Genomic DNA, 230686 nt, shown 5'->3' with positions numbered 1-230686 from the left:
GCATTGACCAACTGGGGGATTAAATCAATGCGTCAAATAGTATTGGATACCGAAACCACCGGTCTGGATCCCAAATCTGGGCACCGGATTATCGAGATTGGCTGTGTCGAACTGATCAACCGAAAACTTACCGGTCGACACTATCACCAGTACATCAATCCCGAGCGGGAAGTGGATGATGGTGCTATCGAGGTTCACGGTATCACCAATGAGTTTCTGGTGGACAAACCGGTATTCTCCCAGATTGTCGATGAATTTATGGCCTTCTGTGATGGTGCAGAGCTCGTCATTCACAATGCACCGTTCGATGTGGGTTTTATCAATGCTGAGTTGCGGCGCCTCGGCAGTTCCCGCTGGCAAAACGTTTCGGCCCACTGCAGTGTGCTAGATACGCTGGCTCTTGCGCGGGAAAGGCATCCGGGTCAGAAAAATAACCTGGATGCGTTGTGCAAGCGCTATTTTGTCGATAATTCCCAGCGGGATCTGCACGGGGCCTTGCTCGATGCGGAAATTTTGGCCGATGTCTATTTGATGATGACTGGCGGCCAGACCGATCTTGCCCTGGCCGGTGCAGACAAAAGCTCGGAGCGAAAAGAGGACAAAGCCGAACAACAAAGTGAAGCTGGAGCGATTCGCCGTTTGAGCGCAGATAGGGCGGCTTTAGCTGTGCTGCGGGCGACGGAGGAAGAGCAGGAGGGGCATCAGCAGATGCTGGCTTTGCTGGAAAAATCCGCTGGCAAGCACTTCTGGTAAGCAGCTGCAGCGTATAGATAAATAAAGGGGCCAAGTGGCCCCTTTATTTTTGTTTGTGTTGAGAGCGATCTGGCCTCAGATAACAAAGACTACGCAGAGCAGGGCGACCACTGTCAGTACAATGGTGTAGGGCAGGGCCATAACAACCATGCGCCCGTATGACAGTCGGATGAGTGGTGCCAGTGCGGACGTCAGCAGGAAGAGAAAGGCCGCTTGGCCATTTGGGGTCGCGACACTTGGCAGGTTGGTGCCAGTGTTGATGGCGATGGCCAGTTTGTCGAAGTGTTCGCGGGTAATGTCACCCGCAGTCAGGGCTGTTTTGACTTCATTGATATAGACGGTTGCGACGAACACATTGTCACTGATCATGGACAGGATGCCGTTAGCGAGAAACAGCATGCCGGGCTGCCGTTCGGGTTCCAGGCTAAGTACAAAATGGGTGACTGGCTCAAACAGGTGCTGTTCGTGGATGACGGCAACGATGGCGAAAAATACGACCAATAGGGCAGTGAATGGCAGGGCCTCTTCAAAAGCGTGGCCAATCCGGGCTTCCTGGATTACACCATTAAATGAAGTTAACAGTACGATCACTACAAGACCGATGATCCCTACTTCTGCCACGTGGAAGGCGAGAGATAGCACCAGAATTACCGCAACAATGCCCTGTACCCAGAGTTCGACAGTATCACGCTGTGTGCGTTTTCGCTCTTGCTCGGTGGCAAAGTTGCTCAGTACTTCCCGCACGGTATCCGGCAGCTTGGCGCCGTATCCGAATATACGTGTTTTCTCCAGTAGTATGCAGGTAAGCAGTCCGGCAGCAAACGCGGGCATGGTGACCGGGGCCATATTTATGAAAAACTGCGCAAAGTGCCAACCGGCTTTTTCTGCGATCAACAGGTTTTGGGGTTCTCCAACCAGGGTGCAGACCCCCCCCAGTGCGGTACCTACAGCGCCGTGCATGATAAGGCTGCGCAGGAAGGCGCGGAACTGGTCGAGGTCCGAGCGATGGTATTCCACTACGTCTTCGTCATGGGAGTGGTCGTGGTCGTGGTGGGTTTGCCGGTTCGATGCCACTTTGTGGTAAACCGCGTAAAAACCGACCGCCACACTGATCAGTACGGCGGTAACCGTCAGTGCGTCTAGAAATGCCGAGAGTATTGCTGACACACCGCAGAACAGTAGTGAAAGCGCAGTTTTAGAGCGTACGTTAATCAGCAATTTCGTGAATACATGCAGCAGCAGGCTTTTCATGAAGTAAATGCCGGCGACCATAAACATCAGTAGCAGGATCACCTGGATGTTGTCGGTAACTTCATGAAAGACAGAATCTGGGTCGGTCATTCCCAATAGCACTGCCTCGATCGCCAGTAGACCGCCAGGTTGTAGCGGGTAGCACTTTAGGGCCATGGCGAGGGTGAAAATGAATTCACCAATCAAGACCCAGCCGGTAATGAATGGCGTTGTTGTATAGAGCAGTATCGGGTTGATGATCAGGAACAAGGCGATAGTGAGCTTGTACCAGTCCGGGGCTTCACCGAGGAAGTTCTCGGTAAAGGCGCGGCCGAAGCCGCCGCTCATTACTGGCACAGTATCATTGAAGGCATTCATCGTTAGTTACTTCCTTGGTTCTCTGTGAGCCCCATCCCGATACCGCTGGGAGGTCGACAGGGAAACCTACCGAGTTCCGGCTGAAAATTCAATTGGATTTACCAATTGGCCTGCGGCTGCCCCAATTTTGTCGATTGCTCGCTAGAAATTGTTTGCAGAAAGGTGGATTCTTGGGCGGTTTGGTATAAATTGCCCGATTGAAGGGGGGGACCTGAGTGGAATGGCCTGATCTGCTCGGTACTAGAATAAAGACAATTGCAGTGGTGTAGGCAATGAGCGAATTGCGCGAGATTAACCTGACTTCGATCAGCCTGGTAAAAGATGAGCTGGTAGCCAGTGTCGAGGGTGCTGCCGGGTACCTTGACCAGTTCGCAGCGGATCATGGCAACAAGTCAGCGTTGGAACATTGTATCCAGGGGTTGCGGCAAGCCACCGGCGTGTTGCAGATGATCCAGCTGGGGGCGGCAGAGCTTCTCGCACAGGAAATGCTTACTGCCCTGGCAGACTTGCTCCAGGATCGCCAGCATCCGCCTGAAGAATTACTTGAGGGAATGGGAACAGCATTTTACGTGCTCACCCGTTATCTTGATTTTGTCCAGAACAGGGGGGTACCGCGTCCCGAACTTCTGGTGCCCTATATCAATAATCTGCGTTTGACGCGGGCTCAGGCTCCTGTGCCCGAAAGTCACTTTCTGCGCTGCAGGCTGGATGCAAACTTTCCCGGAGCTATCTCCTCGGCGGTCATGTCGGAAGATCTCCAGTCTTTTGTGCGTCGCTTCCGTCATATGTATCAGGTGGGGTTACTGGCACTGCTCAAGGGCAAACCCCGTAAGCCGGCCTACACCATGATGGCCAGAGCGCTGCAGCGAATTGCCAGCGTCAGCGCTGGCCGCCCGAACGGTAAGCTGTGGTCGGTTGCCGGCACGGCAATTAACGCCATGGCAAGTAGCGAATTACTGATAACCCGTCAGCGAGTCATGGTGTTCAGTTTACTTGATCGGCGCTTGCGTAATATCTGTCGCGAAGGTGATGCGGCTCTCGACCAGCCGGCGCCACCTGTGCTGATCAAGGAATGCCTGTACTGGCTGGCTCTTACCGCCCCCACTGGTTACGGTGCAAAATTGCTACAGGCCTTCAGTGTGCGCTCTCTCGGATATCGCGAACCGGAGCTGGAGCGCGACAGGGCGAGTCTCGGCGGGCCGGGCGCAACTGCTATTGCGGCGGTCGCGAACGCGCTGGATGAGGAGTTGTCCGGTGTGCGCAGAATGCTGGACGATACGGAAGTGATCGGCGTTACTGGCCTCGATGAAGAGGGCGGATTGGTTGAGACTTTGCGGCGTATCGCGAATACGTTAATCCTGCTGAATTTCCGCCGTATCGGCGAAAACCTCGCGGGCTCGCTGACAGCCTATCAAAGTTGCGCTCTCTCCGGTGGTCGGGCCGCAGACAATGCACTGCAACAGCTCACCAACCAGATTCTCACGGTGGACAGTACCATTCGCGCCTTGCGCCAGAGTTCTTCTATCGAACTTGATGAGACGGGGCAGGCTGATATTGCTCTTGAACGCAGCCAGCTTGCAGAGGCCGAGCTGGCGGTACTGAAAGAGGCGGAGGCGGGACTTGCGCTGATTAAACGCGCCCTGGGATCTTATGCCGAGTCTGGTTTTGACCACGGCCATATCCGCAATGTTTCCACCACGCTTAACAGTGTACGGGGTGGTCTGGTAGTGCTCAGCCTGGGTCGCGCAGCGGCAGTGGTAGAGCGCCTGGTAGATTTTGTAGATGCGGTGATCGACCAGAAATCGGTCGCCCCCGCCACGGAGCAGTCCCTGGAAATATTTGCCGATGCAATCATCAGCCTGGAGTACTATCTGGGTGAAGTTAAATTGCACCGCAAGGCTGATATGCAGTCCCTGGATCTTGCTGTAGAGAGTCTGGAGGCCCTCGGATACCCGGTAGAAGTTGCCTGACGCCTCTTGATGGTGCAGTCTGGGTATTGAAATCGGGTGAGCTGTTTACCTCCTATGACACAACAATTTCGTCCGGCGGGTCGCCTTTGGCCGCTGCCGGCATTCAAGTGGCACATCGTGGTTTCCCGGGGCGAGGTGCTCTGCGCCCCGGGAGGGCCTCTTCACCGGGAATTGCCCGAAGGCCTCACTTTGCAGGGGCGGGGGGATTTTCGCAGTCACTACCTGGGTGATTGGCAGGGCGAGCCTTGCGGCGTACATCATTTGTCCGATCCCATCGGTATCCCTGGCTGTGAATGGCGCGGCTTGCGCCGACTGCTTGGTGCAGTGGAAGAGTCCCTGTTTTTTACACTGGGCAGGGCTACCCAGGTTGCGGACTGGGATCTCGATCACCAGTATTGCGGTCGCTGCGGGCTGCAGACTGAATATCACCCTCAAGATCGTGCACGTGTGTGTACGCATTGCTCATTCGCGGTGTACCCGCGTATTTCTCCCTGTGTCATTATGCTGATTACTCGCGGCGATGAGTGCCTGTTGGCACGCCACAATCGTCATAAGCAAGCGCTGCATACCGCGTTGGCGGGCTTCATCGAACCTGGTGAGAATGCCGAGCAGGCATTGGTGAGAGAGGTGTTTGAAGAGGTTGGACTGGAGGTTGGACAGGTACGCTATCTGGGGAGTCAGTCCTGGCCTTTTCCCGGTCAATTGATGATCGGATTTTTTGCCGAGGCGGTGGGGGGCGCTCTGGCCCTGGATCGGGAAGAAATTCTGGATGCCCACTGGTTTCACCGCTCGGCAGTGCCGGAAACCATCCCGCCGCGGGAAACGCTGTCTGGTCAGCTGATCAGAACATTTGTTGCCGGGAAGTGATAGTTGATAAACCGCACTGCTAATGACAACAACAGAGGCTAAGTGAAATGTATATTGCGATTACATTTTTGATTGCATTTATTGCCCTGCTATTGGTGTTCTGGGGGGGCAAGGTGCTATTGAATGGAAAATGGCTGCTGGGTTTTATTCGCGGAACCATAGGTCTGTTGCTACTTGGTGGTGCTCTGCTGATCGTGCTGATTGCCCTGGATGTATACAGCTATCGCAATCTTGCCAAAGAGCACAGCGTGGGTACCGTGTCGTTTGAAAGACTGGATGATCAGCATTTTATGGTGAAATTTGCTGATGAGGATGGCGTGTCCCAGGAGTTTGAGCTGCATGGGGATCAGTGGCAATTGGATGCGCGCATGCTCAAATGGAAAGGGCCATTGGCTCGCTGGGGTGTAGAGCCGGCCTATCGGCTGGATCGCCTGAGTGGTCGTTACCTGACCCTCCAGGATGAACGCAGTAAAGAGCGCTCGGTGCACGCGCTGTCCGAGAGCGAAAATGGTGTTGATGTATGGAGTTTCCTGCGCAGCATGGATAATCGGGTAGCTGTGGTCGATGCAGTTTATGGCAGTGCGACTTTCCTGCCGATGCAGGATGGCGCTGTATATGAGGTGCGAATCAGTCATACGGGTTTGCTGGCCCGTCCGCTGAATCAGCAAGCACAGTCTGCTCTCAATGAGTGGCAATAAGTTAAATCGGAATTGGGGGGTTGAGTGGAATTTCTCAGTGAATACGGTCTGTTTCTGGCCAAGGTTGTCACTATCGTTGTGGCGCTGCTGGTGGTTGTCGGCGTTATCGTTGCCAATCGCGTGCATCATAAAGATCGCCAGCCTGGACACATTGCCATCACCCGCCTGAATGACCGCTATGAAGATTTCAAGGAGACGCTGCTTGAAGCGGTGATGGACAGTGCGGATTATGCGGAGCGCAGAAAACAGCAGGAGAAGGATAAAAAGGCTGAGGCCAAAGCCCTCGCCAAAAAGCGCAAAGCAGAACAAAAAGCAGCACACAAGGCGCGTAAGGCTGAAGAAAAAACCAGCGTAGAAATCGATGCGCATGAAGTCAAAGTGCCAGAGCAGGCTGAGGCCGATGCTGAGGTTGGCGCTGAGACTACCGCGACTGCGGAGCATGCGTCGCCGCAAGTTGCTGATCTCGGCCCACGCAAGCGTCTGTTCGTGCTGCACTTTGACGGTGATATCAAGGCATCTGCGCTCTCTAACCTGCGCGAGGAAATTACTGCGATATTGCAGGTTGCGGATAAGAACGATGAGGTTGTGGTCTGCCTGGAGAGCCCCGGGGGAATGGTGGCCAATTACGGTCTCGCCGCCAGCCAGCTTGCGCGGGTGCGCAGTTCAGGGGTCAAATTGACGATCGTGGTGGACAAGGTTGCCGCGAGTGGCGGCTATATGATGGCCTGTGTTGCAGATCGGATTCTGGCTGCGCCATTTGCGATGTTGGGTTCTATCGGCGTTGTTGCGCAGCTGCCCAACTTCCATCGTCTGTTACAGCGCAACGATGTGGATTTTGAGCTGTTTACTGCTGGGGAATACAAACGCACTGTCACCATGTTTGGGGAAAACACACCGGAAGGTAAAGAAAAATTCCAGAGTGACCTGGAAGAAATACACACCCTGTTCCAGCACTTTGTGTCCGAATATCGACCGCAACTGGATATTGGTAAAGTTGCTACTGGCGAAGTCTGGTTTGGTCAGCGGGCGCTGGACCTGGCACTGGTGGACGAACTGAAGACATCTGACGAATACCTGACAGCCCGCGCCGAAAATGCGGATCTTTACCAGGTGGAGTACAAGGAACGTCAGAATATTGCCAAGAAAATCGGTTTTGCGACGCAATCCGGTATCGAAAGTGTCCTGACGCGTCTGTTTTCCCGTTTGACCGCCTGGCGTCACCAGGCCCAGTAACGACTGTATTTGACTGATTTGACTACCATGTTCAATTTACGTGGCGAACAGGGAAGAGCTGATGTCTGAGCAAACATTTCGCGCGATGCTGGTTGAAGAGGTTGCGGCGGGTAAATATGACCAGACGATTGTCGCCAGAACTACTGCGGACCTTCCCGCCAATCCAGTACAGGTTGTGGTTTCCCATTCGTCACTGAATTATAAGGACGCGCTGTCGGCCTTTGGCAACCGTGCGGTTACTCGTGAATACCCACATACACCCGGTATCGACGCAGCCGGCAGCGTGATCCATGACAATAGTGGTACCTTCCGGCCCGGTGACAAGGTGCTGGTGACTGGCTATGACTTCGGTATGAATACTGCGGGGGGGCTCGCGGAGCGCATCGCAGTGCCGGCGGAATGGGTAACGCCATTGCCTGCAGGCCTGACACTGAGGGAATCCATGATTCTCGGAACTGCCGGCCTGACTGCAGGTTTATGTGTGGAAAAACTGTTGGAGGCCGGCGCCACACCGGAGGATGGTGAAGTGCTGGTGACGGGTGCCACCGGCGGCGTCGGTTCGATCACGGTGGCGCTGTTGGCCAAGCTCGGTTTTCGGGTCGCTGCGGTGACCGGTAAATTGGAATCCGCAGATTTCCTGACCGCTCTCGGTGCCTGGAAAGTACTCGATCGGGAAACCCTGGCGCCATTCGCCAGCAAAGCCATCGCTAAGCCACTGTGGGCCTGGGCGGTGGATACTGTGGGCGGCGAAACCCTGTTCAATGTCATCAAATGCCTAAAGTACGGGGGCGGTGTGGCTGCCTGTGGTATGGCTTCCGGCGCCCAGTTTCAGGCCAACGTGTTCCCTTTCATCCTCCGGGGTATCAGCCTGCTCGGTGTCGACAGTGTGGAATTGCCCCTCGCGAAGAAAGCCGAGGTGTGGGAAAAGTTGGCCGGGGATTGGTATATCGGTGAACAGTTGCAGAGGATTGCCGAAGATATTTCCCTGGAGCAGGCGCCGGAGTTTCTCGCTCGGTTGCATCGGGGGCACGGTATTGGACGCTATGTCGTCGACATGAACAGATAGTGTGTCGTCGGTCAAAAATGTGTGTTGGCGCATATATTTGCGGTGGTGACCTCATTTCCGGGGCGGCTCCGCTGCTATGCTGAAGAGTCAAAATAACAATTGAACAGGGAGTTCCAGGCCCCACAAGGGCGAACGCTGAAACCCTGTTCCTGAAACGGTTGATCTGGTAGCAAACATTGTCGGTAGATACTCCCCTCAATACTCAGACCCACGATGCCGGTGCCCTGGTGCTGTCGGGCGGTGGTGCTCGCGCTGCCTATCAGGTGGGAGTCTTGAAGGCACTGGCTGAGCTCACTCCCGAGAGTGAGTCTTACCCCTTTAAGATCATCTGTGGCACTTCCGCTGGGGCGGTCAATGCACTGTTGCTGGCAAGTTACCCGGGCACGTTCAAAGAGGCGGTGGCGCGACTGTGTGATCTCTGGATGGGGCTCACCGTTGACCGTATCTATCGCAGTAACTGGAGCAGCTTGCTGGGGAATTTGCTGACAATTACCGGTTCTCTGTTCAATCAGGGAATTGCCCGTCGACGGCCTCTGGCCCTGCTGGATAATCGACCGCTGCGGGCTTTGGTCGATGAAGTGATTCCCTTCGGCAATATTCAGAAGAATATCGACGAGGGACGCCTGCGGGCGGTCAGCGTCAATGCCATGTCTTACAACGAAGGGGAGTCTGTCAGCTTTTTTCAGGGCAGTGAAGATTTGCAGGAGTGGCGGCGTTTTCGTCGTTGTGGTGAGCGTACGCAGCTCACCATTGAGCACCTGATGGCTTCCACTGCGATTCCCACCCTGTTTCCGACGGTGAAAATCGGCGACGAGTATTTCGGCGATGGCGCGGTGCGACAGCTGGCGCCTATCAGCCCGGCACTGCATCTGGGGGCGAGTCGGGTGTTTGTGGTGGGTGTCTCCGACAACCGCTCACCGGTGCACTGGGGCAAGCGGCGCAAGATAGCGAAGCACTCGCCGTCGCTGGCACAGATTGGCGGCCAGCTGTTCAATGCGGCATTTATCGACAGCCTGGAGGGGGATCTGGAACACCTGGATCGGGTCAACCTGCTATTGGATTCCGTGGAGGAAAAGGCCCTCCCGGAGCTGGCGCCATTGCGCGCGGTGGAATCTGCAGTGATTGAGCCAAGCCAGAGTCTTGATCGGCTTGCCGGGCGCAAGGTGCGCTATCTGCCGCCGGCTTTGCGTTGGTTATTTCGCTCTACCGGTGCGACCACGTCCGGTGGGGGAGCCTCCGCCGCCAGTTACCTGTTATTTGAAAAACCCTACCTGGGCGAGCTGGTGGATCTCGGCTATCAGGATGCGATGTGGGAGCAGGACAAATTGCGGGAATTCCTGCGCCCGCGTACCCAGCTGGTTCCCACTGAGCACAAGAGTCTTTTTGGTATTCGGGTAAAACCCGCAACGGAAACAAGTCATGGCAACCCTCCTTCCTGAACTCCGACGTTCCTACTCTGCGATTTCGCGCGGCGGGATTGCGCTTTGCGTGATACTTCTGGCCGCCTGTGCGGGGCAGGGCGGATCTGACTCCGGCGTGCCTTTGCGCCAACAGAATAAAAGCGAGTATCGGCAGCTGTTGGATGAGGCACTTCAGCTCAGCTTTACACTGGACTTTGATCGGCTGCGCAAAGCGTATGTGCGGTCGCCCGAATACAATCCCTATGGTGGTGTAAAGCTGGAAGGACTGTCGGAAGCCTACAGCTCGGTAGAAAATGCAGATTTTGACGGTTGCCTGCGCAATCTCGACAAGGTGCTGGCTTACAACTATATGAGTCTGGAAGCCCACATGATCGGCGTGGTTTGTAGCGGTCAGGCGGGTGACTTCGAGCGTGAGGATCAGCACCGCTACATGGTGGAAGGCTTGATGACATCGATTGAAAACAGTGGCGACGGGAAAACCCAGGCGAGCGCATTTCAGACCATCAGCACATCGGAGCTACGTGGGTTCGTTCGCCTGAAAGGTTTACAGGTGCTGGATCAGTCGATCGTGTACGACAAACAGGGTATTTACGACAAAATGCAGGTGCGCGATCCGGAGTCCGGCCAGGAATATCCGCTCTTTTTCAATGTGAGCGAGCAGTTTGCACGGAGTTCTGACGGGGAGTGACATTTCCTCCTGCCGGGCGCGCCCCGGTTACATCAGGAATTGTGCAAGCTTGTCCCAGTCGAAGCGGCGGGTTTTACGGTCGCTGAACAGAATCTCTACCCGGGAATCTTCCCACTTGATTACCCGGCCGTACCCGAGTTTCTGGTGGCGAACACTTTCGCCGGTCTGTGGCTTTCGCTGTGTCGCTCGCGGTGCGTTGATATCCGGGTTGTAGTCACAGGCCTCGAGATAACGTAAAGCCAGCCGGGTTACCGGAACCTGAGTGGTTATGTTTTCGGGCCGTTCTCCCAGGGCCTCGCCCAGCAGATTGCTGAGGGGCAGATGCATTTCATCGATAAACAGCGAGGGTTTCTGCTCTGGTTCCGCAGCGGAGGCATTCGGATTACCTGTTTTGTCCGCGGCTACGGGTGGTGTTAGCAGGAATAGCTGTTTTTTTGCACGGGTCATGGCCACATACATTAGCCGTCTTTCGCTTTCGGTAGAGGCGGGTGTAGAGAAATCCCGCTGTGGCTGGTACGGCATATTGTGTACCGTGAGGGATGGGACGACCACCTGATCCCACTCCAGGCCCTTGGCCTGGTGCATGGTGGTAATCTGGATGGCATCCACCTCACTCTCTTCTTGTTCCTGATCCTGGCTCAAGTGCTGTTGCTGCAGTTGTTGGAGGTGCTCCAGAGCCTCTCTGGGGGCAAGGCGTAACTGATCGAGGTACTGGCAAAAAGCCAGGATGGTCTGTTGTCGTTCCTCTGCCTGCTGGCGGTTGAATGCGTCTTCCGCGATACCGCTCAGGTAATCCAGATCTCCCAGTTGTCTTCGCACTAGCTCGCCGCCGTGGCCGCGCCAGGCTTCTATCTGCTGCAGCAGCTCAGCGCGCTGCCGCAAACGCTTGCACTGGGGTTGGCTCAGGGATTCCGGGATCTGTTTTAACAGCTCTTTACCCCAGCCGCGATCAAACGAGCTCAGGCGCTCACACAGGGGTTCGAGTGCTGCGCGGGGGATGCGGATGTGCGGTGCGGTGAGCCATTCGTAAAGGCCTTGGCTGCGGCGTTTCGCAGACAGTTCCGAGAAGCGACCGGCTGCGATATTCAGGCTCCAGAACAGCGGCCGCAGTTCCCGCCGCGACAATACCGTATTGCGGCTGCCGGAGCGGTAGGGAATGTTGTTGGCCAGCAGTGCCAGTTCCAGCGGTGCGGCCAGCGACCAAAGCCGTACCAGAATCGCGATTTCCTTGAGTGGTTGACCGTTTTGTTGGCAGCGGCGCACATGCTCCACCAGCCATTTACCCTCGTTGCCAGTGTTGACCTTCTTGATATCGGTGGTCGCTTTCGGATTACCGGATATACAAAAGATATCTGCCCGTTCACGGTTGTTTTGGATAAAGTGGTTGGCAGCCAGAGACAGGCTGTGTCCGTAACGAAAAGTACGGCTCAATTGATAGATATGAGAAGGCGGGAAGTCGCCGTCGAACAGTCGCAGCAGGAATTCCGGGCGTGAGCCGCGCCACTCGTAAATGGTCTGGTCGGGATCGCCGATGGCGATAACGTTGCCGGACTTGCCGTAGATAATCCGCAGCAGAAAATGCTGGATTTCGTTAATGTCCTGATATTCATCGACAAGAATGTCAGTGTAAAAGCTGCCGTAGGCCTCGGCGATATCCGGCCGTAGACTGAACAGAATTGCCGGGTCGTAAATCAGGTCCGCATAGGTGACAGCATTCTGCTCCCTCCGCCAGTCCTCGAAATGACGGAAGACCTTGAGAAAATACAGATGTTCATCGCCGAGATTGAGCTGCTGGAACGCACTCAAATCTCCGGTGAGTATGGTTTTTGTGTAGTCGATAAAAAATTCCGCGGCCTCAGTTTCCGATTGCTTGCGCGCACGGATATCTTCCAGCTCTGAGGGTGGTGCGCAGGCTTCGATGGCCTTCCATATTTGCAGTTGCACTACCGATTGTGGCAGCGGGGTAAGGTTGGCTCGCGCCAGATGACCACGGGTGATTAACTGCTGGTAGAGTCGGTAGCCGAGGCTGTGGAAGGTATTTACGGCGGGGATCCGATCACCGCACAGGGACTTCAGGCGCGCGGTGAAATCTTCTCTGGCGCTGCGGTTATACATCAGTACCAGTACGCGTTGCGGATTCGTACCGGTGTTGAGACGGTTTTTGATGTAGTGCAGCAGTGCGGTGGTTTTACCGGATCCGGCAACGGCAATGATTTTTGCGTGGCCCCCTGGATGATTGGCGATGGCCTGCTGCTCTTCCGTGAGATGTGTTGCCTGTTCTGACATGAAGCCCCTGTACCGCCGGATCAAATACTGGATATATTGCCAGTGTTGTTCTGTCAGGTACAGGGTTGCGGCGAGTAAATGTCACAGACTGGGAGAAGCGTCGCCTTGTCGGTCTTCCCCGGTATCCTGTTCTTGCAGCTCCTTCTGTTCTTTCTGTAATGCCAATTCCGCGATATAGGAAGAAAGAAAGATTCTGCCTGAGAGTCGTTCCAGCAGTTTCGAGCGACTGAGGCGGTCCAGTACCGGTCCCTTGACTTCCGCCAAGTGCATGCGGATATCGCGTCGTTGCAGGTCTTTATTGATTTGGTGCAGCCGCTCCAGCGCAGTGCCGTCAATACGGCTGACGGACGAAAGGATGATAACCAGCTCGCGGGTCTCCGGATGGCGCTTGAGCTCCAGCAGCAGCCGGTCTTCAACCGCACTGATGTTGCTGAAAAACAGGCTTTCGTCGATACGCAGGAACAGCAGGTTTTTGTGGGTTTTCACATCGTGCCGCACCACATTGCGAAAGTGTTCGGTGCCTGGTACCCGTCCGACTACAGCAATATGTGGACGGCTGCTGCGCCAGATAAGGGTGGCGAATGACAGCCCGATACCCAGCGCAATGCCGACTTCTACACCAAACAGCAAGACCCCCAGAAATGTAAACAGCATGGCGATGCCATCGGTACGGTCATAGCGCCAGTTTTGAATAAAGCCTTTGAAATCGATGAGTCCCGCCGCGGCGACGATGATGATTGCCGCCAGTACCGTCAACGGCAGCTCACCGAAGAATGCGGTCAAATACAGCAGTACGGGCACCATCAACAAGGCTGATAGAACCCCTGCCAGTGGCGATTTTGCGCCGGAGTCCGCATTTACCGCAGAGCGGGAAAAACTGCCGGCGACGGGCAGCCCACCGGAAAGCGCACTGGTAATGTTTGCTGCGCCCAGCCCCAGCAGTTCGCCATCGGCGTTGACCCGTTCACTGCGCTGCGTAGCCAGCGCCTGGGCTATGGACAGGCTTTCAACAAAACCCATCAGTGCAATCATCAATGCCGGCAACAACAGCTGGTAAACCAGATTCCAGTCGAGGTTCGGCAAGGTGATCCGCGGCAGTCCCCGGGGTATCTCACCAATGATGGCCAGTTTGTCGTCGAACTTCAGCCAGTGGACCATGGCGATGGCAAGGAGTACCAATAGCATCGGCATCAGTTTCGCCGCAAGTCGCGCGAATTGTTTCGGTGTTCCTATCCTGAACAGGAGCATTGGCAGCCAGGTGCGGCTGAAAACCAGCAGGATAACGGTAACTACACCGAACAGCATGGTTGTCAGGTGTGCCTCAGGCAGGTGCTCGATCACATGGAACAGCTGGATGGATGCTGTCTCGCCATCCGCTTCGATACCCAGTAGGGCGGGGAGTTGGCCGACAATGATCAGGGCTCCGGCCCCGGCAATGAAGCCGCTGATCACCGGGTGACTCAGGAGGTTGGATAATACCCCCAGTTTGAGCAGGCCCATGGCGAACAAAAACAGGCCGCTTAACAGCGTAAGCATGATGGCTGCGGCAATATATTCCGCACTGCCTGTCGCCGCGAGGGGGGAGAGGGAGGAGGTCATCATCAGTGAGATGACCGCTACCGGGCCTAACGCCATGGCGCTGCTGCTGCCAAACGCCGCGTAGGCAATTAAAGGCAACAGGCTGGCGTAAAGGCCGATGTGGGGCGGCAACCCTGCCAGTAGTGCATAGGCGAGACCCTGGGGTACCAGCAACATACCGGATACCAGGGCGGCAGTAATGTCACCGGCTAGCCACTTGCGATGATAATTTCTTAGCCAGTTGGGAATAAGTTGTTTTGCCCGCATCGCCTGTGCCAGCTTAGATCCGTGACTGTAAAGGTCTCATCAGGATAGCTGCTGGCGCCGGGTCGGCGCCAGAGTGATTGCGGGTAAGGTCGTATGGAGTCGGTGCGGGCAGGTCAGGCCGCTTGTGCTTTGCGGCTCTCCAGCCAGTGGAACACCCACATGCCGGCGAACATCGCCAGCGTGAATATCAGGGCCCCGGTCTGCGCCGCACCGGTTGCCACAATAGCCGGCCCGGGGCAAAAGCCCGCCAGCCCCCAGCCAATGCCAAAGGCGAGACTGCCCAGTACCAGGCGACGGTCGACTTCCCGTTTGGCCGGCAGTTGAATGGCGTTGCCGAGTAGCGAAGCCTTGCGGCGTTTTGCCAGTGCAAATGCCGGCAGCCCGACCGCAATGGCACCGCCCATCACCAGGGCCAGGGAGGGGTCCCAGGCACCGAAGATATCCAGGAATCCCAGCACTTTTTCCGGATTGGCCATACCCGAGAGCAGCAGGCCAACACTGAATATTAATCCCCCGATAAAAGCAGACAGCGAATACTTGTTCATGGCATCAGGCTCCCAGTAGATGGCGGATAATGAAGACGGTGGCGAATCCGCCGCCCATAAAGGTGAGCGTCGCCGCGAGAGATCGGGGGGACAGACGTGACAGGCCACATACCCCGTGACCGCTGGTGCAGCCGGCAGCATAGCGGGTGCCTGTTCCTACCAGCAGGCCTGCAGCGATCAGCACTGGTGCACTGGCGTGGATTTCGATGGTTGGCAAGACGTGGAAAAGCCCCCAGAGAGTGGGGCCAACCAGCAAACCAATCACAAAAGCGAGTCGCCAACTGCGGTCGTCTCGAGGGCAATCAAGGAGGCCACCGAGTATGCCGGAGATGCCGGCGATACGTCCGTTCATCAGGATCAGCCAGGCGCTGGCGATACCGATCAGTAGCCCGCCGCCAAGGGCGGACAGGGGGGTAAAAGCGTTCCAGTCGATGGTCATGGGGGCAGCTTACTCCGCGCAATAAAGTTGATAGAGAGTTTGTAACAGACTTAAAACCTTTGGGTCAGCCACCCGATAGTAAACTCGCTTGCCTTCCTTGCGGGTTGCGACCAGCCCCTCGCGGCGCAGCACGCCCAGCTGTTGTGAAAGGCTTGGTTGGCGAATATCGAGACGCTCTTCCAGGTCGCTGACGCAGAGCTCCTCCTGGCTCAGTTGGCACAGCAATAAAAGACGATCCTGGTTCCCCAGGGAGCGCAGCATGGAGGAGGCTTCGCTGGCGGCAGCGTGCATCTTGTCCAGGCTGATGTCAGAAGTATCGGGCATGCGCGTATCCGTTGGTCAGATTGCTCTGTGTGAAAACATTATATTGAAATATATAATATGCACAAGTATATTGAATTCCGTTCTAGGTAGATCAATCAATTTACGGGAGGTGTTATGAGCCAGACCACTGGTATCCCCCAAGTGCAGGCATTTCTGGACGATGTGACAGAGACCTGGAGTTACGTGGTTTACGATCACGCCGGCGGTAGTGCCGCGGTTATTGATCCGGTACTGGACTTTGATCAGGCATCAGGTCGTACCGCGACGACTGGTGCGGAGAAAATAGTCGCCTTTGTGCGCGACCATGAACTTGCAGTCGAATGGGTATTGGAAACCCACGCCCATGCGGACCACCTGTCCGCGGCGCCGTTTATCCGTGACCAGCTCGGCGGCAAGATAGGTATCGGCAATCACATTGCCCAGGTGCAGGGTATCTTCCGTGACGTATTCAATCTCGAAAAGCAATTTCTGACCGATGGTTCCCAATTCGATCACCTGTTCAGGGATGGCGAAACCTTCACCATTGGCGCTTTGGTTGGGCAGGTCATCTATGTGCCGGGCCACACGCCCGCGGATATGGCCTGGTTGATCGGCGATGCCCTGTTTGTAGGCGATACCTTGTTTATGCCTGATGTTGGCAGTGCCCGTTGCGACTTTCCCGGCGGCGATGCCCGTGCTCTTTACCGCTCGGTGCAGAAATTGCTCGCGCTACCGGCGGAAACCCGCATGTTCATGTGCCATGACTATCCGCCAAACGGTAGCCGTCAGCACCAGTACCAGACCAGTGTGGGCGAGCAGAAACGTAGCAATATCCATCTGCATGAAGGGATCACTGAAGACGAGTTCGTGGACATGCGCAGCAAGCGGGACAGCACCCTGGATATGCCGCGCCTGATCATTCCCTCGATTCAGGTCAATATTCGCGCAGGCCAGATGCCGCCGGCGGAAGACAATGGCACTGTCTATCTGAAAGTGCCGATCAACAAACTCTAATTCAGGTCAGGCTGTCAGTCACAGCCTGCGAGAGAGGTATTTATGGAATCGAAATCCCTGGATCAACAAGTCAGTATTTCCGCGGAACCGGCATTGAGTGAAATGGCCGCTCTGTCGGAAGCTGGCGTTTCCATCGTAGTGTGCAACCGCCCTGAATATGAAGCGGAAGATTTACCGACCTTTGATCAGCTCGAACAGGCGGTTAATGACGCGGGAATGGAGTTTATCGCCATTCCGTTTTCCCGCGGGCAGATGCAGCCCGGGCACGTGGATGCTTTTGTCAAGGTGTTGCAAAGTGGTAAGCGCATCCACGCGTTTTGTCGTTCAGGTAACCGTTCCTGCAATCTGTGGGCGGCGGCGCATTGTAGCGTTGGCACAGACAAAGCTGCATTGAGGGCTGCGGCAGAGAGCGCCGGGTTTGATGTCAGCGGTGTGCTGGTGAGTTATTGAAAACGTGAGTATGAGCAGTAGTACCCGCACGAAGTTTACGCGAGCCCTGCCAATTATTGGCTGGTTAGGCACCTATACCGGTGCCGCTTTACAGCGCGACCTGGTTGCCGCTGCGGTGGTGACAGTAATGTTGATCCCGCAGTCCCTGGCCTATGCGCTGCTGGCAGGATTACCGGCGGAAGTGGGGTTGTACGCAAGCATCGTACCGCTCATTGCCTATGCGCTATTCGGTACCAGTCGCACGCTGTCCGTGGGGCCGGTGGCGGTGGCGTCTCTGATGAGTGCTGCCGCCCTTGGTCAGGTGGCGGTCCAGGGCAGCGCGGATTATCTGCTTGCGGCGGCCTTGCTGGCGCTGTTGTCCGGTGGGTTTCTATTGTTAATGGGACTGTTGCAGCTTGGTTTTTTCGCCAACTTTCTTTCTCACCCGGTCATTTCAGGATTTATCACTGCGTCGGGGATCCTGATTGCGTTTAGCCAATTGCGGCACCTTCTTGGCATTTCCGCTCACGGTGAATCTCTGCCCGAGCTCGTTCACTCCATGCTCAAAAGCCTGTCGCAGTGGAATTTCTATGCCCTGGTTATTGGCGTGACAGTGGTGCTGTTTCTGGTGTGGGCGCGATCCGGTGCGGTGCACCTGATACAGCGGCTTTCGTTGTCCCGTCAAACCGCCGCCCTCCTGGTTAAAGCGGCTCCGGTGGTGGGTGTTATTGCAACGGTGTTTCTCGCCGCGAGCCTGGATCTTGAAAGCAAGGGGGTACAGGTCGTTGGTGAAATTCCCAGTGGCTTGCCATCGCTCGGCCTGCCGCATTTTTCCTGGGCACTGGTCGAGCAACTGTTCTGGCCCGCAGTAATGATTTCTGTAATCGGTTACGTGGAATCGGTATCTGTGGGCAAGACCCTCGCCGCCAAACGTCGCCAGAAGATTGATATGAATCAGGAATTGATCGGTCTCGGCAGCGCCAACGTTGCCGCGGGCCTTTCCGGTGGGTTTCCGGTGACCGGCGGTTTTTCGCGCTCGGTCGTCAATTTTGATGCCGGTGCGGAGACCCAGTTGGCGAGTGTGTTCACAGCCATCGGTATTGCCCTCTCGGCTATGTTCCTCACGCCATTTCTCTATCATCTGCCGAAGGCAACGTTGGCGGCCACCATCATCGTGGCGGTGCTGAGTCTGGTGGATTTCTCGATTCTGAAAAAAACCTGGCGTTTTTCCCGCAGTGATTTCTTTGCGGTGCTGGTGACCATACTGGTAACACTGCTGTTCGGCGTGGAAGTGGGGGTTTCCTGCGGAGTGTTGGCCTCAGTGATATTGTTCCTTTTCCGCACGTCCAAACCACACATTGCGGAGGTGGGGCTGGTTGAAGGGACGGAGCATTTTCGCAATATCCAGCGGCACAAGGTACTCACCCTGCCGCAGATCATCAGTATTCGCGTGGACGAAAGCCTGATGTTCTCCAATGCCGCATTTCTGGAAGAGCGGATCTACAGTGATGTGGCAACTAATCCGCAGGTGCGTCACATCATCCTGATGTGCAGCGCGATCAATGAAATCGACTGGAGCGCGCTGGAGACCCTGGAGTCCATCAACGCCCAGTTGCGGGAGGCCGGGATCTGTCTGCACCTGTCCGAGGTAAAGGGGCCAGTTATGGATTCACTGGAGCGCTGCGGCTTTGTGCAGGAAATTTCCGGCCGGATCTTTTTCACTCAATACCAGGCATTTACCGAACTTCGAAACAATTATGCCGGGTGTGTCGAGGAAGCCTGACGACAGAAGACATCGGGTTACAGAAAAAGGTAGGGGAACAGCAAGCGTTTCTGTTCCTCTGTGAGCGCCTCGACCCGCAGAATGTTGTTGTGCGGAATGCTGTCGGGATCCGCGTAGTTTTCCAGCCCGCGCTCGAGGCTCTCTTCCCGTAACAGATGCAGGATGGGGTAGGGCGCGCGGTTGGTCAGGTTTTCAGCGTCGTCCGGTTCGGTGTTGGCAAACTGATAGTGGGGGTGGAAACTGGCAATCTGGTAGATGCCTTCGTAGCCCTCGCGTTTGAGCAGCAATTCGGCTTCCGTAAGGAAAAAATTGTAATCGTGAAAGTCCCGGAGATGGGTGGGTAAAATCAGCAGGCTGGTCTCAACTTCAGCAGCAGAAGTCCGATCCAGTAACTGAAACTCATCCAGTAATTCTTCACGCAGTACCTCGTCGCTGGTAGCCTCGCTCACCACAAAACGGATCTGCCGGGCGCGCAGGGGTTTGCGCGCAAACGGGCACAGGTTGAGGCCCACCACCACGTCCTGCAGCCATCGTTCTACCTGGGCAATGACCGGGTCACTATCTGTCATCGATTTACCACATCAGATCATCGGGAATTTCATAACCAGCGTAAGGATCGTCCTCGTCTACCACACTGGTGTTTTCCGGCGGAGGTACCACCATACTGGCATCCCGTTCGGCGATTTTCTCTGCTACTACGCGTGGCACCAGCTCGAAGTGCTCACCTTCTCCAACAATCTGAAGGCGCCCAGCAGTCAGGTGTTCCTGCACGGCGGCAGAGACGTAGAGCTTTTTGACTTTCTTCGCGAAGGTAAAATGGTAGGCGATTTCATCCTTGCCCGGGGCGCCTTTGGGCTGTTTATGGCGCTCGATCAGCTGTTTGATCTGCGCTGCGATCGCTTTCTGCCGGGCGGCGGCTTCGCGTTCTGCATTCAGTGCCTTGTCCCGGGCCACTTTTTCTGCCCGAGCCTGCTCGGCAGCCAGCCTTGAATCGTCTTTCTGCAGGTCGCCTGACTTCCTGGCCACTTTGTCCTGCTTGCGCTTTTCTTTGCCGATTTTCTTCGCCGTTTTCTTGTCAACCAGCCCGGCCTTGAGCAGTTGGTCTTGTAGTGAAGCCATACCTTCACACCTCATTCAAATAGGGGAATGGCGGAGATTTTAGCCGATTTCAGGGGGTGTGCGGGAGTCGGGTTGCAGTTGATCTGGAGCTTGCCGAAGGACGGCGGTGCAGGGGCGATCCAGACGAAACGGAGTAAGTGCGCGGCAGCGCCTGGGTGCGGCGATACCGAGTGCCGGTATCGCCGCTGGGGGAGGGCATCAGTCCTGCTTGAACACCAGTTTGACACTGACGGGCACCAGCGGGCTGATACTGTCGAGGCCGGCCACCTGACGAAGTTTCTCGATACCTTCCAGTAGCTTGAAGTCGCCAGCATTGACCACGATCGGCGCGGTGGTGGTTACCAGCAGGCCGCCATTTTCCAGACCGGTTACCTGTAGATCGGCTTTGTAGCTTTTCTGCGAGCCGTGGATCTCGAGGCTCAGGTCACTGGAAACCGGCATAGTTTTACCGGGCGCCAGGGACTTCAGCTTTGCGGTATCTACAGTGGCATTAATGGTCGCGCTGGCGAACTTTGCGGTATTGAACAGCATCTGCTGCATGCGCTCATTGCGAATCGGGATATTGGTTTCCACACTCGACAGCGCAATTTCCAGCAGTGCCTTGCCATCGTCCGAGATCTTGCCATTCAATTCCTTGAAGTGGTGGGTTTCCACGATGGAGGATTTCTTTACGGAAACAAACTGAACGCTGGAGTCGTCGCCATCGAGTTGCCAGCCTGCGAGCGCAGATAACGGCAGTACGAGCAGGGAAGCCAGCAGTAGGGATTTCAGAGATGTATTGACAATCATGGTGTGTTCTCCCGATTGATCCATTGGGAAGAAGTGTAGTGCGGTAACTCACGTCACTCCTATGTGAAGCTTTACCGGGGCATGACTGAATCAGACTGCCCGGTCCTGATATGCGAACACTATCAGCCGCTGATGCCGGTGGCCAGTCAATTAGCGTAATCGAAAAAAAGGCCGGTTTGAGCCGGCCTAAAAGGGTGGTCCCAGTGTGCGGTGGGCTTGGGGAGCCCGCCTGGGGAGCCGGATACCGCTGGGAGGCCAGTATCCGGTTAGGGTTTGATCGGTTCTGTTCGATTCGGGAATCAGCTGGCCATCGACAGTGCTTCATCCTCTTCCTGCGGGACAGAGGTCCGGATCAGGTGATCGAAGGCGCCGAGCGCCGCAGTAGCACCTGCGCCCATGGAAATCACGATCTGCTTGTAGGGTACTGTGGTCGCGTCGCCCGCAGCGAAGACACCGGGGATTGACGTCGCGCCGCGCGCATCAATCACAATTTCGCCCATACGGTTCATTTCCAGATCGCTGTCCTTCAGGAATTCAGTGTTAGGCACCAGACCGATTTGCACGAATACACCCGCAAGTTCGATGCTCTGGCTCTCGCCGCTTAGACGGTCGGTGTAGCGCAGGCCGTTCACCTTGCTGCCATCGCCGAGTACTTCGGTGGTTTGTGCATTGGTAATAATGTCCACGTTTGGCATGGAGCGCGCCTTGCGTACCAGGACTTCGTCGGCTCGCAGAGTGTCGGCAAATTCCAGAACAGTGACGTGCTTTACGATACCGGCGAGGTCAATTGCCGCTTCGATACCGGAGTTACCGCCACCAATCACGGCTACGTGCTTACCCTTGAAAAAGGGGCCATCACAGTGCGGGCAATAGGCCACGCCCTTGGTACGGTATTCGGCCTCACCGGGCACACCCAGTTCACGCCAGCGGGCGCCGGTGGCGAGTACCACGGATTTACTGGCGAGGGTGGCGCCACTCTGCAGCTGTAACTCGATCAGTTTGTTGCGCTTCAGCTCTGCAGCGCGCTGACCGGTAATGATGTCGACTCCGTATTCTTTTACATGTTGCTCAAGGCTCGCCGCCAGTTTCGGGCCTTCGGTATAGGGCACCGAGATGAAGTTTTCGATACCCACGGTATCCATTACCTGACCGCCGAAGCGCTCGGCGACGAGACCGGTACGGATGCCTTTGCGTGCAGCATAAATAGCCGCCGCGGCGCCAGCCGGGCCACCGCCGACCACGAGGACGTCGTAGGGCTCACGCTCGTTCAGCTCTTCCGCCTTGCGCGCCTCGGCACCAGTGTCGATTTTGGCCACGATTTCTTCCAGGCCCATACGGCCCTGGCCGAAATGCTCGCCGTTCAGGTAGACCGCCGGTACCGCCATGATCTGGCGCTCGTCGACCTCTTCCTGGAACAGGGCGCCGTCGATCATTTCGTGGGTGATATTCGGGTTCAGTTTCGCCATCAGGTTGAGGGCCTGAACTACGTCCGGGCAGTTCTGGCAGGACAGCGAGATATAGGTTTCAAAGTGGAATTCACCCTGGATGTTGCGGATCTGCTCTTGCAGTTCCGGGTCCGCTTTGGACGGGTGGCCGCCGGCTTGCAGCAGTGCGAGCACCAGAGAGGTGAATTCGTGTCCCATGGGAATGCCTGCGAAGCTGACACGCGGGATTTCTCCGGCGGGCGCAATAGCCATGCTCGGGGTGCGCTTGCGGCTTTCCTGCTTCAATTCGATCTTGCTGGAGAGGTCAGCGATTTCGCCGGCCAGGTTGTTCAGCTCAACAGCCTTGGGGCTGCTGTCGGCGGACACACGGATCTCGATCGGAGTGACGATATTCTGCAGATAGGTGTCCAGTTGTTTCTTTACGTTTGCGTCCAACATCGGTGTGTCCTGAAATTCTTTAGTGGTTTTTTCCAAGTTTGGTAGCGGCTCTGCCGACGGGAACACCCTTGCGAAACACGCCGTGCCGCCATCCCTGGGGGCTCTACACCGCCATCCATGGCGGTGAAGGTTTCGCAGAGGTGTGTCCGTCAGCAGCACCTTCCCGGCAAGTCCTGTACTTTGAATTTGCCGGGTATCTAGCGGGCTTTAGATTTTGCCTACGAGGTCGAGAGACGGAGCCAGAGTCGCTTCACCTTCTTTCCACTTGGCCGGGCAAACTTCACCCGGGTGCGCGGCAACGTACTGGGCAGCCTTGATCTTGCGCAGCAGGTCCTGGGCATCACGGCCAATGCCGCCAGCGTTGATCTCGACGATCTGGATCTTGCCTTCCGGGTCGATCACGAAGGTGCCGCGGTCAGCGATGCCTTCTTCCTCGATCATCACGCCGAAGTTGCGGGTGATGGTGCCGGTGGGGTCGCCGATCATCGGGAACTGGATCTTGCCGATGGTCTCGGAAGTGTCGTGCCACGCTTTGTGGGTGAAATGGGTATCGGTGGAGACGGAGTAGATTTCAACGCCCAGCTTCTGGAACTCGGCGTAGTTGTCCGCCAGGTCACCCAGCTCGGTGGGGCATACAAAAGTGAAGTCCGCCGGGTAGAAGAAGACCACAGACCACTTGCCTTTCAGGTCCGCGTCAGAAACGTCAAAGAAATCGCCAGACTGGTAAGCCTTGGCTTTGAACGGTTTGATTTCGCTGTTGATGTAGTTAGCCATGGTATTTCCTTATCTCCTGAGAGAAGTTTTGCCCCGTATGTTTCAGGGCGTGGGTTATCGGGTACGGGATAAATACTATTAGCTAACGGTATTTGATAAAAATTATTGATTTTTATGGTTTTGATTGTTTTACTTTATAAGTGGTTGATATTTGATAGTTTGTGCGCTGTTGGTTGGGCAGTTTGCGCCTTGCGACACTCTTACGACACTAAAGCAAGGCATTGACGATCAATCCGGGTACCAGACCGGTGATTACAGCGGCGACCAGTGCGAGCAGCCCGTCGTGGGCGACCAGCGCCAGGCCAAAGGCGGCCAGGGCTATACCGGCGATGCTTGCGGAGAAAGGGACAACTTCCATTAGTGGCAGAGCAAGGGCGATAACCGTGCAGACCACCGCAATAAGGTAAGTGCCACCGCGGTATACAAACATTGGCAAGCGCGGTCGTAACCAGTGGTCAATGACTTGGGCGGGGCGCTTTAGCCAGTGCAGTGCATGATAGAAATTGCTTTGCGAAATGGAGCGTCGCAGCAGCCAAGCCGGTAGCCACAGATGACCTCGCATTAAAAGCATCTGTATGGACACCAACAGCACCACAACCCCCATCAAGGTAGGCATGCCGGGAATACCGGACAGGGGGGAAAAAAGAATTAATCCGGCAACGAGTAGCAATGGGGCAAACGAGCGTTGCCCTGTTACTTCCAGTACCTGATCCAGGGTTATTCGTTCTCGGCCGATGGCGAGACGCTCCAATTGCCGGAGCAATTGCGACAGATTTTGTATTTCCTCTGGCATGGCTAGGGGGATTTTTACGGATTCACTTCAGCTTAAGCCGGATTTGCCGTTTTCTCCTCATCGCCATTCTTTTTGACATGCCGTTGGTAGCGGAGCAGCACGAACACGGTCAACGACGGCAGCATGGTCAACGTGACGATAGTGGCACCGATAATCCCCGCCATCACAATCACTCCTACTCCGCGGTACAGCTCGGTGCCCGCGCCGGGCAAAAACACCAGCGGTGCCAGACCGCAAATAGTGGTGATGGTGGAGATAGCGATGGGGCGAAGTCGGGAGTCGACGGCCTCCTGTACCGCTTCCACCGCGCGCATGCCTTCTTCCTTCAGGTTGGAAATTGCCCGGTGCACGATCAGGATCGGATTGTTTACCACCGTACCCATCAGAATCAGAAAGCCGAGCATGGAAATCATATCGAATGGCTGGTGGATGCCCTGGTAACCCATACTGCGCAAAATGGCGCCGACGAGATTGAGCAGCGCCAGACCGGCAATCCCACCCGCAATACCCAATGGAATGGTGGTCATGATCAGCAGTGGGTAACCCCAGTGTGCGAAGATGGCGACCATCAGTAGATAGATGATGGCAAGTGCCACCAGGTAATTGCTGCCGAGGGTCGCGCGGGTGGCATCCAGCTGGTCAGCAGCGCCAGAAATATTCATCGATACGCCGAGCGGGACTTCGCCCTTGTCACGCATGTGCTGAACCAATTGTGTGCGGACTTTTTCCACTCCGGTTTCCAGGGCCACCGAACGGGGCGGAATGATATTCAGAGTGACGGTGCGACGGCCGTCAATACGACGCACGGTGGCGGTATCGACGGTTTCCTTGATCTGCGCCAGCTGCGAGAGCGGTTGCACGGCGCCGCTTGGGGTGTAGATGAAAATCTTCTGCAGGGTCTCGATGGTGGCGTCCGGGCCCTGACGGTTATAGAGGTAGATATCGATTTTGTCATCGTCCAGGAAAAATTCATCGACGAAGGCACCATCTGTCAGCGCCGCGACTGCAAAGCCGATGTCTTCGGCACTCATTCCCACTTCTGCGGCGCGCTCCCATTTTGGTTTTACTTCCAGTAGCGGCTGTGCCAGCGAAAGGCTCGCGGGTTGGGTCTGGATATTTGGCTCGTCGAAGATTTCCTGGGCGCGTTTGTACGCGGTGCGGGCGACCTGATACAGATCGGCGAGATTCGACCCGGAAATGTCCAGGTTCACACTGCGGGTGCCGCCGTCGTTACTGCTGATAATGGAACCGCGGGTGGCAAAGGCGCGCATGCCCGGGTAGCTTTCGTACTTGCGCACGATGGCCGTCATCAGTTCGTCGATATGTCGCGGGTCTTTGGTTTCGGCAATGATGCGCAGGCTCTGGGGGGATACGTTGATGATAAAAAATTTCATCGCCGGTACCTCGGCGTCCCCCCTGTCGAATTCCTCGGGATCCAGTTCCAAAAATGGCAGAAAGTAATCTTGTAATTCCAGGCCAATCTCCCTCATGGTGGCGAGGTTGTAGCCGGGTGGCGCGTTCATGCTAGCGAAGGTTTTTGCCTCCTCGCCCTCCGGCAGATACTCTGCCGGCGGCGTCAGCAGCAGGGCGATGGCGAGGCTGGTGGCGACGGTGATGCCAATGCAGCAAATACGTCTTGTGTGAGAGGCCAACAGCCAGTGTATCCGGTCGATCACCGCGTGGCGCAGCTTGCTGTTTTCGATATTATCTGCGCTGGTGCCTTCAAATTTGAGGCGTGCGCTGGCGGTGGGGATAACAGTGATTGCCACCAGCATTGATACCAGAATGGACGCGGAAATGGCAATGGCGATGTCCGAATACAGTTGCCCGGCTTCCTCGGCAATAAATACCACGGGTAGAAACACCATCACTGTCGTGAGCGTTGAAGCCAGTACAGCAGGCCACACTTTTTTCACTCCGCTAATGGCGGCATCCAACCGGTTGAGGCCGCGGCGGCGTTCCAGCTCGATACTTTCCAGCACCACAATACTGTTGTCGAGTGTCATGCCGATGGCGAAGGCCACACCGGCGAGAGAAATGACATTGATGGTACGCCCGGCGAGCAGCAGGCCGATAAATGCGGCAATGGTACAGATAGGAATACCCACCACGCCCAGTGCCGTTGCCCGAAACGAGCGCAAGAACCAGTACATGATGCCGGTGGCGAGCAGTGCGCCCAGAGCGAGATTCTTCCACACGTTGAAAATGGACGCTTCCACGTAACCCACGTCGTCGGCGGTGAGCACCATCTTCAAACCTTGGGCTTCCAGCAGCTCCTGATTTATCCGTTCCACCTCCATTACCATCGACCGCTTGATGTCGATGACATTGGAGCCGCTTTCCCGGCGAATAGACAGGAAGATGACCGGTACTCCGTTCACGTAAGCACTACTGCGGAGCTTGAAGTGATCGAGTTTGATTTCGGCGACATCGCCGAGGCGTACGATACCGTCGCCATCCCGTCGCAAGATCAGTGCGCGCAGTTCTTCCAGGTTTTTGAATCGCCCCAATGTGCGCAGCAGATAGCGGCGTTTACCGCTCTCCACCTCGCCGCCGGAAATATCCCGGTTGCGCGCGCTGATGCTCGTACGCACTTCCGCAAGGGTGAGGCTGTGCTCTGCCAGAAGCTCTGGCTTGAGACGGATCTGGATCTGGCGCTCGGCACCGCCGCCCACGTCCACCTGCGCCACGCCTGGCACACCGGACATATGCGGGCGCACATGGTCTTCCACGTAATCCCGCAGCATATCCATGTCCAGCCCGCGGGGATTGCCGGGAAGGGGCGATACGCGATAGTACATGAAGGCGTTGGACGAAAATGAGGTGGCGTATACCCGTGGCTCATCCACATTCTCCGGATAGGAGGGCACCTGAGTGAGGGCATTATTGACGCGGATCTGGGTCTCGAGAATGTCTACGCCGAAAGGAAATTCCAGCTCGATTTCTGCGGAGCCGAGATCAGCGGTGGATTGAAGCTTCTGCAGGTACGGAATATTGCGCAGGTATTCCTCCTGCTCGATCAGGATTTCCTTTTCGATGTCCTGTGGTGTAGCGCCGGGCCAGCTGGTACGAATGGAAATAGTGCGCACCTCGAGATCGGGAATCATCTGCACCGGGATGCGGAAGGCTGCCACCAGACCGAGGATCGCGATAATTAATACCGTCACCGTAACGAGAATGCCGTTCTTGACGATCTTGTCGAACATTAGTCGCCTTCCGCATCGCCCAACGCCATTGTCGCCGGTTTTAAAATGACTTTTTGCCCCGGCTGCAGGCTCTCATTACCGCGCACCACCACACGTTGGCCGGCTTCCATTCCGGATTTGATTTCGATCATGCCATTGAAACTGATACCGGTGGTTACCTGCTGCTCACTAACTTCAGTGATCTTGTCCCATTCGCTGCCAGGTGCGGCGATCCACACGGTGATGCGTCCATCGGGATAGCGCAGCACCGCATCGCGAGGCACGGCGATGCCCTGTCTACCACTTGTCATTTGCAATACAGCGGAGGTGGACATACCGGTTATCAACTGGGGTGTACTCTTTTTCGGCACAGGTTCGGGCGCTTCAATAGTGGTGCGTAGAAGAAAGGTGCGACTGTCGCTGCGGCTGACCGGGATCTTGTGTTCCACCCGGGTATTGATGGAGTGCCCACTGTCGAGCGTGACCTGAATTCGAGTCCGGGGCTGGATACGGGGAAAATACTGCTGCGGTACTTGAAAGTCTGCCCGCAGTGAATCTGTATCGACCAGCTCGAACAGCGCAGTGCCGGGCTCGACCCATTCACCCACCTCCACCTCTCGCAGGCTGATGATACCGGCAAACGGGGCGGAAACCCGATGGCGGCGGAGCAAGGCTGTTAGACGCTCAGATTCTACTTCTACGGCTTGCAGCTGGGCACTGCGTTCGCGGACTTCAGAGCTGAGACTTTCCACCACCGTTTCTGCCACATGTTTGTCCGGTACCAGTCTCTGAAGTTCGTTCAGGCGTCTGCGACTTTCGTTCAGTGTCTCCCGCACTCGGATTACTTCTGCCAGCGCAGTGTCTCGGCTGATACTGCTGAGCTCGGGGTCGAGCTGTAACAACAGGTCTCCTTTTTGCACTCGATGGCCAATATCTACATGGATACTCTGTATCAGGCCTGCTACTTCTGCGGAAAGCATTGCCTGGCGCAGGGTATTGATGGTTCCGGTCACCGGTACCTCCTCAATTACAGGTTGCTTTCGTGCGACCACGGCCTCGACGACGATGGGCATCGTTGCCGTGGACTGATCGGCGGCATAAACCTCGGTCGTAACGACGCCGGCCAGCAGGACTGAAATGAGTAACTTGGGTGACCACATGACGGAAGATTGCAGAATGTATGTCGCAATTGTAGTAATCGAACTTCTGGCTGTGACGATCGCGGCAGGTGGCTGCGCAGGTGGAATCGAATAAGGAAAACAATCGGGTTTATTGGTTAGTTTTATCGATGGAATTGCGCAATTGCCGCTGGCTGTCGCCTTAGGGAATTTTTCCACATGTAACCCATCTGTTGGCGTGGAATGATTTCTGTTGCAATAACGAATGCCTGTTCAGTGCCTATATTCAGAACCAGCTATTACCAATTACTACCGAGCGGTTTTCTCGCAGGAGGCACGATAATGAGCAAAAAAGCGATACCACTATGCGCCGCCATCGCAATAACGGCGGCGGCCCTTTCCGCCAGTGTGTCAATCCAGGCACAGGATAAACCCATGGACGGGGCTCCCCAGCCTGGCGAACCCAAGTCGAATCAGTTCTGGTGGCCGGATCAACTGGACCTTTCACCCCTGAGGGACCACGCTAAATCCTCGAATCCAATGGGTGATGACTTCGATTACGCGAAAGCGTTTAACAGCCTCGATCTCAATGCGGTAAAAAAAGACATCGCGCAGGTACTGAAGACATCGCAGGATTGGTGGCCTGCGGATTATGGAAATTACGGTCCGCTGATGATTCGGATGGCGTGGCATGCCGCGGGTACATACCGGGTTGGTGATGGCCGCGGCGGTGCGGGTGGCGGCCAGCAGCGTTTTGATCCACTTAACAGCTGGCCGGATAACGTCAGCCTGGACAAGGCGCGTCGACTGCTGTGGCCTATCAAGCAGAAGTACGGCAAGGCGATCTCCTGGGCAGATCTGATGATACTTACCGGCAACGTGTCTCTGGAAACCATGGGCTTCAAGACCTTTGGCTTTGCGGGAGGCCGGCAAGATGACTGGGAGCCGGAACTGGTCTACTGGGGGCCGGAAACCCAGATGCTGGACTATGAAAAGCGCTTTAAGGGCAAAAATCTCGACCGCCAACTGGCCGCCACCGTAATGGGCCTGATCTATGTAAACCCGGAAGGACCCGGGCATAGTCTCGATCCCAAATTGGCAGCAGAAAAAATTCGCCTCTCGTTCGGTCGTATGGCCATGAACGACGAGGAGACCGTCGCGTTGATTGCCGGGGGACACGCGTTCGGTAAGACCCACGGCGCGGTTAAGGCGGACTGTGTCGGTAAAGAGCCGGCCGCCGCCCCGATCGAGCAGCAGGACTTCGGCTGGAAAAACAAATGTGGCAAGGGGAACGCTGAGGATACCTTCACCAGCGGTCTCGAAGGCGCCTGGACGATCACGCCGGCGCAGTGGAGCCACAACTTCCTGGACAATCTATACCGATTCGAGTGGACGAAAAGCAAGGGACCTGGCGGTGGCACCGTCTGGATACCCACAGACCCCAATGCCGCCAATATGGTACCGGATGCGCATCTCAAGGATAAACGGCATGCCCCGATCATGCTGACGACGGACTTGTCCTTAAAGGAAGACCCTGCCTACCGCAAGATTTCTGAGCGCTTCAAGGACAACCCGAAGGAACTGGAAGATGCCTTCGCAAGGGCCTGGTTCAAACTCACTCACCGGGATATGGGGCCCAAAGCTCGTTATCTGGGGCCGGAGATACCGAAAGAAGATCTGCTGTGGCAAGACCCTGTTCCGGCAGCCGATTACAAGATGGTGGATGAGCGTGACGTTTTAGCCCTGAAAGGCAAAATTCTCGCCTCCGGATTGACGGTTCCTGAGCTTGTGCGGACGGCCTGGGCTTCGGCCTCAACTTTCCGCGGTTCCGATATGCGCGGCGGTGCGAATGGCGCGCGCATTCGGCTGGAGCCACAGAAAGACTGGCCGGTAAATGACCCTCAGGAGCTGACAAAAGTGCTGGGTAAGCTGCAAGCCATTCAGCAGGACTTTAATAAGTCGCTTGGTGGCGGCAAGCAGGTCTCTCTCGCAGACACGATTGTTGTGGCAGGTAATGCGGCCATCGAGCAGGCGGCCAAGAAGGCCGGGAAAAACATCCATGTCCCATTCAAGCCGGGCCGCACAGACGCCACCGCGGAAATGACCGATGTAGAATCGTTTGGCTGGCTTGAGCCGAGAGCAGATGGCTTCCGCAATTACTACGGCAAGGACAACTCTGTCCCGCCGGCCAAAATGCTGGTGGATCGCGCTGATCTGTTGACGCTTACCGTGCCTGAAATGACGGTGCTTATCGGTGGGATGCGCGCACTGGGGGCGAACTCCGGGAATTCAAAGCACGGTGTGTTCACCGACAAGCCGGGAACCCTGACCAACGACTTTTTTGTCAATCTCCTGAGTATGGATAACGAGTGGGCGAAATCGTCTAAGGGCGAGGGCATTTATGAAGGGAAAGACCGAAAATCCGGCAAGGTCAAGTGGACTGCCACACCGGTAGACCTAATCTTTGGTTCCAATTCTGAATTGAGGGCTGTTGCTGAGTACTACGCGATGGACGATTCCGGACAGGCATTTGTCAATGATTTCGTGAATGCCTGGAATAAGGTGATGAACCTGGGGCGGGTTAACTGAACGGCACCACGCGGATTTTCACGTTGATAACGAAAACGGGCAGCCATCTGGCTGCCCGTTTTGTTTTAGGGGAACTTGAAATTTGGGGTGATCCAACGGAGAAATTTTGCGTAGTGTAGGAGAACTGTATTGCTAAAAAAGTGAAAGTCCCGATGAGTGTTGTGAAATGTGCCGTGGGTATTGTTGTTGCGCTGCTTTGCATCGCCCGCGTATCGGGCGCCGAACTGGAGGTACAACTGAAGAATTCTCCCTTGAGAGGGGTGCTGGTTTTTCAGGTTTACGATAATCCCGATGCGTTTGGTGATTTTCGCAGTCCAATGGTAGAGACCCGTTTGGCGGTAAGTTCGAATGGCGTATATCGGTTGGACCGCATTCCCGCCGGGGATATAGCACTGCTTGTCTACGTCGATGAAAACGAGAATCGCGCGCTCGATAGAACGTTTATCGGGATTCCAAAGGAGCCTATCGGTCTGTCGAACAACTATCGTCCCAAGGGGCCGCCGAGTTTCCAGCGGGCAAGTTTTGCAGTGTCAGAAGATGGCGTGCACCGTGTCGATATCGAGCTGTATGACGTGCTTGGCGAGTCCGGGCAGTGGGGCCTGGGGATCGGCGTTATCGGGCGCAGCAGTCCTTATGTGGGCTCCGACAGCAGTGTGGTGCAGGTGATTCCGGCAATTACCTACTTTGGCGAGCGCCTGCAGTGGGTCGGGCCGAGCCTGCGCTATGGACTACTGGGGAGTGATCGGTTTCGGCTCGCGGTCAATGCCAGTTATCGGGTGGGCGCCTATGAGGAAGTTGATAGCCCGATACTCATGGGCCTGGGAGACCGGGAGAATACCCTGATGGCGGGTGTTGGTCTGGTCTATGACGGCCCCAATCGTTTCGATGTGGATTTTCGCTATCAACACGACGTACTCGACCGAATCGGCGGGGGCGAGGCGCAGCTCAGCCTGTCCAAAGGATTTCAAACCGGCAATCTCAGCTGGGGACCATCAATTGGTGTGAACTGGCTGAGTAGGGGGCTGGCAAATTACGACTTCGGCGTTCCGGGCTGGGCGGCCACTGCGGTAAGGCCGGCCTACGATGTGGGTAGTACAGTGACCGTAGATGTTGGTATTGGGGGGATGTTCGAGATTACTGAGCACTGGCGCATGGTACTCAATGTGAGTGCGGAATATCTGGGCGATGAGATCAAGGCAAGTCCAATTGTCGACGATGGTTACGTATTCAAAAGCTTTGCTGCGTTGACGTATACCTTTTGAGCGGCTGTGCGCTCCTGAGCACGGGAATCCTTTGGCTTGAGAGCGCTCCCATGGAACCGGTTTACGGCGGTTCACGGGAGCGATTTTATCTACTGTGTGGATTTCCGGCTAATTTCTCCATTCAAATCCCCCATTCAAAACCTATGGTGAATCGATCGTTGCCGTCGAACTGGCCATACAGCCCCTCAGGTGTGCCATCAAATATTTCCCCGCCAATCCAGACTTCCAGATCACTTAGCCAGAGATAGCTGATCCTGGGGCGCCACAGTTGATCGTTGCGATTGAGGGAGTAGAGCCCTTGCAGGCTGAAGGTCCAGGTGGATTGGGCGTATTGACGCTCCAATAGAACGCTCAGCGTCTGTTCGCTGCGATCGCGGATCATTCCAGGGTGGTAGTCCGTCATCAAGCTCTGGAACCACTGCAGGCTGATCAGGGAATCGCTAAATCCCTGCCAGTCCAGACCGATGACGGAACTCAGTTCCGGACTCTCTTCAATTCCCTGATTGTCTTCCCCCGGGTTGTCATTGCGATAGGCCGCAATCTGGTAACTGTGATTGTACCAGCCGATTTCCGTACGCAATGTGAGGTTGCCGAAGGCGTTGCTGGCGGTTCCTCCAAGCAGGTGCGCGCGTTCGTACTGAGGAAAAATAGATAGTGTAGCGCCTGTTTCTGAGGTCGGTTGTGACAGAGAGTGATAGGGCACGTAAAAGTCACGGTAGTGGTAGAGATAATTCAGGGAAATGTCCCAGCCGCGCCAGAATTGCGTATAGCGCAAGCCTGCATCGCTGTCCTGTAGCCAATGCTCTGGTTTGTCGGCCGGGTAGCTGACGATAGTGCCTACGTGCTGTTGTACGCTGAGGGGGGAGGGGGTGCGGAGTGGGCTTGTAATTTGGTAGATCGTACCGGGTTCAGCGAGTTCGTGATAAGTGGTGTCCGGAATCCATAGAAATTGCAGGCTGGCGTTTTCGGTGATTTCCCGTTCCACGTTGATCATCCATAGAGAGATACGGGAATCGTCGAATTCGTCAAGGATGAATTCCCGGTAACTCTGTGGCGTCACTACGTCGAGAACCTTCAGCCCATCGGCCTGTCCCCAAACCACCTGCTGCTTGCCGAGTCGCCAGTACAAGCCAAACCACTCGGTATCAAGATACAGTTCCCGCAGTTCCAGTTGTCGATGCGCGGTCTTGGTGAGCGGTTTGCTTGCGGGGCTGAAGTTCGGACTTTCGGCATCCAGTGACAGATGATCTTCTGCATCCAACCGCAGGCGGCCGATGGCTGTGACAGCGGTATTGTCCAGGACTCCCCGGTTGAAACGGTGCTCCCACTCCAGTTGCAGCTGTCCTTCCAGCTTTTGGCTGTGTTGCTTATTACCCGCCCACTCCAGTTGCCATTGGCCGGACAGGTTTTCGAGCGCACCGGTTTCGGCGAGTATCGGCGAGCTCAGGATGAGCCCGCCTGCGAGGAGTGAAGAATGAAAGCACTGGTGCGGTTGTGGCGTACAGGGCATGGTCAGAATCCCCGCCCCAGACTCCGCTGACGGAACAGACTGTCGTCGACGGGAGTCAGGTAGTCTACATCGCTGAACACGAATTCACTTCGATGGCCGGTCTTGTGGTTGTCCATAATCATGGTATGACGGGTAAGGATGCCGTCGACGGGGCGAATGTCTTTTACTTGCAGGGATTTCAGCAGGTTGCCACGTATATCCCAGAATTGCGCTTTGACCACAATCCACCACTGGCTGTCTACCCAGAGCTCCGTGCGGCCGTAACCCAGTTCCTCGGCGATCGACTGGGTATGCGGTACGCCCTCCATATGGAAGAGATCGCGGTTGTTGGCGGTTTCCTTCCCTACGACCTTGTAGGCGAAATCTGCGGGTTCCATCCGCCCCTCCTTTTTTATGTCCTCATAGGTGAAGTCGGTACCGAGAAAGTGATCGCCACGGTCGGAGGCAGAAATCCTTCGCACTTTGCGCAGTGCCGGCAGGTACAGCCATTGGTCATCGTCGCGATTCTCTGCCTGGGGATAGTCATAGGTAAGAAACGCCGTGTCTTTGACGATGCTGGGGCTGGTGTAAAACAGCACCGAGCGCTTTTCCTTGTCATAGTACTTGCGGAAACCCCGTGTCTCTCGTACCCGTTGCTTTCCATTGCGATCGGTCAACGTCATGGTGAGGGTGCGGCTTACCTGCTCGCCGTCATCCCGACCGTTTACCTGATCCACGATCCATTGGGTATCTGGCCAGCTATTTTCCAAGGAGATTTCTGCAACGGCGTTCGGAGAGGCAATGGAGAGGCCGCCACTGAGTACCAGTGCGCCGAATAGCACGCTCAAAAGCCGGCCCATGTCTGCAGGGTTCGCTGTGGCCTTGGCACCATAACCAGAATGCTCGGCTATTGAGAGCGAGCCCAGGGCGAAGCGGGGTCTGAACAGTTTGATCATTGCCGGCAGCAACATGACACTGGCGATAAAACTGGTCGTCACCGCCAGCGCGACAATGGTGCCAAAGTTGTTGAGCGGCACTACTTTGCTGGACATGAGCACGCCAAAACCGCAGGCAATGGCGAGGAAATTGAACAGCAGTGCTCGACCCGTCGTCGGGAATATGGCCAGTAGCTCCCGATCCAATTCGTCTGCAGTTATTGTGTGCTGTGTAGTGGCCAGTATTTGCAGTCGACTCTTGATCCGGTCGAGGGTATGGATGGCGAAATCAACCCCCAGACCAATGGCGACGCTGGCAAACATGGATGTACCGATACCCAGTGAAATCCCGGTCATGGCCATGGTGGAGTAAATCAACAGGATGGAAGCGCATACCGGAAGCAGGGCGTAAACTCCGGCCAGCGCAGACCGGAACAGCAGGGCCGCGACCAACCATACCAGTACCAGAGCAATCAGCAGGCTGTAAAAGTGGGTATCGCCGATGCCGCGAATCCAGTGGTAATTTACCGTTACCCGCCCACTGAGTGTGGCACTAAGTCCCGGCTCGTTGAAGTTTTGCTCAATGAAGCGTTGCAAACTTTCAACCACAGGCCTTGTGTGGCGGTAGGCCGCACTATCAAGTAGAAGGCGAATATTGGCCTGCCGGTAATCGTAGTCCACTTCCTCCTCAAAATCCGTGGGATCGCTGGAGGCGGAGTACAGTAAAAAATACTGAGCGACCGCTTCACGGGTTTCAGGCAGCCGGTAAGCATCGCGCTGTCCATCTTGCAATACCCGGTTCATCTGTTTCAGGTAATCCACGATGGAGGTCGCGTTATTGACGTGTGGGAGGCTCAGCGCGTATGTCTGCAATGCCTGCATTTTCTGTAGAACTTCCGGTGCAAAAAGCCCCTCATTGCTATCGGTTTCGATCACAATGTCGAGGTTGTTGCTGCCATCGAAATACGTGTTGATCGCTCGATCCGCCTGATAAATGGGTTCGCTGTGGTGGAAGGTTTCGATACGATCTTCGTCGACCTTTAACTGGCTGGCGGCGATAAATCCTGTCAGTGCCATCGCAACTCCCGTGCCCAGGGTCAAGCCAGGGTGGCGGATACCCAGCCCGCCCAGCTTCTGCATCATTGAGGCAAAAAGCTCATTTCTCCGATGTCGGCTGTGAAGAAAACCTGCGCTCACTTTTGGCTGCAACCAGGTCAGTGCAGCAGGCAGGAATAACATGGAAAACAGCCACGCGATGGTTACGCCAAGCGCGGTGAATAGCCCCATATATTTGAATGGCGGCATATTGGAAGCGAAATACAGCCCGACAAAGCCAGCAATGGTGGTGAGGGTCGTCAGGGTTATCGGTCGCCACATATCCAACATAGTCTCAATGACCAGTTCGCTGCGTGCCGTTTCGGGTTTGTCGAGCTGTAACTCGTAATAGCGACTGAATATATGGATGGCGTCGGCTACGGAAATTCCAATCAATATCACCGGTAGCGCATTGGTGATGACATAGAAGGGGGTCTTGCTGACGGCCATAATGCTCAAGGTGGTGAGAACGGATGCGGCGATAATGACGTTTGCCAGTAACGCCGGTGCCAGCCGCCGGAAGGCGAGAGCGATGATAAGCGTGATGATAAGTCCGGCAATGGGATTGAGACGTCCGGCATCACTGTCGATGTAACTGCCGAGGAACCCCGCTACTGCTCCTTCTCCAGCAAGATGCAGGGTAACACCGTCCACGTGAGGGGCCTGCTCGATGAGTTTTTGCAGTCGGGTATAGGTGGCCTCCGCCTGATCCTCATCGAGCATTTCCGCAATAATCAGCGTGGCACGGCCATCCCGCGAGACGAGCTTGCCCTGATATAGGGGGAAATCCTCGATGGCCTGACGCAGGCGATCGCTTTGTTCCTTCGTTGTCGGTCGCGGGTCAAAGAAGGGGGTTACTTCCATACCGGAAGTACTGCCCTGAATATTGTTCTCGGTAGCGAGGCTCACAACACGGTCGGGGTCAATATTTTCCAGCTCCCGGCTTTTGTCCGAAAGCCACTCCACCAGTTCGAGGACTGGGGGTGCGTAAACGCCGTGATCCTGCTCGGTGATCACGGCGATGACATAAGGATCGGAAAGACCAAACTGCTGCTTCACCTTGTCTCGATAGATCAACGCGGGATTGCCGGGGTCCATAAATGCATCGCCGCGGGTGTCTTTGGTCAGTTGTGGCAGAGACGAGCAAAGGGCAATTAGCGCTACAAGGCTAATTAGCACCAGGGTTTTTGGGTAGCGGCGGACGAACCGGAAATAGGCGGTAACCGCACTGTTTGGATGCGTCATTTGACACTCCTTCCTTGAGTTTAGGTATGTATATACATGTATTTGTTCGTGTACGCCGTCAAACGGTGGCTGCAGATTGCATGAATGCCAGAACCTCTGTTTTCACTTCCTGCCACCAGGTTTGTTCACTAATGTGCTGGTACCAATCGTTTAGATCGGGATAGGGGGTCAGGTCTATTTCGGCGGTCTCGAAATGCATCATCGGAGCCGCTATACAGAGGTCTGCCAGCGTGTAATTGTCGCCGTCAATGCAGGGGGAAAGTTGAAGTTGCTGGTCCAGCACCGCGGCTAATGGAGCAAGTTTTTTGACTGCCTCTTCAGCTCTGTCCCGGTTTCCCGGGTTACCCCAGAAGGGGAGGTACACCTGGTAGAACACAATGGGGCCCGCAACGGCACTCCAGCGACTAGCCTCCCATTGGAGCCAGCGCAAGGTGCTGGCCTGCTGCCATGGGGTACCGGGCCACAGGCGAGAACCAAAGATGTTGGCCAGATACTGGGCGATGGCATTGGATTCCCAAAGTTTCTGCTCCCCATGCACTAATGCCGGGAGCAGCCCATTTGGATTTATCGCTAAGAAATCCGGTTGTCGCTGCGCCATCTGTTCCAGCGCTACGGTATTGATCTGGATTTGTGCAAGCTGTTCTGCGATTGCTGGGGACTCTTTCGCCATGTAGCGCATTACCAGCTGCAGCTTTATCGGATTGTGCACCATTGGGTGCGAAAATATCTGGATAGGAACTTGCGCTTCGCTACCAGATTGTGTCGATGGTAATTTACTTGTGGGTGGTGCACTTTTCATCATCTCTCCTTGATTCAAGCTGCTCTTCTGCAGATGCATATGCATGTTTTTCGGGGTGGTTGTGGAATTTTGACATTGCGTCACGGTTAAAAAGGGGTGGTTTTGTTCAGGTTGCCGAGTCCTTCAGATCAACCACGGCTTGTCCGACCGACAGTAATCTTTCTGTCAATTTTTCTCCAAGCAGCGCTTTCAAGTTGTCCTGGGTGCGCTGCCAGTCTTTTTCAGACTGCAGGAAGAGTCGTTTACCCTCTTTGCTCAGTCGCAGATATTTTTCCCGCCGATCCTGGCCCGGGTGCGCTTCCAGATACGCGTCTCTTAGCAGTGGTTTCAGGTTTCGCGATAGGGTGGTCTGATCCAGAACCAGCACTTCCTGCAGTTTGCGGTTAGTGGTTTCTCCCAAATAGTAAACAGCACGCAGAATCGCAAATTGGGTGATCTTGATGCCATTGGCGGCCATGTCCTGGTCGTAGATCTGGGTCAGGACCCGATTGGCTTTACGCAGGCTCAGGGCCAGGCATGGCTCTACGACAGGTTTGGTCACTGCATTCCCAAGCTTGCCGGTTGTCTCTGTTTGGATTGAATTGCTCATGCGGAGATTTTTAACATGTATATGCATGTAGTGGCAAGGGGGAATATCAGGGTATTCGGGAGGCGGTACTTCTGGTGCCAGCCATAGACAATTAGAACCGACAACTAGAACCCCAGGCGCACAAGTCATGGCCGGCTCAGGTGCGGTAGAAGCTCAGACGGCTCAGCTCCGAGCGAATAGCGCCGACCATCGCGTTCGTCAGCTGGCGATAGTCGGGGTAGGGTGTGATCAGCAGGCAGGTTTCCGGGTCAATCAGGACGGTGTCGCAATCAGCGAAAGGGCGTGCCCGGTGAACCAGGTGCTCGAATCGATGCAAATTGTCCTTGCCCCCAATCCAGTGCCATGAGGTTCCCCCAATGAGCTCTGGCGTGAAGCAGATGGCCGTCTCGGCAAATAGCGCTGTATCTCTGAAGTGGCGCCAGTCCGTTTCGACTGGGCTAGCGATCTTCGCCAGCAATGTGACGATTTTCCGCCAGTGATTGGAGTTTTGCTCAAGGAGAACCCCTGCGTCAGCGTCTTTCTGTAGCTGCGCATAAGCCTGGGGCTTGTGGGGCAGGTAGAGAACTAGTTTGGGGTTATCGCTACCAATCCTTTCCGAAGTATTGCGATTGCAAGGCATCGTTTCCCAGCCGGTTGTGTGTGCGTGGGAATTATGACATCTGCGTGCGCTGGGCTACATCAACGAGTAGTAATTATTGTTATTCAAAATGCGTTGTCATCTAAAGATGTCGGCAAGCTGATCGATGTGTTTCCCGTGATCACGAGGTGGGCAGAAAATCCGCAAAATTTCTCAGAGGAGTTGCCATGCTGGGCTAAAAAATACCGGGGAACACCGGTTTTTCAGTGATTTATTTGGGGGTGGAGATCTATTGGCCGTGCTCTTCAAGTCAAGTCTGCACATTTATTTTTAAATCATTAGAATGCCCGGCCTTTTGGCCATTCAGATAAATGTGGACTGGCAACTCACTTTTGATCTCTATGACGTTGACTGAGGTTCTATGATCGTATTTACCCTTACCAATGAAGTGACCGATGATGTTTGGGTGGGCACCGCCCGTGAAGGCGTATCGCCGGAAGCCCGCTTTAAACAGTTTCAGGACGCTCTGCCGCTGGGGATTGATCATCCATTTTATCGGGAGCTGAAGGTTTTCGGCCCGGATTGTTATTCTGTAAGCCTGTTTGCCGTAGCCGAGGATCGCCAGGAGCTACAGGAGCAGGTGGAGGAAGCGCTGGACACCTATAACGCGAAAAGTCTTGCGGGAATCACCACGGTGTTACCCGGTGCGACCAAAGCGTCTCTGAGCAAACCCAAGCCGAAGCCCCGTCCCGGCGTCGGCGCTGCGCCTGTTAGTGCTGTAACTGCAAGCCCCAAAGCCAAGCGTACGGTAAAGCCTGTCAAAGAAAAAATCGCGACCGGTCGGACCGGTAGCGCCGCGCGTGAACGTGCGATCAAAGCGGGTATCGAAGCCGAGAAGGCGGCAATGGCAGCAGCCAAGGCCAAAAGAGCCATAGATGAGGCGGATGAAATGAAGCGTATTCTGGCTTCACTTGACTCCCGCGGTTCAACGCTTTCACGACGCTGAAGCAATAGAGTTGGGATTCGTGTAGCGCGCTTAAGTTGCGATACACAAATTCAAACCACTTGAAATAAAAAAGCCCCGCTCTCACGAGCGGGGCTTTTTCTTTGGGCATTCAGTTGCTACTTAAACAGCAACATCCTGAATCTCGGTAGCGGCGATGCGCTTGCCTTCTTCGGCAGATTTCTGGAATTCCTCAATCTGGTCGAAGTTCAGGTAGCGGTAGATTTCCGCAGACATGGCGTCCAGATTCTTGGCGAATTCCTGGTATTCCGCGGGAGTCGGCAGTTTACCGAGGATCGCACCCACGGATGCCAGTTCCGCAGAGGTCAGGTACACGTTGGCACCGTCGCCCAGGCGGTTCGGGAAGTTACGGGTGGAGGTGGACAGTACGGTGCTGTTCGGGGCTACACGTGCCTGGTTACCCATGCACAGGGAGCATCCCGGCATCTCGGTGCGCGCACCGGCAGAGCCGTAGATGTTGTAGTAGCCTTCTTCCATCAACTGGTGCTCGTCCATCTTGGTGGGCGGAGAGATCCACATACGGGTGGAGATGCCACCTTTGTGCTGCTGCAGCAGTTTACCCGCGGCACGGAAGTGGCCGATGTTGGTCATGCAGGAGCCGATGAATACTTCGTCTACCTTGTCGCCAGCAACCGAGGACAGCAGGCGGGCGTCGTCCGGGTCGTTCGGTGCGCAAACGATCGGTTCTTGTACTTCCGCCAGGTCGATTTCGATCACTGCGGCGTACTCCGCATCGGCGTCGGCACTCATCAGTTCCGGGTTGGCCAGCCACTCTTCCATGGCGCGTGCACGACGCTCCAGGGTGCGCTTGGAGCCGTAACCTTCGGCGATCATCCAGCGCAGCAGGGTGATGTTGGAGCGCAGGTATTCGGCGATGGCTTCTTCCGGCAGTTTGATGGTACAGCCGGCAGCAGAACGCTCAGCAGAGGCGTCAGACAGTTCGAACGCCTGCTCTACGGTCAGGTGATCCAGGCCTTCGATCTCGAGGATGCGGCCGGAGAAGATGTTCTTCTTGCCTTTCTTCTCGACGGTCAGCAGACCCTGCTGGATGGCGTAGTAGGGGATTGCATGTACCAGGTCACGCAGGGTGATACCCGGCTGCAGTTCACCCTTGAAGCGCACCAGTACGGATTCCGGCATGTCCAGCGGCATAACGCCGGTGGCAGCGGCGAAGGCAACCAGGCCAGAACCGGCAGGGAAGGAGATGCCCATCGGGAAGCGGGTGTGGGAGTCACCACCGGTACCGACGGTGTCCGGCAGCAGCATGCGGTTCAGCCAGCTGTGGATGATGCCGTCACCTGGACGCAGGGAAACACCGCCGCGGTTCATGATGAAGTCGGGCAGGGTGTGCTGGGTGTCGATGTCCACCGGCTTCGGGTAGGCCGCGGTGTGACAGAAGGACTGCATGGTGAGATCCGCGGAGAAGCCCAGGCACGCCAGGTCTTTCAGTTCGTCACGGGTCATCGGGCCGGTGGTGTCCTGGGAGCCAACGGTGGTCATCTTGGGCTCGCAGTAGGTGCCCGGACGGATACCTTCAACGCCACAGGCCTTGCCAACCATTTTCTGGGCCAGGGTGTAGCCTTTACCGGTATCGACCGGTTGCTCCGGCTTGCGGAACAGGTCGGAAACTGGCAGGCCCAGGGATTCACGGGCCTTGGTGGTCAGACCGCGACCGATGATCAGGTTGATACGCCCACCGGCCTGAACTTCGTCCAGCAGTACGTCGGACTTCAGTTCGAACTCAGACAGGACTTTGCCGTCTTCAGCCAGGATTTTGCCTTCGTACGGGCGGATCTCGATCACGTCGCCCATGTTCAGTTCGTCAACCGGGGCTTCGAATACCAGTGCGCCGGCGTCTTCCATGGTGTTGTAGAAGATCGGGGCTACTTTACCGCCGATACAGATACCGCCGCCTTTCTTGTTTGGTACGCCCGGCAGGTCGTCGCCGAAGAACCACAGTACGGAGTTGGTGGCGGACTTACGGGAAGAGCCGGTGCCGACTACGTCACCCACGAAGGCAACCGGCACGCCTTTGGCCTGGATTTCTTCGATTTGCTGCATCGGACCGGTAACGCCGTGTTCTTCCGGGGTCAGGCCGTCGCGGGTCATTTTGTACATGGCGCGCGCGTGCAGAGGGATGTCCGGGCGGGACCAGGCGTCCGGAGCCGGGGACAGGTCGTCGGTGTTGGTTTCGCCGGTTACCTTGAATACGGCAACCTTGATGCTCTCGGCGACTTTGTTGCGTTTGGTGAACCACTCGCCGTCAGCCCAGGACTGGATAACGCCTTTGGCGACTTCGTTACCCGCTTTGGCTTTTTCTTCCACATCGTGGAAGGCGTCGAACATCAGCAGGGTGTCTTTCAGCTGCTCACCGGCCAGTTCGGCCAGGTCTTTGTCGTCCAGCAGTTCAACCAGGGTGGAAATGTTGTAGCCGCCGAGCATCATGCCCAGCAGTTTGGTGGCGTGTTTGCGGTCGATCAGCGGGGATTCTGCTTCGCCTTTCACGATGGCAGTGAGGAAGCCGGCTTTTACGTAAGCCGCTTCGTCTACACCCGGCGGTACGCGGTTAGTGATCAGGTCGAGCAGTTCTTGCTCTTCACCCGCAGGCGGGTTCTTCAGCAGTTCCACCAGGCCGGCAACTTGTTCGGCATTCAGGGGCTTGGGTGGGATACCTTGTTCGGCGCGCTCGGCGACGTGATTGCGATAGGCTTCAAGCACGGATAATTCCCTCTCTGTGTATGGGGTAAAACCAACAGCTTTTCAGGAGTCCGGAAGCGCATCTTCTTCTCGACCGGATCCCGGTTTACATCGGTGGCCGCTGGAGGCGGGTGGCGAATTCTACAATAAAAGGATTAACACTGTTAAGTTCGTTGAAAAATCAATAACTTACGCAAATTGTGGTCATTCACAAAACAAATAAAGGTCGCTGCTCGATACTTTTCTTGAGTGGGAATCAATTGCATCATTGCGGTGTGTCTCGACCTCCTGCCAGTCTGATGAATGGCGGGATTGTGTTGATCAAAAATGCTATTCTCTGCGCCTTGATTTCGCACAGAAATTTCACTGAGTTCCTGGTGTGTCCGAGTGCGGCGGTGGCCAAAAAGAGGGGGCCACCTGAATTTACGACAAGTCGGATAAGGTGTTACCGCTTCATGGCCATGTATAAAAAGGTGCGCACTCCCTGCATTGGCGTTTGCTCAACGGGAATTGGCGATAATGTCTGTCGGGGTTGCAAGCGCTTTGCTCACGAGGTCATCGACTGGAATGCATATTCTGAAGATCAGCGCCGGATTATAGCCGAGCGCCGTGAAGGTTATCTTGCAAATGCCGTGCGTAGTCAGCTGGAAATCGTCAATCGGAATTTACTACTATCACAATTACGTCACCAGCAAATCCGTTTTGACGAAGATCAGAACCCTTATTGTTGGGTATTCGAGCTGTTGAGGGCTGGCGCAAGTCAGATCGGTGACTTGGCCGACTATGGTCTGGTCATTACACCGGCTGCGAGAGGGGTGTCGCTGGTGGAGGTAAAACGTCGCATAGACGAGGACTTTTTCTCGCTATCGCTGGCCTATTACCAACGATTTGTGGCACCCGGGCTACAGATGAACTGATACCTTTCGTCGGCGGACTCGTTGGACGCACATGGACTCCTGGTTATTTGCCCGTGTGCAGGTGCACTCGTAACGAGGGCAGAAAGGGCTCTGCCGAGATTCTGAGGTCCCTGCGCTGGCGTCTGCGGCTCTCCGGTGGTTCGTGCTCGACCCGGGTAAATTCTGGTAGCCGGCCCGAGTCGCCGCCATGCACCAGGACAGGCATCGCCGAATAACCTACCTGGCGGTAGGTGTCTGTATTCTCCCCATGAAAAATTTCCGCTACCTGCAAGTTTGGTCGGCTCTGAACCTGAACCTGTCGCAGTAAATCGTGCTGATTCCGGTGAAGCCCTGCGAGTAGCTGTCGCTGGTACTGGATGCCGGTGTCCTCGCCCAATGGGTCCAGTTGTATCAATTTCTTTTCACACCATTCCACGGAAACCCGACGTATTGATTTACGCGCCTTGATCCAGCTGAGTGCCAGTGCGTCGGGTCTTTCCGGGCAGAGTAGTATCTGGCGGTAACACTGACGCAGATGTGCGCGGGGGTAACCCGCGTCCGCCAGGGCGTCGCGCAGCTGGGCGTCACGTTCCAGGGGGGGGCGGTCCTTCAGGCAGGATTTGAACTCTGCGGTCAGTTGCTGGAAGGCGGCCTTGGTCTGGTTCAGCTGTTGGGCGAGTTGAATGGTTGCGCCCCGCACAGCCAGCAGCCCTGGTATCTGTAGAGTCTGGCGAGCGTCTCCGAGCGCTGATCCCTCTCCGTAGTCCAGCAGGGCGAAGAGGCTGCCGGCGAGAAGGTAGGGGGTCTCGAAGGATTGATTAAGCAGCAACGCGGCTTCCCTGGCAAAGGCGGGCTGAAGCAGTTGGCTTTGCCACAGTCGGTTACTCTGATGCAGTGAATCCAGTGCCTGTCGAAGCTCCAGAGCCTGCTGGTGCATGGTCGTGAGAGTTGGCCGCAATTGACGCGCCAGTGCGGCTAAAGGCTTTTTTTCTGAGGACACTTGCGACTCTCCAGTCATGCTGGTTTAGCTGGTTTTCGGGACGCCTGAGGTTGGTGGGATTTCCCCGTCTGGCGCCGGAAGTTTTGTAAAAATTATCCACTTAATAAGCCGTTATCAAATGTGTTTTTAATGGTTGCCACAACCCGACTATGTGCTAGTTCTGCGCAATGGTTATCCAGTGACAGGGGGAAGGCGGTATACTGCGCCGCGTTCGGCCCCCAAGCTTGTACCCTCGCAGTATTCGGAAAACCTGTATTTTTACGTTTTCATTCAAATTCAATCAGAACGCACTTGATATCCATGTCCAACGAAGTACCTGATCTCTCTGCCATCCATGAATTCCTCCTTTGTCCTACGCCGGATGCGTGGGTTGACGCGGCGTTAGCGGAGCCCGAAATGATGTTGGTGGATCATGCCAACTGCGAGAAGAAGGCGGCCGGGACAGCGTTGAACCTGATGTTTCGCTACCTCGACAACTTCGACCTGCTGAACAAGATGTCGCGTCTCGCGCGGGAAGAGTTGCGGCATTTCGAGCAGGTGCTGGCGATTATGAAAAAGCGCGGCATCACCTACCCGCATGTCAGTGCATCCCGCTATGCGGCGGGGTTGCGCAGCGAGGTGAGGGCCGCCGAGCCCGGACGCCTGGTGGACACACTGATCTGTGGCGCCATTATCGAAGCGCGATCATGCGAACGGTTTGCCCGGATCGCGCCGCAGCTGGACGACGAGTTACAAAAGTTTTACCTGTCGCTTTTGAAGTCAGAAGCACGCCACTTTCGCGATTACCTCACTCTCGCGCAAAATGCCGCAGGTGAGGATATTACTTCCCGTGTGCAGGAGTTACTTGAAGTGGAGCGAGTGCTGGTGGAAAGTGGTGATGGTGAATTCCGCTTCCACAGCGGTGTACCCGGCCAGTTGTAACTTTCGGGTCACCAGTGGGATTGGCCGCGGTCGAGCTTCTCCAGCAGCTCGACGAACTCATGTAGATCGACCGCATTTCTATAATCCACAGTGTATTTGTTGTGGAAGAAAATAGTGAGCTCGACCTTGGGTGAGCGGATAAACACGGTGTAGCCGTCGAGATCGGTGCTGGCGAAGAGTCCCTGGAATTGCCATTCATCGCCATGTTTCTCGCCTTCGCGGGTAATTCTGTCAAAAACGCGGAGCGCCTGTTTTATATCAATTTTGTGTTGTTGTTCCATTTCGACTTACTCCGGTTTTATTTTCGGGTTATCCCTTATCCCTACGCGGTCACGGATTCGTCCCGCTCACTTTTCTACCGTAACCACATCACCCAGCCGATCAAAAACAATTTCCCGCAGGTGTCCGGCCAGTTCCCGGTAAAACCCGCGGGCAGGAGCGCTGGCCCGCCATACCAGTCCGTGTTGGCGGCGAATGGGTTTGGACTTGAGCTCACTAACGTGCAGTGCTTCCGGGTTGTGCATCTCTGAGTGTACGTACAATCCCGGTAGGAAAGCGACACCCAGTCCCATCACCACCATCTGGCGCAGGGTGTCGAGACTGGTGCCTTCATAGTCGCGCTGTAGGTGCGCACCCAGGCGTTCGCAGATTTCCTGGACCTGGTGGTGGAAGTGGTGCTGATCTTCCAGCGTCAACACCTTTTCTCCTCGCAGCTGCGACGGTGTTACTTGCGTTTTACCTGCGAGCCGATGATCCGCAGGTACCACGAATTTCAGGGGCTCGGTAAATAGTGGTTCTATCGCCAGGTCATCTCGGTTTACCGGTAGCGGAACAATGGCAATATCGTATGAGCCTTCTGAGAGTCCCTGTAGCAACAGGCGCGGAGGGGCTTCGCGGACGTAGAGCTTGAGATGGTGGTACCGGCTGTGCAGGGCCGGCAAGACATTCGGTAACAGATAGGGGCCGAGGGTTGGCGGGACACCCAGTTTGTAAGTGCTCTGATGTCCGTGGGCGAGCACGTTCGCGTGTGCAGTGAATTCCCGTAATCCAAGAATCAATCGGCGCGCTTGCTCCAGTAGTGCACGGCCTTCCGGAGTGAGCAGGGTGCCGGCGCGCGAGCGCTCAAACAGTGATAGCCCAAGGGTGTTTTCCAAGGCTCGAATTTGCGTGGTGAGTGCCGGTTGGCTTACACCCAATTCCTCGGCTGCACGTCGATAACTGGTTAGTGACGCTATGGTCACAAAGTATTCGAGTTGCTTGAAACTCGGGGTCTGCAGCGAATTTGGCACGGGCTATTCTCGGGTGGTTGATAAGTAAGTGTTATCAGCGATTGGTATTTTAACTTATAGAACTATCAAAAAATAATGGATTCCAACATGAATTCCATGTCATTCAAACGTAAGGAGTCTCCATGGAGCAGTTGATTAGCGGCGTTGCCAAGTTCCAGAAAGAAGTTTTCCCCACCAAAAAGGCCCGGTTCTCCGAGCTGGCAGAGGGACAGAGTCCGGAGGTTCTGTTTATCACCTGTGCGGATTCCCGTATTGATCCGAACCTGGTGACCCAGACCGAGCCTGGTGAGTTGTTCATCTGTCGCAACGCGGGCAACGTGGTCCCTCCACACAGCAGTCAGACCGGGGGCATGACGGCTTCGATTGAGTTCGCCGTGGCCGGTCTCGGGGTCTCCCACATTGTGGTTTGCGGTCACACCGATTGCGGTGCCATGAAGGGGGCTATTGAGCCGGAAAAGCTGGAGAGTCTGCCTCACGTGAAAGAGTGGTTGGGGCACTGTCGGTCGGCAACCGAGGTGGTGCGGGATCGCCACGGCGCACTGTGCAAAGACCATCTGGATGAGGTGACCTGTGAAAATGTGATCCAGCAGATGCAGCACTTGCGCACACATCCCTCTGTAGCCAGCGGTCTTGCCAATGGTCGTATCACCCTGCATGGCTGGGTGTACAACATCGGCAGTGGCGAGGTGCTGTGTTTCGACGAGCAAGCCCGGGAATTCAAGCCGATGGATGAGCGTTACCGAGCGATGTTTGGAGAGCTCGCCGATTCCATGGCCGACAAGGTGTGCGGCTAATTCGACAAATCATTCCAATTGCACGGAAGTGGGCGACGTAACAAGAGGTTCAGTGGTAATGAAGTTCGATCTAAGTAACCTGCGCGGTGACATCACCGGCGGTATCACGGCGGGTGTTGTGGCGCTGCCACTGGCACTGGCGCTGGGTGTGGCCTCGGGACTCGGACCGATGGCGGGAATGTACGGTGCCATTGCGGTGGGCTTTTTTGCAGCGCTGTTCGGTGGTACCGGACCGCAGATTTCCGGCCCTACGGGGCCGATGGTGGTTGTGCTGGCAGGATTGTTTGCCAGCCTGTCCGGTGACGCGGCGCTGATTTTTACTGCGGTAATGCTCGCGGGCCTGTTGCAAGTGGCTTTTGGCCTGCTTGGTATAGGGCACTATATCCGGTTGGTCCCGTACCCGGTTATTTCCGGTTTTATGACCGGTATCGGTGTGATCATTATCATTTTGCAGTTGAACCCGCTTCTAGGGCATGCGTCTCCTAGCGGTACGCTGGGCGCGCTTGGCAATGTGCCGGAGGCTCTGTCTGCCATCCACCCTGCGAACCTGATGCTGGGCATCGCGACGCTCGTACTGGTATATCTGTGGCCGGCAAAGTGGGGGCGCTATATGCCGAGCCCGCTGGCGGCGCTGATTATCGGTACGGTACTGGCTTACTTCGCTCTGGATGTGCCGATTCTCGGTGCTATTCCCACAGGATTGCCGGAACTGCAGATGCCGGTATTTGGTGGCGATCAGATGATGCTGGTGGTGGAGGCGGCGATTATCCTCGCGGTACTCGGCTCGCTGGACAGTCTGTTGACCTCGCTCGTGGCAGACAATATGACGCGAACCCGCCATCACAGCAACAAAGAGCTGATAGGGCAGGGGATCGGCAATACTGCGGCGGGGCTGATCGGCGGAATTGCCGGTGCCGGTGCCACTATGCGTACCGTGGTCAATATCCGCTCTGGTGGTCAGACCCGGATTTCCGGAATGGTGCACGCGCTGGTATTGCTGGCGGTGGCGTTGGGACTCGGTCCTTTGGCAGAGAATATCCCGCAGGCAGTACTGGCCGGTATCCTGGTCAAGGTCGGCCTCGATATCGTCGATTGGAAGTACCTGAAACGCGCGCACCAGGGGCCTCGCTGGGACCTGCTGTTGATGGTGTTGGTCCTGGGAATGACAGTTTTTGTCGACCTGATTACCGCAGTGGGTGTTGGTGTGGTACTGGCGGCGCTGGCATACGTGAAGCAGGTGGCCCGTCTGCAGATCGAGCAGCTGCGTAACCTGCGTGAGCAGCTTGACAGTGAAGAGGACAAGGCCATTCTCTTACGCAACCGCGATCGCATTGCACTGTTTGAATTCAGTGGTCCACTAAGTTTTGGCGCGGCGGCAGATCTTGGGCACCACGTGCGCGAGCGCGCTTCCCAGTCCAGTATCCTGATTCTCGATTTTTCCGCGGTACCCTTTCTGGATTTGTCCGCGGCGCTGGCGGTGGAGACTATCGCTGGAGATGCCAAAGACAGCGGTAAACAACTGTATCTGGCTGGCGCCAACGGAGAGGTGCGCAGGGTGCTTGAGGGATTGAACGGCAGGTTACCTGCCCAGGGATCCTTCAAAACGCGGAGTGAGGCTCTCGCGGCGGCGGAGGAAGCGTTGCAGCAGTGGGGCGTATCTCCGATCCAGGCGTTGCCCTCAGGCGTCGGCTAGTCGACAAGGAATGTGCCGCCGAGTGCTGTCGTCTCAGGCGGCACTTTGCGGTTGTTCCAGGGTGGTCACTACCGCGAAAGGACTCAGCTCTTCCAGAATTACTTCCAATTGCAGCAGTTGCCAGCAGGGCCTGGCTCCCGGTTGCGTGGACTCTCCCCGCAAGATTTTTTTCCCCATGGCCGCAGCCGGCGCTGCAGGTATCCAGGGGCCATCGCCGTTCAACCCGAGGATTTGCCAGCGCGCCCTGACGTTGGCGGCGTTATCTGTGGAGCCTGAAACTTCGATGGCCATGCCGCCGTGATGGCTGCCGCCGGGCCAGCGAGCGGCGAGCTGTTGTCCCATACGGGTGAGGCGGGGCAAGAGCGAATGAAATGCACCGGGCAATTTTATCCGTGCGAGTTTGGCGCATAGGGTCAGACCTACCTGCAGTGTGCGTGGTTGTAGCCCGGTACCAAACCGCACATTGCGTACACCGGCTATGTGGGCAGGGATTAGCTGCAGGTCCGGCACGTCAAAGTTGCACACCCAGCGTTTCCCCACTGGGTGTGCGATGTTGATGGCGCGAAAATCATCACCAGTGTACGTTGTTTCTCTGGTGCCATTGCGAGTGATCGAGAATTCCCTGCCCAGAGACTCGAATCCCGAGCGCACAGTCGCAAGGCCCCGGCTGATACGGTGTGCCGGCGCGATAGTGATGTCAATGTCGTCTACCTGGGAAAAGGGTCGGGTGAGGGTTCCGAGTGCAGCAGAGCTTAGTGCTGGCAGGCTGCTTGCGCCGCTGATCACCTGGATTCCCGCTTGTTCGGCGCTACTGTTCAGTGCGCTTATGCCACATACGAAATCTGTAGCATCGGCAATGTCGATATAGTTGATTCGGTTTTTTATACAGGCGGCAGCGATGTGGTATCCCTGGCCCTGAAATGGACCCGCGCAATGGATGAGGAGCTGCAGATTGAGGTCATGCAATTGTGCAGGCAAGTTGATCGAGGAGTGATCCAGCCGCAGTCCCTCAATGGGTGTATCGGGAAAACGGTGATGCAGCCGGTTGGCCAGGAGTTCAGCCTTGAAGCGGTCGCGACCGGCGATGATGATCTGGATTCCCGGCTCGCTGGCAAGCATTTCTGCAATACGGGCACCGAAGGTGCCGTAGCCGCCGAGTATCAGTACCCGTTTGTGCAGACTTCTGAGTGGTGACAACTGCTTGCTCCCGATCCTTGGCGCGACATTAATTGTGTCTAGTCTGCCGTGGGCCAGTGGATCAGTTCAAGTCCCTTGTTATCGGCGCGGATACACCAGCCCAGCTCTCCCCAGTCCCCAAGTACGATTCGCTCTGCCGGTTTATCGTCAAGCGTGAGTGAGTGGCGGGCGGGGCGGTGCGTGTGGCCGTGGATCATGGTTCGGGCGTTGTGTTCCCGCATCATCTGTACCACTTCCTCCGGTGTTACATCCATGATGTCTTCGGCTTTGCGGCTGTTCATGGATTTCGATACGGCACGGATCTGTGCGGCGATCTGGCGTCGCTCCGCCAGGGGTTTGGCGAGTAGGGCAAGTTGCCAGTGTGGATCGCGCGCCTGCTGGCGGAAAGCCATGTACTCTGTATCCAGGGTACACAGGCTGTCACCGTGGGTCAGGAGAACCCGTTCGCCGGCCAGCTCTACAACTGTGGGGTCGCTCAGTAACTCGGCACCGCAGCGGTGGGCAAATTCGTTTCCCATCAGGAAGTCCCGATTGCCGTGCATCAGGTAGAGGCGGCTGCCCAAATCACTGAAGGCTTTCAGTTGGCGTGCGACTTCTTGTGGAAGTGGGGCATCATCATCGTCACCGACCCATACTTCGAAAAAGTCGCCGAGTATGTACAGGGCGTCAGCCCCTGCGGCTGGGCCCTGCAGGAAGTTGAAGAAAGCCCGGGTAACGTCCGGGCGGCTTTCATCCAGGTGCAAATCGGAAATCAGATAGCTCGCCACTGGTGAGTCCGCCCTTCAGTCTGGAGATTACTTGTTCGTGTAGTCGTCAGAGACGGACACGCCGGTGATTTCGATCGTTTCGGTCGGTACGTCCTGGTGGAAGCCGTTGCTGCCGGTAGCGACTTCCTTGATTTTGTTGACGACGTCCATGCCTTCGACCACCTTGCCAAATACGCAGTAGCCCCAGCCTTGTGCGTCCTTGGAGCGGAAGTTCAGGAAGTCATTGTCGTTGACGTTGATGAAAAATTGCGCAGTGGCAGAGTGTGGGTCCATGGTGCGTGCCATGGCAAGAGTGCCGGCATTGTTCTTGAGGCCATTGTCGGCTTCGTTTTCCACTGCATCGCGGGTGGGCTTCTGGTCCATATTCGGGGTCATGCCACCGCCCTGGATCATGAAGTTGTTGATCACCCGGTGAAAGATGGTGCCAGTATAGAAATCATCGCGGCAGTACTGCAGGAAGTTGGCAGCAGTTTTAGGTGCCTTGTCGAAGTCCAGTTCAATGGCGATGTCGCCGTAAGTTGTGTGCAGAGTGATCATAAAATGTCCTGTCCGGGGTCGGTTTGGGGCGGCATGATACTCTGTTCACAGTCCGACGCAAGCCGCTGCCGGCTTGGAGCGAGGAGCTACTGAAAACCCATGCGGCGGCAGTCATCTGCGTTATAATCCACGGCTTGGTGTGAAATGCACACTGGTTCTAACTGCTGTATATAGAGAAAGCTATGACTTCCGAGAGCAAGCCCGCTCACTTCCTGCAGAATATCATTCGCTCAGACCTGTCCGAGGGGCGTGTCAGCCAGCTGACCACCCGTTTCCCTCCAGAGCCCAACGGCTACCTGCATATAGGACACGCCAAGTCCATCTGTCTGAATTTTGGTCTGGCAAAAGAGTTTGGTGGCCAGTGCAATCTGCGCTTTGACGACACTAACCCTGCCAAAGAAGAAGAAGAATACGTCGATGCAATTAAGCGCGATGTGGCTTGGTTGGGCTTCGAGTGGGCTGGCAATGCCAAATACACGTCGGATTACTTTGATCAGTTGCACCAGTGGGCAATTCATCTGATCAAGGAAGGTAAGGCCTACGTCTGCGACCTGTCCCCCGAAGAGGCTCGAGCCTATCGGGGCACCTTGAAAGAGCCTGGCAAGAACAGCCCGTATCGCGACCGTCCAGTGGAAGAGAACCTGGACCTGTTCGCGCGCATGACTGCCGGTGAGTTTAACGAGGGCAGCTGCAGCTTGCGGGCCAAAATTGATATGGCCGCGCCGAATATTAACCTGCGCGACCCTGTTATTTACCGCATTAAGAAAATGGCCCACCACCAGACCGGCGACAAGTGGTGCGTGTACCCGAGTTACGACTTTGCCCATGGCCAGTCCGACGCCATCGAAGGTATCAGTCATTCAATCTGCACGCTGGAGTTTGAAGACCACAAACCCCTGTACGACTGGTTTATCGAAAACCTGCCTGTCCCTGCTCGCCCGCGCCAGTACGAATTCGCGCGCCTGCATCTGAACTACACCGTCGTGTCCAAACGCAAGCTCAAGCTGCTGGTCGATGAGGGCTATGTGGATGGCTGGGACGATCCGCGTATGCCTACTATTTCCGGCCTGCGTCGTCGTGGTGTGACACCAGCGGCGATTCGCCAGTTCTGCGAAATGATCGGGGTAACTCGCGCAGATTCCACCGTCGATGTGGGTATGCTCGAGTATGCTATCCGCGATGACCTGGACAAGAACGCGCCCCGTGCCATGTGCGTGATGGAACCCCTCAAGGTAACCCTCACCAACTACCCAGAAGGTGAGCAGGAAATGCTCACTGCCCCGGGGCATCCGGTGCGCGATGATCTGCCGGCGCGGCAGCTGCCGTTTACCAAAACCGTATATATCGAGCAGGAAGACTTCCGCGAGGAAGCCAACAAAAAATACAAGCGCCTGGTGCTGGGTAAGAAAGTGCGACTGCGCAACGCCTATGTTATTCAGGCGGATGAAGTGGTTAAGAACGAAAAGGGTGAAATTGTCGAATTGCTGTGCTCCGTTGACCTGGACACGCTCGGAAAAGATCCGGCAGACGGCGTCAAACCCAAGGGGGTGATTCACTGGGTGTCTGCGGAAACCAATGTGGATTGTGAAGTGCGACTGTACGATCGTTTGTTCAACGACGAGTCGCCGGACGTGGGTGACAAGAACTTCCTGGAGTCCGTCAACCCCGACAACCTGCAAGTACTTACCGGCTGCAAAGCGGAAATTGGCCTCGCGGAAGCTGAGCCTGAGAAAGGATATCAGTTTGAGCGTAACGGCTACTTCTGCCGGGACAGCAAATACGGTTCCCCGGAAACGCCGGTGTTCAACCGCACCATCGGACTGCGGGATAGCTGGGCCAAGGAACAAAACCAGTAATTAGCGACAAGTCTACTGCAGGAGCCTGCAAGCAGGCTCTTACAAATTTGTTGCTTCGTAGGGTGGAGCTATGCAGCGTATCCACCAAATGCACCACTAGTTTAAATAGCGAAAAGAGATGCCTCTCAAGCTTCATAACACCCTTTCGGGTGAAAAAGAACTCTTCAAGCCCTTGCAGGAAAACCGCGTGCGCATGTACGTGTGCGGCCCCACAGTGTACAACCGGGTACACATCGGCAACGCGCGTCCGGCAGTGGTGTTCGACACCCTCTATCGGGTACTGAAATCTCTGTACGATGATGTGGTTTACGCGCGCAATATCACCGATATCGACGACAAGATCATGAAGGCGGCGCGTGCCAATGGTGAAGAAATCGGTGTGCTGAGCGCGCGCTTTGCCCAGGCATATGTTGAAGACATGCAAGCCCTGAATACCTTGCAGCCGGACGTCACGCCCTACGCCACTGAACACCTTCCAGAAATGATCGCCATGATCGAAGCGCTGGTCGACAGGGGACACGCCTACGCAGCGGAGGGCCATGTGCTGTTTGCGGTGGAGTCCATGAGTGACTACGGCAAACTGTCCAAGCGTTCTCTGGATGACATGCTCGCCGGTGCACGGGTGGAAGTCGCACCGTACAAAAAATACGCCGGAGATTTTGTGCTGTGGAAGCCTTCATCGGAAGATGAGCCTGGCTGGGACAGCCCCTGGGGCCGCGGTCGCCCGGGTTGGCATCTGGAGTGCTCCGCGATGATCAAAAAGCATCTCGGCGATACCATTGATATTCACGGCGGTGGCCGCGATCTCACGTTTCCGCACCATGAAAATGAGCGCGCCCAGAGTTGTTGCGCGAATGGTGTCGACTTCGTACGTTACTGGATGCACAACGGCTACGTGAACATTGATGGTGAGAAAATGTCCAAGTCCCTGGGCAATTTCCGCATGGTCAACGACCTGTTGCAGTTGTATCCCGGGGAAGTGTTGCGCTTTGCACTACTGTCCGCCCATTATCGCTCCGAACTGAATTTCAGCAGCGATCTGCTCGATCAGGCATGGCGCAGTCTCGATGGCCTCTACGGCGCGCTGCGGGATACTCAGGAAATTGAGGCAATTGATGTCGACCTCAAAGGCACGGCTTTTATGGCCGCGCTGTTCGATGATCTCAATTCACCCATCGCCATCAGTGAGCTACACCAGCTTGCCCGTGAGCTGAATAAAGCCTCGGATGCGGACAAGCCCGGGCTCAAGGGGCAGCTACTGGCAGCTGGTGAGATGCTGGGTGTTTTGCGGATGGACCCGGAAGCCTGGTTTAAGCAGTCCCGCGGTGGTGAAGAGATCAGCGAAGACGAAATTGAAACCCTGATCGCAGAGCGCCACCAAAGTAAAAAAGACAAGAACTTTGCCCGTGCCGATGAAATTCGCGATGAGCTCAAGGCCAAGGGTGTTGTACTGGAAGACAGCCGCGAAGGCACCAAGTGGCGCCGGGAAAATTAAACGGGTCTCCGTAGGTTGTGTGAAGCCTGACTACTGCACATAAGCATGGGGGAGTCTGCCTGCCAGCGAACCGCTAACAGCACCGATGCGGTACGTCCACAGCAGGCCCCTGTTATCGAACAGATAATTAGAATTGAGAAAAGACCATGAAAACCATTCTGACCATCCTTGCACTTTCTATCGCCGTACTTACCCTCACCGCTTGTGAACCCAAGCGTGGTTCCGATGCCTGGTGTAAAAAAATGGATGAAACCCCCAAAGGCGAGTGGACTTTCAGCGACGCCGGCGACTATACAAAGTACTGCGTACTAAACCAGAAGCCGGAAGATAAATAAGCCGGAAGCCTGCCTGTTGTTCTTTGCCGATTCCTACCAGCATTTTTTTCGCCCGCTCACGGGCAAATACCGTGAGCAGGTGGTCGAATGTCTGCGCCTGTTATATGAGCGCCTGTACACCGCCAAGGCCGATTACGGTGAGTCGCTGACCCGCGAACAGATTCTGGAAACTTTTGCCGAAGCGCTGACACGGGCCCCACAGCTCGACGGCGATGGCGGGGCAGAACCGGATGGGCGTTTTCGTAATCTGCGCGAGCAATCCGTGTGGGTGCTCAACAGCCTGGTTGAGTTCGGCTGGTTGGAAAAACTGGTGGACAGCGCCACGCTATCTGTTTCCTATCCGTTCAGCCGTCGCGGGCGCCTGTTCACACAGCCTTTGGTGGAGTTGAACAGTACCCGTGTACGCACCCGCCATCGCAACACCCGAAATACACTGAACGCTCTGGAAGCCTTTGCCAGTCGCGGTGAAGTCTATGACCTGATTGATGCATGGGAGTACTCCGAGCGTATCGTGGCAGACTTTACCGACATGATCGCCGAACTGGAGGAGCGCAAACGGGAGATGGTGCGGGAAGTGGAGGCACAGATTCTGGTGCAGCAGGCCACGGACGAATTTTTTTCGTTTATGGAAAGTCGTTTCCAGCCGGACATCGCCATTCGTCTCTCCGCCGACAGTGTCGAAAAACACAGGGATGCCATCGGCAAGGTCATCACCCAGATTCGCCGCAAGGACAATAACAAAAAAGCAGAGTGGGAGCGCCGTTTGCGTCAGCAACTGCCGGAGCTTCATGTAGATGGACAGTCTGTACTTTGGCTGATGCTGGACACGATTGAAGACCGGATGCGCCGCGCCTGTGAAGTAAAGCTGCCGGCCTTGCGCCAGGCCCTGCAGGGCTTCACCAAGCGAGCAGAGATTATCATCCGCCAGCTCAGTTATCTGCAAAGCAACACCGAAGGTGCTTTCACTGACCTGTGCCAGGCGTTGGGAACATCGCAGCAGCGGGATGCGATTCTGTCAGAACTGGGCGATCAACTGGCTTCATTTCAACTGCGTCTGTTCGATCCGAAGCAGACCCAGTTGTGGCAGCGCAGCCGCCGCCAGCCGGTAAATACCCGGGTGGAAGACGAAGCGCCAATCACCGACGACAATCAGCGCGACATATTGTTGCAGCAGCTGCTCGATCAGGCCTTCAATTTCAATAGTGGCGAGCTACGTAACTATCTGTCCCGAGCGCTCGGGGCCGGACAAAAGATCAACAGTCGCGATCTCCCCCTGAACAGCGCTTCAGATCTGTTGGCCATGAGCCATGCCCTCGAGGCCGCCGCCGTTGCCCAGGATGGTAGCGGACCATTGGTGCAGGTCGCCTTTACCGGTGAAAAAGCCAGTAATGACTATTTTGCCGAATTTGATGAATACACAATCGAGTTGAGAAGCCGTGATTGAACAGGCCCTGGAAGAAGCGCTGGCCCAGTGCCGGCTGACCCGAAGTGAATTTTCCGAGCTGCTGGTGCGACTCCTGGATTACGGGGTTATCTGCCGTGATGAGAGCAATATAGAAACGCTTTTGTACGATCGCTTTCAGCGCTGTGAATCTCTTATTCGTGAGTGGTTGGGCCCACTGGGTTTGCGTTTGCATCACGATAGTCGGTTTCAGTTTATCCGTGTATATCCACCTGGCTCGGAGGTTCCCGGCATGCCGGATCAGGAAGAGCCTCACCACGGAGGCTTCCGCGCGCGTCTTACACAGCAGGAAGTGGCGGCGATTCTGGTATTGCGAGTGGAGTATGACAAGTCCTTGCGGGAAGGCCAGGTAGATGATCAGGGTTGTGTGGCGCTCACACTGGAAGCGTTGGAACTCGGCCTGCGCAACCTGCTGAAAATGTCTCTGCCGGACAAGTTGGTGGAGCGTAAGCAGCTGTTGAAAAAACTGCGCCAGCTGCGTCTGATTCAGTTTTCTGGGGAAGACAGTGAAACGGTGGTGGATACTCTGTTGCGTGTGCGCCCGACTATCGCCCAGTTTGTGAGCGAGGCAGCGTTGGACCAGTTGCTGGAGAGCGGCACACCAAAAGAGGAACAACCCGCGCGTATTACACCGGCCAGTGAAGATCACAGCCTCTTCGCACAAGACTGAGACCAAAACGCTTGTTGCTGGAGCCCGAGGGCAAATATTCGAGCGAATAAGCGAATAGACAACCGTATCAATCCAATACCGAGCACACGAAACGCATGTTTCTGAAAAAACTCATCCTGATCAACTGGGGCAATATTCCTCAGCTGGAATACGACTTCGGTCCGATTAACCTGTTTTCCGGCGGTAATGGTTCGGGTAAGACGACCGCGGCGGACGCAATCCAGACCTTGATGACCGCGGCTCACGACACCCTGTTTACCTTCAATCCGGGCCAGGATGAAACAACCCAGCGTGGGCGTGGGGGCAAGCAGGTGCGGACCCTGGCGTCGTATGTGCTCGGTTGTGATGACGGAAGCTATGCGCGATTGCAGCCAACCGATTGCTATATCGCAGGCAATTTCTATCCTACCGATGGCGAAGACGGTGAACCCTTTACCGCGGTTATGGGAATCCGTGCGCATCTCGATACCAGCTCTAAACCGGCGCAGGCGCGGCAGGATAACCTTCGATTTTTTGTGATTTCCGGTGAGCAGCTGTCCATTAAGGATTTCATCAAAGAATACAAAGATGGCAAACATTTGCTGCCGCTGGACAAGTTCTACGGTGTAGCCAGCAAACAATTTGACAAGGTTGAGCAGTACGACAAAAAGAAAGCGTATCTGCGCCGTCTATATGGCGCTCTGCGTGGGCGCAAGGACGCTGTGTCGGACCGGGAAGCCACCCATGCGGCGCGAACCTTTGCCAATTTTATGGCCTACAAGCCGGTTAAAAGCATCAATGACTTTGTTGCCCAGGAAGTGCTCGAGAAGCGCGATCTCGGGGAGGCCATCCGCTCGGTTTCCGAGTTGATGAAAACCATCCACGGGATGGAGCAGGAGGCGCGGGAGATCGTTGATCGTGTGGGTGCATTGCAGCGCATTGGTGAGTCGGCGAATCTCTACCGGCAGCAGTGGCTGCAGTTGCGTGTTCAGGAGTACCTGCAGGCCAAGCATCAACAACTGCGTGTACAGAAAACCTATCTCGAGGGTAAAAATCGCCAGAAGGACACCCGCGCTGAACTGGAAAATACCGGGCAGGAGATACTTCAGTCCGAGAGTCGTACACGCTATTTGAGTGAGCAACTGGTCGCGGTACAGGCCCAGCGCCAGGGTATTGCCGCGTTACGCAGCAAAGACGAGCTGGATCAGAAGATTGCCGATGCCAATCGGGATCTATCGTCATTGGCAGGCCCACTGGCGGGGCAGCAACAATTGTTCGCCGCGAACCAGACCGCTGCGGCGGATCTGCTGTCGCTGCTCAGCAGTACATCGATTGCGCTGGAAATTCCGGGATTCGCGGATGCGGCGCTGGTCAAGGCGCTGAAGGCGGTGGGTCGCGGTGATGATCTGCCGCAGTTGCAGGGGCTACTGGGTAAAGACTGGGTGGATCTGTCCGCACAGGAATCACTGCGCGAACAAGTGGCTGCCGCCGAGAGCGCACAGAACCGACTGGTACAGCAGTTGGCAGAGACAGATACCGGCAAACTGGCGGTGAGAGATCAGGTCAATGAACTGGTTTCCCGTGGCGAGTTGAAAGTGCAGCAGTTACAAAAGCAGTTGCACACGCAGGAAACCAGGATTCAACACCTGCAATCGAATCGTGTGCGTTATCCGCAGTACGTTGACCAGGCCTTGGCCGCAATCCGCGAACTGTGTCCGCAGGCAGAACCCCAGGTCTTGTGTGATTTTGTAGAGGTGCTGGACGAGCGTTGGCAGATGGCAGTGGAGGGCTATCTGGGGGGCGCACGCTTCTCGATCATTGTTGAACCGGAGCACGAAGCGGAAGCCATCAGTATCGTGCGCAATATGCCGGGGCGTAGCAATCGTGCAAGAGTCATTCAGGGGGATAAGGCGCGGCTGGATGCTGAGCGAATCGATACACCTGAGAACTCTGTCATTGACCTGATGTCCTTCAGTCACAAGACCGCGGAGCATTATCTGCGGGCTTCCTACGGCTCGGTACTGCAGGTGCGGGACTCCCAGGAGCTGCGCGGTACCCGTCGTGGCCTGACCCCGGAGGGGCTGGCGAGCGGCAACTACAGTATGTGGCGATGCGATATCGATGACGGTGAGCTGGTATTCGGCCAGGGCGCGCGGGCGCGAGCGTTGGCCGCGCAACAGAAGGCGTTGGAGTTACTGCTGAAAGAGGCCTCGCAAGTTAATGATCAGCAGCAGCAGCTGCGTCAACTCGCCCAATCCGTTCGCCGCCTGGTATCGCTGAAACTGTTGGAGCCGGTGGATGCCGCGCTCAATGCGCAGCGTCAGTGGCGCAATGCCGAGCAGGCCCTGGCGAATCTCGATCTGGAGGACGGCATCGAGCTGGAGCAGCAGGCCAGGGAGCTTCACGACAAACTGGAAGGTGAGCGCCTGCAGGGTGCAAGTCTGCAAAAACTCGCGGGCAAGCTGGAGAGCAATCTCGACAATATCGGCAAGCAGCTACACGCGCTTTCGGCGCAACTGGATCAGCTGGACGATGTGCTTTCGGAGAACGAAGCCGCGGTGCAACGTATTGCGCAGATTGCGCCAGACTTTGATGCGGAAGGTGCGCTGCAAAAAGCGGATGACCAAGCGGCGCAGGCAGGCGACGGATTTGATTTTTCCCAGGATATTGTCGAGTGGCAGGGGCAGCTGCAGAAGCACAGCCATCATCTGTTGAAAGCGGTGATGGATTACAACAGCAATTGCAGTACTGGTGACACGCTGGTATTCGATCCGGATTTTTCCGGTACTCACGGGGAGGGGCAGTTCAAGCTGGTGTGCCAGCTGTCGGACCAGGTCTCTGCGCTGCGCAATCGCCTTAAAAACAATCTGCTGGTGGACCGCCATGAGCAGTTGCTCGGCTTGAAAAAGTCTTTTAATACGACTTTTGTTACCCACCTTTGTCACGCCATCTATCAGTCCATCAACGACGGCAAGCGCGTGCTGGATGATCTTAACCAGGAGCTGGAACACCACCGTTTTGGTGCGGATCGCGAGCGCTTCCGTTTTGATTACAGTTGGGTGCCGGAATTCAGGGAGTATTGGGGCTTCTTCAAGGCAGTCATCGAGTTGCCAAATTTGGGGGAAGAGCAGAGCCTGTTTGATGCGGATCTATCACCCAAACACGCCCAGGTCCGCGATAAACTGTTGGGCATGCTGTTGAGTGAAGATGAGCAATTGGCCCGGCGAGAGCTGGACCGGATCAGTGATTACCGCAATTACCGTAACTACGAAATCTATAAGGAGCCAGAGGGCAAAGAGCCCATCGCCCTCAGTCAGTACGGTACCGGTTCTGGCGGACAGCTGGAAACGCCGGCTTATATCATTCGCTCTGCGGCAGTGACTTCGGCCTTCCGCTTTAATGACGGCAACAGCCACCTGAAAATGGTGCTGGTGGATGAGGCCTTCTCGAAAATGGATGAATCCCGGTCTCGCGAGGTGATCCGCTACCTCACAGAGACACTCGGCTTGCAGCTGTTATTTATCATGCCCAGCAGCAAGTCGGGTCCCTTTATGGACCTGATCTCCAATCAGTTCGTATTCAGCAAATGCCCGAGCCCCAAGCCTGTGGGCGAGCTGAATACACGGGTGTACGTTGACCGTAAAGTGTGCAATCAGGAAAGAATTGCCAAACTCTGGGCTAACCACCGTCGCACCATTCGGCAACAGGCTAGCCTGGAGTTTCTTGATCTGGTGGAGGAAGTCGGGGCCTGAGAGGCTGTCAGAGCGCAAAATTGAAGTTGTCTGGTCACGTTTTGAACTTGCGTTTTTGGCGCCAGTTCGCGGAAGATATGCTAGGTTCCGGTAGTATTTCTGAAGTACCACTTTTTTTTTGCGGTTTTGCAGGGGAGGCTTGGATGCGTCAGTTTTCAATTTTGCTGGTTTTTTTAGTGGCCTTTGGCGGTGCGGCGGTGCTGTACGAAAAGGAAAGCCGTAAGGTAAAGGGCGTGTTGTCCCAGATTACCGACCTGCAGGCCAAGGTGGGTGATATGCAGGCTGAGATCAACCGCCTTAATGGCGAGCTGGAAGCGGTTAAACTGGCGGAGCGTCGCCGACCGAATCTGAATGCGATTGCCAGCCGTGTGCTCAAGAATGAGCCGGTCAAATCTGCGGAGTCCTCCAGTAAGGCAACACTGGGTAAACAGCCGGCCAATCTGATGACCAATGATGTGACCAGCACCGCGCCAGCCATTCGCGGTCGTGGTGAGTCGGAAGATGAGCGCGAGTGGTCACGGCCTACGGTGGATGCCGAAGTCTATGAGGCGCATTCGCAGAATGCAGCCGGACAGGAAGCGGCGGACCCCTACCAGTAATACTGGCCGATCTTCCGGTAGGCTACAATGGCCCGTCCGAATAACGAAGCCCGCTGATTCAGCGGGCTTTTGATTTTTGGTTTCTGGATTTACTCATGACAATCACTGCATTTTACGAATCGCTTTGCGCGCAACTATCGGGCTTGCTGACCAATGAGCGTGACTGGCTGGCAAATACCGCCAATGCCAGTGCACTCCTGTTTCTGGAGTTGCCGGATATCAATTGGGCCGGCTTCTATTTTCTCCACGGGGATGAGCTGCGCCTGGGGCCTTTCCAGGGCAAGCCGGCGTGTACCCGAATTCCGGTAGGTGCCGGTGTGTGTGGCACCGCAGTCAAGACTGGCCAGTCTCAACTGGTTGAAGATGTGCATCAGTTTCCGGGTCATATCGCTTGCGATGCGGTTTCGGCGTCTGAGGTAGTAGTGCCGCTATATCACGGGGGGAAATGCATTGGTGTGCTGGATATTGACAGCCCGTTGGTAGCGCGATTCACCGAGCAGGACCTGGTGGGTATCGAGGCTTTTGCAAAGACTCTACTTCAGCATTCCGAGCTGCCGACAGCGGATTGATTACCGGGAAGCTCAGGGATGGCACTGATCTGGCACAAGCAAGTCGGCACCAGTCGTTACGAAGTCCGGACACATGGGGCGAGCGTGCGGCTATACAGCAATGGGGTTTTTCATTCCCAGTGGAACCCCATTGACCCGTTGAAAGGTTCTCTGTGGGAACTGTTGCTGCTGCCGGCATTTTTTCTTCCTGCAGGTGAGGTGCAGCGAGTGCTGATACTGGGGGTAGGCGGCGGTGCGTTGATTCGTTTATTGCAGCGCTATATTGGCCCTGGACATATTACCGGTGTGGATATCGATCCCCATCATCTGACGGTTGCACGTCGATACTTTGGTGTTCGTGGAGTAAATTTGGTATGTGCGGATGCCCGAGAGTACATCGATAGGCTGAACGCGCAATCGGAATACGAGCCTTTCGACCTGGTCGTGGACGACCTGTTTGGCCATTGCGACGGCGTAGCAGAGCGCGGGGTGGAAGCTGAGCTGTCCTGGTGTGAAGGGTTGTTGGATTTACTTGCGCCCGGCGGGATAGTGGTGGGCAATTTTGGCAGTCGACAGGAGTTGCTCAGCAGCGGATGGCGGTCACCAGTGATGAGGGGCCGGCTTTCTGGGCGCTGGACTGCGGAGCTGGCGGCGTACGAAAACTGCATTGGCGTTTTTTCTCGAAAACCGCTCGCCAGATCGGTTCTGACCGATCAGGCACCTCACCTCATTAATCCCGCAAACCCGGCCCGCAGGCTCGATCCTCGTCTTCGTCCACTGCGCTGACGGTCAATTTCCCACCCCCGAGGCCCGTAGACCGAATCGCCAAATCTCGTTGGCGTGCCAATGATCCTTGAGCCTATACTGGATATTAGGCAGTTGTTTTCCCGGGATCATTTGATGCGGTACAAGACCTTGGAAGATGTGATTCAGGAGGGGAGGGAGTTTCACCTCAAATTGAGCCGGCAGTACGAAGAGTTCGAGTTGCTCTCAGCCAACTCTCGAGCCAGTCTGCTGCTGGATCAGCTTAAGCGTCGGGAAATCTCGATGATGCACACGCTCGAGAACTTTCGAGATGATATCAGTGATGGTGCGCTGCACACGTGGGTTCAATTCGCCCCAGAGGGGCGCGAGCCGGAACTGCTCCAGCGATTGCGCAATACGGATATCACCGATGTTGAGGCTATCGGCCAGGTGGCGATGGATATTGAAATGTATCTCGCTGACCAATACCGAGACTTATTGATGATCGCAGATACCCCCAGTGCGCAACACGCACTGGAGCGATTGCTCGAGCTGGAACAGCTGGAGGAGCATACCCTGTCGCTAAATTTGTTTAGCTTGCGAGACTATTGAGGGTCAAGGTGTTCACTCAGGCTGACGTTTACTGAAACCATGTCTGCTTTTGAATGGAAATTTTTCAGGCTTTTCGCAAACGGTAAACACAAAAGCCTTTTTCTTTGCCTAACAACTCTACACTCTTGAATAGGTTCTGGGCTTTCCTACCCAGGGGGATAAATTCGTTGACCACAAATAGAGCTGTGCTCTGTGGTCGAAGAATCCGTTCCGCTTGGGTCAAAAAACGATCGGTCAGGTCACCCTCCACTTGAAACCCTTGGTGAAATGGAGGGTTACAAATTACTAAATTGGCACTGTAGGGCGGGATTGCGGATCCGGCATCTGCGGGAATCACCTCACCCGAAACACCAAGTTCCAGAAAGTTTTTTTCACAGGCCGCGATGGCTGCAGCATTGTTATCAGTTGCGATAATGTTCAGCGATATCGTGTTGTTGATCGCGGCTGCGAGCTTGGCGCTGAGGTAGCCGTAACCACAGCCCAGATCCACGGCCTGGATATTGCCATTGGGGAGGTGGTTTTCGAAGTGGCTCGCCAATAGCGCGCTGCCAACATCGACTTTGTTCCAGCCAAACAGCCCCGGTTTTGAGTAGAGTCCGTCGAGCTCGTCCAGCTTACGTAGATGTGGGTAGTCGGCGTCGTCCAGCGGCGGACCGATATTCGCGCCTTGACTGAATAGGGTGCAGCTCTGGTATTCGCTACCGAGTTTCTGTAAGTGTTTGGGAGTGCCGAATCGCTGGGCGGCTTTTTGTGCGTAGGTTTTGATACCGCTGGTCTTGCTGCCCAAGAGCACCAGTTCACCACCTTCACACAAGTACTGTGGTGCATTGTTGATGACGTGGTGCACCGCTGCCTTTTCTTTGGATACAGGGTATACGATGCGGGAATATTTTGTGTCGATTCCGGCCAGATCAAAGTCACTGAAAACTGCACCAATGCCGCAGTTTCTCGCTAACTCGACAATGTCCCATCGATTGCTGAGCAGAGTGCCGGTGAAACCGAACCCCGGCACCAGCAGTGGCTTTGTGTTTTCATCCGCAATCAAAAGGGTGTTTTCGTCGCAATCGCGGAGTATCTGTGAAAGCAGTGCAGGCATTTCCCTAGGGTGACTCCGATCCAACACTGGCGATTTCTTCCGGGGTCAGCAGGCGATAGTCGCCTTGTTCAAGATCTTCCTCAAGGTGAATGCCCCCAATGCGCTCGCGGTTCAGTTCCAGTACGCGATTGTCCAGCGCCGCAAACATCCGCTTGACCTGGTGGTAGCGGCCCTCGCTGATGGTTACCCGAACTTCATTTCGAAAGAGGATTTCCAGCTGCGCGGGTTTGGTACGCTTCTTTTCGTTGTTGAGCCAGATGCCCTTGGCGAACTTTTCTATGGCGCTGTCGTCGATGGGTTCGGCGAGCAGGGCGTAATAGGTTTTGTCGCAGTGGTGGCGAGGGGAGGTTACGCGGTGTGACCACTGTCCGTCATCGGTGATCAGAACCAGCCCGGTGGTGTCAATATCCAGTCGCCCGGCGATATGCAGTTTCTGTTTGTTGGGTTCATCCAGAAGGTCGAGCACCGTGGGGTGCTCGCCATCTTTCGTCGCGCAGACGTAGCCGAGGGGTTTGTTCAGCATAAAGTAGCGCGGCCCAGCTTCGTTGAGTATCTCATCGTCGAGACACAACACGTCTGTTTCCAGGATCTTGCTCGACGGGTCGGTGACCGCGACACCGTTGACGGTGATGCGTTCCTGTTTGGCTGCGCGCTTTACTTCGGCCCGGGAAAGATCGGTGACCTGGCTTATAGCCTTGTCGAGCCGCAGCATTTTGGTTTTAGCCAATTTTTTTCTCGCCTGAGTCTACGGACTGGTAAATCAGGGTGTTGATGGTCATGGGACCGACGCCACCGGGCACTGGTGTGTAAGCGGCGGCGCGCTCAGTCAATGGTTCCAGCTCGATATCGCCCACGCCACCGGGGTGGTAACCGGCATCCACCACCACGGCGCCATCTTTGATCCAGTCCGCCTTGATAAATTCGGGACGGCCCACGGCACCCACCACGATATCCGCCTGACGAATATGGTCTGCCAGGTTTTTTGTACGAGAGTGGCAAATGGTCACTGTGGCGTTGGCATTCAGCAGCATGGCGGCCATAGGCTTGCCGAGAATGGGGCTGCGGCCTACGACTACGGCATGTTTTCCTTCGAGTTCGATGTTATAGGCCTCCAGCAAACGCATGATGCCTTTGGGCGTTGCGCAGCCGTAGGCTTCTTCCCCCATGGCCATACGGCCAAATCCGAGGCAGGTGACTCCGTCGACATCTTTTGTTAGGGCGATTGCGTCGAAGCACGCGCGCTCGTCAATCTGTTCCGGTACCGGGTGCTGCAGCAGGATACCGTGTACATTCGGATTCGCGTTCAACTCTTCGATTTTCGCCAGGAGTTGCTCTGTAGTGGTAGAGGAGGGGAGTTCCACCTGCAGGGAGTCCATACCGATACGACGACAGGCATTACCTTTCATCTTTACGTAGGTTGCAGAAGCCGGGTCGTCACCGACCAGAATAGTGGCGAGGATTGGCGTCTGTCCGCCGCTTTTTGCCTTCAGGTCTGCCACGCGGGCAGACAGTTCTTCTTCGGTTTTCTGAGCAAGGGCCTTGCCGTCCAGAACCAGTGCAGACATAGAATTTTCTCAACCTGAACAGGGAGCGCGCTTGTGCGAAAGACTGGCGCTCATGGGAGTTGGAGTTTGAAGCTTAATAAAGGGGCGGCATTTTCGCACAAGCTGCGAACATTTGCGCTATTCCGTCACCAGTATGGTTAAGAGGTAAACTACTCAAAAAAGAATTAAAAAAGAATGGCTTAGCAGCGTTGACACCCTTGGGGGGCGCAAGTAATATGCGCGCTCTCGAACGGGGGCTGACCCCGAAAGAGAAACGGGGCATAGCGCAGTCTGGTAGCGCGCCTGCTTTGGGAGCAGGATGTCGGGGGTTCGAATCCCTCTGCCCCGACCAGATTGCCGGGTTTTCTTGCGCCCGTAGCTCAGCTGGATAGAGCATCCGCCTTCTAAGCGGATGGTCGCAGGTTCGAGTCCTGCCGGGCGCGCCATACTTTAGTGGTGGCTGCGAGCTCGGCGGACTTGTTACAGTCCGCTGCCAGTCTCCAGTCGCAGGACTAATCCGGCCCATCAGCGAAGCTGATGGGTTTCAAAATCGTTGCCAAGCAGTCTTTGCCAGCAGCGGTTTTGACCCTCCCAAGCCTAGAGCCTGGTGAGGAATATTGGTGTCGCCACAAGGCATCAATTAAAACTTTATCAATGGTGGCCGTAGCTCAGTTGGTAGAGCACAGGATTGTGGCTCCTGAGGTCGCGGGTTCGATCCCCGTCGGCCACCCCATATAAAACCCTTGTAAATCAAGGTCTTAGAAACCCCGCCAAGTGCGGGGTTTTTTCGTTTCTAGTATTCTCAGATGCGACTATGCGGTCGGGGTAAATCTGGGCGATTTCGCCTCTCCGTCATCCGCCGGGTCTTGCAATTGGTGGGGTAGTTGATGCTCTGCCGGTGGTAAAAATAATCTTGTATCCTCAGCGTTAATTGGGAAAAGTGCCATGCAGTGATTCCCGTAGCTTTACATGGATCAACAAGGGGGCTAGATGGGTTCGCATGAATTTTCCAAAGTGATTTATAGTGCCTTGGCTGGTGTGAGCATTGCTTTTTTTCTCGCACTGTTGGGCTCCAGTGTGAACCTTTCTGGCGCGCCTTGGCTGCAAGTGGCTGCGTGTTGTTTTGCCTTCTCGGTACCAGCTTTCTCTTTTGCTGCAACGTACCACTCGATGGCAGAGTTGGGGCGGTTCAGTGCTCAGAAACTGGAAGATTTTAATCGCCGCACTATTGGAAAGGCGTTGACCATGTTGATGCTATTGGCATTAGCCGTGGGCATAGCGAGCCTGATTGCCCATTTTTCCTTGATAGCATTCTTTTTGGTTATCGTAAGTTTTTTGATTTTTGGCCCCGTCATAGGCTATTTGCTTAAACAGGGTGGAGGTGAAGCCGGCAGCGATACTGCTAAGTAGTGCCGACTCAAGTAGTGCCGAGTCGCTCTCGGTAATTTTAATACTGAAAAAAGCTCGACTTTGGCTGGCATCGAGCGGATGCGGGCCCGACTTGCTTGGTTGCTCAAGTGGCGCTTCTGTGGAAAGTCTGGTCGTTATTACGGCGCATGCAGCGCACTTTGTAGGTCGGTGTGGTCGACATCAGCAGGTGCTGTCGCGTGGGGAGCAGTGCCGGAGGCCGGTTTTGGTGGGGGGATGCCCGGTCTCTTTTAACCATTTTGATCGTTTTAACGCCAATATAGGACTTGCTGGTTCCAATTACCGGGCTTTATGCCGTTTTTTTGGGTCCTTGGTCTTAATGTTCTTTGCGCTGCCTTTACCTGCGGGGGTGCCATCTAGGATAATGTGCGCCAGTTCTAGTAAATTCGGCCCTGTTTGTCGGGGTCGATCCGTTATTTGTGTATTCTGGGGGACAAAGTGACAGAAGTCGTTGAACGTAAGGCTACCAATATCCACTGGCATGACGGCGACGTGACCCGTGGTGACCGTGCTGCAATGCTGGGTCATAAAGGGGTGACTCTGTGGTTTACCGGCCTGTCCGGTTCCGGCAAGAGCACCGTAGCAGTTGCGGTGGAAAAGGCCCTCGCTGCCCGCGGTGTCCTGAGCTACCGCCTGGATGGCGACAATATTCGTCACGGCATTAACTCCAACCTGGGTTTTTCGGCGGAAGATCGCCAGGAAAACATTCGTCGTGTGGGCGAGATTTCCCGCCTGTTTGCGGATACCGGGGTGGTGGTACTGAGCAGCTTTATCAGCCCCTATTTCGAAGATCGCGCCCTGGTGCGCAAGATGCACGAAGATAATGACCTTCTTTTCATGGAAGTGTTTATCGATTGCTCACTGGAGGCTGCGGAGTCTCGCGACCCTAAAGGCCTGTACAAGAAAGCCCGTGCCGGCGAAATCCGCGGCTTTACCGGTATCGATGATCCCTATGAAGCGCCGCTCCAGCCCGAACTGCACCTGCGCACCGACCAGATGACCCTGGAAGATGAAGTGGAGGCGGTGATCAAGTCTTTGCAGGAGCGCGGCATCATCATCTGATTCCCTTGTTGCAGCACGCTTTTCTTCGATTTTGTAAAGTTGTGCTGCAACCTCCTGTCTCCGGGGCGCATTGTTGTCGATATGCTCCGGAATTCCCTTCCTGATTCCTCCCGCTATTTCATTTGAGCGGTCCTGGCCCTCGCTGCCGTTTTGCGCAGAGATTCCTTCGAGTTTATTCACCTGCCAACTCCCCGACGCTTTTGCCGGCGCCACATATACTGATGCTGTGCCTGCCTGATCAAACCGGCACTGCACATGACAAAGGACGTTTTGGCGTACGGAGACATCTATGGCTTGGAGCGCAAAGAGCTTTTCTGCGCGGTATTTGACTCGCCGGTTAGTCGTCGGAGTGACAGTTTCATTTTTCGTGCTGCTAGCCTTGGGCCTCTGGTACGGGTACGAAAAGTTGCCACGTATTCCCGGTGTTCCTAAAGCCCCGGTTGTTGGCGTGCCTGAAGGTGCTCTGAGTCACGCACCCATGCCCGCGTACATGGGGGACCACCCTCGCAAAAGTGGTCGACCGGCAGAATATTTTCCTTTCCCTGTTGCGATTGGTGGCACCGGTCCTGTCGAGACACTTTTTTCCGGCCCATCTACGTACCCGTTTCTGTGTGGGGAAAATATGGTCACTGGCCTGCAGCCGTTAGTGGACAATCACAGCGGTGAAGGGGTGCCAGTATTTGCTGTGGGTGAAAATGGAAAACTAACTGACGACGTAGTCGGCTATAGCCGTGACTGTAGCCACAAAACGGCTGTTTCCTATTTTTACCGAAGTTCACGCGATGGCGCCTTCCATCCGCTGGAAGAGGCACAGAATGATATTGATAAGGTAACCGTCAACGGCAGTACAACGGATTTTATCGTGCGATTGGAAACCGGCACCATCAACCGTTTCTTTTACGCGATTGCCGCTTTGCGCGGAGAGGGGGAAAGCGCGGACAGCCCCAATACCAGCAATTGGAACAAGCGCTTGATTTATCAGTTTCGCGGTGGTGTCGGGGTGGGACGTCGTCAGGGGAACATTTCCCGTACTGCGATTGTAGATAGACGTGAGGATCAGCTGGCCCGCGGCTACGCTATCGTCTACTCCACAGCAAACCAGACCAGCAATCACTACAATATCTGGCTCGCGGAAGACACGGCCCGTCGCCTTAAAAAGCAGTTTGCGGCGCTGTATGACGAACCGCTTTATACGGTAGGTATTGGTGGCTCCGGTGGGGCCATTCAGCAGTACCTGCTGGCCCAGAATGCACCGGGAGTACTTGATGCGGCGGTCCCGCTCTACTCATATCCCGACATGGTCAGCCAGACTATTTATGTGTTTGATTGCGAACCGCTGGAATACTTCTTTGATGTGGTTGCAGCGGAAGACGCCCGTTGGCAGAAGATGAGCGAGCGGGAAACTGTGATCGGCCTCGCGAGTCGTGAAGAGTTTGATCATCGCTTCAAAATACTCGAAACCGCGGCATCTCTGTTCGATGGCCGTTATCGGGGAAGAGCGGAAGGTGCATCGGAGTGTGTTCAGGGGTGGCGAGGCTTGGTTCCTCTGGTGAATAACCCCAAGTTTGTGCATTTCAAAAAGAGTTATGCGGATTCCATTGCGGAGCGCACTCACTGGTCTCACTGGGAAGACCTGAGAGATTTTTACGGTGCGGGGCAAGACGGCTACGCCAATAGTGCCTGGGACAACCAGGGCGTGCAATACGGCTTGGAGGCTCTGAAGCAGGGGCAGATCAGTGTGGACGAGTTTTTGCGCCTGAACGCCACGATCGGTGGTTGGAAAGCGCCGGAGGATCAGGCTGGTGAACGGTTGTGGTTTATGAACGGCGACCTTTTTCCCGTGCAGCTCTCAGTGTGGAGTGAGCAAAACATGAATCTCGGGAGTCTAGATAATCCGGCACCGAGGAATGTGGCGAGTGTCGACGCTATCCAGGGTATCTACCGGTCTGGCCATGTGTTTCTTGGTGATGTGGAAATTCCAATTCTCGATGTACGTCATTACCTGGATGGTGAATTGGATATGCATCACAGCCTGGCCTCATTTGCCAGCAGAGAGCGAATTCGTCGCGCCCGGGGACACGCTGATAATCAGCTCATCTGGATGAGTCATAAAAATTACAATCCGGTAGATGAAGCGCTCGATATCCTTGATCACTGGATGCAAAAAATTATCGAGCATCCTGAGTTGGGGGTTGCTGGTAACAAGCCAGTAGAAGCAACCGATCGTTGTTTCGATAGCTCAGGCAACGTCATTGCGGCGGGTCCCGGTGTTTGGGATGGTGCATGGAACCACAAGCCTGACGGTGCCTGTATGCAAGAGTACCCGGTGCATAGTACCTCAAGGCAGATGGCCGGTGCTCCCATAACCGGTGATGTTTTCAAATGTGCTCTGCAGCCTGTGGAGCGCGCCGTTGCAAAAGGTAGTTACGGAAATAGCACAGCTGAAATCATTGCTCATATTGCAGATATGCACAGGATATTTCCGGACGGCGTTTGCAATTACAACGAGCCAGATGTCGGGCGTCCCAAAGACCGACTATTTCATGCTGGCGGGGACGTCATTATCGCCGGCCATTCGGTGAGCGCCGATTACCGGCAGTTGTCCGGACAGATTGCGGCGGAGACGGAGGTGCAGAAGGATGAGGTTGAGGCTACCCCGGTGTCTGTCCGTGAGCCGGAGGTGGAGGAAAAATGAGGGTTTTGCGCCCTTATTGGTCAAAGGGTCGTCAGCTCTGTAAGTAGCGGGAATGGCTCTGAAAATATTTTGAAATTTTTGGCGCGTTTTTAGTTGACACAAAAATATGGTCGGGTATGATGCGCCTCGCTCTCAGGGGATAACCCAGAGCGAAACAGGAAAGCTTCTGATAATGAAGTTACCTGATCGGGTGGTTAGCTCAGTTGGGAGAGCGACGGCCTTACAAGCCGTAGGTCACAGGTTCGACCCCTGTACCACCCACCATCTCTCCTACACATGTTGAGAGATGAGTCTACCGCGGACCGGTAGTTCAGTTGGTTAGAATGCCGGCCTGTCACGCCGGAGGTCGCGGGTTCGAGTCCCGTCCGGTCCGCCACATACGAAAAAGGCCCACACTTGCGTGTGGGCCTTTTTCGTATGTGTGGTCCTACCTTCCCACTTTGCCCAGTCCCATATTTATGTTTGCAAAATGTCCGATTGATAAATATATTTAGGTCATATGACCAGAAATTGCTTATCTTGGAGGCTGTATGGCACATCCTGCTCATTCCCAACAGATTGCAGAAGATCAGGTTCTTCTGGAGGCAACACTGAACACGGCCAATCACTTGGGTCTTAAAAAGCGAGAACTCAGCGAGATAATTCATCTGGATGACCGCACCCTACGGCGCAGAAGCGGCCTTGCACCAGAGAGTGCTGAAGGCCAGCTGGCGCTGTTGCTGGTACGGGCCTATCGCTCTGCCTTTGTGCTGATGGGCGGCGAAGAGGGGGCCAAAACCTGGTTCGCTACCGCCAACCGGGCTTTAAACGGGGTGCCAAAAGAGCTCGCCGGTCGCATTGATGGATTGGTACGAATCGTTACCTACCTCGATGCCATGAGGGGCAAGGTTTGATCGACCTTCGGGAGAAGATTCGTCACTCCGCCACACGGTTGATCGGTCGTCTCTACCGTATTATCGAATCTCAGGAAGAGGTCGCAACCAGAAGCCTGGTGGACAACCTGCACAAGCAGGAAATTCTTGAAAAACTGCTCGAGCAGAGCAAGCCCGCGAGATTGCCGGGAAGTGAACACCTGCACTATTTGCTGGCCACACCTTTTCGATACCCGCCTTTGCCTTGGGGCTCAAGGTTCGGTCGCTGCGCTGAGGCTGGTATTTTCTACGGAAGCAAGTCAATCGACACCGTGCTCGCGGAAGCAGCCTATTACCGGCTGCTGTTTCTAAATGATATGCAGCCGTCGCCAAACATCGCTGTTACCAGCTACCACCAGGTCTTCTCCGCAAAATATTGCGCGGATCCGGGAGTCCGGCTACAGGCTGAGCCCTGGCGGACTTTCTGGCCCCAGATTACCCACTTGCGGGATTACACTTTTTGTCAGGACCTGGGGAATCAACTTCGATCTTGCGGAATTCAAGGGATAGAGACTTTTTCAGCGCGCGCTTTGTGCGCGGGAGTTGGAGGTGAATCCAATAATAACGGTCTTGTGACAGAGAGGCAGCAAGGGGTCAATGTTGCTATTTTCGAGCCCGAAGCTTTGCTGAAACGTCCGCCGACGATAGAAGCGGAAGTCACTGCAGAGGCTACCCATTCCAGTGTGCACTTTTTGATCAAGTCTGGCAGCGGCCTTGAGAGCCGCCGGTTCTTCAGCGAGGACTTCCTCGATGCTGGCAGTCTGCCTCTTCCTGCTGGGTAGCAAAATGCAATTCCTTTCGAATCTGGATTTACGAAGCTTTAAAAGATCAATTGCAAAAGTTCCCTATCAGTGCGTTTCGTCAGACGTGTTTCCTGGCGTTGACCTCTGGGTAAGGCGGGACGACCTTCTGGACCCGCTTATCTCAGGAAATAAAGGTTACAAACTCATTTTCAATCTTCTTGAAGCACGCAGGCAGAATACGAAGACGCTCATTACCTGCGGTGGCGCCTGGTCCAATCATATCCACGCAACGGCAGCGGCCGGTCAGCGGTTTGGCTTCCGCACGGTGGGTATCATTCGGGGCGAGGCGGAAAGCTACCTGAGTGCCACACTGCAGGATGCCAGGCGAATGGGAATGCAACTGCACTTTGTTTCTAGAGCAGCTTACAGGGAAAGGCACAGGTCTGATTTTCCGCGGTTTGCCGGCCTTGATGTCACAAATAGTTGCTACATTCCCGAAGGTGGGGCCAACCTGGCGGGGGCGAGAGGTGTTGGCCTTCTCGGGGCAATGATTCAGCAGACTCAGCCCATCAAATTTGCAGAGTGTTGGGTTGCGTGTGGCACGGGGCTGACACTAGGGGCCCTGGGGGCGACTCTTGGCCAGACGTTAAAGGTTGTTGGTGTTTCAGTATTGAAGGACCGAGGTAGTGTCGAACGAAGTGCTAACTTCTGGCGTTCTGAGCTGGATGGAGGCGAATCCGGTATTGATGTGCGTACGGACTATCATTGTGGTGGCTATGCGCGTTACCCCGTATACCTTGACCAGTTTCGTCATTCATTCCAGTGCCAAACCGGTATCCCACTGGACCCGATATATACCGCGAAGCTGGCATACGCCCTGCAACAAAACGCAATTGAGGGGGGAGGCGCCTCCTGTCGTAGACGCAAAGTCTTGATGTTGCATACCGGTGGGCTGCAAGGGGTAAGGGGTGATCAATAAATGTTCGCTGGGCCTCCTGCACAAAAAATCGACGTAATAGGGCAGCTGCGGCATAATTACCTCCAATACAGGAAGTAGTATTACAAGCTAGAAGACCAATAGAGGGAGATGTTCAGTGCGTAAGGGAATCATTCTTGCCGGTGGGACTGGCAGTCGGCTATACCCCATCACGAAGGCGGTCAGTAAACAGCTGATCCCTATTTACGATAAGCCTATGATCTACTACCCGTTGACAACGCTGATGTTGGCGGGTATTCGGGATATTCTGATCATCTCGACCCCTCAGGACTTGCCGGCGTTCCAGAATCTTCTGGGGAGCGGTGAGGAGTGGGGAATTAACCTTTCCTATGAAATTCAGCCTTCCCCCGATGGTTTGGCCCAGGCGTTTATCATTGGCCAATCGTTTATCGGTAACGATGATTGCGCGTTGGTTCTTGGCGACAACATCTTCTATGCCCACGATTTTATGACGTTACTACGCAGGGCATCCGCCAGGGCGCAGGGCGCAACTGTGTTTGGTTACCACGTGAATGACCCGAAAGCCTATGGTGTCGTGGAGTTCGATGTGGATGGCAAGGCGTTGTCCATCGAAGAAAAGCCAGCGCAGCCCAAATCCAATTACGCGGTGACCGGATTGTACTTCTATGACAACCAGGTGCTCGATATTGCCAAATCTATCCTGCCGTCTACTCGTGGTGAGCTTGAAATTACAGATGTGAACCGGGCATATCTGGAAGCTGGAACTCTGACGGTAGAAGTTATGGGGCGAGGAGCCGCCTGGCTCGACACTGGAACCCACGATAACCTGCTGGCGGCCAATCATTTTGTGCAAACGATTGAGGCTCGCCAGGGGCTGAAAATCGCTTGCCCGGAGGAGGTTGCGTACCGTATGGGGTACATCTCTGCGGAGCAATTATTGGCGCTGGCGCAACCGTTGCTGAAAAGCGGCTACGGCCAATACCTGATACAGGTCGCTGAAGATAAGGTATTTTGATCGTGGAGATAGTAAATACCCATATTCCCGCAGTTAAAATTATTGAGCCCCGTGTCTTTGGTGACGAGCGGGGCTTTTTCATGGAAACCTATCGCGAGTCCTGGTTCCGTGAAAATGTCGCAGATGTTACTTTTGTTCAGGACAATCACTCCAAATCCGGCCGGGGAATATTGCGGGGATTGCATTACCAAACAGAACAAACCCAGGGCAAGCTTGTGCGCGTGGTGCATGGCGAAGTCTATGATGTTGCTGTCGATATCCGCGAGGACTCACCTACCTTTGGTGAGTGGGTTGGTGTATTTCTTTCAGCAGAAAACCAACGACAGCTCTGGGTTCCCGCAGGCTTTGCGCATGGCTTTTATGTAACCTCGGACTCAGCTGAGTTTGTCTATAAATGTACAGATTATTATCATCCGGAAAGTGAACGTAGTCTGCGCTGGGATGACCCTGAGGTGGGTATCGATTGGCCATTGTCTGATGGCGGGGAGCCACGTCTTTCCGAGAAAGACCGACATGGACAGGCATTGAATGATGCCGAGAGGTTGCCGTATGTCCGCTAGCCATCACCAAGCACTTGTTTTTGGCAAGAATGGACAGCTCGCTTGGGAGTTGTTGCGTACGGTGCCTGACGGGTGGGATGTTACGGCGCTCGGCAGCGCGGAAATTGACCTGCTTGATCCTGCCCAGATCGCGGATGCTTTTGGCAGTTTGGAACCAGATTTGGTGATTAACGCTGCGGCTTATACCGCCGTTGACAAAGCAGAAACGGAAAGTGAACGGGCGTTCGACCTGAACCAGTGCGTAGTCAAAAATATTGTCGAGCAGTTGCAACTTCGCCCCAATGTGGCTTTTATCCATGTGTCCACAGACTTCGTGTTCGATGGAAAAAAAGCACAACCTTATAAAATAGGAGATGCAACCGCCCCCCTCGGCATTTACGGCGCGAGCAAGCTCGCCGGTGAACGAGAAATTATCGAACGCAGTTTGCACAATAGCCTGATCCTCAGGACATCCTGGGTGTATTCCAGCCACGGGCAGAACTTTGTAAAAACCATGTTGCGGCTGATGTCAGACCCGAGTAGAGAAGAGTTATCTATCGTCTATGATCAGGTTGGCACGCCTACTTGGGGGTATGGCTTGGCGAAAGCAATCTGGCGTGCTGGTGAAATGCGTGTTGTGAATACTGATAATACTCGGACGGAAATCCACCATTGGACTGATGCCGGCGTTGCGTCGTGGTATGATTTTGCGGTGGCGATTCAAGAGCTTGCCATAGAGCGCGGGCTGCTAGACAGAAAAATAGCGATTCGTCCGATACCTCACACCGATTACCCAACACCTGCTACGCGTCCTGCATTTAGTGTTTTGGATAAATCCCATTTCGAGGCCTCGTTCCAGATATATACCAAACACTGGCGGGAGCAGTTGGCCAGCATGCTGGATGAGCTCAAATCCTAACCGCCGGATATTTGAAAGTTTATCACTGTATTATCCCGGAACGCATAAGTTCGAAAATAGTAAACAGGATTAGATATTAATGGACCAAGCAAAAGTCGCTTCCAGGTTATTGGTTACAGGTGGTGCAGGGTTTATAGGTGCTAATTTCGTCCATTATTGGCTAAAACAATATCCCAGCGATACCGTAGTGGTGCTGGACGCTCTGACCTATGCTGGCAACCGCGCGAATCTTGATCCGGTTATGGATTGTCCGAATTTTGAATTCGTTCACGGGAACATTTGCAATACTGAATTGGTTGAAGATCTTCTGGTCAAGCATGCGTTGAATACTATTGTTCACTTCGCCGCAGAGTCCCATGTCGATCGATCAATCTCTGGTCCCGATGCATTTATCGAGACCAATATTATCGGTACCCATAGTTTGCTGAAGGCAGCAAAAAAAATCTGGATCGACATTCCGAAAGCCGATGGCCTTGCCCCCGTTACGCACCGATTTCATCATGTAAGTACCGATGAGGTTTACGGGACTCTGGAGCCAAATGACCCTCCTTTCGCGGAAACTACGGCCTACGCACCGAACTCTCCCTATTCAGCGAGCAAGGCAGCATCGGATCATCTGGTCCGTGCCTACCACCACACTTATGGTCTGGAGGTAACTACCTCCAATTGCTCAAATAACTATGGTCCATACCATTTTCCTGAGAAATTGATTCCGCTCATTATCACAAATATTTTGCACGACAAGCCTCTACCTGTGTATGGAGATGGTAAGCAGGTAAGGGACTGGTTGTACGTTGAAGACCATGCTCGAGGTATTGAACTGGTGTTGAAAGATGGAAAGGTTGGTGAAAATTACAACATCGGTGGGCACAATGAATGGTACAACATAGATATCGTAAAGCTCGTTTGCGACTTGATGGGCAGGGCTTTTGCGAATAGTCCCGAATTGGCGAGTGCGTTTCCTGAAGCACACTCGGCAACTGAAGGCAGATGTCGCGAGCTAATACAATACGTTACCGATCGCCCTGGACACGACCGCCGCTACGCGATTGACGCCCGGAAAAGTAGAGCGGAGCTCGGTTACCAACCTCAGGAATCCTTTGAGAGCGGTATTGAGAAAACTGTCAATTGGTACCTTAGTAACCGCCAATGGTGGGTTGACCTGATTCCATCATAGTCAATCTCAGAAAGCCCGGTTGATGGGCATTAGCTGAATCAGCTCCAGATGAATTTGATAATTACATATGTCGCTGATTTTATTTTTATAGTTGGCTTGAAGTCGGATAAACAACTCTTTGGGGGCAGGCCCGGTACAAACCGGGTTACAAGGGCAAGGGCGTGCCCAGACCAGCACTCCAGATGGGGGATCAGTGTCGGAATTTCAGAACATAGGCCTTATTGGCCGCACCGAAAGTGAAAGTGCAGTAATTTCACTCAAACGCCTGATGGTTTTTCTCGAACGGGAAGGCTATACCGTCATTCTCGAGGAAAACAGTGCCAACGATCTGGCTGGTCACGGTGCCAGGGTTTGCTCCAAAGACAAGCTTGGCGAGTTGTGTGACCTGGTGATCGTCGTGGGTGGAGACGGTAGCTTATTGGCTGCTGCGCGCACCCTTGCAAAATTCAGCGTTCCACTTTTGGGGATCAACCGGGGTCGGTTAGGATTTCTCACTGATATCACACCGGATGAAATCGAGCAGAAAGTGGGCGACGTACTTGCGGGCAAATACATGGCAGAAAGCCGGTTTCTGCTTGATATGTCGGTAACGCGAGATGGCAAGCCTACCGGAAAAGGCTCCGCACTGAACGATGTGGTGATTCATCCGGGCGAATTTATTCGCATGATCGAATTTGACCTGTTTATCGACGGTCAGTTTGTATACACACTGCGCGCTGACGGTTTAATCATCTCTACACCTACCGGCTCGACGGCTTATGCCCTTTCGGGGGGCGGCCCAATAATGCACCCAAAACTGGACGCCATCGTAGTGGTACCCTTGAATCCGCATATTTTGAGTAGTCGCCCTATCGTGGTAGAGGGCAGTAGTGAGTTCAAGATCGTAATTGGGCGGCACAATGTGGCGAATCCACATGTTACCTGTGATGGGCATGACCAGCTGATTACCCAACCCGGCGACGTCGTACGAATACACAAGAAGCCCCACCGCCTGACTCTGATTCATCCTCTAGACCACAATTTCTACGAAACCTGTCGTTCCAAATTGGGATGGGCGGGCTAATCATCCCATTTTTACCTAACGCGTCAGCTGTCTTTTTTGTAGCTTGCTAATAATTAGTAGTTTGGTATTAAGCGACTAAACTAGCTTGATAGGAACCTGTGTTTACAAGCTAGAGCCGGTAATAAAATTGCGTACGGACGGACCTGTAACAGACGCATCCAAGGACATATCCAAGAAGGTCGCTATCCTGATGGCGACTTTTAATGGTGAGCTCTTTCTGGAAGAGCAGATCGCTTCGCTCGCCAGCCAAACCCTGCCAAATATTGATCTTTGGATATCCGACGATGGCTCACAGGATGGAACCCTGGGGATACTTGATCAAACTGCTGCGGAATGGAAAAAAGGTCAGGTTAAGGTTCTTGCGGGACCCAGATTAGGATTTTTAGAAAACTTTAGATCCCTGATTACTGATCCCAGGATACGCGCAGATTACTATGCGTTCTGCGACCAGGACGATGTCTGGGATGCAGATAAGCTTGCTGTTGCTACGGAGTGGCTGTCAACGCAACCAGTCGACTTACCGGCCTTGTACTGCTCTAGAACCAGGCTCATTTCACAAAATGGAGAACTTACCGGTTTCTCCACTCTCTTCGTTAAAGAACCCAGTTTCAAAAATGCCATAGTCCAGAGTATTGCTGGTGCCAATACCATGGTAATGAATCGCGCGGCGCGGGATATCGTCGCTAAGGCCTCGGCCCGAACTACATTTGTCAGTCATGATTGGTGGTGTTATCTCCTCATCACCGGGGTAGGTGGGAGCGTACGATATTCACCCGACGCCAAAATTGGATATCGGCAGCATTCGAACAATCTGGTCGGGGAAAATAGCTCTACACGTGCTCGTGTGAATCGATTGAGGCGATTAATTCAGGGGGGGTATCGTGAATGGAATCGACGGAACCTTGAAAGTCTTAACGAGTGTCTCGATTTGTTAACGAACGATGCAAAGCAAACTCTCGAATATGTCACAAACTGCAGAACGGCTAGCTTGTGGCGGCGGATGACCTCATTCGTTCGATCGGGTGTACACCGGCAGACATTGTTAGATCAGGCCGCACTACTGTTTGCATGTGTAATAAAAGAGCTATAAGTAATTTATCGTTCAATATTTGTAGTGAAAATCTTGACATTCACTAGAAAGAATTGGTGTGAACATTGGACAGACCGAAAGAAGTTAAACCGGGCGTGGGTCCATCTAGTACTGGCGATCGCTCCCACGAGCGCACTGCCATTATTGTATTGGGAATGCACCGTTCAGGAACAAGTGCGTGGACTCGATGCCTCAATTTAATTGGCGCTGATTTACCGCGCCACGTGTTTGGCGTCGCTTCTGGAAATGAGACAGGACATTGGGAAGCCGAAAAGCTTATCGAGTTTAATAATGAACTGCTTAAAGTATGTGGTAGTCGCTGGGATGACTGGCGCCCCATCAATTTTGATAGTTTACCGCGAGGGCAGCTGGATAGTTACAAGATTAAGCTAGAGAAAATTATACGTGAAGAATTTGGTTCATCTGATCTTATTCTAATTAAAGACCCAAGGATATGTCGCCTTGCGGATATATACATCGATGTATTGTCATCGATGGGAATTGAGCCGAGAATCGTAATTCCATACCGGGATCCTTTGGCGGTTGTTGAATCACTCAAAAAAAGAGATGGAATGACAGATCATTTTTCTGTGGCTCTTTGGTTGAGACATTTGCTTGATGCTGAACGATTCAGCGCCGGAAAGAAAAGGGTATTTGTGTCATATGATGAACTAATATCTGATACAGATTCTATTATTGATGACGTCCGTTACCATTTGGAACTTGAGGGGACAAATGTGGATCATATGACACGTTCGGAAATATCCAAATTTCTTTCCCCTTCACTTCGGCATCATATGGTCTCGATTGAAAAAATTGATGCGCTTCCAATATTGCTAAGTTGGGCAAAAGTTATCTATGTCCAATTGACCGAAACGAGATCTGGTGAAAGTCCAAAATTCAGGGTCACTTTAAAAAACATTCGTGCAGATTTTGATAAAGTCTGCGAGACGTTAGGGGATGTGTTCTTTTTTGAGCTTCAGGAGAGGGAGCGAAAATATAGTACACAAGTGCATGAGCAGGCGCGGACAGTTGATCGATATAAAGAAAACCTAGTTTCTTGTGAGTTAGACCTTAAAAAAATACAAGAACAAATATTTGAAAAAGAACGTGAATTAGCCACATGTAAAGAGCGAATAATACTCCTTTCCAAAGAAAATGAAAAATATGGGGCAGAGTTGGAGCAGGCCAGATCACGTACTCTTGCTAAGCTTGTATCGAGAATAAAACAGCACTTTATTAAAGTGGCTGGAAAATATCGATGGGTTAAGTGACATATGTGGCGTTGATTACATGGATGAATCAATTGAAAGGCTATGGAATGAGTGAAATAAATATACGTAATCCTGCATTAGTGTATATCCCAAAGGGCGTAAGCGTATCTGAATCCTCATCAGGGCTTCCAAAAACGGTCGTAATTTTTGGTGTTCCCAGAGGAGGAACTACAATGGTAGCCGGAGTGGTGCAACGGTTGGGCGTGGATCTTGGTGAAGACCTGCCTGTCAATTTAGAAGATCCCGCCTTCAATGGAAAAAGCATTGAAGAAATGTTGCAGTCAATTTTTACCAGGAATCGATGTAAAAAACTATGGGGATGGAAATTTCCTAGGGCCAGGTCTTACTTGGAAGATATTCAGGAATATTTAGTCCGTCCGCACTACATTATCGTTTGGAGAGATGTGCTGGCAAATGCGACGAGATTGATAGGGCGAGGCAGTTCGGTGATAGAGGCATTAAATCATGCCCACACTATTCAGCGGAAAAATATTGATGTTTTAGACAAGTTGAATGGGCCATGTCTACTTGTCTCATATGAGAAAGCCATATTAAATCCTGAAGCTCTAGCTAGACAAATTTCAAAATTTATTGACGTTAATGCCCGCCTTGATATTGATGAGTTACTGAGCTTTAGTCAGCCTGGAACATACAAGGCGGTTATTGCATGAAGGTGATTAATTAAGGGTTGGTTTAAATAGTTATACTGTAACCAATAGTATTATCTAGGTTTTATGATGAAGAATAATCGCATAGCAATTTTTCAATATGGACCACGCCACGAAGAAATTGTCCCCTCGATTGCTCATGCTGTAATATCTTTGGGGATGGAGTGTCATGTTTTCATAAATGACAAAATTCCCGTGTTAAGGGGTGATATTTTTTCATTTTTGTCGAATGTTGAAGGCGTATATATTCACTGGAAAGATCATAGCTCTAGACGAGGTTTGGCGGATTCTATCCGGTCCGTTAAGAGTATTGAACCTGAACATGTCATATTTAGCACATTACAAAATCATCAATCTTTAGATATCGCAGATGAGTTGGGGGTCGATTATAGCGGAGTAGTCCACAACCTGCAGTTTTTAGAGGCGGACGAAAATTTATTGAAAAGATTGAGGTTAGGCCCATCTCATATATTAACCCTGTCTGACTCTTTGCGTGTTCGCGCACATAAATATTTTTCTGAAGGTAGGGTTTTAACTTTATTTCCTCATGTGTTGACGGATGATATAAAAACTTTCAATTCTTTTGGGGGGGATTTTGTAAGGATTGCAATCTTAGGCTCGGTGAACTTCAGCAATAGAGATTACGCGTCTTTGTTAGAGGCGGCTATGGAATTTAAGAGTGAGCCTTTAAACTTTATTGTATGCGGTGGAGGGGGGGATCGAAATCAATTGATTTCTGATGTTAAGCGTTTGAAGTTATCCGACAAGTTTTCTTTTCTTCCATTGTTAAAATCTGGTTTTACCAGCTATGAAGACTATTTCTCGGCACTTTATTCCTGCCAATTAGTAATGCCACTAGCATTAAACAAATATATAAATAAAAAAATAACATCGTCAGTCCCGGCTGCAATTGCATTTTCCAAGCCAGTCATGTGTACCGATCTTTTTATGAGAACTTACGATTTACCCTGCGCCATTTCTGGAGAAAATGCATTTGAACAAATTAGGCAAGTTTTGAACATTGACGCCAAGTGGTATTTCGAAGCAAGATTGAAGATGCAGTCCATGCTTCTCGAAAGTTTGCGGGTTAATGTTTCTTCTGTTTCCTCGATTTTATAGTGGAAATATTTTAGCAATTCTCAACTTGAGTAATGTCGAAATTTCAGGAGATTCAATGGTGATCAGCGAAAAAAATTTTAGCTATTTGTCAGATTTTTTAAGTTATGGATTCGAAACTCTAGGAGAGTTTTCGTACGGCGAACGGTTTCAGGATATTTTTGCAGCAGTTATGGGATTAACCGTTGAATCCCCATACTTTGTTGATTTTGGAGCCATGCATCCGTACAACAGAAGTAATACCTTCTTATTAGAGAAGTTAGGTTGGCGGGGGGTTATAGCGGAGCCAAATCCAGCATTCAAAGAATTAATTTTTGACAATCGTTGCGCTCACTTTGAGCCCGTCGCTGTTTCTAATTTTAGGGGTTTCGCAACCCTTCAAGTTCCTGTTGGTAAAAGAGCTAGAGCTACCATTGGGAATGAAGAAATTGAGGGGCCAACGAGAAAACTCGAAGTTCCTGTTATTCCTCTTAATGACCTATTGGACAGAGCGGGGGCGGTATCTTCGATAACATTTTTTTCTATAGATACAGAAGGTAGCGAATGGGAAATACTTCGAAGCTTTCCTGATATCGTCAAGTCCTGTAAAAGTCTATGTGTTGAATGGGGGCATAGACGTAGTGAGATTCTGAAACTCTTGACGCAATGGGGTTTTGTTCGTGTGCTACCGGAGATTTCTGGTGTCGATGACTGGTATATTCATGAGAAGTTTGTAAGTGAAAATTTCTCTGGGATATATGATATGAGAATTCTTATCGATCAGACAAAATCTTTGCTATCAGAGGCAGAGTTGCCAGATCCTGGGTTTGATCGTTTAAGGAGAAAATCTATGATAGAAAAATTTTCGAAATTGGGTCTGGGGAGGTCCCAGCGATCAGAGAATTTGTATTCTGAACTTGATTAGATATAGATAAATACATTCATTCTGAAGTTCTCTATGTCCTAATTTTATTTTTTTATCTTGATTTTGTATTCGGTCAGTTTCTTATTTATTAGTGGCCCATTTGGCCTTATTGTTTGCGCAAGCTCCATCAGTTTGTAGGCCTTTTCTATATCTATGTATTGAACTTCCAGTGCAGTATCTCGAAATAAATCGGCATATTCCCCAAGTAATCCGAAATTTTGACCGGATAACACAGAAAATACGCTAACTAATGTTTTCAAATTGTCATCATTCAGCTGGTTATCTGTATGTTGATCCTGGATTTTTATTGGCCTGTGTTCAAAGCAGTTCCCTGAACGGCCGAAAAATTTCTCATTTAGGGCTTTGTTGGATTCAGAAAAAGAATCGTATATTTTTTCGTAATTTTCATTTGATATTTTCTCTCCTTTCCCTTTGCACTCTCTTGAAACTATGCCCATTAATTTTCTTCGAGTTGAATTAACTAATCCATTGTTATGGTACTTTGGGAAGGCGATATTGATGGCTCTTCCCAAGGACTGGCCAAAAGGTGTTATGGATTCGTTGAGATTTTTATTGATGACTAGATTGGCTCTCCTTTCGAAATCAATTTGATGAAAAAAATCGTCAACGATATTTTCATTGATTAGTGAGCTTCTATCAAAGATCCTGACAGAGAGGTTATCTAAGCCAAATGCATTGGACCAATTGGAAAGCATATTGTAGTAGTTGTAGTAGATGTTGGCTGGAGTGCAATCTTCAATTATTTCTTGAAGACTTTTAGTCTCGCCACACTTTATTGCGGTCGAAAATAGAGATTCACAAGTGGAAGATTGCTCTCTAAGGTAGCAAATAATTCTAATTTCTGAAAAATATTCGGAGAGTAAATTTCGTACTTTTTGTATTTCCTCTGCGGTATTGGTTCTGGAGTGGAAGTGTTCGCTTGAAATTATTACCGTACTAATATTTCTGGGAATTCTCTCTATCTCATGGTTTAATTTTTTTTTAAATCTAATTTTGAATTTTTCTTTGTCATTTATATTTAAGATTCCCTGATTTCTTAAGTAGTCATCATATTTGTCATCGTTTACGCAGTAGTAAGGAATTTTAATGTTATTTCGTGATCCTGCGCATTGCAGAAAGTGGAAACCATTATCTCGTAATAATTCTCTGTTTTCGAAAAGGGCTCCCTGGATCGTCGTTGTCGCTGTTTTTTCGGTGCCTATGTGTAAGAGTAATTTCATGGATGATGACTTACGCTGAACAGATTGCATGGGTAAAGAAATACTTTGATTTCGGTTTCAACTTTGGGATGATCGGGAGATTTAAAATTTCTTTGTGTTTCTCGAGTATTTTCATGTCGAAAATATAAATTTTGTCATTTTTAAAAGTGGTTAATCCATATAGGTTAACTGTTAATTAAAAAAGTAACTGGAAGGAACGTTTATATTAAGATTTTTTAGTTGGTCCAGCTCTGGATTAACAATATTTTTGAGTTTTGTTTTTAATTCTTCGGTTAATTGTATGTCAACTGAAGGGTTTGATTTTTTTTTGATATTTACATGCTTATAATCAAAGGGGGAAATTTCCAGAAATCCTTCAATATCTTTTACTGTTTTCTCGAAATTATTAATTAGGTCTTCGAAAGGGATTATTCTGAGTTGATCCTGGTCAAGATTTTTCTTTAAGTGTTTGATGATGTTTCCGTATTTTCCATGTGCGGCGATACTGCTTGTCTCTCTGAGTATCTTGTCAATTGTGTGTTCGCTAAGATTTTTCAGAGATTCATGATTTCCAGTTTGTATAAGATGAAATTTTATATGTGACCATAAACGCGAAACAGGCTCACGTAAAATATAGATAACTCGAATTTTCTTTACATTTTTTTTTATATCTCGCCATCCACTGGATGGAAGTAGTGCGTGATAATTACTGAAGTCACAAGCGTATCTGTCACCAGCCTCATGGAATACACTTTCAAACCAGTCTTGATCAACCGGTGATTTTAAGTATCGATCAGCATACCAGTTTACTATGTGGCGGAGTTTATCCGGATCTTCAATTTTTGAATATTTATTGTGCATTACCATGGATAATCGATGTCTTCGGAATTCTTGAGACAGGATCAATCGTTTTTTAGGGACGTTTCTTGATAGCCAGCTTTTTAGAGAGGAAGGGCTGGATACTTGTAGTTTTCGATCAAGGCCGTATATATGGGCAAAATAATGTAGCTCTTTTTCTGGTGTAAAATGTAGATCAGGATGCTCCCTAAATACGTTATATAAAAAGGTTGTTCCCGCCTTCATCGCTCCCACAGAAAGGAAAATTTTGTCTATAGGCATTCCAGATCCTCAATGTAATTCACACTCTCTACTTGATTTGTAAAGGCTTTGGAAAGAATGCTATTTAGCTGTTTGGCCTGGTCTGAAATAACAGAAATATGGCTAACTTCTTTCACTTCATTTAGACCGTTCTCTAGAATATTTTCAATTGCTTCGCGTAAATAACTGTGATCTTGAGAGAGAGGGATTACTGTTGAGTTTTGGCCATCTATACAATCTTCCGTGAGTCCGCCTGCGTCAGTTACAATTGTCCAAACGCCTCGAATCATAGCTTCTCGTACAGTGAGTCCAAAGCTTTCTTTCCATTGGGAGGGGAAAAGAAGCACATCAATTTCGCTAAAAAAGTCATCCATATTTTCCTGTGTATATGGAGGGATAAAACTGACTTTTCCGGGTACGTCCCAGGTTGGATCGTTAGCCCAGGTCTCACTTCTTGTCTGCCCTGCATCTACAACTTTAAGTTCATAGTTAGTCAGCTCAATTTCATTCAAGGCTTTATTGATCAATATTGATCCCTTGATCGGTCCCGGGCCACCCACAAAGCCAAATCGAATAAATTCACCCTCTACTTTTCTTTTTTTGAAAAAGTCTGGAGAAGGTGGTTTCACGCCATTTTTATTGACAATACATTTATCGGAAGGAATACCGTTGGCGACATGTAGATCTCGATGAAATTTACTCGGGAACAGCAACAGATCAGACTCTTGTAACACATTTGTCAATGTTCTAAATCTTCGGCGAGTCATGGTAATATCAGCAACGCAATGCCTGCATATATTTAAGTCAATTTTTTCCTGGTGACAATAGTGCCCCATGCTGTTGATCATGAACTGACGTTCGCAGATCCACCAGCAATCATGTACGGTTGTTACTAATGGAATACGTCGAGATTTGATTTCTTGCAGGCAAGTTGCTCCCATATTCTGAATACAGTGGATATGGGCGATATCCGGTTTGACTAAATCTAGTACATGCCCGAATACACGGTTAAATTGTTCGTTGTGCCAACTTCCCACCTTATCAAAATGGAATTCAGGAACTTTTATCCCAATAATATCTATTCCATAAGTTGAGTAGCGTCGTACACAATAGGTTGGTAGCGCAGGATCGTCGATTGTTGTTACAACGATGACATCCCATCCATAATTGTTCTTAAGCTCGATTGCCATATTCTCGGCAATTACAGTTGCGCCGCCAAAAGACGTCGGTGAAAAAAAGACGTTTCCAACCAAAACGCGATTTTTACTAACGGTAGCGTCCATGTACCATTTCCTTGATGGTTGCAGGAAGGGAATTTGTGATCTCATGAATTCCCAATGTTCCGCTTACGTCTTGAGATGCTTTCAGACCGATTTTCTTGCGAAGGTCAGAGCTGCGGATCAGAGTGCTCAGGTACTGTTGCCAATCATCGCTATCTTTGGCTAAAAATCCATTTTCGCCATTGCGAATAATATTGCAAAAATCGCCTATGGCTGCCGCGACAGTTGGCACGTTTAGTAAGGCAGCCTCCATATATCTAATTCCGCTTTTGCAATCGTTAAATGAATCCATAACTAGAGGTACGATATTTATGTCTGCATTTGCCAATGTGCTGATATATCGGGAGTAATCAGAAAATCCCGTTTCAAATATCCGGCTTTTAAATCTTACTAGCGAATCAGGGAGGTCCAAGTGACCGATTATCAATAATTTAACATTCGGAAAATTTTGTAGAATGTTTGCAAGAATGTTCTGTATTACTCTGAAATCAGCTTCGTGTGCGCGAGAGCCTGACGCATAGGCGATAATGATGTCCTTTTCAGATGTTCGATATTTTTTTTCCAGACCTGGTTGTAGCTGTTTTACGGAAGCAGCAGTTTCATGATCGACCGCATTTCTCCATAGAAGTGCTGGTTTACCCGATATTTTGTTTACCTCCAAAGCCATTCTTGGAGTGCTGACGATGGTAATGTCAAACTTTTGAAGTGCCTGTAGGTACCTTTGAGTAGATTCTAATAAATGATTTTTTTCCTGTGGATTTAAATAATCTAAATTTTTATTTTCACTATATATTTCCCTTGAAAAGATTGGGTCATCTATGTCATAAGCTGTTGGAATTTGCAACCTTGTACACTCACTAATGTAGGAGTCAAGAAGCGCACTGTCCTCTAAACGATAGAAAATGACAAAAGTTGCCATTTGAAGAATGTTCATTGATCGTGGAATGTCTTCCCAGTGGGAAAATTTCGCTTGAATGTTCAGATGTTCCAGAGCCTCCATCTTCTGAACCACACGATATTTTCTACATTGAGGGAGAGATAGGTCAGCGATAATGGCAACGAATGGTACTCGAAATATATCGCTGGCGGGGCGCTGTGGCTTATTCACCCGATCTAAAGCAGGGAAAAACTGATATTCCAAATAATGATGTGATGAGCGCATATTGTCGCGAAGTATATATAACACTCTTATGATTCGCTTTACACCCTGGCGGAACTTGAAGTGGATCGCCCAGCTGAATTTTCGCCAGCCATATAGTCGATAATATTGGAGTCCACGTTTGATGATCTGTATTGTCACGAATGAATCTCCGCAAATTTAATTTCAGGAGGCAGGCTATTCCAATAGGTCATCTGGTGCTCCGGACTGAATTATTTTTCCTTCTTGTAGGTGAATTATCTTATTGCAAACATTTTTTAATAGTTTGTGATTGTGTGAGGCGATAACCATGATCCCCGCTTTTTCTGCGAGTAATTCCATCCTGGTTTTTGCCTTTTCCTGGAATGAGGGATCTCCAGCCCCAATCCATTCATCCATGAGCAGTATTTCCGGTTCCAAGTTGGTGGCGATGGAAAATGCAAGTCTGGCTGCCATACCTGCGCTATATGATTTCAATGGCAGGTCAATATAGTGTCCAAGCTCACTGAACTCGATAATTTCATCCATGCGAGATTCGACTTCTTTGGGCTGCCAGCCTCTGATGAGGCCACGTAAAAATATATTCCTTCGGCCAGTTGCTTCCTTTCTGAACCCAAGATTGATATTAAAAAGAGCATCGATTTTTCCGGAGACCTGAAGATTCCCTTCGCTCGGTTCGTAAATTCCATATAGAACTTTAAGTAGCGTGGACTTCCCCGCACCATTACTTCCGATCAATCCCAGCCTGTCACCTGCGGAAAGTTCAAAGCTCACATTATCGAGGGCTTTGATCGTTTTTTTTCTTCCGTTAACTGTTATTTTTCCTCCAGTAGCATGGAGTTTGACAGCCTTTGGTGAAAGGCTGATTTTTTGGCGGATGTTATAGTTTAAGCCTATATTTTCGGCTTTAATTGAAATCATCAGAGAACAAAAATTACCTTTTTACGTAAACTTCCTAATACTATGAACGCAATTATCCACAGGACGAGGCCTATTGATGCGCAAAGTAGAAATGCATAAGTCTGAAATTGATCGGTCAAAATTGGTTGGCGAACGATTTCTAACATGTATGTGAATGGGTTAAGTTCGTAAATCTTCTGGCGCAGTCCTCCACTATTAGCTGGATGCCAGAAGATTGGAGTTGCAAACATACCTACACGCATGATGTTGCTTATGATGAATTTTGAGTCGGGGAAAAATGCACCTATAAAGGCCAGGTTGATTATCGCGGCAGGTGCAATGAGAATAAGTAATGCTAGGCCAGATAGAGAATATATCCATCCTAAAGAAAGGGGGGTGTGGTTTAAGGAAAGAATTGCAACACAGCCTATGATCGTGAACCCCATTCGAATAATGGATTGCATTAGTAGTCTTAGTACATAAGTAGAGATGGGGAGTACGGTACCCTTTAGGAAGCCTTCTTCTCTTGCGAATAGCGTTACGCTCAGAGAGATGATTTCGTTAATGAAGAACCACGCGAGCAGGCCGAGTGATACGTAGGCGGGAAAATTTTCAATTCCCTGACCACGCTGGAAAATCACGACAAAAGTGAATGTGAATGCAAGATAGTTGATCAGCAACCAGAGAGGGCCAAGAGAGGTGCGTTTGTGTTGGTCGGAGATGTCTTCACTGGCAAGTGCTATCCACACGTTTTTCAATTTGAGTGCGGAGCGCATATCTGCCCAAGCGGTACTGAAGGTCTTGATCATCTAGGGCTCGCGTAACGTTATAACTGCCATGGCGCTGTTTGCGGCTGATTATTGTCGCGATAAGCGCTCGTCACTGTTGCTTCACCGTATTGTGTTGTAACGAAGCTGGCTTGTTATGTGGATCCTATTCACTGCCAGATACTGGACGATGTACTCCGGCACTTTCTAGACTTTTTGATGCAAAGCAATTTTAGGCGAAGAGTTTTAGGTTTGCGAAAATCTGGCAGGTTGAAAATACGTTTTGATGGAAATGCGCCAGATTGTCATCATTTGCTGCATCGGCTGTATTTTTAGTTGAGCAGTAGTTTTGGCTTTTGTGACGCTAATTACTCGCATTATATTTTCAGTGCATATGCCAAAATGTATTTTGAATATGCTAAACACGATTCCGTGTTGTCAGCTTTCTGGAGCATTCCTCGGCGGACACCTGCCTTGGTAGCCATCTTTGAGTCCTCTCCAGGCCATCCTTATTGACGCAAATTTTTGCTCTGGTGAAAGAAGGCAAAAAATAGCCAAGCTCATGAGTCTCGTGCAGTCAGCACTAAACCACTTCAGTGGTACATGCGGTTTGCGAGCTAAGAGAAGGCTGTTGCGAAAAGTGAAATAGTAGCGAAATGGCTTGTGTTTCGGCAGAAGGCGCCAGCGTCCAAGCCATACTCGGTAAGTTTGCTCACCAAGCGAATGCCGCATAAACGCGTCACGAATACCGAATAGACGAAAATTGTTCGCTCGGGCACGCAGACACCACTCGGTATCGACATGATCAATGAATAGCGCTTCATCCATTTGACCAATTGCCCGCAACGCTTTTGCGCTCAAGAGGGATCCTGACGAGATTAAAAAATCTACTTCGACGAAAGGGTGTTCAGTCAATTCCCTTTTGGGAACTCTGCCCAGATAGAACCAGTGACATCGGACAAAAGGCGACATCACCGCTTTGCCGTCAAGATCGTATTGTGGCCCAACCGCAGCAGCGGCTTCGCTGCTTTCCAGGCGGAGAAGCGCCCTGGAGAGAAGATTGACGGCGTTCTCCGCCATCACGCTGTCTTGGTCGAGTATTAGGAGTTGTTGTGCTCCGCGGGCAAGTGCATATTCAAGCCCGGTATTTTGGGCTGCCCCGACGCCTAAATTTTCTGAGAGCTGAATCAGGTTGCAATTGGGAAGCTTCTGAATGAGTGTGAGGATGTTAGCGGAGTTGTCGGAATGATTATCAACCAGTGTGACGGCGCTGACTTGTTTGTAAATTTGGGAAATTGACAGTGCCAGTAATTCTAAATCTGGTTGATAGGTGACGATAACTGCGTGAATTTTGATATTGCGCATTCCGCTACATCCGTCGACGAGCAGCTGGGCCTACAGCTGGCAGGTTTACGTTTCAACGTAAACCTGGCCGTGCAGTTACTGCCGCCATATTTGACTTGCAGCCCAAGTTTAGTCAGTTATCTCTGGTCTCAAGCTACGGGGTAACGAACGAGACGCCTATTTTTTTGAGCTGAATAGTGGAGGTAGTGCTGAAGCCTGTAGGTCTGCCTCCGGGCCGGGTTCAAAACTGGTCAAGCTCTGTATCAGCACTGTCAGCTGTCCGCGATTTAGTGGCACGACAGGTTTTGCATAAAGCGCACCATTGATTAACTCCTGGAGCTTGTCCAGCTCAGGGAGTTTCAATATTTTTTGGATTTCTTCAATACTTTTCCCGCGTGCATCCGGCCACCTGGTTTGAACCCAGTGGTGCAAAGCATCCTGTAATCCTTTCGGGTCAGCAGAGAGCGCTGCCTGCTCGAGGGTTTGGGTGCTGGCCCGTTGGTTCCGAGTCCCGGAGTTTACCGGTGCACTTTGCGAGGACCTTTGGCTGCGCATTTTTAAAAAGTAGAAAATCCAGATCAGATGGGAAGCAATCGCGCCGATGGCCACTTTTTGCCAAAAACCTGGCTTCACTTCTTCGGTGGTTGGGAGTGCGGACTTATCTGGCAAGCCACTGCCTCCCGTTTGGCTGCTAGCGGTTGCCGCAGCACCGGAAACCGTAAAGCGGAACGCTGGTAACTGGGTGGCTCGCTGGCGTCCTGTTTTGTTGTCCCACCATGTTATCGTGATGGCGGGCAGCTGATAATCCCCGGGTTTGGTGGCTACGATTGCGGTGGTCTCGATTCGGGTTCCGGTTATGCCATTGGCACCGGGTTGATCTTCCTTTTGAGGTTGATCGGGATAGGTTTTAAGTCCTTCAATATCCAGCGGCGGGAGTGGCGGTAGCTGTGCAGCACGCAGTCCCTCGCCGCGCAAGGTGATAATCCGGGTGATGGGTTCACCGACTTTGAATTCCTCCGGGTCTTTGCTCCAGCTCTGGACTATGCCGAGGCTAGCTGCGGGGAGCCAGTGGGTGCCACTGTAACTGTCCGGTTTTGGTTCAACCTGTACGGTTTTTGCTTCGGTACGCAGGCGCACACGCTGGGCATTGCGATTGAACAGGGAGAAGGGGTCTCTACGCCCTGTGACTGCCACATAATTGAGCGCGGGAATATTGAGTTCGCCGGAGCTTTCCGGGAACACGGCATAGGTGAGTTCGTAAACCGCATGACCTACGCCATCGATTCTGCGCTCATATCGCTGCTCATCGACCTTTTCTACATGTGCGCCCGGGACCTGCAGTGGATCGGTTGCGATATCGTGGAGACCCACAGTGGTGTAAAGGCGGACTTTTACCAGCAGCTGTTCCTGAACGTAGAGTTTGTCTTTGTCCAATTCTACTTCAAGGAACGCCTGACGCTGTGTGCCGGCTGGGGATTCACCGGCTTTGTTGACGGTGATTGGAATGGCGTCTGAAATCTCTCCGTGCAGGTGTAGTGAGGGGACAAATAACTTGCCTTCTTTCAAGGGGGCGAGAATGACACTCCACTCGACAAAGCTTTCAGCGCGCCCGTTGATGACGCGGTATTGGTTGGACTGTTGTCGTGAGAGTACTTCAAAATCCTGTTCCAGCAGATTGAAGTCCGGCTGCCCGCCGCTCTGTGAGCCGCTGTAGCGCAGCGTCAGAGTAAAGGTCTCGTTGATGGCTAGCTCGTTGCGGTCCACGGAGGCGGTCAGGTTCTGGGCACTGGCCAGACTGGCGATGGTGAGGAGCAGAAGACCTAGTAGTAACTTGAAGGTGTGACCCAGGATCTCCGCTGCAGCGAGGTGCCTAGGATTTGTGTGTCGTGAAGTTTGCGGAACAGCTTTGGTTACCATCGTTGAGTCGCTCCGTTTTCCGGGGGCTGCCATTCGCCGGTGCGGTAGGCGCGGCGGCGCTGCAGGCTTTCATATTTGAATTTTTCACGCATCAGGCCAGCGGGGTCGTCAGGGATCTGGCGTAGCCATTGATCGAGAGCCTGCTGGGTTTCCGGGTCCAGAGGACTTTCATTGGCGTTGGCTGCCTTTTGCTCGTCAGACTGCTGATCCTGTGGGTTTCCAGCCTGTGGTTGCTCAGACTGAGGAGGGGCCGCCGGTTCGTCTTCCGGTTGCTGGCCGGGTTGCTGTCCGTCTTCACTCTGTTGTTGCTGCTGGCCAGCTTGATCACTGTTTTGATCGGACTGACGGTTTTCCTGGGACTGTTGCTGGTCCTGGGAATTGCCGTTCTGGTCCTTTTTCTGGTCGGATTGCTGTTGCTGATCCTGGTTGTTCTGATCTTGCTGTTGGTCTTGTTGCTGCTGACTTTCCTGCAGCTTTTTCAGCTGCTCGGCGATCTTGCGGTTGTGTTCAGCACTGGCAAACTCTGGGGCATGTTTCAGTGCTTCGTCATAGGCTGTAATTGCCTCGTCGAAGCGCCCCTGTTGGGTCAGGCTGTTGCCGAGATTGTAAAGCCCGCGAGGATCCTGGCTCTGGGCAAAGTTTTTTGCCGCAGCATCATACTCTCCCGCGCGATACTCGGCGGTGCCGCGCCACTGGGGGCTTTCAAATAGCTCGGCGGCTTCTCCGGGTTTGCCTTCCCGCAGCAGCTCTTGCGCCTGCTGGTCCGGCGTTTTCCACAAGTCCTGCCAGTTGGCGGCTTCGGTTTTGGGTGTGGATACCAGTAATGCCAGGGGCAGGGCACAGGCCAGTGTGCCGCGGCGGAACAGGAACAAGGTCAATGGCAGAAGCAGGAGTACCAGCCACGGGCCTTCTTCACGCCACTGGTCAAAATCCCGTTCTGCCAGTTCCGCCTGTGCCTGTGGTGGTTTATCTGGCAACAGGTAGGCGATATCACTGTCGTCAACAGCGATTCGGGCATAACGGCCTCCGGTACTTTCCGCGAGGCTGCTTAGTTCTTGAGGGCTGAAATTTGCAATAACGATAGCGCCGCTATCATCAGTTATAAAACCGCTGCCATTGGTTTTGGGGATGGGACTGCCTTCGCCGCTGCCCACCGCGAGTACCGACAGGCTGACACTGGTGCCTCCCAGTTCGCCTTTTATGGTGCTGATGGCGTCTCTGGCAATGCCATCGGTCACCGCCAACACTTCACCGTGGCCACTGGCGCCATCGCGAATAAGGCGTAAGCCACTCTGGACCGCCGCCTCAATATTGCTGCCGGGTACCGGCATGACCTGCGGTGACAGCGAGGGAACCAGGTTGGCGATGGTCCCGGTATCGTCTGTCAGAGGTGTGACGACGTGGGCTTCGCCGGCGTAAGCTACGAGGGCAGTCAGGCCGTCCTTGCGCTGCTTGAGAATGTCGAGGATTTTTAGCCGTGCGCGGGTCAGGCGATTGGGTGCCAGGTCCGTTGCCATCATCGACGGCGACAGGTCCAGCAGCACAACCAGTGCATCCTGATTGGTGTAAACAGGTGTCGGCAGTTTGCGCCAGGTAGGGCCAGCGAGGGCGATGATGACCAGAGCCAATACAATAAATATGAGCCCGAACAGCCAGGGGCGTTTTTCGCCTCCACGCATCAGCAGATATGGCAGCAATTCCGGATCGATGATTTTTTGCAGGCGACCACTTGCGAGTATGGTGCGCGCCAGTGCCCAGCAGGTGACCGCTGTAGGTATGATCAGCCATAACACGTGCGGGCGCAGAAAATGAAATTGGGACAGGTCGATCACGAGTGTGGCCCTCCCGCGGCGGCGGTTGACTTGCCATTGGTGCCGTTGGCAGATACCCAACTGGCAAGCAGTGGCACTGCTCCCCAAAGCGCGGCGAGCAATAGTGCTACTCCAAGTGGCCAGATATAGAGAGACTTTAGCGGCCGGTAAGTTTCCGCTTCCTGCTCTACCGGTTCCAGGCGATCCAGCTCCGTATAAATGTTTGCAAGTTCCTGTGGATTGTGAGCGCGGAAATAGCGGCCGCCAGTTTCATCGGCAATCGCCTGTAGGGTTTCGCTGTCGAGATCCCTGGATGGATTGACACGGCGGGCACCGAAGCGTGAGCCGAGCAGTCCGGGCTGGACCATCTCATCGGCGCCGACGCCGATGGTGTATACGGTAACGCCGGCCTGTTTGGCCAGCTCGGCGGCCTTGAGAGGACTGACTTCGCCGGCGGTATTGGCACCGTCAGTAAGTAGAATCAGTACCCGCTGTTCCGCGGGGCGTTGAGTGAGCCGTTTTACCGATAGCCCGATGGCGTCGCCAATGGCGGTACCCTGGCCAGCAAAACCGATCTGAGCTTCCGTCAGCAGGGTATCGACAGTTTTGCGGTCGAATGTCAGCGGTGCCTGAAGATAGGCACGGGTACCGAACAGCACCAGCCCGAGACGGTCCCCCTGACGGCGCAGTACGAATTCTCCAACCACCTGCTTCACTGCGGTGATACGCATGGCGGGATTTCCGTTTAGTACCATGTCCGGCGTTTCCATACTGCCAGATATGTCCACGGCAATAAGCAGGTCTCGCGCGCTGCTGGTCTGGGTCATCGGTTCGCCGTACCACTGTGGGCGGGCGGCGGCGGCGATCAGAAGCCCCCAAAGTAACCACAACATCACCAGGTTCAGGCGGTTAGCCGGGGAGCTGCCGCGATAGCGCGGAAGCTGGCGGTAGTAAGGAACCTTCAATGCGCTGCTGAGGGGCTCACTTTTGGGTAAGAGCTTGCGCGCAACCAGCGGTAGCGGCAGCAGGATAAATAGCCACGGCAGTGCAAATTCAAACACTGGATGCTTCCTCGCGGTCTCCGCCGGGATTTACCGCGGACGCTGTGCGCAATGGTTGCGCTTCCGTGTCCGCTCGGTGGGAGCGAACCCATTCAACGGCGTATTGCTGCAGAGCTGTCACATCGGATTCAGCGGGCGACAGCGAAGTGTAAAGACTTTCCGTCAGCGCGCGGGCAGCCGTATCGGGCATCGGCTGCTGTCCCGTTTCCTGTAGGAAATCCACCCAGCCCCGGCCAGTGAGTGCGGCGCAGCGGCGGCGGCCAAACGTCACTACCGCGACTCGTTTCAGCAGGGTGTTGATTTCTTCCACGGCGCGTGGCGCGGCGGTATCCACTGCGTTAACCAAGCGCGCGCCTTCGGTGCGATACAGTTTTCTGTGTTGGATCTGGCGCAGGCGCATAATGACGAGGGCAGCGGCCACAACCAGGCTGATGACGATCCCGGCGGTGATCCACCATCCAGGAGCCGGGGGCCACCAGCCAATTGGCGCTGGCTCCTGAATGTCTTTCAACTGGTTAAGCAGCTCCTGCATTTCCGGGGTCAGTTGCGGCCCGGGTCGTGGATTTGCGGGCGGCACCGCTTGCTGGCTGGGTAGAAATCTCACTTTGCCCCTCCCGCCGATGCCAGCTGGCGGTCTCCGTAAACGGAAAGCAGCTTGGGTACAACCGGCTGGGTATTATCAAAATCCACCAGGGGCAGTCGCAAGCGGCGGCAGAGCTGCGTGGTTTGTTCGCGCACTTTCTTTTGATGGCGAGCGAATACACGGCGTAGGGCGCTGTTTTTTCCCAGGAACGTTCGCTGCTTACCATCGCTGATGGTGAGCGCGGCTTCAGGCAACTGTTGTTCCAGCGGGTCAGTTATACGTAGCACCTGCAGGTCTGCGTGGCGGGTGAGCAGGTACAGTGCTTGCTCACAGCTTTCATCGAGATCGTGACAGTCACTGATCAGAAATAACGCGCTACCGGGGCGCGCGATACGGCGCGCTTCCTCCAGCAGAGCGCTCAGTGGCTGCGAGTCGTCTGCGGCGATAGGTGTATTGAGGGCGGTGGCCGTTTCGACCATGCCGTGAATCGTGGCGAGTACCGCGTGGTGACTACGCCTCGGGCGGACGGTTTCCACGCCGGCGTCGGAAAACAGCAGGGCACCAATGCGATCGCCGTGCTGCAAACCGGCCCAGCTCAGGGCTGAGGCAATGCTACAGGCGGCGACAGATTTGAACGCGTTGTGGCTGCCAAAGAACATGGGTGCACGCAGGTCCAGCAGGATTACTACCGGCCGCTCGCGTTCTTCCTGAAACAGCTTGGTGTGTGTTTTGCCGGTGCGCGCAGTAACCCGCCAATCGATAGAGCGCACATCGTCACCGGGTTGGTAGTAGCGCACTTCCTCGAAATTCATCCCGCGCCCGCGGTAACGGGTCAGCAGGTTGCCGGCCTGATCACTGCGATTCAGCCGCGGCCGGAACAGGCGCAGCTGTTGCGCGATATGGCGCAGGCGAACCAGTGGTGCTACTTCCGGGTAAGCTCCACGGAGGTTCAATTCGTCGTGGTTGATGGCTTTATACACAGCTTTTCTGCCAATCCTTATTCGCGCGGGGTTAGATCGCTGGAACTTGTTGCAGCAGTTTGCGGATAACCAGGTCGGGGCTGGCGCCTGCGGCCTCGGCTTCGAAGCTGAGTAATAGGCGGTGGCGCAAGACGTCTGGGGCAATAGCCATGACATCGTCCGGAGTCACATAGTCGCGCCCGGCGAGCCAGGCGTAAGCGCGGGCGCAGCGATCCAGGGCGATGGTGGCGCGGGGGCTGGCGCCAAAGTCCAGCCAGCTTGCCAGTTCCGCGTCGTAGCGTTGCGGTTCGCGGGTAGCGATGATCAGCTGCACGATATAGGTTTCGACCGCTTCCACCATGGTCATGTCGAGCACTTCCTGGCGGGCGGCAAAAACGGATTTCTGGCTGATGATGGAGGTGGGTTTGCCCTCGCCATGGCTGGCTTCGGATCTCGCCAGCTGCAGAATTTTTCGCTCCGCCTCGGCGTTCGGGTAATCGAGGTTGACCTGCATCAGAAAGCGGTCCAGCTGCGCCTCCGGCAGGGGGTAGGTACCTTCCTGTTCGATGGGGTTTTGCGTCGCCATTACCAGAAACAGCTCTGGCAGCGCATAGGTTTTTCGCCCCACACTGATCTGCCGTTCGGCCATGGCTTCCAGCAGAGCCGATTGCACCTTGGCTGGTGCACGGTTGATCTCGTCCGCAAGAATCAGGTTGTGGAACACCGGCCCGGGTTGAAAGTGGAATTCGCCGGTCTCTGGGCGGTAAATATCGGTGCCGGTAATATCCGACGGCAACAGGTCGGGTGTGAACTGCACCCGGTGGAAGTCGCCCTCGATCGCGTCAGCCAGGGTTTTGATGGCTTTGGTCTTGGCGAGGCCCGGCGCACCTTCCACCAGCAGGTGGCCATCGGCGAGTAATCCTATGAGAATCCGATTGACCAGCGTCTCCTGGCCAATAATCTGCTGTTCCAGCCATTCACCCAGAATTTTTATCTGCTGGCGTATATCCATATCGTCACTTCTTTTGTCAATTTCCTGTTTCAATACGCTGCCCGGGACGAGCGGCTAACTATCATTAGAGCATCTCTATATATAGCCACTCGTCCGGTTTTCGCGGACAGGTTGATTTTAGCGGCGGTGAGCCGCGAGGCAACCTCCCTCGTCGTCCGGCTCCAACGTTTGGACCCATTCGGGGCGGCTGGGTAGACAGGTGTCCTGGCATTTGGTTCCCTTGGATTATGCAGGGATCTGGAGCCCGGCCTACGGAAACTGGTGTAACCCAAGGCAAAAAAACAAATTGGTCAACGGGGAAAGCAGGTGCCGCAGATGCACCACCCCGGATATATGTCATCGGCACGATGGCGATCGCGCCGCGATGGGAGGAAGTAGGTGAATATGGCGACGGTAATAACCGATAGCCGGGAAGAGCTGCTCGAGCAGGTCAGCGGGATCATTCGTGAAAAACTGGGGGAGAAGGCCGCGCCGGTAGTGGCTTTTGCAGAGCAGTTTCTGAACCAGTACCCGCTGGAAGACATGCTCGGCCGACGACTGGTCGATGTCTATGGGTGCATCTATACCTGTTGGGATTTTATCCAGCAACGCAGTGCCGGGGCGCCCAAAATCCGGGTTTTCAATCCGCGCCTGGAGGACCATGGCTGGGAGTGTTCCCATACAGTGGTGCTCGTGTTGCAGCGGGATATGCCATTTCTGGTGGACTCGGTGCGGATGGAAATCAACCGACGCAACACGGTCATCCACTCGATCAAGAGCACGGTGATGCAGCTGCAGCGGTTGGATGACGGTCGCTTGCACAAACTCTTGCCTTCGCGCCGAAAAGACGAAAACCAGCGCCAGGACGACCCCAAGGCGTCCGCTGAGGCGCTGATCTACGTGGAGATCAATCTCGATACATCCGCCGCCCACGCCACCGGACTCCGTCGTTCCCTGCAGGACATTCTTGGGGATGTGGAACTGGTGGTGGACGACTATGTGCCCATGCTGGATACCTGTGCCGCCATGGAAGATCAGCTTCTCGCTGGTATCACTGATAACGAATCCAATCTGGAAGAGGCGAGTGCTTTCCTGCAGTGGATGCGCGATGGTAATTTCACCTTCCTCGGTTACCGGGAATATGAGTTCGCCCAACAGGGCGACCGGAAAGTACTCTGCGAGGTGGAAAAGCGCCGACTGGGTATCTTCAAAAACCTGCAACAGCCTGCGGAACCCACCCCGGAATATGCATTCAGTGAGGGCAAGCAGCGTTTTTATCAGGGGCCGAACTTCCTTACCTTCGCCAAGAGCTCGGTGAAATCCCGTGTCCACCGCGCAGCCTACTCAGACTACGTAAGCATTAAACGCTATGACGCCAACGGCGAGGTTATCGGCGAGTCCGCGTTTATGGGGCTTTATACCTCACCGGTATATACCGAGAGCCCGGCAAAGATTCCGATTATTCGTCGCAAACTGGCCTCCGTGATCGACCAGAGTGGCCTGGCGCCGACCAGCCATGACGGCAAGGCACTGAAGCGGGTACTGGATACCTTCCCGCGGGATGAGTTGTTCCAGAGCAGTACCCAGGAGCTGTTTGATACCACGCTCGGCGTGCTGGCGATGAACGAGCGTGCACGTCTGCGGCTGTTTATGCGCAAGGACCCCTTTGGCAAATTTGTCAGTGCCATGGTGTATGTGCCGCGAGACCACTTCAGTAGTGAAGTGCGCGAACAGATCAGCAATCACCTTGCCCGTGCGATACACGCACTGGACTCAGACTTCACCACCTATTTTTCCGAATCCATCCTGGCTCGGGTGCACCTGGTATTTCGTGTCGACCCGAATGAACCTGTGGAATTTGATGTGGCGCGACTGGAGGCGCAAATCGTGGATATTACCCGCAGCTGGGAAGATGTATTCCATAGATCTCTGATTGAAACCCACGGCGAGGAAGAGGGCAGCCGTCTGGTCAGCACCTTCGGCCAGGCGTTCCCGGCCGGTTACCGGGAGGATTTCGAGCCCCGTATCGCGGTGCAGGACGTGTCCTCTGTTCAGGAACTGAGCCCCGACCACCGTGTAGCGATGAGCTTTTATCAGCCGGTAGGGGCGGAACCTGGGAGTTTGCGCTTCAAGGTCTTCAACTGGGGAAGCGGGCTGACCTTGTCCGATGTGATTCCGGTGCTGGAAAACCTTGGACTGCGGGTGATGGGGGAGTTCCCCTATACGATTCGCCCGCGCGGACAGCAGGATGTGTGGATGCACGAATTCCACCTGGAATTCGGCCTGCCCACCCGGGTGGATGCGCAGGCTTCCCGCGCGCTGTTCCAGGACGCATTTGCAGCAATCTGGGATGGTGTCGCCGAGAGCGACGCATTCAACCGCCTGGTACTGGCGGCGCGTCTGAACTGGCGCGAGGTTTCCATGCTGCGTGCCTTTGCTCGTTATATGAAGCAGACAAAGTTCAGTGCAAGTCAGTCCTATATTGCCGCTACCCTGGCCAATCATGTGGAGATCACCCGCAACCTGGTGGCCTTGTTCCGGGCGATGTTCGACCCGCGTATCAATGCCTCGGACCGACAGGACCAGTCCCGGGTGGAGCGCCTGGCCAAGAAGATCCATGAGGGGCTGGATGGGGTCGACAACCTCAACGAAGACCAGGTGATTCGCCGTTACCTGGATTTGATCCGCGCTACCTTGCGTACCAACTTTTTCCAGCTGGATGGCAACGATCAGCCCAAGGATTACATCTCCATCAAATTCAGCCCGCGGGAGATTCCGAATATTCCGGAGCCTCGCCCGGAATTCGAGATTTTCGTCTATTCGCCCCTGGTCGAGGGTGTGCACCTCCGTGGTGGGAAGGTCGCCCGCGGCGGTTTGCGCTGGTCCGACCGCCTGGAAGATTTCCGTACCGAGGTGCTGGGCCTGGTGAAAGCCCAGAACGTCAAGAACGCGGTTATCGTTCCCAGCGGCGCCAAGGGCGGTTTTGTGGTGCGCAAGCCACCGGCAGACAACAGTCGCGAGGCGATGCTGGAGGCGGGGATCAGTTGCTACCAGACCTTTATCCGTGGCCTGCTCGACATCACCGATAACCTGAAAGACGGTGAAGTGATTCCCCCGGAACGGGTCATTCGTCGCGACGAGGATGATCCGTATCTGGTGGTGGCTGCAGACAAGGGCACCGCGACCTTTTCTGATATCGCCAATGGCATTGCCGCCGAATACGATTTCTGGCTGGGCGATGCCTTCGCTTCCGGTGGTAGTAATGGCTACGACCACAAAAAAATGGGCATCACTGCCCGCGGTGCCTGGGTATCCGTGCAGCGTCACTTCCGCGAGATGGGCGTGAATGTGCAGGCGGAAGACTTTTCCGTCATCGGTATTGGCGATATGGCCGGCGACGTCTTCGGGAATGGAATGCTGCTGTCAGAGCACATCTGCCTGAAGGGCGCCTTCAACCATATGCACATCTTTGTGGACCCGACACCAGATGCGTCCAGCAGCTTCCATGAGCGCCAGCGCCTGTTCGACTTGCCGCGCTCCAGCTGGATGGATTACAACCGCAGCCTGATCTCCAAAGGGGGGGGTATTTTCGAACGCCGGGCCAAATCCGTCGCTATCACCCCGGAGATGAAAGCAGCGTTTGCCATCGAAGTGGATCAGTTGACGCCCAACGAACTGATCAGTGCGATGCTGCGCGCGCCGGTCGATCTGATCTGGAATGGTGGCATCGGCACCTATGTCAAAGCGACCGGAGAAAGCAACGCCCAGGTGGGCGACAAGTCCAACGACAACCTGCGGGTAAACGGCAATGAGCTGCACTGCAAGGTGTTTGGTGAGGGCGGTAATCTGGGGATGACCCAGCGCGGGCGTATCGAGTTCTCGCTGAAGGGCGGTCGCTGTAACACGGACTTTATCGATAATGCCGGTGGCGTGGACTGCTCGGACCACGAGGTCAACATCAAAATCCTGCTGGACAAGGTGGTGGCCAACGGCGACCTTACCGACAAACAGCGCAATCAGCTGCTGGAGGAAATGACTGAGTCTGTGGCGGAATTGGTGCTGGACAACAACTACCACCAAACCCGCGCCCTCAGTGTGGCTGCCTATCAGGTTGGCGATCGCTTTGACGAATACCGCCGCGTGATCAATGCCCTGGAGGCGGAAGGGCGTCTGCGTCGGGCACTGGAATTTATCCCGGACAATGAGACTCTCAACGAGCGCCAGAACAAGGCTCAATATCTGACGCGGCCGGAACTGTCCGTGCTGATTTCCTACGTCAAGGTAAAACTGAAAGAGGAGCTCCTGCATTCGCACATTATCGACAATGATCGGGTGCAGGAAGCGGTGGAGTCCGCGTTTCCTCCGGCACTGGTAGCGCGCTACAAGGCGCTGGTCTATGACCACCAGTTGCGCCGGGAAATCGTCTCTACACAGCTGGCCAACGAAATGGTCAATAGCATGGGGATCACGTTTTACCATCGCATCAGTTCCGCAACCGGCGCGGATGTCGATACCATTGCTGCTGCCTATATCAGCGCTCGCGATGTTTACCTGATGCAGGAATTCCAGGAAGGCGTGGCGGCACTGGATTATCAGGTGCCTGCGGAGCTGCAGATGCAATTGATGAATTCCATGATCGGTCGCGTGCGTCGCGCCACCCGCTGGTTTGTTCGCAATCGCCGTAGTGAGATGGATCCTGCCCAGGAACGGGAGTTGTTCCAGGATTCTGTTCAGCGCGTGATCCGTGCCTTGCCTGAGGTTCTGAGCGGGGAGCCGCTGAGGGAGTGGCGGAAGCGCCACGACTTCCTGGTAGAGTCCAGCGTGCCGGAGAAGCTTGCAATGCTTGCTGCTTCTCCTACCTACCTGTTCTCTGCGCTGGGGATATCCCAATCCGCGAGGGTCAGCGATCGGCCAGTAGAGGAAGTGGCGAAAACCTATTTCGCGCTTGCGGATAAGCTGGGGCTCTATTGGTTCGGCAATCAGATTATTGATCTGCCATCGGAGACCTTCTGGCAGTCACAGGCGCGGGAAACAAGCATGGACGACCTCGACAGCCAGTTGTTCAAACTGTCGGTTCATATTCTGCGGCTGGCCAGTGACGACGGCCTTGATGTGGATACCGCGGTGGATCACTGGGAGAAAGTCATGAGCCAGCCGATCCAGCGTTGGCACAACCTGGTGAAAGAGCTGAAGTCATCCACTCAGGGCGACTTCGCCATGTTCACCGTCGCGTTGCGTGAGTTGATGTACCTGGTGAATGCCACCGCGGATCAGGAAACCCTGGCGGCATAATCCAGCGCGGAAATTTCTGCCGGAAATCCGTACAATAGGCGGGCCCGGCCCGGCAGCGAAATGCTACCGGGGCCGGGCATCGTTTTAGTGATGCCCGAACCGCACAGCACACGCACAGAACAAAAGGAACTCTATGTACCAGCATTTGCGCAAAGCCCTGTTTGCGCTCGATCCGGAGCGATCCCACCATCTGTCCCTCGATGCCATAGGTGCTGCCGAGCGCCTGGGGCTGATCTCCCTGCTCACTAAACCCGTGCCCGACGACCCCGTTGAATTGATGGGGCTGACATTGCCTAACCCGGTGGGGCTGGCGGCAGGGCTCGACAAAAATGCACAGGCATTCAACGGTCTTGGTGCACTGGGGTTTGGCTTTGTTGAAGTGGGTACTGTCACCCCGCGCCCGCAGCCGGGCAATCCGCTGCCCCGGTTATTCCGGCTCCCGGAAGCCAATGCAATCATTAACCGCATGGGTTTCAACAATGAGGGGGTGGACTATCTGCTGGAGCGGGTAAAGCGCCGGCGCTATTCCGGCGTGCTGGGTATCAATGTGGGCAAGAACTTTGATACCCCGGTCGAGAATGCTGCGGACGATTACTGCCTGTGTATGGAAAAGGTATACACCTACGCCGACTATATTACGGCCAACGTGTCTTCCCCGAACACCAAGGGACTGAGGGACCTGCAGTTTGGGGATAGTCTGAGTCGACTGCTGCATGCGCTGAAAGAAAAGCAACAGGAATTGACGAAAATTCACGACCGATATGTACCTCTGGCCGTAAAGATTGCCCCGGACATGGACGATGAAGCGATCGCTCAGGTTGCGAAAACGCTGCGTGATCATGAAATTGATGGGGTTATTGCCACCAATACCACCGTCGACAAGTCGTCTGTGGCAAACCTCAAGCACGGTTCAGAGGAGGGCGGTTTAAGCGGCGGGCCTTTGCGTGAGCGCTCGACGGAAGTCATTCGCAAACTGGCTGTAGAACTCAGTGGCGAACTGCCGATTATTGGCGTGGGTGGTATTTTTGATGGCGAATCTGCGGCGGAAAAAATCCGTGCTGGGGCTACTGCGATTCAGATCTACTCGGGATTCATCTACCGGGGGCCCGAAGTAATTCGCGAGGCCGCTGCGGCGATCGCAAAGTTGCACAAAGGCCGAGTGGTCGATTCGAGAGCATCAGACTGATCGTTTCTGACTCGTTGCTCGGTGTCGAAATTAAAAAATCCCGGGGATCTATCCCGGGATTTTTTTGTTGATTAACCAGAATGTGGAAAGCGGTTTATAACCCCTTTTTTTGTGGCCATCAGCCGTTTCCCACTGAGATTTTCGGTTAAAAATCACATGTTCACTATCCTTTGCGCCTGTGCGGCGGGTCCGAAACCACTCCAGTAATCCTGTCGCCCCTGTCGCCAGCCGTTTACCCACTCCTGGTGCAGCATGCCATTTTCATGAGGACAACTATCGTGATTCCTGCCTTCAATGGCTGCAACGTAACCTTTGTGGAAAGCTCTATCGTTGGGATTACGTTTTTGGCGTTTCATCGTTGAGATACCTCGAACTGAATTTCGATCAAAGTGATCAATAATTTCCCCCCGTCCATTTCCCAGCTTATTGTGGAGGTCGGCCGGTGAGAAGAATTCCAGTTAACCAAATTTGCCCTGTAGCTGGAACGAATGCTTTTTTCTGAAAAGCGTGGTGTTTAGGAGAAATCGGTCTAGCGTGCCGAATACCGTTGTTTATATCCCCGGATGTTGGGTACGTCTTCCGGGTTTCATGTATCCTTGCGCGACCTGAAGACTGCCTGACCATTTTGCCCGCAAGTTGTTGGCCAGAGTGCCCGGGTAAAGTGCCTGAAATCTGATTAATCGAGACTGATTTTTTGACTGCCAAGTATCAATTTACTGCTACCTGTCCCAAAGGCCTGGAAAACCTGCTGGCGGAGGAGCTGCGTGCGCTGGGCGCCGCGGTAGAGCGCGAGCAGCCCGCCGCGGTGTTGTTTGCCGGGAACCTGGAGCTGGCCTATCGGACCTGCCTGTGGAGTCGTCTGGCTAACCGCGTGTTGCTCAATCTGGGGCGAGCGCGGGTCGACAATGCGGAAACCCTGTATCGCGTCGTCGAAGACATCCCCTGGGAGGAGCATATCAGCCCCAATGGTGTGCTCTGGGTACAGTTCTCAGGCACCAACGCAGAGATCCGCAACAGTCAGTTCGGTGCACAAAAAGCCAAGGATGCGATTGTCGATCGCCTGCGCAAGCACACCGGAGCACGCCCGGACGTGGACAAGCGGGACCCTGACCTGTCGGTGATGTTGCGCCTGCACCGTGACCACCTTGAGATCGCCATCGATCTCTGCGGCGATAGCCTTCACCGTCGTGGATACCGCACGCATATTGGCGCTGCGCCACTGAAGGAAAACCTTGCCGCGGCGCTGCTGGTGAGGTCACGCTGGCCGGAAATTGCTGCGGACGGGGGATCCCTGCTGGATCCCATGTGCGGTTCCGGCACCTTCCTGGTGGAAGGTGCGCTGATGGCTGGCGATGTTGCGCCGGGGTTACTGCGTGAAAGTTTTGGCTTTGAGCGTTGGCTGAATCACCAGAGTGATATCTGGTTGCCGCTCAGGGAAGAAGCGCACCAGCGCCGTGTCGACGGGCTCGCGGCCGGACTGCCGGAAATTCGTGGCTATGATGCTGATGCCAAAGTGTTATTTGCGGCGGAATCTAACATCGCCCGCGCAGGGCTGGAAAAGCATGTTCGTGTGAGCTGTCGTCCGGTGGCGGCCTTCAAGGTTCCAAGTCACCGGCCGATCAAGCCCGGGCTGGTGATTACCAATCCACCTTACGGTGAGCGTCTGGGGGAACAGGAGGCGCTGCGTGAAACTTACGCCGAGCTGGGTCGTCAACTGAAGCAGGAGTTTGGTGGTTGGAAAGCGGCCATTTTTACCGGCAACCCGGAATTGTGCCACTCCACCAATTTGCGCTCCCATAAACAGTACAAGCTTTTCAATGGCAGCATTCCCAGCCAGTTGCTGCTGTTTGAAATTCACCGTTCAACCGATGCAAAGGATGATGCGGCGCGGGTAGCGCCACGCCTCTCCGAAGAAGCGCAAATGGTGGCTAACCGTTTGCAAAAAAATCTGCGCACTATCGGCAAATGGGCGGCGAAAAACGGAATCAGCTGTTATCGCCTGTACGATGCGGATCTGCCGGAGTACTCCGCGGCCATTGATGTCTATCAATCCCTTGAGGGGCAGACCTACGCGCATATTCAGGAGTACCGGGCGCCAGCGAGTATTCCTGAACAGAAAGCCAAGGCCCGCCTCAGTGATCTGGTACGGGCAACGCGCCAGGTGCTGGATCTTCCGGCACGGAATATTTCCATCAAGGAGCGTCGCCGCCACAGCCACAAGGAAAGTGGCAGTCAGTATCAGAAGCGCAGTGAGACTTCACCGGTGTTCTGGGTGGAAGAGTATGGCGCGCGGCTGGAAATCAACCTGTGGGACTATCTGGATACCGGTCTGTTTCTTGACCATCGGCCGGTGCGCAAATACCTGCGTGGCCTGGTGAAGGATAAGCGGTTGCTGAACCTGTTTTGTTACACCGCTACTGCGACGGTACAGGCAGCGCTCGGAGGCTGTAGCGAAAGCGCCAGCGTGGATCTGTCGAAAACTTACCAGTCCTGGGCACAGCGTAATTTCCGCGAAAACAAGCTGGATCCCTATCGGCACCAGTTGATTGAGGCGGATTGCCTGCAGTGGTTGGCGTCGGCTCAGCAAAATCGTCGCGGCCACTACGATGTGATATTTCTCGACCCACCGACATTTTCCAACTCGGCAAAAATGCAGGGCGTGCTCGATATTCAGCGGGATCACACTACCCTGATCCGTCAGTGTATGGCGCTGTTGCGTCCGGGGGGCAGGCTGCTGTTTTCCAACAACCTGCGCAGTTTCAAAATGGATCCTGAGATAGAAGCGGAATTTTCCGTGGAAAATCTGTCTTCAAAATTGCTGGACAAGGATTTCCAGCGCAACCCGAAGATTCACAATGTGTGGGAAATTACCACTGGATAGGGAAATGCCGGTTACTACAGCTCCATAACCAGGCGAAATCCCACTTCCCGGGAGCGCGCCTTTTCGTTGAGCCCGGTGCGGTAATCGGAGCTGATATTGCGTAGCGGCTCGCGCATTGAGCCGCCACGCACGGCGCGCAGCTCACAGTTTTTCAGCTGTACCGGGCGCGCGTCGTTGCGGTGGTTGGTGTAATCGCCAAGGAAGCAATCCTGAACCCATTCGGCCACGTTACCTGCCGTGTCGTAGAGTCCGAATTCGTTGGCTTTGTAATTGCCCACCGGCGCGCTGGAGATTGTAAACAGCGTGTTGAATTCGCTGGCGCAACCGCGCCGGCAATTCGCCTTGCCGCGGGCGCTGCCCTCTCCCCACCAGAAGGGGGTCTCGGTACCCGCGCGCGCCGCATATTCCCACTCCGCCTCGCTGGCGAGGCGATATTCCTGTCCTGTTTGCTCACTCAGCCACCTGGCATATAGGTTTACATCCTGCCAGCTCACATTCACTGCGGGCCTTTTGCCGCGCCCCCACTTTTCGTCTGAGGGCAGCGCGCGCCCTGTGGCTTTGGCGAACCGGTCGTAGTCATCGAAGGTGATTTCGTTGGCGCCGATCGCGAAGGGGCGGTTGATGGAAATCTTGTGTTCAGGGCTTGTGAACGGGTGGCGGTTGTCCCCCATGGTGAATTCGCCGGCTACCACTACGACCATTTCCGGGCCGCGTCCACCGCCTGCAAGGGGGGAGCGGAAGGTTTTACCCGGGAAAAATTTTCGTTCCAGTTGCACCGCCAGATTCACATCCGCACTACCGATCTCAATCCAGCGCCGCACGGTGCTGTATCCAGGTTTGCTGACTTCAATATCGTAACGGCCGGGTTCGAGAGCGATCCCCGGTGAATAGCGAGGCACGATGTTCATGATGCGAATACGGGCGTCTTCAGGTTTTGCGGAAACCATCAGTGAATAGGTGGGCGGGGTTTCGTCCACTATCGACACTGTAGTGCCCGTTGGGTCAGGCCTTGCTTCGCTTTCGGCTTTTGTCGGTGATTCCAGGGTTGCCACATCTGCGGATGGCTCACCGGTGGTGGGCTCAGTGAGGTTCGTGCGCAGGATGGGGCGCAATTGGTTAGCGAGGCTCTGTTGCCCGAAGTTGTCCTGTGAGGTCCGTGGGGGTTCATCGGCAGCCAAATCCTGCAGTTTCTCGAGCTGCAACGGGCCGGGAATTGTGACTTGGCTGTCACCCTCTTGATGTGCAGTGTCCGTCGGGTCTGGCAGCAGAATCTGTGAGGTGATACCCACCGCATCGTTCACCAGGGTGGACTCGCTTTGCCACTGGAATTTGTTACTGAACAGGCTGAACAGGACCCAGGCCAGGGTGAGACTGACAAGCAGCATACCGGCGAGCAGCTTGGGGCGGCGTTGAGCAGGGACCGTCTGCTTCATCACCTGCTGCAGGCGCATGATGGTTTGTTGTTCGGCGCGGGGGTTGTCCTGATGCAGCGGCTTGTGGCGCCAGCGCGCCCAGGTAGCGGTGACGCGATCGCTGAGGGTGCCGTACAGGGTCATCACCAGTGCCCGCAGCAGGCTGGAGACCCGAACTGAGGTGTTGTTCAGTTTGGTGGCGGTAGCCGGTGTTTTGCCATCCAGCGCTGCCAACAGCTGGTCGATGGCATCGACCACGTCGAGACCCCGTTGAAAGCGGTGATCCGGATCCTTGGCCAGAAAGCGATCGATCAATCCCTGGTAGAGGGAGTGGCGGGCCGGTAGTCGGGGAATCGGATCGGTGAGATGCTTGATGGCAATGGCCACGGCTTCCTCGGCCTGGAAGGGCACGGCGCTGGTCAGCATTTCATAAAATACTACCCCCAGGCTATAGAGGTCTGCGCGTCCGTCCACCGCGGCACCGCGTGCCTGCTCGGGACTCATGTAGTGAGGGGTGCCTACCACCATTCCGGTATTGGTCATTCGGGTAGTGCGTGCTACCGCTCGGGCGACACCAAAATCTGTCAGTACTGCGGAGCCGTCTTCCCGGAACAGGATATTTTCAGGTTTCAGGTCGCGGTGTACATAGCCTTTGTTGCTGGCGTGATCCAGAGCCATCGCAATCTGGCGGGTGATGTGCAGGGCTTCCAGCGGCTCAATTGCCCCTTTGGTGAGGGCATCGGCTACAGAGCCGCCGGGGAGGTAATCCATGGCGATGTAATTGAGGCTGCGATAGCGGCCGATATCGTGAATCGCAACAATATTGGGGTGGGAAAGCTGCCCGACAATATTGGCCTCGCGCTGGAAGCGTTCACTGAAGATAGGATCCGCGTTCAACACCGGCGACATGACCTTGAGCGCTACCTGGCGGCCCATACTACGCTGGGTTGCCAGGTACACGGTCGACATGCCGCCCTGGTTGATTTTCTTCAGGATCTGGTAACCAGGAATTTCCAGCGACGCTGCGCCACTGCTGACAACTTCCATCGAAGTCTGTCCCTAAATTATCCGTTCAGCAGCAGCCAGGCCGCGTAAACACCGAGTGAAAAAATAATCGCAAGTGTAGCGATTGTGACGGCAAGTGTGCCCCGCGAGGAGAAAAATTGCTGGGACGCAGGTGGCTGGTGGGCTGTGCGGGAGTTCAGGTTTTGGGCCGTAAGATTTTTGCTGTCGGCGGCGGTATGGGGAGAACTGATCACCTGCACGGTGATATTGTCGCGGCCACCGGCGTCCAGTGCTGCGGCAATCAAAAGTTCACTGGCGCGCTGATTGTCTGGGTTGTTGGCGAGTACGGCACAGATCTCTGACTCGAGCACATCGTTGCTGAGGCCATCACTGCACAGTAAAAGTTTCTGTCCCGGCTGCCAGGAAAATGACGCGCGGTCGATTTCAAGGCTGGGATTGGCCGTGCCCCCAATACAGCGGGTAATCACATGCCGGTTGGGGTGGCTGGCAGCTTCCTCCTGATTGATGGCTCCTGAGTCCACCAGCATCTGCACATAGGAGTGGTCGACGGTGAGTTGTTTGAGATGGCCGTGGCGGGGTTCTTGCTGTGAGGAGGGAAGGTCCGCGCTTTCTGCCGTTGCTACTGCGGGAGGGGTCCAGAGATAGGCGCGGCTGTCGCCAACCCAGTAGATATGAAAGTAATTGCCGTCTTCTGCTACCACTACCGCGGTAGTACCCATGGCAGTCGTGCTGCTTTCCTCGCCGACCAGTAGGGCATGAGCGCGTCGCAGTGCCTGTTCATAATGGCGGTCGGTGGCGGATGAGCGTTGAATTTCTTCAACAACGGTCTGGCTGGCAATTTCTCCAGCCTGATGGCCGCCGAGCCCATCAGCCACAACCCAGACTCCACGGGTCTCATCGCCCCAAAACGCATCTTCGTTCTGTTCTCGGCGATATCCGGTATGCGTCGCTCCCGCGCTGCGCTTCATTGCGCTTACCGCGGGCTGGCTCACTCCGCTGGGGCGTTCCCGTACGTTGGCTTCACTCACTGGTATGTAACTACCTGTTCAACTACCTGTTACCTGTCGTTATTGTCGAAAGTGTAAAACCGCGCTGATCCTTGAGGCTTCGACACTTCCATACTAGAGCCTGGGCACATTGTAAGCTGCAAACCGAATCACAGGCCAATGAAAAAGCCCGTGATAAACTCTTGATGTGATCTCCAGAGCATTTTGCCTTTCGGATCCCTCACTGGATACCGCTGTGCAGTGATCGACTACGAAATAATGCTTTGGTACAAAAAATGTACGCTTCGTGCTTATTCAGGGAAGCTCCGGCAATGTTGAAACTCTGTGACGTCAAAGATGCCAGTCAAAGTGTCTGGCTGGTAGCGCCAAAGGTCACCATCGGTCGTGCCAGCCAGTGTGACCTCACTCTCGCGGATTCTTCGGTGGCCAAGTTACACGCAGAAATTCTGGTGGACGGTGAGGAACTCGAACTTCGAAACCTTGCCGGGCGCGGCCAGGTCACCGTTAATGGCAGGCAGGTAGAGGGCAGTTGTCGGCTTCAGCGCAATGACCGGGTTCAGCTGGGCGAGCGCAACCTCGCAGTGGTTGATCCGAAAATAACCCGTATGAAAGCGGCGGGTGCCAGCGCCAATGTGTCCTGGGCTCTGCGGGCCAACCATCCCGCCATTGTTGGGCGGGTTTTTCCCGTGCGCGAAACCAGTGTGGTCGGGCGTTCGGAAGAATGTGATCTGACGTTCGCCATGTCGCACCTGTCCCGGCGCCATGCGCGACTTGAGGTCAGGGAGGGGCTGCTGTTTGTCGTGGATCTGGGTTCTGCAAACGGCACCTTTCTGAACAATCAGCGGGTGACAGAGTCCCGTGTGCGGCGGGGTGATGAGCTGCGTTTCGACAGTCTCAGCTTCAGCGTGGTCGGGCCCGCCGACGACCTGGATAAAACGACGCTCCGCCAGGCGGTGTCTGCGCCCGAAGCGGCGCGCCAGAGCGCGGAGTTGGGGCAGGCCATGCAGCGGGGATTGGCGCGTAAAGGTAATCCTCACGCAAAGCCTTCCGGCAATGAGCCTGCATCCCGGGGCTATCCCGGGGGATCGGCGACTGCTGGCGGCAATGGCTGGCTGTGGGGTTGTGTTCTGCTCGGTGGGGCCTTGGTGCTCGCTTATCTGTGGGCGCAGTCCCAAGGGTTGATCTAGGGGTCGGTCCATTGGTAGAGCGAAAACTGATCTTTTATACGACCCTGGGCTGTAGCCTCTGTGAAAAAGCCAAGGTGGAAATCTGGCCGCTGCTGGAAAAGTACCAGCTGACGTTACAGCCGGTAGATATCGCTGACGACGAACAACTTAGTCGACTGTTTGGCTGGAGTATTCCTGTGGTGGGCCTTGGGGTAATAGAAGATGTGCTCTGCTGGCCTTTTGCCCGTGAGGAGTTGGATCACTGGCTGAGCGAACGCCTCTGATACTGATTGGCGCGCTGATTTTTCCAAAACGTCTCTCTACGTCTCTCTCAGGGTTTATCTCCAGGTTTATCTCTACTCGAATTTCACGCTATACGTTTCTCTCGACCTGCCATGTTCCGGCGGCTCTGACGTGTCAGAGCCGCGCTTCCGCTTCGTTGTCGCGCAATAGTGACGCCTTGTCGCCACTGCGATAGGCGTAGATTACCGAATATGACAGCACGTTCTGCACGTACTTGCGGGTTTCGTTGTAGGGGATGGTTTCAATCCAGACATCGAAGGGCAGCTTCCTGTTGGTGTCTTTGAGCCAGCCAGCAACCCGGGTCGGGCCCGCGTTATAGGCAGCGGCGGCAAGGAAGCGATTATTATCGAAGCGGCTGAGAAGCGAATTCAGGTAATAGGCGCCCAGGTTGATATTGGTATTCGGATTGAGCAGGTCCCAGCTCCGCCGATATGGAACACCGGCTTTCTGTGCCGTGGCCTGGGCGGTAGAGGGCAGTAGTTGCATAAGCCCCATGGCACCAGCGTGAGATTTCGCGTCGTGACTGAAATGGCTCTCTTGGCGAGCCACCGCCAGTACCAGGTACGAATCCAGCGCGGTTTTCTTACCCATACGGGAAGCAACGTCTTTGACGATATCGGTAAACGCGAGCGGGAAGCGCAACTCGAGATCGTCCAGATAATCGGCGGCGAGAATGGACTGGATGGATTTGTGGTACCAGCCCCAGGAACTCGCCACCTTGCCGGCCGTCATCAGCTCTTCCGTAGACATCTTCTCGGTAGCGTAATCCCACTCTCGGCGGGCGTGATAGAACTCGCCGATAGCCTGGAGTTCCTGCGCTCTGCGCATTTCCGGACGCGCGGCCACGTTACTGACCAGCTCCGGTGTAATAGGCGCTGGGCGATCGACAAAGCTGTATTCTTTACCGATCGTGTCGGAGGCCAGGAAACCGTAATAGCTGCGCTCGGCAGCGGCCTTTTGGTAGAGCGTTTTCGCCAGAGCCTGGCGTTGGGGGTCCGGAGCTTTGCCACTTTTGCTGTCGGCTTCGAGTATTTCGTTGATGGCCCGGGCTTTCCAGTACAGCCAGCGATCCAGATCCTGATCGGTTTCCGGTAACTGATTGATCCAGAATTCGACCTGTGCCCAATCCATTTCGCGCAGCGACTGGCGAATCAGCCATTCGGCAGTACGCAAATCAAAAAACCCGGGGTTCGCCTTGATCAGTGCTTCAAGGCCTGTCTGGTTATCCTGGCGCGCGTACTGTAATGCCAGGAAGCCGAGGAAGTCGTCCCGCTCCTCGTCGCTGAAAAGGTAGCTCGCACTGTAGCGCTGCCAGGCCGAGTTGGCTTTTCCCGCATCACGAATGGCAAGGCGACGCACGCCAATGCTGACGATGTCCCGGTATTCGGGGGTGTTTTTGATAAACCGGTCGTAGTTCAGTATCTGTTCCGGTTTGCGATATACCTCGCGCATCAGCGAGGCTCTGGTTGCGGCTGTTTTGTCCAACTTGGTTGCAATATATCCCGCAAGATCCAGATTGCCGCTCTGTACCGACAGGGCGTGGCGCTTCCATGCCAGCTCCGGGGTAAGGCCGCCATCTCGTATCCAGCGCGCAAAAGCCGGGTCGCATTCCTTCGGCTGGGATGCCCCCACGGTCCACAGTTCTTCGATCAATTCGTAAGCGTGCTGTTTGTCCCCATGGCGAGACAGGGCGTCAACGTAATAGCAGCGTAATTGGGTGCGCTTGATCTGCTCGGGGCGATAGTATTTCAGATAGGCTTGGAAGCGCTCGCGGCTGCCGAGTTCTCGCAGCACACGAATGCGAAGCCAGTCACCGATGGCTGTGCCATCGTAGGTTTCCAGAAACCTGTCGATATCGTCATAGGGGAGGCGGGAAAGGTCCCTGCTGATAGCCCAATAGTCGATGTAGGGCAGCAGGGGATAGTCCGCCAGTTCTTTCTTGAGTTGTTTCAAACGCCGTTGGTCGTTGTTCGCGATTGCACCGCGGGCTTCCTGCAGTTTTTCCCTTTGTGCCACCGCCGTTTCGGCGTCCCTTGTGTCTCGCTGTTTCATCTTCTGCTGGGTGGGGGCGACCGTGGCGTTTGCAGTACCCTGTACACGCGTGACTTCGCTATTGTTCGCTGCGCGTTGGGCGAGGGCCGCGGCCGGCATCCCTAGACCGGTGGTGATGACTGTGGAGATGAGAATGGCGAGTCCCGTGCTGCCAATCGACATACTAAAAACCCGATTGAGAAATCGCTTATTCGATGGGCGCAGAATAAAGCGTAAAATATCCGTTTTCACCCAAAAATATTGTAGTTGTTAATTATGTTGCTTCAGTTGGATGGCGTTTGTTTGCGCTATGGCGTGCAGGTACTGGCGGATCATGTCAGCGCCAAAATCGAGCGGGGAGACCGGATTTGCCTGGTGGGCCGCAACGGTGAGGGCAAGTCCAGCCTGTTGAGGCTGATCGGTGGCGGGGGGGATCCAGACGAGGGGGAGATTGTTCGTCAGAGTGGTGCCGTATTCGCCACCCTCGAACAGGCCCTGCCGGAAGGCTGCACGGACACGGTGTACCGCTATGTGGCCGAAGGGCTGGGTGCGGTAGGTGCCTGGCTGGCGGAGTACCGCGACAACCTGAATCCCGACTTGCAAGCGAAGATTGAGCAGGTCCATGGCTGGGAGCTGCTGGCGCGCATTGACAGTGTACTGGATCGACTGGATCTGGACAGTGAAGCGAGGGTGGCGGATCTCTCCGGTGGCTGGCAGCGCCGCGCGGCGTTGGCCCGTGCACTGGTTACCGAGCCGGACTTGCTGATTCTCGATGAACCGACCAACCACCTGGACATTGCTGCGGTGGAATGGCTCGAGAGCTTTCTGGGCAGCTTTCGTGGTGCACTGCTGTTTGTGAGCCATGACCGCGCACTGGCGCAGCGCCTGGCCACCACTGTGTGGGATCTGGATCGCGGTGTCTTGCGAGTGTTCAACTGTACCTTTGATCGCTACCAGCAGGAGAAGGAAAAGGTGCTTGAGGAGGAGGCGCGTAACGACGCCTTGTTCGACAAAAAGCTGGCGCAGGAAGAGGCCTGGATTCGACAGGGAATCAAGGCCAGACGCACTCGTAATGAGGGGCGAGTGAGGGCGTTACAAGGGTTGCGGCGTGAGCGCCAGGCCCGCCGTGAACGCCAGGGCGTTGCGCGTATGTCGCTGGATTCGGGTGAGCGTTCCGGCAAGCTGGTGGCGGAATTGCAAGGTGTGACCTTTGGTTTCCCGGATAGTGAAGGTGGCGCGATGCGACCACTGATCGACAATCTGGATTTCACCCTGATGCGCGGTGACAAAGTGGGTCTGATCGGCCCCAACGGCGCAGGCAAGAGTACCCTGATCCGCTTGCTGTTGGATGAGCTCCAACCGCAATCTGGCAGTATCCGCCTGGGTACCAAGCAGCAGGTGGCCTACTTTGATCAAAGGCGCGATGTCCTGAACCCGGAATTGAGTGTGGTGGACAATATCGCCGAAGGGCGGGAAACCATCCAGGTCGGGGGCAGTAGTCGCCATGTGATGGGTTATCTAAGCGACTTCCTGTTTACCGGAGTGAAAGCGCGGACCAAGGTCGGAGCTTTGAGTGGCGGTGAGCGCAATCGTGCGCTGCTGGCCAAACTGTTCAGCCAGCCCGCCAATATTCTGGTGCTGGACGAGCCCACCAACGATCTGGATGTGGAAACTCTGGAATTGCTTGAGCAGTTACTGCTGGATTTCCCCGGCACGGTGCTGCTGGTGAGCCACGACCGGGCATTTCTCGACAATGTGGTCGACAGCTGTCTCGCCTTTGAAGGCGATGGCGTGGTGCGGGAATACGTGGGAGGCTACCAGGATTTTGTGCGCCAGGGCGGGCGATTCCTCAGTGCGGAGGAGCAACTGCAGTCGCGTAAACGGGAGCAGGACAAGGCGGCGGGTAGCGGCGTTGATACCGGCGCGGACAAGGCCGCGGACTCCCCGGAAACCCAAGGCTCAACACCACCCAAAAGTAAAAAGCTCAGCTATAAATTGCAGCGTGAGCTGGATGCTCTGCCAGGTCAGATCGAATCACTGGAAGGTGAGATCGCCGAGCTGGAACAGGCGATGGCACAGCCGGACTTTTACCAGCAGGACAATACGCTGGTGCAGGAAAAGCTACAAAAACTGGCCGATCTACAGCAGGCGCTGGAAGTGGCGTTTGAGCGCTGGGCTGAACTGGACAGCATGTAAGCGAGCCGGAATTTGCCCCTCGCTGGCGACAGTCTGGGGCAAACCAGCGGTTACAGAGTGGCCGGGGCTATGCCGTGGTTACTGGTTTGCCGGTTGCACCCTGACCGCCAACACATCACATCCTGCGCCGTGAAGGACGCCATTTGCGGTGGATCCCAGCAGCAGCGCGAGTCCGTGGCGCCCATGACTGCCGATGACAATGAGATCACAGCCGGCTTCTTCCGCGAGTCGATGAATTTCCGTTGCGGGCTGGCCGAGCACCACATGCTGGCGCTCAGGGGGAATGTTCAGGCTGGCAGCGGCCTTGCGAAGTTGTTCTTTGGCCTGTGTTTGCAACTGTTCCTGGACTTCTGACAGATCCATGGGAATATCGCCGCCATAGGCAAACGTCAGTGGCTCGATGATGTGGGCGAGGCTCATCTGAGCACCGCTGTCTGCGGCAATCTGTGCCGCGCGCTCCAGTACCTGAGAGGATTCTTCAGAAAGGTCCAGTCCAACCAGAATGTTGTTATAGCCTGCCATTATGTCCTCGCGATTGCGGTTTATGCGTGATACCAGAGTGAGTCTACTTTAAAAAAACGGTCTTGACACAAGTGCCGCTCGGGAGTGGAAAATGCGCGCCGGCCAGACATTGTGACGGCGCTGCGCCCTGAAGTGCTTGCACAAGTGCTCGCATAGTAACCAGGCATAGGCTATTTGATAGCGAATAGAGAAAAAGTGTCGCGCTAGAAACCTATCTTCTCCAGCGTGAGTAATTAAAAGAAGCAAGAGGAACGGGTGTCATGTCCAGTTGGTTACCGCTCATTGTCATCGTGTTTGCCGTGGCTCTGGTGATAGGTCCGGTTATGTGGATGAAGCCCAGCAGCCGGGACCGAAAACTGGCCGATTTGCGCCAGCGAGCGGCTACATCCGGTCTCAAAGTGCAGATGCAGCCTCTGCCAGCGTCACAGGGAACCGGCAGCGCCGCTACCTATTTTTCCCACTGGCGAAATCCGCGCAGGCTACAGACCGGATGGGCCCTGGAACTGCAGCGGATGAGCCACGAAATGCACTTCGAGGGTGTTTGGGACTGGCGCAAAGGGAGGGCGGCCCCCGAGCCGGCACTGGCACCGCTGAAAGAGCTGATAGCGGCGCTCCCAGCCGACGCTACGGGAGTGTACGCCGCGGATGCCGGGCTCGGAATACAGTGGGGTGAACGCAGTGGGAATGCCGGCCTGGCGGCTATTCAGGCAGTACTTGAATCCCAGCGGCCATTGATCGAAGAGGCGATACGCCAGTATCAGCCTGGCACTCCCGGGGGCGATGGGCAATAAACTAAGGTCCGCGAAGGGCTGGCTGGATGCCGGATCTGGTCTACTGTTTCAAGCGGTTGTGGTGCCAGTGAACTTGCCCGATTCCGCAGCTCAGCAACATGTGTTCGCTGCGCAGCAAGGGTGCCGAACCAACAATTGAATCCTCGGTCACAAGTACTCGTTCAAGGGGCTAATTGGTCATGAATTTGACCTGTTTGCTTGACCGCACCGGGGGCGAAGCATATATATTCGCGCAGCGCACCGCTGTTCAAGGCTGTCGCCGCAGGTGCGAAGGCAGTAAATTTTCTATTAAAAATCAAAGGCTTATGGGTAAATCACTGGTCATCGTCGAGTCACCGGCCAAGGCAAAAACCATTAACAAATATCTCGGAAAGGACTTTGTGGTGAAGTCCAGTATTGGTCATATCCGGGATCTCCCCACCGGTGCCTCCAGTAAACAGCCGGTGGACGCCAAGGAGCGCGCCCGGCGCGCTGCGGAAACCCGCAAGCTGTCCCCGGAAGATAAAGAGGTCTACAAGCGCCAGAAAGGTCGCGAACAGCTGATCAAGCGTATGGGCATTGATCCGGACCACAACTGGGAAGCCCACTACGAAATTCTTCCTGGCAAGGAAAAGGTGGTCGATGAATTGCGCAAACTTGCCGCCAGCGCCGACCATGTCTATCTCGCAACGGACTTGGATCGCGAGGGGGAGGCAATTGCCTGGCATTTGCGTGAGTCCATCGGTGGCGATGAAGGGCGGTTCCGTCGTGTGGTGTTTAACGAAATCACCAAGAGCGCGATTCAGGAGGCTTTTAAAGATCCGGGCCCCCTGGATATCGACCGCGTCAATGCGCAACAGGCGCGACGCTTTCTCGACCGTATTGTCGGATATATGGTCTCGCCTCTGCTGTGGGAAAAGGTCGCTCGCGGTCTGTCCGCTGGTCGTGTGCAATCGGTTGCCGTGCGCCTTGTGGTGGAGCGGGAGCGTGAAATTCGCGCCTTCATACCAGAAGAGTACTGGACTCTGTTTGCGGATACGCAAACCGCCAAGTCGGACTCACTGCGTCTCGAAGTAAAGAAGCAGAGCGGTGAAAACTTCCGCCCGACCAATGAAGAGCAGGCCATGGCGGCCTTCAAGGCGCTGCAGGCGAGCAGCTTCCAGGTCGCGGCCCGCGATGACAAGCCCACCAGTTCCAAGCCTGGCGCGCCCTATATCACGTCGACCCTACAGCAGGCCGCGAGCAATCGTCTCAGCTTTAGCGTCAAGAAAACCATGATGATGGCCCAGCGCTTGTATGAGGCTGGTTACATCACTTACATGCGTACTGACTCCACCAATCTGAGTGCGGAAGCGGTCGCTTCGGTGCGGGAATATATCGGCGAAAATTACGGCGATAAGTATTTGCCGGAAAATCCCAACCGCTATAGCAGCAAAGAGGGCGCGCAAGAGGCGCACGAGGCTATCCGTCCCTCGGATGTGCGAGTGAAGCCAAACATGCTCTCTGGCATGGAGCGGGATGCTGAGCGTCTGTATACCCTGATCTGGCAGCAATTTGTCGCCTGTCAGATGACGCCAGCCCAGTTTACCTCCACCTCTATCGTGGTGAACGCCGGGGATTTTGAGCTGCGCACCCGCGGACGCGTAATCCGTTTTGACGGCTTTTTGAGAGTCGCACCGGCACAGAGTAAAAAAGACGAAGATCTGGTGCTGCCGGATATCAAGGTGGGGGAAACTCTCGAGCTCAAGAAGCTCGATCCCAAGCAGCACTTCACCAAACCGCCGGCCCGCTTCAGTGAGGCGGCACTGGTTAAAGAGTTGGAAAAGCGCGGTATTGGTCGCCCATCTACCTACGCATCCATTATTTCGACCATTCAGGATCGCGGTTACGTACGCTTGGAAAATCGTCGTTTCTATGCGGAAAAAATGGGCGATATCGTTACTGACCGTTTGAGCGAAAGTTTCCAGAACCTGATGGACTACGGCTTTACTGCCAACCTGGAGGAGTCCCTGGATGCGGTCGCGGAAGGGAAACGGGGCTGGAAGGACCTGCTGGACGACTTCTATTCCGACTTTAGCAATCGCCTGGAAGTCGCTCAGGATAAAGAAGGCGGCATGCGCCGCAATACGCCTACGGATACTGATATTGAATGCAGTCAGTGCGGTCGCCACATGCAGATTCGTACCGGTTCCACCGGTGTGTTTCTGGGGTGCTCCGGGTATGCGCTGCCGCCGAAAGAGCGCTGCACCAACACCATGAACCTGGTGTCAGGTGAAGAAGCGATTGATGCAGATAAGGACGAAGAGGCGGAAACCCGACAGCTGCGCGATAAGCGCCGTTGTACGAAGTGCGGTACCGCCATGGACAGCTACCTGTTGGACGAACAGCGCAAGCTGCATATTTGTGGCAACAACCCGGATTGCAGCGGTTTCGAAGTGGAAAAGGGCACGTTCAAAATCAAGGGCTATGACGGTCCGCTGATCGAGTGCGATAAGTGCGGTAGCGATATGCAGCTGAAGTCTGGCCGCTTCGGTAAGTACTTCGGTTGTACCAATGAGAGTTGTAAGAACACCCGCAAACTGCTGAAAAATGGTCAGCCTGCGCCGCCGAAAATGGATCCGGTACCAATGCCGGAGTTGGCGTGTGAAAAGGTGGATGACACCTATATTCTTCGCGACGGCGCTTCGGGCCTGTTCCTCGCAGCGAGCCAGTTTCCCAAAAACCGCGAAACCCGCGCGCCGTTGATCAAGGAACTGTTGCCTCACAAGGATGAGATTGATCCCAAATACAGCTTCCTGTTCTCTGCGCCCACAGAGGACAACGAAGGCAGGGATACGGTAGTGCGTTTTAGTCGCAAGACCCAGGAGCAGTACGTACAGACCGAAGAGGACGGCAAGGCGACCGGGTGGAAGGCGTTCTATCATGACGGTAAATGGCAGGTAGAAGCGCCGGCCAAGAAGAAAGCCCCGGCGAAGAAGGCGGCCACCAAGAAGGCACCAGCTAAAAAGGCTCCTTCCAAAAAGGCCAAAACTTGAGCAATCCCTACACCGGACTCGTCGCCGCCGCATTGCGCAAATGCCAGCTGTTGTTAAACCGGCTGGAGGCTGAGGGCAGTGGTGATCCGCTGTGTCAGTCAGCTCTTGGTGAGGGGGCGCTGTTGCAACTATGGCGTGGCTATCGCGCTTTTCTGGCTGAGCAGGCCCATCAGTTACAGCTGGGTGTAGCACCTGGACGCGAGCCGGAGTCGGCTGGCCAGCTGCAGCAGCTGGTGGCACAGAACGGCAAGTTCAGTGCGGAAATTGCGGAGCTGGTCAGCCTGGCGGAGAATCCCGACAGTTGGTATCGGCAGATGGACACTGCCTGGCGGTGCCTGTGGCACGCACCCCAGGCACCGTCCACTCGGGCGCAAAGCGCCGCCACAGGTGCCGCAGTGCAAACCCTGATCCCGGTGCGGCAGGTAGATGTAAGTTCAGGCTCTGGGAGCTCCCAGCTCGATGCGCAGAGTTTACGAGAGTGGCACCGTGCGCTTTCTGAACTGGTGCAGCGCCAGCGAGCACAGGGGCAGGAGTGGTAGGCGCGGCGCACTGATCAATTGTCTCCCCCTGTGTTACACTGCCCGCAAATCACGCTGTAACTGGAGAAGTGAATGTCTTCCGAGACCTACGAAATCATCGAGTTGTCCAATGGTGATGTAGCGCTGCGACGCGCTGGTCACAAAGAGGACCCGTTGGTGCGTATTCATTTTTCCGCTGAAAGCCTGCATTTTTTGCAGGAGCACAAAATTGCCGTTGCCCGAGCCATGCTGGAGGCGGGGATAGAAGCGGTTCAGGAAATCGGCTCGCTGGAGCCGGAGCCCTTTGAGGACGAAGAGGTGGACGTCACCGAGCACACCATCCACTGATACAGCCATCCACTGAGACAGCTTGCACAAACGAAAACAGGGCCCAATGGGCCCTGTTTTCGTTATTAAGGCAGTGATTTTCCAGTGAAAATCAGTTGGTGTTCTGGCGAATCACACCAACCGCCAATCCTTCAATGGCAAAGTTTTTGTCCCGCATATCCACCTGGATGACCTCAAAATCTTCATTTTCCGGTAGCAGCTGAATCATTGCCTGATTACCGCGGCGTTTGAATCTCTTCACTGTCACTTCATCCTCGATCCGCGCCACCACTATCTGGCCGTTGCGAATATTGTCGGTACGCTGTACTGCGATCAGGTCGCCATCCAGAATACCGGCATTTTTCATGCTCATGCCGTGTACTCGCAGCAGGTAATCCGCGGGTGGATGGAAGAATTCCGCGGGGATTTCGCAGTATTCCTCAATGTTTTCCTCAGCCAGGATGGGATTGCCTGCCGCGACGCGGCCGACAATCGGTAGCCCGGCTTGGTGGCCTGGGATTCGAATGCCACGGGAGGCACCGGCCACCATTTCAATGGCTCCTTTACGCGCTAGCGCTTTGAGGTGCTCTTCCGCGGCGTTAGGTGAACGAAAGCCGAGTTCCTGGGCGATTTCGGCCCTGGTGGGCGGATAGCCGGTTTCGTCCAGGTAAGATTTGATGAGCTCCAGTACCTGAGCCTGGCGGGCAGTGAGATTTGTCATGGGCGCCTTCCTGTTGTCTGTATTTTTATACAGTTGCTGTGATTATATACAGATCTGACATCCACGCAATCTTCTCAGGGCGGCGCATTACGACTGCTAGACTTGATGTGTCCCGGGATTTTTGTGGTCTGCGGATGTGAAAAGGATTACTGCCGCAACCGCCACAGCACAGAACTCCGGAAAAATAAGTAGTAATAGCGATAAGGAGAAGGCATATGCTGGATGCAAAAATGCCGGAAGCGTGGCGGGTGCTGCGCATACAGTCGGAACTGGTTGATGGCATTGAGCGCTTGATTACATTGAAAGGCGCTGTCACGGTTTTCGGCAGTGCACGCTTTCATGAGAATTCCCCAGAGTATCAGGAAGCGATGCGCCTGGGAGAGTTGCTGTCCACGGAAGGTATTCCTGTACTTACTGGCGGTGGGCCCGGACTAATGGAAGCGTGTAACCGGGGTGCATTTCCTCACGCGGGATCGTCAATCGGGCTCAATATCGAGCTCCCCTTTGAACAGGTACCAAATCCCTACCTGGATATCGGTCTGCATTTCCGATACTTCTTTGTGCGTAAATTCATGTTTGTTAAACACGCCGTCGGGTTTATCGCGCTGCCGGGCGGATACGGCACTTTGGATGAGCTGTTCGAAGCGCTGACATTGGTGCAAACCCAGAAGGTAAAGCGGTTCCCGATAGTCTTAGTTGGTAAGCGTTACTGGGCGGGTTTGATTGATTGGATGATGGAGACGGTACTTGAGCGGGCGTGCATCGACGCCGGTGATCTGGATTTGTTTAAACTCGTCGATACCGTGGAAGAGGCTGCGGAGATCATTATTGATTATATTCGCGAGCACAACGGGTGACGCGTGCCTTGACGGCCACCCGTAGCAGCGCCAAGGCAAGCCTTTGAATGGTTTTGCCTGAATGGGGCAGGGCCATCGCTAGTATCCGTCGTCATTGCCCGGGAAGCTTTCGCCTTCGAGTTTGTCGATAGCGCTCTGTGCCGGAGAAAATACCGGGCTCCTGAATCCCGCATCTTCCTCATCCTGCATCTCTTCCGCCGATGAGCCATAGCCGGCATTGGCATCTTCCGGTGCTGCGGCGCCAACAAGTGGCAAGCGAGGCCAGCTTTGGAAGTCGATCTCATCCAGAGAACCGTCTTCATATTGAATTTCTATGGTGCGGGAGGGCTGGTCTACAGCGACGACCTCAAACACGTCGCCACTTTCGAAATTTTCAAACCAGCTGCCTATTTCCGGAGCAATTCTGGCCATGGTGCTGTCCTCCTTTCTCTATGGTTTGTGGAGCATTGCCCCCCGGCACAGATTTAGTATCTCTGTACCCAATCTAGTGTGCCCGCCTGCCCATCCCTAACTTCCCCGTATGATCTCGCGCTGGCCTTCAAACCCGAGTGTTCCATTCGGTGCCGACTGTGCTAGTCTCAGGGTTTAAACAATCGTTTTAATTGTTGGTTTGAATTGGCATGAGTCAGCTGGATACCGTCAATCGCATTCTCGACGCCGCGGAAGTGTTGTTCGCGGAGCGGGGGTTTACTGAAACATCGCTGCGCACCATCACCAGTACCGCAGGGGTCAATTTGGCGGCGGTGAATTACCACTTTGGTTCGAAAAAAGAACTGATTCAGGCAGTTTTTGAACGGTTCCTTACGCCATTTACGGAGAATCTGGATCGGGAGCTGAGTCGTAGGAAAGCCTTGGAGAAACAGGTTCAGGACGGGACGGCCGACGGTGAAGCATTGGCGCTGGATGACCTGCTGCAAAGCCTCTATCAGGTGGCGCTGGCAGGTCTCGCCAAAGAAGGGCGCGACCCCAAGCGGTTTATGCGCCTGCTGGGGCTGGCGTATACCCAGTCACAGGGCCATTTGCGCCGATTCATTGTTTCGCGCTATGGCGAAAGTTATCGCCAGATTGCCGGCCAGCTGGCCCAGGCATTACCGCATGTAGACCCGGTAACCTTCTACTGGCGCCTTTATTTTATGCTCGGCGCCACCATCTTTTCGCTTTCGAGCTTTGATGCCATCGAAGCTATCCTGAGGGAAGATTTCGGCGCTGAGAGCAGTCTGGAGGAAACCCTCGCCAGACTCGCCCCTGCAGCCGCCGCGATGCTTACTGCTCACGAATAGGTTCAGTGGCCGGCAACGGCACTCTGTTTTGGGCGACGGTGTTCTGTTTTGAGCGCCAGTGTTCTGTTTTGAAAAGGGAGCGATATATTCATGTCAGTGCAAATTGGTCCGGTAATGATCGATGTGGAAGGCACGACGCTTACTCCGGAAGACCGCGAGCTGTTGCGGCACCCACAAGTGGGCGGACTGATTTTCTTCGCTCGAAACTTTACTGACCGTCCGCAGCTGGAAGCGCTGGTGGCGGAAATCCGCAGTGTGCGTCCGGAAATCTTGCTGGCTGTGGACCAGGAGGGTGGGCGTGTGCAGCGCTTTCGGGATTCATTTACCCGCATCCCATCCATGCAAGCCTTGAGCGCCCAGGCCAGCACACAACAGCTGCAGGATGTTGGGTGGCTGCTGGCAGCAGAATTACTCGCAGTCGGTGTGGATTTCAGCTTTGCGCCGGTGCTGGATGCTGACGATGATTTCTGCCGCATCGTGGGTGACCGCAGTTTCGCCCGTGATCCGTTAACGCTCGCCGAAAAAGCCCGTCCGTTTATTGCGGGGATGCACGAGGCGGGCATGGCCACCACAGGGAAGCATTTTCCGGGGCACGGCCAGGTGCTGGAAGACAGTCACGAAGAATTGCCGGTTGACCGGCGCCCGCTCGAAGCGGTGTTGGCGGCAGACTGCAAACCATTTGAGGAATGCATCCGTGCCGGTGAATTGCAGGCGGTGATGCCGGCACATATCCGTTTTGCCGAGGTGGATGAAAACCCCGTGGGATTCTCCCGTTTCTGGCTCCAGGATATTCTGCGCGCGCGGCTGGGATTCGATGGGGTTATTTTCAGTGATGACCTGACCATGGAAGGGGCGGGCGCTGCGGGTGGTTACGGCGATCGTATCCGCGCTGCCATGCAGGCAGGCTGCGATATGGGCGTCGTGTGTAACAACCGTCAGGGCGCGATTGAAGTGCTGCAGGCGCTAGAGGGGTTTGTGCCAGATCCTGCCTCCAGCAGGCGCTTGGAGCGTATGCGTGGGCGTCCGGTAATCAAAGACTGGGATGAGCTGCAGCAGCAATCACGCTGGCACGCGACGCGGAAATGGCTGGCCTCCTGGATGTAAATCGGCAAAATACCCGGCAGCCTTGGCTGAGGTTGCGCCAGATATTGTTGCATTGTGGATTGCCCGGGATGCGGTCTGCTGAGTGCGCGGAAATATATTGTTTTTTATGGAGTGATTTGTGGAGTCTGCCAAAGCATTTTTGCGCTCCCTGGTGGGGGATGATCGTCTCTGGATTGCCGAAGTTTTCCTGCTTGTACTGGCAACGGCGTTTGCGGCCTGGCTGTTATCACTGTTTGTAAGCCGCTTACAGGTCCGCGCCGAGCGCACCGTCAATCCCTGGGACGACGCCCTGTGTGGCGCCATTAATCCGCCCGCTTCCCTGTTGGTATGGTTGGTGGGACTCTCTCTGGCGGCGGCCCGTGCGGGCAAGGCTACCGGGGCGGAAATCTTTTCTATTGCCACCACCGTGCGTGAGGTCGGCTTTATTGTCCTGATCACCTGGTTCGCACTGCGGTTTGCCAAGGCGGTGGAGCAGAATCTCGCCGATCCGCGCTTTATGGGGAAACCCATGGATGCCACAACTGTGCGCGCCATGGGTAAGCTGATACGTGCCTCGATCATTATTACCGCCGCTATGGTGGTGATGCAGCATTTCGGCTACAGCATCAGTGGGGTATTGGCATTTGGTGGTATCGGCGGTCTCGCTATCGGTTTTGCGGCCAAGGATTTGCTGGCCAATTTTTTCGGTGGTCTGATGATCTACCTGGATCGCCCATTCAAGGTGGGGGATTGGGTGCGATCTCCGGACAAGGAAATTGAGGGCACGGTGGAAGATATCGGCTGGCGCCTGACCCGGATCAGAACTTTCGACAAGCGTCCGCTCTATATTCCCAATGGCGTGTTTACACAGATTTCGGTGGAAAACCCTTCGCGTATGCTAAATCGCCGTATCTATGAAACTGTCGGCATCCGCTATGACGATGCGCATTTGATGGCGCCGATCGTCAACGATGTGCGTGCAATGTTGCAGCAGCATCCGGAAATCGATGCCAACCAAACACTGATCGTCAATTTCAATTCGTTTGCGCCGTCGTCACTGGATTTCTTTATTTACACCTTTACCAAAACCACGAATTGGGTGCGTTACCACGAAATCAAACAGGATGTGTTGTTGAAGATTCTCGAGATCATCGAGGCGCGAGGAGCGTCCTGTGCCTTCCCGACCTCCACGTTGCATATTGCAGATCTGCCTGAACTCGCGCTGGTTGCCGACCGCCAGCAGTCTGTTGGTACCGGAATGGCAGCAAAGTGACGTGTTTTCCAACTGTGCGGCGTGTCAAGTTAATTGGTACTCTCGTCGCTGATTTGGTGGTTTGTTGCGCATAATTCGCGGGAAGTAACATTAATTTATTGTAGATGCCTAGACAGTGGCGCAGTTTTATCTAAGAATCAGTAGCGGCTTGTCGGGTTGACCCGGCAGGCGCTTCGAGATAGCTACCGGAACCAAGGATGTTTGGGTAGCTGCAAATGGGGTAGGCGTTCTGCCCGCGACCGGGGTGAGCGCAATAACAATAAATGAGGTTGGCTTAATGAGTGATCGCGTTACGGGTACCGTGAAGTGGTTTAACAACGCCCGGGGTTATGGCTTTATTACCTGTGCAGAAGGTTCTGAAGACATATTTGTGCATTACCGCAGCATCCGCGGTGACGGCTACAAGACCCTGAACGAGGGGCAGGCCGTTGAGTTTGAAATGCAGCAAGGGGACAAGGGTCTTTTGGCCGAGGATGTGGTTCCCTGCGAGTAAAAGCCTCTCAGTAGTACGCACACTCGGTTCCAGATATTTCGGGGCAGCATCCAGCTGCCTCGAAAAATTGCGCTTTTTCTCGACAGACACGACGTTTACAGCGTGTGAGGTCATGACCTCCGCAGCTGTATAGGTTGTGTTTGTATCAGTTGTGTGAGTTGTGCGCATTCAAAAAAGCCCGCAGGATTTTGATTCCTGCGGGCTTTTTTGTTCGTTTACGGCGGTTAGGGGTTATCCCGCGCCAATCATCCGCAGTAACTGACCACAAAACAGGGCGGCGTAAGTCCCCAGTGCATACCCCACCGTGGCAAGCAAAACTCCGACCGGTGCCAGAGATGGGTGGAAAGCGGCTGCGACCACCGGCGCAGAGGCCGCACCGCCAACATTGGCCTGGCTGCCTACAGCCATAAAGAAGGTGGGGGCTTTGATCAGTTTGGCCACCAGTAGTAACAGGCCCGCGTGAATGGCCATCCAGATCAGTCCCAGAATAAATAGCTCAGGACTGTCTTTCAGGGCGGTGATGTCCATTTTGGTGCCGATGGTTGCCACCAGAAAATAGATGAATACGGTGCCGACCTTGGAGGCGCCGGCACCCTCCAGTTTTTTCGCTGGGGAGAAGGCCATACAGATCCCCAGGGTCGTGGCGATAATGATCAACCAGAAGAACTTACTGGTAAAACTGAACTGCTCAAGCTGTGGCGCATTTCTCTCAAACCATGGGCCGAGGAAGTCTGCACAGCCGTGGGCTATCCCGGTTATGCCAAATGCCACGGCCGCGATCAGCATCAGGTCTTGCAGGGTCGGGTTGCGGGAATGCTTGCGCTGCATTTGCTCCACCCGCTCCCGCAGAGTGTCGATGGCAGAGGTATCGGCTCCGCGTTTTTGATCCAGCTTGTAAGCATTGCCGGCCATGATCAGTAGTACAGCCATCCACAGGTTGGCGATGATCACATCTACCGTCACCATGGCGGAAAATACCTGGTCACCGACTTCAAAAATTTCCTTCATTGCCGCCTGGTTGGCACCGCCACCAATCCAGCTGCCCGCCACGGTAGTCATGCCGCGCCAGATAGCATCGGGGCCATTACCGTTCAGTAAGCCCGGGTCTACCGCCGACATGATCAGGAGTGCGAGCGGGCCGCCGATTACAATTCCGAGGGTGCCGGTCAGAAACATGATTGGCGCTTTGAACCCCAGGTTTACGATACCCTTGAGGTCAATGCTCAATGTCAGCAGCACCAGGCTCGCGGGCAGCAGATAGCGTGAGGCGACAAAGTACAGGTTGGAGTTTTCCGCATCGATGATGTGGAAGCTGTTCAGCAGCGAAGGAAGAAAATAGCAGAGCAGCAATGCCGGTACGAAGCGGTAAAAGCGTTTCCAGAAACGCGTTTCACTGCTTGCGGTATAAAAAACAAATCCAAGGATCGCGGCCAGCAGGCCGAAAATAATAGCGTCGTTGGTAATCATGAAAACGTGTGTTCCGACTTATAGTTATTCGCGAATCGGGATGTTCTGGATGGGTGTGATCCGTATGATTTTTCAGCATCCGGCCAGATCGATGAGGACCTGAGTAACGTTAAAGTTCGGCGTGCCATCCTGCAACCACCCCGCAATAAGAAACGGCCCCGGAGGGCCGTTTGGAGAATCTATTGTTCGGGTAGCGAGGGCCACAGGCGTGCCGAACGGGTCCGATTGTGGGGTGGGCTCACTCCGCGGAAGTTTCCTCGCTGGGCTCCACCGTACGCACTTCGATCAGCATGCCCAGCTTGGGGTGGTCGATATAGTGCAACTCGCCGCTGCGCAGGCGGCGCTCTTCCTGCAGTACTGCAACCCGGGCGGCGAGCTTCGAAGGGGGTTCGCGGTTTATTGGCTCTGGATAGCCTTCCGCGCTATCGGCAGAAGCGGCATTGTCATTGTTGCCATAGAAGGTGGCGGAGTCGGCACTGGTGCTGAAACTGCCATTTGCAGTGGTCGCGTAGCCACTCTGTGGCGATGATCCATTCAGGCCGAGCGGCTCTTCTTGTGTACCCGGCTCAGGTGCCATTCTCTCTGCTCTGGGGCGGGTGGGCACCGGAATACCTGATAGCCCCAGAGATTCTGTGGCTGCAGCGGTCGGGAATGCCGTCGCTAAACCGCCGTCAATGGGCTGCGGCAGCCATTCACTGAGCCACAGGTCGGTGCTGACATGGAGGTAGCGCGAGACACTGAGGGTCACGCTGCCTTCCAGTTCGTGGTGATTGCCGCTCGGAGTACCACCGCCGATCAGCACGGCCGGTGCGTTGCGCTCCTGTTGCAGCACCTGCCTCCAGGTCTTGTGGAAGAGCACGCGGTACCCAGACGTGCGTGCGAGTGCGGCGACCTTGTTGTCTAGCTGGTTGGGGACGGGCTGCAGTTCCGGAACCGCGGGCTCGATCGCGGATGGTGTCGAGAAGTCCACCCAGTGTTCGTCGTAGTGCAGCCGGGGGGCCGCAGGCCAGTTTTCGCGGGACTGGCTCATGCCGTTTTCACGGGCAAATACCACCATTTCAATCTCAAACTGGGTGCCGGCGTAGTCGGCTGCCTCCACGCCTGCGGCGCACAGCGCCAGCAGTAGTGGGACGCTCCATCGTTGCAGGTGATGTTTGACCTTTTGTGTTATCGGAGTCATCTCGATACCGCGTATGTTGTTTGGGCCGCTTGGTCGGCGTTCAATTCGTTCATGTTATCACTGTTTACCGGCGGTTTGACCGCGCCGAAGGCTTTCTGATCACCCCCATTTGTCACTATTGCGACAGCTGTTGCAGAACCGCGCTGACCTGTTGCAGGCGGTGTTCCGGGTCGCTCTCATCCAGGGCAAAGTTCAGATGGTTGGCGCCCTGTAGCTGGAACGTGGTGGGCTTGGTTTGTACCAGCTTGACCAGCGTGAGCGGGTCTACCTTGGCGCTGTCGGAGAATTCGATGCGGCCGCGGCTGGCAGAGGCTTCCAGCTTACGAATGCCCATCCGATTGGCATCGAGCTTGATTTCGGTAATGCGAAACAGATGCTTGACCGGTTCCGGCAGCAGACCAAAGCGGTCGATCATCTCCACCTGCAATTCTTTCAATGCGGCTTTATCCTCGGCATTGGCTATTCGCTTGTACATGATCAGGCGACTGTGGACGTCCGGCAGGTAATCTTCGGGGATCAGTGCCGGCACCCGCAGGTTGACGTCTACCGCCGGCGATTCCAGCGGTTCATCGATATTCGGCGTGCGTCCCTCGCGTATCGCCTTAACCGCGTGATCGAGCATTTCCATATAGAGGTTGAAGCCGACACTCTGGATCTGGCCGCTCTGCTCTTCGCCCAGCAGTTCACCGGCGCCACGGATCTCCAGATCGTGGGTGGCCAGGGTAAAGCCGGCGCCCAGGTCCTGAGCCTCACTGATGGCCTCCAGCCGCTTCACTGCGTCGGCGGTCATGGCGCGCTTGTTGGGTGTCAGCAGATAGGCGTAGGCCTGGTGGTGGGAGCGCCCCACACGCCCGCGCAACTGGTGCAGCTGAGCCAGGCCAAATTTGTCTGCACGCTCGATCAGGATGGTGTTCGCGGTGGGGACGTCGATACCGGTCTCGATGATGGTGGTGCACACCAGCACATTGAAGCGCTTGTGGTAGAAGTCACCCATTACCTGTTCCAATTCGCGCTCACGCATCTGACCGTGGCCAATGCCAATGCGTGCCTCCGGAACCAATTCCTGCAATTCCCGCGCGATGCGCTCGATGCTTTTTACTTCGTTATGCAGGAAGTAGACCTGACCGCCACGGAGAATTTCCCGCAGAATGGCCTCCTTGATCAGGGCGTCGTCCCGCTCCCGAACAAAAGTTTTTACGGACAGGCGTCGCGCCGGTGGTGTGGCGATCACGGAGAGGTCGCGGATGCCCGCCATGGCCATGTTCAGGGTGCGGGGGATAGGGGTTGCGGTGAGGTTCAGGATATCCACCTCTGCGCGCAGGCTCTTGAGCTTTTCTTTCTGGCGTACCCCGAAGCGGTGCTCCTCGTCGATGATCAGCAGCCCCAGGTTTTTAAACTTGAGGTCGCTCTGCAGCAGCTTGTGGGTACCCACAAGAATGTCCACTTTGCCTTCCTCAACCCGGTCCTTGATGGCGTCCACTTCTTTGTTGCTGCGGAAGCGGGAGACCACCTCGATATTTATCGGCCAGTCTGCAAAGCGATCCTGCAGTGACTGGAAGTGCTGTTGTGCCAGCAGCGTTGTGGGTACCAGCATCGCCACCTGCTTGCCCCCGTGGGCGGCGACAAATGCTGCGCGCATGGCTACTTCGGTTTTGCCGAAGCCGACGTCGCCACAGACCAGGCGATCCATGGGTTTGTCTGAAAGCATGTCAGCAACCACCGCTTCGATGGCCTGTTGCTGGTCCGGGGTTTCCTCAAATGGAAAGCCGGCGGCGAACTCGCGGTAAGCGAGGCCGGGATTGCCGAAAGCGTGGCCGACTCTCGCTTCGCGCCGCGCGTAAATATCCAGTAGTTCTGCGGCGGCATCGCGCACTTTTTCCGCGGCCTTGCGCTTGGCTTTCTGCCAGGTTTCGCTGCCGAGTTTGTGCAGTGGTGCCAGCTCCTCATCGGCACCGGAGTAGCGGCTGATCAGGTGCAGGCTGGCGACCGGCACATACAGTTTGGCGCCGTCGCCATATTCCAGTGTCAGAAATTCCGCCTGCTGGCCGTCGATTTCCAGGCTCTGTAGCCCTTTATAGCGCCCAACGCCGTGGTCGATATGCACCACCGGAGCGCCGATGCGCAGTTCCGCGAGATTTTTGACCGCGTTTTCCGCATCTTCCTTCGCTTTGCGCCGGCGCCGCTGTTGCAATACCCGTTCGCCAAACAGCTGCGGTTCTGCAATCAGGTTCAGCTGCGGGTCCGCGAGGACCGCACCCTGATCGATGGGAGCGACAGTAATACCGAGGCGCTCATCGCTGCCGAGAAAGGTCTGCCAGCTGTCCACCGTCTTTGGTTGCAGGCGAATTCCCTGAAGCAATTCCAGTAACGCTTCCCGCCGTCCGCCGCTTTCTGCGCAGAAGAGCACCCGTCCCGGGTATTCCATCAGGTAGGCTTCGAGGGCCTGTAGTGGTTGCTCGGATTTTCCGTTAACCGGCAGGCTGGGCGGTGCCTTGGTGGCGAAGTTGTAATTGCCTTCGGCTTCCTCAAGTGTTTCCGCAGAGAAAACGGCGCGAGGAAGGGATTTCAGTGCACCGTAGAATTCGTCCACATGCAGTAATACCTGGCGGGGCTCCAGGATCGGGCGGGTCAGGTCACCGCGGCGGCTCTGGTAGCGGTTCTCTGCCTCTTTCCAGAAAGATTCCAGTGGTTGCCTGAGGTCGCCCTGCAGAAACACCTGACTGCCTTCCGGTAAATAATCGAACAGGCTGGCGCACTGCTCGAAGAACAGTGGCAGGTAGTATTCGATACCTGCCGGGGCAATGCCGGCGCTGATGTCCTGATAAATGGAGACGGGGCCCGGGTCGCAGTCGAAGCGCTCGTGCCAGCGCTCAAGAAATTTCGCCAGCGCCGGTTTGTGCATGGGAAATTCCCGCGCGGGCAGCAGGTGGATTTGTTCCACCTTGTCGACGGTACGCTGGTCTTCCGGGTCGAAGGTGCGCAGAGATTCGATTTCATCGTCGAACAGATCGATGCGATAGGGCAGGTTGCTGCCCATGGGGAATATATCCATCAGCGAACCGCGCACCGCGAACTCGCCGTGTTCATACACGGTATCCACGCAGTGGTAGCCAGCCTGTTCCAGCAATCGGCGCTGGGTGTTCAGGTCGAACTTCTGACCCTCCCGCAAAATCAGCGCATTGCCGGCCACATAATCTTTGGGTGCAAGGCGGTGCAGTAGGGTGCTGACGGGAACGATGACGATTCCGCGGCCCATTTGCGGTAATTGATAGAGGGTAGCGAGCCGGTCGGAGATGATGTCCTGATGTGGTGAGAAAGTATCGTAGGGAAGAATTTCCCAGTCCGGAAACTGGATGATTTCCAGATTTTCTACATCCCGGGAGGAAGTGTCGTCCCGTTGGCCATCTCGCCGTGCTTTGTTAAAAAATTTCAGCTGCACCTCGAATTGATGCGCTTCCTGACTGTTGCGGGTAATCAGCAGGGTAGGGCCGGAGCTGGATTTTGCCGCGTGCAGTATGGCCAATGCAGCACTGGCGCCGTGCAGCTGCCCCCAGAATTTCCGGTCATTTTTTGAGCGGAAGGCGGGGGGCGTCAATGGGGGGGACTGGCTCATGTTTCCTTATAATTCCGTACTTTCTGACCGCTGGCGGTCTGGAGGGGCGCTATTGTAGCGGCGATCGGTGACCGGTGCAGGTTTGGTGCTTTTGCGGGTAATTTCATCTTCTGAACGGCGGGTTTTGCCAGGCTTTGGTGACGCCGCGCCGCGGCGTCAAAAATGTAGTTTAACTACAGTTTTTTGGCCATTTTTCGCGCTGTTGCGCGGTCTATATTGAATACACATAATGCGCCAGCTGTCGGCCTGGAGGCGATTTTGCCGTCTCCGATTGATGCCGTGGTACGAACATTTTTCTCACTTTGCAGAGGTGTCTGATAGTGACTCAGAAGCGACCGAAGCCCGCTGACTTTTTCAAGGACTGGAAAGCGCGCGAAGCGTTGGCGGAATCCATGATTCCGATGATTGGCAAGCTGAACCGGGAAAGCAACGTCGGCATTTATATGTACGGCCAGAACCTGGTGAACCGCTCCGTGCTGAGCATCATGAAAGCCCATCGCTTCGTGCGCCAGGTGGAAGAGAACGAGCTCTCTGAATTTGAAACCTTCCCGGTGCTGGAAGCGATCTGCAAGCTGGAGCTGGGTCCGGTACATATCGACCTCGGTACCCTGACCAACAAATACATGCGCGACCAGCGCGGCCTGCCGGTTGATGACTTCGTGCGTGAAGAGCTGGTTGAGGCCAGTGGCGCCGGCACACCGCTGCCAAAATCTCAGGATGTGGTTATCTATGGTTTCGGCCGTATCGGCCGACTGGTGGCTCGTCTGCTGATTGAAAAGGCCGGCAGTGGCGACGTGCTGCGTCTGCGCGCCATCGTGCTGCGCAAGGGCAAGGCCGACAACGATCTGGTCAAGCGCGCATCCCTGTTGCGTCGCGACTCCGTGCACGGGGCCTTCAATGGCACTATTCGTGTCGACGAAGAGACCAACACCCTGATCTGTAACGGCAATGAAGTAAAGATCATCTACGCCAACTCCCCACAGGAGGTGGATTACACCCAGCACGGCATCCACGACGCATTGATCGTGGACAGTACCGGTGTGTGGCGGGATGAAGAGGGCCTGGCCCAGCACCTCGAGAGCAAAGGTGCTGCCAAGGTGCTGTTGACTGCGCCGGGCAAGGGCGACCTGAAGAATATCGTTTACGGTATCAATAACGGCGACATCCAGCCGGAAGACAAGATTCTGTCCGCGGCTTCCTGCACCACTAACGCCATCGTGCCGGTATTGAAGGCGATGATGGACAAGTACGGGGTGGAGCATGGTCACGTTGAGACCGTGCACGCGTATACCAACGACCAGAACCTGATCGACAACTACCACAAAGGCGAGCGTCGCGGTCGCGCTGCTGCGCTGAACATGGTGCTGACGGAAACCGGTGCCGCCAAGGCGGTGGCGAAGGCACTGCCGGAGCTGAAAGGCAAGCTGACTGGAAACGCGATCCGCGTTCCCACGCCGAATGTGTCGATGGCGATCCTGAACCTGAATCTTGGGCAGGAGACCACCAAGGAAGAGCTGAACGCTTATATGCGTGATGTGGCGCTGCACTCGCCCCTGCGTCAGCAGATCGACTACACCAATTCTCCGGAAGTGGTGTCCAGCGACTTCGTGGGCTCCCGTCGCGCCTGTGTCTTCGACTCCATTGCCACCATTGTCGATGGTAAGAATGCCGTACTTTACTGCTGGTACGACAACGAATTCGGCTATAGCTGTCAGGTGGTGCGCTGCCTGGAAGACATGGCTGGCGTACGTTACGCGTTGTTCCCGAAGCGGGACTGACCCGCAGTTGGGGCTGGACCCGTGGCGGCGCTGTGAGAGGAGGGGGTTGCCCCTCCATAACACGGCGCCGACTATTGGTCAGGCCGATCAATCTGGCGCCACGTTATCTGCCCCTTCAGGGTTGCGTCTCCAACTAAAGTTGTTGTTTTTTCAGCAAAAATTTCCTCAGTTAGTGCCGTTTTGGCCGCTTCCGCTCTGGTAAACCCCCGGCCCGCTCCTTATAATGCGCGCGATTTTGCGGGGCTGCCGTGTGCCGGGAAATTGAAGCGCAATGACTGCGGGTTGCTGAGGCAATAGCAGGTCTTTGCCGCCCGAGCGCGGTCCAAAGTATTCTAACTCTGTGGTGCCTTTCCTGAGTGGCTACTATTTAAGTAACCCATTTCCAGGCTTGGTTCGGGTCTGCCACGGCCTAAGTCCCCGCTACGGTTTCCTCATTTTTAGCGTTTTTTTAACCTAGAAACTTTTAAACCTCTAAATCTACCAACTTAGAACTTAGGCACAGGCGTATGAGAAAGATCCGTCGGGGATTGGATTTACCCATATCCGGCGCGCCCGAGCAGGTCATCTATGATGGCCCTGCAGCCAAGACTGTTGCGGTGATAGGCCCCGATTACAACGGGATGAAGCCCACCATGGCAGTTGCGGAAGGGGATAGCGTCAAACTCGGACAATTGCTGTTCACTGATAAGAAAACAGACGGTGTACGCTACACCGCTCCGGCCGCAGGCCGCGTAGTTGCCGTCAATCGCGGTGTTCGCCGGATACTGCAATCCGTAGTGATTGAGGTGGACGGAGACGAAGCCGAGCAGTTTGCCAGCTACAGTGCAGACCAGCTCGCTACCCTCACCGCAGAGCAGGTGCGTATGAACCTGGTGGAGTCCGGCCTCTGGACTGCCCTGCGTACCCGCCCGTTCAGCAAGGTGCCGGCCCTGGATGCCCAGCCTTCCGCTCTCTTTATCAACGCCATGGATACCAATCCGCTGGCCGCCGATCCGGTTGTCGTGATCGCGGAGCAGCGCGAGGCTTTTGCCCAGGGCGTTGAAATCCTGTCCAAGCTCGCCGACAAGACCTTTGTCTGTAGCACGCCGGATGCCGATATCCCGGTACCCGCTGCCGCGAGTGTCCAGCGCGAAGCTTTCGCCGGCCCGCATCCTGCAGGCCTGTCTGGTACCCACATCCACTACCTGCACCCGGTCAAGCCCGGTCGTCAGGTCTGGACCATCGGTTACCAGGATGTGATTGCTGTCGGCAAGCTGTTTGAAACCGGCAAGCTGTACACCGATCGCGTGGTCGCTCTGGGTGGCCCTCAGGTGACCAAGCCACGTCTGCTGCGCACCCGTCTGGGCGCCGATCTGACAGCGCTGCTCGCCGGTGAAACCGAAGGTAGTGACAATCGCGTCATTTCTGGCTCCGTGTTTGGTGGTCGTACCGCTAGTGGCGCGCTGGGTTACCTTGGCCGTTACCACAACCAGGTGACGGTACTGCAGGAAGGTCGCGAGCGCCCGATGCTGCATTACTTCACTCCTGGTGCGAATCGCTTCTCCGTGCTGCCGATCTATATCAGCCGCTTCATGAAGAGCAAGCTGTTCAATTTCACCACCAGCGCCAATGGCTCCGAGCGTGCACTGATGCCGATCGGTACCTACGAGCGCGTGATGCCCCTGGATATCCTGCCCACTCAGCTGCTGCGTGCACTGATCGTTGGCGATACCCAGGTAGCCCAGCAACTGGGTGTTCTGGAGCTGGACGAAGAAGATCTCGCACTGTGCACCTTCGTGTGCCCGGGCAAGTACGATTTCGGCCCCATTTTGCGGGACAACCTGACCCGTATTGAGAAGGAGGGTTAAGGATGTTGCGTAAACTACTCGACTCCGTGGAGCCGCATTTCCATAAAGGCGGTAAATACGAAAAGTGGTATGCACTGTACGAAGCGATCGACACCGGTCTCTTCCAGCCTGCTGACCGCACCAAGGCCACTGCACATGTGCGCGACGGCATCGACCTGAAACGCATCATGATCACCGTATGGGCCTGTGCCATGATCCCGATGTTCTACGGTATGTGGAACGTGGGCTTCCAGGCCAACACCATCATGGCTCAGTTAGCTGAGACTGGGGGCATGACCGAAGCTAGCGGCTGGCGCCACGCCATCATCGGTGCGCTGTCTGGCTACGACGCCAACAGTCTGTGGGACAATCTGATCCACGGTGCCATGTACTTCCTGCCCATCTACGCGGTGACCTTCATCGTCGGTGGTATCTGGGAAGTGCTGTTCGCGGCCGTACGTGGCCACGAAGTGAACGAAGGTTTCTTCGTTACCTCTATCCTGTTCGCGCTGACCTGTCCGCCGGACCTGCCCCTGTGGATGGTGGCGATGGGCATCAGCTTCGGTGTCGTGATCGGTAAGGAAGTGTTCGGTGGTACCGGCAAAAACTTCCTGAACCCGGCACTCACCGGCCGTGCCTTCCTGTTCTTCGCTTACCCGGCCGCTATGTCTGGTGACGCGGTATGGACCGCGGTTGACGGCTACACCGGTGCTACCGCGCTGTCTGTACTGGCGAGCGATGGCATCCAGAATGGTGTGGTCAACATTGCAGGTGGTCAGCTGACCTGGATGGATGCGTTCTTCGGCAAGATGCAGGGCTCCATCGGTGAAACCTCCACCCTGGCCATGTTGATTGCCGGCGTGATCCTGCTTGGTATGAAGATTGCGAGCTGGCGTATTGTTGCCGGTACTCTGTTGGGCATGATGGCGACGTCCTTCCTGTTCAACATGGTCGGTTCCGATACCAATGCCATGTTCAATGTGCCCTGGTACTGGCACCTGGTAGTGGGCGGCTTCGCCTTCGGTCTGATCTTCATGACCACTGACCCGGTTTCCGCAGCCATGACCGACACCGGTCGCTGGTGGTACGGCATTCTCATCGGTGTGATGTGTGTATTGATCCGTGTGGTGAACCCGGCATTCCCGGAAGGCATGATGCTGGCGATTCTGTTCGCCAACCTGTTCGCGCCGCTGTTTGACCACTTCGTTGTGCAGTCCCATATCAAACGGAGGTTGGCACGTGGTTAATAAAGATTCCGTAAAAGGCACCCTGCTGGTTGCCCTGATTATGTGTCTCGTCTGTTCCGTAGTGGTTTCCACTGCGGCGGTGATGCTCAAGCCCAAGCAGGAAGCCAACGCTCTGCTGGACATGAAACGCAACGTACTGATGGCCGGTGGCCTGATCGATGCCGATCAGCACAATGCCAAGGCCATCGAGCAGGCGTTTGAAGCGGTAACCATCAAGTATGTAGATCTGCGTACTGGCAAGTTTACCGACGAAGCGCCTGCGGGCGGCTCTGGCCGCGCTGCAGCGAAAATTCCGAGCGCCAGCGAAAAGCTGCCTGCGGAAGAAGACACCGCGAAGATCATGCGCCGCGAGAACACCAAAGAGGTGTATCTGGTGGAGAAGGATGGTCAGCTGCAGCGCATCGTGCTGCCGGTTCGCGGCTACGGTCTGTGGGGCCAGCTGTACGGCTTCCTGGCACTGGAAAAAGACCTGAGCACCGTAGCGGGCCTCGGCTTCTACGAGCACAAGGAAACTCCGGGACTGGGTGGCGAAGTGGACAACCCGCGCTGGAAATCCCAGTGGGCTGGCAAGGAAGTCTTTGACGCCGATGGCAGTGTCGACATCTCCGTGATCAAGGGCAGCGTTGACCCGAGCAGCGCCAAAGCCAAGCATCAGGTAGACGGCCTGTCCGGTGCGACCCTGACCAGTAAAGGGGTGAACAACCTGATCAATTTCTGGCTCGGTAGCCAGGGATACGGTCCCTTCCTGAAAAACCTGAAAGCAGGGGAGGCATGAGCATGAGCAAGAAGTTGAAAGACACTCTGCTGGAGCCGGTATTCAACAATAACCCCATCGCGTTGCAGATCCTCGGTATCTGTTCCGCGCTGGCGGTAACCAGCTCGCTGGCAGTAACTCTGGTCATGTGTATCGCACTGACCACCGTTACCGCTTTTTCCAACCTGTCGGTATCTCTGATCCGCAAGCAGATTCCCAACAGCATCCGGATCATCGTGCAGATGACCGTGATCGCCTCGCTGGTAATCGTGGTGGATCAGATCCTGAAGGCCTACGCCTATGACATTTCCAAGCAGCTTTCGGTATTCGTTGGTCTGATTATCACCAACTGTATCGTTATGGGCCGCGCGGAAGCCTTTGCCATGAAGCACGGTCCCAAGGACAGCTTCCTTGATGGTATCGGCAACGGTCTGGGCTACAGCTTTATCCTGATCTGTCTCGCGGTCATCCGTGAACTGTTCGGTGCCGGTAAACTGTTTGGTTTCGAGCTGCTGTCTACCGTGAACAACGGTGGCTGGTACGTGCCCAACGGTATGCTGCTGCTGCCGCCGAGCGCCTTCTTCCTGATCGGTCTGATCATCTGGGCCATCCGTACCTGGAAGCCGGCTCAGGTCGAAGAGCAAGAGTTCACCATTGCGCCCAATTCCAAGATGCCTGTGGCGCAACAGGAGGCCTGATAGATGGAACACTTTATTTCTCTCATCATTCGCGCGGTTTTCATTGAAAACATGGCGCTGGCCTTCTTCCTCGGGATGTGTACTTTTCTCGCGGTATCCAAGAAGGTCGAAGCGGCGGTTGGTCTGGGCATTGCGGTAGTTGTGGTTCTCACCATTACCGTGCCGGTGAACAACCTGATTTACACCTACCTGCTGAAAGACGGCGCACTGGCCTGGGCCGGTTACCCGGACGTGGACCTGAGCTTCCTCGGCCTGCTGTCTTACATCGGTGTTATCGCGGCACTGGTACAGATCCTGGAGATGTTCCTGGATAAATACGTACCGGCGCTCTACAACGCCCTGGGTGTATTCCTGCCGCTGATTACCGTGAACTGCGCCATCATGGGTGCGTCTCTGTTCATGGTGGAGCGCGAATACAATTTTGGTGAGTCTGTTGCTTACGGTTTCGGTGCTGGCCTCGGCTGGGCGCTGGCGATCACTGCGCTGGCGGGTATCCGCGAGCGTCTGAAGTACAGCGACGTGCCGAATGGCCTGAAAGGCCTGGGCATCACCTTCATCACCGTTGGTCTCATGTCGCTGGGCTTCATGTCCTTCGGCGGCATCGATATCTAAGCGGGGAGGTCGAATAACATGGAATTAACGGATATTTATTTTGGCGTAGGCATGTTCACCGTGATCGTGCTGGCGCTGGTGGCCATCATTCTGGTTGCCCGCTCCCGCCTGGTGAACACCGGTGACGTCAACATCCTGGTGAATGGTGAGAAGACTCTCACCGTACCGGCCGGTGGCAAACTGTTGCAGACCCTGGCTGCCAACAACCTGTTCCTGGCTTCCGCCTGTGGTGGCGGTGGCTCCTGCGCACAGTGTGTGTGTGTGATTGAAGAGGGTGGTGGCGATATGCTGCCGACCGAAGCTGCGCACTTCACACCCCGTGAAGCGAAGGAAGGCAAGCGCCTTTCCTGTCAGGTCGCCGTCAAGCAGGATATGAAAATCGAAGTGCCTGAAGAGGTGTTTGGTGTGAAACAGTGGGAGTGCACTGTGGAATCCAACCCGAACGTGGCCACGTTCATTAAAGAGCTGACCCTGAAGCTGCCGGAAGGCGAAAACGTAGACTTCCGCGCTGGTGGTTACGTTCAGCTGGAAGCGCCGCCCCACCACGTGAAATTTTCCGATTTCGATATCGAAAAAGAGTACCGCGGCGACTGGGAGCACTTCGGCTTCTTCAACCTGGAGTCCAAGGTTACCGAGCCGGTGGTTCGCGCCTACTCCATGGCCAACTACCCGGAAGAGAAGGGCGTTGTTAAGTTCAACATCCGTATCGCCACTCCGCCGCCGCGCACCGAGGGCATTCCCCCGGGCCAGATGTCTTCCTACGTCTTCAACCTGAAGCCAGGTGACAAGATGCGTGTGTACGGTCCTTTCGGTGAGTTCTTCGCCAAGGATACCGACAACGAAATGGTCTTCATCGGTGGTGGTGCCGGTATGGCGCCGATGCGCTCGCACATCTTTGACCAGTTGAAGCGTCTGCACTCCACGCGCAAGATCAGCTTCTGGTACGGTGCGCGCTCTCTGCGCGAGATGTTCTACGAAGACGATTACAACGGTCTGCAGGACGAGTTCGACAACTTTAAGTGGCACATTGCGCTGTCCGATCCGCAGCCCGAAGACAACTGGACCGGTTACACAGGTTTCATCCACAACGTGGTGTATGAAAACTACCTGAAGGACCACCCGGCGCCGGAAGACTGTGAGTACTACATGTGTGGACCGCCCATGATGAACGCGGCGGTAATCAACATGCTGAAGAATCTGGGCGTTGAGGATGAAAACATCCTGCTCGACGACTTCGGTGGCTGATCACGCATGATTGGACGTGACAACACATCCACATTAACAGGGCCGCTGTATTCGGCCCTGTTTTTGTTTGTGGCCCCCCGCTTTTTACGGAACTTCGTTTCCGCTCTGGCGGTTTTGCTGCTGCTTTCCCTTGTTGGGGGCTGCAGTCAGGAAAAAACCGTCTGGAAACTTACCGGCCCCACCATGGGAACCAGCTACCACATCACGGTGGTGGATGTGCCCGCGGGGGTAAGTCGGGCAGAATTACAGTCTGCGGTCGATCGTGAGCTGGCGGCGGTAAACCAGGAAATGTCCACCTACATTCCCGATTCCGAACTGATGCGCGTTAACCGCGGGCCAGTGTCAGTGCCGGTTACCCTGTCGCCCAGCCTGGCACTGGTTATTCGCCAGGCGCTGGAAATTTATCGCAGCAGCCATGGGGCCTTCGATGTAACCGTCGGCCCCCTGGTCAATTTGTGGGGATTTGGCCCGAATCCAGAGCCTGAGACGATCCCGGATGCCGCGCAAATCGATGCATTGCGCGCGCAGATTGGCTCGGATGCGCTGCGCATTGATGGACTGCAGCTGACCAGAACTCGCCCGGTACAGATTGACCTGTCGGCCATCGCCAAAGGCCACGGTGTGGATCGCGTGGCGGATCTGTTGGTCCAAAAGGGTGTGCACAACTTTCTGGTGGAAGTTGGGGGGGAGTTGCGTACCGCCGGAATAAGCCCCGCGGGACAGGTCTGGCGCATTGGGATCGAGCGCCCATCTGCCGGACAGGTGGTGCAGAAGCCGATTCAGGTCAGTGGTAAAGGGATCGCCACCTCCGGGGATTACCGCAATTACTACGAACGCGATGGCAAGCGCTACGCCCACACCATCGACCCGCGTACCGGTCGTCCGGTAGAGCACCGGTTGGCGTCGGTTACGGTCATTGCAGAAACCTGTGCAATGGCCGATGGCTACGCCACCGCGCTCAATGTGATGGGTGCCGAGGCGGCGTTAAAATTGGCGGAAGAACAGCAGCTGGCAGTATTCCTGCTGGTAAAAACCGATTCCGGGTTTGAAGAGCACGCCAGCAGTGCTTTCCAGCCCTATCTTGAGAGTCAGGGGAGGTAACCGTGACTATTTATATTCTTGCATTCATTATTGTGCTTCTGGTGATTACCGGCATGGCGCTGGGTGCCATTGTGCAGAACAAGCCGCTCAAGGGTTCCTGTGGCGGCCTGAACAAGATCGGCATGAAAAAAGATTGCGATATCTGTGGTGGTGATGACCAGGAGTGTGAAAAAGAGCAGGAGCGTCAGCGCAAGGCTGCCCTGGCGAAAGCGTCCGCTCCTGATCTCGCCTACGACGCTACCGCCAAAACCAAGCAAAAGTAACGCGTCTGACCCCTGTGAAGGGGGCTTCTGAAGTTCCCGATGGAGAAGGGCGCCACGCGACAGTGGTGTCCGCAATGACAAATAGAACAAAGACAGTAACTCAATGGCAGATTCCAAGTACGATCTGGTAGTAATCGGTTCTGGCCCCGCAGGGGAGGCTGCGGCCATGAGCGCGGCCAAAAAGGGCCTGCGTGTGGCCGTGATCGAGCGCAGCTCCTCAGTTGGCGGTAACTGTACCCACAAGGGCACCATTCCCTCCAAGGCGCTGCGCCATTCGGTAAAGCAGCTGATGCGCTACAACACCCAAAGCGTGTTTCGCGCTCTGGGCGAGCCGCGCCGACTGACATTTCCGCAAGTCATGCAGACGGTCAACAAGGTCATTTCCTATCAGGTGGAAATGCACACCAGTTTTTATGCGCGCAACCGCGTCGATCTGATTACCGGCGAAGCGCAGTTCCGGGATGCCAACAGTGTCGTGGTGCAACTGGTCGACGGTGCCAGGGAAATCATCACTTCGAAAAAATTCGTTGTCGCCACCGGGTCGCGTCCCTATCGCCCGGCGGATGTGGACTTCGATCACCCGCGCATTTACGACAGCGACACCATTCTGGATATGGAGCACACCCCTCAGGCGATCATCATCTATGGTGCCGGGGTAATCGGTTGCGAATACGCCTCTATCTTTGCCGCACTGGGAATGAAGGTGGACCTGATCAACAGCCGTGACCACCTGCTTGAATTCCTCGACGACGAAATCTCTGATGCGCTGAGCTACCACCTGCGGGACATGGGTGTGACCGTCCGTCACCGGGAGGAATATGCCAGGGTGGTCGGTACCGACCGTGGGGTAACCATGGAAATGCAGTCCGGCAAACGTATCTCTGCGGATGCGCTGTTGTGGTGTAACGGCCGTTCCGGTAACACCAGCAAGCTCGGACTGGAAAACATCGGCCTGGAAGCCAACCACCGCGGTCAGCTGGCGGTCGATGAGCACTACTGCACGTCAGTGGAAAATGTCTTTGCGGTGGGCGATGTCATCGGCTGGCCGAGTCTCGCCAGTGCATCCTACGATCAGGGCCGGGCGGTAGCCGCAGCCGTCGTCGGTCGCGGTCACCGTGTCATCGAAGATGCGCCTACCGGTATTTACACCCTGCCGGAGATTTCTTCTGTCGGCAAAACAGAATCCGAACTCACCAAAGCCAAGGTGCCTTACGAAGTAGGGCGTGCGCTGTTCAAACACACCGCGCGTGCGCAGATTTCCGGTGAGCGCGTCGGCATGCTGAAAATCCTGTTTCACATCGAGACCCATGAAATTCTGGGGATTCATTGTTTCGGCGCAGAAGCCGCGGAAATCGTGCACATCGGTCAGGCGATCATGAAACAGCCCGCGCCGAACAACACCATCGATTTCTTCGTGAATACCACCTTCAACTACCCGACCATGGCAGAGGCGTATCGCAGTGCTGCACTGGATGGCCTGAACCGGGTAATGCGACTGTGACGGAGCCATCCTATTCAGAATTCCGGCAGATGATCGAGGGAACCTTTGAATCGGTTCCCTTTGTCCGGGAAGTCGGTTTGCAGTTGCACCAGGTGGATTTTGAGAAACAGACACTGTCGGCGATCTTTGCGCGCAAGCCCCAGCTGATTGGCAATCACTACCACAACATATTGCATGGTGGTGTTATCGCCACCGCACTGGATCAGGTTGGTGGGTTTACCGCGATGGTGGCGGCCTATCAGCGTATGGGTGGGGCGATGGATTGGGAGGAGAAGATTCAGCGGCTGATGCGCCTGGGCACCGTGGATATGCGGGTGGATTACCTCAAGCCGGGCCGCGGCGAACATTTTCTCTGTTCGGGTTCGATTCTGAGAGTGGGCAACAAGCTGGTTGTTACCCGGATGGAGTTGCACAACGATACGGAAGAGCTGATTGCAACCGGTACCGCAACATTTCTGTACTGACAGCCGGGGCCAGTACGGCGCGCGTTATTCCGGCGAATGAATCAGCCCTGATGTTTCTTGGCAACGGTGTGCAGTACGCGGTCGTACTCAAAATATACGAAAAAATCGGCGTATTCCCAGCGTGTAATCGCCGGCTCTCCGACAGGGCCCTGAATGCTCAGGGGCTCTCCCAGTTCTTCACTCACCTGTTCCTGTTTCTTGCCGCGCAGGTGGGATGCCTCGGCTATATAACCCTGGCTGCCTACAGGCACTTCGATCTCTTCGGCCTGGGCGGCGGAGGCGAAAACGGCGATGCCAACCAGACCAGCCAGTGTCAGGTTGCGCAGAGCAGAGGTTGAGAACATACGGGCTCTCCTGTTGGATTATTCGAGTTGTCAGGCATTAAAGCAGATATTGTGCCCAAACACGCGGCATTCTTCACGTTTTTCCTCCCATCTACGACGTCGTCACGCGGCAGCAGGCTCTTCTGCAGAGCAGGTATCTGGCCCCCCTGAGATCTGGCTTGAGGCCTTTGTGCTAGTCTGAAATTCGAACCCGACTCTTCGGACATTCACGAATGCGGCTTACGCACTTTTTCTCGACGGCAGGACTGCTGGTCGGCACTATTTTTTTTGCGCTCTCCCTCACTCCATCTCTGATTCCTCGCGAGGGCGTGGTACAGGGGAGCATATCGGGGCTTTCCTTCGCGGCCGGCTACGCGGTTGGCGTCTTTCTGCACTGGCTGTGGCGGTATCTCGAATTGCGCACTCCCGGGGAAGGGTTGCGGCGTGTTTTGCGCTGGGTAATCGGGACCTTCTGCGTGCTACTTGCGCTCGCGTTCCTGTGGCAGGCTGCTGGCTGGCAGAACAGTGTGCGTGCGCTCATGGGGCTTGAAGAGGCGCCGGGAGTAAGGCCGTTAACGATTGCCGTGGTGGCGGCACTGGTATTCCTGTTTTTGCTGCTGATCGCAAAATTGTTCCGGAGACTGTTTTACTTTTTTTCCAACAAGCTGCAGCGTCGGGTGCCCAGGCGTATTGCAACATTTCTGGGGCTCGCCGGGGCCTTTATCCTGTTCTGGGCGGTGTTCAATGATGTGGTCTTGTCCGCGGCCCTGCACAAGGTCGACGGGATTTATCAGCGCCTGGACGCCAAGGTCATGCCGGATATGGCGGTCCCCAGGGATCCACTAAAGGCGGGCAGTCGCGAGTCGCTGTTGCGCTGGCAGGATATGGGGCACCAGGGTCGGCGATATCTGGCGCTTGGCCCCAGTGCGGAAGATATCGCGGAAGTCACTGGCGAGGCCAAAGAGCCTATCCGGGTTTACGTAGGGCTCAATGCGGCGGAGACACCGGCGCAGCGGGCCACATTGGCGCTGGAGGAGCTCAAGCGGGTAGGGGGGTTTGATCGTCCGTATTTGATCCTGATTACCCCCACGGGTACCGGCTGGGTGGACCCGGGAGCGATTAATGCCATTGAATACCTGCTTCATGGCGACGTGGCCAGCGTTGCTGCGCAGTATTCCTACCTGCCGAGTCCGATTGCGCTGATGACGGAAGATGCCTATGGGCGGGAAACCGCCGAGGCCGCATTTCAATCTGTCTACGGTTACTGGAAAACGCTGCCCCGGGAACGGCGCCCGAAGCTCTATCTGTTCGGGTTGAGCCTGGGAGCGCTCAATTCCGATCGTTCCTTTGATTTCTACGACATTATCGACGACCCCTTTCAGGGTGCACTCTGGGCGGGTCCGCCGTTTCGCAGCGACACCTGGCGCCAGGTGACCGCCGAGCGGGATGCCGGGTCTCCCGCCTGGCTGCCGCAATTCGGCGACGGTGCGGTGGTGCGCTTTGGCAACCATTTTGGTGGCTATCAACAGGGCAAAGCACCCTGGGGTGATTTTCGTATCGCTTATCTACAGCATGGCAGCGACCCGATAGTGTTCTTTGATCCCAGTGCGGCCTACCGGCAGCCGGCCTGGATGCAATCCCCGCGCGCGCAGGATGTATCGCCGGATCTGCAGTGGTACCCGATCGTGACCATGCTGCAGCTGGGCATGGACATGCACGCCGGTATTGCGCCCATGGGATTCGGTCACAGCTATGCGCCGGCGGACTATGTGCACGCGTGGTATCAGCTGGTGGCACCACCGGGGTGGGATGAGAAAAAGCTCGGGCGGTTGAAGGAAAAGTTGCTCAAATGGAATCCCCGCTGAATCTGGTGGTCGAAACCGGGAAGCGTTCCTCCAATCGCGCGTAAATACTTGGATTTCTTGGCGTTTTTCCGCTTAAATCAGCCACATGATAAAACCAGTTCCCCTATTTATCGGCCTCCGCTACGTGGCCGCCCGCCGTCGGCAGCAGTTTATCTCCTTTATCAACGGGTTCTCCCTGCTGGGTATGGCACTGGGGGTACTGGCACTGATTGTGGTGACTTCAGTCATGAACGGCTTCGACCGTGAACTGAAAACCCGGATTCTTTCCGTAGTACCCCACGGCTTTGTGGTTTCGGAAGGTGGGCTTGAAGACTGGCCGCAAGCGGCGCAGACGTTGCACCAGCAGCCCCACGTCGTTGCCGCCAGTCCGTTTGTGCGCGGTTTTGCCCTGCTGGGCGCCAACAACCAGTCCCAGGGGGTCGAGTTCCAGGGCGTTGATCCGAAAGCGCTGCGGGACGTATCCGCCGTCGGCGAGCATATGCTGATGGGCAGCCTGGATGCGCTCGAACCGCGCAGCTACCACATCGTCCTCGGCCGTATTCTCGCCCGTCAGCTGGGTGTCATTCCCGGCGACAGCGTTATTCTCACCCTCCCAGAAGTGGTCATTACCCCCGCTGGTATATTCCCCCGAACCAAACGTTTTACCGTGGCCGGTGTGTTTTCCGTGGGCGCGCAGGTAGACCAGAATATGGCACTGATGCACCTGGACGACGCCGCGCGTCTGTTGCGTATGCCTGGCCGGGTACAGGGACTGCAGCTCAAATTTGACGATATGAACAACGCGCTGGGAAGAGTAGAGGGCTACGCCACCGCCCTCGGCGAGGGATTCAGCGGTGAAGACTGGAGTCACTCCCAGGGCAGCCTGTTCCAGGCGGTGAAAATGGAAAAGACCGTTGTCACCCTGATGCTGATGATTATCGTCGCCGTGGCCGCGTTCAATATTGTTTCGGCGCTGGTACTGATGGTTGCTGACAAGCGCTCGGATATCGCGGTGCTGCGCACCCTCGGCCTGACCTCGCGACAGATCATGGCGGTGTTTGTAGTGCAGGGCAGTGCCATCGGCATTATCGGCGCGCTGATTGGCGGCCTGCTGGGAACCCTGATTGCACTGAATCTTACCGATCTCGTCTCCTGGGTTGAAAACGTGGTCGGGATGAAAATATTTGATCCGCGGGTATTTTTTGTCAGCTTCCTGCCGTCCGAATTTCGCACCGGCGATGCCGTGATGGTATTGAGTGCCGCGGTGATCATGAGCCTGCTGGCCACACTGTTTCCGGCCTGGCGCGCGGCCCAAATCGCACCGGCAGAAGCACTGCGTTACGAATAACCCAATATCGTGTAGGAGCCTGCTTGCAGGCGAATCTTAAAGCCTCTGAGGTTTTCGCCTGCAAGCAGGCTCCTACACAAAATCAAATGTGAACAGACGAACCAGATGAACAGCCAAGTGGAAATCAAACCGGAAGAGGCGCTCTCGCCGCCGTCCGCAGAAATCGTGCTGGCCTGTCACCAGCTGCGCAAACTCTACAAGCAGGGCAATAACGAGCTGGAGGTATTGCGCGGCGTCGAACTGCAGGTGCCGAAAGGCGAGCGCCTGGCGATCGTCGGTGCCTCTGGTTCCGGCAAGTCCACGCTGCTGAACCTGTTGGGTGGCCTGGATACGCCAACCACCGGCGAGGTATGGGTGGCCGGCCAGAATCTCGCCACCCTCAATGCCAACGAGCGGGGCTGGCTGCGCAATTCCAGTCTCGGTTTTGTTTATCAGTTTCATCACCTTTTGAATGAATTCACCGCACTGGAAAATGTTGCCATGCCGCTGCTGATCGGCAAGCAGTCAGTGAGCGATGCCCGTGCCCAGGCCCGGGAAATGCTCGAGGCCGTCGGCCTCGGTCAGCGTCTGGAACACAAACCGGCGCAGCTGTCCGGTGGCGAACGCCAGCGCGTGGCCATCGCGCGGGCACTGGTTGCGCGCCCGGCGTGTGTACTGATGGACGAACCCACCGGCAACCTGGACCGCGCGACGGCGAAGGAGATCCACAAGCTGATGGATCGCCTGAATCAGGAAACCGGTATCAGTTTTGTCATTGTTACGCACGATCCCGATCTCGCCGGTGCCCTCGACCGCTGTCTGCACCTGGAAGACGGGCAGCTGGTGCAAGGCTGGCAGCAGGGCGATGGTGTTTAAGGGGAGTGTTTGAGGTGAAGAATGTTTAGACCGCTTCCCGCCTATATCGGCCTGCGTTACGCCGGCGCGCAGCGCAGCGGGCAGGATTCCGCCGGGCTGGTGTCGTTTATTTCCGGCCTGTCCACCATTGGCCTGATTCTCGGGGTCGCCCTGATGATCGTGGTGATGTCGGTGATGAACGGTTTCGACCGCGAGTTACGCGAGCGAATCCTCGGCATCATGCCCCACGCCACCGTGTATAACGCCAGCCCGGATATCGACTGGACGGCAATAAGAGGTGAAGTGGCAGCCATGCCCGGGGTCACCGCCGCCGCGGAAGTGTGGCAGGTCAACGGCCTGGCGAAAAACGGTCTCGACGTAAGCCCGTTGCTGGTACAGGGCATAAACCCCGAAACCATCATCAATGTGTCGACAATTCAGGAATTTCTGCAGCCCGGAAGTTTTGCTGCGCTCACCAGCGACGCCGCCGAGCCCGGTATCATTCTCGGCAAAGGTATTGCCGACAAGCTGGATATCGCGGTGGGAGAGCAGCTTTCGGTGATCGTGCCACAGAGCGGTGACTCGGAAACCGGCGGTCGCGCGGCCGCGCAGCTGGCAGGGTTCAAGGTCGTGGATATTTTCCACTCCGGCACCGCGCTGGATCACTCCCTCGCCCTTGTGGACTGGCAGCAGGCGAAAGCGCTGTCCGGAGGCGCCGGTGGTGCCGGTGTGCAGATGCGGGTTGAGAATATGCTGAAGTCCTTTGTGGTGTTTCAGCAGCTGCTGCGCCAGCTTCCGGTAGAGGGCTTTTATGGCAATGACTGGACCGGAACCCACGGCAATCTCTACCAGGCCATTCAGATGTCCCGTAATCTGGTGGGGCTACTGGTTTTCCTGATTATCGCCATCGCCGCCTTCAATGTGGTTTCCACCCTGGTGATGGTGGTGATCGACAAGCATGGCGATATCGCCATTCTCCGCACCATGGGCGCCAGCACCCGGGAAATTCTGCTGACCTTTGTCAGTCAGGGGGCATTGGTGGGGCTGGTCGGCGTATTGCTGGGTGGCCTGCTGGGCGTGATTGGATCCCTGGTGGTGACCGACCTGGTGTCCGGGCTCGAATCCCTGTTTGGAATCCAGTTCCTGAAGTCGGATGTCTATCCGGTGGACTATCTGCCGTCACAGCTGGAGTGGGGTGATGTTGCGCTGGTGATGGGGGCAGGATTTCTGCTAAGCCTTATCGCCACCCTTTATCCCGCACTACAGGCCAGTCGCGTACAGCCTGCGGCCGCTCTGCGCCAAGACTACTAAACCATCCCGTCATGCCGGAGCAAGTCCGGGATGGCGCGGTAGATCGGTTAGGGGAGTGTCGGAGATGGGCAGGGTTAGGCCTGCCCTCCGCAAGAGACAGATTAATCTGCCCTGATCAGGTTACGTCTTGCGCTGCTCCAGGCGGGCTTTCCAGCGCTTTATCACATGCCATCGCCACACCGCCTGCATCGAGAAATACGCCGCAGTGGCGAAAAATATTCCGCAGATCAGCGAGCCGGAAAACAGCGGCAGCCAGATTTTTCCCACTTCTTCCGTCAACCATTCCCACGACAATTCGATCCTGAAATCCGTGTGTGGGGTGCCGAGCAACCAGGCGCCGAGTTTGTACGTGCTGTAAAAAATGGCCGGCATGGTGACCGGGTTACTGATCCAGACCAGTGCCATGGAGAGTGGCAGGTTGCAGCGAAACCAGAGTGCCAGCAGCGCTGCAATCAGCATCTGGCCGGGCAGGGGAAGGAAACTGGTGAAGATTCCCACCGCAAACGCCACGGAAACCGAGTGACGATTCAGGTGGAACAGGTTTGGGTCGTGCAGCAGCGTACCGAGTATCTTGAGGCCACTATTGGCTCGGACCTGTTCGGGAGTTGGCAGCCAGCGCCTGATAACACTTTTAGGCATGATTCAATTCTGCTCGATACTCTCGGCTTTGCTCTATTCGCGGCGTTGCTGTATTCGCGACTTGCTGTTTTCGAAACAGTGTTTCGAAGCTGTGCCACCGGCAAAGTACTGCTCTGTTTCCCCGGCGAGACCCGGTTAAGGATAAGGTGGTGGAGCAGTCTTTCGTGCGGCGGGTCACGTCGATGGTGCCGGCGCTATTATGCCCATATCGCTATTTCAAGACTACTATTCCTGTCGACAGCCTCACAGGAGTCCGCTGTAGCGTCCCATTGTGGGCTTGTGCACCCGTCCATTCGACGCCGTAAACCGTTTCAAATACTGATATATGACCTTCCAGTCGGTCGCAAAATGTCAATGTGTTGACAAAAATTGCGGTTGACGCTGGAAAAGTGGCTCATTAAGCTTCGTACACCTTAAATGTGTCGACAATCCCGATTTGACACCGGAGCTGATGAATTTGGACCCGACTACTGTGGAAGCGGATACAGCGACCGAGACGCCCAAAAGTGCCCGTGGCTCCCAGAGCCTGGCCGATCGCCTGTTCTTTTCCCTGCGCAAGGAAATTGTTGAAGGGAACATGCCTGCCGGCAGCAAGATCAGCGAGCCGGAACTGGCCCGCCGTTTTGACGCCAGCCGTGGCAGTTTGCGCGAAGCCCTGATGCGCCTCGAATCCCTCGGTCTGTTGGAGCGGCGGGTAAACGTTGGCGCGCGTGTGGTCGAGCTCAGCGAGCGCGGCCTGCTGGAACTCTACGACGTGCGCGAAGCGCTCGAAGGCATGGCCTGCCGTTTGGCCGCGCAGAACCGCTCCGAGGAAGATCTTGTGGAGTTGCGCCAGATGCTGTCGCGACACGAACAGCAGGAAGAACTGCAAAAAGGCACCGCCTACTTCCAGCCGGAAGGGGACTTCGATTTCCACTTCCGCATCGTGCAGGCCTCCAATAACGACCTGCTGATCGACACCCTCTGCAACAAACTCTATTACCGCGTGCGCATGTACCGCTACCAGCTGGGTATGGCGAGCCCGCGCGCGCATCGTGCCTTTCGTGAGCACAGCCACATCATCGACGCCATCGAAGCGGGCGATGGAGAACTGGCAGAAATCCTGATGCGCCGCCATATCCGCGCGTCGCGCAGCAATATCGAAAACAAACTTTCCCGACAGAATTAACGAGAGAAGACAGCTTATGAGCAGACCAGAATCCGCCGGCGCACGCTTTCGCCTGGCTCTGAAAGAAAACCAGCCGCTGCAGGTAGTGGGCACCATCAACGCCTACACCGCCATCATGGCCGAGCGCATCGGCCACCAGGCGATCTACCTCTCCGGTGCGGGCGTTGCCAATGCCTCCTACGGTCTGCCGGATCTGGGCATGACCAGCCTGGATAACGTGCTGGAAGACGTGCGCCGCATTACCGCCGCCACCAGCCTGCCGCTGCTGGTGGACATCGATACCGGCTGGGGGGGTGCGTTCAATATCGCCCGTACTATTAAAGAGATGATCCGCGCTGGCGCCGCCGCCGTGCACATCGAAGACCAGGTAGCGCAGAAGCGCTGCGGCCACCGCCCGAACAAAGAGATCGTTTCCAAAGACGAAATGGTCGACCGCATCAAGGCTGCGGTAGACGCGCGCACCGACGATGACTTCTTCATCATGGCCCGCACCGACGCCTTCGCACAGGAAGGTCTGGAAGCTGCCATCGAGCGCGCCCAGGCGTGCATCGAAGCCGGTGCCGACGGCATCTTCGCCGAAGCCGTGACCGAGCTGGAACACTACCGCGCGTTCAAAGACGCACTGAATGTACCGATCCTGGCCAACATCACCGAGTTCGGCCAGACAAAACTGTACAACAAGGCAGAACTCGCGGAATCCGGTGCTGACATGGTGCTGTACCCGCTGTCTGCCTTCCGTGCCATGAACAAAGCCGCGGAAAACGTCTACACCAGCATCTTGGCCAATGGCGACCAGCAGGCCGTGGTAGACACCATGCAGACCCGCGCCGAACTGTACGACTACCTGAACTACCACGAGTTTGAAGACAAGCTCGATGCCTTGTTCAAAAAATAGAGCAATCACCCTGTAGGAGCCTGCCCTGCAGGCGAACCGAACCGCACTCCGGACCGTTCGCCTGCAAGGCAGGCTCCTACAAAACCACCGAATCCAAACCCGTAGGGTGGACAAGCAAAGCGCATCCACCATCAACAAAGCGATAAAGGGGAATTAGAGATGGCAGAGAAAAAAGTTGGCGGAGCAGGCCTGCGTGGCCAGGTAGCTGGTAAAACCGCACTTTCCACCGTGGGCGTATCCGGCTCCGGCCTGACCTACTGCGGCTACGACGTAAAAGACCTGGCAGAAAACTGCGAGTTCGAAGAAGTCGCCTACCTGATTTTCAACGGCGAACTGCCCACCGCAGCCCAGCTGGCGGACTACAAAGGCATCCTCAAAACCATGCGCGGCCTGCCCGTGGCGCTGCGCGAAGTGCTCGAGCGCATCCCCGCCGGCGCACACCCGATGGACGTCATGCGCACCGGCTGCTCCATGCTGGGCAACCTCGAAGGCGAAGAGTCCTTCGACCAGCAACAGGACCGCGCCAACCGCCTGCTGGCCGCGTTCCCGTCCATCATCTGTTACTGGTACCGCTTCACGCACGACGGCGTGCGCATCGAAACCGAAACCGATGACGACTCCATCGGCGGCCACTTCCTGCACATGCTGCGCGACGAGAAGCCGAACGACCTGCACGCACAGGTAATGAACGTCTCCCTGATCCTGTACGCAGAGCACGAGTTCAACGCCTCCACCTTCACCGCGCGCGTATGTGCCTCCACCCTGTCTGACCTGTTCAGCTGCATCACAGGCGCTATCGGCTCCCTGCGCGGCCCGCTGCACGGCGGCGCCAACGAAGCAGCCATGGAACTGATCGAGAAGTTCTCCTCTGCCGACGAAGCAGAAAAAGAACTGATGGGCATGCTGGAGCGCAAGGAAAAGATCATGGGCTTCGGCCACGCGGTCTACACCGAATCCGACCCGCGCAACGCCATCATCAAACAGTGGTCCGAGAAACTGGCTGCCGACGTTGGCGACGACGTGCTGTACCCGGTATCCGTACGCTGCGAAGAAGTCATGTGGCGCGAGAAGAAGCTGTTCTGTAACGCCGACTTCTTCCACGCCTCCGCGTACCACTTCATGGGCATTCCCACCAAGCTGTTTACGCCGATCTTCGTCATGTCCCGCGTAACCGGCTGGGCCGCCCACGTATTTGAACAGCGCGCCGACAACCGCATCATCCGCCCAAGCGCGGAATACACCGGTCCAGAACTGCGCAAGGTAACCCCGATCGCCGAGCGCTAATCGGGAGCCGCCTGTAGGAGCCTGCTTGCAGGCGAACAGCAACGGAGCACCGGACTGTTCGCCTGCAAGCAGGCTCCTACAAGGTAATCCCTCGCCGGCAACGCCGAGCTCCAGTTCGGCAAACACTCAAAGCCAAGATTCCCTTTGGTGAAATAAATGAACACCGAATACCGCAAAAAACTCCCCGGCACAGACTTAGATTATTTCGACACCCGCGAGGCCGTCGAAAACATCCAGCCGGGCAGCTATGAAAAACTACCGTATACCTCCCGTATCCTGGCAGAAAACCTCGTGCGCCGTTGCGAGCCAGAAATGCTCACCGACGCCCTCAAACAGCTGATCGAACGCAAACGCGACCTCGACTTCCCCTGGTTCCCCGCGCGCGTCGTCTGCCACGATATTCTCGGCCAGACCGCACTGGTGGACCTCGCCGGCCTGCGCGACGCCATCGCCGAAAAGGGCGGTGACCCCGCCAAAGTAAACCCGGTCGTGCCCACCCAGCTGATCGTCGACCACTCCCTGGCCGTCGAACACCCCGGTTTTGAAAAAAACGCGTTTGAAAAAAATCGCGAAGTGGAAGAGCGCCGCAACGAAGACCGCTTCCACTTCATCAACTGGACCAAAACCGCGTTTGAAAACGTCGACGTAATTCCGCCCGGTAACGGCATCATGCACCAGATTAACCTGGAGAAAATGTCTCCGGTGGTGCAGGTGAAAAATGGTGTGGCCTTCCCGGATACCTGCGTCGGCACCGACAGCCACACCCCGATGGTGGATGCGCTCGGCGTAATCTCCGTGGGCGTGGGCGGTTTAGAGGCCGAAAGCGTCATGCTCGGCCGCGCCTCCTACATGCGCCTGCCCAACATCGTCGGCGTCGAGCTGACCGGCAAACTGCAGCCCGGCATCACCGGTACCGACATGGTACTGGCGCTGACCGAATTCCTGCGCCGCGAGCGAGTAGTGGGTGCGTATCTCGAATTCTACGGCGAAGGCGCCTCCAGCCTGAGCCTGGGCGACCGCGCCACCATCGCCAACATGACACCCGAATACGGCGCCACTGCCGGCATGTTCGCCATCGACGAGCAGACCATCGACTACCTGAAGCTCACCGGCCGCGACGACGATCAGGTAGCGCTGGTAGAAAAATTCGCGAAAGAAACCGGCCTGTGGGCGGATTCTTTGAAAGACGCCGAATACGAGCGCGTGCTCAAGTTCGACCTGTCTTCCGTCACCCGCAACCTGGCCGGCCCGTCCAACCCGCACGCACTGCTGCCGGTATCCGAACTGGCGAACCGCGGTATTGCGAAAGAATGGAAGGAAGAAGAGGGCCTGATGCCCGACGGCGCGGTGATCATTGCCGCGATCACCAGCTGCACCAACACCAGCAACCCGCGCAACATGATTGCCGCGGGCCTGATTGCACGCAACGCCAACAAGCTCGGCCTGACCCGCAAGCCCTGGGTGAAAACCTCCCTGGCTCCGGGTTCCAAAACCGTAAAAATGTACCTGGAAGAAGCCGACCTGCTGCCGGAACTGCAGCAACTGGGCTTCGACGTGGTCGCGTTCGCCTGCACCACCTGTAACGGCATGAGTGGCGCGCTGGACCCGGTCATCCAGAAAGAAGTGATCGACCGCGACCTGTACGCCACCGCCGTACTGTCCGGCAACCGCAACTTCGACGGCCGTATCCACCCCTACGCCAAGCAGGCGTTCCTGGCTTCGCCGCCGCTTGTGGTTGCCTACGCCATCGCCGGCACCATCCGCTTCGATATCGAGAAAGACACCCTGGGTTACGACAAAGACGGCAACCCGGTCACCCTGAAAGATATCTGGCCGAGCGACGAAGAGATCGACGCGATCGTCAAACAGAGCGTGAAGCCCGAGCAGTTCCGCGAGGTCTACATCCCGATGTTCGATTTGGCCAAGGCCGAATCCGAGAAGGGCGACCCGCTGTACAACTGGCGCCCGCAGAGCACCTACATCCGCCGCCCGCCGTACTGGGAAGGCGCGCTCGCCGGTGAGCGCGCGCTGAAGGGTATGCGCCCGCTGGCAGTGCTGGGTGACAACATCACCACCGACCACCTGTCGCCGTCCAACGCAATCCTGGCCAGCAGTGCCGCCGGTGAATACCTGGCGAAAATGGGCCTGCCGGAAGAGGACTTCAACTCCTACGCCACCCACCGCGGCGATCACCTGACCGCCCAGCGCGCCACCTTCGCCAACCCGAAACTGTTGAACGAAATGGTGCGCAACGAAAATGGTGAAGTGAAGCAGGGCTCGCTGGCCCGCGTCGAGCCGGAAGGCCAGGTCACCCGCATGTGGGAAGCCATCGAAACCTACATGGACCGCAAGCAGCCGCTGATCATCATCGCCGGCGCCGACTACGGCCAGGGTTCGTCGCGCGACTGGGCCGCCAAAGGCGTGCGCCTTGCCGGTGTGGAAGCGATCGTGGCGGAAGGCTTCGAGCGCATTCACCGCACCAACCTGATCGGTATGGGCGTGGTGCCGCTGGAATTCCTGCCGGGCATCACCCGCACGACTCTCGGCATCGACGGTACCGAAACCTATGACGTGGTCGGCGAGCGCACCCCGGGCGCAACCCTGACCCTGCTGATTCACCGCAAAAACGGTGAGACCGTAGACGTGCCAGTGAAATGCCGCCTGGATACCGCAGAAGAAGTTTCCATCTACGAGGCCGGCGGTGTACTGCAGCGCTTCGCCAAGGACTTCCTCGAAGCCGAAGCCCAAGCCTGATAAGCACCTCTCTGTAGGAGCCTGCTTGCAGGCGAACAGTTCAACCCTCCGAACCGTTCGCCTGCAAGCAGGCTCCTACAACCAAAAAAACATTCTCGCGAGACTCTTAAATGACCTTCGCACCCCAGATCAAAGTCCCCGCCACCTACATGCGCGGCGGCACCAGTAAAGGCGTCTTCTTCCGCCTGCACGACCTCCCGCAATCTGCACAGGTTCCGGGCGCCGCGCGCGACAACTTCCTGCTGCGGGTGATCGGCAGCCCCGATCCCTACGGCAAGCAGACCGACGGCATGGGTGGAGCCACCTCCAGCACCAGCAAAACCGTCATCCTGTCGAAGAGCGAGCAGCCGGAACACGACGTGGATTACCTGTTCGGCCAGGTCTCCATCGACAAGCCGTTCGTGGACTGGTCCGGCAACTGCGGCAACCTCACCGCCGCCGTCGGTGCCTTCGCCATCAACAGCGGTTTCGTCGATGCCGCGCGCGTGCCAGCGGACGGCATCTGCACCGTGCGCATCTGGCAGGCCAACATCAAAAAAACCATCATCGCCCACGTACCCATCACCAATGGGGAAGTACAGGAGACCGGTGACTTCGAACTGGACGGCGTCACCTTCCCGGCGGCCGAAGTGCAGATCGAATTCATGGACCCGGCGGATGGGGAAGGGGCCATGTTCCCCACCGGCAACCTGGTGGACGACTTGGAAGTGCCCGGCGTCGGCACCCTGAAAGCCACCATGATCAACGCCGGCATCCCGACCATCTTCGTCAACGCCGCGGATATCGGTTACACCGGTACCGAACTGCAGGAAGCCATCAACGGTGACGACAAGGCCCTGGCCATGTTCGAAACCATCCGCGCCCACGGCGCGGTAAAGATGGGGCTGATCGCAAAGGTGGAAGAGGCAGCCGCCCGCCAGCATACCCCCAAGGTCGCGTTCGTCGCGGCACCCAAGGGCTATGCCGCCTCCAGCGGCAAGCAAGTGGGTGCGGGTGAAATCGACCTGCTGGTGCGCGCGCTCTCCATGGGCAAACTGCACCACGCCATGATGGGCACCGCCGCGGTTGCCATCGGCACCGCCGCCGCCATTCCCGGCACTCTGGTCAATCTGGCCGCAGGGGGCGGGGAGCGCAGCGTGGTGAACTTCGGCCATCCGTCCGGCACCTTGCGGGTTGGCGCGGAAGCGGAAATCGTCAACGGGCAGTGGACGGCTACCAAGGCCATTATGAGCCGCAGTGCGCGCATTCTGATGGAAGGCTGGGTACGGGTGCCTGGTGATTGTTTCTAGTTCACCTTGCAGTAGAAGCCACTAATGGCAGTGATAACTGTCTAAGCTGACTTCGGAAATTTAAAAGCGAGCCTCAAATGAGGCTCGCTTTTTTTTGCCTACGATTCTTGCTTAATATTTGAGCGTGGTTCAACGGGTGCTCATGGGGAAGGGTGGTATCTAAAATGCTAAATTCTCCGCAGATATGCAAATCCATTGACTTAAAAGGGGATTCGCATAGTATCGGGCGCAGCTATATCCATATGTATAAAAATGCTGCGCCATATTTTTTGGAAAGTAATCTCAGTCATCGCAACTGATTGATTAAATAGGTTGTTTTGGTCTGCTGATGGACAATTGATCGCAGTATTAACAAGAAGCAAATTATTCAGCCTTGTCTGTTTAGCAAACCGATCGGCCTTAACGCAGAGGGAACCCAAAGCTCAATGGACTCAGTAACAAGAGATACTCTGACCCAACTCGATAATCTCTTAGCCGCAAGTAATCAATCGTGGCTATTCGGAGCGGGGATCAGTCTTGATGCAGGTATTCCCCTGATGTGGCCGCTAACTGAACGAGTATTCAGTAAGGCACAGGATGAGGGGGAGCCGAGTGATATACAGGTTCTCGAATTCGTAAAAAAACAGCTTTCTGAAGATTCACATATCGAACACATTTTGAGCCAGCTAGGGGATCATCGTGCGATTGCCGATCGATCCAAGGACAGAGTGGTCAGATTCGACGAGGTGATTCTCTCTGTAGAAGATCTCGATAACCTGCACCAAAGAATTCTGAGGTGGATTGCCGAGACGATCCGATGGGGATACGTGCCAGCTAAGGCAGGCGGTGATCCGGAAAAAATCGGATCGCTAGAAAATCGAATCGTTATCATCGACCACCATGCAGCATTCGTCTCATCTCTATTCAATCGAAGCCAAGCTGGAGTAGCAGAACGCCGGAGAGCTGTCCGGCTTTTTACCACCAACTATGACACGCTCCTTGAGGATGCGCTTGCTTTAGGCGGCTTCTCATACTGGGACGGATTTGCAGGCGGCGCAGTTGCGTATCGAAATCATAGGTATGGCGATGAAGAGCCAAACCTAAGAGATCGTGCTCATGTAATCAAACTTCACGGGTCGATTGACTGGCACTTGGGAGAAGATGGGCGTGTCTGGAGAGTCCGCGACGGTGACATTTATCCGAAGAAAGCTTCGCGAGTTCTTATATATCCACAATCGACCAAATATTTAGCGACTCAACGTGACCCATTCGCTGCTCAATTCGATCTATTCCGCCGGGCCATTGGTTCACATGAGGAAAATATTCTTGCAACTTGTGGCTATAGTTTTGGCGATGAACATATTAATCAAGAGATAGAGCTAGCACTTCAGCGACCGGAGAACAAAACTACGCTACTTGCCTTCGCTCAGAAGCTTAATCCTACGCTTGAAAAATGGAGGATGGGAGCCTGGGGAAAACGTGTTTATGTGATTAGTGAAGATGGGTTGTTTGTCGGGGCAGGCGGCCCTTATTCCCCCCCGACTGCCGATAGAAATCGAGATTGGTGGACCTTTTCTGGAGTTACCAAATTGTTAAATAGCGGTGCGGAGGCCAGCGTGCGATGAATACGTTTGACCTTATTCCAGACTTGAAGATCGGTCATATTGTCGAAGTTTCTGGTACTTCGATCCGAGTGGAATTATCGGGGGATGTCACTGAACTCACTCGAACCTACGAAGGACGAGTCTATCCCATAGGACAGATCGGGAGTATCGTTAAAGTCCACTTTGGTAGGCGTTTGGTTTTCGGATTTGTGACCTTGTTGCGTATGCGGTCCGAGGAATTGCATGAGATCACGAAGCCCATTCCGCCTGATGCTGATCAGCGGCTGATGGAGGTAGAGCTATTTGCCGAGGGGGTCTGGAATTCTGCAGGCCAAGAGTTACGGTTCGTCCGAGGTGTTACGACCTATCCGTTGCCCCGCCAGAGTGTGCATTTGCTCACTCGTGAGGAGACCACGCAGATTTATTCGGCTGCCGAAGGGCAGCAGACGCAGGGAGAATATTCTCCGCTCGTTCCTTTTGCTCATTACGTCGGAGCCGACAATACTGTTTGTCGCGCAAACGTAGATAAGATGCTTGGCATGCATTGTGCCGTGCTCGGATCGACTGGATCTGGAAAGTCTGGTGCAGTTGCCGCTTTGCTTCATAGTATGCTGGAGCATGCCCCAGAGCCGGGCGCAGTGAGTCATCCGCGGCTCCTTATCATTGATCCCCATGGTGAGTATGGCCATGCGTTTAATGATCGTGCAATCGTATATCGAGCCTATGATCCGCTGGGAAATGAAGAAACCACTGGTTCCCCGATAAGCTTACCGTATTGGCTAATGTCAGCGGATGAGTTCAGGCGACTTGTAATTGGCAAAACTGAGCATGAGGCGACTTCACAAAACAACGTAATCTATAAAGCGTTGACTCACGCGCGTATGGTGGCAACCGGTTTGGTTGATCCAGCTCCCACTACCTACGATGTACCTATTCCAGCAGATGGCGGTGATCCTGATGCCTTGCGTCCGAAAGCTGGCATTAGCATGGAGCAGTTGATTGAATTTGATAGAGATAAGCCTCGTTGTTTTAGTTTGGAGGAAGTCAAGAATCATATTGAGTTTCTTCAAGCGGCACGACTGAAAAGAGGGGCTCAGAATACAGAAAGAGTTCCGCCTGGTGATTTCACGAAGGACTTCAAATCGATCTTAGACAAATTATCGATGCTCCGTCGCGATCCGAGAATTCAGTTTATGATGCAGGAATGGAGCGCTGACTCTCCATTGCTAGAGCATATTATTGCCCAGTTGGTTGGGCAGATCCAAGGTGAAGGAGGCGTTGATCAGGACATCCGGATTCTGGATATTTCTGGTCTTCCGAATGAAGTGGCAGGACCTCTTACTGCTATGCTTGCCCGCCTGTTATTCCAGTATAAGGTTTACCAGACCAGTGACGAGAGGAAGCGTGATCCAGTCGTCTTGGTTTGTGAGGAAGCCCACCGGTATGTCCCCGACAGGGGCGAAGCTGAGTATGCGGCAGCACAAACCGCTATTCGCCGTATCGCTCGGGAGGGGCGAAAGTATGGCATAGGTCTGATGCTCGTGAGCCAGCGACCAGCAGATGTTGAAAGTACCGTAATTTCTCAATGCGGTACTTGGCTCGTTTTAAGGCTTACAAATGCAGCAGATCAGCAGCATGTTTCTCGTTTCCTTCCGGATGGTCTATCGGGAATGACGAGAGCTCTACCGAATCTCGCTCAGCAAGAAGCGATATTTGTTGGCGAGGGTGCTGCGATTCCTGCTCGAGTTCGAATTCGAGATCTCGCTGAGCGACAATTGCCTAAATCAGAGACGGCAAAATTTGCAAAGGGGTGGGTTCTTGATCGACTCACGGAAGAAGAGATTGCAGCAGTAGCAACCCGAATGGCTGGGAATTAATCTTATCGGCCTTGTGAGTCAAACGACAAATAAGGTCAGATCAGCTTTTTGGTATTAATGTGATTGTGTTATGTGTTGCCGAAATGTTGATCTGCCTCCATTTATTTTAAGTTCCATTTGTTTATTTTTTTAGTTCGGACTTATTTGAGGTTTATACCTTCGTAGGGGACCTAAGCAATTGACTTAAAGTGGAAATCACATGGTGTCAAAATTAGCTTTATCCAAACCTGTAAAGATGTCGTGCTTTATGATTTTCTTGAAAAGTCACTTTAAGCTGCGTGGTTGGTTGATGGTTAAAGTTTAATTCAATTAAACATTATTGGATGCAGATATAGCAGGGGCTGAAAATATAGCAGAACCTGAATATTAGGCTGTTAACTTTCGGGGCAAGGAATGAAACCACAGTTTTCAGAATTTACTTATGGATATACCTTGGTAGAGGAGTTGTCCAGAGATTACGGTTTCAGCGCTGTTCCAGTTTTTCCTTCTCTTTTGGAAGAAGGGCGAACGGGTGGTGGTTACGATGCTAAGCTAGGAATAAAAGGATTACCGTTTTTTCTGCAATTTAAGAGATCTGACTTTCTGGGTCGCTCAAATTCTAAGTATCACGCCGCGTTTGGTGGTCCCTATTATCGATTCCATCTTCACGCGCGGAGACATTCTGTACAGCATGACTTGCTGCTTCAGCTAGAGTCGTATGGAAACCCAGTTTTTTATGTAGCTCCAAAATTCCACAAAAATAGTGAGCTACATGATAGTTATTTTGGTTCATCTATTTCTAAAAACTCCATTTGGGTTGCGCCAACTGAAATCGGAAAGCTTCCTGATGATAATGAGCATTCAGTTTGTTTTGATCGCTTGGCTTCTAAAACCTATTTTTGTTCGGAGCCAAGACCTATCGAAATTCGAATGAACTTCGAAAAGGGTAATGTTGAAGAATACGTAAGCTGGTTTAGACAAAGAGATGGATTCATCCGTTTTCATAAAGAAAGCTGGCAAGATCTTTATTCCAAAATGGAGTATGTATTTAGGACGCGTGATCGTGTTGGGTTTGCCAAACTATCCAGGTATTTAGATGAAGAAGAGAGTATCGTTATCAAAGCAGGGAGGCTGTCCCGCTTGGCCTTTGGGGCCGACATGGTGAATAATTGGGTCACCCATTAGCACCCACTGAGTTTTCCATCCATTAGTCTATGGCCATACCATAATAAATGGGGTCAGATCAACATTATGGCGTTACTTCCATTTGAGCTATTTAGTGTCAAAAAGTTGATCTGATAATCATCTAGCCGGCTCCCTCCGTAAGTGCCAACATCGAGTTTCCACACTTGATCTATCACTCACAGGGGAGCCGAACGATGAAACTATATTGCGGAATCGATTTACACTCCAATAATTCTGTAGTTGTGGTTATTGATGAACAGGACAAACTCGTTCTGAGCAGAAAATGTCCAAATGATATATCTGTGATTCTTGGGCAGTTATCTCCGTTCTCAGAAGATATTCAGGCAGTTGTAGTCGAGTCAACCTACAACTGGTATTGGCTCGTTGATGGCTTAGAAGATGCGGGATTCCATGTGAAACTGGCTAATACCGCGGCAATTCAGCAATACAGTGGAATCAAACACACAGACGATAAATCCGATGCTCGCTTTCTGGCAAACCTTCTCAGGTTAGATATATTGCCCGCAGGCCATATCATGCCCAGGGAGCAGCGGCACATCAGGGACTTACTGAGAAAGCGTTCACTACTGATCAAACAGCGCACCATGCTTAATCTGAATCTTCAGGGAATGATCGCCCGTCATACCGGGACGCAATTGAGTGCCAATCAAATGAAAAGACTGGACCACAAAGGCATTGAAGACCTGATGGCTGAGCAGGTCGTCAGAGACTCGGCCATGATTAATTTGATGCAAATCGAAGCGATAAATAAATCAGTCAAACTACTGGAACAGCGAGTTTCCGGATACTGCGTCAAAACCAAGGAAAACAAATTATTACAAAGCATACCTGGGGTTGGCCAGATACTGTCTCAAATGATCGCGCTGGAGTCCGGCAGTATGGACCGATTCTCTGATGTAAGGAATTACTCGTCGTATGTTCGTTGCGTACCCAGCAGGAAGATTAGCAACGGCAAAACCAAAGGCTCCGGCAATAGAAAGAACGGTAACCCTTGGCTTGCCTGGGCCTTCATGGAAGCTGCCCACCTCAGCGCAATCTGGAGCCCAGAAATTAAGAAGTACTACCAGCGCAAAGCGTCCAAGACCCATATATTGGTCGCCAAAAAGTCGGTAGCCAACAAACTAGCGAGGGCGGTATATCACATGTTGAAACAGAATACGGTTTTCGACGTGAAACGCGCTTTCGCATGATTTGCGCCCTTGTCGCAGATCAAAATGGGGTAGGACAAAGAGCCAACTACTCTGAATATCGCGATAAGGGCCTCTAACAGCAATCGCTGTCACGAAGTGCCCTGGTGCCGAGCCATTTAAGGGGTGGCCCTCGAGGCCAAGATTCTGTAATTAAATTAGGACGGCGGCAGGTACTGATGATTTTCTGGTGCACAGAGTGCAACGGGCGAGGTGCTACACCTGAGAGTGCAGCATTTCCAAATGCCTAGATCCAGATGGGTGACTGAAGCACTTCCACAGAAGCAGCTTCTCCTATAGAAATTTCAGGCGCATGGGCGGACACGGTTGTCAGATAATGGGCGATAGCCTAGAGAGCTTTTCGCCCAGTTGACGGGAGCCGGCTAATGGGTGACCCCATTTATTTCAGTAACTACTTCATTTATTTCAGTAACTACTTTACTTTACATCAACGCCAAGGTCCGAGAGCATCAACTTAAAATTTTCATTCTCAATGTATTTGTCGAATTTGTGACTTTTTGTTTCCGAAAAATCATAGGATTGTATAATTCCATAATGCGCTTTTAGTTTTTCTCCAGATTTTTCATCGAACCCTAAGTCTGTAGGATTGAATTTTCCCGAAACATTAGGCTTATCTAAGAATTTCTTAAGCACTTTGTCATTTGGATTTACGGTGTAGCTAATTTTGGTTAGTTGATCACCAAATTCCCTGTAAGACATTTTTGTTAGGTGGTCGGGCACTCTAAAATCTACATCACCAATTGCCGGAGCCAACATTAATAATTTAATTATATTTTTATTGTCCTGTAGACGTTCAGTTTGATAAACATCTACTGTGTGAAATTCTAGTGTGTCCTCAGCAAATTCTTTGCTATAAGGGGGGTTGCTTAGTGCGCTTAATGCAACCGATGCTCCGCGACTGTGGCTGATGATGATGATTTCCTTATTTTCTATCAAATTTAAAATATCTCGAAGCCCCTCGGAACCCGCTAGCTGACTGTAACCGGTAGCTCTAAACCATATTTTGGCATCACCCCAGAGTGAACTTTTTGAAACAAGGCCGTCCCAGAAAAATTCAATCACAACGTCATTTTCCTGGAATTCTATATGGTTTTTAATTGTGTCATAGTTGTTCCTAGAAGTTTTGGCATCATTATTGTAGCCGTGAACTAATATATAGACTCGATTGGCGTCCTCCAATTTAACTCTCATATTCTCAAGGATTTGAGCTTCTTTTATAGATAGATTTTCAACAGCATCATTTCCCTTTGAGGCTGCAGTGGCTATCAGAGAGTAATGGATATTCCAGCAATAAATTTTACAGGGCGATCCGTTCTCCTTTTTCCAGTTGGGTGGGTAGAAAGTTCCATTTTGATCGACAAACGCATTAAAATTTCTCGAAGAAACTTCATTTGGGTTATTCATCTCGGAGGTCTTCAGAGTGTCGGGTGTATTATGTATTGCACACCCAACAATCGTGAATAATAGAGCACCCACAACAGTAGTAATCTTTAAACTCATTAAATACTCTCCATGTTGTATTTATCATCTTATGAAATAAGATTGACGGCAGTTATTGGTTTTAGAATTGCATCAGGTGGCCCGTAGCGATGAGAATTGCCGGTGATTGCGCGCCGGCTTGAGGTTATTTTTAAAACAGTTTTAGGCTTTTAGTAATTGAGATAGAGCTAATGGTCTCGCCGACTCCTTGAGTAGTTTTATACTGCAAATAGTAATCATCTGCGAAATGAGTCAAAAAAGAATATGTGGTCGAATATTTTTGATCTAATAGTTGGCCAAAGCTATTATCAATGTCGCCGCTATAATCGTTATGTGATCTCTCGATACCAAAATATCCGATTTCAGTTTCGAAAATGATGCTGGCGGAGCTTTGTAATATTTCGCTATCCAACTCTATTTTTTCTCCATTTTCAGAAACGTCTGATTTTAGCCATGCCTGAGAAACTGATGCTCCGATTACTACATTAAATTTATCTGAACTAATGTATCTAAATGCCGTAGATACCCCAAAGCTGCCGTCACCCCCGCCTTGAAGAAATTCATTTACAGCCTTGTTTGGCTCAGATGATTCCAGACCGGTCGCTAAATTTACACTTGCGCCATAAAACCAACGATATTTTGACTTTAGGTTAACTGGTACCGGGAGCCAGCTGGATAGTTGAATTTGAGGCGTGAGTTTTCCGTCTTCGCCAACGGTTGCTATTGATGGGTTGGCAACGAGTGGGGCTATCTGTACATGTTTTTCTTTTTCTAATTCCTCTTTTTCTTCTCTAACGAATTCAATATCTCGCTCCGCTTTACCTAATTTTTGGTCGAGGTAAGTGGTCAGATCTGAGGTGCTGACCGTTTCGTTTTCGTCTAGGGATTTTTGTATGGTAATTTTTTCAAGAAGTTTTACTGAGAATTCAGAATTGAACGCTTTTAAGTAAGGATTATTTGAGAGAAATTCTTTTTCATTGTTTTCGTGTTCTCTCCTTAGTTCGTCAAATCCTTTTGAGCTGGCTAAGCTCAATTTTAAAAGTACGTTTTTGTATTTTTGGGTTTGTTCTAGCTCTTCATTTTTTGTTTCATACTCCAATACCCAGTTATCTCTTGCCAATTGGTAGTTGGAGCCAAATCCGTACTTTTCGGAGCCCCGCGTGGCTTCAAGACTAGCGACGTCGATAGCAAAGGTTTGTAGTGAGGCTAAGGTACTTAAAAGAGTAATAGCGAGTTTGGTAAGGTTGACTGATGATTTCATTGATAACAATCCATGTATTAAAGATAATTAATTTACGATATGTGGGATCATATGTGAACAAATTAGCTTTGCAAGTATCAATTATTATTATTTTTATCAAGATAACAGGCCTTTAGTGGTGGTGAAAATTAGCCCCAAAGGGTCATTAGAAAACCTGCAGGATCTCAAGGTTGGCAAATCTTATATGGAATCTGATGGGTCAGATCAACATTATGACATTCATTACCATCCGCTGATTTTTCATCCTATTAGTCTTTAGGCATAACAAATAGGAATGGGAAAGTTCGAAGGCCAGATTACCGCGCCTCGGTCCTGCGGGGATTCCGCAGCATGTCATACCGCGCGGTAACAACCCGCAAGTTTGTTTCTGTCCAGAGCAGGATATGATCGCCTACTTCGGTTGGCTAAAACACTAGGCAACGGAGTTCGATATTCAGGTACATGCCTGGGTATTGATGACCAACCACGTCCACCTGCTGGTAACTCCGCATTCTGATCAGGGTGTTAGCAGGATGATGCAGGCCCTTGGGCGTATTTATGTGCGTTACTTCAATCGGGAATATCGGCGTTTGGGAACCCTGTGGGAGGGGCGCTACAAATGCTGTCAGGTTCAGAGTGAAGATTATCTTTTGCAGTGCTATCGGTATATCGAACTTAATCCGGTACGCGCAGGCATGGTGTCGGATCCGGGCGAGTATTTCTGGTCGAGCTATGGCTGCAATGGGCTGGGCAGGTCATCCAGCTTGCTTACGCCACACATGCAGTACCTGGCTCGGCCGCTACCCGAAGCAGCGCAAGGAGCGCTACCGGGCACTGTTCCGGCATGCACTGGATGCGCCCGCTCTTGACGAAATCCGGGGCTCCTTGAATAGGGGGTTAGCACTGGGCAGTGATCGGTTCAAAGAGGAAATCGAGAAACAGTTTGCCCGGCGGGTGAGGCAAGCAACGCTGGGTCGGCCGCGCATAGCCTTGCCGTAAATGTCGGTATTCCTGGCATGATGTTGATCTAACCCTGTTTTTCATTTGTTCAAAGTAAGTTCAGCGGCGATTCAGTTGCGCCGGGTTAAAAAGCAGGTGTGAATCCAAGGAAAACGCACCATGCGCCAGGTCCCACACCGATTACTCGCCGCTCTTAGCATCACTTTGACGCTCGGTGGCTGTGTCACCTACCCAGCAGTTCCGCCGGTGATCGGCGGGAGCACTTATGTCCGCAAGGCTCCTGCGGTTTACTCCTATACAGTGATCACCGATCCCGGCTATCGCTACTATGACGATACCCTCGGCGTTTACGTATTCTACGACCGCAGCGACGTGTTCTTTCGGCAGGGGCATTACTATCGTTGGTATCAGGACCATTGGATCAGTGCCAGTCACTGGCATGGCCCCTGGTATCCGGCCCCGAATTTTTATGTATCGGCAAACTTCAATGATCGCTGGCATACGCGCTTGCGCCGCCACGGCCATCACTATGCTGGAGGACGCGACTACACACCACCGCGCCGGCACGATCATGACGACGGTTACAACCGGCGGGACCGGCATGAAGGCAATGGGCAACGACATGATCGTCGTGAGGAGGGGCAGGATCGTCGTGGGCAGGGCCAGAATCGTGGCCGAGGTGGCGAACAGGGGTTTGCTGGTATAGCCGAGCCAAAGCCGCGGGCGCCTCAGGTGGATAACCGGAGCGGGGATCGCGGTAATGAACACCGGAATCCACGTCCGGATCCAGGCCGGGACGTGCGCGCAGTCAAACTTGCGGACAAGCCAACCGGCATTTACGACCCACGAGTTGTTCCTGCATTAGAGCGTCCGGCAATCGATCGCCGCACAGTGCACGAAAGGCCCAAGCCACAAAACCTGCGCGGCCAGCCTCAGCCCCAGCGCAATGCGCCAAATGATCGGCACAATAACGCCGCGAAGCCAGCTCCGCGCCAGGAGCGCGAGCAACCAGAGAACGAGCAACCAAAGGAAAAGAAGTCCAAAAAGAAAACGGACAAGCGCGATCAGGTGCGCTTGGTGCGAGAGCCGCTTACCCGTCGTACCAATGAATCACGTCGTCAGATTGATTGATGCTGACCATAAAAAAGGGCGCCGAAGCGCCCAATATAATCTGCCGAATTTCGAGCGTCAGAAGGAGAATTTATACCCTACTGACAGATTGAACATCCAGGGATCATAGCTGTAGTCCCCGGAATAGGACTCAATAAGTAGATTCAGATCGGAGGTTGGCTGAACGTCTTCAAGAAGCTGTAACCGCATATCTGTTTCGGATCGCGCGTACACCGCGGCGACATTGACCAGCCACGAGCTATCGCGTCCGAAGTTGAAATCCATACCCATTTGCCAGGTATAGCCCCAGGACGAACCCATTTCGAAGTTGCCGCGCCGACCAAGCTCAGCCAGGTCGTCCCGCACTGCACGATTGAGGCCGCTATCACCGAAGTCGGTATAGCTAATGCCACCACCTATATAAGGCTGAACCATGCAGGTATCATCCAGGGGGTAGAATTTCAGGCTTGCGGTACTGATATCGGCATCAAATCTGGTCACATCGCGATAGTCGACATCTTCCAAATCCTGCAAAAAAATGCCATCAGCGTGACTGCTGGTATGGTTGTCGCCGTCCATATAGCCAAGCTCGATGCCCCAATGCTCTACAGGCTTCCATTCGAGGTTCATGTACCAACCCCACTCGGAACCTGGATCGACGTTAGAGCGAAACGCATCGCCAGTCCGGAAAGAGTCGTCGACAAAACTGACCTCGTCGTCTCCTGCGGAAATATAGTATCCGCCCACGCGGATAATAAAGTCCTGTGGTCCGGTCAAGCCGAGGGGGTTGGCGGAGGCGGTAGTACTCAGCGCCAATGCCAGAGGTGCCAAGATCGGTGAAAATTTCAACATCCTTTTCATTCAAGGTAACTCCTTAAATACCCATGGAATAAAAAGTGTAATACAGCCCTTTTCGGTAGATTGAAAAACAACCAACTTTGCGTGCCAAATAGCATGGTGCTGGTGTTAATCTTGGGCTGAATTGGGGGTAGGTAAACGGGCTCTGATAGTGCATTCACATCTCAGCGACATTTCAGTCACATTTGCGCTGCTAACCTTCCGGCGTTTCATCAAATAAATACGGCCAATGTTTGGGGATGGGAACATGAGCAAGCAATTGAGACAGGTATCGTGGTTGACTCTATCGGCGCTGTTGATGGGAATGCCGCTTGTCACACACGCCGCGGAGGCGCCCGGCGCACTGACGTTCATCGTCAAAGACCGGTATACCGACCGGCCACTCTCATCCGTGCAGATCACGCTCGAGGAACGGGAAACCAATACCACGCGATCTGTACAGACCGATGCACAAGGTCGCATCGTCATTGATCAGCTCGACCCCGGCCTCTACTCGGTGAGCGTAGCCAAAGGCGGGTTCAACTCCCTGTATGAGCCAAGTATCCGCGTGGTTACGCGCAAAAACCTCAAGGTCGAACTCGAACTTGGCGAGCAGGCGCTTGAGGAAGTGGAGGTCCGGGCACAGCAGGCGGAAGCATTGGCCGTTAGCAGCACCTACCTCGATCGAGAGGCGTTGCGCAGTGCGGTTGGTGGCGGCGCAGACCCGCTCCTTTCACTAGATGGTTTACCGGGCCTGGCATCCGCCAGTGAGTTCGCGAGCTTCAGCGTACGCGGCCGTGGCCCCCGGGATAATCTGATATTCGTTGATGACTTTCCCTTTGATAAAGCGGTGCACTTTGATGCGACATTGGGTGAAGCGGAAGATGTCGGTGGCGGCGGCCGCTTCTCGATTTTCGCACCGAATGTGATTAGCGGTGCCGAGTTTTCACCGGGTGGGTGGGGTGCGGCTTATGGCGGCCGGGCGGCATCGCTACTCAAACTGGAAGTCGCTGACGGCAATCCCAGTCCTTCCGCCAGTTTCCGCTACGACCTTGCGGGCTATGAAATTGGTTATGACGGTCCTACCGGTATCACGGAAGACTCTACCTTGCTCGTTTCTGCCCGACGGCTGGATTTCGGCGCTTTGTTTGAAACGATCGAAGAGCTCGATATCGGTGAGCCGGTCTTGAGAGACGTCATCGTTAAGTCGGTCATACCCCTCAACCAGAACCACACCTTCGAAATTCTGTTGATGGATACGCACGAGGACTATACCCGCGGCGTAACCCATGTGTTTGCATCGCCCAATTTCGAAGATGCCTCACTTCAGGATTCGGAACAGGATAGTGATTTGTACGGTATGACGTTGCGCTCCCTGGTCGGTGAAGACGCTGTCTGGACCAACAAGGTGTACTACCGCACAAGCGACAAGGTCAGTTCAGAGGGTGAATCGTTTCCTGATCTCGTACCTGAGGGATCGCCTGCGTCCAGCTTTCCGGTGCGGGAAGACATTATTACCATCGGTGAGGCCGAGACAGAGATCGGCTGGCGCAGTGACTTCGAGACGGTAAACCAATGGGGTGTATTCAGTGCCGGTACGCGAGTCACGCAGATTGAACTGGACTATAACACCGTCCTGGATGGTGATTGGATCCGATATATCTATGACGATGATGATTTCAGGCCAGACCCCGGTCAGCGCTTTATTGTACTGACCCCCGAGAGCATCAATTCTTCGCTCGTTCAGAAGGAAACCAACTACGCCGGTTACGTAGAGCAACTGTTTCAACGTGGCGATTGGGATATCCGAACAGGCATGCGGTTTGAACGCGACGGCTTTGCCGACCAGAGCCTTGCGTCGCCCAGATTCAGCGTCAATTGGCGGCCGAGTACAAAGGTTCGATATTTTGCGACTGCCGGACTGTTTCATCAGTCACCACGGTTCCTGGATCTTGCCGCTAACGAATCGAACGATCTTGAGAATGAAGAAATTACCCACGCCAGTATCGGCTATGAATACTTCCCGAACAGCAACTGGTCGGTATTGACCGAAGCCTATTATCAAAATCTCGGCAACCTGGTGGTAGACCTCGACCGGGCAAGCGGAACCTTTGCGAACATTGGTGACGGCACATCGTACGGCGTCGATGTTGTGGCCAATGGTATGATTCGCGAGGGTATTTACGCTACCGCAACCTATTCGTACAACGATGCGGTAATCGACCGGAAAGACGGTCGCGGCGACGTTGCCGCTGACTTCAGCCGCGAGCATGTGGCTACCCTGGGTCTGACCTGGGAAATCAGCAGCCGCTGGAAGGTCGCCGGGCGCTACAAATACCTTTCCGGTACGCCAGATGACCTCTTTATTATCCACTCAGACGTGTTGGGAGCGGGGCAGCCGCTGCGCTACTCGAAGGAGATCACCGAGCGGAATGTCGGCCGCACGAGTGGTGCCGGTTCGTTGAACGTTCGTGTTGACTACCGGCGCGCCTTTGGCCCCATCGACGTAACCGCCTTTCTCGATGTCATCAACGTAACGGCTGCATCGTCGAGCGACGAGTCCGAGTTTGACTACCGCCGGGGCGTAGTAGTAGAGGATGATAGTGAAGCCGAGCCGCTTATTGGTCTGCGGCTGGACTATGCCTGGTAAATAGTGCTTGGTAAAAAGTGCTTGGTAAATCGTGCCCGGTAATGGGGGAGCAGTAGATGGTACATGCGCTTGGTGCGGCGCCGATTAGAGTGTTGATCGTCGAAGACAGCCGCGGTATTTGCGAGAATATTGCCGCGTATCTTGAAAGGTATAACTATGTTTTGGATTTTGCCTATGACGGTATCAGCGCTATGCACCTGGCACTGACGAATCCGTTCGACGTGATTGTTCTGGACCTGAATCTTCCGGGGATGGATGGCCTGAGTTTCTGCCAAAAGCTGCGAGCGGATGCCCAATTAGAAACGCCGGTGCTTATGCTAACCGCGAGGGATACCCTTGACGATAAACTTAAAGGGTTCGAGGCAGGTGCCGATGATTATTTGATAAAGCCCTTCGCCTTACAAGAGTTGCATGCGCGACTGCAGGCGCTGTACAAGCGTAGTCACGGTAAAACCGCCAATCTGTTAACGGTAGGTGATCTGACCCTGAACAGGTCCACGCTGCAGGTGTATCGCGCGGGGCGGCACATCGATCTCACTCCTGCTGGCATGAGACTCCTGCAGCGATTGATGGAGCAGGCACCGTCTGTTGTGGCCCGCGATGATCTCGAAACCTTGTTATGGGCTGACGAGCGCCCCGATGGTGATGCGCTTCGCTCGCACATGTACAAGCTGCGTCAGGCGATCGATCGACCGTTTGATCGCCCGCTGATCCATACGTTGCATCGCATCGGCTACCGCATTGCTGAGGATACTCAGTGATGTACCGGTACAGCTTGCGCAAGCGTGTCGCCATTGCATTTGCGATGTGTGTTGCGGTAATCAGCGTGGCCTGGGGATTCGCGTTCTTCTCTGCAATCCGGTTGAGCGAAGACCATGTGTTGGAAAATCAGCTACAACGCGCTGCCGAAAGCTATCCCGCGCTGACGATGAACCTGCGCGGATACGATGAGGTGGGTAGCTTGCCGGAATCACTCAGGGAATGGGCGCGTACAAACCCCAAAGAGGGATTGTACGAATTCGATACCGAAGAGTTGCATGTCGCAGTCGTACCTATCGAAAATGAACAGCGACGCGCATTTGTGGTTTTCGACGTTGCCGGTATTGAGGCTGAGTCTTCAGAGGATTGGTGGTGGCTGTTCGTTATTACCGGGGTCGTGGGTACCCTCGGTGTTCTTGGTTTCGGGCTGGGCGTTGTTGTAATGCGTAGGGCGGTCGCTCCGGTTGTGCAACTCGCTAACGTGGTCGCGGACATCGACCCGGAAAAACTATCGGCCGAAGATCATAAACGCATAGCTTCCAGCCGGTTCGGCGATGATGAGGTTGGTGTGCTCGCCAGGACTATTGAGAAGACGCTTGAGCGTATCAGCGCATTTGTGGAAAGGGAAAGATACTTTACCGGTTCAGCCAGTCATGAGTTGCGTACGCCGATCACCGTGATACTGGGCGCGCTGGAGCTGCTGGAAGAAAGTGATCTGTCAGCGACCGATAGAAAAACGGTAGATCGAGTGCGGTGTGCGACGCTCGAAATGAAAGCTACGATCGAAATGTTCTTATGCCTCGCTCGCGAAACCGACGCTGGGCAGTATGACGAGCAGTTTTTAGTGATGCCGCTGGTAAGCCAGGCAATAGATCAGCAGCGCCACCTGTTGAACGGAAAATTCGTCGATGTTGAGATCGACGATCTCGTAAAACCCAGAGTCTGCGGACATCCACAGGCTTTTTCTATCGCGGTCAATAATCTGGTGCGCAATGCATTCGAGCACACACTCGACGGGCAGGTACCGATCACGATTCGTGTCAGTGAGCGTGAGCTATTCGTCACCAACCAGGTAGGTAGTGAAGCGGATGAGCGGCACACGCCGACCGAGTCCTCGTCTCAAGGGTATGGTCTGGGGCTGGGAATCGTTCACCGGCTGTGTGAGCGCAATGGCTGGTCGTTTTCGCTGCACGCCGACGAGACGCGTGTAGTCGCCCGTCTCGCGTGGTGACCAGGCCGCGCCTAAGTAGCCGAGACGCTGTCCCGATTTCAAGCCCCTTTTCAAAGTCGTGTCCCTAGCGTGGAGTGCTCCGAGTGGAGTGAGCTGTATTCCATCGGTCGCTACGGTCATGGCGTGGAAGAGGTGCTGATGGTAGTGCCAATGCCGGACCAAGCGCAGAGCACCACACCACCATCCACTGGGAGGATGACGAGCGGTGCCTTCCCGTGATGATATGGGAAGTGCAACGACCTCGGCTTGCAAAATATTTTATGTGCCCGACAGCAAACCAGATGATTACTTTGTAGTGTCGTGGCCAACTGTTTCCGGACAGTAAGTTAAGTTTCTCTTCGGCCTTTGCAGGCGGAATGCGGTCGTTGTGTTGATGGGGACGCTCTCAGTTGTAATAGGTCATCAGGTAGTAGCTGATGTCTCTGCTGGCATCTGCAATAGAGGCGTAGCCGAGAGCAGGTACCCATTCACTTTTCAAGCTGCGGAATAGCCTTTCCATCGGTGCGTTGTCCCTGCAGTTACCACGGCGGCTCATGCTCCGAGTCATCCGGTACCGCCACAGCCGCCGCCGGAAAAGGCGGCTCGCATATTGGCTGCCCTGATCAGAATGGAACATGACACCTTGCGGTTTTCCCGCTGCTCCCAAGCCATTTCCAACACCTTCACCGCAAGTGCGGCATCTGGCTGTTCTGAAATTGCCCATCCAGCGATACGACGCGCATACAGGTCGATAACCGTAGCTAAGTAGCACCAGCGAGAACCGGCCCAGATATACGTGATGTCACCGCACCAAACCTGATTTGGCCTCTCCACATCGAATTGACGATCAAGTTCATTCGGTATATCCGGTCGCTCGACGGTCGCCTTTTTGTATTTATGAGGCCCAGGCTGCTTATAGATCAAACCAGCTTCACGCATCAGGCGGCGTACTTTGAAGCGTCCGATAACCAGTCCCTGATCGCTCAGCAACCCTACGATTGTCCGGCTGCCCGCAGAGCCGCGGCTGCGATTGAAAACCTCGTTGACCTGGGCCCGGAGGTGCATCCACGACATCCTTTCTGTTTTTGTATTCGTAGTAGCGTGATCGAGGTACTTCAAACGCGTTACAGGCCAGTTCCACGGGCTCCTGCTCACTTAATCGGTCTATCAGCGCGTACGATTCATCTCGTCGGACATCAAGAGAGCGGTAGCCTTTTTTAGTGCTCCAGACGATTGATGCGGGCTTCAAGCTCTTGGATTCATTGCTGCTCCGAGGTAAGGGCTTTGCTGGCCGGCGTCACACCACCACATTCAGCCTCAAGTTGGTTCACTCAGCGGCGGATAGGAGTTGTGCCGACATCCAAAGACCGGGCGGCATCTGATATCGAATACCCTTGGTCAATGACCAAACGGGCAGCGTCCAGCTTGAGCTCGGGGGAGAAGGATCTATGTTGTCTACTCATTGAACACCTCTGATTCAGGTGGCAACCTTACCACCTAAGTTGGTATCCGGGATTAGTAGACCACTACAGTTCTGATGTAGGGGACGATCGAGAGGGTTGGCTCTAATCCGTCTCCAAATATAACCGCGCTTTAATGTTTAGCTCATTAGGGCTATGTTTACACAGATTTTCGTAATTGTTGGCGTACAAATATACCAGTTATTAATAAATTGTTGACATGAATAGCAATTAAAATACGATCGAAAATTATTTTACAAAATTATGAAGGAGCTTTTGATTTTCGGATTTATGCGCGAATGTTTAGTTAAGTTGTTCGCGTTGGGTATGTTTTAGTGGGTCTTTTAAATGTGTGGGTTAATAGAATTGAATTATCTGTGCGATATTTTATTTTTTTATAAAGAGAAAAGTGAAGTGATAAACCAATATTAATTTGGGTGTTGTTTTTGGCTCCCTTTGTTTCCTCATGGATAGGCCGCTAAAGGCGTCTAGTCTAGCTATGTACATTGTTGACAATTGTTTCTTATCAGAAACCCAGTAGTGAACTCACTAAATGCCAAATCATTAGACAGTGGCGGAGTTTGTAGATAATTTTTGGGGTGAAAGAACATAAACAGTCACTCTGGGGATTACTAAGTTTTAGGTGGGGTGCTATAGATCTGGATTACGCCCGTCAGGAAAAATACATGCGTAAAGTAGCTAAATATTTTATTTTCATTTTTAATATAACAATTACTAACGTTGTCTTCGCTCAGGAACTACTTAAAAGCTCGGCTGAATATTCTTACGAAATCTACGTTGATTCTCGCGAAAATCGTTTTTCACAGAGCGTCAGCGAAACTATTCCTTTCGTTACCAAAGAAATCTATTCAACCAATCTGTTGGGCTTAAATGTACCCCTGTTTCACCCTGAGTACGACGATAGCTCGTGGCCGTATAATGGCACTTTCGCGGCCGAATATGCAGTATCTACTGCCGCATTTGCCTCTTTGAGCAATCTGTCAGTTCTGAGTTCTTTCCACTTGTTTAATTTTGTTGCTGAGTGGGGTGAAGTGATGAACGGGCATATATCGCAGAATGCCAATTCCGTCCTGCAATTATCTCTGTCGCATACAGATGCTGGCACGTTATACCTGCAACCTGTTTTCGAGATAAGAGGAACGCGAAGAGGAAACTTTAGTTATGCACCTCACATCGTCTCGCTTAATATGACACTGAACGGTGAACCCTCTTCAAAATCCGATCTATTTGCGGGCACCGCGCCGTCAGATGGGACCGTCTGGCAGGATACCCAGGTGATTGCAAGCGAAATTCCAGCGGAAGTGCCTGCAGGCGCAGAAGCTCTCTTTACTTTTGAGCAGCAAGTTCAGATTGAAGTGATTTTCGAACCAGGGCATGGATTTGACGAGTCTGGTGACTACTATTCGGGCATCGAGAATACTGCCGTTTTGCTTGGCGTCAACCTCTACGAAGATCCAGAAATGACCACGCCCGTTATCCGCAGAGTCACAGTATCAAGTGCCAGTGGCTTAGACATTACGGTAGTAAATGCCTCCGACTTGCCCCCGGTAGCTGACGTCAATGGTCCCTATACCGGCACAGCCGGTAGTCCCATCGAATTTGATGGTAGTGGTTCCTACGACCCGGAAGGCGGTGCAATGAGCTTTGCCTGGGATTTTGGCGATGGCAATTTTTCTACCGAGCCATCACCAAAGCATGCCTACGCCGTTCCGGATGACTATTTAGTAGTGCTCACGGTAACGGATGATATGGGAAACATTGATACGACTACCACCTTGGCCCAGGTGAATGCGGCAAACCAATACCCAACAGCAAATCCAGGAGGCCCCTATGCCGCATCAGAAGGAGAGTCTGTCAACTTTGATGGGGCAGGCTCCGTCGATCCCGATGGGAACATTGTTATGTACACCTGGGACTTCGGAGACGGCAGCAGCGGCATCGGGGCCATGCCGAAACATACTTATACATCTGCGGGGCTATACACAGTAACTCTCCAGATTATGGACGATTACGGTGACAGTCACGCCGCCAGCACCACTGTAAGCGTCGCAGCCGTTCCAATTAATACCCAGCCTTTGTGCACAAGCGCCATTGCTAGCGACGCTTTACTCTGGCCGCCCAATCACGGATACCGGGATATCCTGATAAATAATGTATCGGATCCTGATGGGGACCCTGTAACCATTGTCATCGACGAAATATACCAAGACGAACTTGTTGATGGCCGCGGCGATGGTAGTTTTGTACCCGACGCCCGCGGTATTGGCTCGGATACGGCTGAAGTTAGGGCCGAACGCAGTGCCAGCGGTAACGGTCGTATCTACCATATCCTGTTTAGCGCCAGTGATAGCCGCGGAGGACTTTGTAGTGGCCAAGTGACTGTCGGCGTACCATTGAAGTCGAAAGAGACTGCGGTCGATGGTGGGCAGCTATATGACTCAACCATAGCTGACTAGTACTAGCAGGCCCGTGCAATTGTGTGTGGGCCTGCCTGGGCATGGTGCGGTGGCGGTTTGTCTGCTCGTCGGTGAGGAGAGTATAGGTGGAATAAAACACCCAATTATTGAGGTCATATAACCTTTATGTCGTTAATTGAATTGGGTGCGCTTGACGCCAAAATTATGATATGAATCCACTTCACTTGCTCTGTTTGTATATTGAAAATATCCGCCTGATTATTACCTCCTTAGTTCTGCGGATAACTTAGTCTGTATTAGGTGCATTTTTCCTGTCTCCTTTCGGCCGTGGCAGGTCGCCGGAGGTCGTTTGTCCGGCGCTGGCGAATGCTGATATCTGTGGATTTATCCAGTAGAATAGCGCCAATCTCCAACCCAAGCCTCAAGTCAGTACAGCCTCTTGCCCCAAGGATTTCTCCTCACTCGCCACAGCTTTGATCAGCGCGGCAGCACCTGCATCCACTACTGGCTGGCCACGCCCGAGGGCCCGGTCAAGCTGGTCATAGAGGGCGAGCGCCCGGTTTTTATGGTGAAGGTGGCGGACCGCACCCAGGTGGCCGAGGCGCTGGCCGGCGTGCCGTACGAATGGCAGCAGCTGGGCTTCCAGACCTTTGGCCGCGAAGAAGCGGCCATGCTGTATTTTCCCACCATTGACGCGCACCGCCGGGCCCAGACCCTATTGCAAACTCGTGGCATCGAGTTGCTTGAAGCGGACTTTCGTCTGCACGACCGTTACCTGATGGAGCGCTTTGTCCGCGGTGGCCTCTACTTTGAAGGGCTGGCCCAGGCCAAAGACGGCTATACGGAATATCGCCAGGTTCGCCTCAAGGGCGCCGAGGTACAGCCGGACTTCAAGGTGGTTTCTCTGGATGTGGAGTGCTCTGGCCAGGGTGAGCTGTATTCCGTCGGTCTATACGGGCATGGGGTGGAAGAGGTGCTGATGGTGGGGAAAGCGGAGGCCGCCGACACCGCCATCTACTGGGTGGATGACGAACGGGCGCTGCTCCAGGCGCTGGAGGCCAGGATTCAATCCCTGGACCCGGACATCATCATCGGCTGGTCCGTGGTGGACTTTGATTTTCGGCTGCTGGTGAAACGGGCGGGGCGGTATGGCCTGCGCCTGAAACTGGGGCGCGGTGGTACTGATGCGCGCTGGCGGGATGGTCGGGAAGGCAATCAGGGCTTCGTGACGCTGCCGGGCAGGGTGGTTCTTGATGGCATCGACGGACTGAAGAGCGCCACCTACAACTTTGAAAGCTTCAGCCTGGAGTTCGTGGCCCAGACGCTGCTGGGCAGGGGCAAGGACACCGAAGACGTGGACAACCGCCTGGCGGCGATTGAACACGATTTTCGCCATAACAAACCCAAGCTGGCTGCGTACAACCTGGAAGACTGCCGCCTGGTCTGGGATATATACCAGCACACCCGCCTGCTGGATTACCTGCGCCTGCGGGCCCAGCTCACCGGCCTAGAGCTTGACCGCAGCGGCGGCTCGGTGGCGGCCTTTACCAACCTCTACCTGCCCAGGCTGCACCGCAGCCGCTATGTGGCACCCAACCTGCCGGCCGACGGTGGCCTGGCCAGCCCGGGCGGCTATGTGATGGACTCCCGGCCGGGCCTTTACGACAACGTGCTGGTGCTGGACTTCAAGAGCCTGTATCCCAGCATTATCCGTACCTTCAAGATCGATCCTATGGGTTTGATTGAGGGATTGGCTGAGGAGGCGCAAGAGGAATCGGAAGAGGGTGGGACGGATAAAAACACCATCCCCGGTTTTCGCGGCGCGCGCTTTTCCCGTGACAAGCACTTTCTGCCGGACATCATTACCAATCTCTGGGCGGAGCGCGACATCGCCAAGCAGGAGCAGGATGCCGCCCGCTCCCAAGCCATCAAGATCATCATGAACTCTTTCTACGGGGTACTCGGAAGCGGGGGCTGCCGTTTTTACGACACGCGCCTGGCCAGCTCCATCACCCTGCGCGGTCACGAGATCATGCAGCAGACGGCCCGCTGGATTGAGAAACTCGGCCACCAGGTCATTTATGGCGATACCGACTCCACCTTTGTCTGGCTGAGTGGCCGCCCCAGCCCGGAAGAAGCGGATGCGATCGGCAAGGGCCTGGCGAGCGAGATCAACACGCGCTGGCAGAACAAGCTCAAAGACGAGCTGGCGTTGCAGTGCGAACTGGAGATCGAATTCGAAACCCACTACCAGCGCTTTTTAATGCCCACCATTCGCGGCTCGGAGGCCGGCTCCAAGAAGCGCTATGCGGGCTTGGTGATAAAAGGGAGCGAGGAAAAGCTGGTCTTCAAGGGCCTGGAAACCGTGCGCAGTGACTGGACGCCCCTGGCCAAGCAGTTCCAGACCCAGCTCTACGGGATGGTGTTTAAGGGTGAAGATCCGACCGACTATATCCGCGAGACGGTGGAGAAAACCCGGGCAGGGGAGATGGACGAGCAGCTGGTGTATCGCAAGCGGCTCAGGCGCAAGCTGGAGCAGTACGTAAAAAACGTGCCGCCCCAGGTGCGCGCCGCGCGACTGGCCGATGAACACCGCCGCCAGCAGGGGCTGGAACCCCGCTACCAGAACAAGGGCTGGATTCACTACGTGATCACCCTCAATGGTCCGGAGCCAGTGGACTACCGTCAGTCACCGATGGATTACCAGCACTATATCGACAAACAGCTCAAGCCGGTGGCCGATGCCATATTGCCCTTTATCGATCTGGATTTTGACAGTCTGGTGGATGGCCAGATGGGCCTGTTCGGGGTGTAGAATGCCTCCCTCGTTCATCACCGGAGAACAGTCGAAATGAACACCGCCCCCGCATTCTATCCAATCGGTACCCCCGGCACGCCCTGGGGTGACGCGGAACGCAATCAGTGGCTGTCGGGTCAGACCCGTCAGCGTAGCTACGCGTCTGAGGTGGTCAGCAAGATCGAGCCACTGCGCGCGCGCTTCGATGTGGAAGAGTATGGGCGTCTGGACTACGGCGACGAGGGCTTCCCACTACTGGCGATCCGCAGCCGCGACTGGAATGACGAACTGCCAGTGGTACTGGTGACCGGCGGGGTACATGGCTACGAGACCAGCGGCGTACACGGTGCGCTGCAGTTTGTGGATCAGCATGGCGCGGAGTACGCCGGCCGCGTCAACCTGCTGGTGGCACCCTGCATCAGCCCCTGGGGCTACGAGCGCATCCACCGCTGGAACCCGCACGCCATCGACCCCAACCGTTCGTTCTACGAGAACAGCCCGGCGGAAGAGTCGGCGGCGCTGATGCGCCTGGTGGCGCCGGTTCGCGATCGTGTGCTGATGCACATCGACCTGCACGAAACCACCGATACCGACGAAACCGAATTCCGCCCCGCACTGGCCGCCCGCGATGGCAAGCCGTTCACGCCGGGTGGCATTCCCGATGGCTTCTACCTGGTGGACGACAGCGAGAACCCGCAGCCAGAATTCCAGCAGGCGGTGATCGCGGCAGTGGAGAAGGTCACCCATATCGCCCCGGCCGATGACAATAACGAGATCATCGGCTCACCGGCGGTCGCTCGTGGTGTCATTGAGTATCCGCTTAAAAAACTCGGCCTCTGTGCCAGTGTCACCAATGCCACCTACAAAACCACCACCGAGGTTTATCCCGATAGCCCCCGTGCCACGCCCGCGCAGTGCAATACCGCACAGGCCGTTGCTGTGTGTGCAGCCATCGATTACGCGCTGGCGCACAGCTAACAGAGACAAGAAATCCGCGGCGGGGGGCAGCAAGGTCGCCTCCGCCGACGATCAAAAGAAGATCTATGAAAGTACCCAAGAGATTACAACCGCTGGTCGATGACGGCATGATCGACGAGGTCATGGCGCAGTTGATGAGCGGTAAGGAAGCGCAGGTGTATGTGGTGCGCTGCGGCGACGACCTGCGTTGCGCCAAGGTCTTCAAGGAGGCCCGGCAGCGCAGCTTCAAACAGGCGGTGCAGTACCAGGAAGGCCGCAATATGCGCAACAGCCGCCGCGCGCGGGCGATGTCGAAGAAGACGCGCTACGGCCAGAAAGAGCAGGAACAGGCGTGGGTGAGCGCCGAGGTCGATGCGCTGTATCGACTGGCGTCGGCCGGCGTGCGCGTCCCCGAGCCATACGGCTTCGTCGACGGTGTCTTGCTGATGGAACTGGTGGCCGATGAGGAGGGCTACGCGGCCCCGCGGCTGGATGACGTCACGCTGAGTGCAGAGCAGGCCCGCGATTATCACGCCCAGGTAATGGCCGACGTGGTGCGCATGTTGTGTGCGGGCCTGGTACACGGCGACCTGTCCGAGTTCAACGTGCTGCTGGACCGCGACGGCCCGGTGATCATCGATTTGCCCCAGGCAGTGGATGCGGCCGGCAACAACAACGCCGCCATGATGCTACAGCGCGATGTCGACAACATGCGCAACTATTTCGGCCGCTTCGCCCCGGAACTACTGGCGACCGATTACGGCAGGGAAATCTGGGCGCTGTATGAGGCCGGTGAGCTGCACCCGGAAAGTACCCTGACAGGGGTTTTCGAACATGACACCACCAGCGTCGACGTTACGGACCTGATGGAAGTTATCGATGACGTGCGCGCAGAAGAGGCCGAGCGGCTGGCGCCGGTCTGGGAAGAGTAGGAACAGGTGCTGGCGCATCGTTAAGACGGGAGATTAGAAGCGATAAGCGCTGAATTATTTTCTCGGCACTACTTCGTATTTGTAGCAGCAGGCATATCAGCAGCGGCGGGCCACACCAGACCCGCGCGTATCGCTACCAGCAAAATGACCTGTGACATTTCCAGTGCAAGGAAAACACCAATGGGGTGGTCGGGCACGCCTTGTATCATCAGGTAAATTAAATAGAGCATAGTCAGCAGGTTGCCTGCCAGGGTGATGGTGAGCGCGTAGCCACGCGCTTGCCAGAGCGGCTTGGTGAAAAGGATATTCAACGCGGCGGTGCTGGCGAGCATTGCCCCCGGCAGCATCAGCAGCACGCGCCGCAGAAACCCGGTTTCTTCGCCAGTTATCGCCGACCAGACGGCGACAAAATGGCCGTAGGCGCCAAGGATGAGCAGGACACCCAAGAGTAGGGCGCCAGCGGCGGCAAGTTTATACAGGGCATTGTGCGGTAAAGCCGCGGATGAATTAGAAACCGACATCGCGCCCCCCGGCGGTAGCTAGTCCGCATTCGTAGGCGAACACGACGGCCTGGGCGCGATCGCGCAACCCGAGCTTGGACAGCACACTGGAAACGTGGGTTTTTACGGTGGCCGGGCCAATAAACAGGGCGTCGGCGATTTCCGCGTTGCTTTTGCCTGCGGCAATCGCTTCCAGCACTTCGCGCTCCCGCGTGGTCAGGCGCTCCAGACGCTCGGCTAGGTTACGGCCGGTTCCCAGCTTTTGCGCGAACTGGCTGATCAGGCGTTGGGTGATGCCGGGTGAGAGCATGGCGCCACCATCGGCAACGGTGCGCACTGCCTCCACCAGCGCTTCGGGCGGAATATCCTTGAGTACAAAGCCACTGGCACCGGCCTGCAGGGCGCGGAATACGTATTCGTCGGGATCAAAAGTGGTGAGGATGATGACCCGGCTGGCTACGTTGCCGCCTTCCGTTTTTTCCTCTGTCTGGAGTATATGTGCGGTGGCTTCCAGTCCATCCATTTCCGGCATGCGGATATCCATCAGGATGATGTCTGGCTGGTGCTCGCGTGCGGCTTCTATGGCCGCAACGCCGGTGCCGGCTTCGGCCACCACTTCAATATCGGGCTCATTATCCAGCATCAGGGCAAAACCGCGTCGCACCAGTGCCTGATCATCCACCACCATGACTGTAATCATCTGGTTCCCTCTTTGCTCGTCGGCAGCTGTGCTATCACCTCAAAGCCACCGTCTTCGGTCACACCGGCGCGCAGGTGGCCGCCGAGCAGTTCCGCCCGCTCGCGCATGCCCGCAATGCCGTGCCCGCCACTGGGTTGTTTATCGCTTCGCTGTTCACCAGCAGGCTGCTCAGCGGCACCGCGTCCATCATCTTTCACCGAGAGAGCAATATGATCCGGCGCAACGCTTACCTTCACGCGCACGCTGGCTTCGGCGCCGACGTGTTTGATGACATTGGTCAATGATTCCTGAATGATGCGGTAGGCGGCGAGGGCGACGCGCGCTGGTACGCCGTCAGACTTGCCGTGGGTTGCGTAGTCGACCCGGGCTACGACGTGCCGCACCTTTTCGATCAGGGCAGGGAGGTCATTCAGATCTGGCTGCGGTGCGAGTTGCGCTTCGTCACTGGTCGGGCGCAGCACGCCCAGCAAATGCCGCATTTCCGCCAGGGCGTGGCGGCCGGCGGCCTCCACGGCAGCCATGGCTTCACTGGCCGCTTCGGGATTGTTGCGGCAGATGGTTCTGGCGGCGCCGGCCTGAACTGTCATCAGGCTGACCTGGTGCGCCACCACGTCGTGCATCTCGCGCGAGATGCGGGTGCGTTCGGCCGCTACCGCCCGCTCGGACTCGGCATTGCGCTCCCGCTCCAAATATTCGGCGCGCTCTTCCAGCAAGCGCAGGTATTCACCGCGAAAGCGCAGCCGCCGACCAATGTGCCACAGCGCCCATACCAGCACCACTGTGACGGTGCCTCCGGCCGTCAGTTCAACCAGTAGCCGCTCGTCGAGCACTACGTAAGCGAGCGCGGCCAGAACGCCGATCACACTGACCCGGGCATTGGCTTCGTAGCGGCCAAGGCTATAGAGCGAAAAGGCCAGGGCCACGATACCCTCGGCGGGCAAGCCCAGTTCTAGCACCAGCGTGGCCCCGAGTACCGCGGCGTGTGTCTGCCATGGGTGGGTGCGGCGCCACAGCAAGGCGAAACAGCCGATGAATGCGCATTGAACGGCGGCCACATCCCATAGGCTTTGCAGGGCTAGCACCTCGTTTGCGCTTTCGTGCGACCACATCAGCAGCGTTAGGAAAAAAGCGCACAGGGCGATGATTAAGTCGGTCAGCTGTGGCCAGCGCGCGAAAGGCCCGCGCAATGGCTGCCAGACCGGAAGCTTGGGTAACTCGGGGCTGGTATCGGGTGCGTTGGATGCCCGCTGGGTTGGGGACGGCGATTTCATTCCCGAATGCTAAACCAGGCCCCATCGACTGTCATGAGTCTTGCGGTGGAGGACACAACACGAACATCTCCCCCTCTTGGGGGAGGCCAGATTAGTGCCTGTGGCCGATGTGCAGGTATGGAAAAAGGCGGAGCATACCCGCAGGCATCTTCAGCCAAAGTTCGTGAGGGCCGCGCGCTGAGCAATGTGAGCCAGTGTGGCGCAGGTCCCGTTCCATTAATGCAGGGAGACTAACGATGAATGACGCTGTACTCAGCACAACAATGCTCCGTCCATTCGATACACGAAGGGCCGTCCCGCTGGCGGCGACAATCTGGTTTGTTATTGCGGCGGTGGGCCACGGCATATTCCTCGCCTACATTCTGGCTGTGTTCTACCCCCCGATTGCCCAGTCTGGGCTGGCTGGCCTGCAGGGCCTCGAGCACCTTCCGGCGGGTTTTCGTGAGGGCGATACGCTGGGCAACCTGGCAGCGGTGGCGCACGTGCTGCTGGCGGCGATTGTGATCGGTGGTGGTCCATTGCAGCTGATTCCTGCGGTGCGCCGCCATGCGCCGACTTTCCACCGGTGATTGGGTCGCAGCTACTTGCTGGCTGCCGTGCTAAGCAGCGTAGGCGGGCTGTACATGATCTGGACCCGGCATTCCCTCGGGAACCTAGTGTCCCAAGTTACCATCTCTATTGACGGCATATTGATTCTGCTATTTGCCTCCATGGCGCTGCGCACTGCCATGGCCGGGCGCTTTGCAGAACACCGCCGTTGGGCGCTGCGCTTGTTTATGGCTGCGAGTGCGGTGTGGTTTTTTCGTGTGGCTTTGATGGGCTGGGCGACGCTGACCGGGGGCTGGGGCATCGACTGGGAGTCCTTCACGGGACCGTTTGTGTACGCCCTGGGCGTTGGGCAGTACCTGCTCCCTCTGGCCATGCTGCAATGGTATTTCCATTGCCAGCAGCGAGAAGCTGGGCAGGGCACGCAGCTTGCCTTCGTAAGCACCCTGGTCCCGCTAACGATCTTTATGGCGATAGGCATCTTTGCTGCGACCTTGGGCATGTGGCTGCCGCAAGTTTGATTCTGGCACGGTTAACCGTGCGTATCCTTTCTCGGATGCATCGCAGTAAAGAATTTAGGGCGGTGATCACCAATATCGACGGATGTGGAGTTGCGCCAACTTCAACCACAGAATCACCAGATGACTCATTCAAGAGTTGGTAGCAACCTTTTTTGGGTGCGATGGCATGTGGAGAGGCCGCTTAGCACAAATATGCACTAGCCTTGTCGCTTGGCGATGAACGTAATGGGTGCATCACTGGGGCGAATGGATGTATCCGCTGCGGTTGTGCCCACCTCTCCGTATTCCATGCACCGCCGCTACAAGGAGTGTGACCTGTCATGAGGCTGTTGCAATCATTTACGGCGTCCCTGATTTTAAGCCTGACATTCTGCATTGTGACCATGGCTCAGGACGCGCAGTCGAAGCACGCCGTCCTCATTACCAACGCGCGCATCTTTGACGGCCAGAACGAGAAGCTCGCCGACGGCATGAGTGTGCTGGTCGAGGGCAACAAGATCAGCCAGATCGCCAAATCCATCCCCGCGCCGGCGGGGGCGACGGTGATCGACGCCAACGGCAAGGTACTGATGCCGGGGCTATCGGACATGCACTGGCATGTGATGTTCAACGCGCCGGCTATGCCCGTACTGCTGACCGCCGACATCGGTTACCTGACGCTGCTCGCTGGCCAATCAGCACATGACGACCTGATGCGCGGGTTCACCACGGTGCGTGATGTGGGAGGTAATTCCTTCGCCGTGAAACGCGCGATCGACGGGGGGCTGATACCTGGGCCGCGGATCTATCCATCCGGTCCCATGATCAGCCAGAGTTCCGGCCATTCGGACAATCGCCCGCGCAACGAACCCGGGCATGAGACCTACCTCGAGAATAACCACATGCTGGCGGTCGCCGACGGGGTGCCCGAGGTGATGACTGCCGTTCGCCGCAACCTGCGCATGGGTGCGACCCAGATCAAGCTCGCTGCCGGCGGCGGCGTCTCATCCGACTACGATCCCCTCGACGTAACGGAATACACCTTCGAAGAGCTTAAAGCCGCAGTGGATGTGGCCAAGACCTGGAACACCTATGTGGCGGTCCACGTGAATACGGACGTTGCCGTGCGCCAGGCGATTGCGGCGGGCGTGATATCGATCGAGCACGGTTTCCTGATGGAAGAGGGGACGCTGAAGTTGATGGCGGATAAGGGCGTGTGGTTCAGCATGCAGCCGCTGTTGAACGACGAAGATGCCATCTATTTTCCCCCCGGTTCCGCCAATGAGACCAAGTGGATTGAGGTGACCGACGGCACCGATAAGGTGATCAAGCTGGCGAAGAAATACGGGGTCAAGACGGCCTTCGGCACCGACGTGTTGTTTGACCCCGCTCTTGGCAAAAAGCACGGCAAGCTGCTGGCCAAGCTCAAACGCTGGTACACACCCTACGAGGCCCTCAAGATGGCCACGTACGACAATGCGCAACTGGTCAAACTGTGCGGGCCGCGCGACCAATATCCCGGCGAGATCGGCGTGGTGAAGGAGGGGGCCCTCGCGGACCTGCTGCTTGTCGATGGCAATCCGCTGGAGAATCTCGACCTCGTTGCAGACCCGGAAAAAAACTTTGTGATGATCATGAAGGACGGTGTGATCTACAAGAACACCGTTAATTAGTTGCTGGGGCGCCTGAAGTTCACGGATGAAATGGTAGAGCTGGCGTCTGACGGAAGTTCGATGACAGTCAACAAACTGGAGATTCGACGATGAATCGCTTCTATAGACATTTGGTTTTAGCCTTCCTGTTACAGACGCTGGCATCGCCATTGATGGCCGCTGACTACGACCTTGTCATCAACAACGGCCGGGTGATGGACCCGGAGACCAAGCTCGATGCCGTCCGAAACGTGGGTATCAAGAACGGCATTATCACCAAGATTTCGCAAGAACAACTCAGCGGCAAGGAAGTCATTGACGCCGAGAATCATGTCGTTGCGCCGGGTTTTATTGATACACACTTCCACGGTATGGATGCGTTCGGAATGAAGCTGATGGCCCGCGACGGAGTGACGACGGCCCTGGAACTCGAAATCGGTGCATATCCGGTCGAGGATTTCTACAACTGGAAGGCGGGAAAATCACAGCTGAATTATGGCGCGTCGGTCGGTCATGCCGCGATCAGGCTCGGCGTGCCGCTAAAGCTCGATCCCAAGGGTGACATCCTGTATTCCGGTTTCCTGAAAGAGGCTATCCATGATGGAGGCAGCGAATGGAATACAAAACCGGTCAACGCCGCGCAAAAAAAGGAAATCCTCGACAAGATCGAGGACGGGCTCAAACAAGGTGGCCTCGGCATCGGTTTCCCCATCGGCTACTACACTGTGGTCGGAGCCGACGACGTGATGCAAGCGGCGGCGCTCGCCCGCAAGTACAACCAGTTTATTACCTCCCACGTTCGCTATCTGTCGCAGGTGCCGCCGAGCGGCTACATCGGTCTGGAGGAAATGCTCACGGTTGCCTCGATCAACAAGGTGCCCTTCCTGATGCACCACCTTCCGAGTAACTGCCTCGGCAAAACAAAGCCATGTATCGAACTGCTGCGGGCAGCGAAAGAAAATGGACTGAATGTTGCCGGGGAATTTTACCCATATACTTTTGCGTCATCGATCGTCGGAGCAGACTACCTTGCCGAGGGTTTCGAGGGTCGTATAGGAATGGATGTCAGCAAGATCATCAATATCGCCACGCAAAAGCCACTGACCTCGGAAGAAATGGCGAAGTTGCGCAAGGAAGCCCCGGACACTCAGGTCATTTTCTACAGCATGACGGATGAGCAGATGATGTCTTCATTCCGGGAACCTGGCTTTTGGGTGGGCAGTGACAACATGCCTTTTGTGGCGACAGGCAGCGAGCCAATCTCCTGGGACACGCCCTACGGGCAGGGCAGTGCACACCCTCGCGCCGCAGGTACGCATGCGCGTGTGTTGCGCCTCAACCGGGAGAAAAATATTGTGCCGATGATGGAGGCGATAGCCAAACTCTCCTATCACCAGGCCAAGTGGTTAGAACCCATGGTGCCCGATATGCGCAAGCGGGGACGGATCCAGGAAGGTGCCGTTGCCGATATCACGATCTTTGACCCGGAGAAGGTCACGGACAACGCGGACTGGGCGCCGGGTAAGAACTCTCTTCCGTCCACGGGCATTCCCTATGTGATCGTCAATGGCACCGTAGTGGTAAACGATTCCAAGGTGCAGAAGGTCTTCCCGGGAAAACCGATCCGCAACGCTATCATGAAGTAGCGGGAGAGACTGCATGTAAGCAGTAACCGGCGTTGTTCGGTCTGGGTTGCTACCTACGACAACGCCAAATTGATCAGGCTGCGCGGACCCCCATGCAAATAGATGACCTTCAATACATGTTGGGAATGGCGGGCACGGTGGCTTTCGCAGCGACAGCCGTGGCCGCGGTAGCGCCGAAAGGAATCGATTTGTTCGGTGCAACAGTGATGGGTGTTGTTACCTCAATTTCAAGCAGCTGGGTCTGTGTGCGAGTAACACCAATGTCCCCGCAGACTGCCGGCGAATTCTACCCCGACGGCCCCGCGTCAGGTCAGAGTAGTGCGATACCGCGGTGGTCGTCGCAGGGTATGCGGCCATCGATTGCGTGCTGGCGCACCGGTAGGTATGTTTGCCGGTTCACTGAGGTTGAAAAGTATCGTGAATCCCAGCCAATTTCTCGGTTTAGTCGGAAACGGCTGGGGCAAGGTTACGCTGTAAAAATTCTTAAAGTAGTAGGCTACCGTGGCATCTCTTTTAGCCGTTGATCGACGCCAAGTCTACTGCGTAAAGCAGAGCACACTGCTCTTTCGCGTCATCAATTTCATTTTGGGGTATAGATTCGCGCTTATATTCGGCTGTCAACAAAAAAGATGCTTGGTTAGCATATTCACAACCTCGCCCGCGAACTTTTACAGAAATTACAGGTTTGCCATCGCGGACTTGGCACTCTGTTATTTGAGCTCGATCCTGCACTAGAGCTGATACCAGTTTACACTTTGGCTGCGAAACCATTAGTTCGCCAGCGCGCGGTCCATCTCCGATTTTTTCGTCTGAAACAGTAACGGTTTTACAGGCGAGTGGACTTCCCAAACCTGCCGCGACCCCAAATTGAATTACTTCTTCGCGGACGAATTCCTCCAGTTCTTGTGTCTTTTTATCGATGCAGTCCAGGACCAGATCCTTTCTTTTTATCGTGTCCATTTCATTTTTAACGTTCCCTGTGAAGGTTTTTCCCATGGCAATTAAGCCTATGAAGAACATTCCAAGCGCAATCAGTCGGTAGCGAGGTACCGCATTTTTGAAAAGGGTTAATACGATGGCCGCTGCTAGAATTGTCGCAAGAGCAACAATTCCTAGTGGCGATTCGGCTGAAACTGTGATTACTTCTGCCCAGTCAATTTTTGTAATCCAGTCCATTGGCATTTTCCTTTATTGTTACTTTGGTTTTTGGCTATTTATGAAAGTAAATCTGTGTTGCCTGTTGCCTGTTGCCTGTTGCCTGTTGCCTGTTGCTTTGGGTGGTGTCTGGCGATAAATGGCGTGCCTGGCTGTGGCGTAAATATCGGGATCTGGAATGGCTTTATTAAACTAATATTGGCATATGTGGAATGCCGTTTATTTGTAGGTGCGCGATAAAACTACAATAAATTTACCTGTTTCAACAACGATTATTTGGTTGATATATATTTTATTACCTGAAATAAGCTAGAAGATAATAAATTTTGGGGTAAGTCATATATTGGGGTTGGCCTGTATAAGCGACTCTCAAATGAGCTAACAATACGGTCAGCTCAAATGACGATTAAGTTCTAAGAATTACACAAGGCCATGATGGCATAAATTTTATGTGACTAATCAGTGAATTTAGTCAAGTATGAAACTCTGAAGTGCGTTCAGATAGGATGATGTTACTTTGCTATCACTTGTACGTTGAGCGTCACCTCCGCATTCAGCGAATTGGTCACCAGGCAACTTTGCTCGGACTTCTCGAGCAGCTTGTGAGCTTTCTCCATATCCGTTCCTTCTGGCACTTCCAACTTCGCGTTCACTTCAAACGCGGTGAAGCAGGTCTTACGGCCGTCCTTGTCCAGGGTGCCGGTGGCACTGCAATCCAGCGCCGTCCACTCGAGGCCATTGAATTTGGCGATGGCGCGGAATGTCAGGATAAAGCAGTCGGCGACCGCCGCTACCAGCAATTCTTCCGGTGACCATTGGTCGCCGGGGCCGCCAAACTGAGCTGGCCCCGCGGAAGGAATAGGTGTGAGTCCTTCTGCAGTGAGTGTGACGTTGCCTTCACTCGCCGCCTTTGCGGCCACTTCGTATTTGTGGGGAAACGCTTCCATGGAGCCTCCAGGTAAATGACTGAATTAATGATGGCAGGGTAGTCTCGTTCCGATCCCGCCGCTATCTCTGACGGTATTTTGTACGCGCTCGGCGATCTGCACTTGTCCTGGATCAGGCGAGAGCCTGTTTGAAGGGGTCTCGGTATGTGCGGGATAGATTCACCTGCTTGCCAGATTTTCGGATGCGCGGGCTACCGTCACTTTGCAAGAATGCGATAACGTATTGGGCTATCGGAGCAAAATCATGACACAACCCACAGCTGAGCGTCGATACGATATCGACTGGCTGCGCACCCTCGCGTTCGCAGTGCTGATTCTGTACCACCTGGGCATGTACTATGTGGCCGACTGGGGATGGCATATCAAGAGCGAGCAAACCTCGGTCTGGCTACAGAACCTGATGATGCTCACTGCCCCTTGGCGAATGTCGCTGCTGTTCTTTGTTTCGGCGATGGCCCTGGCGCTGGCACAGAACCGGCCCACTTTACGCTCTGGGCTGCAACAGGCGGGACGACGGACACGGCGACTGATGGTGCCATTGTTGTTTGGCATGTTCGTGATTGTGGTGCCACAGGTGTATTTCGAAGCGCTCAGCCAGGAGCTGATCGGACCTGGCTATTTACGGTTCTGGGTTCAGTACATCAATCCTCGCACGGACCTTCTCACTGACCACCACACACCCATCGGGCTACTTACCTGGAATCATCTCTGGTTCCTGCCGTATCTCTGGATATACAGCCTGCTGCTGATTGCACTGCGTGGGCCGCTGCATTTGTTGGCGCATAGTGCGGTATTCCAACGAGTGCCGCCGCTCATCGCGATTACTGTAGTCATCGGGATTCTGGCAGCGGTGCGGCTGGCGCTGCATGATCAGTTCCCGGTAACCAATGCACTACTGGACGACTGGTACAACCACGGGCGTTACCTTTTGGTCTTCGTGTTCGGTTACCTGTTTGCACTGCAGCCACGCTGGTGGCAATTCGTGATTGATCGGCGCCGGGTATTCCTTTGCATTGCTATTACTTGCTATGGCTTGATCGTCGCTGAGCGCAATGGCGCTTTCGGCCAGTTGGACGCTGCTCTCGCGGCACACCCGGTCCTGGACCTGCTGGAAGGTGCCGTGCAGGCGCTGAATCTGTGGGCATGGATATTTGCCGTCGTGGGTTTCGCCGGATTCCACCTGTACCGCCCGAGCGCGCTGCTCAGTTATACCAATACGGCGATATTGACCTGGTACATGCTGCACCAGACGCTGATCATTGTTTTTGCATGGAGCCTCAAACCGCTGATTCTGCCCGTTGGCCTGGAAGCCCCCATATTGCTGGCATTGACCATAGCCGGTTGTCTCCTCGGCTATGAAATCATTCGGCGGGTAAGCGTCTTGCGCTGGTTGTGCGGTATGGATGTATCCAAAGGGGCGCTACAAGGGGATGCAAAGCGGGAGAGGAAAGGGGAGGACGATGATTGCAGGGCTGTTCCGGCTCCTTGAGTACCTGACTGGCATCTGAGCACTCAATATCGGGGCCAGGCCAATCGATTATGGCTGGCCCTGATAGTGCATCAGCACAATATCCCGTCCTTGTTTCTGGTAAGTATGGAATCGATCGATAATAGCCGAAGGCAATCCGGCTTCATCGACTTCCACATAGCCCAGTGACTGGTAAAGCGGCACCAGGTGACGGTAGGGGAAGGTGAAGGTGCTTTCATCATAGGCCTCCGCCATACCCTTAAGTAGGAACCGCGCCACGCCCCGCCCGCGGTAGCCGTCTGAGACCGCCACCCCGGCCAACAACTGGCTGTCTGTCAGTTTGCGCAGGGAGCCACAGGCAATAATCTGGTTCTGCGTGTCGCGGATCACCATACAGGGATCGTGCCGCCGCGCTTTGCCGCGGAATTTGTGGGTGCGGTAGAATTTGTTGGCTAGCGGCATCTCCGCATCGGAGAGCCATTGGGCAGTCAACGAATCTGTAGAGTTATCCGGGTCCATATCACCTCATGCCACGCGAAATCTGCCCAACCTGCCAACGCCCCCGCAAGGTCTGCTACTGCAGCGCGCTGGTCCATATTCCCAATCGAATTGGGGTGCTGATCATACAGCACCCGCTGGAGGAGAAGCATCCGTTCAACACCGGACGCATGGCGCACCTGTGCCTGGATAACAGTGAATTAATCGTGGCTGAGAGCCTGTCGGACGAAGCGCTGGCGCAACTGCTGGAGCCCAGGTCGGCGCTACTGTATCCCTCGCTAAATTGGTTGCCGCGAGTAGCGCAGGTGGAGGCCGGTACCAAACAGGCCGAGGTGTTGGAGCAGCTGGTAGTGATTGATGCGACCTGGCGGAAGTCGAAAAAGATGTTGCATTTGCATCCGGTTTTGCAGCAGTTACCGCGGGTAAGTTTTGAGGGGGAGCTGGAATCCAATTATCAGATTCGCCACTCCTCTCTAGAGAACAGCCTGTCTACCCTGGAAAGTCTCGTGATGGCAATGCAGGCGCTTGAGCCCGAAGGTGATTTCAAGCGGTTACTGCAGCCCTTCGAGAAAATGGTATCGCTACAGGTCGATCAGGCTGGGCCCCGGTAGTTGTAAAAGCCCGGTTTGAATGGCATTGCCGGACAACTTTCTGTGTGGACGAAATTTGCCACGATGTTTGTGGCCGGGGGGATAATCATTCCCGCAATACGAGAAGAGATTCCGCCAGAAAAATGAGGCGCATATTCTATATTTTCTGATGTCGGTATCGGCTCCTTTGCTTCCGCGTATGTGCCGCCGATGATTGCCGGTTGCGACCATGTCACCTATTGCTCCGCGAATCTTATCTTTCAGACATAATTCTCATTGAGGCAAAAATCTTATGACTACCCTGGGGACCCCTTTCTCTTCTACCGCTACCCGCGTGCTGCTTTGTGGCGCCGGTGAGTTGGGCAAGGAAGTTGTGATCGAGCTGCAGCGTCTTGGCTGTGAAGTTGTTGCAGTAGACCGCTACGCTAATGCCCCCGGGATGCAAGTGGCGGACCGTAGTCACGTGATCAATATGCTCGATGGCGATGCCCTGCGCGCGGTGATTGAGCAAGAGCAACCCCATCTGGTGGTGCCGGAGATCGAAGCCATCGCCACCGACACCCTGGCTCAGTTGGAAGGGGAGGGGGTCAATATCGTTCCCACCGCGAGGGCGACCCAGCTGACCATGAACCGCGAAGGCATCCGTCGCCTGGCAGCAGAAACCCTGGGCCTGCCCACTTCCAGCTACCGTTTTGCCGCGAACGAAGCGGAATTCAAGGCGGCTATCGAAGAGATCGGTATTCCCTGCCTGGTCAAACCGATTATGAGTTCCTCGGGCAAGGGCCAGAGCCTGGTGCGCGATGTTGCGCAGGTTGAACAAGCCTGGGCCTACGCTCAGGAGGGGGGCCGTGCCGGCAAGGGCAAAGTGATTGTTGAGGGTTTTGTCGATTTTGATTACGAAATCACCCTGCTCACAGTTCGTCACGACGACGGCAAAGGCAATATCCTCACCAGCTTCTGTGCTCCCATTGGTCACCGTCAGGCCGATGGCGATTATCAGGAGTCGTGGCAGCCCCAGGCGATGTCGGCTGCGGCCCTGACCCGCGCCCAGGAAATCGCCAAGGCGATTACGGATGATCTCGGCGGCCGCGGCCTTTTTGGCGTGGAGCTGTTTGTAAAAGGCGATGACGTAATCTTCAGTGAAGTTTCGCCACGGCCGCACGATACCGGCCTGGTGACGCTCATCTCGCAGGACCTCTCCGAGTTTGCCCTGCACGCTCGCGCCATTCTCGGGTTGCCCATTCCCAATATCCAGCTGCACCGCGCTTCTGCCTCGTCCGTACTCTTGGTTGAGGGTAATTCCTCGCAGATGCAGTTCGGCAACCTGAGAGCGGCCTTGGCCCGCCCCGATACCCAGCTGCGCCTGTTCGGCAAGCCGGAACTTGCCGGCAAGCGCCGTCTGGGCGTCGCCCTGGCGCGGGCCGACGATATCGAATCCGCGCGGAACACCGCCAATGCGGTTATTGCCGATATCTCGATCAAACTGTAGCGGCCCCGGATTTGTCGTGCTGAGACAAAGCTGAGGTGAGAACACGCCGCAGGTCAGGGTGCTAAGAGGTGTAATTCCTTGCGCAGTGTGCATTTTTGATTAGCCTTCGGTCGACCACTGCAGCAGTCCGCCACTGCGCGGCGGCGGGCGGGATTTGGCTCCGCAGGGAGGGTACAATGCGTCAATCTGTTGACCTTTTTTACCCAGACCCATGGAGTGAACTGTGAAATTCCGTTCCAAAATTGTACGGATTGCGGCTCCGCTGTTGCTGTGCCCGCTGGCCGCGGCGGCGGATGTCTCGCCGGTAGCGCAGACGACCGCGGAGTACGCGGTGGACAAATACGAAGCGGCGATGACGGACACCCTCGCTGAACTGGTGCAGTTCAAGACAGTAGCGCGGGAAGACCTGCCGCTGGAGAAGAACCCGGAGTTCTCCGGCTTCAAGCGAACCCTGTGCGGCAAGGCCGAGGCCCTGGATCTGGAGTGCGAGGACCACGGCTATGTGGTGATCGTTGCCCTGGGGCAGGGCGAAGAGAAGATCGGTATTGTCACCCACGGTGATGTACAGCCGGCCAATCCGGCCAAGTGGAACAAGAGCCCGTTCGAGCTGGATCGCACCAGCGAGCCAGGCAAACTGATTGCCCGCGGCAGCGAGGACGACAAGGGTCCAATCGCTACCGCCCTCTATTCCATGAAAGCCATCAAGGACAAAGGCGTGCCGATGAAGCGGCGCGTGGAGCTGATTGTTTACCTGGGTGAGGAATCCGATTGGGCTCCGTTGCAGACGTTCCTGAAAGATTACCCTATGCCTGCCTACAACATCACCATCGATGCGAATTACCCGGTGGTGACCGCAGAGAAGGGATGGAGCGAAGTCCGCGCCACCTTCGCCGAGGCTGTGGTAGCGGACAAAAGCAAACCCTACCTGAGCGACTTCCATGGCGGCTACTTCGGCAGCCAAGTGCCGGACGAGGCCCATGCCAGTATTGCCAACCCGACTGCTGCGCTGGAGAAAGCGATCCGTGCCCGTGCCGCACAGCATTCGCAAGTGAAGTTCGAGTTCGCAGTTAAAGAGAGTTTGCTGGAAATCACCGCCCGCGGCGTGGCCACCCATAGTTCCGAGCCGGAGCACGGCATCAATGCCATTGCCTTTCTGGCTGACACATTGGGCACCTACGAGTGGCCGGCTAATGCTGCCGGCGCCACGGTGCGCTACATCAACGATTTGATCGGCACCGGCATCACGGCCGAACAGTTTGGCGATATCGCCTACAGCGACGATTTTATGGGGCCGATGACCGGTGCCCTGACCATGGTGAAGGTGAGCGACAAGGGGCTGACCAGCCACCTGAATTTGCGCCGCCCTACCGGCAAGACCGCAGAATTGCTGGAGAAACAGATCCACAGGGCTATCGACACCTGGCAGAAAAAGACCGGTATTCAGGTGGCCGATGTAGGCGTGCATCTGGGGCAACCTTACCGCGCGGACGATGCGCCCCAGGTACAGCCGCTGCTGAATGTATTCCGCCACTTCACCGGTATTGAGGACGCGGGTCCTGTGGCTATCGGAGGTTCTACCAACGCCAAGTTGCTGCCAAATGCGGTAAGTTTCGGGCCGTCGATGCCAGGCAAGGCCTACACCGGTCACTCAGAGCACGAATTCATTACCGTGGATCAGCTGCGCCTGAACCTGAAAATGTATACGGCGATGATGATCGAGATCGCTAACCTGTAATTTTTGGCGAAGGTTATATTCCACCCAATAAAAAAGGGACTGAAATTTCAGTCCCTTTTTTATTGGGCTTCTGGCCGTTCTCTGTGAATGTAAACACGAGCGGCGTGCAGCGGGTCGCGAATGCGACACCTGCTCCCCCAAAAGCTTCAGAAGCGCAGGCGAAGGCCCAGAGCTCCATCCACTTCAAAGCCTTCTTTGCGGTCGTTATCACTGAAAGCAAAGTTGGGTACTGCTTGAATATAGGCCTGGACACTCGGAGCAATTCGGAAAGTCAGGCCTACGGGTAGGCGGATGCCAGCGCGGTCATTGTAATCGTCGCGGCCAGCATCCTCATAAAAACCGCCCACGTCGATGTACGCATGCAGGGTGCCGAGGTCATTGCTGAGGTTCTGCAGCCGCATATCCACCGCCAGCGCGTCGCTGTTCACAAAGATCGAAGTTCCGCGGAATTGTGCGGTCGCACCAGCCCCCAGGTCGTAGGCAACGCCGATGCCAAAACCGGAATTGCTATAGGCGAGCGACGGCGCACTGAAAACGGTTGCGAGAAGGGGCAGGGCATAACGGAGCAGTTTCATAGATACCTCGTATATGAAGGGCAATAAGCCGGCGAGTATAGAGAAGCTGGGCCGTTATTTGTTGCGGCGTATCACAGTCCATCGTTGCCTGGACTGCGAACTGAAGGACGTGTTTCAAATATCTGAAGGCAGTAGGTTGAATTTTACGCGAAGCCTCCTGCCTGGCATCTTTGGTCCGTGCTGGATGGCGAATAGGAATCCGGTATAGTGACCGGTTATTCAGTATGCGAAGTGGGTTTGGTCTTGCAGGACAAAGGTCCGAAACGCAGACATTACAAGTGAGTATTCGGGTTATATGCGCGTAGTAAATCTGACGGAGATGCCGGACATGGTGGAGGTCCTGGCGCCTTGGCATCATGAGGAGTGGAGGGATCTTTACCCGAATGAATCCCTGGACGATTTCAAAACGGAATTGGCCAAGTGCCTCGGCCCGGATGCGGTTCCCGCAACGTTTATCGCGATAGAAAATGGAGAGCTGTTAGGCTCCATCAGTGTTTTGCCCCGGGATATGGAGATTGAAGAGAACTGGGGCCCGTGGCTGGCGAATTTTTACGTAAAGCCCGAGTACCGTAGCCTGGGTGTGGGCAAAATGCTTATCGAGGCACTGTTGGCCTACTGTGAATCGAACGCTGTTCCGCACCTGTATCTTTTTACCCCAAAGACCCGCCAGTACTACGAGCGTCTGGGTTGGGAAACCATAAGCACTGAAAAATACCACGGGCAAATCGTGGATATCATGTTGCGGCAGTTGTAGGTCATTCCTCGATCGAGGCGCAATGCTGTCCTGGCTACCGTGCTCAATCAGATAACAAGTCGGATATTCATCAGGATGGTTCAGGGATGAGTAAGTCTGAAGGCGGGCTTTCTATGGATACCAGCGTTGAAAGCCTATTAGCAGAACTCACTGGCAGTAATCCCGGCAATTCCGACTTTCCCTTCCCAAATATCAGCCCGCCAGGCGGGCCCATGTGTTAAGGCTTCGAAAAAAGCCTGGCACTCGTTCCTTTTTCCCTGTTTGAGGAATACAGCGCCAAACGGCTTCGGGGTTGAATGGCGTGTCAGTATCGCCTGCGTGATTATGACTCTTTAGGGCTATTTTAGTGGCGGGCTTTGCTTTGTACTCTTGGGAAAAATGGTAGCCATCGCTTCCCGCAATAAAATAGGAATAATTTCATGGCATGCGCTTTCAGTAAGGCCCTGTCAACGCTCACCGCAGCGTTGCTCTTCAGCTCATTGGTCGCCTGTAGTGGTGGTGGGGGCGGTGGTAGTGATGATGGTGGCAGCAGTAGCTCTAGCAGCTCTAGCAGTTCCAGTAGCTCTAGCAGTTCGAGCAGCTCCAGTAGTTCGAGTAGCTCGAGCAGTTCCAGCAGCTCCAGTAGTAGCGGCGGTTCCAGCAGTAGTGGCAGTAGCAGTAGCGGCGGTTCCAGCAGCAGTAGCAGTGGCGGCGAAAGCCCATTAACTGAAATCGGTGTGTTTATCGACAGCCCGGTGGTGAATATCGGCTATCGCACCACCGACAGTGAGGGCAATGTGACCCATGAAGGTGTCACCGATGCCACAGGTGGCTACAGCTATGAGCCCGGTGACATGGTGACCTTCTTTATCGGCGGGCTGGAATTTCCGCTTGTCACGGCTTCCGGCACAGTGACCCCGCTGGATATTGCCGGTACCACCGACACTTCCGAGAATGCGGTGATCAATATGGTTCGCCTGCTGCAGACTCTGGACACGGATGGCGATGCCAGCAACAACATCACCATCAGTGAATCTGCTGTGGGCAGCAAAGACACGGTATTGAGCACTGAGGAGTTCTTTGACCAGTCCCCGGAAGCTTTCGCGGCGTCGCCCATTATTCAGACTCTGATCGAGAATGGTGGCCAGGATGTGGCGGTAACGCAGCTCGTTAGCATTGCAGCTGCCCAGGCTCATTTGGAGGGTACGCTGGAGGCGGAAGCGCTTGGCTACACCAACGAACACTCCATGACGGGTGGCTGGGTGCTGGATACCAGTGTAGAGACTGGCAACGGGGCCGAGCACTTCATCTTTTTTGCGTTTGATGAGACGACTGGAAATTACATCCATGTAGAGCAAGTGGAAGTAAATGATCCGTCTGGAGAGGGCTTGGAGTGGGGCTCTTTCAGTCTGGATGAAGAGAAGGTGCTGAAGGTCACTGGAATCACCGATGACCAGAACGGCAGCATCGGCCTGTATGACCCGGATGATGGTGAATTCGACCAGGAGGATGGTGAATACGTCACCTTTACCGTGGCCGGAAATAGCGCCGATCTGGACATTTTTGAAACTGACCTGGGTAGTGGCGAAGGGGTACTGGTAGAAAAGATCCCGGCTGCACGGGTGGTTGCGGACGGCCTGCAAGGTGTCTGGGTAACGGATGAGGACGAATTCAATACCTTATTGCTGTTTGCGTTCCTGGAAAATGGCACTTTTGTCCAGGCAGAAGATGATGGTACCGAGGTAGGTAGCTATAGCTACAACGCGGAAACCGGTGTGGTAAGTGTCAGCAATATTTTTGTCGACACCAATACCAATGGTTTCTCTGACTTCGTCGGTACCGCTGACTTGAAAATGCACGTCAGTGGTAACACCTTGACTCTGGATATCCCTGGTGAGCCTTTGCGAATCTTCAATCGCCTCGGTGCTGGACCAGTTGGCCTTCCGGGTGACGGCCCCAGTAGTGGTGGTACCGGCAGCGGCTCGGATGACGATATTCTGGTGCATGAAATCTGGAACGATTTCGGAGAAGAGTACTGCGAAGAAATCCGTTGGGTCGAAGAAGATGAAGTGGTCACTGAGTCTGATGCATCTGGAACCTGGCGAACCGTGGTAGAGACCATCGGTGGCGAGGTCTTTTATTACCCTGAGTTCGACGCCAGCATCGTGTTCGCCGGTCTTGGACAATGCCCATCGAAATACCGCACGCCATACCGCTGCGTGGATGACAATTTCATCACCTATGAGGAGAGTGCGGCAGACTGTGCCGAACTCGGTGGCGAGTTGATGTAATCAACGGATCTACGGGAAACCAGAAAGCAGGATGTGAATTACATCCTGCTTTTTTTATGCCCATTTACTTGCTGACTGAATGATGCGTCGAGGGAACACGCTACTGAGTGAAATTGCCGCGGTGTGGTTTCAGTGTGTTGTGCCTTTTCGATACGGGCAGTTCGTCTAAGCTGGTAAATATCACGCCAATACCGCGGATTCACCTGACGGGAGTGAATAGTGCGTCACAATTGCTCTTCGGCTTGAGGCCGGGTCGGCGATAGCGCTTGATCCCTGATTCGTCCTGGTACCTAGTAGCTGCCTGGCAACGCCAGTGCATCGCAGCTAACGTCAACGGTGTGTTTTCGGTAGGAATGTGGCTTCTGCTTACCTACAATACGCGCCCTTTTCTCCAAGCGAGTTCCTGTTTTGACCAGTCCCGATAGTGACCATCCCCGCGACTTCCAGTCGCTGCCGCTGCAAAAGCCCCTTCTGAAAAACCTGGAGGATCTGGGTTATACGCGGCTGACCGAGATCCAGGCCGCTGCGCTGCCGGCAATGGTGGCGGGGAAGGACGTCATCGGGCAGGCGAAGACGGGGTCGGGCAAGACCGTGGCCTTCGGTCTGGGATTGTTGCACAAGCTGCAGGTAGACCGGTTCCGGGTGCAGGCGTTGGTGTTGTGTCCTACCCGGGAGCTGGCGGACCAGGTAGCGCGGGAGTTGCGCAAACTGGCGCGGGCCGTTCACAACATCAAGATTCTGACCCTTTGCGGCGGTATGCCGTTCGGGCCTCAAATCGGCTCGCTCAAACACGGTGCCCATATTGTGGTGGGCACCCCGGGTCGTATTGAGGATCACCTGCGCAAGGGCAATCTCGACCTGAGCGCGGTGGATACGCTGGTGCTGGACGAAGCGGACCGCATGCTGGATATGGGGTTCCAGGCGGTGCTGGACCAGATTCTCGCCGAGCTGCCGCAGCAGCGACAGACGCTGCTGTTTTCCGCCACCTATCCCAAAACCATCGATGCGCTGGCATCCCGGGTACTGCGCGATCCGGTAAAGGTGGAGGTGGCCGCGGCGCATAGCCGGAGCTCGATTGAGCAGAATTACTACCGGGTGGAAAACAACGAGGCGCGGCCCGCAGCGCTGTATCAGTTGTTGGCCAATTACGACGTGTCCTCTGCGCTGGTGTTCTGCAATACCAAGAAGGAAACGGATGAAGCGGCGCAAGCCCTGAAGAGTGCCGGCTTTGCCGCGCTTGCCCTGCACGGTGACATGGAGCAGAAAGATCGCGATCGCACCCTGACGCTCTTCGCCAATGGCAGTGCTTCCATTCTGGTGGCCACCGACGTCGCCGCGCGCGGCCTGGATATTGAGGAGCTGCCGGTGGTGGTGAATTACCATCTCTCCCGTGACCCAGAGGTACATGTGCACCGTGTCGGCCGCACCGGGCGGGCAGGGCAAAAGGGGGTGGCGCTGTCACTGGTGAGCAAGAAAGAGATCTACAAGCTGGAGCGTTTGGAAGAACTCATGCAGCAGGAAATTACCCTGCAGGAACTCCCGGAGCTACCAAGAGGGTTCACACCGCCGCGACCGCTGATGTCCACATTGCAGATCGATGGCGGCAAAAAGCAGAAAGTGCGCGCTGGTGATGTGGTCGGTGCCCTGACCGGTGAGGGGGGCATCGATGGTTCACAGATCGGCAAGATTCAGTTGTTCGATTTCTCTACCTTTGTTGCGGTGGCGCGTCCGGTTGCGAAAAAAGCACTGGGCAAGCTCGCCAATGGAAAACTGAAAGGCCGCAAATTCCGCGCGCGTATTGTCGGGGTATAGGTTCGGATAGGTAAAACTTCTCCTTTGGTGATGTCTGTGCGATAGACTGATCGGCCTATTCTGCTATTAGCCAGCCTTTCGCAAACATGGATGATGCCCTGATACAGGCCCGCAATCTCAGCAGGTCATACCGCAACGGCCGCGAACAAATAACCGTGCTGCACGGTTTATCCCTTGAGTTGCGGCAAGGTGAAGCGGTGGCTGTGATCGGGCCTTCTGGCTCGGGTAAAAGTACACTGCTGAACCTGCTCAATGGCCTGATACCACCGGACAGCGGCGAGTTGCAGGTGTTCGGGCGAAGGCGTTCAACACTGACCGAGCGCGACTGGGCCGAGTTGCGCCGCACCCGTATCGCCACACTATTTCAGGATGGCAACCTGATCCCCACATTGACCGTTTCCCGCAATATCGCTTTTCGCGCCGGGCTGGCCGGTCTGTCACAACACGACGGCGAAGCGCTACTCGAACATCTGGCTATTGCCGACACAGCGCACCGTTATCCTGATCAGATTTCCGGCGGCCAGCGCCAGCGGGCGGCACTGGCTTGTGCTTTTGTCATGCAGCCGGACGTGATGCTCGCCGATGAACCTACCGGCAGCCTCGACTATGCAACCGCCCAGCGCGTAGCCCCACTTTTTTTTGACGCTATCCGCGAGCGCGGGCTGGCTGCGCTGATCGTCACGCACAATCCGGAGTTGGCCCGCCGCTGTGACCGGATACTGGAATTGCGGCAAGGAGCCCTGCGCCCATGGGACTCGGCCCGGTCTTTCTGAGTCATTACCGCCGCTATCCCGGCCAGCTGGCTGGACTCCTGCTTATTCTGATTTGCGCGGCCATGCTGTGGAGTGGCGTTCGCTCCCTGACCGGTGCGGCGGAGAAAGCGGTGGCACGTTCCCAGGCAGCACTGGAGCCGCTGTTACAGGTTGTGCGTGCGGACGGCCGCGCAGTGACCATCGCGGATTTTGCGCAACTGCGCCGCCTCGGACTCTGTGCAACACCACGTCTGAATGTGCGCTTCGATCCTATCGGTAGTGACACCGACAATAGCGATCGCCCCCCACAAATTGTCGGAATCGACCCGTTTAGCGCGCCCTGTATACGGCAATATGCCCAAGCCCGGGACGAACCGGATGGGGTGATCGGTGAATTGGTTTCAGGGTTCGAGCAGCCCATGTTGCTGGGCAGTGCCGGAGACCTGAAGCGTTGGCGACAGCTGTCACGAGCGGGCGCCGAGGCGTTTCAATACCGCGAGGTTGAAGGGCTGCCTAACGGGCAGCTGCTTGCGGATATTTCAGTGGCTGCAGAGCTCGCCACTGCCGCGCGAAGTACCCTGGCGATTCTGCTACCCGCGGCGGAAACAGACAGGGTGCCGTTACCGAATACCTATCGCGCACAGGTTTGGGACTACGGAGTGAAGCCGACCCCATTGGTGGATGCATTCCTGCTCAGTCTCGATGCGCTGGGTGCGTTGGCGCTGCTGGTGGCCGCACTTTTGGTCCGCAGCGTCTATCGCTTTGCACTGGTTCAGCGTCGGCGGAGTCTCGATATTCTGCTGCGCCTGGGCGTGCCGCCACCACATCTGCGCACCGCATTGATCTGCGAGGTGTTGTTGATTGCTGTGGTCGGCAGCAGTATCGGTCTGTTGCTGGGTGGGTGGTTGGCATCGGCACTGGCGGAGGGATTTCAGGGCACACTGCAAGGGTTGTTCAGTATCGACTCCCTGGCGGTGGGCGCACCGAAGCTGGAAACCTGGCTCGGTATGGTGTTTATTCTGGCGGTGGTGGTTGCCTGGGCCTGTGCCGATTTGCTGAAACTGCCCGGTGCGGTACCGGGCGGGTTGGGGAATAAGTCCCAAGCCGCCTACGACAATACGCCGCCCTGGGATTGGCTGACTGCGCTTGTTGCCGTGGCAGTGTCCCTCGTCCCTCTGCTGCTTACAGACCGACTCTGGCTGGTATACCTCTCCGCACTGGGCTGCCTGGTAGGTGTTGGCCTGCTTCTCCCTCTATTGTTGAACCGAATGCTGGGGCGTTTGCAGGCTTGGGCCGAACGCCAATGTCTTCAGCCGCTGCTCGAGTGGTCCTGCTCGGAGATGCGTGCCCTGTGCCGATTGTTACAGCTGCCTCTTACCGCGCTGGCCTTTGCCATCGCCACGGCCATCGGCGTTCATGCCATGGTCACCGGTTTTGAAACTACCTTTGCCCGCTGGCTCGACCAGCGTCTCAGGGGCGACCTTTATCTTGATCCCGGCCGTGCTCTGACCACAGCGGAGTGGTCCCAGTGGCGCGCGCGTTTGCAGGATTTACCCGGGGTCTCCGAGGTCTTGCCCATGGTACGCGGCCGCGGCCTGCTGGGTGAAACTCCGGTGGATGTTCTGGCGGTTGATCCCGATTCACCCCTGCTACGTGGCTGGCGCTTTCTCGACGCGGTACCAAATCCGTGGATGGCCCTCGGTGCCGGGGGTGTTTTGATCAACGAGCAATTAGCCCGGCGGCAATCGCTGGCCGTGGGAGCGCAGGTGCGTGTTCAGCTGGCTGTCGAGCAAAAGTTCGATCAACCGTCCGATCAACCGTCCTCTCAAAAGTACTATCGGGTAATCGGCATCTACGCCGATTACGGCCGTCCCGAAGGCGAATTGTTGTTGCCGCTTACTGCGCTGCCGGACGTGTTGCCCGATGGATATTCCACCTTTGTAATTGGGCTGCAGGCGGGCCGCAATCATTCCTGGAGGGATTGGTCTTCAGCCTTGCCCTGGTTGTCGGGAAGTCATATACGGGACCAGGCCGAACTGAAGCGTGCTGCCACCGTCGCGTTTAATCGTACGTTCGAAATGACCCGGATACTGAATGGCTTGACCCTGTCTCTGGCGGGAGTAGCGCTGTTGCTGATGGGATTAGTCACTTTTCGCTTGCGGCGGAATAGTTATACCCTGCTGTCTGTGTATGGGATACCGCGGGCTAGTCTGCGACGACGGCTGATCGCTCACAGTATGCTGGTGACGGGGTTGCTGGCGCTGTTGGCGATACCGCTGGGGATTTTTCTCGCCTGGGTGTTAGTGGCGCGAGTGAACCCGGCGGCGTTTGGCTGGGCTTTGCCGCTCCATCTATACCCTGGATTCTGGTGCGGGATCTGGTTGCTGAGCCTGGGAATCGGAGCTCTGGTTGGTGTATTGGCGGGTAATCCGGTGCGCCTGGAGACGATGAAAAGTGAATAAGCCCTGCTGCTGGATACTTGCCGATCTGGTCCTGGCCATCCTGATTCTGGCCGGGTGCGCAAAAGACATCGGGGGCGGATCCACCGTAGACGCCCTGCGCGACGCCCCGGCAGGCTTCATGCAGGCAGCGCCACGAACCGGTGTGCACTTGCCGCGGGATTTGGGACCGCACCCACAATACCGTCTTGAGTGGTGGTATCTCACCGCGAACCTGCGTTCTACCGACGGCCGTGAATTCGGCGTGCAGTGGACCTTGTTCCGCAATGGTCTGCGCCCTGGGCCATATGATGAACAGGAGCCCGGCTGGCGGCGCAATGAGCTCTGGCTCGCCCACGCAGCCCTGAGCAGCCCGGAGGATCATCGCTTTGCATCCCGCAGTGCTCGCGGCGGCTCTGGCCAGGCGGGTGTTACTGCGCAGCCATTTACCGCCTGGATTGACCATTGGCAACTCGAAAGTTTGGCGACTGAAACCTGGCGACTGGCGGTAGACGGCGATGACTTTGCTTATCGCCTGCAAATACAACCGGAGTTACCGGTCGTGCTACACGGTGAGCGCGGCTTCAGTGCCAAGTCCACCGGTAGTGGTGGCTCGATGTATTTCAGTTATCCGCTGGTTGTCAGTGGCGGTGCAATCGAGATTGATGGCCAGCGATTTGACGTGAGCGGGCAGGGCTGGTTCGACCGCGAGTGGAGCAGTCAATACTTGCAGCCGGATCAGGAGGGGTGGGACTGGATGATCCTGCATCTCGACGATGGTCGACATCTGATGGCGTTCCGGGTGCGCGGTAGCAAAGATTTTTATGCGGCCACTCTGGTTGCTGCCGATGGTCGCGCGCAAGCACTGGGGCCAGACGAATTCAGTTTGCAGCCCAGGGAATTTCGGCACAGCCGCTATGGCGCGGTGCCGGTGGTGTGGCAATTACTGGTACCGTCTGCGGAATTAGCATTGGAGGTTCGGTCCCGGGATGGGGATTACTGGAACCCGGGTGTATTGCGCTACTGGGAGGGACCGGTTTCGGTGCGCGGTAGCCATATAGGGCAGGGCTATCTGGAAATGACCGGCTATGGGGGTTAAAGGATCTGAACTGAATGCTCAGTAGTGTTGTGTTGCACCCAATTGGTGTGGCGTGGGGCGTAAATTGCCCATTTTCGGGGCGCAAAGTAAACGGTGCCATTTCCCAAAGCGGTTGTCTTTGACACTTCCAGATAACGGCAGTGTTTGATTCGTCCCAATCATTACCGCTTTTTCTGCCGACACCATCCGACCTGTCGCCATTTTAGGTATGTTTATTGTATAGATCTCGTTGAAGACAATAAGGAATATGCCCCGCGAGCTGGGAGAAAGTTGCCCCACCTGCGGAATCAGGACGTGAATATGAGTACTGTGGCAGAGATGATGGGGTCCAGGGGATATCTGATATTGCGTAATCAGTTCAGCGGAGCAGAACTGGATACGATAAAAAATGAAGTAGAGTCACTGATCGATCGGGTCTATACCGAACAAAACCTCTTGGATCACAGTGTGTATCCTTCAGACCACAGCGAGTCCCGCGTCAGCCACGCAATGATGATTGCGGAATCCATCAGTCCTTTTCCCACCGTAGCGCACACCGATTTCCCCAGTATTAATGCATTGCTCAGGGCGCATAACGGGCTGCTGTCGGAATTTACCGGTTCAAGGGTTTCCCCCGGTTCACGCTGCATGTTGAATTATCAGTGCTACACCAGCGGCAGCAAACCGGTGGCAGAGCATTTCGACGGCGAATACCTGCGTACCAGGCGCTGTGACAAGACCCTGGATTTTCAATTGCTCGAAGGTATCTTGCCCCGTTACGTCTCGTTGCTAGTGGTCCAGAACGAGAACGATGGAAAAGGCATCGAACTGAGCGCGGGTGAAACCCGGGTCTCTCCTGTATTGAATGCTGGAGACACCATCATCTTTGACAACATTCGGTGGCGCCACAGCGTGCCTCGCCTGGATAAGGGGAGAGTCTCCATCGGTCTGCGCAACTTTGACCATATGCCCTGGCACTTTTGCGCGGACAGGGAATATTTTCTGGACGCGGAAGAGCGGTATGTGCCGGTACACGATGGTTGGGGGTCAGCCCAGGTGGATTGCGTGGCGCGACTGGGCCGGTTCTTCCAGAACGAATGGCCTGTGCTCAAAAACGAATATTCGTTTTATTTCTGAGTACGGCCGATGACCTTGGCTACTTCGCACTTGTGGATCGGTGGGCGTGACGTGCCTGCAAATGATCGCTTTGTTGTCTGCAGCCCGATCGACCGGCTGCCAATCGCCGAGGTGGCCTCGGCAAATGACCAGGACGCACTCGTGGCGATTGAGTCCGCCATCGCCGCTCAACGCCTTTGGTGCACCGAGCAACCGGCAACGCGTGCGGCGATATTGACCCGCTGGGCGGAGTCTATCGATGCGGCGGCACCACAACTAGCGGCAATGTTGCACCGGGAATCCGGCAAGGTTATGCGTGAAGCCCTGAGTGAAGTGGGCCACGGCGCGGATATGTTGCGGTGGTATGGGCAGCGCGCCACGTGTATTACCGGCGAGGCCTTTGCTGGGCCCGACGGATTGCGCTTGATGACCAGTAAACAGGCGGTAGGCGTAGTGGCCTGTATTACTCCATGGAATTTTCCTGTTGCATCGGTATTGGTCAAGGTGGGGGCGGCGCTGGCAGCGGGCTGTGCTTGTGTGGTCAAGCCATCGGAATTGACGCCTCTGACCGCTTTGGCACTGGCGCAGCTCAGTGCCGACGCGGGCTTGCCCGGTGGCCTGTTGAATGTGTTGCCCAGCGCAGAACCTGAACGGATTGCCGGTGCGTTTTGTGGCCACACAGGCGTGCGCAAATTGAGTTTCACCGGTTCAACAGCCACCGGGAAAAAGCTCTATCGACAGTGCGCAGATAGCGTCAAACGCCTTTCATTGGAGCTCGGTGGCAATGCACCGTTTATTGTATTTGACGACGCTGACCTTGATCTTGCGCTGCGTTGTGTTGTCAATGCGCGGTATTACAACACCGGTCAGATTTGTGTCGGCGCCAACCGGATTTTCGTTCATGCCGCGCTACACGACAGATTTGCCGAGGCACTGGTAAAAATGGTTGCAGGTTTGCGCTTTGGCAGTGATGGCGACCTGGGCCCGTTGATACAGGGTTCGGCACTGGAACGTGTCACCGGGATATGTGAAGACGCCGTTTCCAAAGGTGCGCGGATATTGTGCGGTGGTGAACCCAGCGATCGTGGTGATTTCTATTTCCGTCCCGGCGTGATGATAGATATGGATGACCGTATGCGTGCGTGTCGCGAAGAAATATTCGGCCCGCTGGCCTGTATCTATCGTTTTGAAGACGAGGCGGAGGTGATGCACAAAGCCAATGACACGGAATCTGGTCTGGCCGCCTATGCCTTTTCCCGAAATCGCGCGCGTCTGATGCGTTGCGCCGACGGGTTGGAAGCGGGCGCCATAGGGTTGAATAGTTCAGCGCTGTTCCACCGAAACCTGCCATTCGGCGGAATAAAGCAAAGCGGACTGGGGAAAGAGCAGGGTATCCATTGTCTTGACGAGTTCCTGGTGGAGAAAAGTCTGGTTATTGGAGAAGCTTCGTGAAGCCGATGTCCTGTCGCGATGCCTGGCAGCGGATGAGTGCGGTTAGTGCCGAGGGCGCTGAGCACAACTACGCCCAGTTATTGGATATGTCGGACTTCCTGGTAGAAACAGAACTTTTTCCTCGAGCGGTACTGGAAGCCTACAGTGCCTGGAATCTTGGCAAGGTCCTGCAACCCGAACAAGAGCGCTATTTCAGTACGCTGAGGGGTGGCGGTCAGGGGGACTATCGGGACAAGATGCCGCAAAAGATCGCCAACGTGATCGACTGCCTTACCAAATTTCCAGAATCGAAACGCGCGATTGTCGTAATCCCGAACAACCCATCGCCGGACCATGTCACGGATGACGATGCAAAATGCATGCGGGAGATCCAGTTTTATTTTGACAATAAAGGACGACTGTGCGCGACGGTATTTTTTCGTGCGCAGGCGGCACTGATTTTCCCCAAGAATATTCATTTTATTGGCTCAATGATGCGTGAGATTGCGGTGTCATTACCGCAGCAGCCATCATTGGGGGCGTTGTTTTATTTGACCACATTCCTGGTTGCAGACCGTAGCTAAAGCAATATAGAGGCCTATCAGATTGACCATATTCATTAGCCTTCTTGGTATGTTGTTGCTTCTTGGATTTGCGCTGTTAGCATCTTCTCAGAGATCGTCCATCAGCGTTCGTACGGTGGGTATCGCCTTTGCTTTGCAGTTTCTTATCGGTGGCTTTGCGCTGTTTGTGCCATTTGGTAAATCTGTGCTGAATACAATGAGCGCGGGTATTTCCCAGGTGTTGAGTTATGGCACCAACGGAATAGAGTTTCTGTTTGGTGATATCGGGCGCGGTAATATTGGCTTTATTTTCGCGTTCAATGTATTGCCGATCATCATATTCTTTTCCTCATTGATTGCAGTGTTGTATTACCTCGGCATCATGGGGTGGACCATTCGGGTGCTCGGTGGAGGCATGCAAAAACTGTTGGGGACCAGCAGGGCCGAATCCATGTCTGCCACGGCCAATATTTTTGTCAGCCAGACAGAAGCACCGGTGGTGATCCAGCCCTACATCCGCAGTATGACTCAGTCGGAGCTCTTCGCAGTGATGGTAGGGGGGATGGCCAGTGTTGCCGGATCGGTGCTCGCAGGCTACGTCGGTCTCGGTGTGGACTTGAAATATCTTCTGGCCGCCAGTTTTATGGCTGCCCCGGGTGGCTTCCTTATGGCCAAATTGATCGTTCCGGAGACCGTGGCTCTGACGGTCAGTATGAACGATGAGGCTCCGCTACATGAATCCTGGTGCAATATATTTGATGCGGCCGCACATGGTGCGACGAATGGTCTCCGCCTGGCGGTCAATATAGGGGCCATGCTGCTCGCGTTTATCTCACTGATCGCGATGCTTAACGGGGTTTTGGGGTGGTTCGGGGGCCTCTTCGGGTTTGCGGAGCTGTCTCTACAATGGCTCCTGGGGCAGTTGTTTCAGCCTATCGCATTTATGATCGGAGTCCCCTGGGATGAGGCATCCACAGCAGGGTCTCTGATTGGCCAGAAGCTTGTGCTGAACGAGTTTTTCGCCTACGTGGAGTTCTCCGGTGTTAAAGAGCAGCTGAGCTTACATACTCAGGCAGTGGTCACTTTTGCCTTGTGCGGATTTGCCAATTTTTCATCCATCGCCATCCTGTTGGGGGGGCTCGCAACCATGGCGCCGAATCGGCGTGACGACGTGGCAAGGTTGGGGCTGCGCGCGGTGCTGGCTGCGTTTCTTGCCAACTTGATGAGTGCGGCGATTGCCAGCTTTTTTATTGCGCTGGCACCGGGGTGGTCCATCTGATGTCGCTCTGTTAAAAGCCGTTTTCCCGCAAACGCTGGGTTAAAAATTCTCCTGCAGTTATAGGGGGTTGTAACGGGGCGAGATCTCGATATTGCGGCAGACACTCAAGAGAAACGCTGTTGCGTGGATGGACGAAGTAGGGGATTGAAAAGCGCGGTCGGTCTGCGGTTCTCGGATTGACCACACGATGGGTGGTAGCGGGAAGGTAATTGTTGGTGAGCCGCGCCATCATATCTCCGGTATCAACCACGATTTCATCGCTGCGGTGCTCCACGGGTAGCCAGTTTCCATGCCTGTCGAGCAACTCCAGGCCGCTGTCGGTGGCGCCGATCAGCAGCGTCATCAGATTGATATCAGTATGTGCAGCGGCTCGCACGGCGCCAGGACTGTGCACATCGCGAAGTGCCGGGTAATGGATTAATCGCTGTACCGAATTGCCTCCGGCGATCATGTTTTTGAAGTGGTCCTGCTCAAGGCCAACGGCCAGTGCCAGGGCCTCGGCGAGATGCCCGGCCACGCTTTCCAGCTTTTGATGGAGCCCGGTAAAGAATGGTTCGAACTCCGGAATTTCCCCGGGCCAGGTATTTTCCGGGTAGTTTTCACCGTGGTGTTGTACCACGGCGGCGTTTGGCCCTATGTGCCAGTATTCCTTGAGGTCGCCGATGGACTGGCCTGCGGCGGTTTCCTTGCCAAGGCCGATATAACCCCGTTGGCCATTGCCGGATTCGTATTTCCGCTTGTTTTCGAGTGGAAGCGCAAAAAAATCGGTGCATAGCTGATAGGCGCGCTCAAACTCGGAAATCGGGATACCGTGGTTGCGGATAATGACAAAGCCGAATTCTGACAGGGAATCCAGTAACTGGCGGCAGAATTGATCGCGCTGCGCTGGATCAAAGAATCGACTCAGATCGATACTGGCGGGCTTACCGGCTGTCATGGCTGCTATTCCTTGTTGGCGTTATTGTCGGAGCAGGTGTCGTTGCGAGTATTCGTTTCGAGAACAAAAGCACCCGGGAGTAGGTCGCGAATCGAGAACACAGATTCTTTTTCGCTATCACAGATTGCGATGATTTTTGCATCTGACGAAAATTCCCATATTACCTGTCGGCAGGCGCCGCAGGGCATGGTGGGCTCTGGTGTTGGGGTATAGATCACCATCGCATCGATGGTTCGGCAGCCGGTAGTGGCGGCGGAAAATATAGCATTACGCTCAGCGCAGATGGTCAATCCGAACGACATGTTTTCGACATTGACCCCGCCATAGATATTGCCGTTTTGGTCGTAAAAGGCGGCAGCGACAGGGAATTGGCTATAGGGAGCGTAGCTATTTTGCGCAAGTTCCCGAGCTTTTTGTTTGAGAAGATCGATGTCCATGATCTGCCTTTATTGATGGTTGTAGACTGATATTACCCTGATTACGAAATCGAGCTCTGATACGGGGGTATTGTGACCCGGAATTTGATTGTTTGGTTATTCGTCGGTAAAGATATCAGGAGTTTTAGTAAACATTTTCCAGGGATTGGTGATGAATAATAAAGATATACCGCAGTCTGGGGTACCTGTTTTAGATCATATACGTTTGACTTCGCACGTTATGGCAAGTCCGGGGAGTACGCCGGCGATCAACTGGTATGCCCGCGATCCAGTGGTGCGTGGGCCGGTCATCGGTACTGTCAGCGATCCGAAAAGCCGCAATTGTATTGGCTGTCACAGCGGTAGCTATTCTGTGTACCGTGCATTGTCTATAGCCTCTGGTAGACAGTTATTGGGGCACAGGCCAGATCTGGAGAACACGGAACCCACCGAGCAGGTACAACTTCAGCCTTCCTGGTTTGAGGAGGGAAAAATTATCTCTCTGGATCCCTGGGGTGCCAATATTACTGGCGCGTTCAATGATTTTTTGGCCGAGGGATACAATATCCAGCCGAGTATCGCCATTACCCAGGCCAGGTTGAAAATGCCGGAAATCCAGGAGGCCATTGCCTCGGGGCGTCTTCCGGTAGATGAAAAATTTGTGACGTCAAAGGGGGAGGTAAAGGTTACCAAGGTAGCCATAGATCCTGTGTGGTATTTGCCGGGGCTGGCTGAACGGTTTGGTGTCAGTGAAGCTGAACTTCGGAAAATCCTGTTTCGCGAGACCGGTGGTATGTTTCCTGAACTGGTAACGCGTTCTGACTTGAAAGTCCTGCTCCCCCCCATTGGCAGTAGTACTGCCTATATTTTTGGCTCTATTGGTGACCTCGCCAACAGTGACGTAGAACTCACCTGCAGGGTCCACGATGAGTGCAATGGTTCTGACGTGTTTGGCTCAGACATCTGTACCTGTCGTCCGTACCTGACCTACGGTATTGAACAGGCGGTGAGGACGGCGCAGAAGGGTGGGGTTGGGCTTGTTGTGTACTACCGCAAGGAGGGGCGGGCGCTGGGGGAGGTCACCAAGTTTCTGGTGTATAACGCTCGCAAACGGCAGCGGGGCGGCGATAGCGCAGCGACTTATTTTGCCCGTACCGAATGTGTCGCTGGTGTGCAGGATGCGCGGTTTCAGGAATTGATGCCTGACGTATTGCACTATTTTGGAATCAAAAAAATTCACAATCTGCATTCGATGAGTAACATGAAATACGATGCGATTGTTGCCAGTGGTATCGAGGTGGTGAACCGGGTCAGTATCCCCGAAGAATATATACCTGATGACGCCAGGGTAGAAATCGAAGCAAAGAAAGCGGCGGGGTATTTTACCGAAGGTGAAGTGAAATCGAGCTCGGCACTGGCGGATGTCAAGGGCCGAGCGCTGGAGGTAAAATGATTCGCTACGGACAGCTGACAGCGGGAGAGTATTCGGCGGTAGGCTGGTTGTTCAGCACATCTGCCATTCGCACTCAGTGCGCCCGTATTCTGGAGCGTTCACTGAATGGTCAAACCTGTTTTAGGGTGAACTATGATCGCTTTGATGCGACGGTGCTGTATGTTATCGATACGATCAGGGAGCGCTACCCCGATTTTGCCGTGCCCTATCATAGCCGGTGGCGGCATTTTGAGGTGGGCGAACAGCGAGCCCTGTTGAGACTGCGAGAGCTGATGAATGCGCTGGCCCCGGCACAGCGTGCGCGGATGGGCTTTGACCTGATGGTGCCTTCTGTCTTTCTCGATGCAGGGGCCGGTAGTCGCTGGCGTTATCGTACCGCGGAGGGCGAATCCATAGGGCGCTCCGAGGGCCTGGGGTTGGCGTCACTCGACAGCTTTCTCAATGGAGTATTCGGCGGAGGTATTCCGTACTCCTGCAATCTTCAGGGGCTGGGCAGTTTGAGCGAAGATCGATTCCGATCGGCCTTCCAGGTGCACAGTAGCAACCCACTGGAAGGTGTGTCCGGGAGGGTTGCGCTGCTACACAACCTTGCGAGTGCGATGGAGACCAAACCGGAGTTGTTTCCCACTCAGTCTCCTGGTGACCTCGCCACGCTGCTTTTGGAAAGTTTCGGTGAATCGATTCCGGCGAGTGCCGTACTTGGCTGTACTCTTGAAGCATTCGGAGATATCTGGCCGTCGCGGGTGCAATGGGAATCCCGGAATCTCGGTGATACCTGGTATTACGCACCGTTTGGCGAAGGGGTGGAGAGCCTGGTGCCATTTCACAAGCTGAGTCAGTGGCTCAGTTACTCCCTGATCGAGTGCCTGGAACTGGCTGGATTTGAGGTTACCGGTATTAATGAACTAACGGCTCTCGCTGAATATCGGAACGGAGGTCTGCTGATCGATACAGGCTTGCTGGAGTTGCGGAATCCGTCGTTGGCAGATGCCCCTCTGGCTGTCGAATCGGAGCTGGTGATCGAGTGGCGTGCATTGACCATCTGTTTATTGGATGCCATAGCGGAAAAGATTGTAGACCAACTGGGATTCCGCGCGGAAGATTTCCCCCTTGCAAAGGTACTTGAAGGCGGCACCTGGGCAGCCGGTAGACGAATTGCCTGCGAGCGGCGAGGGGATCTATCGCCACCACTTTCCCTTATCAGCGACGGAACTGTCTTTTAGTTGGAGTCTTTATGACACTACGCTTGGTCAATAACGCGATCATGATGGATAAACTGGGTACCCTGCGGCAAGCGGAGACCGAACCGGATACATTCCGGCGTATTATCGGTGAGCTGAGTGTGCAGCTGTTTTTCGCCGCCGCGTCGGAATTACCTTTCTCTGAACGAGAAATTTGTACCCCCATTTCCACAGCCACCGTCAGGAAGGTAAGCAAGGAGATCAGTCTGATTTCGGTGATGCGCGCAGGGAATGGCATGCTGGAGGCGATACTGCACGTATGGCCTAAAAGCTCGGTTGGTCATATCGGTATTTACCGGGACAAGTTCCTGAATAATACGGTGGAGTACTACTGCAAAACGCCTGGTCACCTGTCAGATACTGCCGTGTTTGTAATGGACCCGATTATCGCTACCGGCGATACCGCCATTGCCAGTGTCAGTCGTTTGAAAGATATGGGGTGTCGGGATATTTCTTTTCTCAGTATTGTTACATCTGCACTGGGTAAGGACCTGTTTCGAGAGGCGCATCCAGATGTAAACCTGTATGCGGTTTCCTGTGATGATGAGCTTGTCGAAGATGGCTATATCAAACCAGGTCTCGGTGATGTTGGTGCACGCTTTTACAACAGCAAATGAACGGACTTGAAATCGACCGATGGAAGTACAGATTATAGCGATCGCCGGGGGCAGTTGTTCGGGAAAAACAACATTGGCGCAAGCGGTTTACGAACAGTTGGGCGAAGATAATTGCCTTCTGATCCTGCAGGATAACTACTACAGGGGGCTGGAAGGGATAACGAATTTTGATGTGCCCGAGGCCATTGATTTTGCACTACTGGCGAAGCAGTTATCGGATCTGCGTGCCGGACGCACGATCCATATGCCCACTTACGATTTCACAACCCATAGGCGCAAGCCCGAGGTGGTGGAGCTGACTGCGAGGCCTGTTGTTCTGGTGGATGGCATTTTGATCTTGCATGCGGCGGAACTGCAACAGAGTTTTGACTTTAAAGTATTCGTAGCCTGTGACGAGGCAACCCGGCGACAGCGACGCCTGGCGCGGGATGTTCGGGAGCGCGGACGGGAATACGAGGCAACCCTGCAACAATTCAATGAACAGACGGCGCCGATGCATGATCGATATGTCGAGCCGTCAAAAGGCAATGCAGACCTGATTCACCAATCCCACGCCGATACTGTCTCACTATTGCAGTATTGTTTTGCCAGTATATAGCGCAGTTACCAGCCGATCGAGAACGCGATTCCATGCAAAGAACTATTAACCTGCACAGCCCCGTTGCTCTGGTGGGCAGTATTTTTTTCGCAGTATTTGCTACCGGTTCGGCGGAGGCGAGTGGCGGCAAGTCTGCAGTGGCAGAAGCGAAGGTACATGCGGCAACCCCCTGTCCCTTGTTGACCGGCTACGGTGCTGTTGGTGATGGGGCTGTGCGGGTAGCCACTTTTAACGCGTTTCTTAACCGTCCTGGCGAGGGTGATTTACTGAGGGAATTGGCGGGACGTGATAGCCCACAAGTTCAGGCCGTCAGTGAAATTATCCAGCGTGTTCGGCCCGACATTCTTCTGCTGAATGAGGTGGACCGTGATCGTGAAGGTAAGGCGGCGGAGTTGCTGCAGAAAAACTACCTGTCTGTGGCGCAACGGCATCAGCAGGCAATCGAGTATCCGTACCGTTACTTCGCGAGCGCCAACACCGGTGTCGACAGCGCGCTGGATCTGGATGGTGATGGTCGATTGGGCGAGCCGGAAGACGCGTATGGTTACGGTGCCTTTCCGGGTCAGTACGGGATGCTATTGCTTTCCAGGTACCCGATAGAAACCACAGGTATCCGAACCTTCCAAAATTTTTTATGGAAGGACATGCCCGGGGCCCTGATTCCGGTTGACTACTATCCCCCAGAAGCGCAAAAGCAATTGCGTCTGTCGAGTAAGAGCCATTGGGATATACCGGTCAATGTCGATGGCGAAATCCTGCATATTCTGGCGGCACACCCAACGCCCCCGGTATTCGATGGGCCGGAAGACCGCAATGGCCGGCGCAACCACGATGAGATCCGGTTCTGGGCTGATTATGTCCGCGGTGAGAACTATTTTTATGATGACCAGGGCCGTGACGGGGCCCTGGAGATGGGGGCCCGTTTTGTAATTCTCGGCGACTACAACGCAGACCCCTACGATGGGGATACGCGAAACAATGCCATCTGGCAATTATTGAAGCACCCGGATATCGCTCAGGACCGTCCGCCTGGGAGTGATGGGGCAAGGCGAGATGCGGAGTCCGCGGGCTATGTGAATGTGGGACACCGCGGTAATCCGGCTTACGATACCGGTGACTTTAACCCCAAGGGTTCGGGTAACCTGCGACTCGATTATGTGTTGCCATCAAAACACGGCATCACGCCTCGCTGCGCTTCTGTCTTCTGGCCGGCGGAAGGCCAGGAGGGATGGGATTTGGTAGGGGAGGGATATCCGGTGATATCGTCTGACCACCATCTGGTATGGATGGATCTGGATATAGATAGTCTGCCGCGAGAGTAATGACTCTGCCTGATTGGTGCCGGGGATGCGAGTATTCCCGGCACCAGTTTACTACTTAAAGAGAAAAACCCTCTAACTGGGCATGTTGGCAAAGTTGATCAGCGCTTCCATATCCCAGACATCTCCCGAATAGGGCAGTGTCGGCCGCCAGCTACGATCCGCGCCGAGGTAACTTGTATTATCACTCTCCAGTACGCCGATAAGTACTTCCGCCACGATACGACCGCCGACTGGACCGAGTTTCTGTCCACCGGAGAGCATTCCTTCAGCCAGTATGTATAACCACAGGGGAGTGTTGTTGACCAGCGCTTCTGGCATGTCAAGCATATGCATATCCGGAGCAGGAAGGTGTTCGCCCAGTACCTCGCAGACGTGCGCGTGAACTTCCTGGCCAGAAGGCAAACCAAATGATTGTCCGCGCAGCAGGTTGCGTGTGGCCAGCGAGCGCATATGTGCGGGTGTGTCTGGTGACATAAATGGTAGGTCCAGCAAATCACTCTGCATCAGGATGTCTACCGCACCAGCGGTTTGGGCACCGGGGCCGAAAAACAATGACATGTCTGCTATACCGGCGTTGTTGACAGTAAAGCCTTGTCCCAGCTCGCTGCCGAATAGCTCAACACCTGAATGTGAACTGTTGTAGTTCAGGGTTCTGGTAACCATGGTGTGCCCAAAGCGATAGGCAGCAACAGCGAATTCTACGGGTATATAAGGCTGGTTTTTTATGCAGTAAAGTTTGGGGCCTCTACTGAGAATATCGACCACCAGCTCCTTGCCAACCATGCGCGGCAGAAAGTCATTCACTACCACCCACTGGTAGTGCCAGCGGGCAATTTTTTGTGCTTCCTCAAATATCCCTTCGTCTTCCGTACTCTCGTTGTTTGCCTTTTTTTTGTTCAATACATAATCCACTACGGCATTGTGGAAGTAATGCATGGCAAGCTGGATCTGTGAAACCATCCGATTTTCATCGTTGCGAGGATCGCCGATCAAGGCTGCCCTTTTCGTATTACCTTCGGGAGCGCTGGGGGCTCGCACAAGATCGTCGCCGTCTGTGAGCAGGTGTCTGCCTCTTATTTCAGCCTGGCGGGGAGTAGGGTTGTCCGGGGCCTGATAGTAAAGGTAGGGACTTGCCTCCGGGCCCGATCCGTAGACGCAGTCAAGGTCCAGTGCCGGGGTTCGGAAGTTCCGGGTTGCGGAGGGATCATTAATTCTATTGAAACTGGATGTCACGTCGAGCGTGATATCGTGGTCGATAAACTGGCCGAAAAATACGTATCCGAGAGGCGTCGTGGTCGCGCCGAGTGAGCCGTGGTCGGCATCCATCACTCCGCCGCGCTGACCTACGGCTTCCAGGTCGTCTGGATTGGAAATCAGACGAGGTAGATGGGGGAACAGCCTGCCAAAGCGTTGCGCTTCCGCGGCGTGTTCATTGATAGATCGATTGGCGGGACAGCTTTCGTTTAAACCCCGCGGTTGGACAATTCCATGGTGTTTCATAGTTACACTCCATTGCGTATGGCACCTTATATGTGGCGCATATTTATAAATGTAATGACATTGGTATTACATACACCTTTACATACACAGCGCGAAATTCGCGTTGTGTATTTACGGCTTGAAACGTGATTACTACATTGGGCTTGATGGCGCAGGGGACGGTCCAACTTATTATTATCTGAACGAATTGATTGCTATTTTTGTGTCGCCCAGTTATGCGCAGACAAAATACTACAGGGATAACTATCTAGCTAGCTTGTTTGGGGTTAATCAATTTTATATTGGCGGGTAAGTATTCGTATTTTTGAACGTGTCTGGTTTGATGCTTTAGATGGGTTGGGAAATGGCGTGTAAACTTGAATGTATGTAATTTCTTGTAATGGGGTAAGTGATATGGCCTGTAATACTTTCTCCGGTTTCTGTATGTTGGCGTTGATTATAACTTGTGAAAATTGGCGTTGACTTTTGATTCTTCGGGAATCATATTCCACCTCGTCAAATTCCAGCATCTGCTTTTTTTCTTTAGGGTTTTATATTAAGACTTTAAACATTTTTATATTCCGGGGGATATTTCTAGTTTCCTTCGGTAAATATTGTTGTTTAAAGATGTTGTTTAAAGTGTTTTGGTTATTCAAGGTCAGTTATCAATTTCTGAAGTTTTTAATTTCCACAGGAGGTGGATATGCCAAGCCAGGATTTTATGCGGCAAAGGATGGAGCGCCGTAAAAAGCAGTTCGTAGAAAATTTAAATACCGGAGAGTTTGCCGGAAAGTTTTCTCTTGAATGGATTGGTCCCGGTCTGTTCAATTACGTGCCGGATCCTCATGATCCATTCAAATATATTAGAAACCTGGGTAATGGAGAAAGTGAAATAATTGAACCCGGTTCCATGACCACCGATGGAGGAAGTATACCCTTGCTCGCTCAGGTTTTAACCGGTCTGGAACCGTGGGAATGTGGTCCTGCCTATATCATTCATGATTGGGAGTTCTATCGTCATGATGTCGATGAGAATTTCACTAAGTCCTTTGAAGACGTCAACCTAACCTTGGCGGAATCCATGTGGACTCTGATGACTAAGGGCTACCTCGGATATGAAATGCCGAAAAAAAATTACAATGATGTACACAATGTATATTTTGGTGTTATGAGCCCCGTTGCCAGATCTATCTGGGATGCTTGATGCCTGGCCGCAAGGAGAATATATATTCTTCTTGCGTACCGATTACGGTTTGCCAAAGGTCGATATATCGAAAGTGGCTCGTTTCCAGTTTAAAAACTAATGAGTTCCGCATGATTCGAGTAAATACTTGAAACCCGCCTCAGTTAATTCCCTATGCCTAAAATAAGGTAATCCTGAACAATATTATCCATCCTGGACACCGACCAAGAGGTTCCCTGAATACAAGCTGGGGTTGTTTGTCTGTTCATATACCGGCTCTATATCAATTGGCCCTGCGTGTTCATACATGCAATTCCATTCACTCAAACAGAGCGAGACGAACTACCCTAAATTCTGGATAATGCCGCGCCTCAGCTTGATAGCTTGCCAAATTCTCATACCTCGGTAGTCTCCATGGAAATCAACGTCAACTTCCTCGATAACCTGCGTCTCGAAGCTAAATTCGATGACTTTACGGTCATTACAGACCAGCCCATCCGCTATAAGGGGGATGGGTCGGCGCCGAGTCCGTTTGACTATTTCCTGGCGTCTTCCGCCCTGTGTGCGGCTTATTTCGTGCGGGTGTACTGTCTGTCACGGGATATCCCGACCCACAATATCCGTTTGTCACAAAACAACATTGTGGATCCGGAAAACCGCTACAACCAGATTTTCAAGATTCAGGTGGAACTGCCGGAAGATATTTCAGAGAAGGACCGTCAGGGCATACTCCGGTCAATCGACCGCTGTACCGTCAAAAAGGTGATCCAGACCGGGCCGGACTTCCAGATCGAAGTGGTGGACAATCTGGCGGAGGACGCTCAGGCACTATTGATGGTCGCGCCGGATGCGGAGCACCGGACGTTCATTGAGGGCAAGGATCTGCCTCTGGAGCAGACCATCGCCAATATGACGAAGATCCTTGCGGACCTCGGGATGAAGATCGAGATCGCGTCCTGGCGCAATATCGTGCCCCATGTCTGGTCTCTGCATATTCGTGATGCAGCGTCCCCCATGTGTTTTACCAACGGCAAAGGGGCGACGAAGGAGAGCGCGCTGTGTTCCGCACTGGGCGAGTTTATCGAACGTCTGAACTGTAACTTCTTCTACAACGATCAGTACTTTGGTGAGGAAATCGCCAATGCCGAATATGTACATTACCCGAATGAAAAATGGTTCGGGCTTATGGAACACGACGAGTTGCCGGACGGCATTCTGGACGACTACACCCTCGCGATCTACAACCCGGAAGGTGAGCTGGCTGGCTCGAACCTGATTGATACCAACTCTGGTCGTATTGACCGGGGCATCTGCGCGCTGCCGTTTGTGCGCAAGTCCGATGGTCAGAATGTGTATTTTCCTTCCAACCTGATTGAAAACCTCTTTCTCAGTAATGGTATGAGTGCGGGCAATACTCTCCCTGAAGCCCAGGTACAGTGCCTTTCTGAAATATTTGAGCGGGCGGTGAAAAAGCAGATTCTAGAGGAAGAACTGGCGCTGCCGGATGTCCCCCGCGAGGTGCTGGAAAAATACCCGGATATTGTTGAAGGTATAGCTGAGCTGGAGAAACAGGGTTTCCCGATACTGGTCAAGGATGCGTCCCTTGGTGGCCAGTTCCCTGTGATGTGCGTGACCCTGATGAATCCGCGCACGGGTGGTGTATTTGCCTCGTTCGGCGCGCATCCGAGTCTGCATGTGGCGCTTGAGCGCAGTCTCACAGAGCTGATGCAGGGACGCAGCTTTGAAGGACTGAATGATATGCCCCCCCCCACCTTTAACAGCCTGGCGGTAACCGAGCCGCACAACTTTGTGGAGCATTTTATTGACTCCACCGGTGTGGTGTCGTGGCGTTTCTTCAGCGCCAAATCGGATTACGAGTTCGTTGAGTGGGATTTTTCAGGTGACCACGGGGATACGAACGAAACCGAGGCAGACCGGTTGTTCGCTATTCTCGAGGAAATGGGTAAAGAGGTGTACATGGCGACCTATGAGGAACTGGGAGCGCCGGCATGCCGTATCCTGGTTCCCGGGTATTCCGAGGTGTACCCGGTAGAAGATTTGATTTGGGACAACACCAACAAAGCATTGGATTATCGGGAAGACATTCTGAATCTCCATCGCCTGGATGAAGACCAGTTGCAAGACCTGGTGGAGCGTCTGGAAGAGAGCCAGATCGACAACTACGAGACCATCACCACCCTGATCGGCGTGGAGTTTGATGAGAATACCGTATGGGGCCAGCTGACCGTTCTGGAATTGAAATTACTGATTTATCTCGCGTTACAGCGACATGAGGAGGCGCTGGAGCAGGTCGAAGCCTTTTTGCAGTACAACGACAACACCGTCGAACGAGGTCTCTTTTACCGCGCGGTGCAGGCTGTGCTGGAAATTGCGCTGGACGATGAGCTGGAGCTGGATGATTTCATGGTGAATTTCCGCCGCATGTTCGGGGCGGATACCATGGCTGCGGTCGCAGGTTCCGTGGACGGTAGTGTGCGCTTCTATGGCCTGACGCCCACCAATATGCAGCTGGAAGGACTCGATAAACATCTGCGGTTGATTGAAAGCTACAAGAAATTGCATGCCGCGCGCGGGGCGAAGAGGGTTGCCGGTTAAACGGCACTGTTTGCAGGGCCCACATGCAGGCGAACGGGCCTGGCCGCGGCAAATGTTCGTCGGCAGGCCGGGCAAGCTCCTGCAACAGGACAACCAAACGTGAAACAAAAAGGGCACACCGGAAGTTGTGCCCTTTTTGTTGCTTTTTAGAATTTGAATTCCGTGCCAATACCGAAGTAGCTGCGCTCATAGTTGTCCGCAGCGGTTTCGTCGGTGTAGAAGGTGAACACCTTCGCGGCCTTGGACAGTTTGTAGTCCAGTCCCAGGCTGAAAGTCTCACCGTCAGTCTTGACGATGTCGGACTGCCCGTATTGTGCCTTTGCGGTCCAGTTGTTGATCTTGTAGGCAACCGACGTCATCCAGCCATCCTGTTTGCTGCTGTCTGCCTTTTCCTGTTCTTCATACAGGGCGCCGACTTGCAGGTTGCCGAGGTCGTACTGGGCGACCATACGGCTCACGTTCCAGTCATTGGCTTCTACATCCTGGTCATAGGCATACGCCAGATATACGCCGTTGTTGTCGTAGGCGAAAGACAGGGAAGTACCGTTATCACGGGTGTCCACCAGATTGCCGTCACTGTCGAGGATCTCGGCATCCTTGTTGCTGATATAGGCGGCAGCAGCCTTGAAACCGGCGAAGGACGGTGTGGTGTACTGCAGGTTGTTGGATACCCGGTTGTCGTTGCGGGTGACCAGGCTCTTGATATCGCCTTCCAGGTCATTGAACAGGTCGACTTTTTTTTGTGCCATCTTCAGCGGGGTGTCGAATTTCCCCCCGATGACCTGGCCGAAGCCACCTTCCAGGCCGGCGTAGATATTGCGCTGGCTGAGAACCTCATCGGCTTCTCCATCGATGTCTACCTGATATTCCATCTTGTAGATGCCCTTGAGGCCATTATCCAGCGGCAATTCGCCCTTCACTCCGAGACGGGAAGCATTGCTTTTGATATCGGTGTTGGCACCTGCACCTTCATCTGCGGACTGGAAAGACGCATTCGCCTTGCCATAGAAAGTGAAAACCTCGGCATTTGCGAAGGCCGGTAGGGTTGCAGTCAGCGCCAGAGTCAAAGCTGTCTTTTTCATTGGATGGTCTCGTAGATGTGAAAAAGGGTAAGCAGTCGTTCAGTTGCGGCGCAGTTTGCTTCTGAAATGTTACAAACATGTGAAAGATGAAAGGTTTGTGTAAGTTTTGTTGCGGTCTGGAGGTCGTAATTTCTGGATATAAGGTAAAGACAGGTAAGGACTCGCTGGTCTCGAAAGCTTGATGCCTGATACCTGCTTCGCTTTAATCCCCCGTCTAATATGGCGCGGAAGCAGGCAGGAACGCCGTTGTCGCCAGTTGGCGGCTGTCAGAAATGGATTTCGGGAGGCGAGGTGAAGGGAGTGAGTTGGGCGGTGGCCGCGTTGTGGTCGCTGGCGGTGGGGATTGCAACTATTGCCTTTTTGCCGACACTGCCGGGGAGCGCGGGTGGTGCCGTAGCACTGCTTTTCGGTCTTGTTTGCGTGGTGCTGACCGTGGGTATTGGCGGTTGGCTCGGGCTGGCAAACCGGTTGCCCTGCGGACTTGGCTGCTTGCTGTTGCCGTTTCTGTTTGGCTGTGGCTGGGCGTTAAACGCCAACCACCATGCGCTTTCCGAGCGCTTGCCGCTCGCGCTGAACGGGTCTGACCACAGTGTCACCCTGGAAGTTGAAGACCTCCCCGAGGTTTCTCCCGCGGCTGCCCGTTTCGGCCCCCCTGGTGGGGCCAGAGGGCTTGTCGACAGTCGCTTTCGCGCGAGGGTAGTCGATACGGACCAGCGGGATTTGATTGGTAAGCACCTGTTGCTGAGCTGGTACCGGGTAGACCAGAAACTGTCGTCCAGGCTCCGCGCCGGTAGTCGCTGGAAAATGAGTGTGCGGTTGAAGCGCCCCAGAGGCAGCGTTAATCCACACACCTTTGACTATGAAGCCTGGTTGTTACAGCAGGGCATTTACGCCACCGGTTATGTACGCGATAAGGGGCAGCTGCCAACGTTTGTGCAGGCCGGTGGTGGCGTTGATACCTTGCGGGAGACATTCAGGGATCGGGTTTCCGGGCAGGGGTTGCAGCGGAGTGGGTTGATTAGGGCTCTGCTGTTGGGAGACAGGAGTGGCTTGGATACGGACACGAATGCGTTGCTCAAGCGCACCGGAACCGCCCACCTCTTGGCAATCTCGGGGCTGCATGTAGGGATGGTTGCTGGTTTCTTCCTGCTGCTGGGGGGCGCGCTTGGGCGTGTTGCGGGGATATTGCGCGCGCACAACCCCTTACCGCTCGCCGGGATCACGGCGATAGGCGGAGCGCTAGTTTATACACTGCTTAGTGGGGCGCCACTTTCTGCCCAGCGGGCTCTGGTTATGGTCGTGGTGGCGACTGCAGCAGTGGTCGCGAGACGACGTGTTGACCCGGGCCTGGCATTTGCCCTGGCGCTCGCGCTGGTTTTGTTGTGGCAACCCCTGGCCGTACTCAATGCAGGTTTCTGGTTGTCCTTTATCGCCGTAGCGGTGTTGCTACTGAGGTTTCAGGGCCGGGCAGAAACGTCTGCGCATGCCCGGCAGGCTGGGTCCATCGTTGGTAAGGTCCACGCTGCGGTCTCTGCTCAGTGGTGCGTTCTGTTGGGGTTGATGGTGCCATCCCTGGTCATCTTTTCCGGTGTCAGTGCCAGCGCTTTGCTGGTAAATCTCATTGCAATTCCCTGGTTGGCTCTGGTGATACTGCCGCTTGTCCTGATGGGCGCCCTGGTGCCTGTGGGTGGATTTTCCGGCCTTTTATGGCAGCTGGCTGACTGGCAATTGGAATGGCTGCTGCGCTTTCTTCTGGCGGTCGACGGCAATCTGCCGAGCTGGCAGTCAATGGCGGTGCCGGGTGTTGCGCTGGCGGGTTTGGCGGCTCTGGCCAGTGTGCTTCTGTTGATGCCGCGAGGGTTTCCAGGGCGGATTCTTGGGTGGTGTTTGATCCCCGTGGTTTTGATGGGGCTCACTCAGTGGCAGCGGGAGACGCAGCCCCGATTTGAGCTCACAGTTCTGGATGTAGGGCAGGGCTTGGCAGTTGTGGCGACCACCGAAGACAGCAGTCTGGTATTTGATGCCGGGGATGCGGCCCCCGGTGGATGGAGTGCAGGTGGGGGAATCGTTGCTCCCTACCTCACCGCGCAGGGATGGCGGCAGGTGGACGCGCTGGTTGTAAGTCACGGAGATCGGGATCACGCCGGCGGGGTAGAGGGGTTGGCTGAACAGCTGGGTATTGTGCGGCTTGTGGCGCCCGGTGAGTTACCCAAACGCTTGCAACCACTGGTCGCCGCCTCCAGCAGTGATAGTTGTGTTGCGGGTCGACACCTGTTGCTGGGTGAGATGGAGCTGCAATGGCTGTGGCCGAGTGGCGCGGGTATCAGTGGTGAAGAGAACGACCACAGCTGTGTGGCGCTGCTCACCTGGCGGAGTGTGCGGATCCTGTTGACCGGGGATATTTCCCGTAAAGCAGAGAAGCAACTGGTCAAAAACTTCCCGGATTTTGAGCCGGTCGATGTGCTGATCGCCCCCCACCATGGCTCCCGAACGTCATCCTCTCCCGATCTGATTCACTGGGCCAGCCCTCGCAATGCGGTATTCAGTGCCGGCTTCCGCCATCATTTTGGGCATCCCCATCCCGACGTTGTCCGCCGCTTCACCCAGAGTGGAATTCATCTATTCAATACAGCAGACCTTGGCGCCATTGCGTTTCTCTGGTCGCAAAATCGGGGGCAGCCCCGTCTACAGTGTGCTCGGGCGGCGGGAAGGTTCTGGTTTGCCGATGAGCGGGAAAGTGTGGTGAGCCAATGCGCCGCAGGCATGTGACAAGGTACATGGCGGCTTTGTGCAGCGGCACACGGGGTGATGTTTTGATGAGGAAACGCCGGTCTGAGGGGCTGTCGCTGAGAGTTCGATCAAGGTTTTGGCTTCTACGATGGTGCTATGGTGCCGTCATTCTTCAGCAACGGTGGTTTGATTAGCGGTATGAAAATCAATCATTTAATCGGTGCAACCTTGGCTGTGGCGGGGTTATCGCTTTCGAATGTCGGTTTCGCCGCAGAGTGGAAATACTCCCTCGGCACTGACGTCAGCAGTGGCGATTACGGCGATACAGCGGAAACTGAAATTGTTTCAATGCCGTTCACTGCAAGCTATTCGCCGAATGCGAGCTGGACGTTCAAGGCATCACTGCCGTGGACCTCGATCGAGGGTCCGGGAGGCGTGGTTGCGGGCGGTGATGGCGGCTTGGTTGTGGGGCCAGGAAATGGCAACGGCAACGGTAACGGAAATGGAAATGGCAACGCCGGTACTGATGAAGTCGCTTTGACCAGTGCTTCCGGGCTCGGCGATCTTTGGCTTACCGGCACATACAGTCTGGAACCTGTTGCCCAGAATTTTTTCGTGGATCTCTCCGCCAAATACAAGATTCCCCTGGCAGACGAAGGCGAGGGGCTTGGTACCGGGGAGACGGATTACACCCTGCAGGCTGAAGTGTTTACTGTGGTGGATGACTTCACTCCGTTTGTCACAATCGCCAGAAAGTATAAAGGCGACCTGCCGGATGTAGTGTTGCGTGACGTCTGGTCTACCTCAATGGGTACCGGGTATCGCTTAAGTGAGGCCGCCAGTGTTGGCGCCTCCCTGGACTATCAGCAGGCGGCGACATCAGCCAGTGATCCCCAGGCTGAAGTCTTCGGGTATTACAGCCACAAATTTACCGCGCAGTGGAGTGCGGTTGTCTATGGCTACCTGGGGCTTGCGAATGGGAGCCCAGATCAGGGGTTTGGCTTTCAGCTCAGTTACCGTCCGGGCGAGTGACAGCCGCTCAGAAGTCCGATTAGAAACCGATGTGATGCCTGCGTTTTCTGTCGTGGGCGCAATTGAAGTTAACTGGAGAAACCAGCAATGAAGATTCCGTATAAATCGACTGCACTGGCGGCTGTGATCGCTGCGCTGGCAAGTGTGCCCCTGGTGTGGGCAGACGATATGCCAGATGTGGATTCTACCGAAACCGAAGTGGTAGAGATGGCATCAACCGTACCGGGCGACCGTATTGCCGGCTACTTCAGTCACTTCTTTGGAAGTGAAGAGGAGTCGAAGCGAATCGTGGCAGGCCTGCGCGATGGGAGCATTCATTTTGTAGAGCCAGTGCCGGAAGGTGAAGACGTCAATGTCGAAGATACTGAGCTGGAGATTCCTGAAGACCT

General features: G+C 54.7%; 189 protein-coding genes, 5 tRNA genes and 1 pseudogene (2 of these 195 only partly in view). 126 read left to right on the top strand and 69 right to left on the bottom strand.

The window, feature by feature from the left end; all coding sequences use genetic code 11:
- Positions 1 to 23 carry the end of a ribonuclease HI gene (gene rnhA, locus PVT68_RS03470; protein WP_280321218.1) on the top strand. Its footprint begins 415 nt before the window's first position, so 23 of the gene's 438 nt are visible here — the last part of the coding sequence; its start codon lies beyond the left edge, outside the window; its stop codon occupies positions 21 to 23.
- A gap of 4 nt (positions 24 to 27) precedes the next feature.
- Positions 28 to 753, top strand: coding sequence for a DNA polymerase III subunit epsilon (dnaQ, locus tag PVT68_RS03465; RefSeq protein ID WP_280321217.1), 726 nt, complete (start codon positions 28 to 30; stop codon positions 751 to 753).
- Positions 754 to 828: 75 nt separating this feature from the next.
- On the opposite strand, the gene nhaB is transcribed toward dnaQ, so the two are convergent.
- Entirely contained in the window at positions 829 to 2331 is a 1503-nt protein-coding gene (gene nhaB / locus PVT68_RS03460; RefSeq protein ID WP_407666171.1) for a sodium/proton antiporter NhaB, read from the bottom strand.
- Between the two features lie 302 nt (positions 2332 to 2633).
- On the opposite strand from nhaB, the gene PVT68_RS03455 reads away from it, so the two are divergent.
- From PVT68_RS03455 to PVT68_RS03425, 7 genes are all read left to right on the top strand, one after another.
- On the top strand, positions 2634 to 4331 hold the full coding sequence (locus PVT68_RS03455) for a hypothetical protein (RefSeq protein ID WP_280321215.1): 1698 nt from the start codon (positions 2634 to 2636) through the stop codon (positions 4329 to 4331).
- A 54-nt stretch (positions 4332 to 4385) separates the two neighbouring features.
- Positions 4386 to 5198, top strand: coding sequence for an NAD(+) diphosphatase (gene nudC, locus PVT68_RS03450; RefSeq protein WP_280321214.1), 813 nt, complete (start codon positions 4386 to 4388; stop codon positions 5196 to 5198).
- A gap of 47 nt (positions 5199 to 5245) precedes the next feature.
- On the top strand, positions 5246 to 5896 hold the full coding sequence (locus PVT68_RS03445; RefSeq protein ID WP_280321213.1) for a cation/multidrug efflux pump: 651 nt from the start codon (positions 5246 to 5248) through the stop codon (positions 5894 to 5896).
- Positions 5897 to 5920: 24 nt separating this feature from the next.
- Positions 5921 to 7129, top strand: a complete 1209-nt coding sequence (gene sohB, locus PVT68_RS03440) for a protease SohB (RefSeq protein WP_280321212.1) — start codon at positions 5921 to 5923, stop codon at positions 7127 to 7129.
- A gap of 61 nt (positions 7130 to 7190) precedes the next feature.
- Positions 7191 to 8195 carry a YhdH/YhfP family quinone oxidoreductase gene (locus tag PVT68_RS03435; RefSeq protein ID WP_280321211.1) on the top strand — a complete coding sequence of 335 codons (1005 nt, stop codon included), beginning with the start codon at positions 7191 to 7193 and terminating at the stop codon, positions 8193 to 8195.
- Between the two features lie 176 nt (positions 8196 to 8371).
- Positions 8372 to 9634, top strand: a complete 1263-nt coding sequence (locus PVT68_RS03430) for a patatin-like phospholipase family protein (RefSeq protein ID WP_280321210.1) — start codon at positions 8372 to 8374, stop codon at positions 9632 to 9634.
- Positions 9615 to 10304, top strand: coding sequence for a DUF4919 domain-containing protein (locus PVT68_RS03425; protein WP_280321209.1), 690 nt, complete (start codon positions 9615 to 9617; stop codon positions 10302 to 10304). Before PVT68_RS03430 ends, PVT68_RS03425 begins: the two co-directional genes overlap by 20 nt.
- 27 nt (positions 10305 to 10331) lie before the next feature.
- On the opposite strand, the gene PVT68_RS03420 is transcribed toward PVT68_RS03425, so the two are convergent.
- The 5 genes from PVT68_RS03420 to PVT68_RS03400 all read right to left on the bottom strand — a co-directional run bounded on the left by PVT68_RS03420 (position 10332) and on the right by PVT68_RS03400 (position 15743).
- A complete protein-coding gene (locus tag PVT68_RS03420; protein ID WP_280321207.1) occupies positions 10332 to 12590 on the bottom strand; it encodes an ATP-dependent helicase in 2259 nt (752 codons plus the stop codon).
- 81 nt (positions 12591 to 12671) lie between these two features.
- Complete coding sequence (locus tag PVT68_RS03415; RefSeq protein WP_280321206.1) at positions 12672 to 14435, bottom strand: SulP family inorganic anion transporter; 1764 nt, start codon at positions 14433 to 14435, stop codon at positions 12672 to 12674.
- A gap of 113 nt (positions 14436 to 14548) precedes the next feature.
- A complete protein-coding gene (locus tag PVT68_RS03410) occupies positions 14549 to 14980 on the bottom strand; it encodes a DUF6691 family protein (RefSeq protein WP_280321205.1) in 432 nt (143 codons plus the stop codon).
- Between the two features lie 4 nt (positions 14981 to 14984).
- Complete coding sequence (locus PVT68_RS03405; protein ID WP_280321204.1) at positions 14985 to 15419, bottom strand: YeeE/YedE family protein; 435 nt, start codon at positions 15417 to 15419, stop codon at positions 14985 to 14987.
- A gap of 9 nt (positions 15420 to 15428) precedes the next feature.
- Positions 15429 to 15743 (bottom strand): ArsR/SmtB family transcription factor, encoded by a 315-nt coding sequence (locus tag PVT68_RS03400; RefSeq protein WP_280321203.1) that lies wholly within the window; start codon positions 15741 to 15743, stop codon positions 15429 to 15431.
- A gap of 114 nt (positions 15744 to 15857) precedes the next feature.
- On the opposite strand from PVT68_RS03400, the gene PVT68_RS03395 reads away from it, so the two are divergent.
- Genes PVT68_RS03395 through PVT68_RS03385 form a run of 3 tightly spaced genes read left to right on the top strand, consistent with a single transcriptional unit; the run spans position 15858 to position 18948 of the window.
- Positions 15858 to 16736, top strand: a complete 879-nt coding sequence (locus PVT68_RS03395) for an MBL fold metallo-hydrolase (protein ID WP_280321201.1) — start codon at positions 15858 to 15860, stop codon at positions 16734 to 16736.
- 42 nt (positions 16737 to 16778) lie between these two features.
- On the top strand, positions 16779 to 17186 hold the full coding sequence (locus PVT68_RS03390) for a TIGR01244 family sulfur transferase (protein ID WP_280321200.1): 408 nt from the start codon (positions 16779 to 16781) through the stop codon (positions 17184 to 17186).
- Positions 17187 to 17196: 10 nt separating this feature from the next.
- Positions 17197 to 18948 carry a SulP family inorganic anion transporter gene (locus PVT68_RS03385; RefSeq protein ID WP_280321199.1) on the top strand — a complete coding sequence of 584 codons (1752 nt, stop codon included), beginning with the start codon at positions 17197 to 17199 and terminating at the stop codon, positions 18946 to 18948.
- A 17-nt stretch (positions 18949 to 18965) separates the two neighbouring features.
- On the opposite strand, the gene PVT68_RS03380 is transcribed toward PVT68_RS03385, so the two are convergent.
- The 8 genes from PVT68_RS03380 to PVT68_RS03345 all read right to left on the bottom strand — a co-directional run bounded on the left by PVT68_RS03380 (position 18966) and on the right by PVT68_RS03345 (position 28651).
- Entirely contained in the window at positions 18966 to 19517 is a 552-nt protein-coding gene (locus PVT68_RS03380) for a DUF1415 domain-containing protein (protein WP_280321198.1), read from the bottom strand.
- Between the two features lie 4 nt (positions 19518 to 19521).
- Entirely contained in the window at positions 19522 to 20067 is a 546-nt protein-coding gene (locus PVT68_RS03375; protein WP_280321197.1) for a DUF2058 domain-containing protein, read from the bottom strand.
- 198 nt (positions 20068 to 20265) lie between these two features.
- The gene (locus PVT68_RS03370) at positions 20266 to 20856 is read right to left on the bottom strand and encodes a YceI family protein (RefSeq protein ID WP_280321196.1); all 591 of its coding nucleotides are present in this window, start codon (positions 20854 to 20856) and stop codon (positions 20266 to 20268) included.
- A gap of 299 nt (positions 20857 to 21155) precedes the next feature.
- Positions 21156 to 22739, bottom strand: coding sequence for an alkyl hydroperoxide reductase subunit F (ahpF, locus tag PVT68_RS03365; protein WP_280321195.1), 1584 nt, complete (start codon positions 22737 to 22739; stop codon positions 21156 to 21158).
- Between the two features lie 207 nt (positions 22740 to 22946).
- Positions 22947 to 23513: an alkyl hydroperoxide reductase subunit C gene (ahpC, locus tag PVT68_RS03360; RefSeq protein ID WP_280321194.1), complete on the bottom strand. Its 567-nt coding sequence runs from the start codon at positions 23511 to 23513 to the stop codon at positions 22947 to 22949.
- A 208-nt stretch (positions 23514 to 23721) separates the two neighbouring features.
- Complete coding sequence (locus tag PVT68_RS03355) at positions 23722 to 24306, bottom strand: exopolysaccharide biosynthesis protein (RefSeq protein ID WP_280321193.1); 585 nt, start codon at positions 24304 to 24306, stop codon at positions 23722 to 23724.
- 32 nt (positions 24307 to 24338) lie between these two features.
- The gene (locus PVT68_RS03350) at positions 24339 to 27512 is read right to left on the bottom strand and encodes an efflux RND transporter permease subunit (protein ID WP_280321192.1); all 3174 of its coding nucleotides are present in this window, start codon (positions 27510 to 27512) and stop codon (positions 24339 to 24341) included.
- Positions 27512 to 28651, bottom strand: coding sequence for an efflux RND transporter periplasmic adaptor subunit (locus PVT68_RS03345; protein ID WP_280321191.1), 1140 nt, complete (start codon positions 28649 to 28651; stop codon positions 27512 to 27514). Before PVT68_RS03345 ends, PVT68_RS03350 begins: the two co-directional genes overlap by 1 nt.
- A 300-nt stretch (positions 28652 to 28951) precedes the next feature.
- Here PVT68_RS03345 and katG point away from each other — a divergent pair, with 300 nt between their 5' ends.
- Together katG and PVT68_RS03335 are read left to right on the top strand one after the other, a co-directional pair.
- Complete coding sequence (gene katG, locus PVT68_RS03340) at positions 28952 to 31198, top strand: catalase/peroxidase HPI (protein ID WP_280321190.1); 2247 nt, start codon at positions 28952 to 28954, stop codon at positions 31196 to 31198.
- A 152-nt stretch (positions 31199 to 31350) separates the two neighbouring features.
- Entirely contained in the window at positions 31351 to 32460 is a 1110-nt protein-coding gene (locus PVT68_RS03335; protein ID WP_280321189.1) for a MipA/OmpV family protein, read from the top strand.
- A 121-nt stretch (positions 32461 to 32581) separates the two neighbouring features.
- On the opposite strand, the gene PVT68_RS03330 is transcribed toward PVT68_RS03335, so the two are convergent.
- From PVT68_RS03330 to PVT68_RS03310, 5 genes are all read right to left on the bottom strand, one after another.
- Positions 32582 to 33970 carry a DUF1302 family protein gene (locus tag PVT68_RS03330; RefSeq protein WP_280321187.1) on the bottom strand — a complete coding sequence of 463 codons (1389 nt, stop codon included), beginning with the start codon at positions 33968 to 33970 and terminating at the stop codon, positions 32582 to 32584.
- Positions 33971 to 33972: 2 nt separating this feature from the next.
- On the bottom strand, positions 33973 to 37224 hold the full coding sequence (locus tag PVT68_RS03325; protein ID WP_280321186.1) for an outer membrane lipoprotein-sorting protein: 3252 nt from the start codon (positions 37222 to 37224) through the stop codon (positions 33973 to 33975).
- A gap of 58 nt (positions 37225 to 37282) precedes the next feature.
- Positions 37283 to 38062, bottom strand: coding sequence for a glutathione S-transferase family protein (locus tag PVT68_RS03320; RefSeq protein WP_280321185.1), 780 nt, complete (start codon positions 38060 to 38062; stop codon positions 37283 to 37285).
- A gap of 67 nt (positions 38063 to 38129) precedes the next feature.
- On the bottom strand, positions 38130 to 38564 hold the full coding sequence (locus tag PVT68_RS03315) for a MarR family winged helix-turn-helix transcriptional regulator (protein ID WP_280321183.1): 435 nt from the start codon (positions 38562 to 38564) through the stop codon (positions 38130 to 38132).
- A gap of 184 nt (positions 38565 to 38748) precedes the next feature.
- Entirely contained in the window at positions 38749 to 39231 is a 483-nt protein-coding gene (locus PVT68_RS03310; RefSeq protein ID WP_280321182.1) for a DUF6942 family protein, read from the bottom strand.
- A 379-nt stretch (positions 39232 to 39610) separates the two neighbouring features.
- Between PVT68_RS03310 and PVT68_RS03305 the strand changes: the two genes are divergently transcribed.
- A complete protein-coding gene (locus tag PVT68_RS03305) occupies positions 39611 to 40195 on the top strand; it encodes a GIY-YIG nuclease family protein (protein WP_280321181.1) in 585 nt (194 codons plus the stop codon).
- Positions 40196 to 40315: 120 nt separating this feature from the next.
- Here PVT68_RS03305 and acnB read toward each other — a convergent pair whose 3' ends face one another.
- On the bottom strand, positions 40316 to 42931 hold the full coding sequence (acnB, locus tag PVT68_RS03300; RefSeq protein ID WP_280321180.1) for a bifunctional aconitate hydratase 2/2-methylisocitrate dehydratase: 2616 nt from the start codon (positions 42929 to 42931) through the stop codon (positions 40316 to 40318).
- Between the two features lie 434 nt (positions 42932 to 43365).
- Here acnB and PVT68_RS03295 point away from each other — a divergent pair, with 434 nt between their 5' ends.
- The gene (locus tag PVT68_RS03295; protein ID WP_280321179.1) at positions 43366 to 43827 is read left to right on the top strand and encodes a DUF1289 domain-containing protein; all 462 of its coding nucleotides are present in this window, start codon (positions 43366 to 43368) and stop codon (positions 43825 to 43827) included.
- A 43-nt stretch (positions 43828 to 43870) separates the two neighbouring features.
- Here PVT68_RS03295 and PVT68_RS03290 read toward each other — a convergent pair whose 3' ends face one another.
- Positions 43871 to 44806 (bottom strand): hypothetical protein, encoded by a 936-nt coding sequence (locus PVT68_RS03290; protein ID WP_280321178.1) that lies wholly within the window; start codon positions 44804 to 44806, stop codon positions 43871 to 43873.
- 300 nt (positions 44807 to 45106) lie between these two features.
- Here PVT68_RS03290 and miaE point away from each other — a divergent pair, with 300 nt between their 5' ends.
- Positions 45107 to 45727, top strand: a complete 621-nt coding sequence (miaE, locus tag PVT68_RS03285; RefSeq protein WP_280321177.1) for a tRNA-(ms[2]io[6]A)-hydroxylase — start codon at positions 45107 to 45109, stop codon at positions 45725 to 45727.
- Between the two features lie 8 nt (positions 45728 to 45735).
- Here the strand turns inward: miaE and PVT68_RS03280 are convergent, their stop codons facing one another.
- Both PVT68_RS03280 and PVT68_RS03275 read right to left on the bottom strand, forming a co-directional pair.
- On the bottom strand, positions 45736 to 46008 hold the full coding sequence (locus PVT68_RS03280) for a DUF3081 family protein (RefSeq protein ID WP_280321176.1): 273 nt from the start codon (positions 46006 to 46008) through the stop codon (positions 45736 to 45738).
- 66 nt (positions 46009 to 46074) lie between these two features.
- Positions 46075 to 47016 carry a hydrogen peroxide-inducible genes activator gene (locus PVT68_RS03275; protein ID WP_280321175.1) on the bottom strand — a complete coding sequence of 314 codons (942 nt, stop codon included), beginning with the start codon at positions 47014 to 47016 and terminating at the stop codon, positions 46075 to 46077.
- Between the two features lie 122 nt (positions 47017 to 47138).
- Here PVT68_RS03275 and PVT68_RS03270 point away from each other — a divergent pair, with 122 nt between their 5' ends.
- Complete coding sequence (locus PVT68_RS03270; protein WP_280321174.1) at positions 47139 to 47810, top strand: carbonic anhydrase; 672 nt, start codon at positions 47139 to 47141, stop codon at positions 47808 to 47810.
- 58 nt (positions 47811 to 47868) lie between these two features.
- On the top strand, positions 47869 to 49503 hold the full coding sequence (locus PVT68_RS03265; protein ID WP_280321173.1) for a SulP family inorganic anion transporter: 1635 nt from the start codon (positions 47869 to 47871) through the stop codon (positions 49501 to 49503).
- A gap of 33 nt (positions 49504 to 49536) precedes the next feature.
- Here PVT68_RS03265 and PVT68_RS03260 read toward each other — a convergent pair whose 3' ends face one another.
- From PVT68_RS03260 to PVT68_RS03250, 3 genes are read right to left on the bottom strand one after another with little or no spacing between them, the layout of a single operon-like run.
- The gene (locus PVT68_RS03260; RefSeq protein ID WP_280321172.1) at positions 49537 to 50700 is read right to left on the bottom strand and encodes a saccharopine dehydrogenase NADP-binding domain-containing protein; all 1164 of its coding nucleotides are present in this window, start codon (positions 50698 to 50700) and stop codon (positions 49537 to 49539) included.
- Positions 50701 to 50738: 38 nt separating this feature from the next.
- Positions 50739 to 51467 carry a UDP-2,3-diacylglucosamine diphosphatase gene (locus tag PVT68_RS03255; RefSeq protein ID WP_280321171.1) on the bottom strand — a complete coding sequence of 243 codons (729 nt, stop codon included), beginning with the start codon at positions 51465 to 51467 and terminating at the stop codon, positions 50739 to 50741.
- 27 nt (positions 51468 to 51494) lie between these two features.
- Positions 51495 to 52004, bottom strand: coding sequence for a peptidylprolyl isomerase (locus tag PVT68_RS03250; RefSeq protein ID WP_280321170.1), 510 nt, complete (start codon positions 52002 to 52004; stop codon positions 51495 to 51497).
- 182 nt (positions 52005 to 52186) lie between these two features.
- On the opposite strand from PVT68_RS03250, the gene PVT68_RS03245 reads away from it, so the two are divergent.
- The 10 genes from PVT68_RS03245 (at position 52187) to PVT68_RS03200 (ending at position 64056) form a co-directional block, all read left to right on the top strand.
- Positions 52187 to 53860: a glutamine--tRNA ligase/YqeY domain fusion protein gene (locus PVT68_RS03245; RefSeq protein ID WP_280321169.1), complete on the top strand. Its 1674-nt coding sequence runs from the start codon at positions 52187 to 52189 to the stop codon at positions 53858 to 53860.
- 118 nt (positions 53861 to 53978) lie between these two features.
- On the top strand, positions 53979 to 55355 hold the full coding sequence (gene cysS, locus PVT68_RS03240; RefSeq protein WP_280321168.1) for a cysteine--tRNA ligase: 1377 nt from the start codon (positions 53979 to 53981) through the stop codon (positions 55353 to 55355).
- A gap of 146 nt (positions 55356 to 55501) precedes the next feature.
- Positions 55502 to 55690: a DUF3012 domain-containing protein gene (locus PVT68_RS03235; protein ID WP_280321167.1), complete on the top strand. Its 189-nt coding sequence runs from the start codon at positions 55502 to 55504 to the stop codon at positions 55688 to 55690.
- A gap of 16 nt (positions 55691 to 55706) precedes the next feature.
- Positions 55707 to 57134, top strand: a complete 1428-nt coding sequence (locus PVT68_RS03230) for a Wadjet anti-phage system protein JetA family protein (protein WP_280321166.1) — start codon at positions 55707 to 55709, stop codon at positions 57132 to 57134.
- On the top strand, positions 57127 to 57822 hold the full coding sequence (locus tag PVT68_RS03225; protein WP_280321165.1) for a DUF4194 domain-containing protein: 696 nt from the start codon (positions 57127 to 57129) through the stop codon (positions 57820 to 57822). The genes PVT68_RS03230 and PVT68_RS03225 overlap by 8 nt, the downstream gene beginning before the upstream one ends.
- A 95-nt stretch (positions 57823 to 57917) precedes the next feature.
- Positions 57918 to 61553 carry an ATP-binding protein gene (locus PVT68_RS03220; RefSeq protein WP_280321164.1) on the top strand — a complete coding sequence of 1212 codons (3636 nt, stop codon included), beginning with the start codon at positions 57918 to 57920 and terminating at the stop codon, positions 61551 to 61553.
- Between the two features lie 143 nt (positions 61554 to 61696).
- Positions 61697 to 62152 carry a hypothetical protein gene (locus PVT68_RS03215; RefSeq protein WP_280321163.1) on the top strand — a complete coding sequence of 152 codons (456 nt, stop codon included), beginning with the start codon at positions 61697 to 61699 and terminating at the stop codon, positions 62150 to 62152.
- 95 nt (positions 62153 to 62247) lie between these two features.
- Positions 62248 to 62721 carry a GAF domain-containing protein gene (locus tag PVT68_RS03210; protein ID WP_280321162.1) on the top strand — a complete coding sequence of 158 codons (474 nt, stop codon included), beginning with the start codon at positions 62248 to 62250 and terminating at the stop codon, positions 62719 to 62721.
- A gap of 18 nt (positions 62722 to 62739) precedes the next feature.
- A complete protein-coding gene (locus PVT68_RS03205; RefSeq protein ID WP_280321161.1) occupies positions 62740 to 63486 on the top strand; it encodes a spermidine synthase in 747 nt (248 codons plus the stop codon).
- 114 nt (positions 63487 to 63600) lie between these two features.
- Positions 63601 to 64056 (top strand): hypothetical protein, encoded by a 456-nt coding sequence (locus tag PVT68_RS03200; protein WP_280321160.1) that lies wholly within the window; start codon positions 63601 to 63603, stop codon positions 64054 to 64056.
- Positions 64057 to 64120: 64 nt separating this feature from the next.
- Here PVT68_RS03200 and PVT68_RS03195 read toward each other — a convergent pair whose 3' ends face one another.
- From PVT68_RS03195 to folD, 3 genes are read right to left on the bottom strand one after another with little or no spacing between them, the layout of a single operon-like run.
- A complete protein-coding gene (locus PVT68_RS03195) occupies positions 64121 to 65152 on the bottom strand; it encodes a class I SAM-dependent methyltransferase (protein WP_280321159.1) in 1032 nt (343 codons plus the stop codon).
- Positions 65153 to 65156: 4 nt separating this feature from the next.
- Positions 65157 to 65864, bottom strand: a complete 708-nt coding sequence (gene rsuA, locus PVT68_RS03190; RefSeq protein ID WP_280322572.1) for a 16S rRNA pseudouridine(516) synthase RsuA — start codon at positions 65862 to 65864, stop codon at positions 65157 to 65159.
- 7 nt (positions 65865 to 65871) lie between these two features.
- Positions 65872 to 66717 carry a bifunctional methylenetetrahydrofolate dehydrogenase/methenyltetrahydrofolate cyclohydrolase FolD gene (gene folD, locus PVT68_RS03185; RefSeq protein WP_280321158.1) on the bottom strand — a complete coding sequence of 282 codons (846 nt, stop codon included), beginning with the start codon at positions 66715 to 66717 and terminating at the stop codon, positions 65872 to 65874.
- 254 nt (positions 66718 to 66971) lie between these two features.
- Here folD and PVT68_RS03180 point away from each other — a divergent pair.
- The 21 genes from PVT68_RS03180 (at position 66972) to PVT68_RS03080 (ending at position 84258) form a co-directional block, all read left to right on the top strand.
- Positions 66972 to 67048: transfer RNA gene (locus PVT68_RS03180), tRNA-Pro, on the top strand.
- A gap of 17 nt (positions 67049 to 67065) precedes the next feature.
- A tRNA-Arg gene (locus PVT68_RS03175) sits at positions 67066 to 67142 on the top strand.
- A gap of 211 nt (positions 67143 to 67353) precedes the next feature.
- Positions 67354 to 67429: transfer RNA gene (locus tag PVT68_RS03170), tRNA-His, on the top strand.
- A 257-nt stretch (positions 67430 to 67686) separates the two neighbouring features.
- Positions 67687 to 68106 carry a hypothetical protein gene (locus tag PVT68_RS03165; RefSeq protein ID WP_280321157.1) on the top strand — a complete coding sequence of 140 codons (420 nt, stop codon included), beginning with the start codon at positions 67687 to 67689 and terminating at the stop codon, positions 68104 to 68106.
- A gap of 456 nt (positions 68107 to 68562) precedes the next feature.
- Entirely contained in the window at positions 68563 to 69186 is a 624-nt protein-coding gene (gene cysC / locus PVT68_RS03160) for an adenylyl-sulfate kinase (RefSeq protein ID WP_280321156.1), read from the top strand.
- A gap of 289 nt (positions 69187 to 69475) precedes the next feature.
- Positions 69476 to 71881, top strand: a complete 2406-nt coding sequence (locus tag PVT68_RS03155) for a DUF6351 family protein (RefSeq protein WP_407666121.1) — start codon at positions 69476 to 69478, stop codon at positions 71879 to 71881.
- Between the two features lie 188 nt (positions 71882 to 72069).
- A tRNA-Val gene (locus PVT68_RS03150) sits at positions 72070 to 72145 on the top strand.
- A gap of 35 nt (positions 72146 to 72180) precedes the next feature.
- Positions 72181 to 72257: transfer RNA gene (locus PVT68_RS03145), tRNA-Asp, on the top strand.
- A 154-nt stretch (positions 72258 to 72411) separates the two neighbouring features.
- Entirely contained in the window at positions 72412 to 72774 is a 363-nt protein-coding gene (locus tag PVT68_RS03140) for an MbcA/ParS/Xre antitoxin family protein (protein ID WP_280321154.1), read from the top strand.
- Entirely contained in the window at positions 72771 to 73574 is an 804-nt protein-coding gene (locus PVT68_RS03135) for an RES family NAD+ phosphorylase (RefSeq protein ID WP_280321153.1), read from the top strand. Before PVT68_RS03140 ends, PVT68_RS03135 begins: the two co-directional genes overlap by 4 nt.
- Positions 73543 to 74514, top strand: coding sequence for a 1-aminocyclopropane-1-carboxylate deaminase/D-cysteine desulfhydrase (locus tag PVT68_RS03130; protein ID WP_280321151.1), 972 nt, complete (start codon positions 73543 to 73545; stop codon positions 74512 to 74514). The genes PVT68_RS03135 and PVT68_RS03130 overlap by 32 nt, the downstream gene beginning before the upstream one ends.
- A gap of 115 nt (positions 74515 to 74629) precedes the next feature.
- Positions 74630 to 75508: a glucose-1-phosphate thymidylyltransferase RfbA gene (rfbA, locus tag PVT68_RS03125; RefSeq protein ID WP_280321149.1), complete on the top strand. Its 879-nt coding sequence runs from the start codon at positions 74630 to 74632 to the stop codon at positions 75506 to 75508.
- A gap of 2 nt (positions 75509 to 75510) precedes the next feature.
- Entirely contained in the window at positions 75511 to 76068 is a 558-nt protein-coding gene (gene rfbC / locus PVT68_RS03120; protein ID WP_280321147.1) for a dTDP-4-dehydrorhamnose 3,5-epimerase, read from the top strand.
- Positions 76058 to 76966, top strand: coding sequence for a dTDP-4-dehydrorhamnose reductase (rfbD, locus tag PVT68_RS03115; protein WP_280321145.1), 909 nt, complete (start codon positions 76058 to 76060; stop codon positions 76964 to 76966). Before rfbC ends, rfbD begins: the two co-directional genes overlap by 11 nt.
- A gap of 79 nt (positions 76967 to 77045) precedes the next feature.
- Positions 77046 to 78143 carry a dTDP-glucose 4,6-dehydratase gene (rfbB, locus tag PVT68_RS03110; protein WP_280321144.1) on the top strand — a complete coding sequence of 366 codons (1098 nt, stop codon included), beginning with the start codon at positions 77046 to 77048 and terminating at the stop codon, positions 78141 to 78143.
- A gap of 193 nt (positions 78144 to 78336) precedes the next feature.
- Positions 78337 to 79206 carry an NAD(+) kinase gene (locus PVT68_RS03105; RefSeq protein WP_280321143.1) on the top strand — a complete coding sequence of 290 codons (870 nt, stop codon included), beginning with the start codon at positions 78337 to 78339 and terminating at the stop codon, positions 79204 to 79206.
- Positions 79207 to 79396: 190 nt separating this feature from the next.
- The gene (locus PVT68_RS03100) at positions 79397 to 80296 is read left to right on the top strand and encodes a glycosyltransferase family 2 protein (protein ID WP_280321142.1); all 900 of its coding nucleotides are present in this window, start codon (positions 79397 to 79399) and stop codon (positions 80294 to 80296) included.
- A 65-nt stretch (positions 80297 to 80361) separates the two neighbouring features.
- Positions 80362 to 81570, top strand: coding sequence for a sulfotransferase family protein (locus PVT68_RS03095; RefSeq protein WP_280321141.1), 1209 nt, complete (start codon positions 80362 to 80364; stop codon positions 81568 to 81570).
- A gap of 5 nt (positions 81571 to 81575) precedes the next feature.
- Positions 81576 to 82241, top strand: a complete 666-nt coding sequence (locus PVT68_RS03090; RefSeq protein ID WP_280321140.1) for a hypothetical protein — start codon at positions 81576 to 81578, stop codon at positions 82239 to 82241.
- A gap of 66 nt (positions 82242 to 82307) precedes the next feature.
- Positions 82308 to 83357, top strand: a complete 1050-nt coding sequence (locus PVT68_RS03085) for a glycosyltransferase family protein (protein WP_280321139.1) — start codon at positions 82308 to 82310, stop codon at positions 83355 to 83357.
- A gap of 55 nt (positions 83358 to 83412) precedes the next feature.
- Entirely contained in the window at positions 83413 to 84258 is an 846-nt protein-coding gene (locus PVT68_RS03080) for an FkbM family methyltransferase (RefSeq protein ID WP_280321138.1), read from the top strand.
- 44 nt (positions 84259 to 84302) lie between these two features.
- On the opposite strand, the gene PVT68_RS03075 is transcribed toward PVT68_RS03080, so the two are convergent.
- The 13 genes from PVT68_RS03075 to PVT68_RS03015 form a co-directional block, all read right to left on the bottom strand.
- Positions 84303 to 85499, bottom strand: a complete 1197-nt coding sequence (locus PVT68_RS03075) for a hypothetical protein (protein ID WP_280321137.1) — start codon at positions 85497 to 85499, stop codon at positions 84303 to 84305.
- A 171-nt stretch (positions 85500 to 85670) separates the two neighbouring features.
- Entirely contained in the window at positions 85671 to 86597 is a 927-nt protein-coding gene (locus PVT68_RS03070) for a sulfotransferase (RefSeq protein ID WP_280321136.1), read from the bottom strand.
- Entirely contained in the window at positions 86588 to 87859 is a 1272-nt protein-coding gene (locus PVT68_RS03065; protein WP_280321134.1) for a glycosyltransferase family 4 protein, read from the bottom strand. The genes PVT68_RS03070 and PVT68_RS03065 overlap by 10 nt, the downstream gene beginning before the upstream one ends.
- Entirely contained in the window at positions 87843 to 89156 is a 1314-nt protein-coding gene (locus tag PVT68_RS03060) for a glycosyltransferase (protein ID WP_280321133.1), read from the bottom strand. Before PVT68_RS03060 ends, PVT68_RS03065 begins: the two co-directional genes overlap by 17 nt.
- Positions 89157 to 89192: 36 nt before the next feature.
- A complete protein-coding gene (locus PVT68_RS03055; protein WP_280321132.1) occupies positions 89193 to 89915 on the bottom strand; it encodes an ABC transporter ATP-binding protein in 723 nt (240 codons plus the stop codon).
- Positions 89915 to 90703 carry an ABC transporter permease gene (locus PVT68_RS03050; RefSeq protein ID WP_280321131.1) on the bottom strand — a complete coding sequence of 263 codons (789 nt, stop codon included), beginning with the start codon at positions 90701 to 90703 and terminating at the stop codon, positions 89915 to 89917. The genes PVT68_RS03055 and PVT68_RS03050 overlap by 1 nt, the downstream gene beginning before the upstream one ends.
- A gap of 396 nt (positions 90704 to 91099) precedes the next feature.
- Entirely contained in the window at positions 91100 to 92026 is a 927-nt protein-coding gene (locus tag PVT68_RS03045) for a glycosyltransferase family 2 protein (RefSeq protein WP_280321130.1), read from the bottom strand.
- A 156-nt stretch (positions 92027 to 92182) separates the two neighbouring features.
- Positions 92183 to 93922 (bottom strand): BatD family protein, encoded by a 1740-nt coding sequence (locus tag PVT68_RS03040; RefSeq protein ID WP_280321129.1) that lies wholly within the window; start codon positions 93920 to 93922, stop codon positions 92183 to 92185.
- Entirely contained in the window at positions 93916 to 95754 is a 1839-nt protein-coding gene (locus PVT68_RS03035) for a VWA domain-containing protein (RefSeq protein WP_280321128.1), read from the bottom strand. Before PVT68_RS03035 ends, PVT68_RS03040 begins: the two co-directional genes overlap by 7 nt.
- Positions 95751 to 96794 (bottom strand): vWA domain-containing protein, encoded by a 1044-nt coding sequence (locus PVT68_RS03030; protein ID WP_280321127.1) that lies wholly within the window; start codon positions 96792 to 96794, stop codon positions 95751 to 95753. Before PVT68_RS03030 ends, PVT68_RS03035 begins: the two co-directional genes overlap by 4 nt.
- Complete coding sequence (locus PVT68_RS03025; protein ID WP_280321126.1) at positions 96787 to 97398, bottom strand: DUF4381 domain-containing protein; 612 nt, start codon at positions 97396 to 97398, stop codon at positions 96787 to 96789. Before PVT68_RS03025 ends, PVT68_RS03030 begins: the two co-directional genes overlap by 8 nt.
- Entirely contained in the window at positions 97395 to 98357 is a 963-nt protein-coding gene (locus tag PVT68_RS03020) for a DUF58 domain-containing protein (RefSeq protein ID WP_280321124.1), read from the bottom strand. The genes PVT68_RS03025 and PVT68_RS03020 overlap by 4 nt, the downstream gene beginning before the upstream one ends.
- Before the next feature lie 31 nt (positions 98358 to 98388).
- Positions 98389 to 99348: an AAA family ATPase gene (locus PVT68_RS03015; RefSeq protein WP_280321123.1), complete on the bottom strand. Its 960-nt coding sequence runs from the start codon at positions 99346 to 99348 to the stop codon at positions 98389 to 98391.
- Positions 99349 to 99732: 384 nt separating this feature from the next.
- Here PVT68_RS03015 and PVT68_RS03010 point away from each other — a divergent pair, with 384 nt between their 5' ends.
- The gene (locus PVT68_RS03010; protein ID WP_280321122.1) at positions 99733 to 104619 is read left to right on the top strand and encodes an NAD-glutamate dehydrogenase; all 4887 of its coding nucleotides are present in this window, start codon (positions 99733 to 99735) and stop codon (positions 104617 to 104619) included.
- Positions 104620 to 104752: 133 nt separating this feature from the next.
- The gene (locus PVT68_RS03005; RefSeq protein ID WP_280321121.1) at positions 104753 to 105805 is read left to right on the top strand and encodes a quinone-dependent dihydroorotate dehydrogenase; all 1053 of its coding nucleotides are present in this window, start codon (positions 104753 to 104755) and stop codon (positions 105803 to 105805) included.
- 152 nt (positions 105806 to 105957) lie between these two features.
- Here the strand turns inward: PVT68_RS03005 and rmf are convergent, their stop codons facing one another.
- Entirely contained in the window at positions 105958 to 106161 is a 204-nt protein-coding gene (gene rmf / locus PVT68_RS03000) for a ribosome modulation factor (protein ID WP_280321120.1), read from the bottom strand.
- A 338-nt stretch (positions 106162 to 106499) separates the two neighbouring features.
- On the opposite strand from rmf, the gene rlmKL reads away from it, so the two are divergent.
- Positions 106500 to 108686 carry a bifunctional 23S rRNA (guanine(2069)-N(7))-methyltransferase RlmK/23S rRNA (guanine(2445)-N(2))-methyltransferase RlmL gene (gene rlmKL, locus PVT68_RS02995; RefSeq protein ID WP_280321119.1) on the top strand — a complete coding sequence of 729 codons (2187 nt, stop codon included), beginning with the start codon at positions 106500 to 106502 and terminating at the stop codon, positions 108684 to 108686.
- Between the two features lie 14 nt (positions 108687 to 108700).
- On the opposite strand, the gene PVT68_RS02990 is transcribed toward rlmKL, so the two are convergent.
- Both PVT68_RS02990 and PVT68_RS02985 read right to left on the bottom strand, forming a co-directional pair.
- Positions 108701 to 111145 (bottom strand): bifunctional serine/threonine-protein kinase/formylglycine-generating enzyme family protein, encoded by a 2445-nt coding sequence (locus tag PVT68_RS02990; RefSeq protein ID WP_280321118.1) that lies wholly within the window; start codon positions 111143 to 111145, stop codon positions 108701 to 108703.
- Between the two features lie 17 nt (positions 111146 to 111162).
- The gene (locus PVT68_RS02985) at positions 111163 to 112152 is read right to left on the bottom strand and encodes a PP2C family protein-serine/threonine phosphatase (RefSeq protein WP_280321117.1); all 990 of its coding nucleotides are present in this window, start codon (positions 112150 to 112152) and stop codon (positions 111163 to 111165) included.
- Positions 112153 to 112442: 290 nt separating this feature from the next.
- Between PVT68_RS02985 and PVT68_RS02980 the strand changes: the two genes are divergently transcribed.
- The gene (locus tag PVT68_RS02980; RefSeq protein ID WP_280321116.1) at positions 112443 to 113318 is read left to right on the top strand and encodes an FHA domain-containing protein; all 876 of its coding nucleotides are present in this window, start codon (positions 112443 to 112445) and stop codon (positions 113316 to 113318) included.
- Between the two features lie 11 nt (positions 113319 to 113329).
- The gene (locus PVT68_RS02975; RefSeq protein ID WP_280321115.1) at positions 113330 to 113581 is read left to right on the top strand and encodes a glutaredoxin family protein; all 252 of its coding nucleotides are present in this window, start codon (positions 113330 to 113332) and stop codon (positions 113579 to 113581) included.
- 133 nt (positions 113582 to 113714) lie between these two features.
- On the opposite strand, the gene PVT68_RS02970 is transcribed toward PVT68_RS02975, so the two are convergent.
- Positions 113715 to 115814 (bottom strand): transglycosylase SLT domain-containing protein, encoded by a 2100-nt coding sequence (locus tag PVT68_RS02970; protein WP_280321114.1) that lies wholly within the window; start codon positions 115812 to 115814, stop codon positions 113715 to 113717.
- A gap of 93 nt (positions 115815 to 115907) precedes the next feature.
- On the opposite strand from PVT68_RS02970, the gene PVT68_RS02965 reads away from it, so the two are divergent.
- Entirely contained in the window at positions 115908 to 117827 is a 1920-nt protein-coding gene (locus PVT68_RS02965) for an ATP-binding cassette domain-containing protein (protein ID WP_280321113.1), read from the top strand.
- Between the two features lie 78 nt (positions 117828 to 117905).
- Here PVT68_RS02965 and PVT68_RS02960 read toward each other — a convergent pair whose 3' ends face one another.
- The gene (locus tag PVT68_RS02960) at positions 117906 to 118349 is read right to left on the bottom strand and encodes a universal stress protein (RefSeq protein WP_280321112.1); all 444 of its coding nucleotides are present in this window, start codon (positions 118347 to 118349) and stop codon (positions 117906 to 117908) included.
- A gap of 260 nt (positions 118350 to 118609) precedes the next feature.
- Here PVT68_RS02960 and PVT68_RS02955 point away from each other — a divergent pair, with 260 nt between their 5' ends.
- The 4 genes from PVT68_RS02955 to PVT68_RS02940 all read left to right on the top strand — a co-directional run bounded on the left by PVT68_RS02955 (position 118610) and on the right by PVT68_RS02940 (position 123020).
- Entirely contained in the window at positions 118610 to 119140 is a 531-nt protein-coding gene (locus tag PVT68_RS02955; RefSeq protein ID WP_280321111.1) for a hypothetical protein, read from the top strand.
- A gap of 305 nt (positions 119141 to 119445) precedes the next feature.
- Positions 119446 to 122154 (top strand): type I DNA topoisomerase, encoded by a 2709-nt coding sequence (gene topA / locus PVT68_RS02950; protein WP_280321109.1) that lies wholly within the window; start codon positions 119446 to 119448, stop codon positions 122152 to 122154.
- Positions 122151 to 122693: a DUF6586 family protein gene (locus PVT68_RS02945; RefSeq protein WP_280321108.1), complete on the top strand. Its 543-nt coding sequence runs from the start codon at positions 122151 to 122153 to the stop codon at positions 122691 to 122693. Before topA ends, PVT68_RS02945 begins: the two co-directional genes overlap by 4 nt.
- A gap of 72 nt (positions 122694 to 122765) precedes the next feature.
- Positions 122766 to 123020 carry a hypothetical protein gene (locus PVT68_RS02940; protein WP_280321106.1) on the top strand — a complete coding sequence of 85 codons (255 nt, stop codon included), beginning with the start codon at positions 122766 to 122768 and terminating at the stop codon, positions 123018 to 123020.
- 91 nt (positions 123021 to 123111) lie between these two features.
- Here PVT68_RS02940 and lexA read toward each other — a convergent pair whose 3' ends face one another.
- Positions 123112 to 123720: a transcriptional repressor LexA gene (gene lexA / locus PVT68_RS02935; protein ID WP_280321105.1), complete on the bottom strand. Its 609-nt coding sequence runs from the start codon at positions 123718 to 123720 to the stop codon at positions 123112 to 123114.
- A 215-nt stretch (positions 123721 to 123935) separates the two neighbouring features.
- Between lexA and PVT68_RS02930 the strand changes: the two genes are divergently transcribed.
- Positions 123936 to 124577 carry an LOG family protein gene (locus PVT68_RS02930; RefSeq protein ID WP_280321104.1) on the top strand — a complete coding sequence of 214 codons (642 nt, stop codon included), beginning with the start codon at positions 123936 to 123938 and terminating at the stop codon, positions 124575 to 124577.
- 78 nt (positions 124578 to 124655) lie between these two features.
- Here PVT68_RS02930 and PVT68_RS02925 read toward each other — a convergent pair whose 3' ends face one another.
- Positions 124656 to 124988, bottom strand: coding sequence for a DUF6763 family protein (locus PVT68_RS02925; protein WP_280321103.1), 333 nt, complete (start codon positions 124986 to 124988; stop codon positions 124656 to 124658).
- A gap of 209 nt (positions 124989 to 125197) precedes the next feature.
- Here PVT68_RS02925 and PVT68_RS02920 point away from each other — a divergent pair, with 209 nt between their 5' ends.
- The 4 genes from PVT68_RS02920 to PVT68_RS02905 all read left to right on the top strand — a co-directional run bounded on the left by PVT68_RS02920 (position 125198) and on the right by PVT68_RS02905 (position 128706).
- Positions 125198 to 125857, top strand: coding sequence for a TetR/AcrR family transcriptional regulator (locus PVT68_RS02920; RefSeq protein ID WP_280321102.1), 660 nt, complete (start codon positions 125198 to 125200; stop codon positions 125855 to 125857).
- 90 nt (positions 125858 to 125947) lie between these two features.
- Positions 125948 to 126961 (top strand): beta-N-acetylhexosaminidase, encoded by a 1014-nt coding sequence (gene nagZ, locus PVT68_RS02915; protein WP_280321101.1) that lies wholly within the window; start codon positions 125948 to 125950, stop codon positions 126959 to 126961.
- Positions 126962 to 127079: 118 nt separating this feature from the next.
- The gene (locus PVT68_RS02910; RefSeq protein ID WP_280321100.1) at positions 127080 to 128213 is read left to right on the top strand and encodes a mechanosensitive ion channel family protein; all 1134 of its coding nucleotides are present in this window, start codon (positions 127080 to 127082) and stop codon (positions 128211 to 128213) included.
- Between the two features lie 277 nt (positions 128214 to 128490).
- Positions 128491 to 128706 carry a cold-shock protein gene (locus PVT68_RS02905; protein ID WP_066964075.1) on the top strand — a complete coding sequence of 72 codons (216 nt, stop codon included), beginning with the start codon at positions 128491 to 128493 and terminating at the stop codon, positions 128704 to 128706.
- Between the two features lie 231 nt (positions 128707 to 128937).
- Here PVT68_RS02905 and PVT68_RS02900 read toward each other — a convergent pair whose 3' ends face one another.
- The 3 genes from PVT68_RS02900 to mfd all read right to left on the bottom strand — a co-directional run bounded on the left by PVT68_RS02900 (position 128938) and on the right by mfd (position 134966).
- Positions 128938 to 130173, bottom strand: coding sequence for a DUF819 family protein (locus tag PVT68_RS02900; protein WP_280321099.1), 1236 nt, complete (start codon positions 130171 to 130173; stop codon positions 128938 to 128940).
- Positions 130174 to 130411: 238 nt separating this feature from the next.
- Positions 130412 to 131353, bottom strand: coding sequence for a CsiV family protein (locus PVT68_RS02895; protein WP_280321098.1), 942 nt, complete (start codon positions 131351 to 131353; stop codon positions 130412 to 130414).
- A gap of 115 nt (positions 131354 to 131468) precedes the next feature.
- Positions 131469 to 134966, bottom strand: coding sequence for a transcription-repair coupling factor (gene mfd, locus PVT68_RS02890; protein ID WP_280321096.1), 3498 nt, complete (start codon positions 134964 to 134966; stop codon positions 131469 to 131471).
- 392 nt (positions 134967 to 135358) lie between these two features.
- Between mfd and PVT68_RS02885 the strand changes: the two genes are divergently transcribed.
- The 11 genes from PVT68_RS02885 (at position 135359) to PVT68_RS02835 (ending at position 146455) form a co-directional block, all read left to right on the top strand.
- Positions 135359 to 136744 carry a glyceraldehyde-3-phosphate dehydrogenase gene (locus tag PVT68_RS02885; protein WP_407666170.1) on the top strand — a complete coding sequence of 462 codons (1386 nt, stop codon included), beginning with the start codon at positions 135359 to 135361 and terminating at the stop codon, positions 136742 to 136744.
- 506 nt (positions 136745 to 137250) lie between these two features.
- Positions 137251 to 138591, top strand: a complete 1341-nt coding sequence (locus PVT68_RS02880; RefSeq protein ID WP_280321094.1) for a Na(+)-translocating NADH-quinone reductase subunit A — start codon at positions 137251 to 137253, stop codon at positions 138589 to 138591.
- A 2-nt stretch (positions 138592 to 138593) separates the two neighbouring features.
- Positions 138594 to 139817: an NADH:ubiquinone reductase (Na(+)-transporting) subunit B gene (locus PVT68_RS02875; RefSeq protein WP_280321093.1), complete on the top strand. Its 1224-nt coding sequence runs from the start codon at positions 138594 to 138596 to the stop codon at positions 139815 to 139817.
- Positions 139810 to 140592, top strand: a complete 783-nt coding sequence (locus tag PVT68_RS02870) for a Na(+)-translocating NADH-quinone reductase subunit C (protein WP_280321092.1) — start codon at positions 139810 to 139812, stop codon at positions 140590 to 140592. The genes PVT68_RS02875 and PVT68_RS02870 overlap by 8 nt, the downstream gene beginning before the upstream one ends.
- 2 nt (positions 140593 to 140594) lie before the next feature.
- Entirely contained in the window at positions 140595 to 141269 is a 675-nt protein-coding gene (locus PVT68_RS02865) for an NADH:ubiquinone reductase (Na(+)-transporting) subunit D (protein ID WP_280321091.1), read from the top strand.
- 3 nt (positions 141270 to 141272) lie between these two features.
- Positions 141273 to 141881 (top strand): NADH:ubiquinone reductase (Na(+)-transporting) subunit E, encoded by a 609-nt coding sequence (nqrE, locus tag PVT68_RS02860; RefSeq protein ID WP_280321090.1) that lies wholly within the window; start codon positions 141273 to 141275, stop codon positions 141879 to 141881.
- Between the two features lie 18 nt (positions 141882 to 141899).
- On the top strand, positions 141900 to 143126 hold the full coding sequence (gene nqrF / locus PVT68_RS02855; protein WP_280321089.1) for an NADH:ubiquinone reductase (Na(+)-transporting) subunit F: 1227 nt from the start codon (positions 141900 to 141902) through the stop codon (positions 143124 to 143126).
- A gap of 69 nt (positions 143127 to 143195) precedes the next feature.
- A complete protein-coding gene (locus PVT68_RS02850; protein ID WP_280321088.1) occupies positions 143196 to 144227 on the top strand; it encodes an FAD:protein FMN transferase in 1032 nt (343 codons plus the stop codon).
- A 2-nt stretch (positions 144228 to 144229) separates the two neighbouring features.
- The gene (nqrM, locus tag PVT68_RS02845; protein ID WP_280321086.1) at positions 144230 to 144490 is read left to right on the top strand and encodes a (Na+)-NQR maturation NqrM; all 261 of its coding nucleotides are present in this window, start codon (positions 144230 to 144232) and stop codon (positions 144488 to 144490) included.
- A gap of 103 nt (positions 144491 to 144593) precedes the next feature.
- Entirely contained in the window at positions 144594 to 145991 is a 1398-nt protein-coding gene (gene sthA / locus PVT68_RS02840) for a Si-specific NAD(P)(+) transhydrogenase (protein WP_280321085.1), read from the top strand.
- Entirely contained in the window at positions 145988 to 146455 is a 468-nt protein-coding gene (locus PVT68_RS02835; protein WP_280321084.1) for a thioesterase family protein, read from the top strand. Before sthA ends, PVT68_RS02835 begins: the two co-directional genes overlap by 4 nt.
- 41 nt (positions 146456 to 146496) lie before the next feature.
- Here PVT68_RS02835 and PVT68_RS02830 read toward each other — a convergent pair whose 3' ends face one another.
- Positions 146497 to 146799 carry a hypothetical protein gene (locus PVT68_RS02830; protein WP_280321083.1) on the bottom strand — a complete coding sequence of 101 codons (303 nt, stop codon included), beginning with the start codon at positions 146797 to 146799 and terminating at the stop codon, positions 146497 to 146499.
- 212 nt (positions 146800 to 147011) lie between these two features.
- Here PVT68_RS02830 and PVT68_RS02825 point away from each other — a divergent pair, with 212 nt between their 5' ends.
- From PVT68_RS02825 to PVT68_RS02810, 4 genes are all read left to right on the top strand, one after another.
- Positions 147012 to 148643, top strand: coding sequence for an alpha/beta hydrolase (locus tag PVT68_RS02825; protein WP_280321081.1), 1632 nt, complete (start codon positions 147012 to 147014; stop codon positions 148641 to 148643).
- An 85-nt stretch (positions 148644 to 148728) separates the two neighbouring features.
- Complete coding sequence (locus PVT68_RS02820) at positions 148729 to 149970, top strand: lipoprotein-releasing ABC transporter permease subunit (protein ID WP_280321080.1); 1242 nt, start codon at positions 148729 to 148731, stop codon at positions 149968 to 149970.
- Positions 149971 to 150075: 105 nt separating this feature from the next.
- The gene (gene lolD, locus PVT68_RS02815) at positions 150076 to 150825 is read left to right on the top strand and encodes a lipoprotein-releasing ABC transporter ATP-binding protein LolD (protein ID WP_280321079.1); all 750 of its coding nucleotides are present in this window, start codon (positions 150076 to 150078) and stop codon (positions 150823 to 150825) included.
- 21 nt (positions 150826 to 150846) lie between these two features.
- Positions 150847 to 152115 carry a lipoprotein-releasing ABC transporter permease subunit gene (locus PVT68_RS02810; protein WP_280321078.1) on the top strand — a complete coding sequence of 423 codons (1269 nt, stop codon included), beginning with the start codon at positions 150847 to 150849 and terminating at the stop codon, positions 152113 to 152115.
- Between the two features lie 120 nt (positions 152116 to 152235).
- Here PVT68_RS02810 and PVT68_RS02805 read toward each other — a convergent pair whose 3' ends face one another.
- On the bottom strand, positions 152236 to 152754 hold the full coding sequence (locus PVT68_RS02805) for a DUF2062 domain-containing protein (RefSeq protein WP_280321077.1): 519 nt from the start codon (positions 152752 to 152754) through the stop codon (positions 152236 to 152238).
- Positions 152755 to 153211: 457 nt separating this feature from the next.
- On the opposite strand from PVT68_RS02805, the gene PVT68_RS02800 reads away from it, so the two are divergent.
- From PVT68_RS02800 to PVT68_RS02760, 9 genes are all read left to right on the top strand, one after another.
- Complete coding sequence (locus PVT68_RS02800) at positions 153212 to 153922, top strand: GntR family transcriptional regulator (RefSeq protein ID WP_280321076.1); 711 nt, start codon at positions 153212 to 153214, stop codon at positions 153920 to 153922.
- A gap of 16 nt (positions 153923 to 153938) precedes the next feature.
- Positions 153939 to 154817, top strand: a complete 879-nt coding sequence (gene prpB / locus PVT68_RS02795) for a methylisocitrate lyase (RefSeq protein ID WP_280321075.1) — start codon at positions 153939 to 153941, stop codon at positions 154815 to 154817.
- A gap of 159 nt (positions 154818 to 154976) precedes the next feature.
- Positions 154977 to 156101 (top strand): bifunctional 2-methylcitrate synthase/citrate synthase, encoded by a 1125-nt coding sequence (gene prpC, locus PVT68_RS02790; protein WP_280321074.1) that lies wholly within the window; start codon positions 154977 to 154979, stop codon positions 156099 to 156101.
- 156 nt (positions 156102 to 156257) lie between these two features.
- Positions 156258 to 158855 carry a Fe/S-dependent 2-methylisocitrate dehydratase AcnD gene (acnD, locus tag PVT68_RS02785; RefSeq protein WP_280321073.1) on the top strand — a complete coding sequence of 866 codons (2598 nt, stop codon included), beginning with the start codon at positions 156258 to 156260 and terminating at the stop codon, positions 158853 to 158855.
- 110 nt (positions 158856 to 158965) lie between these two features.
- Complete coding sequence (gene prpF, locus PVT68_RS02780) at positions 158966 to 160144, top strand: 2-methylaconitate cis-trans isomerase PrpF (RefSeq protein ID WP_280321072.1); 1179 nt, start codon at positions 158966 to 158968, stop codon at positions 160142 to 160144.
- A 425-nt stretch (positions 160145 to 160569) separates the two neighbouring features.
- Positions 160570 to 161748 (top strand): SIR2 family protein, encoded by a 1179-nt coding sequence (locus PVT68_RS02775; protein ID WP_280321071.1) that lies wholly within the window; start codon positions 160570 to 160572, stop codon positions 161746 to 161748.
- Positions 161745 to 163604, top strand: a complete 1860-nt coding sequence (locus PVT68_RS02770) for an ATP-binding protein (RefSeq protein WP_280321070.1) — start codon at positions 161745 to 161747, stop codon at positions 163602 to 163604. The genes PVT68_RS02775 and PVT68_RS02770 overlap by 4 nt, the downstream gene beginning before the upstream one ends.
- 393 nt (positions 163605 to 163997) lie before the next feature.
- Positions 163998 to 164768 carry a hypothetical protein gene (locus PVT68_RS02765; protein WP_280321069.1) on the top strand — a complete coding sequence of 257 codons (771 nt, stop codon included), beginning with the start codon at positions 163998 to 164000 and terminating at the stop codon, positions 164766 to 164768.
- A gap of 194 nt (positions 164769 to 164962) precedes the next feature.
- Positions 164963 to 165979: an IS110 family RNA-guided transposase gene (locus tag PVT68_RS02760; protein WP_280321068.1), complete on the top strand. Its 1017-nt coding sequence runs from the start codon at positions 164963 to 164965 to the stop codon at positions 165977 to 165979.
- A 435-nt stretch (positions 165980 to 166414) separates the two neighbouring features.
- Here the strand turns inward: PVT68_RS02760 and PVT68_RS02755 are convergent, their stop codons facing one another.
- Both PVT68_RS02755 and PVT68_RS02750 read right to left on the bottom strand, forming a co-directional pair.
- Positions 166415 to 167497 carry an alpha/beta hydrolase gene (locus tag PVT68_RS02755; protein WP_280321066.1) on the bottom strand — a complete coding sequence of 361 codons (1083 nt, stop codon included), beginning with the start codon at positions 167495 to 167497 and terminating at the stop codon, positions 166415 to 166417.
- 130 nt (positions 167498 to 167627) lie between these two features.
- On the bottom strand, positions 167628 to 168737 hold the full coding sequence (locus tag PVT68_RS02750; RefSeq protein WP_280321065.1) for a hypothetical protein: 1110 nt from the start codon (positions 168735 to 168737) through the stop codon (positions 167628 to 167630).
- 455 nt (positions 168738 to 169192) lie between these two features.
- On the opposite strand from PVT68_RS02750, the gene PVT68_RS02745 reads away from it, so the two are divergent.
- Positions 169193 to 169585, top strand: coding sequence for a transposase (locus tag PVT68_RS02745; protein WP_280321064.1), 393 nt, complete (start codon positions 169193 to 169195; stop codon positions 169583 to 169585).
- 250 nt (positions 169586 to 169835) lie between these two features.
- Entirely contained in the window at positions 169836 to 170807 is a 972-nt protein-coding gene (locus PVT68_RS02740) for a hypothetical protein (RefSeq protein WP_280321063.1), read from the top strand.
- Between the two features lie 57 nt (positions 170808 to 170864).
- Here the strand turns inward: PVT68_RS02740 and PVT68_RS02735 are convergent, their stop codons facing one another.
- Positions 170865 to 171647, bottom strand: coding sequence for an OmpW/AlkL family protein (locus PVT68_RS02735; RefSeq protein ID WP_280321062.1), 783 nt, complete (start codon positions 171645 to 171647; stop codon positions 170865 to 170867).
- 244 nt (positions 171648 to 171891) lie between these two features.
- Here PVT68_RS02735 and PVT68_RS02730 point away from each other — a divergent pair, with 244 nt between their 5' ends.
- The 3 genes from PVT68_RS02730 to PVT68_RS02720 are packed head-to-tail and all read left to right on the top strand — an operon-like array spanning position 171892 to position 176263.
- Positions 171892 to 174273: a TonB-dependent receptor gene (locus tag PVT68_RS02730; protein ID WP_280321060.1), complete on the top strand. Its 2382-nt coding sequence runs from the start codon at positions 171892 to 171894 to the stop codon at positions 174271 to 174273.
- A 56-nt stretch (positions 174274 to 174329) separates the two neighbouring features.
- A complete protein-coding gene (locus PVT68_RS02725; protein ID WP_456085776.1) occupies positions 174330 to 175034 on the top strand; it encodes a response regulator transcription factor in 705 nt (234 codons plus the stop codon).
- Positions 175034 to 176263, top strand: coding sequence for a sensor histidine kinase (locus PVT68_RS02720; RefSeq protein ID WP_280321059.1), 1230 nt, complete (start codon positions 175034 to 175036; stop codon positions 176261 to 176263). Before PVT68_RS02725 ends, PVT68_RS02720 begins: the two co-directional genes overlap by 1 nt.
- A 307-nt stretch (positions 176264 to 176570) precedes the next feature.
- Here the strand turns inward: PVT68_RS02720 and PVT68_RS02715 are convergent.
- Positions 176571 to 177705, bottom strand: a pseudogene (locus PVT68_RS02715) (IS3 family transposase); the annotation flags it as partial.
- A gap of 683 nt (positions 177706 to 178388) precedes the next feature.
- On the opposite strand from PVT68_RS02715, the gene PVT68_RS02710 reads away from it, so the two are divergent.
- The 4 genes from PVT68_RS02710 (at position 178389) to PVT68_RS02695 (ending at position 184826) form a co-directional block, all read left to right on the top strand.
- Positions 178389 to 180179 (top strand): PKD domain-containing protein, encoded by a 1791-nt coding sequence (locus PVT68_RS02710; protein ID WP_280321058.1) that lies wholly within the window; start codon positions 178389 to 178391, stop codon positions 180177 to 180179.
- 400 nt (positions 180180 to 180579) lie between these two features.
- A complete protein-coding gene (locus PVT68_RS02705) occupies positions 180580 to 182955 on the top strand; it encodes a DNA polymerase II (protein ID WP_280321057.1) in 2376 nt (791 codons plus the stop codon).
- A gap of 36 nt (positions 182956 to 182991) precedes the next feature.
- The gene (locus PVT68_RS02700; protein ID WP_280321056.1) at positions 182992 to 183915 is read left to right on the top strand and encodes a M14 family metallopeptidase; all 924 of its coding nucleotides are present in this window, start codon (positions 182992 to 182994) and stop codon (positions 183913 to 183915) included.
- A gap of 65 nt (positions 183916 to 183980) precedes the next feature.
- The gene (locus PVT68_RS02695; protein ID WP_280321055.1) at positions 183981 to 184826 is read left to right on the top strand and encodes a PA4780 family RIO1-like protein kinase; all 846 of its coding nucleotides are present in this window, start codon (positions 183981 to 183983) and stop codon (positions 184824 to 184826) included.
- Between the two features lie 68 nt (positions 184827 to 184894).
- On the opposite strand, the gene PVT68_RS02690 is transcribed toward PVT68_RS02695, so the two are convergent.
- The 3 genes from PVT68_RS02690 to PVT68_RS02680 are packed head-to-tail and all read right to left on the bottom strand — an operon-like array spanning position 184895 to position 186982.
- A complete protein-coding gene (locus PVT68_RS02690; RefSeq protein ID WP_280321054.1) occupies positions 184895 to 185347 on the bottom strand; it encodes a hypothetical protein in 453 nt (150 codons plus the stop codon).
- Positions 185334 to 186026, bottom strand: coding sequence for a response regulator transcription factor (locus PVT68_RS02685; protein ID WP_280321053.1), 693 nt, complete (start codon positions 186024 to 186026; stop codon positions 185334 to 185336). Before PVT68_RS02685 ends, PVT68_RS02690 begins: the two co-directional genes overlap by 14 nt.
- On the bottom strand, positions 186023 to 186982 hold the full coding sequence (locus PVT68_RS02680) for a sensor histidine kinase (protein WP_280321052.1): 960 nt from the start codon (positions 186980 to 186982) through the stop codon (positions 186023 to 186025). The genes PVT68_RS02685 and PVT68_RS02680 overlap by 4 nt, the downstream gene beginning before the upstream one ends.
- A 551-nt stretch (positions 186983 to 187533) precedes the next feature.
- On the opposite strand from PVT68_RS02680, the gene PVT68_RS02675 reads away from it, so the two are divergent.
- From PVT68_RS02675 to PVT68_RS02660, 4 genes are all read left to right on the top strand, one after another.
- Positions 187534 to 187866, top strand: coding sequence for a hypothetical protein (locus tag PVT68_RS02675; protein WP_280321051.1), 333 nt, complete (start codon positions 187534 to 187536; stop codon positions 187864 to 187866).
- An 87-nt stretch (positions 187867 to 187953) separates the two neighbouring features.
- Positions 187954 to 188364, top strand: coding sequence for a hypothetical protein (locus PVT68_RS02670; protein ID WP_328517461.1), 411 nt, complete (start codon positions 187954 to 187956; stop codon positions 188362 to 188364).
- Between the two features lie 320 nt (positions 188365 to 188684).
- Positions 188685 to 190016, top strand: coding sequence for a metal-dependent hydrolase family protein (locus PVT68_RS02665; protein ID WP_280321049.1), 1332 nt, complete (start codon positions 188685 to 188687; stop codon positions 190014 to 190016).
- Between the two features lie 89 nt (positions 190017 to 190105).
- Positions 190106 to 191641: an amidohydrolase family protein gene (locus PVT68_RS02660; protein WP_280321048.1), complete on the top strand. Its 1536-nt coding sequence runs from the start codon at positions 190106 to 190108 to the stop codon at positions 191639 to 191641.
- A gap of 513 nt (positions 191642 to 192154) precedes the next feature.
- Here the strand turns inward: PVT68_RS02660 and PVT68_RS02655 are convergent.
- Together PVT68_RS02655 and PVT68_RS02650 are read right to left on the bottom strand one after the other, a co-directional pair.
- Positions 192155 to 192817: a hypothetical protein gene (locus PVT68_RS02655; protein ID WP_280321047.1), complete on the bottom strand. Its 663-nt coding sequence runs from the start codon at positions 192815 to 192817 to the stop codon at positions 192155 to 192157.
- A gap of 491 nt (positions 192818 to 193308) precedes the next feature.
- Positions 193309 to 193743, bottom strand: a complete 435-nt coding sequence (locus PVT68_RS02650) for an OsmC family protein (RefSeq protein ID WP_280321046.1) — start codon at positions 193741 to 193743, stop codon at positions 193309 to 193311.
- Between the two features lie 244 nt (positions 193744 to 193987).
- Between PVT68_RS02650 and PVT68_RS02645 the strand changes: the two genes are divergently transcribed.
- The gene (locus PVT68_RS02645) at positions 193988 to 195232 is read left to right on the top strand and encodes an acyltransferase family protein (RefSeq protein ID WP_280321045.1); all 1245 of its coding nucleotides are present in this window, start codon (positions 193988 to 193990) and stop codon (positions 195230 to 195232) included.
- Positions 195233 to 195280: 48 nt separating this feature from the next.
- Here the strand turns inward: PVT68_RS02645 and PVT68_RS02640 are convergent, their stop codons facing one another.
- Entirely contained in the window at positions 195281 to 195730 is a 450-nt protein-coding gene (locus PVT68_RS02640) for a GNAT family N-acetyltransferase (RefSeq protein WP_280321044.1), read from the bottom strand.
- 8 nt (positions 195731 to 195738) lie between these two features.
- Here PVT68_RS02640 and PVT68_RS02635 point away from each other — a divergent pair, with 8 nt between their 5' ends.
- From PVT68_RS02635 to PVT68_RS02625, 3 genes are all read left to right on the top strand, one after another.
- Positions 195739 to 196320: a tRNA-uridine aminocarboxypropyltransferase gene (locus PVT68_RS02635; protein ID WP_280321043.1), complete on the top strand. Its 582-nt coding sequence runs from the start codon at positions 195739 to 195741 to the stop codon at positions 196318 to 196320.
- 271 nt (positions 196321 to 196591) lie between these two features.
- Complete coding sequence (gene purT, locus PVT68_RS02630) at positions 196592 to 197788, top strand: formate-dependent phosphoribosylglycinamide formyltransferase (RefSeq protein ID WP_280321042.1); 1197 nt, start codon at positions 196592 to 196594, stop codon at positions 197786 to 197788.
- A 223-nt stretch (positions 197789 to 198011) separates the two neighbouring features.
- Positions 198012 to 199523: a dipeptidase gene (locus tag PVT68_RS02625; RefSeq protein ID WP_280321041.1), complete on the top strand. Its 1512-nt coding sequence runs from the start codon at positions 198012 to 198014 to the stop codon at positions 199521 to 199523.
- 146 nt (positions 199524 to 199669) lie between these two features.
- Here the strand turns inward: PVT68_RS02625 and PVT68_RS02620 are convergent, their stop codons facing one another.
- Positions 199670 to 200098 carry a hypothetical protein gene (locus PVT68_RS02620; protein ID WP_280321040.1) on the bottom strand — a complete coding sequence of 143 codons (429 nt, stop codon included), beginning with the start codon at positions 200096 to 200098 and terminating at the stop codon, positions 199670 to 199672.
- 295 nt (positions 200099 to 200393) lie between these two features.
- Here PVT68_RS02620 and PVT68_RS02615 point away from each other — a divergent pair, with 295 nt between their 5' ends.
- The 10 genes from PVT68_RS02615 (at position 200394) to PVT68_RS02570 (ending at position 213591) form a co-directional block, all read left to right on the top strand.
- The gene (locus PVT68_RS02615; RefSeq protein ID WP_280321039.1) at positions 200394 to 200852 is read left to right on the top strand and encodes a GNAT family N-acetyltransferase; all 459 of its coding nucleotides are present in this window, start codon (positions 200394 to 200396) and stop codon (positions 200850 to 200852) included.
- A 419-nt stretch (positions 200853 to 201271) separates the two neighbouring features.
- Positions 201272 to 203122 carry a hypothetical protein gene (locus PVT68_RS02610; RefSeq protein ID WP_280321038.1) on the top strand — a complete coding sequence of 617 codons (1851 nt, stop codon included), beginning with the start codon at positions 201272 to 201274 and terminating at the stop codon, positions 203120 to 203122.
- 408 nt (positions 203123 to 203530) lie between these two features.
- On the top strand, positions 203531 to 204934 hold the full coding sequence (gene dbpA / locus PVT68_RS02605) for an ATP-dependent RNA helicase DbpA (protein ID WP_280321037.1): 1404 nt from the start codon (positions 203531 to 203533) through the stop codon (positions 204932 to 204934).
- Positions 204935 to 205020: 86 nt separating this feature from the next.
- Entirely contained in the window at positions 205021 to 205707 is a 687-nt protein-coding gene (locus PVT68_RS02600; RefSeq protein ID WP_280321035.1) for an ABC transporter ATP-binding protein, read from the top strand.
- The gene (locus PVT68_RS02595; RefSeq protein WP_280321033.1) at positions 205683 to 208148 is read left to right on the top strand and encodes an ABC transporter permease; all 2466 of its coding nucleotides are present in this window, start codon (positions 205683 to 205685) and stop codon (positions 208146 to 208148) included. The genes PVT68_RS02600 and PVT68_RS02595 overlap by 25 nt, the downstream gene beginning before the upstream one ends.
- On the top strand, positions 208141 to 209223 hold the full coding sequence (locus tag PVT68_RS02590; protein WP_280321031.1) for a lipocalin-like domain-containing protein: 1083 nt from the start codon (positions 208141 to 208143) through the stop codon (positions 209221 to 209223). The genes PVT68_RS02595 and PVT68_RS02590 overlap by 8 nt, the downstream gene beginning before the upstream one ends.
- Positions 209224 to 209517: 294 nt before the next feature.
- Positions 209518 to 210339 (top strand): hypothetical protein, encoded by an 822-nt coding sequence (locus PVT68_RS02585; RefSeq protein ID WP_280321029.1) that lies wholly within the window; start codon positions 209518 to 209520, stop codon positions 210337 to 210339.
- A gap of 9 nt (positions 210340 to 210348) precedes the next feature.
- On the top strand, positions 210349 to 211770 hold the full coding sequence (locus PVT68_RS02580; protein WP_280321027.1) for an aldehyde dehydrogenase family protein: 1422 nt from the start codon (positions 210349 to 210351) through the stop codon (positions 211768 to 211770).
- Positions 211767 to 212333: a hypothetical protein gene (locus PVT68_RS02575; RefSeq protein ID WP_280321025.1), complete on the top strand. Its 567-nt coding sequence runs from the start codon at positions 211767 to 211769 to the stop codon at positions 212331 to 212333. The genes PVT68_RS02580 and PVT68_RS02575 overlap by 4 nt, the downstream gene beginning before the upstream one ends.
- 22 nt (positions 212334 to 212355) lie before the next feature.
- A complete protein-coding gene (locus tag PVT68_RS02570; protein WP_407666120.1) occupies positions 212356 to 213591 on the top strand; it encodes a NupC/NupG family nucleoside CNT transporter in 1236 nt (411 codons plus the stop codon).
- Positions 213592 to 213601: 10 nt separating this feature from the next.
- Here PVT68_RS02570 and PVT68_RS02565 read toward each other — a convergent pair whose 3' ends face one another.
- Positions 213602 to 214528, bottom strand: coding sequence for an isopenicillin N synthase family dioxygenase (locus PVT68_RS02565; protein WP_280321023.1), 927 nt, complete (start codon positions 214526 to 214528; stop codon positions 213602 to 213604).
- Between the two features lie 5 nt (positions 214529 to 214533).
- A complete protein-coding gene (locus tag PVT68_RS02560) occupies positions 214534 to 214965 on the bottom strand; it encodes a cytidine deaminase (protein ID WP_280321021.1) in 432 nt (143 codons plus the stop codon).
- Positions 214966 to 215053: 88 nt separating this feature from the next.
- Between PVT68_RS02560 and PVT68_RS02555 the strand changes: the two genes are divergently transcribed.
- Genes PVT68_RS02555 through PVT68_RS02535 form a run of 5 tightly spaced genes read left to right on the top strand, consistent with a single transcriptional unit; the run spans position 215054 to position 220175 of the window.
- On the top strand, positions 215054 to 216397 hold the full coding sequence (locus PVT68_RS02555) for a GTP cyclohydrolase II (RefSeq protein WP_280321020.1): 1344 nt from the start codon (positions 215054 to 215056) through the stop codon (positions 216395 to 216397).
- Entirely contained in the window at positions 216394 to 217620 is a 1227-nt protein-coding gene (locus tag PVT68_RS02550; protein WP_280321018.1) for a DUF1688 family protein, read from the top strand. The genes PVT68_RS02555 and PVT68_RS02550 overlap by 4 nt, the downstream gene beginning before the upstream one ends.
- Before the next feature lie 11 nt (positions 217621 to 217631).
- Positions 217632 to 218255, top strand: coding sequence for a uracil phosphoribosyltransferase (upp, locus tag PVT68_RS02545; protein WP_280321017.1), 624 nt, complete (start codon positions 217632 to 217634; stop codon positions 218253 to 218255).
- A gap of 19 nt (positions 218256 to 218274) precedes the next feature.
- Positions 218275 to 218853 carry a uridine kinase gene (gene udk / locus PVT68_RS02540; RefSeq protein WP_280321016.1) on the top strand — a complete coding sequence of 193 codons (579 nt, stop codon included), beginning with the start codon at positions 218275 to 218277 and terminating at the stop codon, positions 218851 to 218853.
- A 32-nt stretch (positions 218854 to 218885) separates the two neighbouring features.
- Positions 218886 to 220175 (top strand): endonuclease/exonuclease/phosphatase family protein, encoded by a 1290-nt coding sequence (locus PVT68_RS02535; protein WP_280321015.1) that lies wholly within the window; start codon positions 218886 to 218888, stop codon positions 220173 to 220175.
- A gap of 72 nt (positions 220176 to 220247) precedes the next feature.
- Here PVT68_RS02535 and PVT68_RS02530 read toward each other — a convergent pair whose 3' ends face one another.
- The gene (locus PVT68_RS02530) at positions 220248 to 221675 is read right to left on the bottom strand and encodes a peroxidase family protein (protein WP_280321014.1); all 1428 of its coding nucleotides are present in this window, start codon (positions 221673 to 221675) and stop codon (positions 220248 to 220250) included.
- Between the two features lie 682 nt (positions 221676 to 222357).
- Here PVT68_RS02530 and PVT68_RS02525 point away from each other — a divergent pair.
- Entirely contained in the window at positions 222358 to 222858 is a 501-nt protein-coding gene (locus PVT68_RS02525; protein WP_280321013.1) for a hypothetical protein, read from the top strand.
- 393 nt (positions 222859 to 223251) lie between these two features.
- The gene (locus PVT68_RS02520) at positions 223252 to 225453 is read left to right on the top strand and encodes an OsmC domain/YcaO domain-containing protein (protein WP_280321012.1); all 2202 of its coding nucleotides are present in this window, start codon (positions 223252 to 223254) and stop codon (positions 225451 to 225453) included.
- Between the two features lie 146 nt (positions 225454 to 225599).
- On the opposite strand, the gene PVT68_RS02515 is transcribed toward PVT68_RS02520, so the two are convergent.
- Positions 225600 to 226535: a porin gene (locus tag PVT68_RS02515; protein WP_280321011.1), complete on the bottom strand. Its 936-nt coding sequence runs from the start codon at positions 226533 to 226535 to the stop codon at positions 225600 to 225602.
- Positions 226536 to 226826: 291 nt separating this feature from the next.
- Between PVT68_RS02515 and PVT68_RS02510 the strand changes: the two genes are divergently transcribed.
- From PVT68_RS02510 to PVT68_RS02500, 3 genes are all read left to right on the top strand, one after another.
- Positions 226827 to 229304: a DNA internalization-related competence protein ComEC/Rec2 gene (locus tag PVT68_RS02510; RefSeq protein WP_280321010.1), complete on the top strand. Its 2478-nt coding sequence runs from the start codon at positions 226827 to 226829 to the stop codon at positions 229302 to 229304.
- 159 nt (positions 229305 to 229463) lie between these two features.
- Complete coding sequence (locus PVT68_RS02505) at positions 229464 to 230297, top strand: hypothetical protein (RefSeq protein ID WP_280321009.1); 834 nt, start codon at positions 229464 to 229466, stop codon at positions 230295 to 230297.
- An 87-nt stretch (positions 230298 to 230384) separates the two neighbouring features.
- Positions 230385 to 230686, top strand: the 5' portion of a protein-coding gene (locus tag PVT68_RS02500) for a hypothetical protein (protein WP_280321008.1). It continues 481 nt past the right edge of the window; only the first 302 of its 783 coding nucleotides appear in the window; it begins with the start codon at positions 230385 to 230387; the stop codon falls past the right edge of the window.

Source organism: Microbulbifer bruguierae (genome assembly GCF_029869925.1).
Classification (GTDB): Bacteria; Pseudomonadota; Gammaproteobacteria; order Pseudomonadales; family Cellvibrionaceae; genus Microbulbifer; species Microbulbifer bruguierae.
The sequence above is the reverse complement of the archived record's forward strand: the minus strand, read 5'-3'. Positions and strand labels throughout refer to the sequence as shown.

Excerpts from the sequence above, each read along its gene's own strand:
- dnaQ (WP_280321217.1), top strand. The coding sequence starts at position 28 with ATGCGTCAAATAGTATTGGATACCGAAACCACCGGTCTGGATCCCAAA.
- nhaB (WP_407666171.1), bottom strand. The coding sequence starts at position 2,331 with ATGAGCGGCGGCTTCGGCCGCGCCTTTACCGAGAACTTCCTCGGTGAA.
- PVT68_RS03455 (WP_280321215.1), top strand. The coding sequence starts at position 2,634 with ATGAGCGAATTGCGCGAGATTAACCTGACTTCGATCAGCCTGGTAAAA.
- nudC (WP_280321214.1), top strand. The coding sequence starts at position 4,386 with ATGACACAACAATTTCGTCCGGCGGGTCGCCTTTGGCCGCTGCCGGCA.
- PVT68_RS03445 (WP_280321213.1), top strand. The coding sequence starts at position 5,246 with ATGTATATTGCGATTACATTTTTGATTGCATTTATTGCCCTGCTATTG.
- PVT68_RS03435 (WP_280321211.1), top strand. The coding sequence starts at position 7,191 with ATGTCTGAGCAAACATTTCGCGCGATGCTGGTTGAAGAGGTTGCGGCG.
- PVT68_RS03425 (WP_280321209.1), top strand. The coding sequence starts at position 9,615 with ATGGCAACCCTCCTTCCTGAACTCCGACGTTCCTACTCTGCGATTTCG.
- PVT68_RS03420 (WP_280321207.1), bottom strand. The coding sequence starts at position 12,590 with ATGTCAGAACAGGCAACACATCTCACGGAAGAGCAGCAGGCCATCGCC.
- PVT68_RS03415 (WP_280321206.1), bottom strand. The coding sequence starts at position 14,435 with ATGCGGGCAAAACAACTTATTCCCAACTGGCTAAGAAATTATCATCGC.
- PVT68_RS03410 (WP_280321205.1), bottom strand. The coding sequence starts at position 14,980 with ATGAACAAGTATTCGCTGTCTGCTTTTATCGGGGGATTAATATTCAGT.
- PVT68_RS03405 (WP_280321204.1), bottom strand. The coding sequence starts at position 15,419 with ATGACCATCGACTGGAACGCTTTTACCCCCCTGTCCGCCCTTGGCGGC.
- PVT68_RS03400 (WP_280321203.1), bottom strand. The coding sequence starts at position 15,743 with ATGCCCGATACTTCTGACATCAGCCTGGACAAGATGCACGCTGCCGCC.
- PVT68_RS03395 (WP_280321201.1), top strand. The coding sequence starts at position 15,858 with ATGAGCCAGACCACTGGTATCCCCCAAGTGCAGGCATTTCTGGACGAT.
- PVT68_RS03390 (WP_280321200.1), top strand. The coding sequence starts at position 16,779 with ATGGAATCGAAATCCCTGGATCAACAAGTCAGTATTTCCGCGGAACCG.
- PVT68_RS03385 (WP_280321199.1), top strand. The coding sequence starts at position 17,197 with ATGAGCAGTAGTACCCGCACGAAGTTTACGCGAGCCCTGCCAATTATT.
- PVT68_RS03380 (WP_280321198.1), bottom strand. The coding sequence starts at position 19,517 with ATGACAGATAGTGACCCGGTCATTGCCCAGGTAGAACGATGGCTGCAG.
- PVT68_RS03375 (WP_280321197.1), bottom strand. The coding sequence starts at position 20,067 with ATGGCTTCACTACAAGACCAACTGCTCAAGGCCGGGCTGGTTGACAAG.
- PVT68_RS03370 (WP_280321196.1), bottom strand. The coding sequence starts at position 20,856 with ATGATTGTCAATACATCTCTGAAATCCCTACTGCTGGCTTCCCTGCTC.
- ahpF (WP_280321195.1), bottom strand. The coding sequence starts at position 22,739 with ATGTTGGACGCAAACGTAAAGAAACAACTGGACACCTATCTGCAGAAT.
- ahpC (WP_280321194.1), bottom strand. The coding sequence starts at position 23,513 with ATGGCTAACTACATCAACAGCGAAATCAAACCGTTCAAAGCCAAGGCT.
- PVT68_RS03355 (WP_280321193.1), bottom strand. The coding sequence starts at position 24,306 with ATGCCAGAGGAAATACAAAATCTGTCGCAATTGCTCCGGCAATTGGAG.
- PVT68_RS03350 (WP_280321192.1), bottom strand. The coding sequence starts at position 27,512 with ATGTTCGACAAGATCGTCAAGAACGGCATTCTCGTTACGGTGACGGTA.
- PVT68_RS03345 (WP_280321191.1), bottom strand. The coding sequence starts at position 28,651 with ATGTGGTCACCCAAGTTACTCATTTCAGTCCTGCTGGCCGGCGTCGTT.
- katG (WP_280321190.1), top strand. The coding sequence starts at position 28,952 with ATGAGCAAAAAAGCGATACCACTATGCGCCGCCATCGCAATAACGGCG.
- PVT68_RS03335 (WP_280321189.1), top strand. The coding sequence starts at position 31,351 with ATGAGTGTTGTGAAATGTGCCGTGGGTATTGTTGTTGCGCTGCTTTGC.
- PVT68_RS03330 (WP_280321187.1), bottom strand. The coding sequence starts at position 33,970 with ATGCCCTGTACGCCACAACCGCACCAGTGCTTTCATTCTTCACTCCTC.
- PVT68_RS03325 (WP_280321186.1), bottom strand. The coding sequence starts at position 37,224 with ATGACGCATCCAAACAGTGCGGTTACCGCCTATTTCCGGTTCGTCCGC.
- PVT68_RS03320 (WP_280321185.1), bottom strand. The coding sequence starts at position 38,062 with ATGCATCTGCAGAAGAGCAGCTTGAATCAAGGAGAGATGATGAAAAGT.
- PVT68_RS03310 (WP_280321182.1), bottom strand. The coding sequence starts at position 39,231 with ATGCCTTGCAATCGCAATACTTCGGAAAGGATTGGTAGCGATAACCCC.
- PVT68_RS03305 (WP_280321181.1), top strand. The coding sequence starts at position 39,611 with ATGATCGTATTTACCCTTACCAATGAAGTGACCGATGATGTTTGGGTG.
- PVT68_RS03295 (WP_280321179.1), top strand. The coding sequence starts at position 43,366 with ATGGCCATGTATAAAAAGGTGCGCACTCCCTGCATTGGCGTTTGCTCA.
- miaE (WP_280321177.1), top strand. The coding sequence starts at position 45,107 with ATGTCCAACGAAGTACCTGATCTCTCTGCCATCCATGAATTCCTCCTT.
- PVT68_RS03280 (WP_280321176.1), bottom strand. The coding sequence starts at position 46,008 with ATGGAACAACAACACAAAATTGATATAAAACAGGCGCTCCGCGTTTTT.
- PVT68_RS03270 (WP_280321174.1), top strand. The coding sequence starts at position 47,139 with ATGGAGCAGTTGATTAGCGGCGTTGCCAAGTTCCAGAAAGAAGTTTTC.
- PVT68_RS03265 (WP_280321173.1), top strand. The coding sequence starts at position 47,869 with ATGAAGTTCGATCTAAGTAACCTGCGCGGTGACATCACCGGCGGTATC.
- PVT68_RS03250 (WP_280321170.1), bottom strand. The coding sequence starts at position 52,004 with ATGATCACTCTGCACACAACTTACGGCGACATCGCCATTGAACTGGAC.
- PVT68_RS03245 (WP_280321169.1), top strand. The coding sequence starts at position 52,187 with ATGACTTCCGAGAGCAAGCCCGCTCACTTCCTGCAGAATATCATTCGC.
- cysS (WP_280321168.1), top strand. The coding sequence starts at position 53,979 with ATGCCTCTCAAGCTTCATAACACCCTTTCGGGTGAAAAAGAACTCTTC.
- PVT68_RS03235 (WP_280321167.1), top strand. The coding sequence starts at position 55,502 with ATGAAAACCATTCTGACCATCCTTGCACTTTCTATCGCCGTACTTACC.
- PVT68_RS03220 (WP_280321164.1), top strand. The coding sequence starts at position 57,918 with ATGTTTCTGAAAAAACTCATCCTGATCAACTGGGGCAATATTCCTCAG.
- PVT68_RS03215 (WP_280321163.1), top strand. The coding sequence starts at position 61,697 with ATGCGTCAGTTTTCAATTTTGCTGGTTTTTTTAGTGGCCTTTGGCGGT.
- PVT68_RS03210 (WP_280321162.1), top strand. The coding sequence starts at position 62,248 with ATGACAATCACTGCATTTTACGAATCGCTTTGCGCGCAACTATCGGGC.
- PVT68_RS03205 (WP_280321161.1), top strand. The coding sequence starts at position 62,740 with ATGGCACTGATCTGGCACAAGCAAGTCGGCACCAGTCGTTACGAAGTC.
- PVT68_RS03200 (WP_280321160.1), top strand. The coding sequence starts at position 63,601 with ATGCGGTACAAGACCTTGGAAGATGTGATTCAGGAGGGGAGGGAGTTT.
- PVT68_RS03195 (WP_280321159.1), bottom strand. The coding sequence starts at position 65,152 with ATGCCTGCACTGCTTTCACAGATACTCCGCGATTGCGACGAAAACACC.
- rsuA (WP_280322572.1), bottom strand. The coding sequence starts at position 65,864 with ATGCTGCGGCTCGACAAGGCTATAAGCCAGGTCACCGATCTTTCCCGG.
- folD (WP_280321158.1), bottom strand. The coding sequence starts at position 66,717 with ATGTCTGCACTGGTTCTGGACGGCAAGGCCCTTGCTCAGAAAACCGAA.
- PVT68_RS03165 (WP_280321157.1), top strand. The coding sequence starts at position 67,687 with ATGGGTTCGCATGAATTTTCCAAAGTGATTTATAGTGCCTTGGCTGGT.
- PVT68_RS03155 (WP_407666121.1), top strand. The coding sequence starts at position 69,476 with ATGGCTTGGAGCGCAAAGAGCTTTTCTGCGCGGTATTTGACTCGCCGG.
- PVT68_RS03140 (WP_280321154.1), top strand. The coding sequence starts at position 72,412 with ATGGCACATCCTGCTCATTCCCAACAGATTGCAGAAGATCAGGTTCTT.
- PVT68_RS03130 (WP_280321151.1), top strand. The coding sequence starts at position 73,543 with ATGCTGGCAGTCTGCCTCTTCCTGCTGGGTAGCAAAATGCAATTCCTT.
- rfbD (WP_280321145.1), top strand. The coding sequence starts at position 76,058 with ATGTCCGCTAGCCATCACCAAGCACTTGTTTTTGGCAAGAATGGACAG.
- rfbB (WP_280321144.1), top strand. The coding sequence starts at position 77,046 with ATGGACCAAGCAAAAGTCGCTTCCAGGTTATTGGTTACAGGTGGTGCA.
- PVT68_RS03100 (WP_280321142.1), top strand. The coding sequence starts at position 79,397 with ATGGCGACTTTTAATGGTGAGCTCTTTCTGGAAGAGCAGATCGCTTCG.
- PVT68_RS03085 (WP_280321139.1), top strand. The coding sequence starts at position 82,308 with ATGAAGAATAATCGCATAGCAATTTTTCAATATGGACCACGCCACGAA.
- PVT68_RS03080 (WP_280321138.1), top strand. The coding sequence starts at position 83,413 with ATGGTGATCAGCGAAAAAAATTTTAGCTATTTGTCAGATTTTTTAAGT.
- PVT68_RS03075 (WP_280321137.1), bottom strand. The coding sequence starts at position 85,499 with ATGAAATTACTCTTACACATAGGCACCGAAAAAACAGCGACAACGACG.
- PVT68_RS03070 (WP_280321136.1), bottom strand. The coding sequence starts at position 86,597 with ATGCCTATAGACAAAATTTTCCTTTCTGTGGGAGCGATGAAGGCGGGA.
- PVT68_RS03065 (WP_280321134.1), bottom strand. The coding sequence starts at position 87,859 with ATGGACGCTACCGTTAGTAAAAATCGCGTTTTGGTTGGAAACGTCTTT.
- PVT68_RS03055 (WP_280321132.1), bottom strand. The coding sequence starts at position 89,915 with ATGATTTCAATTAAAGCCGAAAATATAGGCTTAAACTATAACATCCGC.
- PVT68_RS03050 (WP_280321131.1), bottom strand. The coding sequence starts at position 90,703 with ATGATCAAGACCTTCAGTACCGCTTGGGCAGATATGCGCTCCGCACTC.
- PVT68_RS03045 (WP_280321130.1), bottom strand. The coding sequence starts at position 92,026 with ATGCGCAATATCAAAATTCACGCAGTTATCGTCACCTATCAACCAGAT.
- PVT68_RS03040 (WP_280321129.1), bottom strand. The coding sequence starts at position 93,922 with ATGGTAACCAAAGCTGTTCCGCAAACTTCACGACACACAAATCCTAGG.
- PVT68_RS03015 (WP_280321123.1), bottom strand. The coding sequence starts at position 99,348 with ATGGATATACGCCAGCAGATAAAAATTCTGGGTGAATGGCTGGAACAG.
- PVT68_RS03010 (WP_280321122.1), top strand. The coding sequence starts at position 99,733 with ATGGCGACGGTAATAACCGATAGCCGGGAAGAGCTGCTCGAGCAGGTC.
- PVT68_RS03005 (WP_280321121.1), top strand. The coding sequence starts at position 104,753 with ATGTACCAGCATTTGCGCAAAGCCCTGTTTGCGCTCGATCCGGAGCGA.
- rmf (WP_280321120.1), bottom strand. The coding sequence starts at position 106,161 with ATGAAACGCCAAAAACGTAATCCCAACGATAGAGCTTTCCACAAAGGT.
- PVT68_RS02990 (WP_280321118.1), bottom strand. The coding sequence starts at position 111,145 with ATGGAAGTTGTCAGCAGTGGCGCAGCGTCGCTGGAAATTCCTGGTTAC.
- PVT68_RS02980 (WP_280321116.1), top strand. The coding sequence starts at position 112,443 with ATGTTGAAACTCTGTGACGTCAAAGATGCCAGTCAAAGTGTCTGGCTG.
- PVT68_RS02970 (WP_280321114.1), bottom strand. The coding sequence starts at position 115,814 with ATGTCGATTGGCAGCACGGGACTCGCCATTCTCATCTCCACAGTCATC.
- PVT68_RS02965 (WP_280321113.1), top strand. The coding sequence starts at position 115,908 with ATGTTGCTTCAGTTGGATGGCGTTTGTTTGCGCTATGGCGTGCAGGTA.
- PVT68_RS02960 (WP_280321112.1), bottom strand. The coding sequence starts at position 118,349 with ATGGCAGGCTATAACAACATTCTGGTTGGACTGGACCTTTCTGAAGAA.
- PVT68_RS02955 (WP_280321111.1), top strand. The coding sequence starts at position 118,610 with ATGTCCAGTTGGTTACCGCTCATTGTCATCGTGTTTGCCGTGGCTCTG.
- topA (WP_280321109.1), top strand. The coding sequence starts at position 119,446 with ATGGGTAAATCACTGGTCATCGTCGAGTCACCGGCCAAGGCAAAAACC.
- PVT68_RS02940 (WP_280321106.1), top strand. The coding sequence starts at position 122,766 with ATGTCTTCCGAGACCTACGAAATCATCGAGTTGTCCAATGGTGATGTA.
- lexA (WP_280321105.1), bottom strand. The coding sequence starts at position 123,720 with ATGACAAATCTCACTGCCCGCCAGGCTCAGGTACTGGAGCTCATCAAA.
- PVT68_RS02930 (WP_280321104.1), top strand. The coding sequence starts at position 123,936 with ATGCTGGATGCAAAAATGCCGGAAGCGTGGCGGGTGCTGCGCATACAG.
- PVT68_RS02925 (WP_280321103.1), bottom strand. The coding sequence starts at position 124,988 with ATGGCCAGAATTGCTCCGGAAATAGGCAGCTGGTTTGAAAATTTCGAA.
- PVT68_RS02920 (WP_280321102.1), top strand. The coding sequence starts at position 125,198 with ATGAGTCAGCTGGATACCGTCAATCGCATTCTCGACGCCGCGGAAGTG.
- nagZ (WP_280321101.1), top strand. The coding sequence starts at position 125,948 with ATGTCAGTGCAAATTGGTCCGGTAATGATCGATGTGGAAGGCACGACG.
- PVT68_RS02905 (WP_066964075.1), top strand. The coding sequence starts at position 128,491 with ATGAGTGATCGCGTTACGGGTACCGTGAAGTGGTTTAACAACGCCCGG.
- PVT68_RS02900 (WP_280321099.1), bottom strand. The coding sequence starts at position 130,173 with ATGATTACCAACGACGCTATTATTTTCGGCCTGCTGGCCGCGATCCTT.
- PVT68_RS02895 (WP_280321098.1), bottom strand. The coding sequence starts at position 131,353 with ATGACTCCGATAACACAAAAGGTCAAACATCACCTGCAACGATGGAGC.
- mfd (WP_280321096.1), bottom strand. The coding sequence starts at position 134,966 with ATGAGCCAGTCCCCCCCATTGACGCCCCCCGCCTTCCGCTCAAAAAAT.
- PVT68_RS02885 (WP_407666170.1), top strand. The coding sequence starts at position 135,359 with ATGATTCCGATGATTGGCAAGCTGAACCGGGAAAGCAACGTCGGCATT.
- PVT68_RS02880 (WP_280321094.1), top strand. The coding sequence starts at position 137,251 with ATGAGAAAGATCCGTCGGGGATTGGATTTACCCATATCCGGCGCGCCC.
- PVT68_RS02875 (WP_280321093.1), top strand. The coding sequence starts at position 138,594 with ATGTTGCGTAAACTACTCGACTCCGTGGAGCCGCATTTCCATAAAGGC.
- PVT68_RS02865 (WP_280321091.1), top strand. The coding sequence starts at position 140,595 with ATGAGCAAGAAGTTGAAAGACACTCTGCTGGAGCCGGTATTCAACAAT.
- nqrE (WP_280321090.1), top strand. The coding sequence starts at position 141,273 with ATGGAACACTTTATTTCTCTCATCATTCGCGCGGTTTTCATTGAAAAC.
- nqrF (WP_280321089.1), top strand. The coding sequence starts at position 141,900 with ATGGAATTAACGGATATTTATTTTGGCGTAGGCATGTTCACCGTGATC.
- sthA (WP_280321085.1), top strand. The coding sequence starts at position 144,594 with ATGGCAGATTCCAAGTACGATCTGGTAGTAATCGGTTCTGGCCCCGCA.
- PVT68_RS02830 (WP_280321083.1), bottom strand. The coding sequence starts at position 146,799 with ATGTTCTCAACCTCTGCTCTGCGCAACCTGACACTGGCTGGTCTGGTT.
- PVT68_RS02825 (WP_280321081.1), top strand. The coding sequence starts at position 147,012 with ATGCGGCTTACGCACTTTTTCTCGACGGCAGGACTGCTGGTCGGCACT.
- PVT68_RS02820 (WP_280321080.1), top strand. The coding sequence starts at position 148,729 with ATGATAAAACCAGTTCCCCTATTTATCGGCCTCCGCTACGTGGCCGCC.
- lolD (WP_280321079.1), top strand. The coding sequence starts at position 150,076 with ATGAACAGCCAAGTGGAAATCAAACCGGAAGAGGCGCTCTCGCCGCCG.
- PVT68_RS02810 (WP_280321078.1), top strand. The coding sequence starts at position 150,847 with ATGTTTAGACCGCTTCCCGCCTATATCGGCCTGCGTTACGCCGGCGCG.
- PVT68_RS02805 (WP_280321077.1), bottom strand. The coding sequence starts at position 152,754 with ATGCCTAAAAGTGTTATCAGGCGCTGGCTGCCAACTCCCGAACAGGTC.
- prpB (WP_280321075.1), top strand. The coding sequence starts at position 153,939 with ATGAGCAGACCAGAATCCGCCGGCGCACGCTTTCGCCTGGCTCTGAAA.
- prpC (WP_280321074.1), top strand. The coding sequence starts at position 154,977 with ATGGCAGAGAAAAAAGTTGGCGGAGCAGGCCTGCGTGGCCAGGTAGCT.
- acnD (WP_280321073.1), top strand. The coding sequence starts at position 156,258 with ATGAACACCGAATACCGCAAAAAACTCCCCGGCACAGACTTAGATTAT.
- prpF (WP_280321072.1), top strand. The coding sequence starts at position 158,966 with ATGACCTTCGCACCCCAGATCAAAGTCCCCGCCACCTACATGCGCGGC.
- PVT68_RS02775 (WP_280321071.1), top strand. The coding sequence starts at position 160,570 with ATGGACTCAGTAACAAGAGATACTCTGACCCAACTCGATAATCTCTTA.
- PVT68_RS02770 (WP_280321070.1), top strand. The coding sequence starts at position 161,745 with ATGAATACGTTTGACCTTATTCCAGACTTGAAGATCGGTCATATTGTC.
- PVT68_RS02765 (WP_280321069.1), top strand. The coding sequence starts at position 163,998 with ATGAAACCACAGTTTTCAGAATTTACTTATGGATATACCTTGGTAGAG.
- PVT68_RS02760 (WP_280321068.1), top strand. The coding sequence starts at position 164,963 with ATGAAACTATATTGCGGAATCGATTTACACTCCAATAATTCTGTAGTT.
- PVT68_RS02755 (WP_280321066.1), bottom strand. The coding sequence starts at position 167,497 with ATGAGTTTAAAGATTACTACTGTTGTGGGTGCTCTATTATTCACGATT.
- PVT68_RS02750 (WP_280321065.1), bottom strand. The coding sequence starts at position 168,737 with ATGAAATCATCAGTCAACCTTACCAAACTCGCTATTACTCTTTTAAGT.
- PVT68_RS02745 (WP_280321064.1), top strand. The coding sequence starts at position 169,193 with ATGACCAACCACGTCCACCTGCTGGTAACTCCGCATTCTGATCAGGGT.
- PVT68_RS02740 (WP_280321063.1), top strand. The coding sequence starts at position 169,836 with ATGCGCCAGGTCCCACACCGATTACTCGCCGCTCTTAGCATCACTTTG.
- PVT68_RS02735 (WP_280321062.1), bottom strand. The coding sequence starts at position 171,647 with ATGAAAAGGATGTTGAAATTTTCACCGATCTTGGCACCTCTGGCATTG.
- PVT68_RS02730 (WP_280321060.1), top strand. The coding sequence starts at position 171,892 with ATGAGCAAGCAATTGAGACAGGTATCGTGGTTGACTCTATCGGCGCTG.
- PVT68_RS02725 (WP_456085776.1), top strand. The coding sequence starts at position 174,330 with ATGGTACATGCGCTTGGTGCGGCGCCGATTAGAGTGTTGATCGTCGAA.
- PVT68_RS02720 (WP_280321059.1), top strand. The coding sequence starts at position 175,034 with ATGTACCGGTACAGCTTGCGCAAGCGTGTCGCCATTGCATTTGCGATG.
- PVT68_RS02710 (WP_280321058.1), top strand. The coding sequence starts at position 178,389 with ATGCGTAAAGTAGCTAAATATTTTATTTTCATTTTTAATATAACAATT.
- PVT68_RS02700 (WP_280321056.1), top strand. The coding sequence starts at position 182,992 with ATGAACACCGCCCCCGCATTCTATCCAATCGGTACCCCCGGCACGCCC.
- PVT68_RS02695 (WP_280321055.1), top strand. The coding sequence starts at position 183,981 with ATGAAAGTACCCAAGAGATTACAACCGCTGGTCGATGACGGCATGATC.
- PVT68_RS02690 (WP_280321054.1), bottom strand. The coding sequence starts at position 185,347 with ATGTCGGTTTCTAATTCATCCGCGGCTTTACCGCACAATGCCCTGTAT.
- PVT68_RS02685 (WP_280321053.1), bottom strand. The coding sequence starts at position 186,026 with ATGATTACAGTCATGGTGGTGGATGATCAGGCACTGGTGCGACGCGGT.
- PVT68_RS02675 (WP_280321051.1), top strand. The coding sequence starts at position 187,534 with ATGAATGACGCTGTACTCAGCACAACAATGCTCCGTCCATTCGATACA.
- PVT68_RS02665 (WP_280321049.1), top strand. The coding sequence starts at position 188,685 with ATGAGGCTGTTGCAATCATTTACGGCGTCCCTGATTTTAAGCCTGACA.
- PVT68_RS02660 (WP_280321048.1), top strand. The coding sequence starts at position 190,106 with ATGAATCGCTTCTATAGACATTTGGTTTTAGCCTTCCTGTTACAGACG.
- PVT68_RS02655 (WP_280321047.1), bottom strand. The coding sequence starts at position 192,817 with ATGGACTGGATTACAAAAATTGACTGGGCAGAAGTAATCACAGTTTCA.
- PVT68_RS02650 (WP_280321046.1), bottom strand. The coding sequence starts at position 193,743 with ATGGAAGCGTTTCCCCACAAATACGAAGTGGCCGCAAAGGCGGCGAGT.
- PVT68_RS02645 (WP_280321045.1), top strand. The coding sequence starts at position 193,988 with ATGACACAACCCACAGCTGAGCGTCGATACGATATCGACTGGCTGCGC.
- PVT68_RS02640 (WP_280321044.1), bottom strand. The coding sequence starts at position 195,730 with ATGGACCCGGATAACTCTACAGATTCGTTGACTGCCCAATGGCTCTCC.
- PVT68_RS02635 (WP_280321043.1), top strand. The coding sequence starts at position 195,739 with ATGCCACGCGAAATCTGCCCAACCTGCCAACGCCCCCGCAAGGTCTGC.
- purT (WP_280321042.1), top strand. The coding sequence starts at position 196,592 with ATGACTACCCTGGGGACCCCTTTCTCTTCTACCGCTACCCGCGTGCTG.
- PVT68_RS02620 (WP_280321040.1), bottom strand. The coding sequence starts at position 200,098 with ATGAAACTGCTCCGTTATGCCCTGCCCCTTCTCGCAACCGTTTTCAGT.
- PVT68_RS02615 (WP_280321039.1), top strand. The coding sequence starts at position 200,394 with ATGCGCGTAGTAAATCTGACGGAGATGCCGGACATGGTGGAGGTCCTG.
- PVT68_RS02610 (WP_280321038.1), top strand. The coding sequence starts at position 201,272 with ATGGCATGCGCTTTCAGTAAGGCCCTGTCAACGCTCACCGCAGCGTTG.
- PVT68_RS02600 (WP_280321035.1), top strand. The coding sequence starts at position 205,021 with ATGGATGATGCCCTGATACAGGCCCGCAATCTCAGCAGGTCATACCGC.
- PVT68_RS02595 (WP_280321033.1), top strand. The coding sequence starts at position 205,683 with ATGGGACTCGGCCCGGTCTTTCTGAGTCATTACCGCCGCTATCCCGGC.
- PVT68_RS02580 (WP_280321027.1), top strand. The coding sequence starts at position 210,349 with ATGACCTTGGCTACTTCGCACTTGTGGATCGGTGGGCGTGACGTGCCT.
- PVT68_RS02565 (WP_280321023.1), bottom strand. The coding sequence starts at position 214,528 with ATGACAGCCGGTAAGCCCGCCAGTATCGATCTGAGTCGATTCTTTGAT.
- PVT68_RS02560 (WP_280321021.1), bottom strand. The coding sequence starts at position 214,965 with ATGGACATCGATCTTCTCAAACAAAAAGCTCGGGAACTTGCGCAAAAT.
- PVT68_RS02550 (WP_280321018.1), top strand. The coding sequence starts at position 216,394 with ATGATTCGCTACGGACAGCTGACAGCGGGAGAGTATTCGGCGGTAGGC.
- upp (WP_280321017.1), top strand. The coding sequence starts at position 217,632 with ATGACACTACGCTTGGTCAATAACGCGATCATGATGGATAAACTGGGT.
- udk (WP_280321016.1), top strand. The coding sequence starts at position 218,275 with ATGGAAGTACAGATTATAGCGATCGCCGGGGGCAGTTGTTCGGGAAAA.
- PVT68_RS02535 (WP_280321015.1), top strand. The coding sequence starts at position 218,886 with ATGCAAAGAACTATTAACCTGCACAGCCCCGTTGCTCTGGTGGGCAGT.
- PVT68_RS02530 (WP_280321014.1), bottom strand. The coding sequence starts at position 221,675 with ATGAAACACCATGGAATTGTCCAACCGCGGGGTTTAAACGAAAGCTGT.
- PVT68_RS02525 (WP_280321013.1), top strand. The coding sequence starts at position 222,358 with ATGCCAAGCCAGGATTTTATGCGGCAAAGGATGGAGCGCCGTAAAAAG.
- PVT68_RS02520 (WP_280321012.1), top strand. The coding sequence starts at position 223,252 with ATGGAAATCAACGTCAACTTCCTCGATAACCTGCGTCTCGAAGCTAAA.
- PVT68_RS02515 (WP_280321011.1), bottom strand. The coding sequence starts at position 226,535 with ATGAAAAAGACAGCTTTGACTCTGGCGCTGACTGCAACCCTACCGGCC.
- PVT68_RS02505 (WP_280321009.1), top strand. The coding sequence starts at position 229,464 with ATGAAAATCAATCATTTAATCGGTGCAACCTTGGCTGTGGCGGGGTTA.